Annotated in this window: 156 protein-coding genes, 1 tRNA gene and 3 pseudogenes (1 of these 160 running past the window's edge); 75 read left to right on the forward strand and 85 right to left on the reverse strand. The window is 71.0% G+C overall.

What is annotated here, in order from left to right; genetic code table 11:
• The 6 genes and pseudogenes from ACIRF9_RS03590 to ACIRF9_RS03615 form a co-directional block, all read left to right on the forward strand.
• On the forward strand, positions 1-859 hold the 3' portion of the coding sequence (locus ACIRF9_RS03590) for an amino acid adenylation domain-containing protein (RefSeq protein ID WP_403815618.1). It extends 3404 nt beyond the left edge of the window; the window shows 859 of its 4263 coding nt (coding positions 3405-4263); its start codon lies off the left edge, out of view; the stop codon is at positions 857-859.
• Between the two features lie 90 nt (positions 860-949).
• Complete coding sequence (locus ACIRF9_RS03595; protein ID WP_403815620.1) at positions 950-1993, forward strand: ABC transporter substrate-binding protein; 1044 nt, start codon at positions 950-952, stop codon at positions 1991-1993.
• A 56-nt stretch (positions 1994-2049) separates the two neighbouring features.
• Positions 2050-3024 (forward strand): FecCD family ABC transporter permease, encoded by a 975-nt coding sequence (locus ACIRF9_RS03600; protein WP_403816116.1) that lies wholly within the window; start codon positions 2050-2052, stop codon positions 3022-3024.
• A gap of 54 nt (positions 3025-3078) precedes the next feature.
• Positions 3079-3879 (forward strand): ABC transporter ATP-binding protein, encoded by an 801-nt coding sequence (locus tag ACIRF9_RS03605; protein ID WP_403815623.1) that lies wholly within the window; start codon positions 3079-3081, stop codon positions 3877-3879.
• Positions 3880-3955: 76 nt separating this feature from the next.
• Positions 3956-5143, forward strand: a complete 1188-nt coding sequence (locus ACIRF9_RS03610; protein ID WP_403815626.1) for a cytochrome P450 — start codon at positions 3956-3958, stop codon at positions 5141-5143.
• A gap of 196 nt (positions 5144-5339) precedes the next feature.
• Positions 5340-5630, forward strand: a pseudogene (locus tag ACIRF9_RS03615) (hypothetical protein); the annotation flags it as partial.
• A gap of 46 nt (positions 5631-5676) precedes the next feature.
• On the opposite strand, the gene ACIRF9_RS03620 reads toward ACIRF9_RS03615, so the two are convergent.
• A complete protein-coding gene (locus ACIRF9_RS03620) occupies positions 5677-6750 on the reverse strand; it encodes a substrate-binding domain-containing protein (RefSeq protein WP_403815629.1) in 1074 nt (357 codons plus the stop codon).
• Positions 6751-6834: 84 nt separating this feature from the next.
• On the opposite strand from ACIRF9_RS03620, the gene ACIRF9_RS03625 reads away from it, so the two are divergent.
• Positions 6835-8973: an alpha-galactosidase gene (locus tag ACIRF9_RS03625; protein ID WP_403815632.1), complete on the forward strand. Its 2139-nt coding sequence runs from the start codon at positions 6835-6837 to the stop codon at positions 8971-8973.
• 47 nt (positions 8974-9020) lie between these two features.
• Here the strand turns inward: ACIRF9_RS03625 and ACIRF9_RS03630 are convergent, their stop codons facing one another.
• Entirely contained in the window at positions 9021-9938 is a 918-nt protein-coding gene (locus ACIRF9_RS03630) for an alpha/beta fold hydrolase (RefSeq protein WP_403816119.1), read from the reverse strand.
• A 193-nt stretch (positions 9939-10131) separates the two neighbouring features.
• Here ACIRF9_RS03630 and ACIRF9_RS03635 point away from each other — a divergent pair, with 193 nt between their 5' ends.
• The 3 genes from ACIRF9_RS03635 (at position 10132) to ACIRF9_RS03645 (ending at position 14505) form a co-directional block, all read left to right on the forward strand.
• Positions 10132-10776 carry a TetR/AcrR family transcriptional regulator gene (locus tag ACIRF9_RS03635; protein WP_403815635.1) on the forward strand — a complete coding sequence of 215 codons (645 nt, stop codon included), beginning with the start codon at positions 10132-10134 and terminating at the stop codon, positions 10774-10776.
• Positions 10777-10924: 148 nt separating this feature from the next.
• Positions 10925-12076, forward strand: a complete 1152-nt coding sequence (locus ACIRF9_RS03640) for a glutathione-independent formaldehyde dehydrogenase (protein ID WP_403815638.1) — start codon at positions 10925-10927, stop codon at positions 12074-12076.
• Positions 12077-12201: 125 nt separating this feature from the next.
• A complete protein-coding gene (locus tag ACIRF9_RS03645; RefSeq protein WP_403815641.1) occupies positions 12202-14505 on the forward strand; it encodes an FdhF/YdeP family oxidoreductase in 2304 nt (767 codons plus the stop codon).
• Between the two features lie 20 nt (positions 14506-14525).
• Here the strand turns inward: ACIRF9_RS03645 and ACIRF9_RS03650 are convergent, their stop codons facing one another.
• The 6 genes from ACIRF9_RS03650 to ACIRF9_RS03675 form a co-directional block, all read right to left on the reverse strand.
• Entirely contained in the window at positions 14526-16133 is a 1608-nt protein-coding gene (locus ACIRF9_RS03650) for a SpoIIE family protein phosphatase (protein WP_403816122.1), read from the reverse strand.
• A gap of 214 nt (positions 16134-16347) precedes the next feature.
• Entirely contained in the window at positions 16348-16992 is a 645-nt protein-coding gene (locus ACIRF9_RS03655; protein ID WP_403816125.1) for a class I SAM-dependent DNA methyltransferase, read from the reverse strand.
• Positions 16993-17131: 139 nt separating this feature from the next.
• Positions 17132-18307, reverse strand: coding sequence for an FG-GAP repeat domain-containing protein (locus tag ACIRF9_RS03660; RefSeq protein WP_403815644.1), 1176 nt, complete (start codon positions 18305-18307; stop codon positions 17132-17134).
• 127 nt (positions 18308-18434) lie between these two features.
• Complete coding sequence (locus ACIRF9_RS03665; RefSeq protein ID WP_403815647.1) at positions 18435-20672, reverse strand: trypsin-like serine peptidase; 2238 nt, start codon at positions 20670-20672, stop codon at positions 18435-18437.
• A 1-nt stretch (position 20673) separates the two neighbouring features.
• Positions 20674-22527 carry a peroxidase family protein gene (locus ACIRF9_RS03670; protein ID WP_403815649.1) on the reverse strand — a complete coding sequence of 618 codons (1854 nt, stop codon included), beginning with the start codon at positions 22525-22527 and terminating at the stop codon, positions 20674-20676.
• A gap of 87 nt (positions 22528-22614) precedes the next feature.
• Positions 22615-23019, reverse strand: coding sequence for a hypothetical protein (locus ACIRF9_RS03675; RefSeq protein ID WP_403815652.1), 405 nt, complete (start codon positions 23017-23019; stop codon positions 22615-22617).
• A 279-nt stretch (positions 23020-23298) separates the two neighbouring features.
• Here ACIRF9_RS03675 and ACIRF9_RS03680 point away from each other — a divergent pair, with 279 nt between their 5' ends.
• Complete coding sequence (locus ACIRF9_RS03680) at positions 23299-23634, forward strand: hypothetical protein (protein ID WP_403815655.1); 336 nt, start codon at positions 23299-23301, stop codon at positions 23632-23634.
• Positions 23635-23700: 66 nt separating this feature from the next.
• Here the strand turns inward: ACIRF9_RS03680 and ACIRF9_RS03685 are convergent, their stop codons facing one another.
• Positions 23701-25605 carry a hypothetical protein gene (locus ACIRF9_RS03685; protein ID WP_403815658.1) on the reverse strand — a complete coding sequence of 635 codons (1905 nt, stop codon included), beginning with the start codon at positions 25603-25605 and terminating at the stop codon, positions 23701-23703.
• 96 nt (positions 25606-25701) lie between these two features.
• Positions 25702-26409, reverse strand: coding sequence for an SDR family NAD(P)-dependent oxidoreductase (locus ACIRF9_RS03690; RefSeq protein WP_403815661.1), 708 nt, complete (start codon positions 26407-26409; stop codon positions 25702-25704).
• Positions 26410-26510: 101 nt separating this feature from the next.
• On the opposite strand from ACIRF9_RS03690, the gene ACIRF9_RS03695 reads away from it, so the two are divergent.
• A complete protein-coding gene (locus tag ACIRF9_RS03695; RefSeq protein ID WP_403815664.1) occupies positions 26511-27359 on the forward strand; it encodes a helix-turn-helix transcriptional regulator in 849 nt (282 codons plus the stop codon).
• 5 nt (positions 27360-27364) lie between these two features.
• Here the strand turns inward: ACIRF9_RS03695 and ACIRF9_RS03700 are convergent, their stop codons facing one another.
• The 7 genes from ACIRF9_RS03700 to ACIRF9_RS03730 form a co-directional block, all read right to left on the reverse strand.
• Positions 27365-28753: a macro domain-containing protein gene (locus ACIRF9_RS03700; protein ID WP_403815667.1), complete on the reverse strand. Its 1389-nt coding sequence runs from the start codon at positions 28751-28753 to the stop codon at positions 27365-27367.
• A gap of 168 nt (positions 28754-28921) precedes the next feature.
• The gene (locus ACIRF9_RS03705; protein WP_403815670.1) at positions 28922-29680 is read right to left on the reverse strand and encodes a TIR domain-containing protein; all 759 of its coding nucleotides are present in this window, start codon (positions 29678-29680) and stop codon (positions 28922-28924) included.
• Between the two features lie 5 nt (positions 29681-29685).
• The gene (locus tag ACIRF9_RS03710) at positions 29686-31317 is read right to left on the reverse strand and encodes a hypothetical protein (protein WP_403815673.1); all 1632 of its coding nucleotides are present in this window, start codon (positions 31315-31317) and stop codon (positions 29686-29688) included.
• A 13-nt stretch (positions 31318-31330) separates the two neighbouring features.
• Complete coding sequence (locus ACIRF9_RS03715) at positions 31331-32044, reverse strand: hypothetical protein (RefSeq protein WP_403815675.1); 714 nt, start codon at positions 32042-32044, stop codon at positions 31331-31333.
• A 165-nt stretch (positions 32045-32209) separates the two neighbouring features.
• Positions 32210-33091: an LLM class flavin-dependent oxidoreductase gene (locus tag ACIRF9_RS03720; RefSeq protein ID WP_403815678.1), complete on the reverse strand. Its 882-nt coding sequence runs from the start codon at positions 33089-33091 to the stop codon at positions 32210-32212.
• A 135-nt stretch (positions 33092-33226) separates the two neighbouring features.
• Entirely contained in the window at positions 33227-34300 is a 1074-nt protein-coding gene (locus tag ACIRF9_RS03725; protein WP_403815681.1) for a glycoside hydrolase family 5 protein, read from the reverse strand.
• Positions 34301-34485: 185 nt separating this feature from the next.
• Positions 34486-35523 carry a rod shape-determining protein gene (locus ACIRF9_RS03730; protein WP_403815684.1) on the reverse strand — a complete coding sequence of 346 codons (1038 nt, stop codon included), beginning with the start codon at positions 35521-35523 and terminating at the stop codon, positions 34486-34488.
• Positions 35524-35785: 262 nt separating this feature from the next.
• Here ACIRF9_RS03730 and ACIRF9_RS03735 point away from each other — a divergent pair, with 262 nt between their 5' ends.
• On the forward strand, positions 35786-35923 hold the full coding sequence (locus tag ACIRF9_RS03735; RefSeq protein WP_403815687.1) for a hypothetical protein: 138 nt from the start codon (positions 35786-35788) through the stop codon (positions 35921-35923).
• Between the two features lie 7 nt (positions 35924-35930).
• Here ACIRF9_RS03735 and ACIRF9_RS03740 read toward each other — a convergent pair whose 3' ends face one another.
• Positions 35931-36521, reverse strand: a complete 591-nt coding sequence (locus tag ACIRF9_RS03740) for an HD family hydrolase (protein ID WP_403815690.1) — start codon at positions 36519-36521, stop codon at positions 35931-35933.
• Between the two features lie 13 nt (positions 36522-36534).
• Positions 36535-37128, reverse strand: coding sequence for a transcriptional regulator (locus ACIRF9_RS03745; protein WP_403815693.1), 594 nt, complete (start codon positions 37126-37128; stop codon positions 36535-36537).
• A gap of 180 nt (positions 37129-37308) precedes the next feature.
• On the opposite strand from ACIRF9_RS03745, the gene ACIRF9_RS03750 reads away from it, so the two are divergent.
• Positions 37309-37908: a GNAT family N-acetyltransferase gene (locus tag ACIRF9_RS03750; RefSeq protein WP_403815696.1), complete on the forward strand. Its 600-nt coding sequence runs from the start codon at positions 37309-37311 to the stop codon at positions 37906-37908.
• 120 nt (positions 37909-38028) lie between these two features.
• On the opposite strand, the gene ACIRF9_RS03755 is transcribed toward ACIRF9_RS03750, so the two are convergent.
• The 9 genes from ACIRF9_RS03755 to ACIRF9_RS03795 form a co-directional block, all read right to left on the reverse strand.
• On the reverse strand, positions 38029-38847 hold the full coding sequence (locus tag ACIRF9_RS03755) for a type II toxin-antitoxin system prevent-host-death family antitoxin (protein WP_403815698.1): 819 nt from the start codon (positions 38845-38847) through the stop codon (positions 38029-38031).
• 476 nt (positions 38848-39323) lie between these two features.
• Complete coding sequence (locus tag ACIRF9_RS03760) at positions 39324-41453, reverse strand: MMPL family transporter (RefSeq protein ID WP_403815701.1); 2130 nt, start codon at positions 41451-41453, stop codon at positions 39324-39326.
• 27 nt (positions 41454-41480) lie between these two features.
• A complete protein-coding gene (gene sigJ / locus ACIRF9_RS03765) occupies positions 41481-42401 on the reverse strand; it encodes an RNA polymerase sigma factor SigJ (protein WP_403815704.1) in 921 nt (306 codons plus the stop codon).
• A 118-nt stretch (positions 42402-42519) separates the two neighbouring features.
• Positions 42520-45792, reverse strand: a complete 3273-nt coding sequence (locus ACIRF9_RS03770; protein ID WP_403815707.1) for an SAV_2336 N-terminal domain-related protein — start codon at positions 45790-45792, stop codon at positions 42520-42522.
• Positions 45782-46807 carry an AAA family ATPase gene (locus ACIRF9_RS03775; protein WP_403815710.1) on the reverse strand — a complete coding sequence of 342 codons (1026 nt, stop codon included), beginning with the start codon at positions 46805-46807 and terminating at the stop codon, positions 45782-45784. The genes ACIRF9_RS03770 and ACIRF9_RS03775 overlap by 11 nt, the downstream gene beginning before the upstream one ends.
• A 173-nt stretch (positions 46808-46980) precedes the next feature.
• Positions 46981-48690 carry a trypsin-like peptidase domain-containing protein gene (locus ACIRF9_RS03780; RefSeq protein ID WP_403815713.1) on the reverse strand — a complete coding sequence of 570 codons (1710 nt, stop codon included), beginning with the start codon at positions 48688-48690 and terminating at the stop codon, positions 46981-46983.
• Positions 48687-49037, reverse strand: coding sequence for a CU044_2847 family protein (locus tag ACIRF9_RS03785; RefSeq protein WP_403815716.1), 351 nt, complete (start codon positions 49035-49037; stop codon positions 48687-48689). Before ACIRF9_RS03785 ends, ACIRF9_RS03780 begins: the two co-directional genes overlap by 4 nt.
• Positions 49038-49149: 112 nt before the next feature.
• On the reverse strand, positions 49150-50493 hold the full coding sequence (locus tag ACIRF9_RS03790; protein ID WP_403815719.1) for a carboxyl transferase domain-containing protein: 1344 nt from the start codon (positions 50491-50493) through the stop codon (positions 49150-49152).
• Positions 50490-51932 (reverse strand): acyl-CoA synthetase, encoded by a 1443-nt coding sequence (locus tag ACIRF9_RS03795; RefSeq protein WP_403815722.1) that lies wholly within the window; start codon positions 51930-51932, stop codon positions 50490-50492. The genes ACIRF9_RS03790 and ACIRF9_RS03795 overlap by 4 nt, the downstream gene beginning before the upstream one ends.
• A gap of 172 nt (positions 51933-52104) precedes the next feature.
• Here ACIRF9_RS03795 and ACIRF9_RS03800 point away from each other — a divergent pair, with 172 nt between their 5' ends.
• A complete protein-coding gene (locus ACIRF9_RS03800) occupies positions 52105-53160 on the forward strand; it encodes a RimK family alpha-L-glutamate ligase (RefSeq protein WP_403815724.1) in 1056 nt (351 codons plus the stop codon).
• Here ACIRF9_RS03800 and ACIRF9_RS03805 read toward each other — a convergent pair.
• On the reverse strand, positions 53123-53740 hold the full coding sequence (locus tag ACIRF9_RS03805) for a hypothetical protein (RefSeq protein ID WP_403815727.1): 618 nt from the start codon (positions 53738-53740) through the stop codon (positions 53123-53125). The two genes, ACIRF9_RS03800 and ACIRF9_RS03805, sit on opposite strands and share 38 nt — an antisense overlap.
• Positions 53741-53896: 156 nt before the next feature.
• Between ACIRF9_RS03805 and ACIRF9_RS03810 the strand changes: the two genes are divergently transcribed.
• Together ACIRF9_RS03810 and ACIRF9_RS03815 are read left to right on the forward strand one after the other, a co-directional pair.
• The gene (locus tag ACIRF9_RS03810) at positions 53897-54670 is read left to right on the forward strand and encodes an IclR family transcriptional regulator (RefSeq protein WP_403815730.1); all 774 of its coding nucleotides are present in this window, start codon (positions 53897-53899) and stop codon (positions 54668-54670) included.
• Positions 54667-55515 (forward strand): SMP-30/gluconolactonase/LRE family protein, encoded by an 849-nt coding sequence (locus ACIRF9_RS03815; protein ID WP_403815733.1) that lies wholly within the window; start codon positions 54667-54669, stop codon positions 55513-55515. Before ACIRF9_RS03810 ends, ACIRF9_RS03815 begins: the two co-directional genes overlap by 4 nt.
• Before the next feature lie 318 nt (positions 55516-55833).
• Here ACIRF9_RS03815 and ACIRF9_RS03820 read toward each other — a convergent pair whose 3' ends face one another.
• From ACIRF9_RS03820 to ACIRF9_RS03830, 3 genes are read right to left on the reverse strand one after another with little or no spacing between them, the layout of a single operon-like run.
• Positions 55834-57252 carry an NAD(P)/FAD-dependent oxidoreductase gene (locus tag ACIRF9_RS03820; RefSeq protein ID WP_403815736.1) on the reverse strand — a complete coding sequence of 473 codons (1419 nt, stop codon included), beginning with the start codon at positions 57250-57252 and terminating at the stop codon, positions 55834-55836.
• Positions 57249-58526: an MAB_1171c family putative transporter gene (locus tag ACIRF9_RS03825; RefSeq protein ID WP_403815739.1), complete on the reverse strand. Its 1278-nt coding sequence runs from the start codon at positions 58524-58526 to the stop codon at positions 57249-57251. The genes ACIRF9_RS03820 and ACIRF9_RS03825 overlap by 4 nt, the downstream gene beginning before the upstream one ends.
• Positions 58523-59137: a toxin-antitoxin system, toxin component family protein gene (locus tag ACIRF9_RS03830; protein ID WP_403815742.1), complete on the reverse strand. Its 615-nt coding sequence runs from the start codon at positions 59135-59137 to the stop codon at positions 58523-58525. The genes ACIRF9_RS03825 and ACIRF9_RS03830 overlap by 4 nt, the downstream gene beginning before the upstream one ends.
• 269 nt (positions 59138-59406) lie before the next feature.
• On the opposite strand from ACIRF9_RS03830, the gene ACIRF9_RS03835 reads away from it, so the two are divergent.
• The 7 genes from ACIRF9_RS03835 (at position 59407) to ACIRF9_RS03865 (ending at position 66617) form a co-directional block, all read left to right on the forward strand.
• On the forward strand, positions 59407-60765 hold the full coding sequence (locus ACIRF9_RS03835; RefSeq protein WP_403815745.1) for an extracellular solute-binding protein: 1359 nt from the start codon (positions 59407-59409) through the stop codon (positions 60763-60765).
• Positions 60762-61706, forward strand: coding sequence for a carbohydrate ABC transporter permease (locus tag ACIRF9_RS03840; protein ID WP_403815748.1), 945 nt, complete (start codon positions 60762-60764; stop codon positions 61704-61706). Before ACIRF9_RS03835 ends, ACIRF9_RS03840 begins: the two co-directional genes overlap by 4 nt.
• Entirely contained in the window at positions 61703-62554 is an 852-nt protein-coding gene (locus ACIRF9_RS03845; protein ID WP_403815751.1) for a carbohydrate ABC transporter permease, read from the forward strand. The genes ACIRF9_RS03840 and ACIRF9_RS03845 overlap by 4 nt, the downstream gene beginning before the upstream one ends.
• A gap of 10 nt (positions 62555-62564) precedes the next feature.
• Positions 62565-63530 carry an arabinan endo-1,5-alpha-L-arabinosidase gene (locus tag ACIRF9_RS03850; protein ID WP_403815754.1) on the forward strand — a complete coding sequence of 322 codons (966 nt, stop codon included), beginning with the start codon at positions 62565-62567 and terminating at the stop codon, positions 63528-63530.
• A gap of 65 nt (positions 63531-63595) precedes the next feature.
• Positions 63596-65107 (forward strand): alpha-N-arabinofuranosidase, encoded by a 1512-nt coding sequence (locus tag ACIRF9_RS03855; RefSeq protein ID WP_403815756.1) that lies wholly within the window; start codon positions 63596-63598, stop codon positions 65105-65107.
• A 34-nt stretch (positions 65108-65141) separates the two neighbouring features.
• Positions 65142-65600 carry an Rrf2 family transcriptional regulator gene (locus ACIRF9_RS03860; protein WP_358982699.1) on the forward strand — a complete coding sequence of 153 codons (459 nt, stop codon included), beginning with the start codon at positions 65142-65144 and terminating at the stop codon, positions 65598-65600.
• Between the two features lie 108 nt (positions 65601-65708).
• The gene (locus ACIRF9_RS03865; RefSeq protein ID WP_403815759.1) at positions 65709-66617 is read left to right on the forward strand and encodes a sulfite exporter TauE/SafE family protein; all 909 of its coding nucleotides are present in this window, start codon (positions 65709-65711) and stop codon (positions 66615-66617) included.
• 136 nt (positions 66618-66753) lie between these two features.
• Here ACIRF9_RS03865 and ACIRF9_RS03870 read toward each other — a convergent pair whose 3' ends face one another.
• Together ACIRF9_RS03870 and ACIRF9_RS03875 are read right to left on the reverse strand one after the other, a co-directional pair.
• On the reverse strand, positions 66754-67605 hold the full coding sequence (locus ACIRF9_RS03870; protein ID WP_403815762.1) for an intradiol ring-cleavage dioxygenase: 852 nt from the start codon (positions 67603-67605) through the stop codon (positions 66754-66756).
• Positions 67606-67716: 111 nt separating this feature from the next.
• Positions 67717-68394, reverse strand: a complete 678-nt coding sequence (locus tag ACIRF9_RS03875) for a macro domain-containing protein (RefSeq protein WP_403815765.1) — start codon at positions 68392-68394, stop codon at positions 67717-67719.
• Between the two features lie 116 nt (positions 68395-68510).
• Between ACIRF9_RS03875 and ACIRF9_RS03880 the strand changes: the two genes are divergently transcribed.
• Together ACIRF9_RS03880 and ACIRF9_RS03885 are read left to right on the forward strand one after the other, a co-directional pair.
• The gene (locus ACIRF9_RS03880; RefSeq protein WP_403815768.1) at positions 68511-70130 is read left to right on the forward strand and encodes an ADP-ribosyltransferase domain-containing protein; all 1620 of its coding nucleotides are present in this window, start codon (positions 68511-68513) and stop codon (positions 70128-70130) included.
• Between the two features lie 158 nt (positions 70131-70288).
• The gene (locus ACIRF9_RS03885) at positions 70289-70945 is read left to right on the forward strand and encodes a DUF4360 domain-containing protein (RefSeq protein WP_403815771.1); all 657 of its coding nucleotides are present in this window, start codon (positions 70289-70291) and stop codon (positions 70943-70945) included.
• 45 nt (positions 70946-70990) lie between these two features.
• On the opposite strand, the gene ACIRF9_RS03890 is transcribed toward ACIRF9_RS03885, so the two are convergent.
• A complete protein-coding gene (locus ACIRF9_RS03890) occupies positions 70991-71548 on the reverse strand; it encodes a TetR/AcrR family transcriptional regulator (protein ID WP_403815774.1) in 558 nt (185 codons plus the stop codon).
• An 83-nt stretch (positions 71549-71631) separates the two neighbouring features.
• Here ACIRF9_RS03890 and ACIRF9_RS03895 point away from each other — a divergent pair, with 83 nt between their 5' ends.
• Positions 71632-72756, forward strand: a complete 1125-nt coding sequence (locus tag ACIRF9_RS03895) for an FAD-dependent monooxygenase (protein ID WP_403815777.1) — start codon at positions 71632-71634, stop codon at positions 72754-72756.
• A 25-nt stretch (positions 72757-72781) separates the two neighbouring features.
• Here ACIRF9_RS03895 and ACIRF9_RS03900 read toward each other — a convergent pair whose 3' ends face one another.
• The 3 genes from ACIRF9_RS03900 to ACIRF9_RS03910 all read right to left on the reverse strand — a co-directional run bounded on the left by ACIRF9_RS03900 (position 72782) and on the right by ACIRF9_RS03910 (position 75723).
• Complete coding sequence (locus ACIRF9_RS03900) at positions 72782-73549, reverse strand: intradiol ring-cleavage dioxygenase (RefSeq protein WP_403815780.1); 768 nt, start codon at positions 73547-73549, stop codon at positions 72782-72784.
• A gap of 364 nt (positions 73550-73913) precedes the next feature.
• The gene (locus ACIRF9_RS03905; protein WP_403815783.1) at positions 73914-74576 is read right to left on the reverse strand and encodes a response regulator; all 663 of its coding nucleotides are present in this window, start codon (positions 74574-74576) and stop codon (positions 73914-73916) included.
• On the reverse strand, positions 74551-75723 hold the full coding sequence (locus tag ACIRF9_RS03910) for a sensor histidine kinase (protein WP_403815786.1): 1173 nt from the start codon (positions 75721-75723) through the stop codon (positions 74551-74553). The genes ACIRF9_RS03905 and ACIRF9_RS03910 overlap by 26 nt, the downstream gene beginning before the upstream one ends.
• A 175-nt stretch (positions 75724-75898) precedes the next feature.
• Between ACIRF9_RS03910 and ACIRF9_RS03915 the strand changes: the two genes are divergently transcribed.
• Positions 75899-78160, forward strand: coding sequence for an MMPL family transporter (locus ACIRF9_RS03915; RefSeq protein WP_403815789.1), 2262 nt, complete (start codon positions 75899-75901; stop codon positions 78158-78160).
• 104 nt (positions 78161-78264) lie between these two features.
• Here ACIRF9_RS03915 and ACIRF9_RS03920 read toward each other — a convergent pair.
• From ACIRF9_RS03920 to ACIRF9_RS03965, 10 genes and pseudogenes are all read right to left on the reverse strand, one after another.
• Positions 78265-78870 (reverse strand): annotated as a pseudogene (locus ACIRF9_RS03920) (transposase); the annotation flags it as partial.
• A gap of 170 nt (positions 78871-79040) precedes the next feature.
• The gene (locus ACIRF9_RS03925) at positions 79041-80672 is read right to left on the reverse strand and encodes a pyridoxal phosphate-dependent aminotransferase (RefSeq protein ID WP_403815792.1); all 1632 of its coding nucleotides are present in this window, start codon (positions 80670-80672) and stop codon (positions 79041-79043) included.
• 188 nt (positions 80673-80860) lie between these two features.
• Entirely contained in the window at positions 80861-81913 is a 1053-nt protein-coding gene (locus ACIRF9_RS03930) for an aldose epimerase family protein (RefSeq protein ID WP_403815795.1), read from the reverse strand.
• 56 nt (positions 81914-81969) lie between these two features.
• Entirely contained in the window at positions 81970-83214 is a 1245-nt protein-coding gene (mmsB, locus tag ACIRF9_RS03935) for a multiple monosaccharide ABC transporter permease (RefSeq protein WP_403815798.1), read from the reverse strand.
• Positions 83211-84761 carry a multiple monosaccharide ABC transporter ATP-binding protein gene (gene mmsA / locus ACIRF9_RS03940; RefSeq protein WP_403815801.1) on the reverse strand — a complete coding sequence of 517 codons (1551 nt, stop codon included), beginning with the start codon at positions 84759-84761 and terminating at the stop codon, positions 83211-83213. The genes mmsB and mmsA overlap by 4 nt, the downstream gene beginning before the upstream one ends.
• A 32-nt stretch (positions 84762-84793) precedes the next feature.
• On the reverse strand, positions 84794-85906 hold the full coding sequence (gene chvE / locus ACIRF9_RS03945; RefSeq protein ID WP_403815803.1) for a multiple monosaccharide ABC transporter substrate-binding protein: 1113 nt from the start codon (positions 85904-85906) through the stop codon (positions 84794-84796).
• A 137-nt stretch (positions 85907-86043) separates the two neighbouring features.
• Positions 86044-87015: a hypothetical protein gene (locus tag ACIRF9_RS03950; protein WP_403815807.1), complete on the reverse strand. Its 972-nt coding sequence runs from the start codon at positions 87013-87015 to the stop codon at positions 86044-86046.
• A gap of 126 nt (positions 87016-87141) precedes the next feature.
• Positions 87142-88146: a zinc-binding dehydrogenase gene (locus tag ACIRF9_RS03955; protein WP_403815810.1), complete on the reverse strand. Its 1005-nt coding sequence runs from the start codon at positions 88144-88146 to the stop codon at positions 87142-87144.
• Entirely contained in the window at positions 88143-89300 is a 1158-nt protein-coding gene (locus ACIRF9_RS03960; protein WP_403815813.1) for a mandelate racemase/muconate lactonizing enzyme family protein, read from the reverse strand. The genes ACIRF9_RS03955 and ACIRF9_RS03960 overlap by 4 nt, the downstream gene beginning before the upstream one ends.
• A gap of 334 nt (positions 89301-89634) precedes the next feature.
• Positions 89635-89823 carry a hypothetical protein gene (locus ACIRF9_RS03965; RefSeq protein ID WP_403815816.1) on the reverse strand — a complete coding sequence of 63 codons (189 nt, stop codon included), beginning with the start codon at positions 89821-89823 and terminating at the stop codon, positions 89635-89637.
• Positions 89824-89904: 81 nt separating this feature from the next.
• On the opposite strand from ACIRF9_RS03965, the gene ACIRF9_RS03970 reads away from it, so the two are divergent.
• The 6 genes from ACIRF9_RS03970 to yjfF all read left to right on the forward strand — a co-directional run bounded on the left by ACIRF9_RS03970 (position 89905) and on the right by yjfF (position 96871).
• Entirely contained in the window at positions 89905-90414 is a 510-nt protein-coding gene (locus ACIRF9_RS03970) for a hypothetical protein (protein WP_403815819.1), read from the forward strand.
• Positions 90415-90784: 370 nt separating this feature from the next.
• A complete protein-coding gene (locus tag ACIRF9_RS03975; RefSeq protein ID WP_403815821.1) occupies positions 90785-91831 on the forward strand; it encodes a LacI family DNA-binding transcriptional regulator in 1047 nt (348 codons plus the stop codon).
• Positions 91832-91964: 133 nt separating this feature from the next.
• On the forward strand, positions 91965-92969 hold the full coding sequence (locus ACIRF9_RS03980) for an ABC transporter substrate-binding protein (protein ID WP_403815825.1): 1005 nt from the start codon (positions 91965-91967) through the stop codon (positions 92967-92969).
• 241 nt (positions 92970-93210) lie between these two features.
• Positions 93211-94743 carry a sugar ABC transporter ATP-binding protein gene (locus ACIRF9_RS03985; protein ID WP_403815828.1) on the forward strand — a complete coding sequence of 511 codons (1533 nt, stop codon included), beginning with the start codon at positions 93211-93213 and terminating at the stop codon, positions 94741-94743.
• Positions 94740-95846: an ABC transporter permease gene (locus ACIRF9_RS03990; RefSeq protein WP_403815831.1), complete on the forward strand. Its 1107-nt coding sequence runs from the start codon at positions 94740-94742 to the stop codon at positions 95844-95846. Before ACIRF9_RS03985 ends, ACIRF9_RS03990 begins: the two co-directional genes overlap by 4 nt.
• Positions 95846-96871 carry a galactofuranose ABC transporter, permease protein YjfF gene (gene yjfF, locus ACIRF9_RS03995; protein WP_403815834.1) on the forward strand — a complete coding sequence of 342 codons (1026 nt, stop codon included), beginning with the start codon at positions 95846-95848 and terminating at the stop codon, positions 96869-96871. Before ACIRF9_RS03990 ends, yjfF begins: the two co-directional genes overlap by 1 nt.
• A gap of 282 nt (positions 96872-97153) precedes the next feature.
• Here the strand turns inward: yjfF and ACIRF9_RS04000 are convergent, their stop codons facing one another.
• Entirely contained in the window at positions 97154-98281 is a 1128-nt protein-coding gene (locus ACIRF9_RS04000; protein ID WP_403815837.1) for an RNA-guided endonuclease InsQ/TnpB family protein, read from the reverse strand.
• A gap of 55 nt (positions 98282-98336) precedes the next feature.
• Here ACIRF9_RS04000 and tnpA point away from each other — a divergent pair, with 55 nt between their 5' ends.
• On the forward strand, positions 98337-98765 hold the full coding sequence (tnpA, locus tag ACIRF9_RS04005; RefSeq protein WP_403815840.1) for an IS200/IS605 family transposase: 429 nt from the start codon (positions 98337-98339) through the stop codon (positions 98763-98765).
• Positions 98766-98994: 229 nt separating this feature from the next.
• Entirely contained in the window at positions 98995-99198 is a 204-nt protein-coding gene (locus tag ACIRF9_RS04010) for a hypothetical protein (protein WP_403815843.1), read from the forward strand.
• Positions 99199-99249: 51 nt separating this feature from the next.
• Here ACIRF9_RS04010 and ACIRF9_RS04015 read toward each other — a convergent pair whose 3' ends face one another.
• On the reverse strand, positions 99250-100128 hold the full coding sequence (locus tag ACIRF9_RS04015) for a prohibitin family protein (protein WP_403815846.1): 879 nt from the start codon (positions 100126-100128) through the stop codon (positions 99250-99252).
• 113 nt (positions 100129-100241) lie between these two features.
• Complete coding sequence (locus ACIRF9_RS04020) at positions 100242-100694, reverse strand: MarR family winged helix-turn-helix transcriptional regulator (RefSeq protein ID WP_403815849.1); 453 nt, start codon at positions 100692-100694, stop codon at positions 100242-100244.
• A 93-nt stretch (positions 100695-100787) separates the two neighbouring features.
• Between ACIRF9_RS04020 and ACIRF9_RS04025 the strand changes: the two genes are divergently transcribed.
• On the forward strand, positions 100788-101807 hold the full coding sequence (locus ACIRF9_RS04025) for an NADP-dependent oxidoreductase (protein ID WP_403815852.1): 1020 nt from the start codon (positions 100788-100790) through the stop codon (positions 101805-101807).
• A 107-nt stretch (positions 101808-101914) separates the two neighbouring features.
• Here the strand turns inward: ACIRF9_RS04025 and ACIRF9_RS04030 are convergent, their stop codons facing one another.
• On the reverse strand, positions 101915-103078 hold the full coding sequence (locus ACIRF9_RS04030) for a serine hydrolase domain-containing protein (RefSeq protein WP_403815855.1): 1164 nt from the start codon (positions 103076-103078) through the stop codon (positions 101915-101917).
• A gap of 193 nt (positions 103079-103271) precedes the next feature.
• Here ACIRF9_RS04030 and ACIRF9_RS04035 point away from each other — a divergent pair, with 193 nt between their 5' ends.
• The 4 genes from ACIRF9_RS04035 to ACIRF9_RS04050 are packed head-to-tail and all read left to right on the forward strand — an operon-like array spanning position 103272 to position 106680.
• On the forward strand, positions 103272-104063 hold the full coding sequence (locus tag ACIRF9_RS04035) for a hypothetical protein (RefSeq protein WP_403815858.1): 792 nt from the start codon (positions 103272-103274) through the stop codon (positions 104061-104063).
• A 48-nt stretch (positions 104064-104111) separates the two neighbouring features.
• Positions 104112-104900 (forward strand): EI24 domain-containing protein, encoded by a 789-nt coding sequence (locus tag ACIRF9_RS04040; RefSeq protein ID WP_403815861.1) that lies wholly within the window; start codon positions 104112-104114, stop codon positions 104898-104900.
• Entirely contained in the window at positions 104897-105511 is a 615-nt protein-coding gene (locus tag ACIRF9_RS04045) for a LysE family translocator (RefSeq protein ID WP_403815864.1), read from the forward strand. Before ACIRF9_RS04040 ends, ACIRF9_RS04045 begins: the two co-directional genes overlap by 4 nt.
• Before the next feature lie 5 nt (positions 105512-105516).
• Complete coding sequence (locus ACIRF9_RS04050) at positions 105517-106680, forward strand: winged helix DNA-binding domain-containing protein (RefSeq protein ID WP_403815866.1); 1164 nt, start codon at positions 105517-105519, stop codon at positions 106678-106680.
• Here the strand turns inward: ACIRF9_RS04050 and ACIRF9_RS04055 are convergent.
• The gene (locus ACIRF9_RS04055) at positions 106654-107910 is read right to left on the reverse strand and encodes a pyroglutamyl peptidase (protein ID WP_403815869.1); all 1257 of its coding nucleotides are present in this window, start codon (positions 107908-107910) and stop codon (positions 106654-106656) included. The two genes, ACIRF9_RS04050 and ACIRF9_RS04055, sit on opposite strands and share 27 nt — an antisense overlap.
• Positions 107911-107999: 89 nt before the next feature.
• Positions 108000-108581 (reverse strand): TetR/AcrR family transcriptional regulator, encoded by a 582-nt coding sequence (locus ACIRF9_RS04060; RefSeq protein WP_403815871.1) that lies wholly within the window; start codon positions 108579-108581, stop codon positions 108000-108002.
• 104 nt (positions 108582-108685) lie between these two features.
• Here ACIRF9_RS04060 and ACIRF9_RS04065 point away from each other — a divergent pair, with 104 nt between their 5' ends.
• Entirely contained in the window at positions 108686-111100 is a 2415-nt protein-coding gene (locus ACIRF9_RS04065) for a beta-glucosidase (RefSeq protein WP_403815874.1), read from the forward strand.
• Positions 111101-111167: 67 nt separating this feature from the next.
• Here the strand turns inward: ACIRF9_RS04065 and ACIRF9_RS04070 are convergent, their stop codons facing one another.
• Positions 111168-112145 carry an aldose epimerase family protein gene (locus ACIRF9_RS04070; protein ID WP_403815877.1) on the reverse strand — a complete coding sequence of 326 codons (978 nt, stop codon included), beginning with the start codon at positions 112143-112145 and terminating at the stop codon, positions 111168-111170.
• Positions 112146-112160: 15 nt separating this feature from the next.
• Positions 112161-113048: an SGNH/GDSL hydrolase family protein gene (locus tag ACIRF9_RS04075; protein ID WP_403815879.1), complete on the reverse strand. Its 888-nt coding sequence runs from the start codon at positions 113046-113048 to the stop codon at positions 112161-112163.
• A 293-nt stretch (positions 113049-113341) separates the two neighbouring features.
• Between ACIRF9_RS04075 and ACIRF9_RS04080 the strand changes: the two genes are divergently transcribed.
• Positions 113342-113836 carry a DUF3145 domain-containing protein gene (locus ACIRF9_RS04080; RefSeq protein ID WP_403815881.1) on the forward strand — a complete coding sequence of 165 codons (495 nt, stop codon included), beginning with the start codon at positions 113342-113344 and terminating at the stop codon, positions 113834-113836.
• 118 nt (positions 113837-113954) lie between these two features.
• Here ACIRF9_RS04080 and ACIRF9_RS04085 read toward each other — a convergent pair whose 3' ends face one another.
• From ACIRF9_RS04085 to ACIRF9_RS04105, 5 genes are all read right to left on the reverse strand, one after another.
• Positions 113955-115235 carry a beta-ketoacyl-[acyl-carrier-protein] synthase family protein gene (locus ACIRF9_RS04085; RefSeq protein WP_403815883.1) on the reverse strand — a complete coding sequence of 427 codons (1281 nt, stop codon included), beginning with the start codon at positions 115233-115235 and terminating at the stop codon, positions 113955-113957.
• A gap of 79 nt (positions 115236-115314) precedes the next feature.
• Complete coding sequence (locus ACIRF9_RS04090) at positions 115315-115563, reverse strand: acyl carrier protein (RefSeq protein ID WP_403815885.1); 249 nt, start codon at positions 115561-115563, stop codon at positions 115315-115317.
• An 81-nt stretch (positions 115564-115644) separates the two neighbouring features.
• On the reverse strand, positions 115645-116646 hold the full coding sequence (locus tag ACIRF9_RS04095; RefSeq protein ID WP_403815888.1) for a ketoacyl-ACP synthase III: 1002 nt from the start codon (positions 116644-116646) through the stop codon (positions 115645-115647).
• A gap of 9 nt (positions 116647-116655) precedes the next feature.
• On the reverse strand, positions 116656-117573 hold the full coding sequence (locus ACIRF9_RS04100; RefSeq protein WP_403815891.1) for an ACP S-malonyltransferase: 918 nt from the start codon (positions 117571-117573) through the stop codon (positions 116656-116658).
• Between the two features lie 89 nt (positions 117574-117662).
• The gene (locus ACIRF9_RS04105; RefSeq protein WP_403815894.1) at positions 117663-118868 is read right to left on the reverse strand and encodes a PucR family transcriptional regulator; all 1206 of its coding nucleotides are present in this window, start codon (positions 118866-118868) and stop codon (positions 117663-117665) included.
• A gap of 225 nt (positions 118869-119093) precedes the next feature.
• Here ACIRF9_RS04105 and ACIRF9_RS04110 point away from each other — a divergent pair, with 225 nt between their 5' ends.
• Positions 119094-119750, forward strand: a complete 657-nt coding sequence (locus ACIRF9_RS04110) for a pirin family protein (protein WP_403816128.1) — start codon at positions 119094-119096, stop codon at positions 119748-119750.
• 16 nt (positions 119751-119766) lie between these two features.
• Here the strand turns inward: ACIRF9_RS04110 and ACIRF9_RS04115 are convergent, their stop codons facing one another.
• Both ACIRF9_RS04115 and ACIRF9_RS04120 read right to left on the reverse strand, forming a co-directional pair.
• Positions 119767-120585: a serine hydrolase domain-containing protein gene (locus ACIRF9_RS04115; RefSeq protein ID WP_403815896.1), complete on the reverse strand. Its 819-nt coding sequence runs from the start codon at positions 120583-120585 to the stop codon at positions 119767-119769.
• A gap of 19 nt (positions 120586-120604) precedes the next feature.
• A complete protein-coding gene (locus ACIRF9_RS04120) occupies positions 120605-121075 on the reverse strand; it encodes a GNAT family N-acetyltransferase (RefSeq protein ID WP_403815899.1) in 471 nt (156 codons plus the stop codon).
• A gap of 96 nt (positions 121076-121171) precedes the next feature.
• On the opposite strand from ACIRF9_RS04120, the gene ACIRF9_RS04125 reads away from it, so the two are divergent.
• A complete protein-coding gene (locus ACIRF9_RS04125; RefSeq protein WP_403815902.1) occupies positions 121172-121678 on the forward strand; it encodes a MerR family transcriptional regulator in 507 nt (168 codons plus the stop codon).
• Positions 121678-122694: an aldo/keto reductase gene (locus ACIRF9_RS04130; protein WP_403815905.1), complete on the forward strand. Its 1017-nt coding sequence runs from the start codon at positions 121678-121680 to the stop codon at positions 122692-122694. The genes ACIRF9_RS04125 and ACIRF9_RS04130 overlap by 1 nt, the downstream gene beginning before the upstream one ends.
• Here the strand turns inward: ACIRF9_RS04130 and ACIRF9_RS04135 are convergent, their stop codons facing one another.
• The 3 genes from ACIRF9_RS04135 to ACIRF9_RS04145 form a co-directional block, all read right to left on the reverse strand.
• Positions 122695-123558: a DUF4429 domain-containing protein gene (locus ACIRF9_RS04135; RefSeq protein WP_403816131.1), complete on the reverse strand. Its 864-nt coding sequence runs from the start codon at positions 123556-123558 to the stop codon at positions 122695-122697. It lies immediately after the preceding gene.
• 57 nt (positions 123559-123615) lie between these two features.
• Positions 123616-124833 (reverse strand): alpha/beta hydrolase, encoded by a 1218-nt coding sequence (locus ACIRF9_RS04140; RefSeq protein ID WP_403815908.1) that lies wholly within the window; start codon positions 124831-124833, stop codon positions 123616-123618.
• 109 nt (positions 124834-124942) lie between these two features.
• A complete protein-coding gene (locus tag ACIRF9_RS04145) occupies positions 124943-125569 on the reverse strand; it encodes a TetR family transcriptional regulator (RefSeq protein ID WP_403815910.1) in 627 nt (208 codons plus the stop codon).
• 66 nt (positions 125570-125635) lie between these two features.
• Between ACIRF9_RS04145 and ACIRF9_RS04150 the strand changes: the two genes are divergently transcribed.
• Together ACIRF9_RS04150 and ACIRF9_RS04155 are read left to right on the forward strand one after the other, a co-directional pair.
• A complete protein-coding gene (locus ACIRF9_RS04150) occupies positions 125636-127252 on the forward strand; it encodes an MFS transporter (RefSeq protein ID WP_403815913.1) in 1617 nt (538 codons plus the stop codon).
• Positions 127253-127528: 276 nt separating this feature from the next.
• Positions 127529-127834, forward strand: a complete 306-nt coding sequence (locus ACIRF9_RS04155) for a small hydrophobic protein (protein ID WP_403815916.1) — start codon at positions 127529-127531, stop codon at positions 127832-127834.
• Here the strand turns inward: ACIRF9_RS04155 and ACIRF9_RS04160 are convergent.
• Both ACIRF9_RS04160 and aceE read right to left on the reverse strand, forming a co-directional pair.
• Positions 127788-128576, reverse strand: a complete 789-nt coding sequence (locus ACIRF9_RS04160; protein WP_403815919.1) for a potassium channel family protein — start codon at positions 128574-128576, stop codon at positions 127788-127790. The two genes, ACIRF9_RS04155 and ACIRF9_RS04160, sit on opposite strands and share 47 nt — an antisense overlap.
• Positions 128577-128646: 70 nt before the next feature.
• The gene (aceE, locus tag ACIRF9_RS04165) at positions 128647-131394 is read right to left on the reverse strand and encodes a pyruvate dehydrogenase (acetyl-transferring), homodimeric type (RefSeq protein WP_403815921.1); all 2748 of its coding nucleotides are present in this window, start codon (positions 131392-131394) and stop codon (positions 128647-128649) included.
• Between the two features lie 342 nt (positions 131395-131736).
• Between aceE and ACIRF9_RS04170 the strand changes: the two genes are divergently transcribed.
• The 6 genes from ACIRF9_RS04170 (at position 131737) to ACIRF9_RS04195 (ending at position 136308) form a co-directional block, all read left to right on the forward strand.
• A complete protein-coding gene (locus tag ACIRF9_RS04170; protein WP_403815923.1) occupies positions 131737-132174 on the forward strand; it encodes a DUF3052 domain-containing protein in 438 nt (145 codons plus the stop codon).
• Positions 132175-132284: 110 nt separating this feature from the next.
• Entirely contained in the window at positions 132285-132743 is a 459-nt protein-coding gene (locus tag ACIRF9_RS04175) for a peroxiredoxin (protein WP_359287187.1), read from the forward strand.
• Positions 132744-132891: 148 nt separating this feature from the next.
• On the forward strand, positions 132892-133467 hold the full coding sequence (locus ACIRF9_RS04180; protein WP_403815927.1) for a TerD family protein: 576 nt from the start codon (positions 132892-132894) through the stop codon (positions 133465-133467).
• A gap of 119 nt (positions 133468-133586) precedes the next feature.
• Complete coding sequence (locus ACIRF9_RS04185) at positions 133587-134162, forward strand: TerD family protein (protein ID WP_403815930.1); 576 nt, start codon at positions 133587-133589, stop codon at positions 134160-134162.
• Between the two features lie 126 nt (positions 134163-134288).
• The gene (locus tag ACIRF9_RS04190) at positions 134289-135437 is read left to right on the forward strand and encodes a DUF475 domain-containing protein (RefSeq protein ID WP_403815933.1); all 1149 of its coding nucleotides are present in this window, start codon (positions 134289-134291) and stop codon (positions 135435-135437) included.
• A gap of 133 nt (positions 135438-135570) precedes the next feature.
• Positions 135571-136308 (forward strand): Tellurium resistance, encoded by a 738-nt coding sequence (locus ACIRF9_RS04195; RefSeq protein WP_403815935.1) that lies wholly within the window; start codon positions 135571-135573, stop codon positions 136306-136308.
• 27 nt (positions 136309-136335) lie between these two features.
• Here the strand turns inward: ACIRF9_RS04195 and ACIRF9_RS04200 are convergent, their stop codons facing one another.
• The gene (locus ACIRF9_RS04200) at positions 136336-137088 is read right to left on the reverse strand and encodes a TerD family protein (protein WP_403815938.1); all 753 of its coding nucleotides are present in this window, start codon (positions 137086-137088) and stop codon (positions 136336-136338) included.
• Between the two features lie 186 nt (positions 137089-137274).
• On the opposite strand from ACIRF9_RS04200, the gene ACIRF9_RS04205 reads away from it, so the two are divergent.
• Genes ACIRF9_RS04205 through ACIRF9_RS04215 form a run of 3 tightly spaced genes read left to right on the forward strand, consistent with a single transcriptional unit; the run spans position 137275 to position 141784 of the window.
• Positions 137275-138441 carry an HpcH/HpaI aldolase/citrate lyase family protein gene (locus ACIRF9_RS04205; protein ID WP_403815941.1) on the forward strand — a complete coding sequence of 389 codons (1167 nt, stop codon included), beginning with the start codon at positions 137275-137277 and terminating at the stop codon, positions 138439-138441.
• Between the two features lie 23 nt (positions 138442-138464).
• On the forward strand, positions 138465-140972 hold the full coding sequence (locus ACIRF9_RS04210; protein WP_403815944.1) for a phosphoribosyltransferase: 2508 nt from the start codon (positions 138465-138467) through the stop codon (positions 140970-140972).
• Positions 140972-141784 carry an HAD family hydrolase gene (locus tag ACIRF9_RS04215; protein WP_403815947.1) on the forward strand — a complete coding sequence of 271 codons (813 nt, stop codon included), beginning with the start codon at positions 140972-140974 and terminating at the stop codon, positions 141782-141784. The genes ACIRF9_RS04210 and ACIRF9_RS04215 overlap by 1 nt, the downstream gene beginning before the upstream one ends.
• Before the next feature lie 62 nt (positions 141785-141846).
• On the opposite strand, the gene ACIRF9_RS04220 is transcribed toward ACIRF9_RS04215, so the two are convergent.
• Positions 141847-142065 (reverse strand): zinc ribbon domain-containing protein, encoded by a 219-nt coding sequence (locus ACIRF9_RS04220; RefSeq protein ID WP_403815949.1) that lies wholly within the window; start codon positions 142063-142065, stop codon positions 141847-141849.
• Between the two features lie 288 nt (positions 142066-142353).
• On the opposite strand from ACIRF9_RS04220, the gene ACIRF9_RS04225 reads away from it, so the two are divergent.
• The 3 genes from ACIRF9_RS04225 (at position 142354) to ACIRF9_RS04235 (ending at position 147170) form a co-directional block, all read left to right on the forward strand.
• Positions 142354-144555 (forward strand): transglycosylase domain-containing protein, encoded by a 2202-nt coding sequence (locus ACIRF9_RS04225; RefSeq protein WP_403816134.1) that lies wholly within the window; start codon positions 142354-142356, stop codon positions 144553-144555.
• 47 nt (positions 144556-144602) lie between these two features.
• Entirely contained in the window at positions 144603-145877 is a 1275-nt protein-coding gene (locus ACIRF9_RS04230; RefSeq protein ID WP_403815952.1) for a hypothetical protein, read from the forward strand.
• A gap of 138 nt (positions 145878-146015) precedes the next feature.
• Positions 146016-147170, forward strand: coding sequence for an amidase domain-containing protein (locus tag ACIRF9_RS04235; protein WP_403815955.1), 1155 nt, complete (start codon positions 146016-146018; stop codon positions 147168-147170).
• Here the strand turns inward: ACIRF9_RS04235 and ACIRF9_RS04240 are convergent.
• Positions 147158-147721, reverse strand: a complete 564-nt coding sequence (locus tag ACIRF9_RS04240) for a DUF4383 domain-containing protein (RefSeq protein ID WP_403815958.1) — start codon at positions 147719-147721, stop codon at positions 147158-147160. The genes ACIRF9_RS04235 and ACIRF9_RS04240 overlap by 13 nt on opposite strands.
• Before the next feature lie 83 nt (positions 147722-147804).
• A complete protein-coding gene (locus ACIRF9_RS04245; protein ID WP_403815959.1) occupies positions 147805-149190 on the reverse strand; it encodes a hypothetical protein in 1386 nt (461 codons plus the stop codon).
• 185 nt (positions 149191-149375) lie between these two features.
• Between ACIRF9_RS04245 and ACIRF9_RS04250 the strand changes: the two genes are divergently transcribed.
• The 3 genes from ACIRF9_RS04250 (at position 149376) to ACIRF9_RS04260 (ending at position 150630) form a co-directional block, all read left to right on the forward strand.
• A tRNA-Val gene (locus ACIRF9_RS04250) sits at positions 149376-149450 on the forward strand.
• A 68-nt stretch (positions 149451-149518) separates the two neighbouring features.
• Positions 149519-149899 carry a DUF6153 family protein gene (locus tag ACIRF9_RS04255; RefSeq protein WP_403815962.1) on the forward strand — a complete coding sequence of 127 codons (381 nt, stop codon included), beginning with the start codon at positions 149519-149521 and terminating at the stop codon, positions 149897-149899.
• A gap of 89 nt (positions 149900-149988) precedes the next feature.
• Complete coding sequence (locus ACIRF9_RS04260) at positions 149989-150630, forward strand: DUF305 domain-containing protein (RefSeq protein ID WP_403815965.1); 642 nt, start codon at positions 149989-149991, stop codon at positions 150628-150630.
• 183 nt (positions 150631-150813) lie between these two features.
• Here ACIRF9_RS04260 and ACIRF9_RS04265 read toward each other — a convergent pair whose 3' ends face one another.
• The 3 genes from ACIRF9_RS04265 to ACIRF9_RS04275 all read right to left on the reverse strand — a co-directional run bounded on the left by ACIRF9_RS04265 (position 150814) and on the right by ACIRF9_RS04275 (position 152488).
• Positions 150814-151158 carry a hypothetical protein gene (locus ACIRF9_RS04265; protein WP_403815967.1) on the reverse strand — a complete coding sequence of 115 codons (345 nt, stop codon included), beginning with the start codon at positions 151156-151158 and terminating at the stop codon, positions 150814-150816.
• An 80-nt stretch (positions 151159-151238) separates the two neighbouring features.
• Positions 151239-152057 (reverse strand): serine hydrolase domain-containing protein, encoded by an 819-nt coding sequence (locus ACIRF9_RS04270; RefSeq protein WP_403816136.1) that lies wholly within the window; start codon positions 152055-152057, stop codon positions 151239-151241.
• A gap of 38 nt (positions 152058-152095) precedes the next feature.
• Entirely contained in the window at positions 152096-152488 is a 393-nt protein-coding gene (locus tag ACIRF9_RS04275; RefSeq protein WP_403815970.1) for a thiol-disulfide oxidoreductase DCC family protein, read from the reverse strand.
• A gap of 91 nt (positions 152489-152579) precedes the next feature.
• Here ACIRF9_RS04275 and ACIRF9_RS04280 point away from each other — a divergent pair, with 91 nt between their 5' ends.
• Together ACIRF9_RS04280 and ACIRF9_RS04285 are read left to right on the forward strand one after the other, a co-directional pair.
• The gene (locus ACIRF9_RS04280) at positions 152580-153107 is read left to right on the forward strand and encodes a GNAT family N-acetyltransferase (RefSeq protein WP_403815973.1); all 528 of its coding nucleotides are present in this window, start codon (positions 152580-152582) and stop codon (positions 153105-153107) included.
• Positions 153108-153123: 16 nt separating this feature from the next.
• The gene (locus tag ACIRF9_RS04285) at positions 153124-153348 is read left to right on the forward strand and encodes a DUF2277 domain-containing protein (protein WP_403815976.1); all 225 of its coding nucleotides are present in this window, start codon (positions 153124-153126) and stop codon (positions 153346-153348) included.
• 59 nt (positions 153349-153407) lie between these two features.
• On the opposite strand, the gene ACIRF9_RS04290 is transcribed toward ACIRF9_RS04285, so the two are convergent.
• From ACIRF9_RS04290 to ACIRF9_RS04310, 5 genes are all read right to left on the reverse strand, one after another.
• Positions 153408-154019, reverse strand: a complete 612-nt coding sequence (locus ACIRF9_RS04290) for a DedA family protein (protein WP_403815978.1) — start codon at positions 154017-154019, stop codon at positions 153408-153410.
• Between the two features lie 159 nt (positions 154020-154178).
• Positions 154179-154634: a DoxX family protein gene (locus ACIRF9_RS04295; RefSeq protein ID WP_403815981.1), complete on the reverse strand. Its 456-nt coding sequence runs from the start codon at positions 154632-154634 to the stop codon at positions 154179-154181.
• Between the two features lie 108 nt (positions 154635-154742).
• A complete protein-coding gene (locus ACIRF9_RS04300) occupies positions 154743-156653 on the reverse strand; it encodes an FAD/NAD(P)-binding protein (protein WP_403815983.1) in 1911 nt (636 codons plus the stop codon).
• 175 nt (positions 156654-156828) lie between these two features.
• Positions 156829-158460, reverse strand: coding sequence for an alkaline phosphatase D family protein (locus ACIRF9_RS04305; protein WP_403815986.1), 1632 nt, complete (start codon positions 158458-158460; stop codon positions 156829-156831).
• 99 nt (positions 158461-158559) lie between these two features.
• Complete coding sequence (locus tag ACIRF9_RS04310; RefSeq protein ID WP_403815989.1) at positions 158560-159204, reverse strand: HNH endonuclease family protein; 645 nt, start codon at positions 159202-159204, stop codon at positions 158560-158562.
• Between the two features lie 387 nt (positions 159205-159591).
• Here ACIRF9_RS04310 and ACIRF9_RS04315 point away from each other — a divergent pair, with 387 nt between their 5' ends.
• On the forward strand, positions 159592-160173 hold the full coding sequence (locus ACIRF9_RS04315; protein ID WP_403815992.1) for a TMEM165/GDT1 family protein: 582 nt from the start codon (positions 159592-159594) through the stop codon (positions 160171-160173).
• 152 nt (positions 160174-160325) lie between these two features.
• A complete protein-coding gene (locus ACIRF9_RS04320) occupies positions 160326-160979 on the forward strand; it encodes an HAD family hydrolase (protein WP_403815995.1) in 654 nt (217 codons plus the stop codon).
• 88 nt (positions 160980-161067) lie between these two features.
• Here ACIRF9_RS04320 and ACIRF9_RS04325 read toward each other — a convergent pair whose 3' ends face one another.
• On the reverse strand, positions 161068-162114 hold the full coding sequence (locus ACIRF9_RS04325; protein WP_403815998.1) for a peptidoglycan-binding protein: 1047 nt from the start codon (positions 162112-162114) through the stop codon (positions 161068-161070).
• Between the two features lie 263 nt (positions 162115-162377).
• Here ACIRF9_RS04325 and ACIRF9_RS04330 point away from each other — a divergent pair, with 263 nt between their 5' ends.
• Positions 162378-164429, forward strand: a complete 2052-nt coding sequence (locus tag ACIRF9_RS04330) for a DHA2 family efflux MFS transporter permease subunit (RefSeq protein WP_403816001.1) — start codon at positions 162378-162380, stop codon at positions 164427-164429.
• Here ACIRF9_RS04330 and ACIRF9_RS04335 read toward each other — a convergent pair.
• Positions 164410-164901, reverse strand: a complete 492-nt coding sequence (locus ACIRF9_RS04335; protein ID WP_403816004.1) for a GNAT family N-acetyltransferase — start codon at positions 164899-164901, stop codon at positions 164410-164412. The genes ACIRF9_RS04330 and ACIRF9_RS04335 overlap by 20 nt on opposite strands.
• Positions 164902-165025: 124 nt before the next feature.
• Between ACIRF9_RS04335 and ACIRF9_RS04340 the strand changes: the two are divergent.
• Together ACIRF9_RS04340 and ACIRF9_RS04345 are read left to right on the forward strand one after the other, a co-directional pair.
• A pseudogene (locus ACIRF9_RS04340) lies at positions 165026-165529 on the forward strand (hypothetical protein); the annotation flags it as partial.
• Positions 165530-166057: 528 nt separating this feature from the next.
• Positions 166058-166501 (forward strand): hypothetical protein, encoded by a 444-nt coding sequence (locus ACIRF9_RS04345; protein ID WP_403816007.1) that lies wholly within the window; start codon positions 166058-166060, stop codon positions 166499-166501.
• On the opposite strand, the gene ACIRF9_RS04350 is transcribed toward ACIRF9_RS04345, so the two are convergent.
• Positions 166490-166948, reverse strand: a complete 459-nt coding sequence (locus tag ACIRF9_RS04350) for a DUF1992 domain-containing protein (RefSeq protein ID WP_403816009.1) — start codon at positions 166946-166948, stop codon at positions 166490-166492. The two genes, ACIRF9_RS04345 and ACIRF9_RS04350, sit on opposite strands and share 12 nt — an antisense overlap.
• A gap of 125 nt (positions 166949-167073) precedes the next feature.
• Between ACIRF9_RS04350 and ACIRF9_RS04355 the strand changes: the two genes are divergently transcribed.
• The gene (locus ACIRF9_RS04355; protein WP_403816011.1) at positions 167074-167466 is read left to right on the forward strand and encodes a hypothetical protein; all 393 of its coding nucleotides are present in this window, start codon (positions 167074-167076) and stop codon (positions 167464-167466) included.
• Between the two features lie 42 nt (positions 167467-167508).
• Here the strand turns inward: ACIRF9_RS04355 and ACIRF9_RS04360 are convergent, their stop codons facing one another.
• Together ACIRF9_RS04360 and ACIRF9_RS04365 are read right to left on the reverse strand one after the other, a co-directional pair.
• Entirely contained in the window at positions 167509-168180 is a 672-nt protein-coding gene (locus ACIRF9_RS04360; RefSeq protein WP_403816014.1) for an O-methyltransferase, read from the reverse strand.
• Positions 168181-168298: 118 nt separating this feature from the next.
• Positions 168299-170155, reverse strand: a complete 1857-nt coding sequence (locus tag ACIRF9_RS04365) for a DUF2330 domain-containing protein (protein ID WP_403816017.1) — start codon at positions 170153-170155, stop codon at positions 168299-168301.
• Between the two features lie 399 nt (positions 170156-170554).
• On the opposite strand from ACIRF9_RS04365, the gene ACIRF9_RS04370 reads away from it, so the two are divergent.
• The 4 genes from ACIRF9_RS04370 (at position 170555) to ACIRF9_RS04385 (ending at position 180816) form a co-directional block, all read left to right on the forward strand.
• Entirely contained in the window at positions 170555-172606 is a 2052-nt protein-coding gene (locus tag ACIRF9_RS04370) for a bifunctional glycosyltransferase 87/phosphatase PAP2 family protein (RefSeq protein ID WP_403816020.1), read from the forward strand.
• 265 nt (positions 172607-172871) lie between these two features.
• The gene (locus ACIRF9_RS04375; RefSeq protein ID WP_403816023.1) at positions 172872-173024 is read left to right on the forward strand and encodes a hypothetical protein; all 153 of its coding nucleotides are present in this window, start codon (positions 172872-172874) and stop codon (positions 173022-173024) included.
• Positions 173025-173704: 680 nt separating this feature from the next.
• Complete coding sequence (locus ACIRF9_RS04380; RefSeq protein ID WP_403816026.1) at positions 173705-180361, forward strand: RHS repeat-associated core domain-containing protein; 6657 nt, start codon at positions 173705-173707, stop codon at positions 180359-180361.
• Positions 180361-180816 (forward strand): hypothetical protein, encoded by a 456-nt coding sequence (locus ACIRF9_RS04385; RefSeq protein WP_390821330.1) that lies wholly within the window; start codon positions 180361-180363, stop codon positions 180814-180816. The genes ACIRF9_RS04380 and ACIRF9_RS04385 overlap by 1 nt, the downstream gene beginning before the upstream one ends.
• Positions 180817-180971 lie beyond the last annotated feature (155 nt).

Consider the following 180971-nt stretch of genomic DNA (forward strand, 5'->3'; position numbering starts at 1 on the left):
CGAACTGGCCGACACCTGCGGAGCGATCTTCCACAACGCGGCGACCGTCAGCATCATGCGCGACTACGCCACCCTCCGCGCCGCCAACACCGAATCCACGAGGGAGCTGCTGCGCCTGGCGGCCCCGCGCTCGGTTCCCCTGCACTTCGTGTCGACCCTCTCCGTCGCCCCGCCGCTCGCCCTCGCCACCGAGGTACCCGAGGCGTTCCTCCCGGCCCACCCCGGACTGCGCTACGGCTACCAGCAGTCGAAGTGGGCGGCCGAGCGCCTCCTGGAACAGGCCGCCGAGCGGGGGCAGCCGGTCACCGTGCACCGCCTCGGCCGCGTCGTCGGCCCGGCCTCCACCGGCTACGTCAACGAACGGGACTTCCTGTGGAGCGTCCTGCGCGCGGGGATACCCGCCGGCTCGGTCCCCGACCTGTTCGAGGAGGAGACCTGGACCCCCGTCGACCACGTCGCCCAAGCCCTCGTCCACCTCTGTCTCGGCCGACCGGACGCCCTCGTCTTCCACCACGCCTCCACGCCACCGGTGCGGCTGAGCGATCTCTACGACTGGCTGGAGGAGTACGGCTACCCGCTGCGGCGCCTCCCGCTGGACCGGTGGCGTGCCGAGGTACCGCGTTCCTCCGGTGTCGCGGCGACCACGCTGGCCTTCTTCGACTCCTGGGGCACGGAGGGCGACCTACGGCTGGGACACGTCCGCGCCGACAACGTCGTGACCGGTCTGCGCGGCAGCGGCATCACGTGTCCGCCCGCCGACCGGGACCTCGTCTTCCGCTACCTCGACCACTGCGTCACCGCGGGCGTGCTGCCCGCCCCGGCCGGTCGAACGAGTCATCTGCCAAGCCCCGCAAAGTAGTTGGGAATCTCCGGGAACTCACGGGCTCGGCTCCCCGACTACTGGAACAGAGCCCGTCGCCTCACGACCGCCCCGCCGCAAGGAGCACGCATGTCGAAGAAACGGCCCGTCGCCATCGCCCTGGCCGGCGCCCTGTGTCTGGTCACGACGGCCTGCGCCGACTCCTCGACCGACCAGGACGCGGGGAGCGGCGGCGACGCCTCCGCGGCCGCCGCGCGGTCCGGCTACCCGGTGACCCTGGAGAACTGCGGGGTCTCCGAGAAGATCACCGAGGAGCCCGGACGCGTCGTCGTGATGAACGGCGCGTCCGTCGCCGAGGTCTCCACCCTCCTCGCCCTGGGCGTCCAGGACAAGATCGTGGCGAACCAGCAGAGCTACGGCATGTCGGAGGTCTCCGGACGGGCCGCCGCCATCAAGGCCCTGCCCACCGGTGACGTGAAACTCAACGACGCCTACGACATCCCCCGCGAGGCGATGATCGGGCTGCGCCCGGACCTGGTGCTGTCGACGACGTCGTACGGCTTCGACGAGAAGAACGGCTTCGCCACCCGTGAGCAGCTGAAGCAGGTCGGCGCGCACACCTATGTGTCCCCGCAGGGCTGCGACCAGGACACCAGCAAGATGACCATCGCCGACAGCTACACGCTGCTGCGCGACATGGGCAAGATCTTCAACAAGGGCGACGAGGCCGAGAAGCTGATCGCCGCGTCGCGGAAGAGCATCGCCGAGGTGTCCGCCAAGGTGAAGGGCGAGAAGCGGCCCGAGGTCATGGTGCTGTTCTCCAACATGGCGATGGGCGGCAACGACTTCAGCTCGGTCGTCGCCAAGGGCATCTACAACGACATCCTCGCCAAGGCCGGCGGCAGCAACGCCTTCGAGAACGCCGCGAAGACGTCGTTCGCCGACCTGAGCAAGGAGAAGGTGGCCGCCACCGACGTCGACGCCCTCGTCGTCATCGGCTACAACGACCCGAACCCGGCGGCCTACGCCGAGCAACTGCTGAAGGAGTTCCCCCAGTGGCCCGCGGCGAAGAACGACACGTACGTGGCGCTGTCGGACTCGATGTACCTCGGCCCGAGCAACGACCTGGCGGTCGAGAAGATCGCGAAGATGCTGCACCCCGACAAGTTCTGAGCCGGCTGCGCCTCCCGCTCTCCGTCGCCGCCCTGACCGTCGTGCTCGTCGCGGTCATGGTGGTCGCGGTGAGCATCGGCGCGGTGAACGTCCCGGTCGGTGACGTGTGGGGGATCCTGCTGCATCACGTCACCGGGCAGGGCGCCACCGCGGACCCGGCCCTGGACCAGATCGTGTGGACCTTCCGGGCCCCTCGCGTCGCCCTGGCCGCCCTGGTCGGGGCGGGCCTGGCGGTGGTCGGGGCGGTGTTGCAGACCCTGGTCTCCAATCCGCTGGCCGACCCGATCGTCCTGGGCTTCTCCTACGGCGCCTCGCTCGGCGCGGTCCTGGTCATCACGCTCGGCGGGGTGGCGCTCGGCGGGCTGGGCGGACTCGGGGTGTCGGGCGCGGCCTTCGTCGGCGCCCTGGCGGCCGGGGCACTGGTCTTCGCCCTGGGGCAGAGAGGGGGCCGGCTGGCCCCGACCCGGCTGGTCCTCGCCGGGGTGGCGGTCGGCTACGTCCTGCTGTCCCTGACCAGTTTCGTCCAGCTGCTGGCGACGCCCACCGAGCTGCGCACGGTCATGTTCTGGATGCTCGGGAGCGTCGCGGGCGCCCAGTGGAGCCAGCTGCCGACGGTCGCGGTGGTGGTCCTGACGAGCACGGTCCTGCTGACGCTCTTCGGCCGGCGGCTCAACGCCCTGCTGGCCGGCGACGAGTCCGCCACCGCGCTCGGGGTGGACGTCAACCGGCTGCGCGCGATCCTGCTGGTCGTCAGCGCACTCCTCACCGGCACCCTCATCGCCGTCGCGGGCGGCGTGGGCTTCGTCGGCCTGATGATCCCCCACCTGGTCCGCCTGACCATCGGCGCCGACCACCGGCGCCTGCTGCCCCTGACCGCTCTCCTGGGCGCCGTCTACCTGGTCCTGGTGGACCTGCTCTCCCGCACCCTCACCCGCCCCAACGAACTCCCGCTGGGCATCCTCACCGCCCTGCTCGGCGCCCCCTTCTTCCTGTGGCTGCTGCGCCGCAACAAGAGCCTGGACACCGCGTGACGCCACGACTGGGGCCGGACACCATATGAAGCCACGACGAGGGCCGGACACCGTATGAAACTGACCGTGGACCAGCTCCACATCACCCTGGACCGCAAACCGATCCTCCGCGAGGTGACCCTCGAGGCGGCGGCGGGCGACATCGTCGGTCTCGTCGGCCCCAACGGCAGCGGCAAGTCCACCCTGCTGCGCACGGTCTACCGCTCGCTGCGCCCCGCCGGGGGAGTGGTCCGGGTGGGCGGCGACGACGTGTGGGAGCTGTCCGCGCGCACCGCCGCCCGGCGCACGGCGGCCGTCCTCCAGGACGCCGGCACCACGACCGGCCTGACGGTGACCGAGATCGTCGCCCTGGGCCGTACGCCGCACCACGGCCTGATGGGACGGGACGGCACCGAGGACCGGGAGGCCGTCGCGGAGGCGGTCGCCCGCTGCGGGGTGGGACCCTTCGCGGACCGCGACTACGTCACCCTCTCCGGCGGCGAACGCCAGCGCGTCCTCCTGGCCCGCGCCCTCGCCCAGCGCCCGCACCTCCTGGTCCTCGACGAACTCACCAACCATCTCGACATCCGCGCCCGCTTCGAACTCCTGGACCTGATCCGCGGCACCGGGATCACCACCCTGGCCGTCCTGCACGACCTCGACCTGGCCGCCCGCCTCTGTGACCGGCTCGTGGTGCTGCACGAGGGGGCGGTGGTCGCGGCGGGCCCCGTCCTGGAGGTCCTCACCCCGCGAATCCTCCAGGAGGTCTTCGGCGTACGCGGCACCACGGAACGGCACTCCGACGGTGTCGTCCGCATCACCTACGCCGCCCGGCCCCTCGCGTACGACAGGGAACCCGAGCCCGCCGAACGGTGACGTGCTCACCGTGGCACCGGGTTTGCGGTGATCTCCGCAGAGCAGTCTCAGGGGGATACAGCTCAAGGAGGAACCCGTGTCCGCCGTGCCCACGACCGATATTGACATGTTCGCGACCTCGGACCAGCGCACTCGCTACGAGCAGTACCGACATCTACGAGAGCTGGGCGGCGTCGTCCGGCTGCACGAACCGGACGTGTACGCCGTCACGCGCTACGACGAGGTGAAGGCCGCGCTGGCCGATCACGGCACCTTCATCTCCGGCGAGGGCGTGGGATTCAATCCCGACGTCAACCAGATCATGCGGGGTGTCACCCTCGTCAGCGACGCACCGGAGCACGACGTGCTGCGCTCCGTCGTCGGGGCCGGACTGCGGCCCGGCCCCGTGCGCGGCCGCCGTGAGGAGATCGTCCAGAAGGCGCGGGACCTCGTCGCCGAAGTCGTCGCCCGGGGCGAGATCGACGGCGTCACCGAGCTGGCCCAGGTGATGCCGATGTCGGTCATCCCCGACCTGCTCGGACTGCCCGAGCGGGGCCGTGAGCACCTCTACGCGTGGGGCCAGGTGGGCAACGACCTGCTGGGCCCGGTCACGGAACGCACCCCGCACAACATGGAGATGACACAGCGTCTGTTCGCGTTCGCCCACGAACTCGCCGCGAACAGGGAACTCGCGCCCGGAAGCCCCGGAGCCGCCATGCTCGACGCGGCCGATCAGGGTGTCATCCCGCAGGAGAAATGCCCGCTCCTGCTCGTCGACTTCATCGGCCCGTCGCTGGAGACCACGGCCGCGGCGATCGGCCATCTGCTCGTCGCCTTCGCCGAGCGCCCGGACCAATGGGCCGCGCTGCGCGCCGAGCCCGGGCTCGTGGCCTCGACGATCAACGAACTCCTCAGATTCGAGACCCCCGTACGGGGCCTCACCCGTATCGCGGCACGCGACACCGAGCTCGGAGGCGTAACGATTCCGCAGGGCGCCCGGGTGTGGGCCCTCTTCGCCTCCGCGAACCGTGACGAGCGGAAGTGGGAGCGCGCGGACGAGTTCGACTTCCGCCGCAATCCGCTGGACCACCTCGGGTTCGGATACGGCGTGCACAACTGCGTCGGCCAGGGCGTCGCCCGCCTCGAGCTGCACGCCCTGATCCACGAGCTGCTCGAGTCCGTCGAGCGCTTCGAGTTCACCGGCGATCCGGTGATCGCGGAGAACACGATCCTGAACACGTACGCCGAGGTCCCCGTCCGGCTCGTGGCGAGGAAGACGGCCTGACACGGCATCGAGGCGGAGCCGGACGGCCGTGCGGCCCGGCTCCGCCGCCCCGCCGGGGCGGGCCCGGCCCAGGGGGCGGGGGAGCCGAGAACACCGGGTCGGAAGCCGGGGCAACCAGGACCGCCCCTGGCGGGTCCAGGCAGCGTGACACCTCATCAGGCCTCGCCGTGAGGAGACGGCGAGTCCGACGATCCCGTCGCCCGAGCCGGTGAAGAAGGGCCGCACCATCACGGTCACCGGCAGGCTGACCCGCGCCGACTGGGAGAGCAACACCTACACCGGCTACCGGGGCCGGCCGGTCCAGCTGCAGTTCCGCAAGAAGGGCGGCAGCACCTGCACCACCCTCAAGACCCTCACCAGCGGCAGCAGCGGCACCCTGAAGACCACCACCAAGGCCAGGACCGACGGCTACTTCCGGTTCCGCTTCCTCGGCACCGCCACCACCGGTCCGTACACGACGGCGGGCGACTTCGTCGACGTCGGGTGACGGCCTGGATCCCGCCGGGGGCGCGGCTGGCGGGGCGCCGCCGGTTTCACACGGCCGCGGCCCCCGAGCTTTCCCGGACCACCAGGTCGGTGCCGGCGAAGGTGGGCGCCGGCGGCCGGTGGTCGTTCTCCAACTGGCCGCGCAGGAGCTCGAAGGCGTCGCGGCCCAGTCCCTGGAAATCCATGCGGACGGTCGTCAGGGACGGGGTGAGGAAGCCCGAGTGCGGGGCGTCGTCGAAGCCGATGACGCTGACGTCTCCCGGCACCGACCGCCCGGCGTGGTGCAGGGCGCGCAGCACGCCCAGCGCCAGGTCGTCGTTGCCGCACAGGATCGCCGTGACGCCAGGGTCGTCGGCGAGCCCGCGTCCCTCGTCGTAGCCGACCTGCGCGTCCCAGCCCTTGCCGCCGTGGGGTGCGGGCGGGGTGATGCCGGCCGCTTCCAGGGCGCCGCGCCAGCCCTGGGCGCGCGGGCCCTCCGAGCGCCGGGTGCCCACGGACGTCGGGATCGCGACGTAGTGGACGGTCCGGTGTCCGAGCTCCAGCAGGTACGCGGTGGCGGCCCGGGCCGCCTCGCGGTCGTCGGCCCATACGGCCGGACGGGGCGGCGTCGTGCCCTGCGGCGGCGCTTCGACGACCGCGGCGCACGGCACGTCGGCCGGGACGCGGCTCAGTGCCGTGGCGCCGAGCTGGTCGAAGCCGATGACCATCAGTCCGCCACCGTCGGCCGCGGCGGAGGAGATCGTGCGGTCCAGGTCGTCCTCGGGCGTCAGCACCTTCACACCCAGCGAGTAGCCCGCGGCGCGGGCCGCTTCCTCCAGGCCCTGGAGCGTGGCCGCGTAGCCGTAGAGGGTGGTGTTCGACGTCAGGACGGTGACCGACCGGGTCACGCCGCTGGCCAGGGCGAACGCGGTGGGGTTGCGCCGGAATCCCAGCGCCTGGATGGCCTCCTCGACCCGCCGGCGCGTCTCCTCACGGACGCTCGGATGGCCGTTGATGACCCTCGAGACGGTCTGGTACGAGACGCCCGCGGCCCGGGCGACGTCCCGGATGCTGGCCGCCTTCCGCGGTTCCGACCCGGGACCGGAGCGGTCGCCGGGGCTTGTGTGACCGGTCACATCCATGGAAGGATTCTGAGCGGTCAAACATAGCCCGTCAAGTGACGGAAGCCGGCGGGGGAGACCGCACCCGGGAGAAGGGAACCCGCGTTGGCCACTGCTGTCGAAGCAGCCGAGAGGTCCCTTCTCTGGTCCCACGACATCCTCGGCCTGCACGCCGTCGTGGATTCCACCGGGTCGGTCAGGCTGGGGGCGCCGGGTCAGGACTGGGACTCCCTGCTCCCGATGGTCGAGGTCACCGCCACCGGCCACGGTCGCACCTGGTCGGGGGAACGTTTCATCGACAGCGCGATCGGCGGCCGCCTGGCCTACCGCGGCCACGAGACCGTCGTGGACGAGGGCTGGGAGCGCGCCACGATCCGGCTGACGGACCCCGTGACCGGCCTCGCCGCCGACATCACCCTGTGGACCTGCCCGGGCGCGGGCTTCCTCCGCTCGCGGGTACGCCTGGTCAACGAGGGGAACGCCCCGCTGCGGCTGGAGAGCGTGTCGACCCTGACCCTCGGCGGCATCGTGGACGCCCGGGGCGCTCTCGACGGTCTGACCCTCCACTGGGCGGACAACGACTGGCTCGCCGAGTGCCGTTGGCGGCAGGCCGCGTTCCGGGACCACGTCGTCCCCCTGAACCGCTCCGCCCACGGCCACGAAGGGCGCGGCTGCTTCGAGCGGTACTCGCAGGGCAGCTGGTCCACGGGACGGCACCTGCCGATCGCCGGGCTCACGGACGAGGCGGGCCGCGCCTGGCTCTGGCAGATCGAGTCCAGCGCGGGCTGGCGCCACGAGACCGGCGAACGGGAGGGTGCCGCCTACGTCGCCCTGTTCGGACCCGACGACGCGCATCACCAGTGGTGCCAGGTCCTGGCGCCCGGCGAGGAGTTCACCACCGTCCCGGCCGTCCTCGCCGGAGCCCGGGCCGGCGGACTGGACGCCGTGTTCGGTGAACTCACCGCCTACCGCCGCCGGATCCGCCGCGCCCACCCGGACCACACAGCGCTCCCGGTGATCTACAACGACTACATGAACACCCTGATGGGAGACCCCACCACCGACAAGCTCCTGCCGCTCGTCGCGGCGGCGGCGTCCGCCGGGGCCGAGGTGTTCGTCATCGACGCCGGCTGGTACGACGACGACGCCCAGGGCTGGTGGGACGCCGTCGGCGCCTGGGAGGCCTCCGGCAGCCGCTTCCCGGGCGGCATCCAGCAGGTCCTGGACGCCATCAGGGAGCACGGGATGACCCCCGGGCTCTGGCTGGAGCCCGAAGTGGTCGGCGTACGCAGCCCGTTGGCCCGCACCCTGCCGCCCGAGGCGTTCTTCCGCCGGGGCGGAGTACGCGTCACCGAGCACGGCCGCCACCACCTGGACCTGCGCCACCCCGCCGCCCGGGCCCACCTCGACCGGGTCGTCGACCGGCTCGTGGGCGACTGGGGCGTGGGCTATCTGAAGCTCGACTACAACATCAACATCGGCCCCGGGACCGAGGACGGCACCGAGAGCGCGGGCGCCGGCCTGCTCGGACACCACCGCGCGCACCTCGACTGGCTCGGCTCCCTCCTCGACCGGCACCCCGGCCTCGTCCTGGAGAACTGCGCCTCGGGCGGACTGCGCATGGACTACGCGCAACTCGCCGTCACCCAGCTGCAGTCCACCAGCGACCAGCAGGACCCCTTGCGTTGTCCGCCCATCGCCGCGGCGGCCGCCACCGCGGTGACCCCCGAGCAGGCCGCCGTGTGGGCCTACCCCCAGCCGCACTTCGGCCTCGACGAGATCGCCTTCACCCTCACCGGCGCGCTGCCGGGCCGTATCCATCTGTCCGGGTTCCTCGACCGCATGAGTCCGGAGCAGTTCGCGCTCGTCCGCTCGGGCATCTCCGTCTACAAGGCCGTCCGCTCGGAGATCCCCGGGAGCCTGCCCTTCTGGCCGCTCGGACTTCCCTCGTGGGACGACACCTGGATCGCCTCCGGCCTGCGCGGCGATGCCGCCACCTGGCTCGCCCTGTGGCGACGGGAGCCGGCCGCCGGTGACGGAGCGGACGACGAGACCCGCACCGTCACGCTCTCCCACCTGCGCGGCGCCCGGGTGCGCCCCACGGTCCTCTATCCCACCACCTCCGACGCCACCGCGACCTGGGACGCCACCGAGGCACGCCTCACCGTCTCCCTGCCCCGCCCCGGCACCGCCGTACTCCTCCGCCTCGCCGTGGAGCCGCCGGGACAGGGCCGCGAGGTGTGACGCGGCAGGCCTGACTTGGTGGCGTCAGGTGTACGGGCTCGGTGGGGTCACGCCTCGCCGGTGTCGCCGACCGCGGCCGGATCCGGGGAGTCGGCGTCCCGCATGAAGGCCAGCATCCGGGCGTTGAGCAGTTCGGGGTGGTCGATCGCGGGGCCGTGGCCGGTGTCGGAGATGATCTCGGCGCGGGCGCCGGGGACCAGGCGCGGTACGCGCTCCCGTTGCCACTCGGGGTGCAGGATCAGGCTGCGCCTGCCGATGACGAGGTAGAGCGGGGTGCGGATGGTGCGCAGCTCGTCCTCGGTCAGCGGCAGCGGCGAGGGGCGGCGCATCCGGTAGGCACGGGCGCGTGCCCGGACGAACGCGCGCAGCTCGGGGACGACCAGAACCGGCTGCTCCAGCCAGGCGGCGAGCCGCGGGCGCAGCGGCTTCGGGGCGAAGGTCGCGAAGAGACTGATGAAGATCCAGGTGAAGAAGCGCAGGCCGATCTTCTCCAGACCGCCGGGGTCGAGCAGGGTGACCGACGCGAGCCGCCCGGGCCGCAGGTGCGCCTGGTTGAGCGCCAGCCAGCCGCCGTAGGAGGAGCCGACCAGGTGGACCCGGTCGAGGCCGAGCGCGTCGAGCGTCTCGTCGATCCACCGGGCCGCGCGCTCCGGCTGCCACAGCTGCTCCCGCTGGACGCTGCGACCGGGGTCGCCGGGGGTGTCGAGCGCGTACACCGGGCGCTGCGCGCTGAGCCCGCGGGTGTTGGGGTACCACTGGGCGGAGCAGCCTCCGGAGCCGTGGAGCAGGACGATCGGCGTACGGGTCTCGTCGGCGGGGTCCTCGGGGCCGTACCGGTACACGTGCGTGGTGCCGAAGCTCGTCTCGACGTCGGTCTCGGAGCGGGCGGGCGCGCCCATCGCGTAGAGGACGTCGCAGGTGGCGAAGTACCGGTCGCGCAGGGTGTCGTTCACGAAATGGCCCATGTCGCGCCGCGGGCGGTCGCCGGTCGTGTGCTGGGGCGTGTGAGCCGTGTTCTCGGGCACGGAGGCACCTCCGGGAGATCCGTTCTCGTGTCTTCGTGATACGACCGTACCATCATGTTGATACGGCGGTATCATGAAAAAGGGCCGGGCCGCCGGCCGGCGAACCCACCACGGACGGGCGGAGACACGACCCATGCCAAAGCGTGTGGACCACGACGAACGGCGTGCCCAGATCGCCGAGGCGCTCATCCGGGTCGCCGGACGGCGCGGACTGCACGCCGTCGGCATGCGCGACGTGGCCGCCGAGGCCGCGGTGTCACTCCGGCTCGTCCAGTACTACTTCCAGACCAAGGAAAAGCTGCTCTTCCACGGCCTCCAGCACCTGACCGACCGCTTCACGGAACGCGTGGCCGCCCGCCTCCGCGCGACCGGTCCCGACCCGGGTCCGCGCGCGGCCGTCGAGGCGCTGCTCCTGGCCTCCCTCCCGACCGACGAGGAGAGCCGCACCTTCCACCTCCTCTACACGTCGTACGCGATGCTGTCCGTCACCGACGAGGCACTCGCCGCCCAGCCCTTCGTCGACAGCCCCGACGCCGCCGAGAACGCCCTGAGCGACCTGCTCCGGCAGGCCCAGGAGGCCGGTCTGGCCGACCGCGACGCCGACGCGCGCACGGAGGCGATCGGCCTCCTCGCCATGACGGCGACCCTGGGGACGAGCATCCTGGTGGGACAGCGGGGGCCCGACGAGGCCGTCACGGTCCTGCGCTACCACCTGGACCGGATCTTCACGCCCGACGGAAGTTGCAGCGCGCCCCGTACGGGCGTTCCCTGGAAGTAATCGGAAGTCTCCAACGATGAAAGCCAGAGCGCCTGGGGCTACGCAACGGACCGAGGGGCTCCGTCTCGGTGTGTGTTCTCCTGGCAAGGGCCTCCTGGGCAGGGCGGTCCGCCGTCGTCACCCGGCGTTCGACGCGGAGGTGATCCAGGTGAAAGCCGTTGTCTACGAGAAGCCCTTCAGTGTCGCCGTCAGGGACGTCGACGATCCGCAGATCCAGCACCCGAACGACGTGCTGGTACGCGTGACCTCGACCGCCATCTGCGGATCCGACCTGCACATGTACGAAGGCCGCACGGCGGCCGAGTCCGGCATCGTCTTCGGACACGAGAACATGGGCATCGTCGAGGAGACCGGCGCGGGTGTGACCTCCCTGTCCAAGGGTGACCGCGTCGTCATGCCGTTCAACGTCGCCTGCGGATTCTGCAAGAACTGCCTCGCCGGGAAGACCGGCTTCTGTCTCACGGTCAATCCGGGCTTCGCCGGCGGAGCCTACGGCTATGTGGCCATGGGACCGTACAAGGGCGGCCAGGCGGAGATGCTGCGGGTGCCCTTCGCCGATTTCAACTGCCTGAAGCTGCCGCCGGGCGAGGAGTTCGAGACCGACTTCGTGCTGCTCGCCGACATCTTCCCGACCGGCTACCACGGGTGCGAACTCGCCCAGGTGTCCCCGGGCGAGAGCGTCGCCGTCTTCGGTGCCGGACCGGTCGGGCTGATGGCCGCGTACTCCGCGATGCTGCGCGGAGCGTCGAAGGTGTTCTCCGTCGACCGGGTGCCGGAGAGGCTCGCCAAGGCCGAGGAGATCGGAGTCGTTCCGATCGACTTCACCAAGGGCGACCCGGCCGCGCAGATCAAGGAACAGACCGGCGGCGAGGGAACCGACAAGGGCGTCGACGCCGTGGGTTATCAGGCCCAGGCGCACGACGCGAGCCACGAGGAACCCGCCGTGGTCCTCAACACGCTCGTCGAGACGGTACGGCCGACAGGCCTGCTCGGCGTACCCGGCCTGTACGTACCGGCCGACCCGGGCGGACCCGACGAGAACGCCAAGCACGGCCAGCTGCTGGTCTCCATCGGACGGATGTTCGAGAAGGGTCAGCGGATGGGCACCGGTCAGTGCAACGTCAAGCAGTACAACCGCCAGCTGCGCGATCTGATCATCGCGCGGCGCGCCAAGCCCAGCTTCGTGGTCTCCCACGAACTGCCGCTGGAGGAGGCGCCGCGCGCGTACGAGAAGTTCGACCAGCGGATCGAGGGTTACACCAAGGTCGTACTGCACCCCGCTCACGCCCTCGCGGCGTAGGGAACGGACGTCAGGAACGGAACAGGACACCGCACGGTCCACGCAGGAACGGCGGGCCGGCTGCCGGAGCCACGCCCGGCAGCCGGCCCGCCCGTGAGCCGGCGGAGAAGGCGAAGAAGGCGGTCATGGCAGCCGAGCAGCCCGCCGACCCGACGGCGTCGGGTCCCAGGAAGTCCAGTGCCGGTGTGCACGGCATCACCGAGTCCGCGCGGTACTCCCTGGCCGAAATGGGGCCGAAGCGCAGTCTGCGGACACTGCTGAAGGTGAACCAGGCCGACGGTTTCGACTGTCCGAGCTGCGCCTGGGGCGAGCCCGATCCCGAGCACCGCAAGACCGCGGAGTTCTGCGAGAACGGCGTGAAGGCGGTCGCCTGGGAGGCCACCCGCAAACGCGTCGACACGGCGTTCTTCGCCGAGCACTCCCTCGCCGACCTGCGGGAACGGGACGGTCACTGGCTGGAGTCGCAGGGCCGGCTGGTCCGGCCGATGCATCTCGCCCCCGGCGCGACCCACTACACGCCGATCTCGTGGGACGACGCGTTCGCGCTCATCGCCGAGCGCCTGCGCGGCCTCGCCGATCCGGACCGCGCCGTCTTCTACACCAGCGGCCGGACCAGCAACGAGGCCGCCTTCCTCTACCAGTTGCTGGCGCGCAGACTCGGCACGAACAACCTCCCGGACTGCTCGAACATGTGCCACGAGTCCAGCGGCGCGGCCCTGACCGAGGCCCTCGGCGTCGGCAAGGGCCTCATCTCGTACGCCGACATCACCGACCACGCGGACCTGGTCCTCGTGGTGGGCCAGAACCCCGGCACCTCCCACCCCCGGATGCTCACCGCACTCGAACAGGCCAAGCGGCGCGGCGCCCGTGTCATCGCCGCCAACCCGCTCCCCGAGGCCGGCTTCGGCCGCTTCCGCAACCCGCAGACCGCGCGCGGCCTGGCCGGGCCGGGCACCAAGCTCGCCGACCGCCGCCTCCCGGTGCGCGTGGGCGGCGATCTGGCCCTGTTCGCGGCCCTCAACCGGGCCCTGATCGACCGGGAGGACGCCCGGCCGGGCTCCGCCCTCGACCACGACTTCATCGACCGCCACTGCGAGGGCTTCGAGGAGGCGGCGGCGGCCTGGCGCGCCCTGGACCGGTCCCGGCTCGCGACGATGGCCGGTGTGTCCCGCCGCGCCATCGAGGACTGCGTGGCCGACGTGCTGGCCGCGGACAGCGTCGTCGTCTGCTGGGCGATGGGGCTCACCCAGCACCGCAACGCGGTCGCCACCATCCGCGAGATCGTCAACTTCCTGCTGCTGCGCGGCAACATCGGACGCCCCGGCGCGGGACCCGCGCCCATCCGCGGGCACAGCAACGTCCAGGGCGACCGCACCATGGGCATCTGGGAGAAGATGCCGGACACGTTCCTGGACGCGCTGCGCGACGAGTTCGGGTTCGAGCCGCCCCGCGCCCACGGCCTCGACACCGTCGACTCCATCAGGGCCATGCGCGACGGCGAGGTCGACGTGTTCATCGGCCTCGGCGGCAACTTCGCCGCGGCCACGCCCGACACGGAGGTCACCGAGGCCGCACTGGCCAACTGCGCCCTCACCGTCCACATCGCGACCAAACCGAACCGGTCCCATCTGTGCCACGGCACCGAGGCGCTGCTCCTGCCCTGCCTCGGCCGCACCGAGCGCGACCGGCAGGCCTCCGGCGACCAGTTCGTCACGGTCGAGGACACGATGGCCATGGTCCACGCGTCCCGCGGCCGGCTCCTGCCCGGATCACCGCACCTGCGCAGCGAGGTCGCGATCGTCGCCGGCCTCGGACAGGCCCTCTTCGGCGACGACCTCGGCTGGCGCGCCATGCGCGACGACTACGCCGTGATCCGCCGCCACATCGAGCACGTCGTCCCCGGATTCCACGCCTTCGAACAGCGCGTCCGCCGGCCCGGCGGCTTCATGCTGCCCCGCGCCCCGCGCGACTCCCGCACCTTCCCCACGCCCACCGGCAAGGCCCGCTTCACCGTCAACCCGCCGACCGCGCCCGAAGTCCCGCCCGGACACCTGCTGTTGACGACGGTGCGCTCGCACGACCAGTTCAACACCACCGTCTACGGGTTCGACGACCGCTACCGCGGTATCAAGGGCGGACGGCGGGTCGTCTTCCTCAACCGCGACGACCTGCGCGACCTCCACCTCCACGACGGCGACCTGGTCGACCTGGTCAGCGTCAACCCCGACGGCGAACGCCGCGCCCCCGCCTTCCGCGTCGTCCCCTACCCGACCCCACGCGGCTGCGCCGCCGCCTACTACCCGGAGGCGAACGTCCTGGTCGCCCTCGACTCCACGGCCGAGATCAGCAACACCCCGGCCACCAAGTCCATCGTGATCCGCGTCGAGCCGTCCCGTACCAGCGCCGAACAGCGCACGGACATCTCCTGACCCGGGCGGCGCCGGAGGCCTCAGCCGGGGTCCTCGGCGCCGGGCAGCGGCTGCTCGAACCAGACCACCTTGCCCGTGCTCACCCTCGTCGCCCCCCAGCGCCGGGCCAGCTGGTCGACCAGGAACAGTCCCCGGCCGCCCTCGTCGCTCAGCCGGGCGTGCCGCATCCTCGGCACCACCGGCGAGTCGTCGCCCACCTCGCAGCGGAGCACGTCCGTGCGCAGCAGTCGCAGGGTGATCGGCCGGGAGGCGAAGCGCACGGCGTTCGCCACCACCTCGCTGACCAGGAGCTCGGTGGACTCCACGAGGGAGTCGAGGTCCCAGAGGCGCAGTGTTCTGCGGGTCAGCCGGCGGGCCTGTCCCGCGGTCCGCGGATGAGGAGCCAGGTACCAGTAGGCGACGGTCTCCGGCAGGATGCCCTCGAAGCGGGCGGCGAGCAGCGCGATGTCGTCGTCCCGCTCTCCCTCACCCAGGACGCCGAGCGCGTCGTCGCACAGCTCTTCCAGCGGCGGGGGCGGGGACCCCGGGGCGGCGGCCGTGTGCAGCCGGGTCCGGAGCCGCTCCACGCCGGTCAGGACGTCCGAGTCGCGGGACTCCACCAGACCGTCGGTGTACAGCAGAAGCGTCGCTCCGGCCGGGGCGTGCAGCTCGGTGGACTCGAAACCGCCGCCGCCGACGCCGATGGGCGCGCCGGGCGGGACCCGCAGGACCTCGCCGGTGCCGTCGGGGTGCAGGAGCACCGGCGGGGGATGGCCGGCGTTGGACAGCAGCAGCCGGTGCAGTACGGGGTCGTACATCGCGTAGAGGCAGGTCGCCGTGTGCTCGCTGCCCAGGCGCTCCGCCTGCTCGTCGAGGTGGTGCAGGACCTCGTCCGGGGGGAGGTCGAGGCCGGCCAGGGTCTGCACGATGGTGCGCAGCTGGCCCATGATCGCGGCGGAGGTCATGGAGTGGCCCATGACGTCGCCGATGACCAGGGCGACGCGGTTGCCGGGCAGCGGGATCGCGTCGTACCAGTCGCCGCCGACCTGCGCGGTCCGCGAGGACGGCAGATAGCGGCTGGCCAGCCGGATGCCCGGCGGCTCGGGCAGCGAGGGCGGGAGCATGGTGCGTTGCAGGGCGTCGGCGAAGGACGCCTCGCGGGCGTACAGCACCGCCTTGTCGATGCCGAGCGCGGTGTGCGTGGCGAGCTGGGAGGCGACGAGCAGGTCGTCGCCGGTGAAGGCCGGCCGGCCCGGGCGGCGGACGAGGACGACGCTGCCCATCACGTGGCTGCGGCCGTGCAGCGGCGCGATGATCAGCCGTCGCCCCGGCGGCACCGCCCGGCGGGCGCTCGCCGTCCCCAGCAGCTCGGCCACCGCGGCGGCGGTCCCCGGGCTGTTCCCGAACACCGGCCGCCCGTCCCGCATCAGCCCGGCGAGCGGACCGCCGGGGGAGGGACGTACGACCTCGGCCGGCCGGCCGACGTCGGTGGCCGCCGCGTCCCTGGCCGCGTGCAGGCGCAGGACGTCGGGGGCGGTGGTGCGTTCGTCGCCGACCGGCAGCGGGGCGTACAGGTGGACGAACGCCGTGTCGGCGAACGCCGGGACGGCCGCGCGGCACAGTTCGTGGAGCGTCTCGTCGAGGTCCATGCCGCCGGCGATCTGCCGGGTCGCCGCGTCGAGGTAGCGGAGCCTGCCGGTCTGCCGGGCGGCGGGGTTCGGGCGCGCCCGCGTGTGCGCCGTCGCCCCGGCGCGCTCGCCGGACAGCGGTGACGTGCCTTCTTCGGCTCCGAGGTGCTTCGTCACGCGGGTCCTTCCGGCCGTGCGGGCCCGCCCGCGCCGGGGCGGGGCCGATCGGCAGTCGTCAGGGGTGCCGTCTGCAGCGCAGGAAGATCTGCACCTCGGGCTGGACGTCCGCGGTCGCCGGAGCGTACGTGTACGAGGACTCCTCGACGATCTCGAAGCCCGCCGCCTCCACGACCTCGCGCAGTTCGTCCCGCAGATAGCCGGAGACGCGGATGGTGCTGCCGATGAAGGGGATCGTGAAGTCGTCCACGTCGGCCTCCACCATCGACAGGACGAACAGCCCGCCCGGTACCAGCAGGTGGTGGACGGTGCGCAGAGCGAGGGGGATCTCGGCGCGCGGCAGCATGAGCAGGGAGAAGAAGGCCGCGACCGCGCCGAAGCGGCCGAGGTCCCAGGGGCCTCCCGGCCGCAGGTCCGCGATGTCGGCCTGGTGGAACACCCCGGCGGGTACGTGCGCGCGGGCCAGCGCGACCATCCCCGCCGACAGGTCGATCCCGACGACCTCGAGGCCCGCCTCCGCCAGCCGGCGCGCGGTCGGGAGCCCGGTGCCGCAGCCCAGGTCCAGTACCCGGGCCCCGGCGGGCAGGGCCACGACGAGCCACTCGGCGGACGCGACCTGCCCTTCCTTGTGCGGGAAGGCCTCGTCGTAGCGGTCGCCTATGGTGTCGAAGGCCTCGGCCTGGCCTGCGCGGTCGAGCGGCATGCTCCCGTAGCCGAGCCCGTCGGCTGGGCTGTTCACGAGGGTTCTCCTTTGATGTCTTATAGGTAATTTTTTCACAGTTCTACGGCACCTCCACCGGCGGGCCGCCGCCCGGTGGAGGTGCCGGGGAGCCGGGGAGTCCTCAGCCGCAGGAGCCGGTGAAGACGTCCACCTCGTCGCTGCTGCTGCTCGCGACCACGAGGTCCTGGGTGCCGTCGGACGTCAGATCGGCGGCCGCCGCCTCGTAGGCGCCGTCGGCCGTCAGCTCGGTCAGTTCGGTCAGTGCGCCCCCCGAGGTGCCCTGGAAGACGGTGACGGAGTTCCCCTTGAGCGAGGAGACGAGTACGTCCGTCACGTCGTCGCCGTCCACGTCGGCGGCGTTCACGGCGACCGGCAGGGCGGACGTGGTGTACGCGACGGAGTCGTCGAACGTGCCGTCCCCGTTGCCGGTGAGGATCTCCAGGGTGTTGGAGCCGTTGCTGACGGTGGCCAGGTCGGTCTCCCCGTCGCCGTCGAAGTCGCCCTGGGCGATGGAGTACAGCCGGGCGACACTGGCGTACTCCGTGACGTCCCCGAAGGTCCCGTCGCCGTTGCCGAGGGCCACGCTGACGCCGCCCGCGGTGGCGACACTGGCGGTGGCGATGTCCAGGTCTCCGTCGCCGTCGAAGTCGGTGAGGACCAGCCCGTGCGGCCTGGTCACGGTCACCGCCTCGACGTCGGCCGTGAAGGATCCGGTGCCGTCGCCGAACAGGAGGCTGACGCCGCCGCCGCTCTCCTCGGCGACCGCCAGATCCAGGTTGCCGTCGCCGTCGAGGTCGCCGGGTACGAGGGAGCGGGCGCCCGCGCCGACGGTGTACTGGGTGGAGGTGTCGAAGGCGCCCGAGCCGCTGCCGAGCAGGACGCTGACGGTGCCGCCGTCGAAGTCCGCGGTGGCGATGTCCGGGGTGCCGTCGGCGTCGAAGTCGGCGATGACGGACTGGTACGGCTTGTCGCCCACCGCGTACTCGGTGGCGGGGTCGAAGGTGCCGTCGCCGTTGCCCAGCAGCACGGACAGCGTGTCGGCGTCGTTGTCGGCCGCGGCGACGTCCGCGTTGCCGTCGCCGTCGAGGTCGCCGGTCACCACGTGCCGGGGGTTGTCGCCGACGACGGCGGAGGCCTTCGACTGGGTGAAGACGATCCCGGACGAGCAGTCGGTGGCCTGCGTCGCCACTGTTCCGGTCGCCGACGCCATGGCCGCGAGGCTCGCGCCGAGGGCTAAGGCGCCGGCCGTGCCGAGGGCCAGGACGCGACGGCTCCTGCGCTTCTTGTGGGTGCTCATGACGGGAGGGGTGTCCTTGTCGTGGAGGAGGATCGGGAGATTGTCATGGGCACGGGAACGTAGGGTGCGCGGCTGTGATTCACGTGTAACGGGACCGTGGTTTCGTATAGCGCCCGGACTCGGCCCCTCAGCGGCTCAGGCGGCTGCCGATCGACCGGGCGACCTCTTCGTGGGCGAGGTACTCGACGATGCTGTGCGCCCGGTCGTGGGCGTTGATGACGGCGAGGTCGGACAGCCCGTCCGCCCAGTCGTCGCCCAGCGGGCATCCGATGGCCACCGCGTCGGTCGGGCACCAGGCGTTGAGCCAGTCCGCCACGATGTCCGGGCGCTTCGGCCCGCCGGCGAGCAGCCTGCTGTACACGCTGTCCAGGCCGAGCGGACTGCCCGCGGTCGTCAGATGGACCACGTCCACTCCGGGGGAGAGCCGCGTCATGAGATCCAGGCCGACGACCGTGCCGAGGCTGTGACTGACGAGCACCACTTCTCCCGAGTCCGGCATGGTGTCGAGGACGGAGCCCAGGACCTCGTCCCGGATGTGCCGGTCGTCGAGGTACGCGGCCACGTCACGGAAGACCAGGGCGATGGCCCAGGAGTCGAGCGCGCTTCTGGCGGCGAGCCAGCTCAGCCGCTTCTGCAGGGCACCGACCATGTCGTCCAGGCCGAACCGTTCGGTGGCGGGCCGGTTCTCGTGCGGCATGTTCCACTTCTCGGCCGCCTCCCCGAGGGTCTCCTCGTACACCGCACGGGCCGTGGGGGCGGTGGGTGCCACCACCTCCGCCGCGCTCGCGGTCGGCGCCTCCACGATGTGGGGGACGGCCTCGTGCGCGGTCAGCGCCCGCACCAGTCTGTCGCCGTAGTACGGGAACCAGACGTCGGCCGGGTCGACCGGCGGAAGCCCCGCGCGGACGAGCCCCTGGTTGAGCCCGGCCGCCCACTCGCGCCGGAGCCTCTCGGGATCCTTGCCCTCCTGGGCGCGGCCGTGGAGGAAGACGAGATGCCGTCCGCCACCGAACGCACCGTCCCGGGCCCGCAGCCCCACCCGCCCGGTCACCCTCTCGACGGCGGGGCGCACCACCCCGGCGGCGGGAGTCGCGACGGGGCCTGCGGCCGGGGAGGCTGTGGCGGGGCCCCCGACGGGAGCCGCGGCCGGGGTCGCAGCTGCGGGGCCTGCGGCGGGAGCTGCGGCCGGGCCTGCGGCCGCGACGGGGCCTGCTGCCGGGGTGGCAGCCGGGACGGGGCCTGCTGCCGGGGTGGCAGCCGGGACGGGGCCCGCGACAGGGGCTGCGGCGGGGGCAGCAGCCGCGAGGGGACCCGCGGCGGCCTCCGCGAGGGGCAGGCCCGCCTCCGGGCCCATCCCGGCCAGCAGCGTCCGCTGCCGGGGGGTGAAGGACAGGCCGGCGAGGTGCCCGAGGACGGAACTGATGCGTACGCCCTCGTTGGCCACCCAGTCGATGGCGTCGTCGCCGTCACCGGCCTGCCAGACCTGTCCGTCGGCGCGCAGGACGCGGCCCTGGCCGTCGGTCCTGGGGACGCCGCTGTGGTGGAGGGCCACGACCTCCCACTGGTCGTTGAAGACGGGAGAGCCCGAGTTGCCGGGCTCGGTGTCCGTCCGGTACTGGAGGAAGTCGTCGAGCCGCACCTGGAGCATGTTGTCGCGTACGGCGATCTCCTTCAGCCGGCCCATCGGGTGCCCCACGACGTTGACCGGCTCGCCGATCACCACCTTGCCCGTCCGGCGGCTGAGCCGGTTCCAGCCGAAGGTCTCTCCCGGCGGCCGCCCGTCGGGGCCGGGCGCGACCTGGACCAGGGCGAAGTCGAGGCGCTGGTCCGCCACGAACAGCCCGTCGGGGTCGAGTTCCAGCCGGGTCGGCGGCTGGGGCGTGTGGTCGACGGTGAGCTGCGCGTCGAACTCCACGAAGCACTGCCGGGCGGCATCCGCGTCGGGCAGCACGTGATGGTTGGTCATCAGCAGGCTCGGCGCCACCAGGAAGCCCGTGCCGGTCGGCAGCTCACGGCCGTTCTCCCGCACCGAGATCCGGGCGACGGTGCGTGCCGCCCGGGCGCCGCGCGGCAGGAAACTCCACGCCTGCAGCTCCTTGGACACTCCGAGGATGCGTTCGTACGCCGCGGTCGCGGCCAGCGGTTCCGAGCGGACGGCCTCCACCACGAGGGCGGTGGGTACGGCGTGCCGGTCGAGCAGCCGGGCCGCGCGGGCCGCGAGTGCCTCCTCCGAGTCCGGGAAGGTGACCCCGGCGCTCTGCCGCCGCTCGACCTCCCGGCGCTCGGCGCCGGTCTCCTCGTACCGCGCGGCGGCCGCCGAGACCTGGTGCTCCCGTTCCGTACGGAGCCTGTCCGTCGCCGCCATGTCAGGTCACCGTCCTTCCGGCGGTGTGCCACGGCACGAAGGCGTTCGTCAGGCCCGCCACGGCCGCGCGCAGCTCCGGGTGGTGCCGCAGCAGCACCGTGATCATGCTGTTGTCGTCGATCCAGGCCATCCCGGCCCTGGAGTACACCTCGGGGGTGTAGCACTCGGTGAAGAAGCGGTCGCTGTTCAGTCGGCGGGAGGCCATCAGGACGAAGATGCGGAACGCGGTGTCGCTGAAGGCGAATCCGGTCGGCAGCTTCTCGGCGTACAGGCCGACCATGAGGTCGACCTTCTCGATGTCGCCGTCGTAGAGCCGCTCGATCTGCTCCGCCCACGCCCGGTTCCCCGTCAGCTCCAGGAAGTCCGCCGCGGGCCTCAGCCGCAGCAGCCGCCGGAACTCGTTGTAGCGGGGGACGCCCAGTTCCCGCGAGCGCAGGATGTCGGTGGCGGCGAGGTCCTGCAGATGCCCGTCGGGACGCTCGAACTCCTGGAGGAAGCGGGGGAAGTTGTGCAGGGTGACCAGGCCCGGGTGGAGCGTGCCGAAGCTGTAGAGGAGGTCCGGCATCTCGGTGGTCTCCAGGAACTTGAGCGCGCCCGGCCCGGAGATGTCACGGAGGGTGCAGTGGCGCAGGGTCGCGTCGTCGGCCGCGGAGCGCAGATGCCAGTCGTCGCGGACGAGCGGATGCATGCGGTAGACGGCCACGAACTCCTCGGTGAGGGAGTACGGGACGCCGTAGTGGTCCGTCTCCCCGCCCGGGATGCCGCTGACGACCTCGCTGTCGCTGATCCGTCCGAAGAGACGGTGGGCGCGTTCGCCCGCGAGGCCCCACCAGTTGGCGCGCAGTGCCGTGACGGTGGTGGGATGGCTGATCACGGCCGGGGTCCACTCCACGGTGTGGATCTTGGCGAGGAGCGCGGCGTTGACCAGTCGGGCGCGCTGGAACAGCTCCTCGTCACCCCAGGACGGGTACGCGACGTGCAGGTGGTCGCAGATCGCGTTGTGCTCCCGGGTGAACAGGTCGTGCATCATGGCGAGCCCCAGCCAGAAGCCGGGGACCCGCGAGGGGTCGCGGGAGGGGTCCGAGGGGATCGGGGACTGCTCGTCGTCCCACAGGTGCAGCCTGCCGAACTCGCCGGTGCGCATCTGGCGCTGTTCGGTCTCGTTCGTCCCGTAGATCTGCGACGCGTCCCACCAGTGGGAGGACACGTTGACGCGGGTGTCGGGCGTACCGGCGGGAGCCTGTGGATCACGTGTCGGATCGTCCGGCGTCCGCATGATCCGCATGGGGTGTTCCGGCCACGGGTCGTCGTGCACGAGGGGTACTTCCCAGGGCCGTTCCGTGGGGCTGGTGCCATGGCTGAACCAGTCGCGGACCATGAACTGGAGCCAGGCGGCGACCAGTGAGTTGACCGAGGTGGCCGGCACCAGCCCGTCGCGGGTGAGCAGGGCGCGGCTGACCTCGCGCGGGTTCGGCGTGGACAGGACGTCCGCGGGTGTGGCCGGCGCGATCGCCTCCAGCGGGATGTTCCGGCCGAAGCGGGTGCCCGCCATGCCCATCCGGGGCTCGTCGAGGTCGTTGTGGCTGCCGTCGGCCGTCCGGTTGACCTTGTGCGTTTCGCTGGGCGATGCGGGATCGGGCAGACCGACCGAGGGCACCCGGCCGGTGTCGTGGAGGTTCTCCTGGCGGAGCCTGACCCGCAGTCCGAGGAGTGTCAGCAGGCCGGGTACGACGGGCAGTCTGTCCCAGCCGACGCGTCGGTCGGCCCACTCGGCGCCGGCGGTGACGATCCGCCAGGGCAGTGACCTCCGGTATCCGGCCGTCGTACGCGGTGCACCTCGTCGTTGCTTGCTCATCGTGGTACTCCTTGCGCGGCGAGGACCAAGCCGCTCGCCTTCTCGCTGATCATGCGGACGGGGGCGGTTCGGCCCCGGCACGCGCCGTCACGGCCGCTTCCCCTTCCCCGAGTTGACGAGCGAGGCGACGGCCAAGGCCGTGTTGGCGGCCGAGATGAGCGTGGTGAGCGTCGCGGTACGCGGCGGAAGCCGGCCGCTCAGGCCCAGCGTGGCCGCCGTCGCGGTGTCGCTGCCGTGGATCAGGACGCCGTCGCGCAGGTCTTCCCGCAGCCGTTCGCCGCGGTCGGTCAGCAGATCGAGTCCGAGCAGGATCGTCCGGATCCCGAAGAGCCGGAAGGCGTACACGGCTGCCGGGCTGGGCGGGTCACGGTCGGGATCGAGGCGGCTGATGAGCAGGTCGGGCGCGAGCAGCCCGGCGGCCCCGTTGAAGATCCGGACGCCGGCGAGGGCGTAGACCGGGAGGGTGCCGGCGGCGGCTTTGTGGATGGCCATCGTGACTGACTCCGTCCCTGATGGTGGAACTGAACGCCCGGCCGGCCCGCGAGACCCAACTGCCCCTATGGCAGCAATTCTTCAAGGTTCCCCGGGCCCGGCAACTCGATCACCGGGCGCGTCGGCCGGACGCGGCGGGGCGAGGCACCGCAACGGTTGAATCGTGTAATTCAGCGTGCGGGCCGCCCAGTTGCGACGCTCCCGCGACGGGCAGACGCTGGAGGTGTCCGCTCACACGCAGGCCGGCTCGATCGCATCCACGGGCAGGAGGCCTCCGGCATGTCGATCATGTTGGACCCCACCACACTGGACGGGTCCGTGCGGCCCGCGAAGAGGAACGATCTCAAGGAGCCGACGCGGCAGGCCGAGCAGGGCGCAGCCGTGGAAGCCGCGCCCCCGGAGCCGGAGGCCCAGGACCTGGACCGGCTCAGGGCCCGCGTGGCGCGGCTGGAGGCGCGGAACGCGTTCGAGGAGGCGGCCGCGGAGACGACGGTCGGCGGGCGCTACCGCAGCGCGGGAGCCGGGACCCAGCTCGAACTGCGCGTCGACGTCGACGGCCCGCGGCCCCTGATGCGGATCAGCGGGGACTTCTTCGAAGAGACCACGCGCCCGTAGGACCCGCCACCGCGCACACCGTCCCGGCGCACACCGACCCCGCTCACACCGACCCCGCTCACACCGTCACGGCACGCTCAGCGTGATCGCCCCCGTGTAGGTCCGCCCCGGTGCGAGCACGGTCGGTGTCCCGTCCACCATCATCGTCACCGGGCCCCCGTCCGGGGCGGTCACCGCGCTGTCCGCGTCGAGGGTGAGGGAGCTGAGACACGACGTGCCGGTCACCGTCCAGGCCGAACCGCCGGCCAGGGTGACCAGGACACCGTTGTTGACGACCGGCTGGGCGGTGTTGGTGACATGGCCCAGCTCGGTGTACTCGGCGGATCCGATGGAGTCGACAGCGTGCCGGGAGACGGAGGCAGACAGGACGCCCTCGATCGTCGAGCGGTCGAAGGCCAGCGCCAGGTTCTGCCCGCTGCGGCGCGCGTTGAAGAAGTCGCCCCGCAGGGAGACGTCGGTGAAGGAGGCCGTCGTGTCCGCGTCGTGGACCTGGGTGACGTCGAAGGCGTCGTCGCGGACGGGGGCGTCGGTGGGTTCGGTGTACACGCCGTTGATGGAGCCGGGGTTGTCGGTCTCCATCAGCTGGAGGAGCACGCCGTTGCCCGCGGTGATCCGGGCGCCCTCGGAGCCGTCGACCGTGACGGTGGCCCGGACCGCCTTGACGAGGAAGACCGTGTGGCGGGTGGTGAGCACCGTGGAGCCGGTGATGTGCAGGGTTCCGGCCCCGTGCCACATCACGCCGAAGCCCCGGGAGTCGATCCGGGAGCCGCGTGCCGGGAGCGCGGCCAGTTCGGCGTCCGACAGACCGAGACCCAGCTCCGCGTCGAGGGCGGCGACCGCCTCCGCGGTGCTGTCGCCGTAGGACACGGTGCCGTTGGAGGCGCCGATGATCGTCGCGTACGTACCCGCGTCGATCTCGCAGCCCAGGAGGCGCTCGACGACATTGCCGTCGGCGAAGGTGCCGTACCCCTCGGCGCCGAGGTTGGCGATGCGGCAGTTGACGGCGGTGGCGTACGAGTTGGAGGTCGAGTCGACGGAGAAGGCGCCCCAGGTCTCGGACTCGACGGTCGAGGAGAGGTAGGTCGCCCTGGTGTTCGTGCCGAGGAGGTTGGTGCTCCGGACGTTGCCGGAGATGCCCAGCCGCCACGGCACGACCAGCATGTTCGCGCCGCCCGCGGGGACGTAGTCGGCGGGCAGGACGCCGTTCAGACAGCGGATGCTCGAGTTCTTCACCACCAGCGTGCTGCCGTCCTCGGCGACGATGCCGCTGCGGACCACGCCGGTGTTCGCGATGGTCACCCCGTCCACGACCAGGGTGGTGCCCGCGCCCGTCGCGACCACGGCGGCGCCGTCCCCGACGAAGTCGCAGCGGCCGTTGCCGGTGAAGGCGATCTCCGACCGCCGCAGGGTGTAGGTGCCGCCGTCCGCCACGTACACCCCGTCGAAGGCCTCCCCGGTCGACACGATGCCGACCCCGGACGCACCGGAGTCCGTCACCTCGCCCCCGGTCACCGCGGACAGCGCGGATCTGGCGGTCACCACCCCGTCGGCGCCGGCGTACAGCGCCTGCCGGAGCGCGAAGGTGACGTTCGCGAAGGTCGCGGTGTTCTGCTCGGCCACGGTGAGCACGATGTCGCCCGCGTACGAGCCGGGCGCGATCGTGGTGGCCGTCGCCAGCGTCGCCGTGAGCACCGAGCCGGTCTCCACGCCGTCGACGGTCATCGTCAGGCTGTACCCGTCCGGCACGGCGAGCGCGCCGCCCTCGGCGATCGAGAGCGCGGTGAGACGGGTCGTGGCCGTCAGCAGATACGTCTCACCCGCCCCCACCGACAGGGTGCCGGCCTGCTCCGCGGCCTGGGCGGGCGCCGGCACGGCGGGCAGGACGAGGGCGGCCGCGCCGACGGTGAGGAGGGCCCTGACGCGGGCCCTCATGGGTATTCCGGAGTTGTCGGTTCCTTCGATGGGTTTCATGCGACAAGTCTTTAGTGTCGACACTAAAAGCCAGTCAAGGGACTGTTCCTTGATTCATAGCCTCAACTGTCGACACTGGAGCTCGTCGGGGTCCCGTCACCAGGGCAGCGCCCCCTCCGCGTCGAAGTAGCCGCCCGTCGGCCCGTCCGGCCCCACCTGCGCCATCCGGACGACGATCTCCGCGCCCTGCTCCACGGTCTGGATGCCGGTGTTGCCGTTCAGGTCGGTCTTGGTGAAGCCGGGCTCCACCGCGTTGATCCGCATGCCCGGGAAGGCCTTCGCGTACTGCACGGTGATCATGTTGAGCGCGGTCTTCGAGGCCGGGTAGGCCAGGCCCGGGTAGGCGCGCGTCGGCGTGCCCGGCTCGGAGACCTTCGTCAGGGAGGCCAGACCGCTGCTCACGTTGACGATCACCGGGGCCGGCGAGCGCCGCAGCAGCGGCAGGAACGCGTGCGTGACACGGACCGCGCCGAAGACGTTCGTCTCGAACACCTCGCGTACGTCGTCCGCGGTCACCTCCGCCGCGCCGGGCACGGTGTTGCCGGGTCCGCGGGACTCGACGCCCGCGTTGTTGATCAGGACGTCCAGGCCGCCGCCGGCCTCGATGGCCTTGGCCGCGGCCTCGACGGACGCGTCGTCGGTGACGTCGAGCGGAACGGCCCGCGCGCCCAGCCGTTCGGCGGCCCGGCGGCCCCGCTCGGCGTCGCGGGAGCCGAGGTGGACGGTGTGGCCGGCGGCGATGAGCCGACGTGCGGTCTCGAAGCCGATGCCCTTGTTCGCGCCGGTGATGAGTGTCGTGGTCATGGCTCCAGACTGCGTCGCAGGGACGGAGGCAGACAGGTCCCTCGTCTTCCTGGGACCGCCGGTACCAGGTAGTTCCCGGCCGGGCGGTGCACAGTGGTGGCATGACGGGTACGGAGTTCGGCCGCACGGTACGGCGCTGGCGGGACCGGGTCTCCCCGGACGCGGCGGGACTGCCCTCGGGCGGCCACCGGCGCGCCCCCGGGCTGCGGCGCGAGGAGCTGGCGATGCTCGCGGGGATCTCCGTCGACTATGTGACCCGGCTGGAACAGGGCCGGGCGGCGAATCCGTCGGAGCAGGTCGTCGAGGCCCTCGGGCGGGCGCTGCGGCTGTCGGCGGCCGAGCGCGCGCACCTGTTCCACGCCGCCGGGCTGGTGCCGCCCGGGCGGGGCACGGTGCCCGCGTACATCGCGCCGAGCGTGCACCGCATGCTGGACCGGCTGACCGGCACGCCCGTCGCGGTCTCCGACGCGTCATGGACGCTGCTGCTGGCCAACCCCCTGCACACGGCGCTGATGGGCGAGCGACACGGACCGGAGCGCAACGGAGCGTGGCGGATCTTCCTCGGCGGGGACGGCCGCGTCCGCCACACCGAGCAGTCCCGGCGGGCGATGGAGGCCGCGGTCGTCGGCGATCTGCGCGCGGCCGCGGGCAAGTACCCGGCGGACCGGCGGCTGCGGGAGCTGATCGCCGAACTGCGCGCGGGCAGCGAGCGGTTCGCCGGACTCTGGGACTCCGGGGCGGTGGGCCACCACGAGGCGTCCCGGAAGACCATCGACCACCCCCAGGTCGGCACCGTGACCCTCGACTGCGACGTGCTCAGCGTCGCGGGCAGCGATCTGCGCATCATGATCTACACGGCGGAGCCCGGCAGCCGCGACGCCGAACGCCTCGAACTCCTCGCGGTCCTGGGCCTGCAGACCCTCGGCCCCCGGTCTTCGTCGGGCGAGTGACCAGGTCAGTTCATCCGCGTCGACGGGGGCGTCAGCCGCTCGTCCACGGTCCGCAGGTACGCCTCGACCGCCGGCAGGTCGGTCCGCTCCAGGTCGTCGGCGCGCAGGACGACACGCAACTCGGGGGAGACCGCGGGGTCGGCGCGCAGGCTCTCGGTGAACGTCTCGACGATCAGCAACAGCAGCTGGGTGCGGTCGAGTTCCACGATCCGCGCCAGCCCCGCGCCGATCAGCGGGACCGCCACCGGTCTGAACAGACCGTGCCGGGCGACCGACGGCCACAGGCGCTCCAGGGCGAGACGCAGGTCGGCCGGTGCGGAGCGGGCGCGCAGATCGTTGCCGAGACGGGAGTAGGCGAGGGCGAAGACCCGCCGTGTGCCGACCGGGACCGCCACCGTCGTACCGATCGGATAGCGGGTGCGGCGGCCGCGCCGCTTCGCCCGCAGGCTCTCCGTGGCGAGCGGGGTGAACTCCTTCAGACCGCGGCGCAGTCCGTCGTCCAGCAGTCGGTGCCGGCCCTCGAAGAGACGGTCGACCAACTGGCCCTGCACGCTCTCGCGGCTGATCACCACGTCCTGGTCGGTGGAGGTGTCGAAGGTGTCGGAGAACCCGACGACGATATTGGCGTCCTCCTGGTCGAACAGGTCGCCGCGGACCACGACGACGTCCACCCGCAGCCCGCGCAGGGTGTGGCGCAGCAGTTCGTCGCCGTGCCGCTCCCGCAGCCGGGCGTTCAGCCGGGCGAGCGTGGCGGCGGCCTCGGGATCGTCCGGGCGCTCCCGGGCCGTCCGCTCCGCCACCGGCAGGGCGAGGTCGTAGCGGCCCAACGCGGTGTGACCGGCGACGAGTTCACGCAGGGCGGTCTCACGCAGGCGGGTCAGCCGGCGCACCGGGGCGGCGGCGAACTCCTCGTCGTACACCTCGGCCAGCGGCAGGCCGCGCCACAGGCGCAGGGCGTCCTCCAGCAGCCGTACCGCCGAGGCCGGCGCCGCACGCAGCGCCCCGCCCACCAGATGGGTGAACTCGGCGCTGTCCAACTCCTCGCGGTCCAGCACCAGTTGGTAGGTGCTCTGCACCCCGCGCGCGGTCGGCAGCAGGGCCGTCCGCACGATCCGGACGCCGAGTCCGGGCCCGGCGAGGTCGAAGGCGCGCCGCAGCTCCAGGATCCGCTTCTGCACCTCGTTGCGGCCGCGCAGGTCCTGGCGCGGCAGCGCGGCGGTCTGCTGCCACACGTCCCGGTACAGCCGCCGCGCCGGGACGGCCTCGCCCTCGGCGGCGACCAGACGGACCAGCAGGCGCGCGGTCAGCGGGGTGAGACGGGCCGGGGTGCCGTTCACGTCGAGCCGCACCGGGCCCAGGACGTTCACGCGTACGCGCGGTGTGCGGGTGTCCACGCGCCTCGCCCCCTCCGCCGCGTGACCGCCCGTCAGCAGTGCTGCCGGAAGTGCCGTCAGCGTACCCGGGACGCCCTGGAGGGAACCATGCGTTCGACCGGAGCCCGCCCGCCCGGCCCGGTCGAGCGGTACGGGCCCCCTCCCCCGGGCGGGGGCCCGTACCGCGGTTCATCGGGGCCCGGGGTCCGGCCGTCCCGTGCGCCCGTACGCCGTCAGATGGCGGTACGGCCAGGTCTGGCGCCAGTCGGAGCCCGTGTCGTCCACCTTGCAGCCCGCCAGCTTCAGCCGCTGCACGATCTTGCTCAGGGCGGTCTCGGAGCCGTCGAAGCGGATGACGTTCATGCCCGCGATGTCGGAGACCGGGCGCAGCGCACCGACCTCCACCATCAGCGTCCGCTCCGGGTAGGCCATCAGCACCATGCCCAGTTCGATCAGTACGTTCGGCCGGGGCTGCCCGGTCGGCTCCGTCTCGTACGGCGGCTCGTTCGCCCCCCGCAGATCCGGGTGCAGCTGGACGACGTCGTCCGGGGTGAGCAGCACCAGGGCCGCCTGGGCCTGCGCGGGGGCCGCCGCGACGACCTCGCCGAGGAAGGGCGCCGTTTTGCCGGTGGCCCTGACCAGGTCCTCCCACTCCAGCGGACGCAGATCGAGCAGCCGCAGCAGGTCGAACATCTTCACCCGCACCTCCTCGTCCCGCCCGTGCACGACGAACACGTTGCGGCTGCGGTCCGGGGAGGGCCCGTCCTGGGCGGGGTGGCCGTCCCCGGCCGGAGCCGGGACGCCGGTGGAGAAGTGCTGTGTGCCCGAGTTGCTGTTGTCCTGGTCGCCGGACCCGAAGTTGCTGTGGCTGCCGAAGGTGTTGCCGCCGCCGAAGGTGTTGCGGGTACGGGAACCACCCGCGTCCGGCGCCCCTGAGGTGCCGTTCATCGATGTCATACCCCCTGACCGCCGGTCGGCCGCGGGGAGGACCGCGGTGTCTGCCGGGCGGGCCGCGACGCCCGCTGGGAGAAGCGCTGCGTCCCGGAGTTGCGGTTGTCCTGCTTTCCCGGGCCGAAATTGCTGTGGCTGCCGAAGGTGTTCCCGCGCCCGAAGTCCTGGTTGAGGATGTTCGTCTGGCGGGCCTCGTGCTCGGTCAGGTCCACGTTGTGCTCGTGCAGGTAGTCGAGGATGACGTGCAGCAGCTTGCGCTCCACGATCTGTGTGTACTTGATCGTGTCCGTCTCCTGGAAGAAGTGGTGGAACTCGTCGCTGGTGGCCAGCTCCCGGATGCTGGTGAGCGCCCCGCGGTCCAGCACGCCGTCGGCGTAGCGGCCGAGCCGGAACTCACTGGAGTCGCCCCCGCGCAGCACCCAGACCAGGGTCTGCTTCCAGTGCCGCGGCGACAGTTTCGACGACTGGATGAGGAGCTGGTCGACGACCGGCCTCAGCACGGCCGCGGGCGCGCCGCGCAGGGTGTCCCACGCGACCCGGAGCAGCAGCGGGGCGTCCAGGGTGGCGGGCAGCCGGTCCACCAGGTGGAAACCGGCCCGGATCGGCGCGAGCACGTACGAGTAGAACTCGGTGTGGAGCGTGTTCCCCTTGAGGTCGAAACCCACGAACGCCGTGGTGACCAGCTCCTGGTTCCACGAGCCGACCCGCACACAGAGGTAGGTGCGCGCCGAGTCGTAGACCTCGTCCCAGTGGTTGTCGTTCCCGGCGGGGTTCCCCTCCCGCCGGCCGGGGCGGGTCGTGACGGCCGTGGTGAACGTGGAGCGCTCGACGGCGAGACCGTCGATCCGCTCCGACTGCCGGACCTCGTCGCGCAGTTCGGCGGCCAGACGGGCGGTGACATGGGCGGTGATCTCCTCGACGGTGAAGGGGACGACCTCCTTCCGCCCGGTCCCCCGGACAGCCCTCCCGGGCTCCTTCGCCGTGCCGGCGGGCGGCGGCTGCCGCTGCTCGAACACGCTCAGCGGCGCGCCGGTCAGCAGCTCGGCGGTCGACCAGCGCCGCACCGGCACCCCCGCGCCGACGAACGGTTTGTACCCGCCGTAGTGGATCAGAGTGCCGTCCGAGGCCTGCTCACGGTCGATCTTGGCCACCAGCTCGGGCGTCAGCAGAGGATGCCGGGGGTACGCGCCGGTGAACCCGCCCGTGCCGCCCGTGCCGAGGGGCTCCTCGGTGCCGCGGCGCAGCCGGTTCACCAGGGTCTGGAGGGTGACGACCCGCCGCAGATACGCGGTGACCCACAGCAGCCACAGCAGCGTCAGAAGGCCTGCCGCCCAGTACAGCACGCCGACGCTCATCAGGAGGATCGTCAAGGCGGCGCCCGCGCCGAGCACGGCCAGCCGGGCGCGGCGCAGCCGGCGCGCCGCCAGCGCGTGCGCGAGCACCGGAACCGCGTCGTAGCCGTAGGACGGCGCGACCACCCGGAACCGGTGGGTCAGCAACTCCCGGATGACGGTGGCCCGGTACACCGGGTCGAGGTACGTGCCCGCGCACAGCAGCCGGGTCGCGTCGCTCGTCGCGCCGCCGGCCGTACGGCCCGCCGCCGGGCCGGACGTGGAAAGCGTGTCGGTCGCCATGGTCTCGCCCCTCTCAGTCGGTCGCTCTGATCCGGGCGTCGACGATGACCCCGGACACCACGGTGTAGACACCGGTGTACGACTGCCGCGTGCCGTCGCTGAGCAGCGCCTCGAGATCCACCGACACGATGTCGCCCTGGACGGAGTTGACGGTGATCTCGTCCCGCACGGTGTCCCCGAAGCCCGCGACGAAAGCCTCGTAGTCGTCCTCGAGGTTCTTGCCGCCGAGCTCCCAGGCCAGCGCGAAGTCACGCCCGTTGATGGCCGAGTAGTAGCTCACGACGATGTCGCCGGGATCGGACGGCATGTCACCGCCGGTGGGGCTGTCGCTGTCGGACGGACCGACGCTGCCGGACGATTCCGAAGGAACGCCGCTGTCGGAAGGATCGCCGCTTACGGAGGGATCGCCGCCGTCGTCGTGATCGCCGATCTCGGAAGGACCGTCACCGACGGTCGGCGGAAGCGGCGCGGAGGAGACGAAGCCGTACGTGCTCTCGGCGGCCCTGGCTCCCGTGCTCCCGGAGGCCAGCACGGGCAGAAGTGCGATCAGCATGATCACCAGGGCGGGCAGGAGCGGGATGCCGGCGATGAGCAGCGCGTACGTCCGCTCCTGCCCGGGGGCGGGTAACAGGCTCGGCGCCTCGTAGGTCCCGCCGGGCCGGGTGTCCGGCGGGTGCGCAGGCGCCCCGGATCTCGACGGGTCGACGGGGTGGTTCGCATGAGTCATGGGGCCCTCGCAATTCCCGGCAGACCGCCGGATCCTCGCCGTGCTCACCGGAACGACCAGAGTCACACGACCAGCTGCCCCGCTTCCATGGCCAGGCCTCACACCTGCCGAACCGCTTCCGATCCGCTTCCGAGGCCGTGGGCGGGCGACAGCGCGGCGGTGGTCTCAGCCGCGTCGGCCCAGCGCCCGCAGTACCGCCTCCAACTGCCGCAGCGGCTCCTCGCCCACGAAGCGCAGGACGACCGTGCCGGCGCCGGCCGCCGCGAGTTCGCCGACGTTCCCGGCGGCCTCCTCGGGGCTGCCGGAGACGGTGAACACCTCCTCCTGCGGGCGGCCGAGCCAGGCGCCGTGGCCCTCGGTGTGCGGGTGGAGGGTGCGGGACACCTCGGCGGGGTCGTCGCCGACGCAGGCGAAGGAGAAGACGGTCAGGGTGTGCTCGGGCCCGGCGCCGCCCTTGGTGGTCAGCGCGCGGATGTTCTCCAGGTCGTCCGGCCCGTGGCCCTCGGCGATCAGCGTGCCGTCGGCGACCCGGCCGGACAGCTCGAGGGAGCGGGGCCGTACGACCCCCGCGACGACGGGCGGGACGTCGGCCGGCGGATGCACCAACCGCACCCCGTCCAGCCGTACTTCGCGCCCGTCCAGCTCCACCCGCTCCCCGAGCAGCAGCGCGCGCACCGAGGTGATCGTCTCCTCCAGCAGGGACAGCGGGGAGCGCGGCGCGACACCCACCTGTGCCATCCACTCCGGCACACCGTGCCCGATCCCGGCGACCAGCCGCCCCGGGAACACCCGTGCCAGCGTGGCGATCTCCATCGCCAGCAGCGCCGGGCTGCGCAGCGGGGCGGGGGCGATGCCGATGCCGACCCGAAGCCGTTCCGTCGCCCCGAGCGCCACGGCCGCCGCCGACACCCCGCCGTTCCACCCGAGATCCTCGACCACCCACAGGTCGTCCGCCCCGAGCCCCTCGGCCTGCCGCGCGAACCCGGGCAGCCCTTCCGGAGCCCAGTCGCGGTCGTACATCACACCGATCCGTACGTCGTTCGTCATGTGCCGGAACCTATGCGGCGGACGACGGAAGGATCAACGACGTATTCACGCCGGGGATTTCGGCTCCGCGGTCCCGCCGGGCGCGCGGGTGCGGGCCCGCCGACCGTCGGGTCGGCGGGCCCTGTCCGGGACGTCTCAGTCCTTGACCGGCTTGCCACGGCCCCAGCCCCAGGCGAGACGGTCCGCGCCCGACTGGTTGGTGGTCTCCAGCCATGGACGGTCGACCGGGCCGACGAGCTTCTGCAGGGAGTACGTGTCGTCGGTGCGCAGCCCCGGCCAGTACACCGAGCCCATCTTCAGCTCGCGGAAGGTGTCGGTGACGGCCTGGATGAAGTTGACGTAGTTGTCGTCCGGGGTCTTCACGTTGTAGTTCAGCCCGGTCGTCATCGGCGCGCCGAACTCGTCCGCCACCGTCCGGTTGGCGCAGTCGCCGATGCGCACCTTCAGGTCGGCCACCCACTCGTCGTAGGTGGCGTACGACTTCCAGAAGCCGTAGTGGTGCAGGGAGAGGTAGGTGCCCTTCAGGCGCGGGTCGGCGCAGACGGAGGTGACGTGGTCGTTGTAGCCGGCGCCGCTGACGAAGACCCGGTTGCGGGGGACGGCAGGGTAGGTGTTCAGCCACTTCGCGGCGATGTCGGCCCACTCGGTGTCCGTGTAGCCGTGCGGCTCGTTCATCGGCTCGAAGTAGACGCGCTTGTCGTTCTTGTACGCCTTGACGACGGTGTTCCACATCGGCCAGTACGTGGCCTCGTCGTCGATGTAGCCGTCCTTGCGGTCGCCCGTGCCCTCCCAGTAGGACACGATCACCTTGAAGCCCTGGTCGGACGCCGCGTCGATGACTCCGCGGTACGACTTCCAGTACGCCCCGTCGACCGTGTACGGGTTGATCGGCAGCCGGACCGTGTTGGCGCCGAGGTTCGCGCGGAACGCCGCGATGACGCGGCTCGCCTTCGCGTACGTCTGCCGGTACGTGTCGGACGTCGACAGGCCGGACAGCTGGAGGTAGTCGTCGGCGAAGTTGTCGCGCGGGTCCGCCCAGTTCACGCCCCTGAACTGGGTCGTGTCGGTGGCCGGGGCGGCGGAGGCCGAGGCGGGGGCGGCGGCGAGGGTGCTGCCCACGACCGCCGCGGCGGCGACCGCGACGAGGGCGGCACGCGGGCGGGGGGACCGGGAGGCGGGGGAGGAGGCTCTGGTGGGGGTCTGGCGCATCGACTTGCCCTTTCGAGGACGACGATGTTTGCGTAAACATCGAGCCCGTCCAGTGGCTGATGTTTACGCAAACATGGCGGCGCCGGAATCGTGGCACCCTGCCAGGTGATCGTCAAGGTTTCGCGCGCGTAACGTTTGCGAGGGGAGTGACGCACGAGGCCGGAGAGACGCCTCCCGGCGCCGGTTCAGGTGGCCAGCGGGTTCAGGGTCAGCGGCGCGATCCTGCCCTCCAGCATGGCGCCCAGACCCTGCGCGGCGCAGATGTCGGGCCGCTCGGCGATGTGCACCGGCATGCCGGTGTACTGGCGCAGCATGTGGTCGAAGCCCGGCAGCAGGGCGGAGCCGCCGACCATCATGATCCCGCGGTCGGCGAGGTCGGCGACCAGGTCCGGCGGGCATTCGCGCAGCACCCGGCCGATGCCGTCCAGCACGGCCGTCAGCGGGGTCTCGATCGCGTCCCGTACGGCGGCGGTGTCGACCTGCACGGAACGGGCGAGGCCGGTGGCGACGTCCCGCCCGTGGATCTCCGTGCGCGCCGGGCCGTGCGGGGTGAGGCCGTTGCCGGAGAGGGCGAGCTGCAGCGGTCGTACGGACTGGCTCGGCAGCATCAACTCGTGTTCGTGGCGCAGGTGTTGCACGATCGCGTGGTCCACGGCCTCGCCGCCGACCGGGATCCGCTCGGCGGTCACGATGGAGCCGAGGGAGAGCACCGCGACCTGGGTGGCGGCCGCCCCGCACACCATGACCATGGTGGCTTCCGGCTGCTCGACGGGCAGCCCGCAGCCGACCGCGGCCGCGATGAGGGTGTCGACGAGCTCCACGCGGCGCGAGCCCAGGCCGACCAGCGTCTCGACCGTGGCGCGCCGGGCGAGCGGGTCGGCGTCGTGCGGGGTGCAGGCGGCGGCCCGCAGGAACGGCTTGCGGCGCAACTGCCGGCGGATCTTGTCGCCCAGCAGGTGCCGCAGCATCCGCTGGGCCATCTCGATGTCGACGACCGTGCCGCCGGAGACCGGCCGCATCACCCGGATGTAGTGGGGGGTACGGCCCGTCATCCGCTCGGCGAACTCGCCGACCGCGATCAGCGCGCCGGTGCGGGTGTTCACGGCTGCGACGGACGGCTGGTCCACGACGAGCCCGGCCCCCCTCACATACACCCGGGTCCGCGCCGCACCGAGATCGACGGCGAAGTGGCAGCGGCGCAACTGCTCCAGACTGGCGGTCATGGCGGGTCCTCCCGAGAGCGCAGACCGTGGGGCCGCCGAGCCGGCGGCCCTCTCGTACGGGTGGGCCGCCGGACGGTCGGCCTCCTTCGCATCCTGGGGGGCGGAGAGAGGGGGCGCCTGTTCAAGGGGGCCGGCTGGGGTACGCCCGAACGGGACAAGGTCACCGAATGGAACGCCGAGCGCCGTGAGAGAGGAAGACTTCGGCCGTCAGATCGCTGCGTCGATCACGCTCTGGCGGCCCTGGCGATGGCTGAGGAGTGGATTGAGCGAAATACAGAGAAGCCAGCAGTCCACCCACACATACGGCTCCGGCGGGTGCCCGCCGCGCCAGTGGTGCATGGCCCCCGCGCCGGCCCGCTACGGCAAGGGGCTGCGCTACGTCAGCACTAGGCAGCTCTAGCCGACCGTCAGCGCCGCGTCTCGCCGAGGGCGGCACGCAGCCAGTCAAGCGAGCCGGTCTCCAGCACGGCGTCCGCGAGGGCCTGGCCGCTCTTGGTGGTGATCCGGCTACGGCTGTTGTCGATCCACCGCTGTGCGTCGGCGTAGCCCTGGGCGCGGTACTCGATGCCCTGGATCATGCACTCGAACTTGTCCGCGTCCCGGGCGCAGACAGCCTCCGGGGACTCCTTCGCCTCGTACTCGCCGACCACGGCGCGGATGGCGTCGGCCAGGCCCTCGGGCATGCCGGCGACCTGGTCGGCGGTGATCGCGCGCGGGTCCGGCTCGCCCTGGGTGTACTTCTTGCCCAGGTGGTTCACGTCGCCGGTGCGGGTCTCCTGGGAGTCGTGCCATACGGCGAGGAGTGCGGCACGGGCCGGGTCGGCACCTTCCATCTGAGCGATGATCGAGGCGATCAGGGAGGTTCGCCAGGAGTGATCCGCTACGGACTCCGGGTCCTTGACGCCGGCCATCCACCACCCGGACCGCTTGGTGTTCTTGAGCGTCCCCGCCTCGAACAGGAAGCGCGCTACCGCAGTCAGCTCCTGGTCCTCGGACACCGTCGGGCTCCTCTCACGCCTCGGCGAGGCGGATCGCATACAGGATGCTCTCCAACTCCCGCCGCGCACGCGACGAGAGTCCTCCGCCATCCAACATGATCGGGAGCCTCTCGCGTAGGGCCCGGGCTGCCTCGCCCGAGCTGAGCAGGTTGGGCCGGATCTGGAGCAGTGCCCACACGCTGTGGATGTTCAGGTCCACATAGCCGTGCTCGGGCGCGATGCCGTCCACCAGGTGGGTGAGGAGCTTGTCCCCGTGCCAGGGGCCCAGCGAGCCGTCGGCAATAAAGTCGTCGGACAGCTGCGGGAGGGGCGCCTCGCCCACCCAGTACGCCCAGTAAGCGAGGTTCGCGGCCTCGCCGGCGTCGTCCTGGAGCGCGGTGCCGATGAAGAAGTCCATGCGGTCCCGGTCGCCGTGCCGGGCGGCCACTGCGGCCACCGAACGGTTGTTGAGCCAGGCGGTCAGCCAGTCGTCAGGGCGCTCCGTGCGCTGCTGGTGGGCAAGCCAGTCCCCGGTGTCCGCCGCCCGGTCGTAGCCGGACAGGTAGAGCGCTTGGCGGCGAAGCAGGAACTGTTCGGGCCCGCGCGCCTGCTCGGCTGTGGTACGCATGCGAGCGAAGAAGGTCTGCAACTCCGGCGCGGTCAGCTGCGGCCCGGACGGGGCCGGCCCTCGGCGTGAGCGGGGCGGCCTGGGCAGCTCACGCACAGGGCGCGGAGCCACCTGGTCGAGTGGCCAGACCAGGACTTCCGCGAGTTCGCGCTGCATGACCCCGGGACGGTCAAGGTCCACGTGTACGGATCGGCGCCCGACAACCTGTCCGTCGGCGCCGACCTCGCCGGCAAGCTCGCCGCCGTTCATGGCGCCGCCAAGGCCCGGGTGGTCTGGTTCCACGGCCCCGACCAGCCCGAGGCACACGCCCATGGCGCGACCCGTGTCCAGCTCAAGGAGTTCAACGACGGGCCCGGGCAGGCCCCGGACGCGCGGGTGCTGGACTACAAGCAGCTCCGCGAGCCCGAGCGGTTCGCCGTCTTCGCCGAGCTGATGGCAGCAGACGGCTTCGCCTTCCTCTACGAGCGGATGCGGGCCGGGACGGTCGGCCCGGTCCTCACCGTTCTCCACGAGGGCCGCGTGGCCGGCGCCATCGGCCCCATGGAGATGATGAACGATCCCCGCGGGCGGGCGCGGCTACTGCCCCAGTACTTGGGCGTCCTGCCGGAATACCGCGGCCTCGGTTACGGGCGGGCCCTGTGGCGCGCCGCGATGCGTTGGGGCCACCTGCACGGCGCGGCGTACCAGCTCCTCCAGACCGAGGTGGGTGGCGCGTCCGACCGCCTGTGTTTGGCCGAGGGGCTGACGTCGCTCGGGTTCGTCAACCAGAGGGCTGCCTGACGACCGTTGCTCTCTGCGCTGCCCTGGTCGGCCGTTCCGGCGGGGCGGCAGCAACAGCGCCGCCACCGTGTCGCGTGGGCCGTTGCCGAGAGCGGGCCTACGACCTAATTGGTCGAAGGGTCAGTCATCACGCTCCTTCGCTTCAATCTCCTCAACGAGGCTTTCCGGCTCGTACATCGCTTCCAGGACCCAGAAGAGCCCTTCTGTGGGAGCTGCATCGTCCGTGCTCTCATCGTCCGCGCTCCCGTCGATCAAGAATCTCACGAAATCGGCAGCCTCATAGGTTGCGGAAACCCATGCCACGAGTTCCCGCTCGGTGACCGGTTGTGAGAGTTTGTTTCTCCACTCGACTGGATTTGCTCCGATCTGTGCGGCCCAGAGAGCGCCTGCGACGATGGCGATCGCCGACTCGTCGAAGGCTGATTTGTCGAAGCCTGTGATCTCGTCTCCGGCTTCATCCGCCATGAGCGCCGCCCCGACCGCCTGATCGAGAACCTTGTGCATCAGCATGTCGGCGACCGACATGGATAACCCGGACTCGCTCTCCTCGTTCTCGTCCTCATGCAGTGAAACCCTGCCGTAGGGGTATTTCATGCGGATCACCGTGAACAATGCCCTCAGCAGGGTGGCGAGTCCTCCGGTGATCTTCCTCGTGTCCATCGCCTGGACCGATCGATACTCCGGTAGTAGACCGGACCCGCCCGGCAACAACCCTTCGATGATCCTGGTGGCCGTGGCAATGTCACCGGGAACCTCGAGTGGATTCTTCGCCCCGAGCGCCAGTCGGTCGGCGTCCTGTGCGCTGACGATGGATGCCACGTGATGGCCGTGCTTTGTCAGACGCACGGGTTTGCCGTCCTGTTCCACTCCGGCCACCAGCGTGGTCAGTAACCTCCGCGCTTCGCGAATTCCAAGCTCTTGCTCTGAATCCTCGCTCATACAGCTCTGTTGTCCTTGACGTCAAGGGGGCCCTGTCCGTGCTCGTGTACACACAGCTGTTTGCCCGTCATGAACCCGTTGAGCCACTCTGCAGAGGGCGAGCGGAGACGGTATTTCCGAGTGTGCATCTCCTCGCTCCCGGTTCGGTGTTGATCTAGTGTGAGAGAGGTTCGGATGCGTTGGCTCACGCGGACTCGACTGCTGCGTAGCGGACGGAATGGTCGCAGGATAGCTGGGGTCGGGGTAGCAGTGCTAGCGGCTGCTCAAGGGGTCCTTTTCTGGACCTCCCCTCCACTGGGCGGCGCAGTTGCGGCATCAGCAGCCCTGTATTTCGCTCTGTTGGGTGCCATGGAGAGGGAACACAGGGCACCTCCAGTGCCAACAGAGGATAATGAGAGGGGAGATGGAGGAGATTCCCGTCTCGGCTGACTCGTCGTCATCCCGATGGCATCGGCTCAAGCGCGGGCGGAAGTCGGTCACCTGGCTCTGAGGGTGGATTCGAGATCGTGTCTGTCCGCCGGCGGCTGAAGGGTGGTGGGCCGCCGGAACAGCGCGCCGGGCCACCACATCCAGCGCCCCACGTCCAGGGTCAGCGCGGTGACCAGGACCGAGCGGACGATCAGGGTGTCCAGGAGTACGCCGAAGGCCACCGCGAAGCCGAGTTCGGCCGCGAACACCAGGGGCAGGGAGGCCATCGCCGCGAAGGTGCCGGCCAGCACCAGGCCGGCCGAGGTGATCACACCTCCGGTGGCGGACAGGCCGGTCAGCGCGCCGCGCCGGGTGCCGTGCAGCAGGGTCTCCTCGCGGACCCGGGTGACCAGGAAGATGTTGTAGTCGATGCCCAGGGCGACCAGGAACACGAACGTCAGGAGCGGGAAGGAGGCCTCCGCACCGGCGAAGTGGAACACATGGTCGAACACCAGACCGCTCACACCGAGGGCCGCGCCGAACGACAGCACCACCGTCGCCATGAGCAGCAGCGGGGCGACGACCGCCCGCAGCAGCAGCACGAGGACGAGGAACACCACGACCAGCACGATGGGGATGATCACCCGGGAGTCGCGGGCGGCCGCTTCCCGGGTGTCGAGAAGGATCGCCGTGCTGCCCCCGACCTGGGCGTGCGCGCCCTCGATCCGGTGGACCGCGGCCCTGGCCCGCTCGACGGTGCGCATCGCCTCCGTGCCGCTGGGATCGTCGTCGAGCTCCCCGAGCACCATGGCCTCACCGTCCTTGACCACCGGCGCCGAGACGTCGGTCACGCCCGGGACGCCGGACAGCGCGGTCCGCACCCGCTCCGCCGAGCCGGCCCGGGCCAGGACGTACACGGGGTCGCCCGACCCGGCCGGGAAGTGCCGGGAGCGGATCTCCTCGCCGACGACCGTCTGCGGCCTGCCGGTGAACTGGTCCTTGGCGGCGAGCCCGTCGGCCCTCAGCCCGAGCGTGCCGAGCGCCATGGCACCGAGGACGAGCGCGGTGCCGGCCCACACCAGCCGCGGCCGGCCGGCGACGGCGGTCCCGACCCGGTTCCACAGGCCCTCCTCGGCCGCCCCGGTCGCCCCGGCCGACCCGTACGACGGCCGCACCGGCCAGAAGATCCAGCGGCCGCAGACGACCAGCAGCGCCGGCATCAGGGTGACCATGGCGAGCAGCCCGACGAGGACACCGACGGCACAGGCCGGACCGAGCCCCTGGGTGGAGTTGAGGTCGGCCAGCATCAGCAGCGTCAGGCCGGCCGCGACGGTCATGGCACTCGCGACGATCGCCGGGCCGGAGCGGTGCAGGGCCTGAGCCATCGCCGCGTGCCGGTCCTCGTGCCGCCGCAGCTCCTCCCGGTACCGCGAGGTGAGCAGGAGCGCGTAGTCGGTGGCGGCGCCGAACACCAGCACGGTCAGGATGAAGCCGGTCTGCTTGTTGACGGTGAGTCCGGCGTGCCTCGCCAGCAGGTAGATCACCGCTTCGGACGTGACCAGGGCGCCGCCCGCGGTCAGCAGCGGCAGCAGGGGCAGCACCGGGCTGCGATAGGTGAGCAGCAGGATCAGGACCACCACCGACGCGGTGATCGTCGTCAGGGCGCCCCCTCCGCCGAAGGCCTTGATGGAGTCGGAGGCGTGCCCGGCCGGTCCGGTGACATGGAACCCGAGACCGTCCGTCTTCGCCCCGTTCTTCTCGCCGACCTCGGTGAGGGCGTCGACGACCTTGCCGATCCCCTCCCAGCCCGTCCGGTCCTTGCGGATCTGGACCACGGTCTGGACGGCCTCGCCGTCCTCGGACGTCACCGGGCCCTGGGGCTGCCCCACGACGCCCTCGACGCCCAGGAAGGCCTCGGCGTCGGCGCGGGCCTCGGCCAGGTCGGCGGAGGTGATGCCGCCGGGCCGGTCGTGGATCACGATCGCGGGCAGGGTGTCGGCGGGCTGGAACCGTTCGGCCCGCTCGACGACCCTGGTCGACTCCGCGTCGCCGGGCAGCCAGGCCGCGTTGTCGTTCTCCTCGACGTCGCCGAGCCGGCCGGCCAGCATCAGGGCCGGCACCAGCAGGACCGCCCAGAGGGCGACGACGACCCATTTCGCCACTCTGCCGCTGGGCAGTGACGCCAGTGTGCGCACCATGAGGACTCCTCGCTGTCCAGGGGACGGTCAGGCGACGTGGGAGAGCTTGTCGGGGTTGGCGACGGCGTAGATCCCGCACACCTGGTCGCCGTCCGGGGTGAGGTCGAGGACGAGGACCGCGTACGGCGTGTCGCCGACCAGCAGCAGGGCCGACGGGGCGCCGTTGACCGTGCGGTAGGCGATGTCGAGGCCCTTGCCCGAGTGGGGGGCGACGGCGGCGAGCAGCCGGGCGACCTTCTCCCGGCCGTACAGGGGCCGCACGCCCCCCGCTCCCTTGCCGCCGCCGTCACCCCACAGGGCCACGTCGGGCGCCAGGAGCTGCAGCAGGGCGTCCAGGTCACCGCCGAGCGCGGCGGCCAGGAACCGTTCGGTCACCTGCCGGCGGACCCGCGGATCGGGCTCGTAGCGGGGCCGCCGGGCATGGACGTGCTCGCGGGCCCGATGGGCGAGCTGACGGATCGCCGACGGACTGCGGCCGAGGATCTCCGCGATCTCGGTGTGGGCGTACCCGAACACCTCGTGCAGCACGAACACCCCGCGTTCCAGCGGAGTGAGGGTCTCCAGGACCACCAGCAGCGCCATCGACACCGACTCCGCGCGCACCGCCGCGTCGGCGGCGTCGACGGGCGCGGGCTCGTCGGCGAGGGGGCCGACGAGCGGCTCCGGCAGCCAGGGCCCGACGTAGGTCTCCCGGCGGCGGCTCACGGCGGCCTGGTGGGCGAGGGCCCCGTTCACCGCGATCCGCACCAGATAGGCGCGCGGGTTGTCGATCCGCTCCGCGCCCCGCGCCCGACGCCGGGCCGCCCACGACAACCAGGTCTCCTGCAGCACGTCCTCGGTGTCGGAGACGCTGCCCAGCAGGTTGTAGACGATCGAGAACAACAGCTCACGGTGGTCGCCGAACACCTGTGTCGCGGTGTGCGCCACCGGATGCGGAGCGTGGGACATCGAAGGGCCTCCCGTCGCGGATGCATTCCGAGCTGAGAGGGACCCGGGGACCCGGAGTGTGACATCCACCCCCTGGAAAGTGACCCACGTCTCATCGGCGGCCCGCCGTGCCGAGGCGCTACAGCGAGCGGGCCGCCTCCAGTACGGCGGTCAGCGAGGCCACCGTGACCTCGCAGCCCGCCTCGCGCAGACGCTGCTCCACCGTGGGATTGCGGGCGAGGCCGATGAAACGCAGGCCCACCTGCTGGGCGGCGGTCAGCTCGGCGACCGTGGAGCCGATCAGGACACCCGTGCCGGCGGGGGCGCCCTGCGGGCGCAGGGCGCGCAGCAGACAGTCGGGATGCGGCATCAGCCGGCCCAGGTCGTCGGCACGGCCGTGCACACCCGCGAGCAGCGGGAGCCGATGGGACTCCAGATGCCGGTGGACGGCCCGCTCGCAGACGTCCGTGGCGACTCCCACCCGACGGCCCGCGGCGTGCAGGGCACGGACGAGGGCGACCGAGTGGTGGGTCGTCGGCGCGTCCGGTACGGCCCCCAGCTCCACCTCGTCCAGACGTTCCCGCAGGAGCGGCCCGATCCGGTCGCGCGCGAAGGCCCGCAGCACGTCCAGCGGATGCACGAACAGCTCCCGCACCGCGCCCGCGTCCCCCGGCGGACGGCCGGCCAGCGCGTCCTCGGGGTCACGGTGCTCGGCGACCACGGCGAGCAGCTCCAGGGCGGCCGCACGCGCGCTCGTCGCCGTGAACAGCCGGGTCAGCGGGCCGTCGAAGCCGAACAGCACGGTCTCGGCGTCCCCGAGCAGCTCCGACAGCGGCCGGCCGGACGGTCCCGGCCGGCGTACCTCGGGCGGTGGGGCGTAGTCCGGCGCGAGGGCGGCCGTGCAGGTCACCGCGAGACCGGGCACCGGCCACCTGCCGAGCTGGCTGTTGACGGCCCGTTGGGCGCCCGCGGGCCTGCGGACGGAGTGATGCCGGGTGATCACGGCCGCCGCCTCCCGGAAGTGGTCCGCCAGCCGCTCGCCGACCCGCTCGACCTCCGCCCGCGCGAACGCGACGGGATCCACGACCTGCCAGGACAGCTCGACGGCGGCGGTGAAGTCGCCCTTGCCGGAACTGGGCAGGGACGCCTGGAGGCCGGACCGCTGCGGGGTGAGGTCGACCTCGTAGTACGTCACGGGGCGGGGCGGGGCGCCGCCGTACGGGTCGGCCGGGTTGAGGAGCGTGAGCGGGCCCTCGGGACGGGTGTGCACCACGGCGGTGCGGCCGGGGGCGGGGATGCCGAGCCGGGCCAGGTCGGGGGTGACGAGGGGACCCTTCACCAGGTCCCGCCGCTCGGGCCCGGGGTGGTACCAGGCGGAGGGCGCGTTCCCGTCCCCGTACAGCGGATGGAAGCGGTGCGGGCCGACGGCGGCGGAACTCGCGATGAAGCTGTCGTACAGGGCCGGGGAGACGACGATCAGCATGCGGGCGTCGCTGCTCATCGTCTGCCGGGCGGGAATCCCGAACGCCACGAGCAGCCGCGGCGGTTCGGCGAGCGTGGCCCAGTGGCCCGGCAGCCAGCGCAGGGCCGCCACCAGGACGGGCAGCAGGTCGACGGCGTCGGGGACACGGACAACGTAGCCGTTCGGGCGGACGTCGACCTCGTACTGCTGGGGGGTGAGGGCGCCCCGGGAGAGGACCTGGTGGACCGCGTACTCGAGGGTGATACGGCTTTCGGGGTGGGTGGAGAGGTCGGTGTCGGTCTGGAGGACGAGCGTGGGAGTCGTGTTCCGCCCGCCGATCACCTCCCGTGCGTCACCCCCGCCGAGCCGCCGTACCGTCTCCTCGTCCACCGTGGCGAACAGCGGTCCCGCGCCGTCGCTCTCGCCGCCGCCCGCCTCCGCGCGGAACTCGCCCGCCGTCAGCCCCGCCCGTGCGCCGATCAACCCGCCGATCCGCTCCAGGAGTTCACGGGTGCGGCCGCGGGCCGAACGGGGCAGGGTGCGCAGGAGCAGGTTGCGTACGCCTGGGCGGAAGTCGTAGGAGCCGGGTGGGCCGGGGACGGCGGTGAGCATGCCGCTGAGGATGACCTCGGCGAGGTGCTGCGGGCGGGGATCGTGGTCCACTGCGCGCTGGACCAGGCGCATCACGGGCACCGACGGCACGGCCAGCGCCAGATGCCCGGCCAGCCGGAAGGCCTCCGGGGACGCGGTGGCGCGGAAGCGCAGCACGAGGTCCTGGGCGGGGAGGGCGGCGGGGGAGGGGGCCGGTGCGGTGGGGAGCGGTGCCGGTGGCAGCCAGGCCGCCGCGCCCGGGGTGTGGGCACCGCCCGGGGACGCCACCAGCGCCGCCCAGTGGGCGAGCCACGGCGCGCCGGGTTCGAGGACCGGCAGGGGCAGGGCCGAGCCGGGCGGGGGCGCGGCCTCGGGGTCGTGGGGGATGAAGGCGAGCGCGGTGAGCGGGGCCGCCGCGGCCGGCGCGGCCAGGACGCCGGGCTCGGCCGGCAGCGCCGTCGTCGGCCACAGGTGCTCCGGCAGCGGCTGTACGACGGCCAGCGGCATCCGCGCCGCCCAGTGCCGCAGGGTGCGGTACCAGCGCTCGCCCGCCGGGCCGGGGCGCCACTGCGGCCCCATGCAGTCGCTGACGACGAGCGTGACGGTACGGCCGTCGCCCGGGTCGGGGACGTGCCGGGCACCGCCGTCGGGGCCGGCCGGGTGCAGGGTGACCGTGCGAAAGACGCCCGACTGGGCCAGCACGGTGTGCAGTTCACGGACGAGGGGACGCCAGACCGGCATCGTCGGGCCCGTGTCGTGGACCAGGTTCAGGCGCAGCCAGCGGTCGCGGGCGGGACGCAGGACGGGCAGCCAGACGTCCGGGTGCGCGCCGAGCCGGGCGATGCGGTCGGCCGTCGCACGCTCGTCGAGAAGCCGGGCGCGGGCCGCCGGCACCGTGCGCTTCAGCGGGCGCAGGGCACGCTGGAGGGCGAGGGGGTGGGGGAGCATCGGGGGCGCGGGGGCGAGGAGCGGGGTGCGCGTGGCTCCGCCGGTCGGGCCGGTGGGGCCGGTCGGGTCGGTGGGGCCGGTCGGGTCGGTCGGGTCGGTTTCTGTCGGCGTCGGCACCGGCGCGGGCGGTGGAGAGGGGGTGGGGAGGTGGAGCGGGACGCGGTCGGTGGGGGTGGGCGGGGTTGCCGGGGGCTCGTGCTCCGCCGGGGGCGCGACCGGGGCGGGGGGCGCCGGCACGGCCGGGTCCCCGGTGGCTTTCGCGCTCTCCTTCCCGTCCCCCAGCCTCTGCGCCAGCCACAGCAGTTCCGCCAGTTCGCGCGCCGTCGGCGGGGTGTTCGCCGCGGCTGTCAGCAGCGCGGTCAGCCGATCGAGGGCCGCCGTGTCGCCGCCCGGTGTCTCCTCAGAAGCCATCGCCGTCCGCCGTGGCGCTCAGGTACGGCATCAACTGCTCCGCCAGCGCGTCGCGGGAGTCGGCGTCAAGGCCCGCGACTCCGGTGAGGTAGAGGGCGTTCAGCAGCTGGTCGGTGGCGAGTTCGCCGTCGGCCGCGCGGGTCAGGAAGCGGTTGATGAGGTGTTCCGCCTCGCCGGGCGGGGTGTCCAGATGGGCGCGGACGATCTCGGTGAGCTGCTCGCGGCCGGGGCGGCGCAGCTTCAGACGGACGCAGCGGCGCAGGAAGGCGGGCGGGAACTCGCGCTCGCCGTTGCTGGTCAGCACGACGAACGGGAAGGCGCGGCAGCGGACCCGGCCCCGGGTGACGGTGACCGGGGTGTCGGTGCCGTCGGCGAGGACCTCGGCGGTGGCGTCCGCGGCGGAGTGGCGGGCGGCGCGCATCAGTTCGGGGATCTCGTACTGGCCCTCCTCCAGGACGTTCAGCAGGTCGTTGGGCAGGTCGAGGTCGCTCTTGTCGATCTCGTCGACCAGGAGGGCGCGGGGACGGCCGTAGGGGAGCAGGGCGGTGCCGAGGGGGCCGAGGCGCAGGTGGTCCTCGACGTCGCCGCCCGGCACGCCCTGCGGTGCCCGTGCCGCCTGCCGGGCCGCGTACAGCCGGGACAGCGGGTCGTACTGGTAGAGCCCGTCGGCGAGGGTGGAGCGGCTGGTGATGTTCCAGCGCAGCACCGGGCCCAGGCCCAGTTCGCGGGCGACCGCGTAGGCGAGGGAGGACTTGCCGGTGCCGGGCGGGCCGGTGACCAGCAGCGGGCGGCGCAGCACGAGGGCCGCGTTGACGAGCTGGACGCTCTCCGGGGTGGCGACGTACGTACGGGCGCGGTGGACGCGGTCGGGGGAGACGGCGGCCTCGTCGTCGGCGTCGTGCGGCGCGGGCAGCACGGGTTCGCCGTCGAATGCCCGCCAGGGCGGCGGCGCGGGCAGCCGGTCGATGCCGTCGTGCGGCTCGCTGTTCCCGGTGTAGACGGTCCAGTGGGGCATGGTTCTCCGAACTCGGCGTGACTCGGCGTACGTCGGTGTGGGGCGGTGTAGGTCGGCGTGGGCGGGCGTGGGTCGGTGTGGGCGGTGTACGTCGGCGTAGGCGGGGCGTGCGGCGGGGTAAAACGGCGTGGGGGGCGTAACTCGGCGTGGGGCGTAAGTCGGTGTGGGGCGGCTCAGGCGACAGGGGAGTGGGCGTGGGCGGGGGTGCCGCCGTGCGGGTCGGTGAAGACGCGGGGGTCGTCCCACAGCAGCTGGATGTCCCGGGCCCAGTGCCCGTCCTCCGCGTCGGCCTCCTCGCGGAGCGCCAGGACCTGCCGGGGGAGTTCGGCGGGCGGCACGCCGGACACACAGGCGTCGAGCTCGTCCAGGAACGTCTTGCCGGCGCAGCCGTCCCCGCCCGCGCAGGCCTCCTCGGGGCCGGTCGCGCAGCCGCCGCGCGACCAGATGACCACGGGGGCGGGCGCGGTGAGCGAGGTGTCGAAGTGCGGGCGGGTGCGCGGCGCCGCCGGGGCGGTGGCGAAGCCGGCGAGACAGGCGTCGGGCCTGCGCAGCCGCATGCGCAGCCGCGCGGGTTCCTCGGGACTCCCGCACTCCACGCGGTGCACCCGCGCCCCCGGCAGGGTGTCGAGCCGCTTCCAGGCGCGGGTCAGCTGATGCCGCGCGCCGGCTCTCAGCCGTGCCTGGTCGGTGACGACGAGCGGGTACACCGACCCGAGCGGGGTGTCGTCGTCGGGGGCGCTCGCCCAGCGGTCCACCGGCAGGTCGATCCAGTCCCGGGGCAGCGCGAACGCGATCAACTCGTCGCAGCCGGGCGTCAGATAGCGGAACGCGGCCTCGATCCGGTCCTGCACATAGGCGCGCACCCGGGCCTGCGGGACGGTGTCGGAGCCGACCGGATGCCTACGGCCCCCGCTGTACGCGGACACCTCGACGAGGACCTGCCCGTCGCCGGCGCCGCTGTGCTGGAGGTCGACGAGGATCGGCGACCACTCGGGGGCGTCGGACGCCTCCACGGACGCCTGGAACAGGGCTTCGAGCCGGTCCGCGAACCGGGCCACGGTCGCCGCCGCGTCCGCCCCGTCGATCTCGCACAGCACGAACAGCGCCGCCGACCACAGCGACTCGAAGCCCTCCTCGGGCGGGAGCGGGTCCAGCGGTCCGGCCGCGGCCGTGTAGAGCCGTACGGGATCGCAGTCCAGGCCCGCGCGCACGGCCCGCTCGACGAGGGCGCGCAGCCGGGCGCGGTCGGCACTGCGGTGGTCGGAGGTGGGCACCAGGCCCTCCAGGTCCGGCCAGTAGCGGGCCATGACCTCGGTGGGCATCATCCGCCCGTTGTGCACCCCCTGCGCGCCCGCGGCCGCGGTGACCATGCCGACGACCTCGCCGGTGTCCGCGAGGGTGACCGCGGCGCCGCTGAAGCCCGGCGCGAGCGGCTGGCCGCCCGGCTGCCAGGCCTCCAGCTGGATCCACTCGCGGTTGAGCAACTGGGTGGCGGTGATGCGGTACTCGGCGAGCGTGCCCTCGTCGAAGCCGACCGGGAAGCCGTACACGACGAGCTTGCGGGGCCGGTCGGCGCGTTGCCCGTGCGCCGCGTCGACGGGGGCGAGCGCGGCCGGCGCGATCGGGACGTCGTACGCCAGTTCCAGTACGGCGAGGTCGCCGAGGTCGGTCGGGCCGCCGCCCCAGCCGCCGTCGGCGATCACCCGGGCCGGTACGGCGGGGGAGCCGGGCCGCTCGGTGAACGTCACCGTCAGCGCGTCCGCCGCACCGCCCTGCCGCACCACATGGGCGCAGGTCAGCACCTTGCGCGGGGTGATGAGGAAGCCGGCCCCGGCGACCTGGCCGGCGCTCTCGATCCGGGCGTGCCACTCGGCGCTGTTCATGAGGCGGCGGTGGGCTCCGGGCCCTGGGCGGGGGAGGGGGACCACGACAGCTTCACCACCAGGTGGCCCTCCGCGGTGCCCTTGGCGATGATGGCGCCCGTCTCCGCGGAGAGCTTCACGCCGAACTCGATCTCCACCCCGTCCGGCCGTAACGTGCCGTCCCGGAACACCCGCAGCGCCGACTCGGCCGCCGCGCGGACCCCTTCGAGGGCGCCCTCGAAGGTACGGGCCGCCTGGACCGTGCCGTCCCCGCGGGCCACCAGCCGCGACCCGGGCCGCCCTTCGGCGGCCGCCTCGACGGAGACCACGGCCCCGTCGTCGGTCCTGAACTCCACCAGTCCGTCCACGCGCCCCCGTGGCCCCTTCCCTCGGACCCGGATCCGGTTCCGGGCCGTGCGGCTCTGTGCGTCCCCATTGTTACGGACGGTACTCGGGATTGTCCTGTTCCTCCCGCCGTTTTCACGGCGTCCGCCGATCGTCTGTCCGGATCACCCCCAGTTCGGCCAAGTCCTGTGGTCGGATGCGGAGTTGGTCGGCCGTCGCCGCCACCTCCCGCGGCGGGCGTTTGAGGATCGCGGCGGCCGCCTCGGGGGCGATGACCGAGAAGTAGCTGTCCGGTGCGGCCCAGGTGCGGCCGGGCGCGGCCAGGGCGAGCGCCCCGCCGGAGCCGCCCTCGCCGATCACCAGCGTGGTGATCGGCGTCCGGGCGGTGGCGACCGCGCCGAACAGCTCCGCGATCGCGGCGCCCGCGCCCTGCCGTTCGGCTTCGGCGTCGTTGGCCGCGCCCGGGGTGTCCACCAGGGTGAGCACCGGGATGCCGAGCCGGTCCGCGAGCCGGATCAGCCGGGTGGCCGTGCGGTTCCCGGCGGGCCGGGTGGCGGCCCCGGTCTGCGCGGCGTACGCGACCGTACGGCCCTGACGGTCCCCGAAGCCGCACAGCATCCCGTCGGGATCGGTGCCGCCGCAGCGGTCGCCGGAGATCGCGAGGCGGTGGGTGAAGTAGGCGTCCAAGTAGCGTGCGGCGCGGGGCCTTCGGGGCGAGCGGGCGCGTCGTACGGCGTCCCACCCGGAGGCCGGGAGGTCCGTCGCGCCGAGCGGCTCCGGCACCGGGGCGGGCTCCGCCGAGGTCCCGGTCAGCAGGCGCAGCCACCGCCCCAGCGTCTCCCGCAGCTCCTCGGGCCGTACGACGGCGTCCGCGGCCCCCGCCGCGACCTGCGCCTCGGCCGTGTACGCGGCCGGATCGGCGTCCGCCGGCCGCACCCGTGACCCGGCGAACCCCACCTGCGCGCCGGGCAGCGCGAGGACGACGTCGGCGCCGGCGCCGAGCGTGGCCCATCCTCCGCCGGTCGTCGGATCCCGCGCCACCGCGAGCTGCGGCAGCCCGGCCTGCCTGGTCAGCGCCGACTGCCGTGCGACCCGCTGGAGTTGGGTGAGGGCGAGCATGCCCTCCTGCATCCGGCTGCCGCCCGTGGCGACCAACGGGACGACCGGCAGCCGGTGTTCACGGGCGTGAGTGTACGCCGCCGCCAGCCGGTCGCCGGTGCGCTCGCCGAGTGAGCCGCCGAGGAACCCGAACTCGAAGGCGATCAGCACCGCTTGCGTGCCCTCGACGCTCGCGGTGCCGCAGACGACGGACTCCGTCTCGCCGGTGCGTTCGGCGGCGCGGGCGCGGGAGAGGTCGTAGCCGGGCCAGGCGAGCGGACCGTCGGGAGTGAAGTCCCTTGCCGGGTGGGGGAGTTCGATGAAGGAGGCGGGGTCGGCGACGAGGGCGACGACCTCCCGTGCGCTCGCGCGTCCCGTCATGACGACAGGGCCCGCTTCATGATCTTCCCCATGTCGTTGCGGGGCAGCGCGTCGAGGTACCGCACCACGCGGGGCCGCTTGTGGGGCGCGAGCCGGCGGGCGACATGGTCGGCCAGCTCACCGCTCCCGGGCGGGGACTGCGGATCCACCGGGACGACCCAGGCGACGATCCGCTCACCGAGGTCCGCGTCCGGCTCCCCGGTGACGGCGGCCTCGCGCACCCCCGGATGCTCCAGCAGCGCGTTCTCGATCTCCCCGGCGCCGATCTTGTACCCGCCGCTCTTGATGAGGTCGGTGGCCTTGCGCCCGACGATCCGTACATACCCGTCCGGATCGAGCACGGCCACGTCACCCGTCCGGAACCAGCCGTCGGCGGTGAACGCGCCGGCGGTCGCGTCGGGCCGGTTGAGGTACTCGGTGAACAGGTTGGGCCCCCGCACCTGGATCTCCCCGACGGTCTCCCCGTCGTACGCCGTGACGACCGCCCCGTCCTCCTCCACGAGCCGCAGCTCCACACCCGGCAGCGGCACCCCGACGGTCCCGGCCCGCGCCTCCCCGTCGGCCCGCACGGAGGTGTTCATCAGCGTCTCCGTCATGCCGTACCGCTCGATCACCCGCCGTCCGGTGGCCGCCGCGATCCGCTCGTGGTCGTGCACGGGCAGCGCGGCCGAACCCGACACCAGCAGCCGCGCCCCCGAGAGCGCCTTGACCAGCTCGGGATCGCCGGGAAGCGCCTCGGCGACGCGGTGGTACATCGTCGGCACCCCGAACAGCATGCTCGCGCCGCCGTTCAGCTCCCGGGCGACGCCCTCCGTGCTGAACCGTCCGAGGTGCCGTACGGATCCACCGCGCCGCAGCGGCCCGAGCACGCCCAGCACGAGCCCGTGCACATGGAACAGGGGCAGCCCGTGCACCAGCACGTCCTCGCCGGTCCACTGCCAGGCGTCGGCGAGGGCGTCCAGGGTGGCGGCGACGGCGCGCCGCGGGATCACCGCGCCCTTGGGCGGGCCGGTGGTGCCGGAGGTGTAGACGACGAGGGCGGGGTCCTCGTCGGCCACGGGCTCCGGGGACGGGGCCCCGGTGCCGTGCGCGTCGACGTCGACACGCTCCAACCCGTCGAGGGCGGGGGGAAGTTCGTCGCCCGGAGCGGCGAGGACGATCCCGGGGGCGCTGTCCCGGAGGATGTGCCCGAGCTCCTTCTCCCCCGACTTCGGGTTGAGCGGCACGGCGGCGGCCCCGGCGAGCAGCACCCCCACCACCGCCACGGCGGTCTCCAGGGCCGGCGTGGCCCACACGGCCACCCTCCCCGCCCCCCGCACCCGCTCCCCGACGGCCCCGGCCGCCGCCGCGAGCTCCGCGTAGCTCAGGGCCCGCTCACCGAACCGCAGCGCCACCCGCTCGGAGGGATCGTCCGTGAGGGCCGGGAAGAGAGAGGACACGCGGACGCTCCTTGGGCTGGTGGCCGTGCCGCCGATGGCTACCGGCGGCCGTGCCACCGATCCTGCCCCGGGGCGGGCCGCCTCGACCATGTGAGGAAGGTCAAGCGGCCCGTGCCGGTTGCTAGCCTTCCGGAGATCGAACATCGGACATGCGTACGAAGATGGAGTCGCCGTGCCCCGCATCGCCCTCGTCACCTGTCGGCCCGGACCCGAGGTCGCCGTCGACCGCGACCTGCCCGGGCTGGTGGAGGCGCTGCGGGACGCGGGGGCGGACGCGGAGGCCGTCGTCTGGGACGATCCGGACGTCGACTGGGCGGACCACGACCTCGCCGTGATCCGCTCCACCTGGGACTACAGCTGGCGCGCGGCCGAGTTCACGGCCTGGGCGCAGAAGACCGGCGCGGTCACCCGGCTGGCCAACCCGGCCGAGGTCATCCGCTGGAACAGCGACAAGCGCTACCTCGGGGAACTCGCGGCCGCCGGAGTGCCGACCGTCCCCACGCGCTACCTCGCGCCCGGCGATCCGGCCGATCTGCCCGACGGCCACGAGTACGTCGTGAAGCCGACCTCCGGCGCGGGCGCCCGCTTCGCCGCCCGCTACACGCCCGACGAGCGCGACATCGCCGTACGGCAGCTCGCGCGGATGCACGCGGAGGGCTTCACCGCGATGGTGCAGCCCTACGTGCGGGGCATCGACGTGAGCGGCGAGCGGGCGCTGCAGTTCTTCGACGGCCGTCTGCTGCACGCCAGCCGCAAGGGTGCCGTCCTCGCGCCCGGCACGCCGTACGACGAGCGCAAGGTGGCCCACCCGGGCCTGGAGCCCTGGCAGCCGACGGACGCCGAAATCGCCGTGGCCGAACAGGCCCTGGCGGCCGTGCCGAGGGCCCTCCTGATGGATCTCCGTGGGAGAAGGAGCGGCGTTCGGTGCGTGCGATCGGCGTGCAATGTGGAGGGTCATGTGGCGGAGCCACCTGGCCCTCCACACCGTGCGGCGAGCGTGCGTGCCGGGCGTCGCGACGCCGCGGAGATCCATCAGGAGGGCCCTAAGGCTCCCGAGCTGCTCTACGCGCGCGTGGACCTCGTGGACGGCGACGACGGGCGGCCGCGGGTGATGGAACTGGAGCTGGTCGAACCGAACCTGTTCCTGTCCCTGCACACCGGGTCGGTGGCGGGGGTCGTGGCGGGGATCCTCAGAAGTGCCCGGGCAGCAGACCGTTCCCGTCCCTGACCACTGTCCGCTGCAGCAGCCCCCAGGTGAACTCGGCGATCACCTCCCGGGGCACCCCCAGGGCGTCCGGCGCCGTGAACGCCAGCGCCCAGCGGGTCGGGGCCGTGCCCTCCAGGGGGCGGGCCGGGGCGAAGGCGCGGGCGACCTCGTCGACCGTGCTGGACCAGGCGGTGAGATCGTCCAGGGTCCGCAGATCGGGGGCCGGCCTTCCCGGCGCGCGGACCAGCCACTCGTTCCAGACGCCGCCGCCCGGCGCGAGCAGCACCTCGAAGCGGAGTTCGGGCCAGACGGGGATCGGCCAGAGCCAGGCCTCGCAGTCCAGGTCACCGACGCGGCGGGCGGTTCTGGACTCGGGTTCACCGAGGACCGAGCGATAGCGGGAGAGGGCGCCCCGCGCGTGCGGGGAGTGGACCATGGCCTGCCAGCGTTTGTTGGCCTCCCGCATCTGCGCGAGGGACACACCCAGGGCGTGGCGGGTGTCCTCCACCAGATCCGGGTTGTGGTCGGCCATACGGCGCAGCAGCACGAGTTGGAAGTCGGAGACCGTGAAGGTGCCGGCAAGGCGTTTCGGGGTCGGCATGCCCCCATCCTGGCCCACCGCGCCCCGCGCGGCGTACGGTCCTGCGTTTCAGGACCATTGCCCGTGGGGGCGGCTTGTGCGAGCCTGTGTTCGTCATGCCGATCGCCTGTTGAAATTTCGAACGCAGGCCAGGGACGAACAGGGAGGGGGCCGGTCGTGGGACGCCTCGTACCAGCCGTGACCCGAGCTCTCGACATTCTCGAGCTCTTCCTCGACGGGGACGGGACGTTCTCCGCACCCGACATCGTGCGCAAGCTCCAGCTGCCGCGCACCACCGTGCACGAGCTGGTCACGACGCTCGCCGCGCGCTCCTACATCGTCCCCGTACCCGGACAGCCCGGACGCTACCGCCTGGGTGTCCGTCCGTACCAGCTCGGCAGCCGCTACGCCGAGCAGCTCGACCTCGCCGCCGAGGGTCAGCAGGTCGCCCGCACCGTCGCCGAGACGTGTGACGAGACGGTCCACGTGGCGATCCTCGAGGGCACGGACGTCATCTACATCGCCAAGGTCGACTCCACCCACGCGGTGCGCATGGTCTCGGCCGCCGGCCGGCGCCTCCCCGCCCACTGCACCTCCGTCGGCAAGATGCTGCTGGCCTCCCTCCCGGAGCCGGAGCTCACCGCCCGCATCCCCGACGACGCCGACCTCGTCCGGATGACCCCGAACAGCATCACCGAGCCCGCCGCCCTGCGCGAGGCGCTCGCGGAGATCCGGGAGCGGGGCATCGCCGTCGAGAGCCGGGAGTCCAACCCGGACGTCAGCTGCGTGGCCGCCCCCGTCCGCGACCGCACCGGCCAGGTCGTCGCCGCGCTCTCCATCTCCGTCCCCATGATCCGCTGGAGCGACGAGCGCCGCGCCGAACTGGAGCAGCTCGCCGCGAAGGGCGCCGCCGAACTGTCGGAACTCCTGGGCTACCGGAGCGTGGCATGAGCACCTCCTACGACGTGGCGGTACGGGCCGAGGCGACCCTCGGCGAGGGCCCCACCTGGGACGCGGCTACCGGCCGCCTCCTGTGGATCGACATCCTGGGCGCCCGTCTGCACACCTACGACCCCGCGACCGGCCGCCGCACGGTCCGGGTCACCGACCAGCACGTGGGCGCGGCCAAGCCCCGCGCCGGGGGCGGCCTGGTCCTCAACCTCCGGGACGGCGTGGGCCTCGTGGACGCCGACGGTTCGTTCCGCTGGCTCCACCACGAGCCCGTCCCCGGCCGCCGCGCCAACGACGCCGCCGTCGCCCCCGACGGCTCCCTCTGGGCCGGCACCATGCGCTACGACGAGGCCGCCGGCGGCGGCACGCTCTCCCGCTTCGGCGGGGACGGCTCGGTCGAAGCGGTCCTGGACGACGTGACCGTCAGCAACGGCATCGGCTGGAGCCCGGACGGCACGCTGATGTACTACATCGACACTCCGACCGGCCGTATCGACGTCTTCGACCACGTGGACGGCCGGGTGTCCGGCCGCCGTCCCTTCGTCGAGATCGAGGACGGGGCCGGTTTCCCCGACGGCCTCACCGTCGACGCGGAGGGCGGTGTGTGGGTGGCGCTGTGGGACGGGGCCGCGGTACGCCGTTACACCCACACGGGTGAACTCGATCGCGTCCTCACCCTGCCCACCCCCCGGGTGACGGCCTGCGCCTTCGGCGGCCCCGACCTGACGGACCTCTACATCACCACAGCGAGGGTCGGCCTGACGGCCCCTCACCCACTGGCGGGCTCACTCCTGGTGATACCGGGCGCGGGAAAGGGCCTCGCACAACCGGCCTTCAAGGGCTGAGCCGGTCGCCCGGCCGCGGGCTGTGCTTCGGGTGCGGGCCGCCGTGGGCCGGTCGCGCAGTTCCCCGCGCCCCTTGAGGGGTTGCAGTCACGTCGGCTGTTCGCGTGCGCAGCTGCGGGCAGTTGTTCGGCCGCGGGCCGCCGTGGGCTGGTCGCGCAGTTCCCCGCGCCCCTTGGGGGTTGCAGTCACGTCGGCTGTGCGGGTCATGCCGCCTCAGCTGCGGGCAGTCGTGCCGCTGGGGCGGCACGGGTGGGCGCAGCGGCACCCGCAAGCGCGGGCGAGCGAAACCCACCCCCGCCCAGCCCCAGGGGACCCCGGCTACCGCAGCCCCGCCCGCTTGAGTTCGTCTCCGGTCAGCGGCGGGCCGGTCAGCGGGGGCTTGAGGGGGCCGACGAGGGCCGCGAGCAGGACGCCCGGCGTCACCAGGGCCTCAGGACCCCGCTCCAGAGAGGTCACGTCCGTCACCCGGCGGGCGATCCGGCCATTGCCCGTGGCGGTGTGCAGCAGGCGTCCGACGTACCCGGCCAGCAGGCGTTCCCGAAGAGTGGGACCGTTCTCGGTGGCCCCCGGATAGAACACGTCCATGCCGATGGCCAGGTCCCACGCGGCAGCGGCCGGCCGCGCGACAGCCTTCTGGACACGCCGGGACAGCCCCGGCGAGCCCAGTCCATGACGCCGTGTCACGTCCCGCAGCGCCAGCGCTCCCTGCGCGGCGGCCGACATGCCGTGCCCGTAGATCGGGTTGAGGGCGCACAGCGCGTCACCGAGGACGGCGAAGTTCTCCGGCCAGGCGGGCATCCGCTCGTAGAACAGACGCCGGTTGGCGGTCGTCCGCGTGAACGCCACCTCGCTCAGCGGCTCGGCCCGCTCGACGAGGTCGGCGATGACCGGATGCCGCAGCTCCTCGCGGGCGTAGCGGGCGAAGTCGCCCGGGTCGGCGGTCGGTTCGCCCCCACGGGACCCGAACAGTGTGACGAGCCACTGCCCGTCCTCGATGGGCAGCAGCACTCCACCCCGGCCCGGCTCCCCGGTCCTCGGGTCGGGTTGGACATTGACGACCGGGAAGGCGTGGCGTGCGGCCTCCGGCGCCCGGAAGAGCCGGCTGGCGTACGCCACCCCGGAGTCGACCTCCCGCCGCTCCGGTTCGGGCAGTCCGAGACCGGTCAGCCACCGCGCGGCCCGCGACCCACGCCCGGTGGCGTCGACGACCATGTCGGCCGACAGGACCTCCTCGCCGCCCTCACCACCCTCGCCGCCCACCCCCCGGATCCGTACGCCGGTCACCGCCGCGCCCGAGCCGGTCAGGCCCACCACCTCGGTCCGCTCCCGCACCTCGATCCGCTCGTCCGCGAGCACGGCCGCCCGTACCGTCGCGTCCAGCAGGTCGCGGCTGGCGAGCAGCATGTGGTGCGACTCGGCCCACCGCCGGTACCAGCCGTACGGCGACAGCGCGACCATGTCCGTCGTGACCGGCAGCCGGCGCACCCCGGCCGCGCGCAGCCGTTCGTCGATGTCCGGCACCAGCTCGGTCAGGGCTCGTGCGCCACCGGACCAGAGCTGGTGCGCGTGCCGGGCCTGTGGCAGACCCCTGCGCGGTGTCGGGCCGGCCGGCAGGGTGTCGCGCTCGACGAGGGTCACCCGGCCGGTGACGTCCGCCAGGGCGCGGGCGGCGAGCAGGCCGGCGAGGGAGCCACCGAGGACGACGGCGGTGGCGGTGCGGTCAGTCGTGGAACTCATGGACGTGGAACGCTGCTCTCTGCTGCGGGAGCCCGTTCGCCGGGCTCTCGTGCGGCGGCCGCGCGGGTGCGGACCGCCACCAGGTCGTCGGGGGTGCGAAGGGCCCGGGAGACGGCCCCGATCTCCCGGAGCAGGTCCGTGGTGTCGGGGTGGCCGGTGCTCTCGGCGTCGGGTGTTCGGATCTTGCGGGCGACCGCGTCCTGGATGCCCACGGCGGCGGCCAGCGCCCGCGCCCGCTCCACCGGGAAGCCCAGGTCGAGCGCGGCGGCGTACGCCCGCCGTACCTGCTCCTCGTCGATGTGCCGGGCGAGCCCGAGGAGCACGTCCCTGATGAACGTCTCCCGGCGGATCAGCCGCAGCTCGGGGGTGGCGCGCAGCGCCAGCGGGACACCGGAGCCGTGGACGGACCGCATCAGCGTGTACAGGGGCCGCAGTTCGCGGCGGGCCGTACGCACCCGCCAGCGGTCGTGCAGGTACTGGCCGGCGTGCGGGAGGATGAAGCCCGCCGCGACGAGGATGGCGGACAGACAGGCGACGGGCGGTGCCACGCCGGTGCTCATCCAGTCCAGGTCGTGACCGGTCCAACGGGCGATGACGGCGGTGAGTTTGAACGCGTCGAAGAGCAGGTTCAGGCCGTAGCCGATGCCCAGGCACACCAGACCCGAGCGCAGCCAGGCGTCGAGGCCGTCGGTGCGCACCCAGTTCCAGATCAGCCGTGAGGTGATGAGGACGGCCACGCAGTGGGCGAGGAGGTAGAGCAGGATCTCCTCGCGCATGAAGGGCGTCGTGGCGTAGTAGGTGTCGAGGTCCCGCAGCCGCTCCACGGGCGCGTCCGCGAGGAAGAACAGGACCCACAGCGCGACGATCACACCGCTGTAGGTGCAGATCACCCAGCGCATGGCGCGGCGGGTCGCGGGGGAGCGCCCGGACAGGCCGTTGCGCCAGGCGATGATCAGCAGCAGGCAGGAGCCGGCGAAGGCGGTGAGGAGCGAGTAGCACCAGGGCGCCGAGATGTTCGGCACGCCCGTGACCCGGTTGGTCCAGGCGATCGTCGACGGCGCCACGAACACGAAGACCGCGCAGGCGAGCAGCAGCAGCCCGCCCACCGCGCGCAGCAGGGGGTCCCGCCACAGCCGGATGATGGTCGGGAGCTTGATGGCCAGGGCGGCGCACAGGACGGCGGTCGGGATCCAGAAGGAGATGTAGAGCCGGCCGACCAGTCCGGCGGAGCCGGAGGCCAGGAGTTCCCCGGGGGCGGCGAGAAGGTGCGTCATCGGGCCGTGCCCCCGCGCCCGCGATAGCCCAGCGTCCGCTGCACCGGTGACGCCTCCCCGTCGGCCCCGGCCGCGCTCTCGGAGAGATAGCGCCTGAAGCGGGCCGCGAGCCGGTGGCCGAAGTCGTCGGCGTCGGCCTCGTCGGCCTCCCGGGAGCCGTTGCGGGCGGCGACGGTCAGGGCGAGGGACTCCCAGCCGCGCGGTCCGGCGAGGACGCCCGCCGCCTCGGTGCCGACGCCGTGGTGGTGGTGCCGGTGCCCGGCGTGCAGATGCCACAGCTCATGGCCCAGGATGACCAGTTGCTGCACGGCCTCGGCCCGCTCCTCCACGATGACCAGGTCGAAGTCGCGGAACTCCACCCACAGTCCGGTCACCCCGATCTCGTCGGGGAACCGCTCGAACCGCAGCTCGACGGGACGTCCGCCGCGCCGCGCGGCCATCTCCTCGCACAGCGCGCGGGACACCTCCCGCACCCCGGCCGGCCGTCGGGGCCGGGCCCGCAGCGCGGCGGCGAGCTCGCCGGCCAGCCCGCGCATGGCCGGGCCGGTCCTCGGGCGCCGCAGCGCGGAGGCGATCCGGGCCGCCGTCCCGCGCGCGCCCGCGATGTCCATCAGGTCCCGTCCCCCTTCTCACCGCCGTACGGCGCCGGTCCGCCGCCTCTCGGCAGCGGTTCGAGCCTACGCGGCTGGTTGTGTCCGCGTCACGAAAAGAACCGACCGAGCTCAGGGCGGAGGGTGATAGAAAGCGCTATCAGAAGTCCTGTCGAAACCATTGACGCGCAAGCGCATCGATTTTACGGTCCCGTTCGAAGTTACGGGCAAGATTCGAAATGTCGAACGACGACGCTATCGACACGACGACGGGACGACAGGGGCAAGGTATGGGACAACCTGGCCTGGATCGCAGGCAACTTCTCGCCGCCGCGGGCGGCCTGACCGTCGCGGGCAGCTTCGGCTTCGCCACCCTCGGCACCGGCGCCGACGCGCTGGCCGCGGGCAGCCGCACCCGCGTCCGCTACTGGAACCTCTTCCAGGGCGGCGACGGCGCCAACCAGGTCGCCATGGTGGACGCCTTCCGCAAGAAGAACACGGACATCGCGGTCAAGGACGCCACCCTCACCTGGGGCGGCCCCTACTACACCAAGCTCGCCATGGCCGCGGCCGGAAACCGCGCCCCCGAACTCGCCGTCATGCACCAGGGCCGCATCCCCGGTTTCGCCCCCGGCCGCCTCCTGGACCCCTGGGACATCGACCTCCTCGCCCAGCACGGCGTCCGGGAGGCCGACTTCAACCCGGTCCTGTGGCAACGCGGCATCGTGGACGGCAAGTTGTACGCCCTGCCGCTCGACATCCACGTCCAGCTCAGCTTCTACCGCAAGGACGTCTGCCGGAAGGCGGGCCTCCTGGACGCCGACGGCCGCCTCCCCGCCGCGACCTCGCCGGACGAGTGGTTCGCCGTACTCAAGGCGGCCAGGGCGCAGCTCAAGAAGGGACAGCAGACCCTCGGCCTGCACGCCAACGACCAGAACTTCTGCTGGTGGTTCTTCGTCGCCTTCTACCAGCAGCTCGGCGGCACCTACTTCAGCGACGACCACACCGACGTCACCTTCGACACCGACAAGGCCACCGAGGTCCTGGAGTTCTTCCGCAAGCACGTCACCGACGGCTATGTCACGGTCGGCGAGGCCGACGCCGAGGCCTTCCTCGCCGGTTCGCCCTTCACCTGGGAGGGCAACTGGTCGGTGCCGTACTTCAACTCCCAGAAGGTCGAGTACGGCGCCCAGCCGCTGCCCCCCGTCTTCGGGAAGCCGGCCACCCACGCCGAGTCGCACTCCTTCATCCTGCCCCACCAGGCGAACCGCGGCGGCGCCGCGAACGAGGGCGCCTACCGGCTCGCCGCCTACATGGTCACCCACGCCACCACCTGGGCCAACGGCGGCCACGTCCCCGCCTACCTGCCCACCTTCGAGGACCCCGCCTATCTGAAGCTGGCCCCCCAGAACGAGTACGCGCGCCCCGCGATGGACCACCCCGCCACCGAACCCCACATCTGGTTCGCGGGCTCCACCGGCATCCTCGCCCAGCGCGTCGGCCCGATCGTCGCCTCCTCCAACCTCGGCTCCGCCGACCCGGCCGCAGCGGCCCGCCGGATGAAGTCCGCCCTCGAACAACTCCTGGCGGCGAAGAACCCGATGGACGGCCGGACGGCCGCCGAGGAACTGAAGGGGGCCACCGCATGAGCACCCTCGCCCAGGCGGGCACCGCCCTCCCGGCCCGCAGCTCAGCCGTCTCGGACTCCGCCCGCGCCCGCTGGGGCCGGCGCTTCCAGCACGGCGGCTGGTTCGTCGCCCCCTTCTTCGTCCTCTACGGCCTGTTCGTCCTCGTACCGGTCGTCCGGGGCCTCTACCTCAGCTTCACCGACGCCAACATCTCCGGCGACGACTCCGGCTTCGTCGGCCTCGACAACTACCGCGAGGCCCTCCGCGACGACCTCGTGTGGGACTCCCTGGGGCACAGCGTCCAGTTCACCCTCTACGTCGTCCCGCTGATCGTCGTCGTGGCCCTGCTGATGGCCCTGATCGCCCACCACACCGTCCACTTCAAGTGGCTGTGGCGGCTCTGCTTCTTCGCGCCGTTCCTGCTCCCCTCGGCCGTGATCGGCAACCTGTGGTGGTGGCTGTTCCAGCCCACCAACGGCATGGTCAACCACGTCCTGGGCTGGGACACCCCCTGGCTCACCCAGAAGTCCACGGCGATGCTCGCGGTCGTGATCGCGACCCTGTGGTGGACGGTCGGCTTCTCCTTCCTCCTCTATCTGGCGGCCCTGCAGAACATCCCCCGACACCTCTACGAGGCGGCCGAGTTGGACGGAGCGAACGCCTGGCAGCGGCTGCTGCACATCACCGTCCCGAACCTGCGCAACATCACGGGCCTGGTCTTCGCCCTGCAGATCCTGGCGTCCCTCCAGGTCTTCGACCAGGCCGTGGTGATGTACCAGTTCGGCCCCGGCCCTGAGGAATCGACCCGCACCTTCGTGCAGTACACCCTCGAAGAGGGCTTCACCAGCTACCGCGTGGGCTACGCCTCTGCGATCTCCTTCATCCTGTTCCTCATCATCGCGGCCGTCGCCCTGGGCCGGATGTGGCTGCTGCGCAACCGCGAGGAGGCCGCGACCCGATGACAACTCCCGTCCTGCGCAAGCCCCGCAGCACCTGGACCCCCGGCCAGATCGCCCTCACCCTCGTCGCGGCGGCCCTGTCCCTCATCTGGCTCGCCCCCCTGGTCTGGGCCCTGTCCACCTCCCTCAAGACCCCCGCCGAATCGGTCGCCTCCCCGCACTGGATCCCCGACGACCTCACCCTGGAGTCCTGGAAGGCGGTCCTGGAGGCCGGCAACATCCCCAATTGGTTCGTGAACTCGGTCGTGGTGTCCGTCTGCGTCACGTTCCTGGTCCTGCTGGTGTCCTCGCTCGCCGGATACGGCTTCGCCCGCACCGAGTTCCGGGGCAGGTCGGCGCTGATGGCACTGACCATGGCGGGCCTGATGTTCTCCCCGGCGATCCTCGGCGTCCCGCTCTTCACCACCGTCCAGTCGCTGGGCATGGTCGACACCTACTGGGGCATGATCCTGCCGCAGTGCGCCCCGGCGGCGATGGTCTACATCCTCTACACGTTCTTCCAGTCGCTCCCGAGGGAGCTGGAGGAGGCGGCCTTCATCGACGGCGCGGGCCGCTGGCGGATCTTCTTCACGATCGTGCTCCCGCTGTCGAAACCGTCCCTGTCCGCCGTCGGCATCTTCACGTTCATCGCCTCCTGGAACAACTTCCTGTGGCCGTACATGGTGACCAACAACCCCGACCTGATGACCATGCCGAATGGCATCGCCACCGTGCAGAACGCCTTCGGCATCGTCTGGCCCCAGCTCATGGCGGGCGGCCTGATCGCCGGCCTGCCGCTCATCGTCGTGTTCGTCTTCTTCCAGAGCCAGATCGTGCGGGGCGTGGCCCACACCGGTCTGGCCGGCCAGTAGAGGAGATCCCGTGCACCTCAGACTCGCGAGCTTCCTCACCGCGGCGGCGGTGGCCCTCCTGCCGAGCACCGCGCAGGCGGACGTGACATATCCGGACCCCCAGCCGATCACAGGCCAGCAGATCATCCACGACCCCACCGTCATCCACCTCAACTCCGGCGGATACGTGGCGTACTCGACGGGCGGCGTCATCGGCGCCCGCACCTCGAAGGACCGCGTCCAGTGGGACGACGCGGGCAACGCCTTCGCGACGCCCCCGAGCTGGTGGTACGAGTACAACGACACCGGCGACCCGTGGGCCCCCGACATCTCCTACCGGGCCGGCCGCTACTGGCTCTACTACGCGGTCTCCTCCTGGGGCACGAACCACTCCGCGATCGGCGTGGCCACCTCCCCGACCGGCCTCCCCGGCACCTGGACCGACCACGGCAAGGTCTTCACCTCCGAACGCACCGACTCCTGGAACGCGATCGACCCGGCGCTCATCCGCGCCGACGGCCGCCTCTGGATGAGCTTCGGCTCGTACTGGACGGGCATCCGCATGGTCGAACTGGACCCGGTGACGGGCAAGGCCGTCCAGGGCGCCACGGTCCACCACCTGGCGACCCGCCCGGACGCCCCGTACGCGGTGGAGGGCCCCTACATCGTCCGCCACGGCCGCTACTACTACCTGTTCGCCTCGTACGACCAGTGCTGCGCGGGCGTGAACTCCACCTACAAGATCAGGGTGGGCAGAGCGACGTCGGTGACCGGCCCGTACGTGGACAGCACGGGCACGTCTTTGCTGGACGGAGGCGGCGACCTGCTGTTGGCGGGACACGGCCGCTATGTGGGCACGGGCGGAGAGTCGGTCTTCAAGGACAGAGGCAGAGACGTCCTGGCGTACCACTACTACGACGCAGAGGACGGCGGCACGCCGAAGCTGGGGCTGAACACCCTGAACTGGACAAAGAACGGTTGGCCAGTAGTGCGTTAGGGGCGCGGGGAACTGCGCGACCAGCCACATATCACCTGCAGACAAAACTGAACCGAAAGGCCAAAATGAGCACCGCCCGCTTCACCCTCGACCCCGCCTTCACCATCGGCGAAGTCAACCCCCGCCTCTTCGGCTCCTTCGTCGAACACCTCGGCCGCTGCGTCTACACCGGCATCTTCGAACCGGACCACCCCACCGCGGACGCCGAAGGCCTCCGCCAGGACGTCCTGGACCTGGTCCGCGAACTCGGCGTCACCGCCATCCGCTACCCCGGCGGCAACTTCGTCTCCGGCTACAAGTGGGAGGACTCGGTCGGCCCGAAGGAGGACCGCCCCCGCCGTCTCGACCTCGCCTGGCGCTCGACGGAGACGAACCGCTTCGGCCTCTCCGAGTACATCGACTTCCTCCGCAAGGTGGGCCCACAGTCGGAGCCGATGATGGCGGTGAACCTCGGCACCCGCGGTGTCGCCGAGGCCCTGGAACTCCAGGAGTACGCCAACCACCCCTCCGGCACCGCCCTGTCCGACCTCCGTGCCGCGCACGGCGACAAGGACCCCTTCGGCATCCGGCTGTGGTGCCTGGGCAACGAGATGGACGGCCCCTGGCAGACCGGCCACAAGACGGCGGAGGAGTACGGCCGTCTCGCCGCCGAGACGGCCAGGGCGATGCGCCAGATGGACCCGGAGGTGGAGCTCGTCGTCTGCGGCTCCTCCAGCCAGTCCATGCCCACGTTCGCCGAGTGGGAGGCGACGGTCCTCGCCGAGACGTACGACCTCGTCGACCACATCTCCCTGCACGCCTACTACCAGCCCGAGGACGGTGACGTCGACTCGTTCCTGGCCTCCGCCGTCGACATGGAGTCCTTCATCGAGAACGTGGTCGCCACCGCCGACCACGTGGGCGCGAAGCTCAAGTCCAAGAAGAAGATCAACCTCTCCTTCGACGAGTGGAACGTCTGGTACATCTCGAAGTGGCACGAGATCGAGAACTCCGGCGAGCGGGACTGGGCGGAGGCCCCCCGCCTCCTGGAGGACAACTACAGCGTCCTGGACGCCGTCGTCTTCGGCTCCCTCCTCATCGCCCTGCTGCGGCACGCGGACCGCGTCACGGTCGCCTGTCTCGCCCAGCTCGTCAACGTCATCGCCCCGATCATGACCGAGCCCGGCGGCCCGGCCTGGCGGCAGACGACGTTCTTCCCCTTCGCCCAGGCCGCCCGCCACGGCCGGGGCCAGGTGCTCGACGTACGGGTGGACTCACCGACGTACGACACGAAGAAGTACGGCGAGACCGACCTGCTGCACGCGACGGCGGTCCGGGCCGAGGACGGCACGGTCACCGTCTTCGCCGTCAACCGCAGCCGCACCGAGGCCCTGCCTCTCGACGTCGCCCTGAACGGTCTCGACCTCACCTCGGTCGTCGAGCACACCGTGCTGGCCGACGCCGACCCGGACGCCCGCAACACCCTCGCCGAACCCGAGCGGGTCCTCCCGCACCCGGCCGAGCGCACGGCGCTGGCGGACGGCACGCTCACCGCCGTACTCGAACCGCTGTCCTGGAACGTGATCCGGCTGGCCTGAGCCCGTGGGACGCGCGGCGCGTCACAATGTCCGCATGAGGATCTCGGCACGGGCGGACTACGCGGTACGGGCGGTACTGGAGCTCGCCGTACGGCAGGGCGGTGACCCGGTGAAGGCGGAGACGGTGGCCGCCGCGCAGGACATTCCGCACAAGTTTCTGGAAGGGATCCTCGGCGACCTCCGCCGGGCCGGTGTGGTCGACAGCCGGCGCGGCGGAGGGGGCGGCTACCGTCTGGCCCGCGATCCCGCGTCGATCACCGTCGCGGACGTGATCAGGGCGGTGGACGGCCCGATCGTCTCCGTCCGGGGCGAACGCCCCACCGGTCTCTCCTACACGGGCTCCGCCCAGCCCCTGCTCCCGCTGTGGATCGCGCTGCGGGCGAACGTGCGCCGGATCCTGGAGGGGGTCACGGTCGCCGACATCGCGGCGGACGCGCTGCCGGAGCCGGTGAAGGAACTGGCGGCGGAGCCGGCGGCTTGGGAGAACCCGTAAGTCTCACAGGTTTCACATCCTGCTCTCAGCTCGGGCGCCTACCCTCGCTTCCCGTTCAACCCCACCTAACCGGTGGGGAAAGCAGGGAACAGGGAAACGGTATCCAGGATGCGTACGCTCGTACTGCTCGCCCTCGCGGGCCTCGGCGCCCAGCTCGTGGACGGCAGTCTCGGCATGGCCTACGGGGTGACCTCGACCACGCTGCTGCTGGCCATGGGCACCAACCCGGCCGCCGCCTCGGCCACGGTCCACCTCGCCGAGATCGGGACGACGCTGATGTCGGGCGCCTCGCACTGGCGCTTCGGGAACGTCGACTGGAAGGTCGTCGCACGGATCGGCGTGCCGGGAGCCGTGGGCTCCTTCCTGGGCGCGACGGTCCTGTCGCGGCTGTCGACGGAGGTGGCGGAGCCGGCGATGTCCCTGATCCTGCTGGGGCTGGGCCTGTACGTGATGTCCCGGTTCACCTTCCGGGGCCTGCCGAAGGACCGTCTGGGGCAGCCGTTGCGCCGCCGGTTCCTGACCCCGCTGGGCCTGGTGGCCGGTTTCCTGGACGCGACCGGCGGTGGCGGCTGGGGTCCGGTCGGCACACCGGCGCTGCTGGCGAGCGGCCGGATGGAGCCCCGCAAGGTGATCGGCTCGGTGGACACGAGCGAGTTCCTGGTGGCGCTGGCGGCCAGTCTCGGCTTTCTGTTCTCGCTGGGCTCGCAGGGCCTGAAGTGGCCCTGGGTGCTGGCCTTCCTGCTGGGCGGCATGGTCGCGGCGCCCCTCGCCGCCTGGCTGGTCCGCCTCCTCCCGCCGCGCGTCCTCGGCTCGGCGGTCGGCGGCGTCATCGTCGTCACCAACATCCGCACGCTGCTGAGGAGCGACTGGGTGGCCGCGCCGGACTCGGTGAGCACCCTCGTCTACGTCGTCCTGTACGCGGCGTGGGCCGCGGCCGTCGCCCACTCGGTCCGCGCGCACCGCAGGGAGCGGGCGGCCGAGGCGCCCGTCGCGGAACGCGAGCCGGCGGCGGCCTGAGGAAGGACCGCCGCCGGGCTTGTTCGATGCTCGCTCGACCAGGGCAGCTTCGTCGAGCGGGCCGCCGTTCCGCCGCGGCCCTGACCAGTGCGTGGCTGGGGGCCGCGGCGGGGGTGGGTGGGCACCGCCCTGGGGGTCAGGCGGAGTTGACGCCCACGGTGAGGGTCGCCTTGTAGCCGTCGGAGACGCTGGAGCCGAGGGCGGTCAGGGTCAGCAGGCCCGAGGAGGCGCCGCCGTCGTCGTAGATGCTGTCGTCGGCGAGAGCGGTCTCCTTGGTGGTGTTGGCGGAGTACGGCGAGGTCGCCTGGATCTCCTCGTTGATGTCCGGGTCGAAGAACAGCTGGCCCGTGTGGATGACGTCGCCGCCGGTGTACGAGTCGTCCGTGAGGGTCACTTCCGTGTGCACCCGCATATGGACGTGGACCGCGCGGGAGACGTAGTGGCCGGGCCAGATCGAGGTGATGCTGCACTGGCCGTTCTCGTCGGTCATCTGACCGCCGCGCAGGAAGGTGCCGTTGTCCTCCTCCTGGTGGCCGTTGCCGCCGACGAAGCCGGAGTACTCACCGAGGGCGTCGCAGTGCCAGATCTCCACGAGCGCGTCGGCGAGCGGCGCGCAGTCGTTGGCCTGGTCGACGACGGTGAAGGTGTACTGGACCTCGAAGCCCTCCTTGTCCTCCCGGATGTCCTCGCGGACGAGGGCGCCCTCCAGGGAGTACGGACCCTCCGTGACCTCGGCGTTCAGGGTGCAGACGCCGGAGGCGGCGGAGGCGGAGGTCGAGGCCTTCGCCTCGGCCGCCGAAGCGGAGGACTCACTGCTGCTGGTGTCGGCCGAGGCGATGCCGGCGATCGCCAGTCCGCCGGCCGCGGCGACCGCGCTGCCGCCGATCAGAACGCGGCGGCGCTTCATGCTTTTGTCGAGCCGATGCCTCCCGGGCTGCTGGTTGTCGGTGTTGTCGAGGATCTCGTCGTGCTCGTTGTTTCCCGTCATGCGGAAGAAATTAGGAGCGCACCTGAGGAAATCCTTAATGTGCGGCTGTGAAGGACCTGGGGATGCAACGGTCAACGCCCCTTGATTCCCGGCGAGTTGGGGCAAGTCCAGTCAGCGGCGGGCGGTCGCGCGGCGGGGCGGGGTGATGCGCACCCGTTCCTCGGCGGGTGCCTTCTCGATGTCGTCGAGCTGCGCGACGATCGTGTTGCGCAGGTCGTCGTAGTCGTCGAAGCAGTGGTCGTTGAACAGCGTGTGGCCCGTCCACATCAAGTTGGCGCACACCCGGGCCGGCACCCGACCGGTCTGCGCGCCCATGCCGACCAGCGCCACCGACCCGATGCTGCCGGGCGCCGCGTTGTTCTGCCGGTGGATCGCCTGGAACGCGGCGGCGCACGCCAGGGCCACGTTCAGGGTCTCGCTCACGTTCTGCGAGGACTGCTCCATCGTCGGCGTCGAGATCAGGAACTTCGGGTTGGTCGCCCCGGACGGAACGCACACCGCGCTGCCCACCGGCAGCCGTCCGCCGAACTCGTCGCGGATCGCCCGCTGTACGCGCAGCTGTATCCCCGCGCCGAGGTGCCGCTTGATGACGGCGTCGACCCCGCCGTTCATCAGGCCCCGCGCGTTGGTCGGGCTGACCCAGGCGTCGACCGTCGTGTCGAGGATCGAGCCCTTGCGGATCGTGATCCCGGGTGTGTCGGCGAACGCCGCCCGCCAGGCCTCGACCACCTTGGCGTTGACGTCCGTCAGGACCACCTCGAGCGGCGGCTGCACACGGTTCACGGTCATCTTCCACACTCCCGTCGGGACCCGGTCTTTCCAGTGATCACGACGCTACAAGCCACCACTGACAACGCCCCTCGGACGAACCGGCGTTGTCGTACCCCGCTGCTAGCGTCCCCGCCATGATCGACGCCAACGCCTCCGCGCAGCCCGACCCGAACGACCCGCTGGCCCTCGCCGAACTGTTCAAGGGCGGCGGTGAACCGTGGCTTCCGCTGCTCAAGCCCGTCATCGAGGCGCAGCCGGGCGCCGCCTCGTTCATCGGCCCGGGCCGCGGCTCCGACGTGGTCCCCGTCCGCGAACTGACCTTCCAGGCGCTCAAGCCGAACCCGCCGCACAAGTGGAAGGTCGTCGTCTTCGGGCAGAACCCGTACCCGCGCCCGGAGAGCGCCACGGGCATCGCCATGTTCGACAACACCTTCCACGACTGGAAGGACAGCCAGTTCGGCAGGGTCGTCAGCATCCGCTGCATCATCAAGGCGGCGGCGATGTGGAAGTACGGCATCCCCAAGAAGACGCCGATAGCCGACATCCGCGCGCTGCTGAAGAAGCAGGAGACCGTCCCGCCGCCGGAGTGGTTCCAGGCGATGCTCACCCAGGGCGTGCTCCTGCTGAACGCGGCCCTCACCGCGAGCAGCGACGGGCCGCGCGGGGCCGATCCGCACACCGCGTTCTGGCGTCCGGCCGTGGAGCGGATCGTCGAGGAGATCCTCAAGGCCAAGCAGAACGCCGAGGACGAGGAGGACCGCGGGGTCGTCTTCGCGTGGTGGGGAGCGCATGCCCGCAGCCTGAAGTCGGTCGTCCAGCGGCTCCAGAAGAAGTACCCGGACGTCGAGGTCCGGCACATCGACCACTGCAACCCCGCCGCGCAGGGCGACATCTTCTGCGACGGCGACCACTTCTCGATGGTCAACGACGCCCTCGCGTCGGTGGGCGCGGAACCGGTGGACTGGCTGCCGAGCAGCGGCTGGGACCAGCAGGCGGCGGAGGCCGGCGGGGCCGACGGCGGTGTCGCCGAACGCATGGGCGCGTTCATCACGTCCACCATGGAACTGCACCAGCTGTATCTGGAGCGGCTCTCCAGCGTCAAGGACGAGGGTCTCGTCCTCCCCGAGATCACGGGCGTGTTCGACACTCCGCTCCTGGACTTCCGGGACGCCGTCGGTCCCGTCGCCGAGCTGCTGTCCGGACTCGACCGGCATGTCCAGCGGTCGCACGAGTTCGGCAAGCGGCTCGTGGACCAGAAGGCGGGGAGCCTGTCCGCCGACGCGGTCGCCGCGCTCTACCTCTACACCTGTGAGTCGGCGTTCTACCGGGAGATCAACGCCGTTCTGCGCCACCCCGACCGGTCGAGACTGGTCCCGTACCTGCCGTATCTGCGGCTGCTGTTCTCGGCGGTGTCGGGACTGCCCGTCCGTACCGAGCCGCTGTGGCGCGGCGTGCCGCTGGACCTGCGGGCGCAGTACCCGCTCGGCCGGACCGTGACCTGGTGGGGCGTGTCGTCCTGCACCTCCGAACTCGGCGTGGCCCGCGCCTTCCTGGGTGGCCGCGGCAAGCGGACCCTCTTCGAGGTGCGGCCCGCGCGGGCCGTCGGTATCCGCCAGTTCTCCGCGTTCACGGGCGAGGAGGAGTTCATCCTGCTGCCGGGCACCCAGTTGAAGGTGACCGAGGTGAGGACCGAACGCGGTGGCCTGTGCACCGTACGGCTGACCGAGTCCGAGGAACAGCCCCTGGTCTCCTGAACGGGTGGGTCTCCTGAACGGGTGTGTGAACGGGCCGGGGTGAATGGCCGGAGTTCGCCCTGGCCGCTTCCCGGGGGTCTCCTTACGATTCCATCGCCGCGGCTCTTCACAGAAACCTCACAGGTTCTCCATGCTTCAACGAAGAGGAGAGACCCCCCATGGCAAGTGGACTGCTCCTGGGCGGCGCTGTCGCCGCCCTCGTCACCGCGGCGGTACCCGCGCACAGCCCGTCCTCGTCGCCGGTGTTCGTCGACCCGCCCCCGGACAAGATCGTCATCGATGTCGCCACGGTCAACGGCTCCGGCTGTCGCCCGGGATCGGCGGCCGTCGCGGTCTCCGAGGACAACACCGCCTTCACGGTGACCTACAGCGAGTACCTCGCGCAGGTGGGCGGCAACTCGGACCCGACCGCCTTCCGCAAGAACTGCCAGCTCAGCCTGGTCGTCCATGTCCCGTCCGGCTTCACCTACGCCATCGCCCAGGCGGACTACCGGGGCTTCGCCTCGCTCCAGTCCGGGGCGAGCGCCGTGCAGCGCGCCTCGTACTACTTCCAGGGCTCGTCGCAGACGGTGTTCAAGAACCACACGTTCAACGGCGCCCTGAACGACAACTGGCAGGCGACCGACACCACCGACTGGGCCAACCTGGTCTACGCGCCCTGCGGAGTCCAGCGCAACTTCAACATCAACACCGAGCTGCGCGTCAACGCGGGCACCTCCTCGCCGTCCAGGGTCAGCTTCATGACGATGGACTCGACCGACGGCGACATCAACACCGTGTACCACATGGCGTGGAAGGAGTGCCCCGGTAAGTGACCGAGGGGCCGCCCGTCGCCTGAGGGCGGCGGGCGGCCCGCCGGTTCAGCGCAGAGCCGACACCACCAGACCCCTGATCTCCTCCGCCGACACCGTTCCGCCGTTGACCAGGTGGTCGAAGACCAGGCCGTCCACACAGGTGAGCAGGGTGACCGTGCGGTCCGCGGCAGCCCGGACGCCGTGCCCGGAGAGGAACTCCGTCACCGCCCGCCGGGCCGCGTTGTCGCGCGGGACGAGGATCTCCCGCAGCTCCGGGTGGTGCACGCTCTCGATCGCGCACGCGTACCGGGCGAGGGAGCGGCGCCGGCCCTCCCCGGTGAGCCGGAGCGCGCAGAAGCCCACCAGGCCGCTCACGAGGTCCTCCGCGTCACGCGGCACCGGGGTCGCCTCCCCGATCCTTCGCAGCTCCGCCTGGTCCAGCTCGACCAGCCGGCGGACCAGGGCGGTCAGCAGGGCCCGGCGGGTGCGGAAGTACGCCGAGGTCGTACCGGACGGCAGCCCCGCGGCGCCGTCCACCGCACGGTGGGTCAGCCCCCGTATCCCGGCGTCGGCCAGCACGGAGATCGCCGCGTCGGCGAGAACGGTACGTCGGTCGGAGGCCACCCCCCATTTCTACACCTGTAGAGGGCGGGTGACGGCCAGGAGTACGCTCCCTCTACATCTGTAGAAGAGCGGGGAGTGTGCGCATGGGCCAGGGCACCGCTGTGGTCGTCGGCGGAGGCATAGGCGGGCTGGCCGCCGCGATCGGGCTGCGCCGGATCGGCTGGGACGTGACGGTCCTGGAGCGCGCTCCCGCCTTCGAGGACGTGGGTGCGGGCATCTCCATGCATGCCAACGGCGTACGGGCGTTGGAGGCGCTCGGTGTGGGAGAGGCCGTACGGGCCGTCGTACGACCCCTGTACACCGGCGGCACCCGCAGCCCCGGCGGCCGGCTGCTGGCCCGTATGGACGGCGCCGCTCTGGAACGCCGGCTCGGTACGCCCGTCGTCGGCGTCCTCCGCGCCGACCTGCACCGCGTCCTGCGCGAGGCGCTGCCCGACGGGTGTGTGAAGAACGGCGAGGAGGTGACCGACCTGAATGACGTCGGCGGCGCCGATCTCGTCGTCGCCGCCGACGGGGTCAACAGCCGGCTGCGCGCCCAGCTGTTCCCCCGTCACCCCGGTGCCGTCTACAGCGGTACGACGGTCCTGCGGGCCATCACCGAGCGCCCGCCCCTCGACCCGCCCGCCGATCTGGAGCTGACCTGGGGACCGGGCGCCGAGTTCGGGCACCTCGTCTTCGTCGACGGGCGGGTCGAGTGGCACGCGGTGCTCGACGTCCCGCCCGGCGTGCGCCACCCCGACCCGCTCGCCGAGATGCGCCGGCGCTTCGGCGGCTGGCACGACCCCATCCCCGCCCTGCTGGACGCGACCCGCCCCGAGGACGTCCTCCACCACGACATCCATGAACTGGTCACCCCGCTGCCCGCGTTCACCGTCGGCCGGGTCGCCCTGCTCGGCGACGCCGCCCACGCCATGACCCCGAACCTCGGTCAGGGGGCCAGTCAGGCGCTGGAGGACGCGGTGGTCCTGGCGGCCCGCCTGGCCTGTGAGCCCTCGGTCGACTCGGCCCTGCGGCGCTACGACCGCGAACGGCGCCGCCGCACCGGGTCCGTCGCCCGCGCCGCCCGCCAGGCCGGCCGGATGGGGCACGGTCTGACCCACCCCCTCGCCGTCGCCCTGCGCGACACGGCCCTGCGCCTGGCGCCGTCCGGGGTCACCCTCCGCGCAGCCCTCCGACACGCGGACTGGGCGCCACCGCGGTTGCGATGACGCCCAGCCGGATGACAGGGAACGCTCAGCTGTCGACACCCAGGGTCAGCGTGCCCGAGTACCCGGAGGAGGTGGAGCTCCCCAGGGCGGTCAGGGTCAGCAGACCGGAGGCGGCGCCTCCGTCGTCGTAGATGGAGTCCTGGGCGAGGGTGGTGCGGGTGACCGTGTTGGTCGAGTACGGGGAGACCTTCGCGACGGCGGTCGTGATGGTCTCGTTGAAGAAGAGCTGACCGGTGTGGAGCTCCTGGCCGCCGGAGAAGTGCCCGTCGGAGGAGACCGTGACGCCGGTGGCGACCTTGACGTGGATGTGGATGCAGCGGCCGCGGTACCAGCCGGGGTAGATCGTGGTGATCGAGGCGAGCCCGCTGGAATTGGTGAGCACACCGCCGCGCAGGAAGGTGCCGTCGTCCGGCTCGCTGTGGCCGTTGTTGCCGACGTAACCGGAGTACTCGCCGAGGGCGTCGGCGTGCCAGATCTCCACCAGGGCGTTGCTGAGAGGGGCGCAGCTGCTGGCGTCGACCACGGTCAGGGCCAGCTTCAGCGGGATGCCGGCCTTGCCCTCGGTGACGTCGGAACGGACGTACTGTCCGTCGAGGTAGTAGGGGCCTTCGGTCATCTCCTTCGTGAGGATGCAGACGGCCGCGGCGGCGACGGGAGCGGTGTCGGCCGTCGTGGCGGTGGGGGCTTCGGTCGACGCGGCGGCGCCCACGGCGAGGGTGGCGGCGGTTGCGCCCGTCGCCACCAGCACCGTACGGCGTCCGATGGGGCTGCGAGTTTCCGAGGTGTCTGTCATGAGCACGGCACCGTAAGGACGGTTTCTGTCGGGAGGCTGTCAGACCGGTAAAGTGAACATCCGTCAAGTTACTTGCAAGGCAAAGTGTCGACAGTCGTGTGGGTGATGCACGGTTTTCGAAGAGTTTCGAGTGGGCGCGTGGAGCGTTGACGCGCAAAGGGTTCGATTTTACGGTCCGCCCGCATGAGCCCCACCTCACGCAGAACAGCACTGCTCGCCGTCCCCGCCGCGATCCTGCTGGCCCTGCCCCCCACCACGGCGCCGTACATCGTCAAAGGTGGGCCGTGCCACCGGCGTCACCGGCCGCACGGGCTGGCCGATGGCGTACTAGGTGTATTGACCCGCAGGGTTGTTCGCACCCGGCTCAGGTTCCGGGGAGGATACGGCGCGTTTCGTAGGCCCACATCGCGATCTCGACCCGGTTGCGGGCGCCGAGTTTGGCCATCAGGCTGGCCAGATGCGTCTTCACCGTGCTGAGGCTGATGTGCAGTGCATCGGCGATCTCGGTGTTGGTCAGCCCGCGAGCGACGGCGAGGAGCACCTGCTCCTCGCGGGCGGTGACGGGGGAGACCGGCTGGGCCGCGGGCCGGCCGGCGGGCAGGTCCGCGAATGCCTGGAGCAGACGGACGGTGACGCTGGGCGCAATGAGCGCCTCACCGTCGGACGCCGACCGTACGGCCTGGGCCAGAAGGTCCGGTCCCGTGTCCTTGAGGAGGAATCCGCGGGCGCCGGCACGCAGCGCGCCGTAGACGTACTCGTCGAGGTCGAACGTGGTGATGACGACCACGACCAGCGGGTCGACGACGCCCGGGCCGGCGACCAGCCGGGTGGCCTCGAGCCCATCGATCACGGGCATGCGGATATCGAACAGGCAGACGTCGGGGCGCAGTTCGCGGGCCAGACGTACCGCTTCCTGTCCGTCGGCGGCCTCACCGACCACCTCGATGCCGGGCTGGGCGTTCAGCATGATCCGCAACCCGGTGCGGATGATCGTCTGGTCGTCAGCGACGAGGACGCGAATGGACACCGCTCTCGCTCCTCGCTCTCGGCAGTTCGGCTTCGACATGCCAGCCCCGGTCGGTACCCGGGCCGGCTCGTAGTGTGCCGCCGAGCAGGGTCGCGCGCTCGCGCAGTCCGGTAAGTCCGTATCCGTCGCGACCCCGGCCGGTGCGCCGACCGTTGTCGCGCACGCTCACCCGTACCGTGTGCCGTTCCGCGGCGACCCGAACGACGAGCTCGGTCGCGTCGACCGCATGGCGCAGCGCGTTGGTCACCGACTCCTGCACGATCCGGTAGACGGCCGCGTCCACGGCCGGGGGCAGCGCGTCCAGTTCGCCGTCGAGCCCCAGGTCGACCTTGAGGCGACCACCCGGGGTGCGCACCAGGCGCTCCAGATCCGCGACTCCGGCAGGGGGCGCCAGCTCGGCGCCGACCCCGCGGTCGCGCAGTGCGGCGACCATGGCGCGCATTTCCTCCAGCGTGCGTGCCCCTTCCTCCTCGACCCCCTCCAGCGCCTCGACGGCGGCGGACGGGTCGGCGCCCGCGAGCACCCCGCCCGCCTGGGCGATGATCACCATGGCCGACACGTGGTGGGCCACCGTGTCGTGCAGTTCCCGGGCGAGCTGCTCGCGCTCGCGGGACCGCACTTGCTCCAACTGCCGCTCGCGAGCGGTCACCCAGAACCGCACGGCAGCCCCGAACACGCCGGGCAGCAGCAGGAAGACGAAGCCCACGACGTTCTCGACGACCGGCGTCTCGTCCGTGACGGAACACAGCGCGCCGGCCGCGAGAATCATCGCGCCGCCCAGCACGATCTCGCGTCCTGATCCCCACCGGGGCAGCGCGTACACCAGCACGAGCACGACCGCGCCGGTGTACAGGCCGACGGGCTCGCGCGGTGCGGCGACGAGCGAGGCCACCTGAAGCAGGATCACCGAGCCGAACGCCAGCGTCACCATCGCCAGCGGGCGGGTCCGGCGCCACAGGGGCAGCAGGCACAGCCATACGGCGAACACCACCGCCACCGGCCGCCACACGACGCTCTCGCGCAGGGTGGCCTCCAGCAGCACACCGGCAAGGCTCACGGCGAGCAGCGCCCAGTCCCGCCGCACCCGGGCGGGCGCGTCGGGCGGCCGGGGTTCGGTCCACAGGGTTCGCAGGTCTTCTCGCAGCACGGTTCTCAGCGTAGGGACCGCGGCGTGCCGCGCATCGGCCGAAAGGACGGTTCGTCACTCCGCCCAGGGGCCGACGGATCCGCGGCCCGCGGGCCGATGCCGCGGAGCGCCGTGGCGACGAGCCTCGGCATCGGCGGCCGTACAAGGACGGCCAACGAGGTGGTTGGAGGACCCGATGCTCTCGAAAGCCCTGTTGCGCCTGGGCGCAAGCGCCGCCCGCCATCCCTGGCGGGTGATCGCGGCATGGCTGATCGCCGCCACGCTCGCCGTCCTCGCCGCCGTCGCCTTCGGCGGGCGGACCGCGGACTCGATGACCGCTCCGGGACTGGACTCCCGACGGGCCGCGGAACTGATCGAGCGGGCAGGCACCGGCCAGGAGGGGATGACCGCCCAAGTGGTCGTCACCCCCCTCGACGACGGTGCGACGTTCTTCGACGACGACGGCGCGCGCACCGCTCTCACGCGGCTGCGGGCCGAGGTGAAGCGGCTGCCGCACGTGCTCGGCACGAGCGACCCGGCGGGGGCGCTCGACGCGGGCGGGGACACCGCCGTGCGCGGCGGCCTCGTTTCGGCCGACGGGCGGATCGCGGTCGTCCGGGTGCAGTACCCCGACCAGAGCCGGCTGTCGGCCGAAGACCTCGACGCCCTCGTCGATCTCGGCGACCGGCTGCGCGCCGAGCTGCCCCTGCGCATCGAGATGGGCGGGAACCTCTTCTACGTCTTCTCCGACCCCGACGGCGGCGCGAGCGAGCTGATCGGCCTCCTCGCCGCGGCCGCGATCCTGTTCCTGGCGTTCGGTTCGCTCGTCGCCGCCGCGCTGCCGATCGGCATGGCGGTCTTCGGGCTGACCGTCGGGGTCGCCACGATGACGGTACTGGCGGGGGTGACAGAGGTCCCCACCTTCGCACCGGTCCTGGGCAGCATGGTCGGGCTCGGAGTGGGCATCGACTACGCGCTGTTCGTGCTCGCCAGGCACCGGGAGTACCTCGCGTGCGGGCTCGATCCGCAGGCGGCGGCCGGACGAGCGGTGGCAACGGCGGGACGGCCGGTGGTCTTCGCCGGCGGCACCGTCGTCGTGTCGATCCTCGGCCTGGCGGTCGCGAACGTGCCGTTCATGACGGTGGGCGGGGTTGCCGTCTCGATCGTCGTCCTGACGATGGTGCTCGCGTCGGTGACGCTGCTGCCGGCCTTCCTCGGCGCGGCGGGCCCGCGGCTGGGCCGGGCCGGCCGGATCGGCCGGGCACTTCGGGCCGGGCGGTCGGGCCGCATCGGCCGACGGCGGGACACTGCGGCTGGCGCCGTCCCCGCCGCCGGGTGGCGGCGCTGGCTCGGGCACGTCAGCCGGCACCCGGTGCCGTACGCGGTCGGCGCCGCGGCGCTGCTGCTGACCGCGACGCTGCCCGTGCTCGGCCTGCGCGTCGGCCTGCCCGACGACGGCTCACTGCCGCAAAGCCGTACCGAGCGCCGTGCCTACGACCTCGTCGCCGAGGGATTCGGCCCGGGCACCAACGGTCCCCTCGTCATCGCCGCGGACCCCGCCGGTGATCCGGGAGTGGTGGACCGTCTCGTCGCGGGGGTCGCGGCGGATCCGGGGATCGCGTCCGTCGCGCCGGCGCGCATCGACCGGGCCACCGGCGTCGCGACCCTCGTGGTGTTCCCGACCACCAGCCCTCAGGACGAGGCCACGGCCGACACCCTCGCCCGGCTGCGCGCCGAGGTGCTGCCCGCGGCGATCGGACAAGGCCCGGCCAGGGCGCACGTCGGCGGGGCCGCCGCGAGCCTGTCCGACGTGGGCCGACGCACCAGCCAACGCCTGCCGGTGTTCGTCGCCGCCGTGCTGGCGCTCTCGTTCCTGCTGCTGATGCTGGTCTTCCGCTCGATACTCGTACCGCTCAAGGCGGTACTGCTGAATCTGCTGAGCATCGGCGCGGCCTACGGCATCATGGTGGCGGTCTTCCAGTGGGGCTGGGGAGGCGCACTCATCGGGCTGGAGGCGACGGTTCCGATCGTGTCGTTCATCCCGATGTTCCTCTTCGCCATCCTGTTCGGCCTGTCGATGGACTACGAGGTGTTCCTCCTCTCCCGCGTACGCGAGGAGTACCTGCGCACCGGCGACAACGGCAGGGCGATCGTTGAGGGCGTCTCGCGCACCGCCCGGATCATCACCTCGGCCGCCCTCATCATGGTGGCGGTCTTCCTGTCCTTCGCCGTCGCCGAGGACCCCTCCACCAAAATGTTCGGGCTCGGCCTGGCCACCGCGATCTTCATCGACGCCACGGTCGTACGCATGGTGCTGGTACCGGCGACCATGACACTCCTCGGCCGGACCAACTGGTGGCTGCCGAAGTGGCTGGACCAGATGCTTCCCCGCGGCCCGGTCGGCACCGACGCGGAATCCACTGGTGAGGCCCCGCGTCCACGGCTGGTTGACCGTTGACTCAACTCCTGCCCGCCCTTGGCGTCCGGCACCTCAGCGCGTCACCCAGGGGCATATCGAGTCGTGATCACCGGGTGGTCCTGGTGAGGTCCTTGATCCAGATCATCCTTGTAGAGATCGGCGTCGTGACTGACGGGTCGGCCACCTCTGGAGCCCTTCTTCTTCCGGTTGGCGGCCTGGTCCTTCTTCCCCGGGATGACCGCCTTGATACGGCGTTTGCGCAGGTGGGCGCGGTTTCCGCGGGACGCGTACGCCTTGTCCCCGGTGACCGCGTCCGGGCCGGATGCGGGGTCGGCCGACCGGCCCGCGTACCCGTACCTTCTTCAGGACGGGGATGAGCTGCGGGCTGTCCGCTGCCTGGCCTGTGGTCAGGATGAACGCCAGCGGGCGGCACTTGCGGTCGGCGGCGAGGTGGACCTTGCTGGTCTGCCCGCCTCTGGAACGTCCGAGGAGGGCGGCCTTCAGCCGGAGTTTCCGCCGACGCCGGATGCGTCGTCGTTCTTCCAGAGCGGGATCACTTTCGGTCTCTTGCCCGTTGCACAGGCGCCGAACTCCGTCGGCATCTCCCGCCACTGCCCGCCCGTCTTGAACCGCCAGATCACGCCCTCGAACTGCTGCCGCAGTCGCTCGGGGTACGGTCCGTACTCGCCGATCGGCAGGTACGGCTCGATGAACTCCCAATCCGCATCGGTCAGTTGCACTCGCGTCACGTAAGACCGTCTATCGGACCGGACCGTGCCACGAAGGCACATCCCGCAATGATCACGACTCGATACGCGCCCTAGAACCGGACGCGCATGCATTTTCCCAGGGGCGCGGGGAACTGCGCGACCAGCCACGACGAACCCGCACCCGGCCACGCACCAGCACCCCCACGGCGCTACCCGACCTGCCCCATCCCCGCCGCATTCGGCCACGACTGGGCGGGCTGAGCATTCGGCCACCCGGTAGCCGCCGCGGGCGCAAGCCCGTTGGTCCCCCGCACCTGAGCGGCGGTGAGCCCACCCCGAGCCGGAACCCCGGGCGGGGTCTGCGCGGCGGGAGCCATCGGCGCCTGCACGGCCGGAGCCATCATCGCCGCAGCCGCCGGCATGGCCGGGGCCGGGATCGGCGCCGGGGCCGGAGCGGCCGCGGGCACAGGCTGGGGGAAGACCTGTGCGGCGGCCGGCAACGGCATCCCGGCGCCGTTGGACGGGGCGGCCTGCGCCATGGCGGGCGCCTGCATCGGCATGCCGGTGGCGGCCGGGGCCGCGACCAGCCCCGGCATGCCGACGGCCTGAGCGGCAAGGTTCTGCATGCCGGCCCCGTTGGTGGCTTCGACCAGCAGCCGGTCCACGGCCGCCGTACCCGAGCTGTAGCTGGTCCCGGTGCCCAGCTCGGGCACGGCGGCTCCCCTCCTGGTCCCGTAGAGCACCTGTTCCAGGCCGGACACCAGGCGACGCACGTCCACCTGGGGGCGCACCACGAGCCGCAGGAAGCGGCTGGAGGAGCCGATCTTGTTACCGCACTCGCGGACCAGAATGCGGTGCTCGGTGAGCAGCCTGTCCCGGACCACGGTGCCCTCGGCGCCGACGGGAAGGCGCACGAAGAGGAAGTTCCCCTGGGACGGGTAGACGGTCAGGCCGGGCAGCGCGGAGAGCTGGCTGGCCATGTCCAGACGGTCCCGGCGCACCTGCAGCAGGCTCTGCATGTACTCGGGGCCGTGCTCCTTGAGCATGAACACCACGTACTCGGCGAAGGCGTTGAGGTTCCACTTCGGCAGCATCGAGCGGACCTTGCCGGCCAGGGAGGGGTTGGCGACCATGTAGCCGAAGCGGATGCCGTGCAGACCGAAGTTCTTGCCGAGGCTGCGCAGCACGATGACGTTCGGCCGGATCATCGCCTCCTGGACGACGCTGGGCTCCTGCTCCGCGTCGGCGAACTCCAGGAACGACTCGTCGATGACGATCAGGTCCAGGTCGGCCATCGCGTCCATGAACTGCACCAGCGCGTGCTTGTGCAGGAAGCCGCCGTCGGGGTTGTTCGGGTTGCAGATGACGGCGACCCGCGTGCCCCGGGTGCGGATGAACTCGGCGTACTGCGCGAGGTCCAGGGCGAAGCCGCTGGACTCCTGGAGCGGGAACATGTCGACCCGCTTGCCGGTCTCCATCGGCTGGTCGGTCCAGCGGCCGAAGGTGGGGACGGGGATGGCGAGGGACTCACGGACCAGCAGGTGGTCGATCCAGGTGATCAGCTCGGTGGAGCCGTTGCCCATGGCGACGGCGCTCGGCGGCAGCTGGAGCAGGTTGCACAGCTCGGCCGTGATCGTGTCGGCGCTGCTCGGGTAGTACGTGACGATGTCCCGCAGCCGCGCCGACATCGTGTCCATCATGGCCGGGGTGGGGAAGTACGGGTTGCACGGGATACAGAAGTCGACCGGGCCGGTGCCGTCCCCGCCCTCGCGTGTCAGCGCCGCCATCGACGGGCTGTGGGCCGCCGTACTGCGGAACAACGAGGTGACGTTGTCGGCCATGGAACCTCCGTATCGGGCGGGTCCGGTGGGGACGTCCGGGCCCGTCGTCTGGGTGGCCCGCGCGGGGGAGCACGGGCCGCTCTTACATACGCAGGTGTGAGTGACACCGTTCAACGGGTGTGAAAAAAATGTGAGTTAGGGAACCGGCGGGCGGGGTTTGCCGTCCGGGGGCCCGGCCCGGCGCAGGGCTACGCGCCGAAGCAGTGGACCGTCGTCGACCGGTACGTCTGTCCCGCTCGCAGCACGGTCGACGGGAACGACGGCTGGTTCGGCGAGTCCGGGAAGTGCTGCGTCTCCAGACAGAGGCCGTCGCCCTGCCGGTAGGCCCGGCCGCCGGTGCCGACGAGGGTGCCGTCGAGGAAGTTGCCGGAGTAGAACTGCAGACCCGGCTCGGTGGTGGAGATCCCGAGGGTCCGGCCGGAGGACGGGTCGCGCAGGGTCGCCACCCGGACCGGCTCCGCGGTCACGCCCTTGTCGAGGACCCAGTTGTGGTCGAAGCCCTTGGCGTACAGCAGCTGCGGGTCGGCGCCCCTGATGTCCCGGCCGATCTCCTTGGGCTCACGGAAGTCGAAGGGAGTGCCCTCGACGTCGGCGAGCTCACCCGTGGGGATCAGACCCGCGTCGACCGGGGTGCAGCGGGCGGCGGCGATGGACAGCTCGTGGTCGTGGACCGAGCCGCTGCCCTCGCCGGCGAGGTTCCAGTAGACATGGCTGGTGAGGTTGACGACCGTCGTCCGGTCGGTGGTGGCCTCGTAGTCGATCCGCCAGTCGCCGTCCCGGGTGAGGGTGTACGTCACCTTCACGCTGAGCGTGCCCGGGTACCCCATCTCCCCGTCGGCACTGGTGAGGTACAGGTGCAGACCGACGTCCGGGCCGGTCTCGAACGGTTCGACGTCCCACACCCGCCGGTCGAAGCCCCGGGCGCCGCCGTGCAGGCTGTTCGCGCCGTCGTTGACGTCGATGTGGCAGACCGTGCCGTCGAGGGGGAACCGGCCCTCGGCGACGCGGTTGCCGTAGCGGCCGATCAGCGCCCCGAAGTAGGCAGACCCGGCGACGTAGTCCTCGAGGGTGCCGAAGCCCAGGGAGACGTTCTCGTACCGGCCGTGCCGGTCGGGGATCTCCAGCGACTGGACGATGGCGCCGTAGGACAGGACCCGCAGGCGGGTGCCGCCGTTCTCCAGGGACCAGCTGTGGACCTCCGTGCCGTCGGTGAGCTTGCCGAAGAGCTCTTTCACCGGCATTCCGCCTCCCTGTCAAAAAAGAAGGGCCCCGCCTTCCGGCGGGGCCCCGGTCCGGTCTACGAACCGGACTTGCGCTTGTTCCAGACGTCGAAGCCGACCGCGGCCAGCAGGGCCAGGCCCTTGATGACCTGCTGCCAGTCGGTGCCGACGCTCAGGAGGTTCATGCCGTTGTTGAGCACACCGAGGACGAGACCACCGATGATCGCGCCGAGGACGGTACCGACACCGCCGCTCATGGACGCGCCACCGATGAACGCCGAGGCGATCGCCTCGAGCTCGTAGTTCAGACCCGCCTTCGGCGAGGCCGCGTTCAGCCGGGCGGCGATCGCGAGACCCGCCAGCGCCGCCAGCGCGCCCATGTTCAGGAAGACCAGGAAGGTGACCTTCTTGTCCTTGACGCCGGACAGCTTGGCCGCCGGCAGGTTGCCGCCGATCGCGTAGATGTGCCGGCCGAAGACGGCGTTGCGCATGACGTAGCCGTAGCCGACCACCAGCGCGCCCAGGATCAGCAGGATGATCGGCGCGCCCTTGTAGCTGGCCAGCATCAGCGTGACCACCAGGACCGCGGCGACCAGCGACACCAGCTTGAGCAGGAAGATGTTGCGCGGCGCCACGTCCAGCGAGAACTCCTGCTGACGCTTGCGGTCGCGGATCTCCTGGAGGACCACGAAGGCGATCAGGGCGAAGCCCAGCAGCAGCGTGATGTTGTGGTAGTTCGTGCTCGGGCCGACCTCCGGCAGGAAGCCGTTGCCCATCTTCTGCAGACCGTCCGGGAACGGGCCGAGGGTCTGGCCCTCCAGCAGGATCTCCGTCACACCGCGGAAGATCAGCATGCCGGCCAGGGTGACGATGAAGGAAGGTATGCCGAGATAGGCGATCAGGAAGCCCTGAGCGGCTCCCGCGATGGCGCCCACGATCAGGCACAGCACCACCGCGACCGGCCAGGGAACGCTGTTTTCCACGGTCAGTACGGCCGCGAAGGCACCCACGAACGCCGTCAGCGAACCGACCGACAGGTCGATGTGACCCGCGATGATCACCAGCATCATGCCGATCGCGAGGATCAGGACATAGCTGTTCTGCAGGACCAGGTTGGAGACGTTGCGCGGCAGCAGCAGCTGGCCGTCGGTCCACACCGCGAAGAGCGCGACGATCAGGCCGAGGGCGAGCAGCATGCCGTACTGGCGCATGTTGCGCCGCAGACCGTCGACCACCAGCTGCAGCAGACCCTCGCCGCCCGCGCCCCCGTCCTTGCCCGGCGGCGCCGCGGCCGGGATCTTGTCGGTCACATCGGTGCTCATCGCGTTACCTCTTTGTCCTTCGTCATCTGACGCATCAGCACTTCCTGCGTGGCCTCGGCCCGCGGGACCTCGCCCGTGAGCCGCCCGGCGGCCATGGTGTAGATGCGGTCGCACATGCCGAGCAGTTCGGGCAGCTCGGAGGAGATGAAGACGACCGCCTTGCCCTGGGCGGCCAGCTGGTCGATGACCGTGTAGATCTCGTACTTGGCACCGACGTCGATGCCGCGCGTGGGCTCGTCCAGGATCAGCACGTCCGGACCCGCGAAGATCCACTTGCTGAGGACGACCTTCTGCTGGTTGCCGCCGGACAGCTTGCCCACCGGCTCGAAGACGGTCGGCGCCTTGATGTTCATCGACTTGCGGTAGCCCTCGGCGACCTGCCGCTCCTCGTGCTCGTCGACGATCCCGCGCTTCGCGACCTTCTTCAGGGCGGTCAGCGAGATGTTGCGGTTGATGGTGTCGATGAGGTTGAGGCCGTAGTGCTTGCGGTCCTCGGTGACGTACGCGATGCCGTGCTTGACCGCCTCGGCGACGGACTTCGTACGGATCTCCTTGCCGTCCTTGAGGACCGTGCCGCCGGCGTGCCGGCCGTACGTGCGCCCGAAGACGCTCATCGCGAGCTCGGTGCGGCCGGCGCCCATCAGGCCCGCGATGCCGACGATCTCCCCGCGCCTGACGTGGATCGACACGTCGTCGACCACCTTGCGCTGCTGGTCGATCGGGTGGTGCACGGTCCAGTTGCGGATCTCCAGCGCGGGAGCCGCCCCCTCCTCGGCCTCGTGCGGCGTGCGCTCGGGGAAGCGGTTCTCGAGGTCGCGGCCGACCATGCCGCTGATGATCCGGTCCTCGGTCGTCTCCGGCGCCTTCACGTCGAGCGTCTCGATGGTCTGCCCGTCCCGCAGGATCGTCACCGAGTCGGCGACCTTGCGGATCTCGTTCAGCTTGTGGGAGATGATGATCGAGGTGATGCCCTGCTTCTTCAACTCCAGGATCAGGTCCAGGAGTTTCTCGCTGTCCTCGTCGTTGAGCGCCGCGGTCGGCTCGTCGAGGATGAGCAGCTTCACCTTCTTCGAGAGCGCCTTGGCGATCTCCACGAGCTGCTGCTTGCCCACGCCGATGTCGGCGACGCGGGTCTCGGGGTGATCGCTCAGACCGACCCGGCGCAGCAGCTCGGTGGCGTGCCGCAGGGTTTCGTTCCAGTTGATGAACCCGCCCTTGGCGTGCTCGTTGCCGAGGAAGATGTTCTCCGCGAGGGAGAGGTAGGGCGACAGCGCCAGTTCCTGGTGGATGATGACGATGCCGTGGTGCTCGCTCGCCCGGATGTCCTTGAAGTGGCAGACCTCTCCCTCGAAGAGGATCTCGCCCTCGTAGGTTCCGTGCGGGTGGACGCCGGAGAGCACCTTCATGAGGGTGGACTTTCCGGCGCCGTTCTCACCGCAGATGGCGTGGACCTCGCCCTGCTGGACGGTCAGGGTGACGTCCGACAGCGCCTTGACGCCGGGAAAGGTCTTGACGATCGAGCGCATTTCCAGGACGGGTCCCGCCATGGTCGTGCCTTCCAATCCTTAAGGTTCGACGCTTACTTGAGCTGGTCCGCCGTGTAGTAGCCGCCGGAGACCAGGACCTGCTCGTAGTTGGTCTTGTCGACGCTCACCGGCTCCAGCAGGTAGGCGGGGATGACCTTCGAGCCGTTGTCGTAGGTCTTCGTGTCGTTGGTCTCCGGCTTCTTGCCGTTGAGGACCGCGTCCACCATGTTCGAGGCGACCTTGGCCAGCTCGCGGGTGTCCTTGTAGACGGTCTGCGTCTGCTCGCCGGCGATGATCGACTTCACCGAGGCCAGCTCGGCGTCCTGGCCGGTGACCACGGGCAGCGGCTTGCTCTTGGAGCCGTAGTCGTCCGACTTCAGCGCCGAGATGATGCCGATGGAGATGCCGTCGTACGGCGAGAGGACCGCGTCGACCTTCTTGCTCGTGTAGGACTTGGTGAGGATGTCGTCCATGCGCCGCTGGGCGGTGGCGCCGTCCCAGCGCAGGGTGGTGACCTGGGTGAGCGCGGTGTCACCGGACTGGACGACGAGCTTCTTCTTGTCGATGTACGGCTGGAGCACGCTCATCGCGCCGTTGAAGAAGTACTTGGTGTTGTTGTCGTCGTTGGAACCGGCGAACAGCTCGATGTTGAAGGGGCCCTTGCCGCTCGCCAGGCCCAGCTTCTCGACGATGTAGTTGGCCTGGAGCTCGCCGACCTTGGTGTTGTCGAAGGAGGCGTAGTAGTCGACGTTCGGCGTGCCGAGGATCAGACGGTCGTAGGCGATGACCGGGATGTCCGCGTCCTTGGCCTGCTGGAGCACGTTGTTCAGGGACTTGTTGTCGATGGCGGCGACGATCAGCGCCTTCACGCCCTGCGTGATCAGGTTCTCGATCTGCGAGACCTGCTGGTCGGGGTCGTCCTCGCCGAAGACCAGCTTGGTCTTGTAGCCCTTGGACTCCAGGTTCTTGACGACGTTGTTGCCGTCGGCGATCCAGCGCTCGGAGGACTTGGTCGGCATCGCGATGCCGATCGTCCCGCCCTTGGCGCTGCCCTTCTCCTCCTTGCTGCCGCCCGAGCTGTCCTGACCGCAGGCGGTCAGGGTCAGGGCGAGGGAGGCGGCTCCGGCTATGGCGGCGAAGGCGGCTCTACGAGTACGCATGATCATCATCCTTGATGTGGTGTGCCGGCTCGGTCTCGTGATGCTGGACGCCCCCGGCCGAGGTGAACCGGGGAGGACCGAGAAGGAGGTGTGTGGGATTCTGCGCGCCTGTGTCGGCTTGTGTGAAGGGGGTTTCCGGAACGTTATGCAGGGATGTCGAACCTGTTCAGTTCACCCGGCAGACGCGATCCGAGAGGAGCCATGTCACCGTCGGCGCCATGGCGTGCGAGCAGATCGAGAGCGAGCCGGCCGCGCCGGACCCGCTCCCGTGCCGTGGACAGGGTCAGGTCCCTCATGTGGTGCCCGTAGGGGTAGATGCCGGGAGCCTTGGACAGACCGAACTTCAGGTAGAGCGGTGCGCCGCGCCGGATCAGCTCGGCGACCTCGTACATCCGGATGTAGCCGCCGAGGTCGTCGGGAGCCTCGATGTACATGTCCATGGGGGCGCCGGAAACCCGGCGGATCTCGGTGAGGTGATCCAGCGTCAGGTCGCTGGGCACATTGAGCGAGTCGGCGCCGAGCCGCTCGTAGACGGCGTACGAGGCCGGGTTGACGGGGCCGATGAGCGCCGACACCTTCAGTGTCGTGTCGGCTGGCAGGATGCCCGCCGCGCGCGCCCGGTGCAGCGTCCACAGCACGCCCTCGTCGGCGACCAGCAGGCACTTGACGCCCAGTTCGGTCGCGCGGACGGCGTCCTCGACACAGCCGGCCACGGCGTCGTGGCCGCGGGCGCGCAGGCCGCCGCCGCGTGAGTCGGTACGGGTCGAGCCACCGATGTCCCAGGTGCCGCGCGGACCGGTGAACAGGCAGAGCTCGATGTCGCGTTCGCCCGTCGCCTCGACCATCTCGGTGATCTCGGCGTCCGACAGCATCCACACGCCGCTGCCCTGGCTGATGCGGTGGATCGGCACGTCGAGCCGCGAGGCCTCCTTCAGGATGACGGCCAGCGCTTCGGGACCCTCGCACGAAGGGACCTCGGTGCGCCAGCGGCCGCCTCCCGGGAAGGTGTGCGGCGAGGCGTCGGCGGGGTCGAGGGCGGGCGCGCCCAGGCCGAGCTCGGCGAGCGCACGCTCACCGGGTCGGCGGGCTGCCGTGGCGGAAGCGTCGGTGGTCACATGCTGTCCTTTGTGTTCGAGATTTCGGTCAAGGTTCGCGGCTCAAGTCGTGCGGGGCTGGGTGTACGCCGGTACGGGGGTGGTCAGGTCATCCCCGTACCGGCGTACGACTGGGAGGCCTGGGGCCTATGGCCGGAGCAGTACCTTGCCCACCTTCGGATCGCCGGACCCGACCAGCTCGATGGCCGCGGAGAACTCGGCCAGCGGCAGCTCGTGCGTGACCAGCGGCAGCGGATCCAGCAGGCCGGCGCCGAACACGCGCACGGTGTGCGACCAGGCGTCCGGGGGTGCCCCGAAAACGGTGTGCACTTCCAGCTGCCGTACGACCAGATCCGTCGGGTCGAGCCCGTCGGCACCCGGTGCCGGGATGCCCGTGAGGACCAGCCGGCCGCCCCGCCTCAGCAGGGAGGCGGCGGTGCGGGCCGCGGACGCGGACCCGGCGGTCTCGATCACCACGTCGAAGTCGTCGGGGAGCGGCTCGTCCTTGGTACGGAAGTCGGTGGCCCCGAACTGCCGGGACAACGTTTCCCGGTCGTTGCGCGTGCCGACGACCAGCAGCTCGGCCGGCGAGCCCGCCTTCAGGAACTGGACGGCGAACATGCCCAGCGTCCCCGTGCCGACGACGGCCACCTTCTCGCCCGGCAGGGCGTGCGCCTTGATGGCGGCCGCCGCGATGCACGCGGCGGGCTCCAGCAGGGCGGCGGCCGTGAGGTCGGCGTCCTCGGGCAGCACGTGCAGCAGCCGGGCCGGAAGGGTGAGGGTGGCGGCCATCGCACCCGGCTGGGTGAAACCGGTCTCCTCGTACCCGTCCGTGCACAGCGTGGTCTCGCCCGCGTGGCAGCGGTCGCACACCTGGCAGTTCCGAAAGCCCTCACCCACGACCTTGCGGCCGACGAGGGAGGCGGGGACACCGGCGCCCACGGCCTGGACCGTCCCCGACCACTCGTGGCCGGGGGTGAGCGGGTAGCGGACGTACCCCTCGGGCCGGTTGCCCTGGTACACCTCGCGGTCGCTGCCGCAGATGCCGACGGCGTGGACGCGGACCAGCGCCTCGCCGGGGCCGGGCTCGCGGGGCGAGTGCTCGACGAGCCGGTGCTCGCCGGGCGCCTCGACGACTACGGCGGTGCTCACTGGGTGCCCTTCGGCTTGCGCTGCTCCCAGCCCTCGGCCCACAGGTCGAAGCGGGCCTGCTGCTGCGGGAACTCGGCGGCCGCGTCGACGTCCAGCTCGACCCCGAGGCCGGGCTTGTCCGTGAGGTGGAAGTACCCGTCGATCACCTCGGGCGCCCCCTTGACCACCTTCTTGATCTCCGCGTCGGCGAAGTCGTTGAAGTGCTCGAGGATCTTGAAGTTGGGGGAGGTGAAGCCGACCTGGAGGGAGGCGGCGGTGAGGACGGGACCGCCCACGTTGTGCGGGGCGACGAGCATGTAGTGCGTCTCGGCGGTCGCGGCCAGCTTCCGGGTCTCCCAGATGCCGCCGATGTGGCCGACGTCCGGCTGGATGATGTCGACGGCCTGGCTCTCGAAGAGCTCGCGGAACTCGATGCGGTCGTGGATGCGCTCACCGGTGGCGACCGGGATGTCGACCTTGGCGGCGACCTTCTCCAGGGCCTTCAGGTTCTCCGGCGGGCAGGGCTCCTCCAGCCAGGCCGGCTTGAAGGGCGCCAGCTCCTTGGCGAGGCGTACGGCGGTCGCGGGGGAGAAGCGGCCGTGCATCTCCAGCATCAGCTCGGCGTCCGGCCCGATGGCGTCGCGCACGGCCTCGATGAGGGAGACGGCGTAGAGCGACTGCTCGTGGTCGAGCTCGAAGTGCCCGGTGCCGAAGGGGTCGATCTTCAGGGCCTTGTACCCGCGCTCCACGACGCCCTGGGCGGCCTTGTGGTAGGCCTCCGGGGTCCGCTCGGTGGTGTACCAGCCGTTGGCGTACGCCTTGACCTTGTCGGTGACCTTGCCGCCGAGCAGCTGCCAGACGGGCACCCCGAGGGCCTTGCCCTTGATGTCCCAGCAGGCCATCTCGACGACGGCGATGCCGGACATCACGATCTCGCCGGCCCGGCCGTAGTCGCCGTACTTCATGCGGCGCGTCAGGTCCTCGACAGCGAACGGGTCGGAGCCGAGAATGTGATTCTGCTCGGCCTCTCTCAGGTAGCCGATCAGCGCGTCGGTGTGGCCCAGCATGCGGGTCTCGCCGACACCCGTGATGCCCTCGTCGGTGTGCACGAGGACGTAGGTCAGGTTGCGCCACGGCGTCCCGACCACGTGCGTGCTGATTCCGGTGATGCGCACGGAAGTTACCCTTCGGCTGTTCGAGATTTCGTCACATGTTCGAAATGCTGGGCAGACAGTAAGTACCGCGTGAGCGGAGTGTCAATGGGTCGAACGACCAACCGTTTCGACAGTTTCGACGCCCTTTCGGGAAGCCGGTGCGTAGCGGTGTGTGGCAGGTCACTCAAGCTGCCGCGCCGGTATGGCCTGTTTCCCACACAACTTTCACAGCCGAGCCTAGGAACGTGACCGCCCGGGAATCTAGTCTTCCCGCGTCATGGACTACTGCCTCCCGTGCCGAAGGCACCTCAACGGCGCCCTCGCCTGCCCGGGGTGCGGCGCACCTGCCGAACCGCTACGCGCGTATCCGCAGGGCGCGCACGGGCAGGAGTCGTACGGCGACTCCGCCGCTCCCGGCGATCATCATGATGATCGCGAAGGCCACGACGATCGTGGCGCGTACGACGCCCATGACGAGCGCGGCGCGTACGACGGCCATGACGAGCGCGGCGCGTACGACGGCCACGACGGCTACGGCGATCACGAGGGCGAGGGTGTCGAGCCGCAGGGCCGCGCCGCGCGCCGCCGCGAGCAGGGCCGGGCCGGCCGACGGGGCTCCTCGGCCGTGGACGGCGCGGCGGACGCCAGCCGTCGCGACCGCAAGGCCGCGGTCCACCGCCGGCGCCGCAAGCGCACGATCCTTGTCACCGCCGGCTTCGTGCTGGCGGCGGCCGGCCTGAGCCTGGCCGAACTCGGCGTGGACGCACCGGGGTTCTCCTCCTCCCCGAACCCGGCGGCGGCCGGGGGCGAGTCGTCCGAGGTCGACGACTCGACGGCGGAGCCGAGCGCGTCCGCGCAGCCGCTGGACGACAGGGCGGAGGCCCCCGAGGGCACGTCCTCGGCCTCCCCGAAGACCTCCGCCTCTCCGTCGGCGTCGGAGTCCACGGACGACGAGGACGACGCCACCCAAACCCCGGACAGGGAAGCCCAGTCGGCCACCGTCCCCGGCTCCTCCGGCTCGACGGCCCCCGCCGACTCGGGTTCGACCCCGACCGCCGACCCGACGACGGCCGACCCGTCCCCGGAGCCGTCGCCGTCGGAGACGTGCACGCGCTTCCTGTGGTGGTGCTCGTAACGCTGCCCGGATGGTGCTCGTAACCCTGCTCCGATGGCGCGAACTCCCCTGGCAGGAGCCGCAGTTGTGCACTCTGCCAGGGGTGTGTTCCTCAAGTCCCACCGCCGGTCGCGTTATTCAACCGTGACGCCCTTCCGCTGCAGCCCTCTTGACCGCCAGGAATTGTTAGCGCTCACAATGACCTCCGCATTCACCAGTCAGCGTCCAACGCCAGCGTGGGAGGTATGAGCGTCGTGCCCGTAGTGCCCCAACTCGCTTTTCCTGCCGGTGCCGTTGGGCTTCACGGGATCCCGGCGTGAAGCCGGCCGGGCGGGAGCGTCCGCCCGTATCACAGGCCTTATCGGCAGACGAGCGCCAAGGAGGTGCGGCCGTGACACACACGCAGCTTCGGCCGCCCACCATGGCCGACGTGGCACGCATGGCCGGCGTGTCCCACCAGACCGTGTCCCGTGTGCTGGGGGAACACCCCAATGTGCGGGAGACGACACGGGCCAGGGTGCTGCGCGCGATCGAGGAGATGGGTTACCGCCGCAACTCCTCCGCACGGGCCCTGGCGACCCGGCGTACCCGGACGCTGGGAGTGGTCGCCTCGGACACCACCCTCTACGGACCGGCCAGTACGCTCTTCGCGCTCGAGGAGGCGGCGCGTGCCGAGGGCTATCTCGTCTCCACGGTCAGTCTGCGCAAGCTGACCATGGAGACGCTGTCCGAGGCCCTGGACCACCTCAGCGAGGGCGGGGTGGAAGGAGTGGTGGCCATCGCTCCGCAGCGGTCGGCGGTGGACGCCCTCGCCGAACTCCGCTATCAGTTCCCGGTGGTGGTCGTGGGCAGCGGGCCGGGCGTGGCCATCCCCGGTGTCAGCGTGGACCAGCACCTGGGGGCGCGGCTGGCCACCGGCCATCTGCTGGCCGCCGGCCACCGCACGGTCTGGCACCTCGCCGGGCCCGAGGACTGGCAGGAGGCCGCGGACCGGGCCGCCGGCTGGCGGGCGACCCTCGAGGCGGCGGGTGTCGAGCCACCCATGCTGCTGCGCGGGGACTGGAGTCCGCTGTCGGGCTACCGGGCGGGCCAGGAACTGGCCGGCTGGGTGGGCCGGGGGCTGACCGCGGTCTTCGTCGCCAACGACCAGATGGCGCTGGGTGTGTTGCGGGCCCTGCGCGAGGCAGGCGTCCGGACCCCCCAGGACGTCGCGGTGGTCGGCTTCGACGACATCCCGGAGTCGGAGTTCTTCGCTCCGCCGCTCACCACCGTCCGCCAGGACTTCTCGACGGTGGGCAAGCGAGGCATCGCCCTGCTCCTGGAACTGATCGAGGGCCGGCCGGCCGCCTCCCCGTCCCGGATCGCGATCGAGCCCCAACTCGTCGTCCGTGCCAGCACGTTCCCGTACACCGCCCAACCCGAGGGCGTACCCCTCTGACAGACCGATCGGCCGCCCGAGCCCCGCAGTGTGGCCGACATTTCGAACGATGATCGACAGGCTGGACGTTTCGCGCCCGGCCACTCGAGTACCAGCGGTCCATCCCCGGGCCGGCTCTTCAAAGGAGAAGAACATGCTCAGCAGAAGGAACTTCCTCACCGCGGCGGTCGGCGTGGCGGCGGCGGGCGGCCTGGCGGCCTGCGCCAAGAAGGACGACAGCTCCTCCAGCTCGTCCGGGGGCGACAGCAAGACGATCACCCTGGGCTTCTCCCAGGTCGGCGCGGAGAGCGGCTGGCGCAGCGCCAACACCACCTCGGTGAAGGACGCGGCCAAGGAGGCCGGCTACACCCTCAAGTTCTCCGACGCCCAGCAGAAGCAGGAGAACCAGATCTCCGCGATCCGCAGCTACATCGCGCAGAAGGTCGACGTCATCGCCTTCTCGCCGGTCGTCGTCACCGGCTGGGACGCCGTGCTCAAGGAGGCCAAGGCCGCGAAGATCCCGGTGGTCCTCACCGACCGCTCGGTCGAGACCTCCGACGAGTCCCTCTACGTCACCCTGGTCGGCTCCGACTTCACCGACGAGGGCCGCCGCGCCGCCAAGATCCTCGAGAAGGTCATCGCGACGGCCGGCCTCAAGGGCGACGTGAAGATCGCCCAGCTGGAGGGCACCACCGGCGCCGCCCCCGCCATCGAGCGCGCCAAGGGCTTCAAGGAGGTCATGGACGCCGACCACGCCGACGACTGGAAGATCGTCGTCAGCCAGACCGGTGACTTCACCCGGGCCGGCGGCAAGCAGGTCATGGCGGCCTTCCTGCAGTCCAACCCGGACGTCAACGTCCTCTTCGCGCACAACGACGACATGGCCATCGGTGCCATCCAGTCCATCGAGGCGGCCGGCAAGAAGCCCGGCAAGGACATCCTGATCGTCTCGATCGACGGCGTGAAGGACGGCTTCGTGGCCATGTCCGAGGGCAAGATCAACGCCATCGTCGAGTGCAACCCCCTCCTCGGCCCCCAGCTGATGGACGTCGTCAAGAAGGTGCACGACGGCGAGACCGTCGAGCGCTGGATCAAGACCAAGGAGGGCGACTTCCTCCAGGACCAGGCCAAGGCCGCGCTCCCGAGCCGCCAGTACTGACCGACCGCACCCACCGGCAGGGCCTCCGGCCGACCGGAATGTCGGTCGGCCGGGCCCTGTGGGCCTGCAGTGGCTCGATATCTCTCTCACAAGGAGCACTGCCGTGACTCCGCCCCCGAAGGGGCTTCCAGCCCGAAAGCTGCGGTCCAGCCCGAACCGGCCCCTTGCAGGGCGTAATCACGCTAACACGCAATGAATTCCCCCGCCGGGCGAAGCCGGTGGGTCCCTCACTAGGAGAGGTATGACAGAGCCGCAGCCCGTCCTGGAAATGGCGGGCATAGTCAAAGAGTTCCCGGGGGTACGGGCTCTGTCGGACGTCGACTTCCGGCTCTTCCCCGGCGAGATCCACGCCCTGATGGGCGAGAACGGCGCGGGCAAGTCCACCCTCATCAAGGTGCTGACGGGGGTCTACTCCCTGGACGGCGGCACGATCACGCTGGACGGAAAGTCCGTGCGGTTCGCCAGTCCGCTCCAGGCCCAGCAGGCCGGCATCAGCACGGTCTACCAGGAGGTCAACCTCTGCCCGAACCTGTCGGTGGCGGAGAACATCTTCATCGGCCGCGAACCGACCCGGTTCGGCCGCATCCAGTGGAAGCGGCTGCGCCAGGAGGCGGCGGAGCTCGTGGACCGGCTCGGCCTCGACATCGACGTGACCGCCCCGCTGTCCTCGTACCCGCTGGCCGTGCAGCAACTGGTCGCGATCGTACGGTCGTTGGGCACCAGCGACGGCGAGGGAGCCGGCACCAAGGTGCTGATCCTCGACGAGCCGACCTCCAGCCTCGACCGTGACGAGGTCCTCCAACTGTTCGCCCTGATGCGGCGGTTGAAGGACGAGGGCGTGGCGATCCTCTTCGTCTCGCACTTCCTCGACCAGATCTACGAGGTCTGCGACCGGATGACCGTCCTGCGCAACGGCACCCTCGTGGGCGAGCACCTGGTGCGCGACCTCGACCAGGTCGGCCTCGTCCAGCTCATGCTCGGCAAGGCCATGGGCCAGCTCGAGGAACTCCACGAGCACCAGCTGCACTCCGACGCGGGCGAGACCCTGCTGAAGGCCGACGGACTGGGCCGGACCGGCGGCGTCGCCCCCTTCGACCTGGAGATCGACAAGGGCGAGGTGATCGGGCTCGCCGGGCTGCTCGGCTCGGGCCGCACCGAACTCGCCCGGCTGCTCTTCGGCGCCGACCAGCCCGACAGCGGCACGGTGACCGTCGACGGCAAGCGGGTCTCGCTGAGCGCCCCGAACGACGCGATCCGCGCCGGGGTCGCCTTCTGCTCCGAGAACCGCAAGACCGAGGGGCTGGTGCCCGACCTGACGGTGCGGGAGAACATCATCCTGGCCCTGCAGGCCGCCCGCGGCTGGACCCGGCCCGTCCCGGCCGCCCAGCGCGACGAACTGGTCGCCAAGTACATCAAGGCCCTCGACATCCGCCCCGCCAACCCCGAGGCACGGGTCGGCCAGCTCAGCGGCGGCAACCAGCAGAAGGTGCTGCTGGCCCGCTGGCTGATCACCCAGCCCAAGCTGCTGATCCTCGACGAGCCCACCCGCGGCATCGACATCGGCGCCAAGGCGGAGATCCAGAAACTCGTCGTCTCGCTCTCCGAGGACGGCATGTCCGTGCTGTACATCGCCGCGGAGCTGGAGGAGGTACTCCGGCTCAGCCACACCATCGGAGTGCTGCGCGACCGCCGGCTGGTGGCGCGGATCACCAACGGGCCCGAGATCACCACCAGCAAGATCCTCGAGACCATCGCGAGCGGAGAACACCAGTGACCACCACCTCCCGCTGGCGAGCACTGACGCACCACCAGCTCTTCTGGCCGGTCGCGGTCCTGATCCTCCTGCTGCTCGTCAACGTCCCGTTCACCCCCGACTTCTTCTCGATCAAGATGACGGACGGCCACCTCTACGGCAGCCTCGTCTCGATCGTGCTGTTCGGATCGCCCCTCATCCTGGTCGCGGTCGGCATGACCCTGGTCATCGCCACCGGCGGCATCGATCTCTCCGTCGGCGCCGTGGTCGCCATCACCGGCGCGCTGACCTGCTCCTACATCAGCGACCAGGCCGACCAGGACGCCCTGTCCGGGGTGCTGCTCGCGATGGGCCTCGGTCTGCTGGCCGCGGTCGTGTGCGGTCTGTGGAACGGCTTCCTGGTCGCCCGGATGGGCATCCAGCCGATCATCGCCACGCTGATCATCATGGTCGCCGGACGCGGGGTCGCCCAGTTCATCACCGACGGCCAGATCATCACCATCAACAGCGAGCCGTACAAGCTGATCGGCGGCGGCTACTGGCTGACGCTGCCCTTCTCCATCTTCGTCGTCGCCGTGGTCGTGGCCGTCACCGTGGCGCTGACCCGCCGCACCGCGCTCGGCCTGCTCGTGGAGTCGGTCGGCGGCAACGCCGAGGCCAGCCGGCTGGTCGGCATCAGGTCCGCCCGCATCAAGATCATGGTGTACGTGTTCTGCGCCGTGTGCGCCGGCATCGCGGGCCTGATGATCAGCTCCAACACCTCCGCCGCCGACGGCAACAACGCCGGCCTGTGGATCGAGCTCGACGCGATCCTCGCCGTGGTGATCGGCGGCACCTCGCTCCTGGGCGGCCGGTTCTCCATCGGCGGCACGGTGGTCGGCGCCCTCGTCATCCAGACCCTGACCACCACGATCTACACCATCGGCGTCCCCACCCAGACCAACCTGGTCTTCAAGGCCGCCGTCGTCATCGTCGTCTGTCTGCTGCAGTCCCCGAAGTTCCGCACCAAGGTCTTCGGCGCGAAGTTCGGTGCGAGGTTCGGTGCCAAGGGAAGCGCCCGGCCGGCCGCCGCCCCGGCGGACACCACCACGCCCGCCGACGCTCCCAAGATGGAGGTGTCGTGATGACCACGACCACCCAGAGCCCCCAGGCCGCCCCGGACAGCCGTACGCCGTCCAGGGCCACGCGGCTGCTCGCCGACCGGCGCCTGCCCGTCGCGGCGACGGCCCTGCTGTTCCTCGTGATGTACGGCGTGGGCCTGAGCCGCTACCAGTACTACGGGTTCGCCGAACCGCAGGTCTTCCTGAACCTGTTCATCGACAACGGCTATCTGCTGGTCGCCGCCGTCGGTGTCACCTTCGTCATCCTGTCCGGCGGCATCGACCTGTCCGTCGGCTCGGTGATCGGCTTCACGACGATGTTCACGGCCTGGCTGGTGGAGCGCCAGGGACTGCCGATCGTGGTCGTGATCCCCATGGCGCTGGCGGTGGGCGCCTTCGGCGGTTTCCTGATGGGCTATGTGATCCACAACTTCGAGATCCAGCCCTTCATCGTGACCCTCGCCGGCCTCTTCCTCTTCCGTGGTCTGTGCCTGGTCATCAGCAAGGAGTCGATCTCCATCAGCGACTCCTCGGTGAGCAGCATGGCCCAGGCGCAGGTGTCGCTGGGGATGGGATTCCTGTCGATCGGCGCGATCGTCTCGCTGGTCGTCCTGGCCGTGGCGTTCTACGTCCTGCACTACACCCGCTTCGGGCGCCGGGTGTACGCCATCGGCGGCAACGAGCAGTCCGCCATGCTCATGGGTCTCCCGCAGGGCGGCACGAAGATCGCCGTGTACACCGTGAGCGGGTTCTGCTCGGCGCTGGCGGGTCTCCTGTTCACCCTCTACATCCAGTCGGGCGACCCGCTGCACGCGACCGGTATGGAACTCGACGCGATCGCCGCGGCCGTCATCGGCGGCACGCTGCTCACGGGTGGCTCCGGCTATGTGCTGGGAACCCTGTTCGGCGTGCTGGTGCTGGGCCTGATCAAGAGCATCATCCAGTTCGAGGGCACGCTCAGCTCCTGGTGGACGAAGATCGCCACCGGTGTGCTGCTGTGCGTGTTCATCCTGGTCCAGCGGTTCATGACGACCCGCAAGAAGGCCTGAGCGCACCTGAGCAGGCCTGAGCAGGCCTGAGCTGAAAAGGCCCTCCCCGCCGGGGAGGGCCTTTTCAGCTGTCGTAAGGCCAGCGGTACCCCAGCTCCTCGGCCCGTCGGCGGCTGCCGCCTGACACCCGGGCGTATGGAAGGGTGTGACCATGCCGGGGCGGCGGCTCGTTCGGGGACTCGCTCATCAGCCGCAGGGCGTGGTCGTACAGGCCGCTCACCGAGCGGTGGGGTTCTCGATTCCTTGACTTCCTCCGCCCCGTGAACGGGGCGGAATCCCTTCTCAGGCCGCGTGCGGCTGAGTGGGTGGTTGACGCTTCTCAGCCTGCCCATCGGCTACGGCTCCACGCCCTGACACCGCCAGTCCGGCGGCGTGATCGATGTTCCTTGATGCGTTGGTGTCCGCGTTGCACTCGAAACCGCAGTCGGGGTTCTTGCACACGAAGCGTGCTTGGGTCTCCCGGCTGCCGAGGGTGATGAAGCCGCAGGCCGAGCAGCGGCGCGAGGTGTTCGGTGCGGGCACGTTCACCACGATTCCGCCTCGGTCGGCCATCTTGTATTCGAGGAGGGTGACCGTGCGGCCCCATGCTTCCTGGGCGATGGAGCGGTTGAGTCCTGCCTTCTGGCGGACGCGGGTACCGGGGGCTTCCACAGTGCCCTTGGCGGACTTGACCATGTTGGTGATGGCCAGGTCTTCCACTGCGGCCCGGGAGAACGTCTCGGCGATATTGGTGGTGGTCTTGTGCTGCCAGTCGACGGCCCGGCGCTTGGCTTTTGCGCGGAGCCGGGCGATCTGGTCATAGATGCGGGCGAGACGCCTGGAAGTCTTCTCGCCCTTATTGCGGGCATGGCGTTTGCGGGCGGACTCCTTCTCCAGGCGGCGCAGACGTTCACTCTCGCCAGGCGTCAGCCAGTCCCCGTGTCCGCGGAACGTGCCGTCGGAGAGGGCGAGGGGCTTGGTGATGCCCCGGTCGATGCCGACCGTGGGGCCGGTGTGCGGCTCGGGGTCGGGTACCTCGGTCTGGACGCGGAAGACGACGTGCCAGCCGTCGGCCTCCTTCACCAGCCGGGCGCCGGTGACCTTGTTCGACTTGTTGGCGCGCTTGCCGACGGGGAGGCCTTTGGTCCAGCGGAACAGCACGTGCCCGATCTTTGGTGCCCACATGCGGCCCCACCGGCGGCTCAGGCGCACGATCTGCAGGTCGCGTCCCTGGGGGATGTCGATGGCCATGCGGGAGCGGAACCGGGCCTTGAAGTTCGGTTCGCCGGCCCGGCCTTCCCAGCAGTTCACCCAGGCGCGGAAGTACGTCTTGAGGCACATGGTGCGGGCCGCGTGCCCCTGCTCGTCGGCCGCTGTGAGTTGGGAGGGGGTCAGGTGCAGGCGCGCCTTGTGGCCACGCTGACGCTTCAACTTCCCCTCCTTTGCCACGCGTTGGCCCAGACAATCAGCAGCATCGCATTGGCGCATGTCACCACGCTGGGAAGAATCCCCCGATATTCGCAGGTCAGCTCACGTCGTCTATAACCTTCATGTGCACTTGGTGTTTGTCACGAAGTACCGGCGCGGCGTGTTCACGCCTGAGATGCTGGAACGCTGCGAAGAGATCATGCGGGCCGTGTGCGCCGACTTCGAGGCGGAGCTGAAGGAGTTCAACGGCGAGCGTGACCATGTCCACCTGCTGGTGCACTACCCGCCGAAGGTCCAGCTCTCCAAGCTGGTCAACTCCCTCAAGGGCGTCTCCTCCCGCCGTCTGCGGTTCGAGTACACCGACCAGGTCAACCGCGCCATCATGCACGGGCACTTCTGGTCTCGCTCATACTTCGCCGGGAGCTGCGGCGGGGCACCGCTGACCGTCGTACGCCAGTACATCGAGAACCAACAGCGCCCCACCTGACCGGCTGAGGCCAACAGCGCAGATCCGTGCCTCAAGCCGAGGTCAGAGTAATTCTGAGATGGCCTACACCGTCCCGCGTGACGCGGGGGCACTGACCAAGGTCACCGGTAGGTCATGCCCGGAGCCTGACAGTCCGTTCGGCGCTCTGTCGACGGATTAACGGGAACCGGGCCTGGCCTGCGAACGTGTACGACGGCGCAGGGGCTGCGGAGACAAGAAAGAGGAAAACGTGGAGATAGTCGTCCTGATCGGTCTGCTGGTGTTCGTGATAGGCGGATGCGTCTGCGTCGTGTGGGCATCGCGCGGCGGCCCCCGCTGGGTCCGCGCCGTGGCCGCGGTGGTGCTGGTGCTGGGCGAGGTGGTCCGCGCGATGTCCAGAAGCAGCCGGAGATCGAACTCGAACTCGGGCAACCAGTCGAGCTCGGACGACTGAGGGAAGGCTCCGGCGAAAGCCGGGGCCGACCCTCGCGGCACACTGGCCGGGCTAGTCCTTGCCGTTGTCCACGATCACCGGCGTGCCGTTCGAGTCCGTGCCGCAGGGCACCGCGTAGACCGGGTTGGCCTTGGCGGCCTCCTTGTAGGCCTCCAGGCACTGGTTGTACAGCACCTTGTCGCTGAGCGACTTCTCGATGATCTTGTTGGCGCGGGCGATGCCCTCCGCCTCGATGCGCTTGCGCTCGGCCTCCGCCTTGGCCGTGCGGGCGGCCTCCAGGGAACGCTCGGTGGCCTGCTCCTGCTGGATCTTCTTGTCGATCTGGTCCTGCAGCTTGTCCGACGGCCTCACATTGCGCAGGTTGACGGCGGTGACGTCGATGCCGCGCGGTGCCAGGCGCTGCCTGACGGAGTCGGCGATCTCCGCGCCGATCTGCTCGCGGGCGGAGGCGTAGCCCTCCTCGCTGGTGTGCTTCGCGAAGACGTTGCGGATGATCTCGCGGCTGTCCGGCAGCACCAGCCGCGCCTGGACGCCCTCCGCGTTGCCCGCCAGCCGGTACAGGTCGATCGCCTTCGCCGGCACCACGGCCCACTTGATGGTGACGTCCGCGTACAGCACCCCGCCCTGCGAGGAGCGGACCTCGACCACGTCCTTGTCGTAGAGGTTGAGGTCGACCGGACGGGTCGAGAAGGACGTGACGTCGGTGAACGGCGACTTGAACTGGATACCGGAGGTCAGCGGCTCGCCGACCTTGCCGAAGGTCACCGGCACGCCGACCTCGTAGGCGCTGACGACGTGCACGCACGAGAAGATGCCGAACAGCACGCCTCCCACGGCGCTGAGCGCCGCCCCGATCTTCCAGCCGGCGGTGCGGCCGCGGCCGACGAAGAACAGCACGACCGCCGCTATGAGCAGCAGAATGGACAGCACGAACACAGGAATCCCCCTCCGGACGCGAACGCGCGGCGCAGCGCATCGTATTGGGCACGATCCCCGGGCCGTAATGGGTCGGGACCCTTGGACATCAGCGATTCACGGCGATGTCAGGCGCCGTTCGCCTCCGCCGCCAGCATCCGCTGCAGCAACCCCCGCAACACCACCCGCTCCTGCTCCTCGAGCCCCGCCAGCGGCTCGCGGGCGAAGCGCAGCGATTCGCGCAGGCCCTTGGCGACCCTGCGCCCCTCCTCCGTCGCCGCGGCGAGCTTCACGCGGCGGTCGGCCGGGTCCGGGCGGCGCTCGACCAGGCCCCGGGACTCCAGGCGGTCGACGATGCCGGTGACGTTGGACGGCTCGCACTTCAGCTTCTGGGCGAGCTTGCGCATGGGGAGCGGTTCGAGGGAGAGCAGGCTGAGCAGCCGGGCCTGGGCGCCGGTGAGGGTGTGGTCCGCGGCCGCCTCCTCGTAGTCCTCGTAGAAGCGGGCCACGACCTCGCCGATCAGCTCGACGACCTCCAGGGTCAGGGCGTCGGGCAGGGGGGTCCGTTGTGAGGTGGCCATGGGTCCGAGGATACCTCTTTACTTGACAACCTGAAATATTCAGGCGCATGGTTGTTTCAGGTAGTGAAGCTTTTGATGTGAAAGGCGCCCCCCATGACTGACTCCGCCCTCCCCGCCACCAGCCGCGAATGGCGTCTGCTCAGCCGCCCCGTCGGCTGGCCGAAGCCCGAGGACTTCGAGCTGGCCGAGGCGGAGATCCGGCAGCCCGGCCCCGGTGAGGTGCTCGTGCGCAACGCGTACGTCTCCGTCGACCCGTACATGCGCGGCCGCATGAGCGCCGCGAAGTCGTACGTCGCCCCCTTCGAGCTGGGCAAGGCCATGCAGGGCGGGGCGGTCGGCGAGGTCGTCGCCTCCGGTGCCGAGGGGATCGCCGTCGGTGACCACGTCCTGCACTTCGGCGGCTGGCGCGAGTACGCCACCTTCGACGCCAAGCAGGCCGTCAAGGTCGACCCCGAGGCCGCGCCCCTGTCCACCTACCTCGGCGTCCTCGGCATGACCGGCCTCACCGCCTACGCCGGCCTCCTGCGCACCGCCGCCTTCAAGGAGGGCGACTCCGTCTTCGTCTCCGGCGCCGCCGGTGCCGTCGGCAGCCAGGTCGGGCAGATCGCCAAGCTGAAGGGCGCCTCCCGGGTCATCGGCTCCGCCGGGTCCGACGACAAGGTCAAGCTCCTCGTCGAGGAGTACGGCTTCGACGCCGCGTTCAACTACAAGAACGGCCCGGTGAGCGAGCAGCTGCGCGAGGCCGCGCCGGACGGGATCGACGTCTACTTCGACAACGTCGGCGGCGACCACCTGGAGGCCGCCATCGGCTCCCTCAACCAGGGCGGCCGGATCGCGATCTGCGGCATGATCTCCGTCTACAACAACACCGAGCCCGCCCCCGGCCCGAAGAACCTCGCCCGTCTCATCCAGACCCGCGGCCGCATCGAGGGCCTCCTGGTCGGCGACCACTACGACCTGCAGCCGCAGTTCGTCCAGGAGGTCGGCGCCTGGATCCGCTCGGGCGAGCTCAAGTACCGCGAGACGGTCGTCGAGGGCATCGAGAACAACCTGGAGGCGTTCCTCGGCGTCCTGCGCGGCGACAACACCGGAAAGATGATCGTCAAGATCTGACCCGGCCGCCCCTCCGCGAAACTCCCGCGTGACGCCCGCCCGGTGGCGGTCGTTGCGTACGACGAGGGCCGCACCCCTGGACGTGGGGTGCGGCCCTCGCCTTCACGTCACCCGGTGACGAGCGCCGCGCGGTGCACCGCCGCCGCCAGGCGGTTGTTCTCCGCCGCCGCCCCGCCCGGGAACGCGAACCGGCGCCGTGTGTACCCGTAGGCCAGCCCGCTGCGCGGATCCGCGAAGGCCTGGCAGCCGCCCGCCCCGCTGTGCCCGAACGCCCCGGCACCGAGGAACGGGTGCCAGGTGTCCGCCGTCGCCTGGAAGCCCAGCCCGTACGACTTGTGGGCGCGGGCCACCAGGTCGTAGCCCACCGAGTGGAACTGCCCGAACTCCGCCGCCGTGTCCTCCTTCAGCAGCGGCGCCTTCCCCTCCACCTCGCTGATCGCCGCCGCGTACAGCCCCGCCAGCCCGCGCGCCGAGGCGACCCCGCCCACCGAGGCCGGCCCCTTGGCCCGGATCAGCGGATCGTTCGGCAGGAGTTCCAGGTCGGTGGGCTCGGCGGCGTGCCGGTTGAAGGCGATCGCGGCCAGCGTGTGCGGCCCGTTCGGCAGGGAGTCCAGCAGCGCCCGCTGCTCGGCCGTCGGCGCCATCGGCAGGGCGGTGCGGAACCGCGGCTCGTGCGCGGCGGGCAGCCCCAGGAAGAAGTCCAGCCCGTACGGGGCGCGCACCCGCTCCTCGTACACCTCCTGGAGCGTACGGCCCGTGGCCCGCCGTACGACCTCGCCGGTGAGCGCGCCGATGACCAGCCCGTGGTAGCCGAAGGCGGTGCCCGGGCGCCAGAACGGCCGCTGGTCGGCGAGGCGTTCGGCGATCTGCCGGTCGTCGGCCAGCTCCTGCGGCGAGAAACCGGTGTCCGTGCCGACCACCCCGGCCCGGTGCGCGACCAGCTCGCGCAGCGTCAGCTGGCCCTTGCCCTCGGCCGCGAACTCCGGCCAGTAGTAGGTGACCTTGCGGTCCAGTTCGAGGGTGCCGTCCTGGACGAGCAGCGCGACCACCAGATGGGCCGCGCCCTTCGTCGACGAGTAGACGCCGTACAGGGAGTCGGCGCCCGCCTCCTGCCCGGCCCACAGGTCGACGACCCGCCGGCCGTGCACATGCGCGCACAACTGGCCCTCGTAGTCCGGCCGCTGCGCCGTCTCCTCCGCCACGAACGCGGCGAACTCCTCCCGCACGGCTTCGTAGCCGTCGGCGACGGTGCCATGGATCTGGTGCGTCATCGCTCTCCCCAACTTCAGCCGCTGTGTGACCGGGATCGTTGCTTCCGGAGATCGGTACGGCGAGGTGTACCCGTTCGACTCAACTGCACCAACCGAGGGTTGGTGTCACCGATACCCCGGATGGCCTACGAGGGGTGCCGGGAATGGGCATGCTGAGGGCATCGGGTGCGTGCGAGGCGGCCAGGAGGAGTTCATGGCGACGATCCCTTCCCTCCCCAGCAGGGACGACGTGCTGCGCATGGCCCGCAGCACGACCGACATCACCGGCCAACTCCTCGACACGGCGGGCAACCTCACCAGGATCGCGATCAACACCCTCGATCCCAGGGACGGTTCGGGCCTGGAGACGCTGCGCATGCTGCGACGGACGACCGCGCAGCTCGCGGAGGCGAGCGCCGCCTCCCCGGAGGCGCAGGAGGCCCTGTACCGGATCGTCGCGGCCCTCGGCGACCACCTGGTGCCGGTGCTGGACGCCGTGGAACCGGCGGTGCAGGAGTGCGCGGCGGCGCTGGGCGAGCTGATCGAGGCGAGCTCGCCGCTGGTCCCGGCGGGCGCCGGCCTGGCGGCGGGCGCGCTGCTCGCCTTCTCTCCGGTGCTCCGCGCGACGGCGGACGTCCTGCGCGACTCCTCCCCGGAACTGCGCCGCATCGCCGACGCCCTCACGGCGGCCGTGGCGCCCCTGATGCCCGTCCAGGTGGCCCTCGCGGAACGGGCGGCGACGGCCGGAGCGGACGTCGTACGCGCCACGCTGCCCGCCCTGGCCGACCTCACGGAGGCCGCGGCCGCCTCGGCGAAGGCGGTCCGGCCGGTGCTGGTCGCGGGGGAGGAGCTGGTGGTGACGGGCCTGGAGCAACTCCAGCCCGCGCTGCTGGCGGGAGCGGCCCGGGCCGGGCGGGCGGCACGCGCCACGGCCCTGCGCGTGTCGGCGGTGGTGTCGCCGACGGGGGCGGAGGGGGAGGTACTGGTGGCGGTCCCGACGGGGTGAGCGCTCCAGGACCGCGGATGGTATGCACACGACCGATAGAGTTCGGCCATGCGAGATCTCGGGGTGGGCTTCCAGTACCTGCTGAAGGGCCAGCGTTGGGTGGCCCGGAACGGAAAGCAGTACGGATTCGGGCTGCTGCCCGGTCTGATCACGCTCGTGCTCTACCTGGGAGCGCTCGTCGCGCTCGCCGTGTGGGGCGCGGACTTCGTCGGCTGGGCGACGCCCTTCGCCGACGACTGGTCGAGCCCCTGGCAGGGCCTCTTCCGCGGCTTCCTCACCCTCGTCCTCTTCGCCCTCGGCCTCCTCCTCGCCGTCCTCACCTTCACCGCCGTCACGCTGCTCATCGGCCAGCCGTTCTACGAGAGCCTCTCCGAGGCGGTCGACCGGGACGTGTCCCCCGACGGCACGGCACCCGAGTCCGGGCTGCCGCTCTGGCGCGAACTGTGGATCTCCGCCCGTGACAGCCTGCGCATCCTGGCCCGCGCCGCGCTCTGGGGCATCCTGCTCTTCGCCCTCGGGTTCGTGCCGCTCATCGGCCAGACCGTGATCCCCGTGATCGGCTTCTTCGTCACCGGCTTCTTCCTCACCGAGGAGCTCACCGCCGTGGCCCTCCAGCGCCGTGACGTCGACCTGCGGGCCCGCCTCGCCCTGCTCCGCTCCCGCAAGAGCCTCGTCTGGGGCTTCGGCACGCCCCTGGGCCTGGCCTTCCTGGTCCCCGTCGTCGCGGTGTTCCTGATGCCGGGCGCGGTCGCGGGCGCCACCCTCATGGCCCGTGACCTGCTGGGCGAGGAGATCCGGGACGGAGAGGACGCGGCCGAGGAGGAGCTCACCGCATGACCGAGACCCTCGCCGTCGCCGTCATCACCGTCCTGGCCGTCATCGCCCCCGGCGCCGACTTCGCGATGATCGTCCGCAACAGCTACCTCCACGGCCGCCGTACCGGACTCCTCGCGGCCACCGGAGTCGCCGCCGGCGTCCTCGTCCACGTCACGTACACGATGCTCGGCGTGGGTCTGCTGATCGCGTCCTCCACCTTCCTCTTTACCGTCATCAAGCTGATCGGCGCGGCCTACCTGGTCTACATCGGCGTCCGCACCTTCCGCACCCGCGGCGAGGTCGAGATCGACCTGACCGGCGGGACGGAGCTGACCCCGCTCGCCGCCCTGCGCACCGGCTTCCTCACCAACGTCCTCAACCCGAAGACGACCCTCTTCGTCGTCTCCACGTTCTCCCAGGTTGTCAGCCCCGGCACCCCGGTCGCCCAGCAGGTGGGCTACGGACTGTTCATGGCGCTGGCCCACCTGCTGTGGTTCGGTGTCGTGGCCGCCTTCTTCTCCCACGACCGGATGCGCACTTTGATGCTGCGCGGCCAGCGGGTCCTCAACAAGGTCATCGGCTCGGTGCTGGCGGGCCTGGGCGTCAGCCTGGCCCTGGCGCCCTCGCACTGACCGCCGTGCGGACCGTCAGCCCCGGCGAGCTCAACCGCGCCACCCTGGCCCGCCAACTCCTCCTCGCTCGCGAGCCGTTGGCGATCCCCGACGCGGTCCACCGGATCGTCGCCCTCCAGGCACAGCACCCCGCCTCCCCGTACCTCGCCCTCTGGAACCGCGTGGCCGGCTTCCGGCCGGCCGCCCTCGACGAGGCGTTCGCCGACCGTACGGTGGTGAAGGCGACCCTGATGCGGATCACGCTGCACGCCGTCCACGCCGACGACCACCGCGCCTTTCGCGGCGCGATGCAGCAGACGCTGTACGGCTCCCGCCTGGGCGCCCGGTTCGCCGAGGCCGGCCTCACCCCGGCCGACGCGCACGCCATCCTCCCGGACCTCCTGGAGTTCACCCGGGAGCAGCGCGCCGCCGCCGAGATCGAGGCCTGGCTGGAGGAACGCCTCGGCGCGGAGAAGAAGGCCGGTGCCTGGTGGGGGCTGCGGGCCTACGCCCCGCTCCTGCACGCCCCCACCGGCACCCCCTGGTCCTTCGGCACCCGCCCGTCCTTCGTCGCGGCCCCGCCCGGCCCCTCGCCGGCCGGCCGCGTCCCGGACCCGGAGGCCCTGCGCACCCTGATCCTGCGCTACCTCTCCGCCTTCGGCCCGGCGACGGTGGCGGACATCGCGCAGTTCGGCCTGATCCAGCGGGCACCCGTGCGCGAGGCCCTGCGTTCCCTCGACGACGGCCGGCTCGAACGCCTCGCCACCCCCGACGGCACCGCCCTCTACGACCTCCCGGACGCCCCCCGCCCCTCCGCCGACACCCCGGCCCCGCCCCGCCTCCTGCCGATGTGGGACAGCGTCCTGCTGGCGTACGCCGACCGCTCCCGGACGATCCCGCCGGAGTACCGCAAGCTGGTCACCCGTATCAACGGAGACGTCCTGCCGACCCTCCTCGTCGACGGCAGGGTGGCGGGGGTGTGGCGTCCGGCCGAGGGCGGAGTGGAGGCGAGTGCCTTCCATCCCCTCCCCCCGGACGTCTGGGAGGCCCTGGCGGCCGAGGCCCGTTCCCTGACCGCCCTCCTCACCGACCGCGGCGACCCGGGGGTCTACGCCCGCCACACCCACTGGTGGACCAAGCTCCCGCCCGCCGCCGAGGTGCGCCTACTGGGGAGCGACGGCCACGGCTAGGATCGCCCGCACCTGGGCGATGATGTCCAGCCGGTTGCGCACGAAGTCCGGGTCGGTCACCTCGGTGGTGTTGCCGGTGCCGAACTGCAGGACCGGGGTGTGCACATGCCCGCCCGGCAGGGTGTCGTGCAGCCCCAGCCGGTCCCGCAGCAGCGTGGCCCGGTAGGCGATCTCGTTGGACAGGTAGTTCCCGCCGCCCCCGGCCCGGGCGGTCGATCCCTCCGTGGGCCCGTCGGGCCGCACCACGGCCGCCGTCCCTCCCCCAGAGGGGGCACCCCCAGCGGGGATCTCGGTGACGGCGGTGTTGTCGTAGACCGGGAACCGCCCGGTGCCCGCGCCGACGATGGCGGCGTACGGCAGGGTCGTGGTCGTCCACTGCGGCTGCGAGGCCGGGTCGGTGACCGGGATCGTCTCGGTGCGGCCGATGTTGTCGTTGTCGGGGAAGCCGCCCCGCCAGGCACCGTTCGTACGCTCCACGTCGAAGCGCCCGATCCGCCCCTGGCTGACGGTCGTGAACAGGTCCACCTTCGGCAGATACGGCCGCAGCGTCCGCTCCACCGTCCCCTCCGCGAAGTCCTGCCAGCGCACCGGGAACACGGCCGTCTCCACCCGGGCCGGTCCATCGGCCGTCTCGATCACCGTGCCGTCCAGGGCGAGGGCGCTCGCGCCGGACGGGTTGGAGATCCGGATGTCCCGGTCCAGGGTGAACGGGTCGAAACCGGTGACCAGCACCCGCTTGACTCCCCCGACCTGCCGCTGCGGGTAGCGGATGTCGGTCTGCCCGCGTGAGGTGCGCTCCAACGCGCCCAGCAGCACGGTACGTTGCCGGTCGCTGAGCCCGAACCCGGGCTCCCAGGTGCGCACTTCGCGGGTCATGCCGAGCCGTGCCCAGTACAGCGGCCGGTCGTCGTCCCGGCTGAGGTCGCCGCCGGCCGGGCCCCGCCCCTGCGCCCGGTCCACGGCCCGCCGCCACAGCGCCGCGCCCTCGCGGACCACGATCCGGCGCGCCTGGGCGTAGGAGTGCGAGGCCGTCAGCAGTCGACTCAAGCGCGGGGTCACCCTGTCGAACCCGGAGCGGGCGAGGATCTCTTGCGGTACGGCCTGGTCCAGCCGCTGTTCCTCGACGGTGGGGGAGGGCGTCGCCTCGGAGGCGGTCGCGGTCGTGGGGACGGACAGGCCGGCCAGCAGGGCCAGACCGAGGACACCGGTACGAACACGTAAGGAAGTCACGGGAGTTGTATGCCCCACAGGCCCCGTGCCGCACCTCGCGCCCCTCAGAGCCTGTGTCATATCCCCGGCCGGGGATATGACACAGGCTCTCAGTCCACGGGCTCGCCCAGCAGGTGCAGGAAGTCACGGAACGCCCCCGGCATGTCCACCGACTCCGGGTCCAGCAGCCACTGGTACTGGAGTCCGTCCATCACCGCCACCAGCAGGGGGGCCGTGCGCTCCGGGGTGAGGCCGTTGGGGAGGCGGTCGCCGTACTCGGCGCGCAGGACCGCCGCCATGCTCGCGCGCACCCGGGTGTAGCGCTCGGTGAAGTACTCCCGCGCCGGATGCCCCTCCGTCACGCTCTCGCCGAGCAGCGCCGAGAAGGTCTGGATGATGCCGGGCCGCATCGCGTTGTACTCGACGAGCGAGGCGAGCAGGTCCACCCGCCACTGGCTGTCCGGTACGGCGTCCCACTGGTCGCGTTCCTTCAGGACGGCCACCAGCAGCGCCTCCTTGGTCGGGAAGTGGTGCAGCAGCCCCTGCTGGGTCAGCCCGACCCGCTCGGCCACGGCCGCCAGACTCGCCCCCCGGTAACCGCGTTCGGCGATCACCTCCAGGGCCGCCCGGACGATCTCGGCCCGCCGCTCCTCACTCCTGGTTCTGGCGCTCATGCCGTCACGGTACGGCATGCGGCGCAATGAATATAACGGCGGGATAACAAAACCTACCGTTCGACAGGTAACCGATGCACGATGGGAGGCGTTGCGCAGGCACTCAACGAGGAGGCACCGCCATGGCGGGAACGGAAGAGGCCGTCGAGGCGGCCCTCGGCAAGCTCGACCTGGACGCCAAGACCCGGCTCCTGGCCGGCCAGGACATGTGGTCGCTGCCCGAACTGCCGGAGATCGGACTGACGTCCCTCGTCATGTCCGACGGCCCGATCGGCGTCCGGGGCGTGCGCTGGACCGCCGACGACCCCTCCGTCGCCCTGCCCTCCCCGACCGCCCTCGCCGCCACCTGGGACCCGGAACTCGCCCGCCGCGCCGGCACCCTCCTCGCCCAGGAGGCCCGCCGCAAGGGCGTCCACGTCCTGCTCGCCCCCACCGTCAACCTCCACCGCTCCCCGCTCGGCGGCCGCCACTTCGAGGCCTACAGCGAGGACCCGTACCTGACGGGACGGATCGGCACCGGGTACGTGACCGGCGTCCAGGAGGGCGGAGTCGGCACCACCGTCAAGCACTTCGTCGCCAACGACGCCGAGACCGACCGCTTCACCGTGAACAACCTGGTCGGCGAGCGCGCCCTGCGCGAGCTGTACCTGGCGCCCTTCGAGGCCATCGTCGAGAACGCCCACCCCTGGGGCATCATGACCGCCTACAACACGGTCAACGGCACCACCATGACCGAGCACCACCACCTGGTGAACGAGGTCCTGCGCGCCGAATGGGGCTTCGACGGCTACAACGTCTCCGACTGGATGGCGGCCCGCGACACCGTCGGCGCGCTGCGCGGCGGCCTCGACGTCGCCATGCCCGGCCCGCAGACCGTCTACGGCGAGGCACTCGCCCGCGCGGTCCGCGACGGCCGGCTCGAGGAGTCCGAGGTCGACGAGGCCGTACGCCGCGTCCTGCGCCTGGCCGCCCGGGTGGGCGCCCTGGCCGACGCCGAACCCGCCGTCGGCGAACCGCCCGCGCCCGTCGACGGCGAGGCCCTGGCCCGCGAGATCGCCCGCCGCTCCTTCGTCCTGGTCCGCAACGAGCGCGCCGCCCTGCCCCTGAAGCCCGGCACCGTCGCCCTCATCGGCGCCGCCGCCCGCGACGCCCGCGTCCTCGGCGGCGGCTCCGCCACCGTCTTCCCGGCCCGGATCGTCTCCCCGCTCGACGGCCTCACCGCCGCCCTCCCCGAAGGCACCCTCACCTACGCCCTGGGCGCCGACCCCACCACCGAACTCGCCGTCGCCGACAAGGGCTTCACCCTGCGGGCCGTCTGCCGGGACGCCGACGGGAACGTCATCGGCACCGGCTCCGCGCCCAACGGGCAGATCCAGTGGATGGGCTCCGACCTCCCCGAGGGCGTCACCCACGACGCCCTCCACACCGTGGAGCTGACCGGCACCTTCACCCCGCGCGCGAGCGGCCCGCACTCCTTCGGCATCAAGGGCACCGGCGCCTTCACCCTCACCGTCGCCGGCACGACGTACTTCGACGGTGCCCAGTTGCCCGCCGACGACAGCGACCCCTTCGAGGCGTTCTTCGGCGCCCCGGTGCCCCACGCCCAGGTGGAACTGACCGCCGGCACCCCGGTGGAGGTCTCCCTCACCTACGTCTTCGCGCTCCCCGAGGACATCCCCTTCAAGGTCGTCGCCTTCGCCCTCGCCCACCAGGAGCCGCAGCGCGACGAGGACGAGCTGATCGCCGAGGCCGTCGAGGCCGCCCGCGCCGCCGACACGGCGGTGGTCGTCGTCGCCACCACGGACCGCGTCGAGTCCGAGGGCTTCGACCGGGGGGACCTCACCCTCCCCGGCCGCCAGGACGACCTCGTCCGCGCCGTCGCCGCCGCCAACCCGAACACCGTCGTGGTCGTCAACTCCGGCTCCCCGGTCGAGCTGCCCTGGCGCGAGGACGTCGCCGCGGTGCTGCTCACCTGGTTCCCCGGCCAGGAGGGCGGCGCGGCCCTCGCCGACGTCCTCACCGGCGCCCACGAGCCCGGCGGCCGCCTCCCCACCACCTGGGGCTCCCTCACCGACGCCCCGGTCACCCGGGTCGTCCCCGAGGACGGCGAACTCCCCTACACCGAGGGCCTCTACATCGGCTACCGCGCCTGGGAGAAGGAGGGCAGGACACCGTCGTACCCCTTCGGCCACGGCCTCGGCTACACCGAGTGGACGTACGAGTCGGTCGACATCACCGGCACCGGCGTCACGGTGCGCCTGCGCAACACCGGCGAGCGGGCCGGCCACGAGGTCGTGCAGGTGTACCTGGCGCCCACCGGGCCCGGCACCGACCGTCCCGCCCGCTGGCTGGCCGGATTCGCCGGCGTCGAGGCCGGCCCCGGCGAGAGTGCCGAGGTCACCGTCGAGCTCCCGCGGCGCGCCTTCGAGGTGTGGGACGAGGCCGCCCACCGCTGGGTCTTTGTGAAGGGTTCGTACGAAATCCAGGTCGGACGCTCGATCGCCGACCGAAGGATCACCGCGACGGTTAACGTCTGATACGGGAACTCCTCAACCCCATGAACAGCCCCGGCCCGGGACCTGACCCCCGGGCCGGGGCTATTTCTCATCGGGTTCCGAAGGCGTACACCGTCTCCGACCGGTACACCCCGCCCGGCCGCAGCTCCGTGCTCGGGAACTCCGGGCGGTTCGGGGAGTCCGGGAAGTGCTGGGTCTCCAGCGCGACGCCCTGGCACGGCACGAACGGCTCGCCCAGGTGGTCCGCGGTGTACACCTGGATGCCCGGCTCGGTCGTCGACACCGTCAGCACCCGCCCGCTCGCCGGATCGTGCAGCTCGGCCACCTCCTGAGGGGTGGCGGTGACGCCCTTGTCGAGCACGAAGTTGTGGTCGTAGCCGGAGCCGGTCTTGCGGGACGTACGGAAGTCGAAGCGGGTCCCCTCGACCTCGGCCAGCTCCCCGGTCGGGATGAGATCGGAGTCGACCGGGGTGTAGCGGGAGGCGGCCAGGCGCAGTTCGTGGCCCCCGGCGTCCCCGGTGTCCGGGCCGCCCAGGTTGAAGTAGCTGTGGTTGGTCAGGTTCACCACCGTCGGCGCGTCCGTGACCGCCTCGTACACGAACCGCAGCGCCCCCGACGCGTCCAGCGTGTACGTCGCCGAGACCTCCAGCCGGCCCGGGAAGCCCTCCTCGCCGTGCCGGCTGACCCGGCTCAGCCGGAGCCCGTGCTCGACCGGCTCCACCTCCCACACGCGCTTGTCGAAACCGCGCGGACCGCCGTGCAGGGAGTTGGGCGCGTTGTTGGGCTCCAGCGCGTACGTCACCCCGTCCAGCGGGAAGCGGGCGTGCGCGATCCGGTTCGCGTACCGGCCGATCAGGGCGCCGAGAAACGGCTCCGGGTGGGTGAGATAGCCGTCCAGGTCCGCGAACCCCAGCACCACGTCCGCCGTCCGCCCGTCCCGGTCCGGGACCTCCACGGACTGCACGATTCCGCCGTACGACAGCACCCGCACCCGGATGCCCGCCCGCTCCAGGGTCCAGCGGTGCACCGGAGTGCCGTCGGAAAGTGTTCCGAAGTGTTCGCTCATGGTCAAAACACTAAGTCACGAGGCCTGCTCAGTGACTTTTCGGTACGCGATCTCCGCGAGCCGCGCCTGTCCGTCCTTGCTCGGATGGAACCAGTCCCAGTGACTCAACTGATCCGTGCCGAACCGGAAGTCGTACACCGCGCCCCCGTCGAACCGGCACCGCCGGTCCTTCGCGCAGACCTCCTTCAGCACCTTGTTGTAGTCCTCCACCCGCTGCTGCACGGTGTCGCGCCGCGCGGTCGCCGCCGCGTCCAGCGCGTCCGCGTCCCCCAGCATCGACGGGCAGATGCCGAGCTTCCAGATCTGCTTGCCCAGCGCGTTGCTCCGCCCCTGCGACCACAGCCGCTTCAGGTTCGGCACGCTCGCCACGTACACCTGCGCCTTCGGCAGCGTCCGGCGCAGCGTGCTCATCGCGTCCTCGAACCCGCTGCGGAAGTCGGCCACCGACGTCATCGCCGCCGTCGACTCCCGGCACGCGTCGTTCGCCCCCGCCATCACCGTCACCAGCTGCGGCTTCTCCGCCGCGGCCTGTGTCATCTGCCCCGCCAGATCCGCCATCCGGGCCCCGGTCACGGCGTAGTTCCAGCTGTGCGTGGCCGCCTTCGACGCGCCCAGCAGCCGTACGGCCAGGCTGTTCACCTCGGCGCTGGCGCCCGTCGCCCACGACACCTCGGGGCAGTCCTGCAGGACCGTACAGGCGTCGAAGCCGCGCGTGATGGAGTCGCCCACCGCCGCCATCGAGGCCGGGCTGGTGTCCCACAGCGGCGCCTGCGGGGCCTTCGCCTTCCGCGCCCCCGCGCCCGAGTCGTCGCCCCCGCCCAGCGCGTCGCACCCGGCCAGGCCCAGGACGGCCGCGCTCGTGACGGCGAGCACCGCCCGCACCCGACGGTTTCGCTTCCGCATCCCCTGGTGATCCCCTCGCTCCTCGGACAAACGGCCCCACCCATGACAACGCACAGGAGTTCCCGCCCGCCCCGGTCACTCCCCGGGACAGGAATCAGACAGGACCCACAAGATGGAACGCTTCACACCCGTACAGGCGTCCTGCCGAGTGAAAGGCGGACGTTCACGGCACCGGGACCGACGGTACGTCACACTCCTTGCGCCGCCGCACGGTAGCCTCGCCATCAACGCGGCTGCCCCGACACCGCCGCCCTGCCCGCCTGCAAGATGTCCCGCTCTGCCCGGAGGTCCCGGTGACGACACGTGGAGTTCTGTACGTGCACTCCGCGCCGCGCGCGCTGTGCCCGCACGTCGAGTGGGCGATCGCCGGGGTGCTCGGCACGCGCGTCAACCTCGACTGGATCCGGCAGCCCGCCGCGCCCGGCACCTGGCGCTCGGAGTTCTCCTGGAAGGGCCAGGTGGGCACCGCCTCCAAGCTGGCCTCGGCGCTGCGCGGCTGGCAGATGCTCCGCTTCGAGGTGACCGCCGAACACTGCGCCACCGCCGAGGGCGAGCGCTACAGCTGCACCCCCGACCTCGGCATCTTCCACGCCGTCACCGGCATCCACGGCGACATCCTCATCCCCGAGGACCGCCTCCGCGCGGCCCTGCTCCGCAGCCGACGCGGTGAGACCGACCTCGAGGCCGAACTCTCCAAGCTCCTGGGCAAGCCCTGGGACGACGAACTGGAACCGTTCCGCTACGCGGGCGAGGGCGCCCCGGTGCGCTGGTTGCACCAGGTCGTGTGAGCCAACCCAGGGGCGCGGGGAACTGCGCGAAGGGCCCCCACCGGCCCGCAGACGACGAACGGCGTGTGGCCCCGAACTCCGACAGGGAGTCCGGGCCACACGCCGTTCACGGCGGAAATCAGACGGTTCGGAACGCCAGGACCACGTTGTGCCCACCGAACCCGAAAGAGTCGTTCAGAGCAGCGATCCGGCCCTCGACAGGAAGCTTGCGGGCCTCGCCGCGGACGATGTCCGCGTTGGCCTCGGCCTCGGGGTCGAGGTTCTCGACGTTGATGGTCGGCGGAGCCACCCGGTGGTACAGGGCGAGGACCGTCGCGACGGTCTCGACACCGCCCGCGCCGCCCAGCAGGTGACCGGTCATCGACTTGGTCGCCGAGACGGCCATGTGGTCGGCGTCGTCGCCGAAGACCTTGCGCAGCGCCTTCAGTTCGGCGATGTCGCCGGCCGGCGTCGAGGTGGCGTGCGCGTTGACGTGCACGATCTCCGCCGGGTCCAGGTCGGTGCGGTCCAGCAGGTTCTGCAGCGCGTGCGAGATGCCGCGGCCCTCGGGCTCCGGCTGCACGATGTCGTGGCTGTCGGCGGAGATGCCCTGCCCGACGGCCTCGGCGTAGACGCGGGCCCCGCGCTTCGCCGCGTGCTCCGCGGACTCCAGGACGATCACACCGGCGCCCTCGCCCATCACGAAGCCGTCGCGGGCCACGTCGTAGGGACGCGAGGCACCCTGCGGGTTCTCGTTGTTCTTGGACATCGCCATCATGTTGCCGAACGCGGCGATGGGCAGCGGGTGGATCGCCGCCTCCGTACCACCGGCGACGACGATGTCGGCGCGGCCCGTACGGATCATCTCGATGGCGTAGCCGATGGCCTCGGCGCCCGACGCGCAGGCGGAGACCGGGGTGTGCACGCCCGCGCGGGCGCCCACGAGCAGACCCACGTTGGCGGACGGGCTGTTCGGCATCAGCATGGGCACGGTGTGCGGGGAGACCCGGCGGACGCCCTTCTCCTTCAGCACGTCGTACTGGTCGAGGAGGGTGGTGACACCGCCGATGCCGGAGGCGATGACCGCGCCCAGACGGTCCGGGTCGACGTCACCCTCGCTGCCGTCCTCGCCGGCCTTGCCGGCGAAACCGGCGTCCTTCCACGCCTCCTGAGCCGCGATCAGCGCGAACTGCGCCGAGCGGTCCAGCTTGCGGGCCTGCGGCCGCGGGATGACCTCGAGAGGCTCCACGGCGACCGGGGCCGCGATACGGACGGCCTGGTCGGCCGCCCACTCCTGCTCCAGGACCTTGACACCGGACTTGCCGGCGACCAGGCCCTCCCAGGTAGAGGCTGCGTCGCCACCCAGCGGTGTGGTTGCGCCGATACCGGTGACGACCACGGTGCGATTGGTCGGGCTCACGGATTCTTTCTCCAACGTTACGAGGATCAGCGGCGCCACCGCCGGGTGGCGGGGCAGTTCAGCTCAGGGGATCGGTGGATCAGCCCTGGTGCTTGAGGATGTACTCGGTCGCGTCGCCGACCGTCTTGAGGTTCTTGACGTCCTCGTCCGGGATCTTGACGTCGAAGCGCTCTTCGGCGGCGACGACGACCTCGACCATGGACAGCGAGTCGACGTCCAGGTCGTCGGTGAAGGACTTGTCCAGCTGGACGTCCTCAACCGGGATGCCGGCGATCTCGTTCACGATGTCGGCGAGACCTTCGACGATCTCTTCCTGAGTGGCGGCCATCTTGGCGCTCCTTCTTTGTGTTCCAGAGGGTGTGGCGGTGGTGCGTTCCCGTACCGGACCGCATGATCCGGCACGGAGTGCCTAGGGGAGGGTAACGACAGTCGCGGCGTAGACGAGACCCGCCCCGAATCCGATGACGAGCGCGGTGTCGCCGCTCTTCGCCTCGCCGGTCGCCAGGAGCCGCTCCATCGCGAGCGGGATCGACGCGGCCGAGGTGTTGCCGGTGGTGCGCACGTCACGGGCGACGGTGACGGACTCCGGCAGTTTGAGGGTCTTGACCATCGAGTCGATGATCCGCTCGTTGGCCTGGTGCGGGATGAAGACGTCCAGCTCGTCGGCGGTGATCCCGGCGACGTCCAGCGCCTCCTTGGCGACCTTCGCCATCTCGAACACGGCCCAGCGGAAGACCGCCTGGCCCTCCTGGGTGATCGCCGGGAAGCGCTCGACGCTGCCGTCGCGGTAGTCCGTCCACGGCACGGTCTGCTTGATGGTCTCCGACTTGTCGCCCTCGGAGCCCCACACCGTCGGACCGATCGCCGGCTCGGCGGAGGGGCCGACGACGACCGCGCCGGCGCCGTCGCCGAACAGGAAGGCCGTGGCCCGGTCCTCCAGGTCGGTCAGGTCACTCAGCCGCTCCACGCCGATGACGAGCACGTACTCGGCGCTGCCCTCGACGACCATGCCCTTGGCGAGCGTGAGGCCGTAGCCGAAGCCCGCGCAGCCCGCCGAGATGTCGAAGGCGGCCGCCTTGGCGGTGCCGAGCTTGTCGGCGATCTCGGTGGCCACGGCCGGCGTCTGCTTGAAGTGCGAGACGGTCGAGACGACCACGGCGCCGATCTGCTCGGCGGTGATCCCGGCGTCGGCGATCGCCTTGCCGGACGCCTCGACCGACATGGCGGCGACGGTCTCCTCGCCGTTCGCCCAGTGCCGGGTCTCGATGCCGGAGCGGGAGCGGATCCACTCGTCGGAGGAGTCGATCGTCTCCAGGATGACCTCGTTGGGCACCACCCGGGTGGGACGGTAGCCGCCGACGCCCAGGATGCGGGCGTACGGGTGGCCCTTGCTGGGCTTGATCTTCGCCATCAGGGCTCCTTAGGCGACACCGTGCTCGGCGATGAGCTCGCGAGCGGCGTCGAGGTCGTCGGGGGTCTTCAGGGCCAGCGTCTTCACACCGGGCAGGGCACGCTTGGCGAGGCCGACCAGCGTGCCGCCGGGGGAGACCTCGATGATCGCGGTCGCGCCGAGTTCCTTGAAGGTCTCCATGCACAGGTCCCAGCGGACCGGGTTGGCGACCTGGCCGACCAGTCGCTCCAGCACCTCGGCGCCGGTGGCGACGGCCCGGCCGTCCTTGTTGGAGACGTAGGTGACCTTCGGGTCGGCCGGGGTGAGGTCCGCTGCGGCCTTGGCGAGGGTTTCCACGGCCGGCGCCATGTGGTGGGTGTGGAAGGCGCCGGCGACCTTCAGCGGGACGACCTTGCGGACGCCCTCGGGCTTGTCGTCGTTCAGCGCGGCGAGCTGCTCCAGCGTGCCCGCGGCGACGATCTGGCCCGCGCCGTTGATGTTCGCCGGCGTCAGGCCCAGCTTCGCCAGGTGCGCGACGGACACGTCGGGGTCGCCGCCGAGCAGCGCCGACATGCCGGTCTCGGTGATCGCGGCGGCGTCGGCCATGGCGAGGCCGCGCTTGCGGACGAGGGTCAGGGCAGCGGTGTCGTCGAGGACGCCCGCGAAGGCAGCGGCGGTGATCTCACCGACGCTGTGGCCGGCGACGGCGGCCGGTGACACGTCACCGAGTGCCGTGGCCGAGACGATCCCCGCCGCCACCAGCAGCGGCTGGGCGATCGAGGTGTCACGGATCTCGTCCGCGTCGGCGTTCGTGCCGTAGTGCACCAGGTCGAGGTCGATGGCCGCCGACAGCGCACGCAGGCGGTCCTCGACACCGGGGAGGTCGAGCCAGGGGGTCAGGAAGCCGGGCGTCTGGGCGCCCTGGCCGGGAGCGACGAGTACGAGCACTCTCACACTCTCTCTTGTGGACGGCCGGAGCCGCCCGTGGGGACAGGGACGAAGAACGGCAGGGGGTTTTGTGGGCCCCCGACAAAAGACTAGGGCTGGAGATCTCCATCGACGAGGCGCCCCAGGATGAGCGCGATTCGCAGGGTGAATGCGGAGCGTACATCCGATGGCGACCAACCGGTGACGTCAGTCACACGTCGAAGCCGGTAGCGCACGGTGTTGGGGTGAACGAACAGCATCCGGGCCGCGCCCTCCAGACTGCTCGCCTGTTCGAGATAGACGGAGAGCGTCTCCAGAAGCGCGGAGCCGGCCTCCTCGAGCGGTCTGTAGATCTCCTCCACCAACTGCTCGCGCGCGCTGGGATCCCCGGCGATCGCGCGTTCCGGAAGCAGGTCGTCCGCCAGTACCGGGCGCGGTGCGTCCTGCCAGGCGGAACACGCCTTGAGCCCGGCCGCGGCGGCCTGCGCGGACCGGGTCGCGGCCAGCAGGTCGGGCACGACGGGCCCGGCGACGACCGGACCCGCGGCGAAAGGCCCGATCAGCGACTTGGCGACGGCCATCGGATTGTCGCTCCCGCCGGCGATGACCACGAGCCGCGACCCGAGCACACCGGTCAGCACCTGGAGCTTGGCGTGCCGGGAGGCCCGCCGGATGGCCTCCACCGTCAGCTCGGAGTCCCCGTCCGGAGCGGTCCCGAGGACGACACACACGTGTTCGGGCGCGTTCCAGCCGAGCGCGGCGGCCCGGCTGACGGCCCCCTCGTCGGCCTCCCCGCTCAGCACCGCGTTGACGACGAGCGACTCCAGCCGCGCGTCCCAGGCACCGCGTGCCTCGGCGGCCTGCGCGTACACCTGGGCGGTGGCGAAGGCGATCTCCCGGGCGTACACGAGCAGCGCCTCGCGCAGCACGCCCTCGTCGCCGGGGGCCGCGACCTCGTCGATCGCGGACTCCATGACCTCGATGGTGGTCCGCACCATCTCGACGGTCTGCCGCAGGGTGATCGCCCGCGTCAGCTCACGCGGCGCGGTCCCGAAGACGTCGGTGGAGATCGCCTGCGGGGCGTCCGGATGCCGGAACCACTCCGTGAAGGCGGCGATACCCGCCTGGGCGACCAGCCCGATCCAGGAACGGTTCTCCGGGGGCATCGCCCGGTACCACGGCAGCGTCTCGTCCATCCGCGCGATCGCCTGGGCGGCGAGACTTCCGGAGGACTTCACCAGCCGCTTCAGGGTCGCGGGGTGCGGGTGGGCGGCCTGCGCTGCGAGGTCGGGGTGGGTGGATTCGGGTTCGGGCACGTGGACAAGACTGCCTTATCGCTGCGCTTGCTCGCGCCGGTGGGGGTGTGGCTCTCCGGTGCCGTCGTCCGGGGGCTGCCGCCCCCGGGCCCCCGCTTCGGCCTGAACGGCCTCGTCCTCAAACTCCCCCACTCTCGGCTGCGCTCGAGCGGGGGGACCCCCAGACGGGCTGAGTGGTGCCGGCCGGGGCCGAAAAGTTCCGCCAGGGCTACCTTGGATCCCGTGATGGACGTACAGCGCGCCGACACGCGCTACCCCGGTGGCGACCCCGCAGCCGGCATCGAGACCCGGCACGCCTTCTCCTTCGGGCCCCACTACGACCCGGACAACCTCCGCTTCGGCGCGCTGATCGCCTGCAACGAGGAGCGCCTCGCCCCCGGCGCCGGCTTCGACGAGCACCCCCACAGCCACACGGAGATCGTGACGTGGGTCGTCGAGGGCGAGCTGACCCACCGCGACTCCACCGGTCACGAGACGCGGCTCCGCCCCGGCGACGTCCAGCGCCTCAGCTCGGCGGGCGGGGTGCGGCACACCGAGCGCAACGACGGCCCGAGCCCCCTGACCTTCGTCCAGATGTGGCTGGCCCCCCTGGACCCCGGCGGCGACCCGGCGTACGAGATCGTCCACGGCATCGCGGACTCGACCCCGTACGCCGTCCCGGAGGCGGCCGCACTGCTGCACGTCCGGCGTCTGGTGCCGGGGGAGCGGACGGCGGTGCCGGACGCGGCGCATGTGTACGTGCACGTCGTACGCGGCGAAGTCCGGCTGGACGGCGTCGCGTTGGGCCCGGGCGACGCGGCGCGCATCGCCGACGCCAAGGATCTCGAGGCGGTCGGGCTGACGACGGCGGAGCTGCTGCTGTGGGAGATGAACGGCCACTAGCCAGGCCGTGTCCGCCCTAGGGGAGTTCGGCCAGCACCGCGTCCGTGAAGGGGGGCCACGCCTCGATCGCCCAGGGCCCGAAGGCGCGGTCCGTGAGGGCCACGCAGGCCGCTCCCGCGGCCGGGTCGATCCACAGGAACGTACCGGACTGGCCGAAGTGGCCGAAGGTGCGCGGCGAGGACGAACTGCCGGTCCAGTGGGGGGACTTGGAGTCGCGGATCTCGAAGCCGAGGCCCCAGTCGTTGGGGTTCTGGTGGCCGTAGCCCGGCAGGACGCCCTTGGTGCCCGGGTACTGGACCGTCATCGCCTCCGCCACCGTGCGCGGGTCGAGCAGCCTGGGCGCCTGCACCTCCGCCGCGAACCGCAGCAGGTCCTCGACCGTCGACACGCCGTCCTTCGCCGGGGAGCCCTCCAGCGAGGTGCGGGTCATGCCCAGCGGCTCCAGCACCGCCTGCCGCAGATACTCCGCGAACGGGATGTCCGTCGCCTTCGCGATGTGGTCCCCGAGCTGCTCGAACCCGGCGTTGGAGTACAGCCGCCGCTCACCGGGAGGAGCGGTGACCCTGTGCTCGTCGAAGGCGAGCCCCGAGGTGTGCGCGAGGAGGTGGCGGACGGTCGCCCCGGCCGGCCCGGCGGGCTCGTCCAGCTCCACCGCCCCCTCCTCGTACGCGACGAGCACGGCGTACGCGGCGAGCGGCTTGGTGACCGAGGCCAGCGGGAAGCGCCGGCCGACAGGCCCGTGGGTCCCCAGGACCGTACCGTCGGCCCGTACGACCCCCGCCGCGGCGGAGGGAACCGGCCAGTTCTCGATCAGCGCGAGGCTCTTCAACGACATGTCGACGAGCCTATGTCCCTCACAGGAGCAGCTCCAGCAAGGGGTCGGGCTTCGGCTTGAAGCCCAGGGAGACGTACAGCGGCTCGGCCTCGGGGGACGCGGTCAGCTGGACCTGCCGGACGCCCCGTTCCCGGAACCAGTCCAGCAGCGCCTCCATGCACACGCGCGCGTACCCCCGGCGGCGCGCGCCCGGGTCCGTGGCCACGCTGAAGACGAAGCCGACGGCGCCGAGCGGATTGCCGGCCCGTCCGATCCGGTACTCGACCGTCCCCACCACCAGCGCGGCCAGCGACCCCGGCCGCTCCGGGTGGTCCACGACGAACGCGCCGAAGTCCCCGTCCGGCTCGGCCAGCCGCGCCCGCAGGGCCGGCCGTGACGCGTCGTGCCAGTCGGTGGAGCCGTCGGCCGGGGCCAGGGAGTCGAGCATCACTTGGCGCAGCCGCAGTACCTCGGCGGCGTCCTCGGGCAGAGCACGGCGTACGACACTCATGCCCGCACGCTAACCAGTGGGATCAAGCCGTGTCCCGTGCTTTTCTTACCGATTCCGCTTGCTTGGAGTGCGCTCCAAGGTCATAGCGTGGGACCCATGACGGTGTTGCAGACCACGCCCGTGACCACCGAGCAAGCCCCGAGCCCCGCAGACGTCTGCTCCGCGCCACCACCGCGGCATCCCCGCCCCGACGGGCAGGACAGCTACACGATCAGCGAGGTCGTCGCGTTCACCGGCCTGACGGCCCACACCCTGCGCTGGTACGAGCGGATCGGGCTGATGTCCCACATCGACCGCTCGCACACCGGTCAGCGCCGCTACAGCAACCGCGACCTGGACTGGCTCGACCTCGTCGGCAAGCTGCGGCTGACCGGCATGCCGGTCGCCGACATGGTGCGGTACGCCGAGCTGGTGCGCGAGGGCGACAGCACGTACGGCGAGCGCTACGAACTGCTGGAGGCGACCCGCCGGGACGTCCGGGCCCGGATCGCCGAACTCCAGGACACGCTCGCGGTGCTCGACCGCAAGATCATGTTCTATTCGGACGCCCGCCGCGTCCAGGCCTACGAGAAGCCCTTCGAAGCGGAGAGGACCACCGCCTGATGACCAGCCCCACCCTCCCGACCGCCCGGCTCGGAGCCCACGGCCCGGAGGTCGGCGTCCAGGGCCTCGGCTGCATGGGCATGAGCTTCGCGTACGGCCCCTCGGACGAGAAGGAGTCCCGGGCCGCCCTGGAGCGCGCCCTGGAACTCGGCGTCACCCTCTACGACACGGCGGACGCGTACGGCGACGGAGAGAACGAACGCTTCCTCTCGCCGTTCTTCAAGGCGCACCGCGACGAGGTCGTCATCGCCACCAAGTTCGCCCTGTCGATCCCGCCGGACGACCCGACCCGGCGGATCATCCGCAACGACGCGCCGTACATCCGCCAGGCCGTCGAGGCGAGCCTGAAGCGCCTGGACGTCGATGTGATCGACCTCTACTACATGCACCGGCGCGACCCCGACGTGCCGATCGAGGAGACCGTCGGCGTGATGGCCGAACTGGTGCGCGAGGGCAAGGTCAAGTACCTGGGCCTGAGCGAGGTGACGGCGTCCGAGCTGCGCGCGGCGCACGCGGTGCACCCGATCGCCGCCGTGCAGTCGGAATGGTCCCTCTTCAGCCGCGACATCGAGGCCCAGGTGGTCCCGGCGGTCCGCGAACTGGGCGTCACGCTCGTCCCGTACTCCCCCCTCGGCCGAGGCTTCCTCACCGGCTCCTTCACCGACGCCGCCCAGGACCTCACCGCCGACGACTACCGCCGCACCCAGCCCCGTTTCACCGGCGAGAACGCGGCGGCGAACACGGCCCTCCTGGAGCCGATCCGCACGGTGGCGGCGGCCCACGGCGCCTCTGCCGGCCAGATCGCCCTGGCGTGGGTCCACCAGCAGACCGAGGTCCACGGCCTCCCCCTGATCCCGATCCCGGGCACCCGCAAGCCGGGCCGGGTGGAGGAGAACACGGCGGCGGCACGGATCGAACTGACGGAGGAGGAACTGGTCCTCCTCGAGCCGATCGCGTCCAAGGTGGCGGGAGACAGGTACGCGGACATGACGTTCACCTCTGCCGGACGCGAGTAGTCACAGCTCCGACAGCAGCTCCGCCTTCTTCACGGAGAACTCCTCGTCGGTGACCAGACCGGCCCGGTGCAGTTCCCCGAGGTGCCGGATCCGTTCGGCGATGTCGGCGGGGTCGCGGCGTTGTACTGACGCGGGGACGGCCGCCGCCGGTCCCCGCGTCCGCACCGAGGCGAGGACGGCCGCCGCGAACGGCAGCGACTCGTGCACGGGGCCGTACCCGAGCCCGAAGACGACGGTCGCGGGGTCCTGGTCGGCCTGGGCCGGCGTGTCCTCCCCGCGCAACAACCGGAGGTGCCCTTCGAACACCTCCGGCGACCGCCACTCCACCCCGTTCAGCTCGGACACGGGAAAACTCTGGTCGCCGGCTTTCCACTTCGCCGACGACGCCCCCGTCCAGAACCACCTGAAGCGCACGGTCCGCCCGTCGAAGGACGCCTTCCCGTCGTACGCCTTGAAGGACAGCGGTGCCTCGGGAGCCGGGACGAGGAACCGTTCCGCCGGACCGGACCCGCCCCCGGACTCGGCCAGCCGGGACCGCAGCTCGTCGGCGTAGTACTCGGCGAGCACCTCCTGCTCGGCCGACAGCACCAGCCGGTAGGGGTCGGACCCGTCCTTCAGCTGTCCGGCCGCCGCCTCCATGAGCGGATCGGCCCCCGGCCGCGGCTCGGCGCGCAGCACGACGGTCCCGCGCTTGCCGGGCGTGAGCGTCACCCCGGACAGCGCGGTGAGCGGAATTCTTCGTTCACCCAGCGCCGACAGCAGCTTGGGTGTGCGCATCCCCCGTTCGTAACGGATGAGGACGGAGTCGGACTCGAACTCCCAGGCGGCATGAAATCCGGCCAGTACGTCACCCATGCGGCTCATCGTATGCGGGACACGCATCTTCGTCCCCTCCTCACGCGCGCCGCAATTCCTGCGTCTCTACGCGCGTCCGGCCGTGGTCGTGTCGGACAAACCCTCCCGGCAGGCACCGGCATCGTCGGCGCACTCCACCGAACGGTACGCGCCAGTGCCGATGTCGGCGAGGTTGCGCAGGCTGTCGGTGCCCGGCACGAAGTAGCCGCCGTGGCCCTCCGCCTCCCGGGAGGACAGCACCCGCGCGCCGAAGCCGCGGGCCATCGGGTCCTCGCCGTGCCCGAGTCCGCCGACCTCCAGGTGCGGCACGTCCTGCACCCAGTCGTCGGCGTCGCGCATCGCCCACACCCGGGCGTCGGTGCCCAGCTCGGCGGCCTTCTCCACCCGCATGCCGGGGCTGCCGGCCACCGCTATGTCGGTCACCCGCTCCGGCATCGCGTGCGCGGCGACACCGCACAGCACGGAGCCGTAGCTGTGGCAGAACATCGAGACCGGTGAGGTGCCGGGGAGGGCGCGCAGCAGGGCGTTGAGGCGTACGGCGCCGTTCTCGGCGCGCATCGCGGTCGCCGAGTCGATGCCGAGGCCGTCGGGGGAGGTGTAGTCGGCCCAGGCGATCACGGCCGTCCGGGTCGAGGGGCTCACCTCGCGTTCGGCCGTGTACAGCGCCTCGGCCATGCCGACGGGGGCCGAGTACTTGCGGTTGGTGCGCTGGAAGGTGAGCAGGTCGGTGTCGACACCGGGGACGACGACGGAGATCCGCTCGGCCTCGTCCAGGTCGCCGAAGACCTCGGCGGCCCGGCCCGAGCCCTCCGGGTCGAAGGCGAGGATCTGCCGTCCGGCGCCGCTCAACGCCTCGTAGCGGTGCATGCGCCGCCCGGCCTCCTGCTGACCGGCGGGCGAGAGCCGGTTGTCACGCATGCGTCTGCGCTCGACCCGCGCCTGCTGGAGCAGCGCGATCCGGTTGGCGCGGTAGCGCAGCTCGGCCGGGGCACCGTTCATGTTGCCGACCGCGAGCGCGTAGTCGTGCACGAGCTCGGTGCGCTGGCCGGCGGTCAGCGAGGTGAAGAAGCGGGCGATGCGGCCGGGCGCGGCGTCGGGCTCCGGCAGTTTCCGGCCGTCGACCATGCCGTGCTCCCAGGCCGTGCGCGAGGCCTTCAGAGCGGTGGTCCCCTGGTGGTGGCGCACGGCGGTCCAGCCGGTGGTCGCCAGCATCACGAACACCACGGCGAGGGCGAGCAGGGTGCGCCAGACGCTCAGTTGCGGGGAGGTGTCGAAGGAAGTCACTGGGAGGACACACTAGGAGAACGGGAGGGTCTCAGGTTAATTAAGTGACTGGGATCACGTTTCGACCGGCGTGTCGATGGTCATAATGCGCTTCACGCCCATAACTCCTTCACGCCTCGCGCCAGCTCCCCAGCAGCGCGGGCCCCACCTGATCCAGGTACTGGGACGTCAGCGCGTGGATGGCCGCCAGGCTGAACTCCTCCCGCGCCACCCACTGCCGTTCGGTCACCCGCATCACCCCGCTGAACACCGCCACCGCGAGCCGGGGCCGCGGATCGGCGTCGACGTCCAGGCCCTCCCGTTCCGCGATCACCCGCGCCAGGGTCTCCTCGATCTCCGCGGACCGCCGCAGATACGCGGCGAGCAGCACCGGCGTCGACTCGATCACCCGGTACATCCGCAGATACAGCTCCACGGGTACGACGCTCTCGACGACCTCGTTGATCGAGTACCAGCCGTCCAGCACGGCCTGCCGCAGTGCCTCCATCGGGGGTTCGTGGGGCGGGCGCTCCCGTACGGCCCGCACGAACCGGTCCACCGTCAGCTCCACCAGGCCCAGCGCGGCCTCGTCCTTGCCCGCGAAGTAGCGGAAGAAGGTGCGCTGGGAGACCTCGACGGCCTCGGCGATCGCGTCGACGGTGGTGTGCTCGTAGCCCTGCGAGGTGAACAGCTCCACGGCGGCCCGCAGCAGCGCGTCCCGGGTGCGCTGCTTCTTGCGTTCGCGCAGTGTTTCCATGAGTGTCAGTTACTGACTTGTGAACTCGTTTGTCAATTGTCAGTGGCTGTCCTTAGCCTCGAACGCATGACTAGTCAGACCATCGACACGACGGGGTCGGGGGACAAGGCGTCAGCAGCCCCGTCGGACCAGCCGCCGGCCCAGGGGCTGCGCGGCCACCCGTGGTTCACCCTCATCACCGTCGCCGTCGGGGTCATGATGGTGGCCCTCGACGGCACCATCGTGGCCATCGCCAACCCGGCCATCCAGAAGGACCTGGGCGCCACCTTCGCCCAGGTGCAGTGGATCACCAACGGCTACTTCCTCGCCCTCGCGGTCTCCCTGATCACCGCGGGCAAGCTCGGTGACCGCTTCGGTCACCGCCAGACCTTCCTGATAGGTGTCGTCGGCTTCGCCGCCGCCTCCGGCGCGATCGGCCTGTCCCACAGCATCGGGCTGGTCGTCACCTTCCGCGTCTTCCAGGGCCTGTTCGGCGCGCTGCTGATGCCGGCCGCGCTCGGCCTGCTGCGGGCGACCTTCCCGGCCGAGAAGCTCAACATGGCCATCGGCATCTGGGGCATGGTCATCGGCGCCTCCACCGCGGGCGGCCCGATCCTCGGCGGTGTGCTCGTCGAGCACGTCAACTGGCAGTCGGTGTTCTTCATCAACGTGCCGGTCGGTGTCGTCGCCCTCGCCCTGGGCGTCATGATCCTGCTCGACCACCGCGCAGAGAACGCCCCCCGGTCCTTCGACCTGCTCGGCATCGCCCTGCTCTCGGCCGCGATGTTCTGCCTGGTCTGGGCCCTGATCAAGGCCCCGACCTGGGGCTGGGGCGACGGCAAGACCTGGGCGTTCGTCATCGGATCCGTCGTCCTCTTCGCGGCCTTCGCGCTCTGGGAGACGAAGGTCAAGGAGCCGCTGATCCCGCTGGCGCTGTTCCGCTCGGTCCCGCTGTCGGCGGGCGTGGTCCTGATGGTCCTGATGGCCATCGCCTTCATGGGCGGCCTGTTCTTCGTGACGTTCTATCTGCAGAACGTGCACGGCATGAGCCCGATCGACGCCGGTCTGCACCTCCTCCCGCTCACCGGCATGATGATCGTCGGCTCCCCGCTGGCCGGCGCGCTGATCACCAAGCTGGGCCCGCGGGTCCCGCTGGCCGGCGGCATGGCGGCCACCGCGATCGCCATGTACGGCATGTCCACGCTGGACACGGACACCGGCAGCGCCGCCATGTCCCTCTGGTTCGCCCTGCTGGGCCTGGGCCTCGCCCCGGTCATGGTCGGCGCGACCGAGGTCATCGTCGGCAACGCGCCCATGGAGCTGTCGGGTGTGGCGGGCGGTCTCCAGCAGGCGGCCATGCAGATCGGCGGCAGCCTCGGCACGGCCGTGCTGGGTGCCGTGATGGCCTCCAAGGTCGACAGCGACCTGCCGTCCAACTGGACCGCCGCGGGCCTGCCCGAGCTCACCCCCGCCCAGTTGGACCAGGCCTCCGAGGCGGTCCAGGTCGGCGTGGCCCCGGTCGCGCCCGGGACGCCGGCCGAGGTCGCCGCGAAGATCGCGGACGTCGCCCACGACACCTTCATCTCCGGCATGAGCCTGGCGTCCCTGGTGGCGGCGGGAGTGGCGGTCGTCGCGGTGTTCGTCGCGCTGCTCACCAAGCGGGGCGAGAACGCGGAGGCGGGCGCGGGGGTCGGTCACATCTGAGGATCCCGGAGGGGCTGCCGAGCCCCTCCGGCACGGGTCGTTCCTGACGGGATTTCAAGGGAATTCCCCTATCAGGGTGACAACGCTAAAGGTCCCTCGCCTCCGGCACGCGCCGCAGGTCACAGTTAGTCAAGCCCTCCGGATGGGAGGGCGGCCAGGGCCGCGACGCGCTGCCGGAGGGGGACAGCGCGCCGCGGCCTTCGGCTTGGGCGGGCATGAACCGCGCGCGGTGGGTACCCGGCCATCGAAACATCCCAGGAGACCAGGGAGTTGACGATGGCCGGCTTCGGACACGGCACGCGCAGGTACCCCCGCTCACGTGGCCGCATGGGGTCACGGACCGGGCCGGACAGCGCGACCCTCGGCATCGTCGGCCTGGTCTGCGCGGTCGCCGGGTTCTTCACCCTCGGGATCGTCCTGGGTCCCGCGGCGATCGTCTGCGGCTGGCTGGCCATGGGCCGCACCTGGTCGGGCCCCCGCCCGGTACCGGCCCTGGTCGCCGTCGCCCTGGGCGCGATCGACCTCCTCCTGGCGATCATCTGGCTGGCGGGGGCGGCGACACCGGGGAACGGGTTGCTTTGAGGGGCTCCGCCCCCTGCGACCGGTACTTCAGCGCCGCCACCTCCGCCCGCAGCGCCCGTACCTCCTCCGTCAGCGCGAGGATCGCCTCCGTCTGCGCCCGCTCCTCCACGTCGTCCTTCTCGAAGCGCTCGATGAACCAGGCGGCGATGTTGGCGGTCACGACGCCCAGCAGCGCGATGCCGGACAGCATCAGCCCGACCGCGATGATCCGGCCCATCCCGGTGGTGGGCGCGTGGTCGCCGTAACCCACCGTGGTCATCGTGGTGAACGACCACCACAGGGCGTCACCCAGTGTGCGGATGTTCCCGTCCGGTGACTCCCGCTCCACCGACAGCACGGCGAGCGACCCGAACATCAGCAGCCCGACGACCACCCCCGCGACATACGTCGTCACCTGGATCTGGGTGGCCATCCGCGCCCGCCGCCCCAGCAGCAGGAGCGTGGAGACGAGCCGCAGCAGCCGGAGCTCCGCGACGAGCGGGAGCACCACCGCGCACAGGTCCAGCCAGTGGGTACGGACGAACTTCCGCCGGTCCGGCGTCAGCACCAGCCGCACCAGGTAGTCGGTGGCGAACGCCCCCCACACCACCCACTCGACGACGGTGCACGCGGCCGTCACCGTGTGCCCGGCCGATGTGTCCACGATCGGTACGGCGTAGGCGACCGCGAACACCAGGGCGAGGGCCAGCAACGGCCGTTGGCTCAGCTCTTCCCAACGCTCCTGCGCCGTTCGTTCGTGCATGGAGGCATCGTAAAGAACGCGTAAGGGGTGGCGGAGCCATCGGCTCCACCACCCCTTCGTGTGCTGGGCGCTACGCGTCTCCTCCGGCAGCCCCCGGGTCCGCCGCCGACACGTCCAGCAGCTGGTACCGGTCGATCGCCTGCTTCAGCACCGACCGGTCGACCTTGCCCTCCCTCGCGAGCTCGGTCAGCACCCCCACGACCACCGACTGCGCGTCGATGTGGAAGAAGCGCCGGGCCGCCCCACGGGTGTCGGCGAAGCCGAAGCCGTCAGCGCCCAGCGACTGGTACGTCCCCGGCACCCACCGGGCGATCTGGTCCGGCACCGACCGCATCCAGTCCGAGACGGCCACGAACGGCCCCTCGGCCCCGGACAGCTTGCGCGTCACGTACGGCACCCGCTGCTCCTCCTCCGGGTGCAGCAGGTTGTGCCGCTCGGCCTCCACGGCCTCGCGCCGCAGCTCGTTCCAGGAGGTCGCCGACCAGACGTCGGCCTTGACGTTCCACTCCTCGGCGAGGATCTTCTGCGCCTCGACCGCCCACGGGACCGCCACCCCGGACGCGATGATCTGCGCCGGGATCTGGCCCGCGGTGCCCTCGCTGAAGCGGTGGATGCCCTTGAGGATGCCCTCGACGTCCACGTTCTCGGGCTCGGCCGGGTGCCGGATCGGCTCGTTGTAGACGGTGAGGTAGTAGAAGACGTCCTCGCCGTGCGGATGCTCGGGCGAACTGCCGTACATCCTCCTGAGCCCGTCCTGCACGATGTGCGCGATCTCGAACGCGTACGCCGGGTCGTACGCCACACAGCCCGGGTTCGTCGACGCCAGCAGCTGCGAGTGGCCGTCCGCGTGCTGCAGACCCTCGCCCGTCAGCGTGGTGCGGCCGGCGGTCGCGCCCAGCACGAAACCGCGCGCCAGCTGGTCCGACATCTGCCAGAACTGGTCGCCGGTGCGCTGGAAACCGAACATCGAGTAGAAGACGTAGACCGGGATCAGCGGCTCGCCGTGCGTGGCGTACGCCGAACCCGCCGCGATCAGCGACGCCGTACAGCCCGCCTCCGAGATGCCGTCGTGCAGCATCTGGCCGGTCGGCGACTCCTTGTAGGCCAGGAGCAGATCCCGGTCCACCGCCTCGTACTGCTGACCCAGCGGGTTGTAGATCTTCGCGCTCGGGAAGAACGAGTCCATGCCGAACGTGCGGTACTCGTCCGGCGCGATCAGCACGAAGCGCTTGCCGAGCTCCTTGTCCCGCATGAGGTCCTTGAGCAGCCGTACGAACGCCATGGTCGTGGCGATCGACTGCTGGCCGGTGCCCTTCTTCACGGTCGCGTACGTCTTGTCGTCCGGCAGCGCGAGCGGCTTGGAGCGCACGACACGCGTCGGGACGTACCCGCCGAGGCCCTTGCGCCGGTCGTGCATGTACTGGAGCTCCTCCGAGTCCCGCCCGGGGTGGTAGTACGGCGGCACGCCGGACTCCAGCTCCTTGTCGGAGATCGGCAGGTGCAGCCGGTCGCGGAAGCCCTTGAGGTCGGCGACCGTCAGCTTCTTCATCTGGTGCGTGGCGTTGCGGCCCTCGAAGTTCGGGCCCAGCGTCCAGCCCTTGATCGTCTTGGCGAGGATCACCGTCGGCTGGCCGGTGTGCTCCACGGCCGCCTTGAACGCCGCGTAGATCTTCTTGTGGTCGTGGCCGCCGCGCCCCAGGTGCAGGATCTGGTCGTCGGTCATGCCCTGGACCATCGCGCGCAGCCGCTGGTCGTCGCCGAAGAAGTGCTCGCGGATGTACGAGCCGGGCTCGGTGGCGTACGTCTGGAACTGCCCGTCCGGGGTCGTGTTCATCTTGTTGACCAGGATGCCGTCCCGGTCCTGTGCGAGCAGCGGGTCCCAGGTGCGGTCCCAGATCAGCTTGATCACGTTCCAGCCGGCGCCGCGGAAGACCGACTCCAGCTCCTGGATGACCTTGCCGTTGCCGCGCACCGGCCCGTCGAGGCGCTGCAGGTTGCAGTTGACGACGAAGGTCAGGTTGTCCAGGCCCTCACGGGCGGCGATGGTCAGCTGCCCGAGCGACTCGGGCTCGTCCATCTCACCGTCGCCGAGGAAGGCCCACACGCGGGACTTGCTCGTGTCGGCGATCCCGCGCGCGTGCATGTAGCGGTTCATCCGCGCCTGGTAGATCGCGCCGATCGGGCCGAGGCCCATCGACACGGTCGGGAACTCCCAGAAGTCCGGCATCAGCCGCGGGTGCGGGTACGAGGACAGCCCGTACGGCGCCTTCGACTTCTCCTGGCGGAACGCGTCCAGGTTCTGCTCGCTGAGCCGGTCGAGCAGGAACGCGCGCGCGTAGATGCCGGGGGAGGCGTGTCCCTGGAAGAAGACCTGGTCGCCGCCGTCGCCCTCGTCCTTGCCGCGGAAGAAGTGGTTGAAGCCCACGTCGTAGAGGGACGCGGAGGACGCGAAGGTGGCGATGTGGCCGCCGACGCCGATGCCGGGCCGCTGGGCCCTGGACACCATCACGGCGGCGTTCCAGCGGGTCGCGTTGAGGATCCGGCGCTCGATCTCCTCGTTGCCCGGGAAGAACGGCTCGGCCCTGGTGGGGATGGTGTTGACGTAGTCCGTGCTGCGCATCTCGGGCACGGCCACGCGCTTCTCGCGGGCCCGCTCGATCAGGCGCAGCATGAGGTAACGGGCCCGCTCCCGGCCGCGTTCGTCGATCGCGGCGTCGAGGGAGTCGAGCCACTCCTGGGTTTCCTCGGGATCGAAGTCAGGAACCTGACTCGGAAGGCCGCCAATGATGATCGGGTTGCGATCGGATCCGGAAGCCACGCTGTTCCTTACTCTCGCTGTTCTCCAGTATCTGCACCGCCCCCCATCGTGTACCTCGGAAGCCCAAACGTCATCTCTACCCCGAGGTAACCGGTGTCCATTCGAGTCTCGTACCCTTGGATGGTTCTCAAATACGCAAACAGGGCAGATAGGTGTGGTGTACGTCACCATCCGTCCGGATGGCGTGCCTGGAGTTGCGTCGACACGGCCAGGATCGTCACCGTTTCGGCGGTCCGAACCGCCGGGTACTTGCGCGATCCGCCCCGCCCGTGTGGACTACGGCCAATGCTTCGCGCACGCGCGTGGCTGAGTTATTCCCAAGACATGATCAGGAGGCAACCCGTGAGCGCGACCGCGGACCACGCGGAGGAGCGGACGAGCCCTGCCGTCAGGCTGGGTTTCCAGCCCGAGCAGGTGGTCCAGGAGATCGGCTACGACGACGACGTCGACCAGGAACTCCGCGAGTCCATCGAGGAAACCATCGGCGCCGAGCTGATGGATGAGGACTACGACGACGTGGCCGACGCCGTGGTGCTGTGGTTCCGCGACGAGGACGGCGACCTGACCGATGCGCTGGTGGACGCCACCACGTACATCGAAGAAGGCGGCTCGATCCTCCTCCTCACGCCGAAGACCGGACGTGACGGCTACGTGGAGCCGAGCGACATCTCGGAAGCCGCGACGACGGCGGGCCTGTCCGCCTCCAAGAGCGTCAGCGTGGGCAAGGACTGGAGCGGCAGCCGGCTGGTGACGCCCAAGGCCGCCAAGTCCAAGAAGTGATGTGAGGCCGGACGGGCCGAGCCCTGCGCTCGGCCCGTCCGTCGGCTTTCGGTGACGGCTGCGTAGGGTGTTCTCACCCAGACAGCCCCACCCGAAGGGACATCTCCGCGATGGCGATCCAGGTCGGCGACAAGGCCCCCGACTTCGAGCTCAAGGACAACCACGGTGCCACCGTGAAGCTCTCCGACTTCCGTGGTGAGAAGAACGTCGTCCTGCTCTTCTACCCCTTCGCCTTCACCGGCGTGTGCACCGGCGAGCTGTGCGAGGTGCGTGACAACCTGCCGAAGTTCGCCGACCGCGACACCCAGGTGCTCGCCGTCTCCAACGACTCCATCCACACCCTGCGCGTCTTCGCCGAGCAGGAGGGCCTGGAGTACCCGCTGCTCAGCGACTTCTGGCCGCACGGCGAGGTCTCCCGCGCCTACGGCGTCTTCGCCGAGGACAAGGGCTGCGCGGTGCGCGGCACCTTCGTCATCGACAAGGAGGGCGTGGTCCGCTGGACCGTCGTCAACGCGCTGCCGGACGCCCGCGACCTGGGCGAGTACGTCAAGGCACTCGACACCCTCTGAGCCCCCGCGGCCCCCGCTGTCACCGACACCTGTGATTCATCGGCTCCAGGGCCTGCGTGGGTCGGGAACCCGTTACTAGGATCGACTCGTTGATCCGATATCCAACGCACGACGGGGCTTCCCGCCCCGGGACACCAATGGAGGAGTCGTGGGAGTCAGCCTCAGCAAGGGCGGCAACGTATCGCTGAGCAAGGAGGCCCCGGGCCTCACCGCGGTCATCGTCGGTCTGGGGTGGGACATCCGCACCACGACCGGCACCGACTTCGACCTGGACGCGAGCGCGCTGCTGCTGAACAACTCCGGCAAGGTCGGCAGCGACGCGAACTTCGTGTTCTTCAACAACCTCAAGAGCCCGGACGGCTCCGTGGAGCACACCGGTGACAACCTCACCGGTGAGGGCGAGGGCGACGACGAGCAGATCAAGGTCAACCTGGCCGGCGTCCCGGCCGACATCGAGAAGATCGTCTTCCCGGTGTCGATCTACGACGCCGAGAACCGCCAGCAGTCCTTCGGCCAGGTCCGCAACGCGTTCATCCGCGTGGTGAACCAGGCCGGCGGCACCGAGATCGCCCGCTACGACCTGAGCGAGGACGCCTCGACCGAGACCGCGATGGTCTTCGGCGAGCTCTACCGCCACGGCACGGAGTGGAAGTTCCGCGCCATCGGCCAGGGGTACGCCTCCGGCCTGCGCGGTATCGCCCAGGACTTCGGCGTCAACGTCTGAGTTCGGGGGCGCCCGAAGGTTTCACTATGTCCGGCGCCGCACCGTTTAGGGGCGGCGCCGGACGCGCAAGGACAACCGAAGAAGCAGCACCGAGCACCACCCAGGGGAGGACCAGGAACATGGGCGTCACGCTCGCCAAGGGAGGCAATGTCTCCCTGTCCAAGGCCGCGCCGAACCTCACACAGGTGATGGTCGGGCTCGGCTGGGACGCGCGCTCCACCACCGGAGCCCCCTTCGACCTCGACGCCAGCGCGCTGCTGTGCAACAGCGGGCGGGTGATGGGGGACGAGTGGTTCGTCTTCTACAACCAGCTCAAGAGCCCGGACGGCTCCGTGGAGCACACCGGTGACAACCTCACCGGTGAGGGCGAGGGCGACGACGAGTCCCTCCTGGTGGACCTCTCCAAGGTGCCCGCCCAGTGCGACAAGATCGTCTTCCCGGTCTCCATCCACATGGCCGACGAGCGCGGGCAGACCTTCGGACAGGTCTCCAATGCCTTCATCCGCGTCGTCAACCAGGCCGACGGCCAGGAACTCGCCCGCTACGACCTGAGCGAGGACGCGTCCACGGAGACGGCGATGATCTTCGGCGAGCTCTACCGGTACCAGGGCGAGTGGAAGTTCAGGGCGGTCGGCCAGGGGTACGCGTCCGGCCTCAGGGGCATCGCGCTGGACTTCGGAGTGAACGTCTCCTAGCGCTTTATGAGCAAAAGCCGGTCCCCCGTGGGCTGCGAAGAGTGCGGGACTAGACTTCAGCTTCAAAGTTTCGTAAAGCCGAGTACGGCGCGGGGGAGACCCGTACACACAGGGATTGGGTAGCCAGTGCTTCTGAAAACCTTCGGCTGGTCGTTCGCGGTGACCGCGCTCGGCCTGGTCGCTGCGGTCTTCTACGGGGGGTGGGAGGCCTTCGGCATCGTGGCGATCCTCTCCATCCTCGAGATCTCGCTGTCGTTCGACAACGCGGTGGTCAACGCCGGAATCCTGAAGAAGATGAATGCCTTCTGGCAGAAGATCTTCCTCACCGTCGGTGTCCTCATCGCGGTCTTCGGCATGCGGCTGATCTTCCCCGTCGTGATCGTCGCGGTCAGCGCCAAGATGGGCCCCATCGAGGCCGTCGACCTCGCGCTGAACAACAAGGACCGCTACCAGGAACTCGTCACCGACGCCCACCCGTCGATCGCCGCCTTCGGCGGCATGTTCCTGCTGATGATCTTCCTCGACTTCATCTTCGAGGACCGGGACATCCAGTGGCTGCGCTGGATCGAGCGCCCGCTGGCCAAGCTCGGCAAGGTCGACATGCTGTCGGTCTGCATCGCGCTCATCGTCCTGCTGATCACCTCGATGACCTTCGCCACCCACGCCCACCAGCACGGCGGTGGTCACGTCGACAAGGCGCAGACCGTGCTGATCTCCGGTATCGCCGGTCTGATCACTTACATGATCGTCGGCGGTCTCTCCGGCTACTTCGAGGACAAACTCGAGGAAGAGGAGGAGCGCGAGCACGAGGCGGAGGAGGAGGCCGCGCGGACGGGCAAGCCGAAGTCCGCGGTGCTGCTGGCCGGCCAGGCCGCCTTCTTCATGTTCCTCTACCTCGAGGTCCTCGACGCGTCCTTCTCCTTCGACGGGGTGATCGGCGCCTTCGCCATCACCAACGACATCGTCCTGATGGCGCTGGGCCTCGGCATCGGCGCGATGTACGTCCGGTCGCTGACCGTCTACCTGGTCCGCCAGGGCACCCTGGACGACTACGTCTACCTGGAGCACGGCGCCCACTACGCGATCGGCGCCCTCGCCGTGCTGCTGCTCGTCACCATCCAGTACGAGATCAACGAGGTCATCACCGGCCTCGTCGGCGTCATCCTGATCGCCTGGTCCTTCTGGTCCTCCGTGCGCCGCAACAAGGCGCTGGCGGCGGCCGAGGGAAAAGCGGAGGGCTCGGACGAGAAGACTGAGGTCTCGTCCGGGGTATGAGACGTCTTGGCGAGACCCCGCCCGTGTGAACGGGGTTTCGCCGAGGAACGCTCTTTGCGGGGCGGTCGGTGAGGAAGCTGTCCTCCACGGCCGCCCCGCCGGTTTGTCATGTGAGAGAGACGTGGGGGCGGGAATGGGCTTCTTCGACGGGCTTCTGGGCAGTCGAACGGCTGACTTCGACTCGGGCAGCGCGGCGACCAACGCGATCGAACTGACCAAACGGCATCACCAGGTCTCCCTCACCAAACAGGGCGCGGCCACCGGGAACCTGCGGGTCAACCTGACCTGGCGGATGCGGACCTCCGACATCGGCGGGCCGCAGCGGGAGAGTCTGCTGCGGCACCCCTTCAAGGCGCTGCGGCCCCCCGAGGTCATAGGGCACAGCCAGAGCATGGTCAACGTCGACCTCGACCTGGGCTGCCTGTACGAGCTGTCCGACGGCACCAAAGGGGTCGTACAGCCGCTCGGCGGGCTGCTGGGGGACGTGAACGCGGCGCCCTACGTGAAGCTCAGCGGGGACGACCGGTTCGGGTCGGCGTCCGGGGAGACGATGTACGTCAACCTCGACCACCGGGACGACATCAAGCGGCTGCTGGTGTTCGTGTACATCTACGACCAGACGCCGGCGTTCGACCGGACGCACGCGATGGTGACGCTGTATCCCAGCAACGGGCCGCGGATCGAGATAGGTCTCGACGAGCGGCATCCCCAGGCTCGGTCCTGCGCGGTGGTGATGATCGAGAACGTGAAGGGGGAGCTGGTGGTGCGGCGGGAGGTGCGGTTCGTGTACGGCTTCCAGGCCGAGTTGGACCGGTTGTACGGGTGGGGGTTGCAGTGGGGGCGGGGTTACAAGACGAAGGTGGAGAAGTAGCGCCCGGTCATGTGCCGGGCGCTGCCCCTAGCGCCCGATGAATTGCGGGCCCTGCGGCGGTAGCTGGAAGGCACCCTCCGGGTAGGCGTTTCCATGCGTCGGGAGGTTGTTCGGGTAGCCGTAGGCCGGCTGGGGCTGCTGTGGGGGGACCGCCGCCGTGGGCTGCTCCGGGGGGAGGGGCTGGGAGAGGCTCGGGGAGGGCGGGAGCGGGGCCGGGTCCGCGGTGTCGGCCGCCTCCCCCGACTCGTCCACCGAGATGCCGAAGTCGGTCGCCAGGCCCTTGAGGCCGTTGGAGTAGCCCTCGCCCAGGGCGCGGAACTTCCAGCCCTCGCCGCGGCGGTACAGCTCCCCGCAGATCAGGGCGGTCTCCTCGCCCGTCTCGGGACGAATGTCGAACGTGGCGATGGCCTCGCCCTCGGTCGTCGCGTCGTACAGCAGGATGCTGAGGGAACGTACGCGGTCGAAGGTGACGCCGTCCGCCGAAGCGACCAGGAGAATCTGGCTGACGCCGGGCTCGACACCGGCCAGATCTGTCTGGATGGTGTCGGTGAGGCCCTCGGCGACCCGTTTCTTGCCGAGCCGCCAGACCTTCCCGGCAGGGTGCCGGGGCTGGTTGTAGAAGACGAAGTCCTCGTCGGAGCGCACGCGGCCGTCGGGGCCGAGGAGCAGCGCGGAGGCGTCGACGTCCGGAACTCCCTGCCCGGGCGTCCAGCGCAGCACAGCGCGTACCGTTGTTGTCTTGAGCGGGACGTTGGACCCCTTCAGCATCGCGTGCGTCATGCGGTCATCCTGCCCTCTCGGTCCTGATCACGACAACGTGGGGTACACGGACACACAGGCGAACCCACACGGGCGAGTTACCTGAAATTCATGCCCGGAGGGAACCCCTGACATGGACTTCTACGTACTATTACCGGCCACCTCTTGTGGAATCCACAGCCTGACCTTGCAGCACGGGGGAGATCTATGCGTCATTTCGGGCACCTCGCCCCTGAGGTGCGTCAGCGCCTCTTCCACCGGGAGCCGTGCGTCTTCGACACGGCCGCCCCGGCCAGGCTGCTCTCCGCGGCCCTGGGCGCCACGCTCTACAGCCCGGCCACGCGGCCGCGGCTGGCCGACGACATCGTCAAGCAGACCGGGCGCGGCGTGGTCTCGATGGTGCTGTGCCTGGAGGACTCCATCGGCGACGAGGACGTCCTGGCGGGCGAGGAGAACCTCGTCCGGCAGTTCGCCGACCTCGCGGGGCGTACGGACGTAGAGGTGCCGCTGCTCTTCATCCGGGTGCGCACGCCCGAGCAGATCCCCGACCTGGTGCGGCGGCTCGGAGCCACCGCGCACCTGCTGAGCGGATTCGTGTTCCCGAAGTTCACCGAGGAGCGCGGCATCCCCTTCCTGGAGGCCCTCGCCTCCGCCGAGCACGCGAGCGGGCACCGCCTGTTCGGCATGCCCGTCCTGGAGACGCCCGAGCTGATGTACCGGGAGTCCCGGGTGGACGCCCTGGAGGGCATCGCCCGCGCCGTCGACAAGTACCGGGGCCGCGTGCTGGCGCTGCGGCTCGGCGTGACCGACTTCTGTTCCTCGTACGGCCTGCGCCGCGCCCCCGACATGACCGCCTACGACGTCCAGATCGTCGCCTCCGTGATCGCCGACGTGGTGAACATGCTGGGCCGCGCCGACGGCACCGGGTTCACCGTGACCGGGCCGGTGTGGGAGTACTTCCGGGTCCCGGAGCGCATGTTCAAGCCGATGCTGCGGCACAGCCCCTTCCTGGAGGGGCAGGCCGTGGAGTTGCGCGAGAAGCTTATTGAGCACGCCATGGACGGGCTGCTGCGCGAGATCTCCCTCGACCAGGCCAACGGCCTGCTCGGCAAGACCTGCATCCACCCCTCCCATGTGCCGGCCGTGCACGCGCTGTCCGTCGTCAGTCACGAGGAGTACAGCGACGCGGCGGACATCCTGCGGCCGGAACGCGGCGGTGGGGGTGTCCTCAGGTCCCAGTACACGAACAAGATGAACGAGGTGAAGCCGCACCGCGCCTGGGCCGAGCGGACCATGCTGCGCGCCGAGGTCTTCGGTGTGGCCAACGAGGACGTCAGCTTCGTCGACCTGCTCGCCGCCGGCATACCCGGCTAACTCGCCTCACTACCTAGGGACGCATGAACAACGCAGTGAACAACGGGGTCTGGTCAGGGAGCTGGGTTGCCGAGCGGCTCGGCGTCGAGCTCGTGGGGGACGACACGCTGAAGGACCTGCTGGGGCTGGCACTGCGCCGCAACCCCAAGCGGGCGCATCTGCTGGTCTCCAACGTGCTGGGCAAGCACGTCCCGCAGTCGCCGTCCGTCGTCTACGGCCAGGGTTTCGCCCTCGGCCGCCGGGTGCGCGAACTGCTCGGCGCCGAGGCGGCGCGGGCGGTCGTCCTCGGCTACGCGGAGACCGCCACCGGCCTCGGCCACTCCGTCGCCGACGGCCTCGGCACCGCGCCCTACCTGCACTCCACCCGCCGCCCGGTCTCGGGCGTCGCGGCGGCGGGCGGCTTCGAGGAGTCCCACTCCCACGCCACCTCCCACCTCCTCCTCCCGGAGGACCCGGCCCTGCTGGTCGGAGACGGCCCCCTGGTCCTGGTCGACGACGAGTTCTCCACCGGCAACACGGTCCTGAACACGATCAGGGATCTTCACGAGCGTTATCCGCGCGGACGGTACGTGGTCGTCGCCCTGGTCGACATGCGCTCACCGACGGACGCGGGCCGCCTGGGGGCATTCGCCCGCGAGATCGGCGCGAGGGTGGACCTGGTGGCAGCGGCATCGGGCACCGTGCGACTCCCGGAGGGCGTCCTGGAAAAGGGCCAGGACTTGGTAGCAAGGCACGAGTCCACCCACCTAGGGGCGCGGGGCCGTGCTGAATCTGCGGCTACCGCCGCGTGGGCGCGACCAGCCCCCACCGGCGGACAGCCGACACACCACCGAGTCGACCTGCACTGGCCCCCCGGCCTCCCCGACGGCGGTCGCCACGGCTTCACCCCCGAGCACCGAATACAGCTGAACGCCGCCCTCCCCGCGATGGCCGCCCGCCTGGCAGAGGCACTCCCCAAGGACGCGCACCGCGTGCACATCCTCGGCTTCGAAGAGCTCATGTACGCCCCCCTGCGCCTCGCTCAAGAGCTGGAGCACATGGTGGACGCGGAAGTCCGCTACTCCACCACCACCCGCTCACCGGTCCTCGCCGTCGACGACCCCGGATACGCGATCCGCAGCCGAATCGTTTTCCCCGCGCACGACGAGCCCGCCGACGGCCCCGGCGAGCGTTATGCCTATAACGTCGCCGGTGGCGGCTTCGACGCCGTGATCGCGGTCGTCGACTCGGTCGCCGACACCGCCGACCTGCACGCCCCCGACGGCCTCCTGGCCCAGCTCGCCGCGCACACCCCGCACGTGGTCCTCGCGGTCGTACCGTCGTACGTCCCCGAGCCGCTGTACGCAGCCGCACTGCCCGAAAAGAGAGACGCCATGCTGCCCGAGCCCCTCCGCGGCCCCGCCTTCTCCTCGTACCCGCCCGAGGAGGTCGGCTGGCTGCTCCAGGACCTCTCGGACGTGACGCTGGAGGCGCCGACCGAGGAGCGGGAGGAGGCCATCCAGAGCGGCGGAGCGCACTACGCGGAGTCGCTGCCCGTCGAGTACCAGCCGAGCGAGCAGTACCAGGAGCTGTTCCACGCGGCCCTGGAGACCTCGGCGGCGCGTATCGCGCAGGCGGTGGGCGTGGTGACGGAGACGGTGATCGCCGAGCGGTCGCCGCGGCCGGTGCTGGTCTCGCTCGCCCGTGCCGGCACCCCCGTCGGGGTGCTGATGCGCCGCTGGGCGCAGCACCGGTACGGTCTCGACCTGCCGCACTACGCGGTGTCGATCGTGCGCGGCCGGGGCATCGACGCCAACGCGCTGCGCTGGCTGGCCGCCCACCACGACCCGCGGGACGTGGTGTTCGTGGACGGCTGGACCGGCAAGGGTGCCATCACCCGGGAACTGGCGGCGGCGATCGAGGAGTTCGAGGCGGCGGGCGGCGCGGCCGGCTTCGACCCGGAGATCGCGGTGCTGGCCGACCCGGGCTCGTGCGTACGGACGTACGGCACCCGGGACGACTTCCTGATCCCGTCGGCGTGTCTCAACTCGACCGTGTCGGGGCTGATCTCACGGACCGTGCTGCGGGCCGACCTGGTCGGGCCGGACGACTTCCACGGAGCGAAGTTCTATCGGGAGCTCGCCGGCGCCGATGTGTCCGTGGCCTTCCTGGACGCCGTCGCCGCCCGCTTCCCGGAGGTCGCGGAGGCGGTGGCCGGCGCGGTGAAGGAGCTGCTCGCCAGTGACCGCACGCCGACCTGGGAGGGCTGGGCGGCCGTCGAGCGGATCAGCGAGGAGTACGGCATCCACGACGTGAACCTGGTCAAGCCGGGCGTCGGCGAGACCACCCGGGTGCTGCTGCGCCGGGTGCCGTGGAAGATCCTGGCGCGGGCCGGGGCGGGCGCCGACCTGGACCACGTACGACTGCTCGCGGAACAGAGAGGGGTGCCCGTGGAGGAGGTCGGCGATCTGCCGTACACCTGTGTGGGGCTGATCCACCCGAAGTACACGCGCGGGGCGACCGGCGCCGACGGCAAGGCGGTGGCGGTCTGATGCCGGTGCTGGTGGCGAGCGACCTCGACCGTACGCTCATCTACTCCTCGGCCGCGCTGGCGCTGACGATGCCGGACGCGCGGGCGCCGCGGCTGCTGTGCGTGGAGGTACACGAAAGCAAACCGCTGTCCTTCATGACGGAGACGGCGGCCGGGCTGCTCGCCGACCTCGGGGACACGGCGGTGTTCGTGCCGACGACCACCCGGACGCGCAAGCAATACCTGCGGATCAATCTCCCCGGCCCGGCCCCCAAGTACGCGATCACCGCCAACGGCGGCCATCTCCTCGTCGACGGAGTCTCCGACCCGGACTGGCACGCGGGGGTGACCGCGCTGCTGGCGGAGCAGTGCGCGCCGCTGGAGGAGGTCCGGGAGTACCTGGAGGCCACCGCCGACCCGCTCTGGGTGCGCAAGCACCGGATCGCCGAAGACCTGTTCGCCTACCTCGTCGTGGAGCGTGAGCTGCTGCCCGAGGAGTGGGTGAAGGAGCTGGGGGCCTGGGCGGAGAACCGGGGCTGGACGGTGTCGCTGCAGGGCCGCAAGATCTACGCCGTGCCGAAGCCGCTGACCAAGAGCGCGGCCGTGCGCGAGGTGGCCCGCCGCACCGGCGCCGAGCTGACGCTGGCCGCCGGTGACTCCCTGCTCGACGCCGACCTGCTGCTGGCCGGCGACCGCGGCTGGCGGCCCGGGCACGGCGAGCTCGCGGACACCGAGTGGACGGCTCCGGGGATCACCGCCCTGCCCGAGCGGGGTGTGCTGGCCGGTGAGCGGATCCTGCGGGAGTTCCTGAAGACGTCCAGAGGCCCCGTGTAGCCCTCAACGACTTCCAGGGGTCCCGGTAGCCGTTCAACGACTTCCGGAGGCCCCGGTAGCTGTCAGGAGCAGCAGCCTCCGCCGCAGCAACCGCCTCCGCCCCCGCCCCCCGACCTGGGCGCGGGGGCGTTCGCCGTGCCGCCGACGGACACCGTGGACAGAAGCTTCACGGAGTTCTCATGTCCGGCCGGACAGGCCGCCGGTGCGGAGGACTCGGCCATGGGACGGCTCAGTTCGAACGTGTTGCCGCAGGTCCGGCAGCGGTACTCGTAGCGAGGCATGCCGACAGGCTAATCCCCATATGCCCGGAAGCGCGGCCCAGAGTTTTGGCTGTGTTCGCTTCTGTCGTTTTCTTATGTGGAGACTTTGCGAAGAGCGCTGGTAATTTAAGGTGCCGCGACGACCCGCGAGGTCGGGGGGATTCAGGGTTTGCAGCCGCGTCCACGGCAACCATGTCAAACCCTCGTACGTCTGTACGTCTACCTGTGCGAGCAACACGAAAGTGCGGAGGGAGACGCGTAGTGACCCAGGTGGGGCAGGGGGAGGAGCCCCAAGAGCCGGACGCCACCATGCAGTTGAAGGTCCCCGCCTCTTTCCGGGCGGACGAGACCATGCAGCTGCGAATGTCGGACATACCTAATGTGCCCGACACGTCCGTAAGTCCCGAGAAAGCGCGTTCTTCGAAAAATCGACGCAAAGCCCCCCGGCCCCCCCTCTTTGCCCGAATATCCGCGGCTCTGGGTTCGCGTCTGGCGCCCCTCGTGGCCGTCCTGGGTCCGTATGTGGCTCGTGTCACTCCCTACGCCCGCAAGCTGCGCCCGCAGTACCCGCGCCCGGGCCGTACCGACTGGCGGCGCTGGATACCCTCCTGGCGGCAGTGCCTGGGCGGCTTCCTCGCCTCCCTGGGCCTCAGCAGCCTCTTCCTCGTCGTCGCCTACGCGGCCACCGACATCCCGGAGAACCTCAACTCGTACGCCACCCAGCAGGACAACGTGTACTTCTGGGCCGACGGCACGCCCATGGCCCGCACCGGCTGGGTGCAGCGGCAGGCGATGCCGCTGAAGGACATCCCGGAGGACGTCCGCTGGGCGGTCCTCGCGGCCGAGAACGCGAGCTTCTACAGCGACCCCGGCATCTCCTTCAAGGGCATCTCCCGCGCCCTGTTCCGCACGATCGGCCAGGGCGACACCCAGGGCGGCTCCACGATCACCCAGCAGTACGTCAAGAACGTCTACCTCAATCAGGAACAGACGGTCAGCCGCAAGTTCACCGAGGCGATGATCTCGCTCAAGCTGGACAACCAGATGAGCAAGGACGACATCCTCGAGGGCTACCTCAACACCAGCTGGTTCGGCCGTGGCGCCTACAGCATCCAGCGCGCGGCCCAGGCCTACTACGGCAAGGACGTCGGCGAACTCAACGCCAGCGAGGCCGCGTTCCTCGCCTCCCTCCTCAAGGGCGCGGGCCTGTACGACCCGACCATCAGCAACGCCAACCGTGCCCGGGCCGTGGAGCGCTGGGAGTGGACCCTGGACCGGATGGTCGAGATCGGCAAGCTGACGAAGGCCGAGCGCGCCAAGTACACCAAGTTCCCCGAGCCGTTGAAGAGCAACCCGCTGTACGACACCGGTGAGCAGAGCGACTACCTGGTGGAACTCGCCTCCCAGTACGCCAAGAAGACCGCGGGCATCTCCGACAAGGACTTCGACCTGGGCGGCTACCAGATCTACACGACCTTCGACAAGAAGCGTGAGGGCCAGCTCACCGAGGCCGTGACCAAGGCCCGCAAGCAGGCCCTCAAGGACGAGCCGAAGAAGGCGAAGAGCGCGCACTACGGCGCCGCGTCGGTGGCCTCCGACGGACGGATCCTCGCCGTCTACGGCGGCCCCGACCACCGTACGCAGGGCTACAACGAGTCCAACGCCACCACCGTCCAGGCCGGCACCGCCTTCCTGCCGTTCGTGTACGCCGCCGGGCTGGAGAACGGCATCCACAAGACCCGTGACGGGGACACCACCCAGGTCACCGGGGAGTCCCTCTACAACGGCGACAACAAGGTGCTGCTGACCACCCCCGAGGGCTACTACTGGGACCGCAACGGCAAGCGGGTCGCCGCCGAGAACGACGGGGAGAGGTCCTACGGGCAGATCTCCCTGCACCGGGCGCTGGAGCTGTCGGTGAACACGCCGTTCATGCAGCTCGGCATGGACACCGGCCTGGACAAGGTGCGCGCGACCGCGGAGGACTCGGGCTTCCTGTCGTCCAGCATCGGCGCCCAGGTGCCCGCCCTGTCCCTGGGCAGCTCCACGCCCAGTGCGATCCGGATGGCGAGCGGCTACTCCACCTTCGCCGCCGACGGCAGGCACACCGAGCCGTACTCGGTGCGGAAGATCACCAGGAACGGCTCCAAGGTCGCCATGGACACCCCCGCCGCGCGCCGGGCGGTGCGCGCCGAGGTGGCCCAGGAGGTCACCAGCGCGCTCCAGGACTCCTTCCGCGCCGCGCACCCGTCCGACGTGCCCGCGGGGCAGCAGGCGGCCACCGCGTCCGGGGCCGACTCGTCCACGCCGGCCGGCAAGGCCGGGACCACCGACAAGGACACCGCCGCCTGGTACGTCGGCACCGCCGAGAAGGTGTCCACGGCGGTCGTCGTCTACCGCATCGACCTCACCAAGAGCCTGGAACCACTGCCACTGGAGGGCATCGCCGGCACCACCGACGACAGCGTCCCGTACGGCATCTGGTCAGGTGCCATGAGCCCGCTCGGCTGACCACCGAACGGGCCCCGTGTCCCCAACCTCCGGAGAATGAGCCGCACATGAAGTCACCGTCGGGCCGCCGCCGCAAGGCCGCGGCACCGCGCCGCACCACCGCCGCGCACCCTGGGTTCCTCACCCTCGCGGCGCTGCTCGTAGTCGCCTCCCTGGTGGGCGGCTACCTGGTGCTCAACCGCACGGCCAACACGGAGCCGACCGCTTCCTCGGGGGAGAAGAAGACGTCGGTGAAGGCCAGCAAGGAGCCGGAGTGGGACGGCAAGACCCACGTCCTGGGGGACGGCTCCACCTCGTACACCGGTCCGCAGACGGGGCAGTTGAAGGCGGAACCGCTCAAGCCGGGTGAGAAGCCGCCGCAGTTCGTGGTCCTCTCCTGGGACGGCGCGCTGGCGGGCGACGACGGGCTCTTCGAGCACTACCGGGAGATGGCCAAGAAGTACAACGCCCACATGACCTTCTTCCTCACCGGCATCTATCTGCTGCCCAAGAGCAAGAAGGACCTGTACTCCCCGCCGATGCACCCTCAGGGCTCGGCGGCGATCAGCTTCCCCACCGACGAGCACATCCGCACCACGCTGGAGGAGCTTGGCGAGGCGTGGGAGGAGGGCAACGAGATAGGCACCCACTTCAACGGGCACTTCTGCGGCGCCAAGGGCGGGAAGGACTGGAGCGTCGCCCAGTGGAAGAGCGAGATCGACCAGTTCTACGAGTTCGTCGAGAACTGGAAGACCAACACGGGCTACAAGGACATGGACCCGCTGCCCTTCGACTTCAAGAAGGAGGTCACCGGTGGCCGGGCACCCTGCCTGGAGGGGCAGACGAACCTGATCAAGGCCGCCAAGAGCTACGGCTGGCGCTACGACGCGTCCAACCCGGGCGGCTTCCAGGTCTGGCCGTCGAAGAAGGACGGCCTCTGGGACTTCCCGCTGCAGGGGCTCCCGTACGGCGACATCCAGGCCCTGTCCATGGACTTCAACTTCCTCTACAACCAGACCGGCGGCGAGACCGAGGGCGACCCGGCCAAGCAGCCCGAGTGGCAGCAGCAGACCATCGACGCCTACATGGCGGGCTTCAACCGGGTGTACTACGGCAGCCGGGCCCCGATGTTCATCGGCAACCACTTCGAGAACTGGAACGGCGGCATCTACATGAAGGCCGTCGACCACGTCATCGAGAACGTGTGCACCAAGAAGGACGTCAAGTGCGTGTCCTTCAAGGAGTTGGCCGACTGGATGGACGTGCAGTCCCCCGCGACGCTGGAGCGGCTGCGCAGCCTCGACCCGGCGCAGGATCCGGACTGGTCGACCGTCGTCAAGTGACCTGGCTGGGCGCGGCGGTGAAGTAACCAAACCTCAACCGCAACCCCCTTCACAAGAGCCACACACGCCGTGCAAAGATGCCCTCCCCGGCATCCCTCCGCCGGGGCAAGAGGGGAAACATCAGTGAAGTCAAGGAAATTGAGCCGTACGCGGCGTCGTGCCGCCATATTCGGGGCGGCCGCCGCCTCGGTCGTCGCGGGAGCGGCGCTGCTGCCCAACTGGTCCGCCGGTGCCGCGGTCGTCGACGACCCGACGGTGGACGCGCAGACCAAGGCCACCTTCCAGCGGCTGGCGGACGCGGTCTTCACCGATCGCACCGACGCCCTGGTCACCGGCAAGCAGGGCGACCGTGAGAAGCCGCTGACCAACGGCTTCTCCGGCGACGTCAAGCTGTCCTCGGGCACCGCCCGCACCGAGGACGCCACCCTGTCCTCCCTGGGACAGCGCAAGGACAAGCTGGCGAAGGCCGGCGAGCAGTACAGCAAGGCCTCCACCGTCGTCACCCTGAACGCCACGCGCGTGACGGGCCGTACGGCCAAGGCCGCGGTCACCGAGACCACGACCCTGACCTACGCGAAGGCCACGGCCGGCCAGCCGAAGACCACGGGGTTCCAGGCTCAGCACGAGCTGACCTTCAAGGCCGACCGGCGCGGCAACTGGCAGCTCACCGACGTCGAGGACACCGACCAGGGTGGCCTCGCGGTGAACACGCTCTCCAAGCCGACGTCCGTCAAGGCCACCACGGCGGACGACACCATGCCGAACGCCGCGCGCGCGGCGACCACGCGCAACCCGGTCGCGGTCCCCAAGACCGGCACCACGTACGACTACAAGGCCATGGCGGCCTACGCCGAGAAGTACGTGTACACCTACAACAAGGACTACCCGGACTTCAACGGCCACGGCGCCGGCGGCGACTGCACCAACTTCGTCAGCCAGTCCCTGAAGGCGGGCGGCTGGAAGCACGTCCCCGGCTACGTGTACGACTACACCAAGTGGTTCGGCAACGCCGACATCCAGTCGGACTCGTTCATCGGCGTCAACGAGTGGTCGTGGTTCGCCCAGAACTCCAAGCGGACCACCGCGCTGGCGAACGTCTACCAGCTCGAGGTCGGTGACGTCCTCCAGATGGACTTCGACCGTGACGGGTCCAAGGACCACACGATGATCGTCACGTACAAGAGCGGCGGCGTCCCGTACGTCACCTACCACTCCAACAACACGCTCCGCAGGTCGGTGGCGAGCCTCGTCGCGTCGTACCCGAACGCGTACTACTACGCCTACCGCACCTGATCCGACGGCGGGGGCCAGTTCTCCCGCAGCTCACGCTGACGGTCCCGCTCCTCCGCCAGGTCGGGGTGGCGGGCCCGCCAGTACGGGTTGTCGTGCGGCAGGGCGGAACCGACCCTGCCGTACATCCCGAAGACCATCAGCAGGATCCCGATCACGAAGCTGAGCATGCAGTTCTGGATCTTGAAGGCCAGGAAGTTGTAGTCCGTCTCCAGCAGGGCCATGTTCAGGAAGCCGCTGAGGATGAACAGGATGCCGAAGGTCATGTTCAGCGTGGACGCGAAGTTCCCGCCGATCACCATGCCCACGAACAGCAGCAGCCCGACACCGATCGAGAGCCAGCTGAGCGCGCCGTTGGTGTTCAGGCTCCAGACCTCGTCCCCGCCGGTGTCGAAGAAGCCGATCTCGTCGATGACGCCGAAGATCCCGAAGACGACGAGGCCCAGGCCCATCAGCCCGGCCCCGATCCGGTAGACCAGGTTCAGCCTGTGGTCGACGGGCAGGTGGTCGTCGATCCTGATCCGTCGCCGGGTGTGCAGTGCGTGTGCGGCCATCTCCGCCTCCTTGTGCGTGGACGTGCCGACGGAGGCCTGTACGTACCCCCCAATATCCGCCCGCCCGGCTCCGGCGGCAAACGTCAGTGGCCCGCCCCGCGCTCCTCACGGATCCGCGCGACCACACCGGCCACCGTCTCCCGGATCCCCTCGGTCTCGGTGAGGAAGTGCCAGTAGTCGGGGTGGCGGCCCTCCAGGGTGCCGATCGCCCGCTCCAGCCGGGCCACCGACTCGTCCAGCGGACGCGCGTGCCGGGGGTCCGGTGTGTTGCGCCCGGCCATGGCCAGCCGCTGCGCGTCCCGGATCGCGAACCGGGTCCGGTCTATCTCCTGCCGCGGATCCTTCTGCACGGCGTTGAGCCGGGTCAGCCGGTCACCGGCGGCGGAGACCGCCTCGTCGGTGGTGTTCAGCAGCGCCCGCGCCGTGGACAGCAGCGAGGTGGCGTCCGGCCAGCGCTGGGTGTCCCGCGCGGTCTGCGCCTCCCGCAGCTTCGCCTCCGCCTGCCGTACGTTCTCCACGGCCTGCTCGGGCACCCGCTGGAGGTCCTGCCAGCAGGCCGCCGTGAACCGGCGCCGCAGCTCGCTCAGGATCGGATCCACCTGCCCGGAGCGGGTCGTCAGCGCCTGGGCGCGGGTGCGCAGCGACACCAGCCGGTGGTCGATCTCCGCGGCCCTCTCCGGCAGCCGCTCGGCCTCCGCGCGGACCGCCTCCGCCTCCCGGGAGACCCGCTCGGCCCGCTCCAGCGTCTGCGGCACCCCGTGCTGCCCCGCACCCTGGTTCAGCCTGGTCAGTTCGGGCCCGAGGGCGGCCAGCCGGGCGGCCAGGTCGTCCGCCTTCAGCCCGGTCCGCCGTACGGCGTCCAGCGCGTTCGACGCGGCCAGCAGCGCCTGCCGGGCCCGCTCCACGGCGGGCGCCAGCCGGGCCAGCTGCGTCTCGGCCTTCCCGAGCAGCGGGCCGAGCCCCTCGGTGAAACGATCCAGCTCCTTCTTGACGTTGCCCAGTTCGTCCTTGGCCCGGGTCAGCTCGGTACGCGCCCGGGCGGCCGCGGAGGCCTCCAGGTCGTCCCGGTCGAGGTCATGGGCGTCGACCGCGTCGATGTACCGGCTGCTGGCCTCGTCGATGCGCCGGCCGATCGCCTCGAAGTCGGAGACCGCGCGCCGGGCCGCCGGGCTGTCGTCGACCGCCGTGATCGTCTCGATGGAGATCCGCAGATCCCGCTGGGCGGTGTCCAGCTCGTAGAACGCGGCCGCCGCCGCGTCCTTCGCGGCCTGCGCCTCGGCCCGCTGGCCCTCCGCCCGGCCGCCGAACCAGCGCCGGGTGCCACCGCCCGCGAACGCGGCGGGCAGCGCGAGCGCGACGACGAGCGGCAGCGCGAGCAGGGCGAGGGTGTCCTTGACGGTGCCCTTCACAGCGTGACGGCGTGCGCGCGGCACCAACGGCGAGTACGGCTGCGGTGGTGTCGCCGTCACATCCCTCTCCCGTGCTGTGATTCGCCTGACCGGTGTTCATTCTCCCACCGGTTAGTGACGAACACACGGGCCGGTCAGTTCGCCGTCCGGACGGTGACTTTCCCGTCGTACGGTCCGTGCGGGCCATGGCGGTCTCCGGGTTTGCGGGGCACCCTCCCGGGCAAGGTAGGCTGTCGACTCGTTCTGGGTGCGTAGCTCAGGGGTAGAGCGCCTGCCTTACAAGCAGGATGTCGGCGGTTCGAAACCGTCCGCGCCCACCAGGAACACGCAAGGGCCTCCGGAGGGATCCGGGGGCCTTTCGCATGTGCGGATCTTGGGTGCCTCTAGGATGTCCGCTGTGAACGGACTGTGGCGGCGGGCGGTGTGCGTGCTCGGGCTCCTCGTGGGCCTGCTCGGCATGCACGGCCTGGCGCCCGGGGGAGTGGCCTCCGCCCACGCGGAGACCCGGCCCATGGTGGCCGTCGCGTCCGCCGAGGCCCACGACGGCTGCTCCGGCGGCGAGGGCCACTGCGGCGGCGGACACGTCCGGCACGCCGACGCGACCTGTGCCTCGGCCGCGGTGAGCGGCGGACCGGTGCTGCCCGCGCTGGTGGCCGACCCCGCGCCCGTGCCCGTACCGGACGACACCGTGTGTCCGTACGCGGGTGCGGCCCCCGACGGCGCTCGCGCGCCACCCTCCCTGGCGGAACTCCAACTCCTGCGGATCTAGACACCGCTTCGCGCACCGCGCGCCCGCACGACGGGCCGGCGTGGTGCGCCGACGTGTCCGATCACCCTTTTCTCCACAGGAGTTCCCGCATGACCAGCACCCCCCGCAGCCCGTTCCGCCGTGCCGCCCTGGCGGCGGCGGTGGCGACCGCAGCGCTCGTCCTCTCCGCGTGCGGAGGTGACGCCGAGTCGGCTTCCTCCGGGTCGGCCTCCTCGGGTTCGTCCTCCTCGGACGACCGGCACAACGCCCAGGACGTCACCTTCGCGCAGGGCATGATCCCGCACCACCGGCAGGCCCTGGAGATGGCGGAACTCGCCGCCGACCGCGCCTCCTCCGCCGAGGTCAAGGACCTCGCCGCCCGCATCGAGAAGGCCCAGGACCCGGAGATCGAGAAGATGACCGGCTGGCTGAAGGCCTGGGGCGAGGACGTGCCCGAGGAGGGCGAGTCGATGGGCGAGTCGATGCCGGGCATGGACCACTCCGGCGGTTCCGGCATGGCCGGGATGATGGGCGACGCCGAGATGCAGCAGCTGGAGAAGGCCTCCGGCGCGGCCTTCGACACCGCGTTCCTGACCATGATGGTCGAGCACCACGAGGGCGCCGTCGAGATGGCGAGGACGGAGCAGTCCAAGGGCGGTTACCAGCCCGCCAAGAAGACGGCCGGTGACATCGTCACCGGCCAGACCGCCGAGATCACGGAGATGAACGAGCTCCTCGGCAAGAGCAGCTAGGGCCTGTCCGGCGGATCAAGTCGCAGGAAAGCGACGGCGCCTGGTGGGCGCCGGTGAGCGGGGCGTGGTGCGTCCAACTGCAAGGCGGAGGAGGGAGTCGACGCGGAGCGTCGGGGACCGACGACAACGCGGCAGGTGGGCGTGCCACGCCCCGCGTCTGCGGCATGATCCGCCGGGCAGGCTCTAGCGCTCCTCGCCGGGTGGGGGCTCGTGCGCGTGCTTCAGGCGTGTGCGGGCCTCCACCCGGTCCTCGCTCGCGACCTCCGTCCAGAAGCGGTGGCAGCTCACGAACACGGCGAGCTCGTGCTCGCGCCGCCGGAGCTTCTCCACCTCGGCCTGCTCGTCGGCCGTCCAGCCCGGGGACGCGGGGCGCTCGATCTTGCGCCAGCCCCCGGCGTCGCTGAATCCGTCCAGGGGCTCCACCGACCAGGGGAGCCGCTTCAGCAGGGCCGACAGCTCGGCCCGGACCTGATGCAGCTCCTCCTGACCGGCGCGCAGGTCGCTGGGAAAGTCATAGGTCTTAGCCACACGACAATGCTACGCCTGTTCGATTTTGGGAGGCGAGCTCCTATGGGGTGTTCGTGTGAACATACGTTCGATGGGAGTGTTCAGGAGTCCGCCGCGCGACTGCGCTCCAGGATCGTGACGCCCATCCGGTCCGTGCTCTCCACGTCCGCGTTGAGACGGTGGACCACCACCCAGCTGCCGTCCGGCATCGCCCCGGCGAACAGGGAGACATGGCGCGTCCCACCGTTGTGCCAGCGCAGGGGCCCGGCCGTCTGCCAGCTCGGCGCGGGCTCCCCCAGCCGGCGCTCCACCAGCAGCCGCACCACCAGGTCCGCCACCGCACGGGGAGTGGCCCACAGGCCGCCCGCCGGCAGGATCGCGCCGTCCATCGTCCACGGTCTGCGCGACCCGCCGAAGCGCCCGGGAGCCCGCAGCCGCCGGTCCGGATCCGGGTGCGCGGTCACCTCCGTGAGGTCCAGCGGGCGCAGCACGTGCTCGGCCACCAGCTCCTCGTACGGCATCCCGGACGCGGCGGCGGTCAGGGCCGCGCCGAGGACGGCGTAGCCGAAGTTGGAGTACTCCTCCTCCCGGCCCGGGGGGCGGGTGGCGAGCGTGTCGAGCCGGGGGAGCAGGGCGCGCAGCGCGGCGCGGTCGAACGCGGCGTACGGGTCCCGGGGCGGGAGGCGGCCCGGTGGCAGCCGGGGGAGGCCCGAGGTGTGGCGGGCCAGGTGGAGGAGGGTGATCCCGGTCGCGGGGGCCTCGGGCAGCCACCGTTCGACGGGGTCGTCCAGGGAGAGCGTCCCGGCCGCTGCCATCCGGGTCAGCACCGTGCCGGTGACGGCCTTGGTCAGCGAGGCGATCTGGACGTAACGGTCGAGGGCGTGCCCGTCGGCGAGCGCCGGCGGGGTCGCGTGGGTCAGGACACAGGTCGGGACGCGTCAGCGCACGGGCGGCCGCCTCACTTGCCGGCGGCGGACGGCACCGCGCACGCGGGCGTGCCGCCGGGCAGCCGGTGACGGTTGCGGGACACCCACCGGTAGACCACCCGGGCGCAGTCGCGCACGCCGGGGAGCCGGACGACGGCCGCGAGCAGGCGGTACGCCGTCGAGGGCGAGGTCGCCAGGTAGCGGGCCAGCGCGTCCGCCCCGCCCGCCAGGACCGTGTCGCCGCGCAGCAGCAGGACCTCCCGGTCGAGGCGTTCGAGGTGCGGTGCGGTCGCCCCGGCGGGCAGGAACTGCCAGGGCACCGCTTCCCACGTCGGCGCCGCGAGCGCCCGGACACGGTCGACGGAGGTCTGGCAGAAGCCGCAGTCACCGTCGTAGGCGAGGACGGGGGGTGCGGAGCCACGCATGGGGGGTCCCTTCGGGCCGGGCCGGCAGTTCCTCGGGTCAACCATTCCAGCTCGCGGACCCGCTGTCAGACCCTCGCTCTACGGTGGGGGCATGGATGCCATCGGTGTGGAGCAGGTGCGGCTGGTGCCCTGGGCGGAGGGCGACTTCTGGCTGCTGCGGCGGAACAACAGTCCCGAGATGACCGAGCACCTCGGCGGGCCGGAGACCGAGGAGAAGCTCGCCGACCGCCACCGACGGTATGTCGAGCTGTCCTCCGGCCGCATGTACCGGGTCGTCCTCGCGGACGGCGGGGAGACCGTCGGGTCGATCGGCTACTGGGAGTGCGAGTGGCGGGGCGGCAAGGTGTGGGAGACGGGCTGGGGGACCCTGCCCGAGTTCCAGGGGAGAGGCCTTGCCGCCCAGGCCGCGCGGGCGGTCGTGGCCGTCGTACGGCAGGAGGCCGGCCACGGCGGTCACCCGGCGCTGCACGCCTTCCCCAAGGCGGACAACGCCGCCTCCAACGGGGTGTGCCGCAAAGCCGGCTTCACCCTGCTCGGAGAGGTCGACCTCGAGTACCCGAAGGGGAACCCGATCATATCCAACGACTGGTACGTCGACCTGCGCACAGCGAAGGCGTGAGAGGGAGACTGGACCCATGTGCCGGAGTATCAAGACGCTGCGTCCGCCCGCGTTGCCCGAACAGGCGACGGAGGAGGACATCCACGCCGCCGCCCTGCAGTTCGTACGGAAGGTGTCCGGGTTCCGGGCACCGGCCGCGCACAACAGGGAGGTGTTCGACCGGGCCGTCGACGCGATCGCCGAGGCCACGGCGGAGCTGCTGGCCGGGCTCGAGGTACGCGGGGCGCGTCAGGCGTCGTAGCCCCCCGGCGGCAGCAGCAGCGGGGGCGCGGCAGGCTCGTGGCGCTGCCCTGCGCGGTCCTAGGCCGCGGGCCGGCGCATCAGGTACGCCGCGCCCGCGCCCGCGCCGAACAGGGCCAGCACCGAGACGCCCGTCGCCAGCCAGGTCGTGCCCAGCCAGTGGGCGCCGAAGTAGCCGAGGGCCACGCTGTAGCCGGCCCAGGACAGGCCGGCCAGGGCGGACCAGGGGAGGAAGTCCCGCGCGCGGCGGTGGTCCGCACCGGCGATGAGGGAGACGACCGAGCGGCCGGCGGGGGCGAAGCGGGCCAGGACGACCAGCGCGCCGCCGCCCCGGGCCAGGGCCTCGCCGAGACGTTCCTGCGCGTTGGTGAGGCGCCGGGAGCGGGAGATCGCGCGGTCCAGGCGCTCACCGCCGCGCCAGGCCAGCCGGTAGGCCACCAGGTCGCCCAGCACGGACGCGGTCGTCGCGGAGAGGATCAGGACCATGATGTCCGGCACCTCGTGCGGGACCTCTCCGGTCGCCGCGCCCGATCCGGCGGCGGCCGCGGTGGCCGCCGTGATGACCAGCACCCCGCTCGGCAGTACCGGCAGGAACACGTCGAGGAGGACCGACAGGCCCACCAAGGCATAGATCCAAGGGCTGCCCAGCAAGGCCCCCACACTCTCGAACACCGTTCGCTCCCCCGTGCCAATGACAGCCATACAGCGTACGCGTGAGATGTGACAGAAGGGTCACGAGGGGTGTTTGGGTTCGACATGTCCCGTTCACTCCCGGCTGTGAACGCGGGTGCCCTCCCCGCCGCCGCGGAGAGGGCACCCGGTGTACCTGTCTCAGGCCGTGACCGTGGCCTGCTGCGCGGCCGGCTCCGGTCGCGCGGCCGTGCGCCTGGTGAGCAGCCGGTCCAGGCCCAGGGCGCCGGAGCCGGTGAAGACCAGCAGCAGGAAGGCCCAGCAGAACATCGCCGAGGCCTCACCGCCGTTCTCCAGCGGCCACAGGGCGCCCGGCTGGTGCACCTTGAAGTAGGCGTACGCCATGGAGCCCGAGGCCAGGAACGCGGCGGCCCGGGTGCCGAGGCCCAGCAGCACCAGGACGCCGCAGACCAGCTGGATCACGGCCGCGTACCAGCCCGGCCAGGTGCCGGCGTCGACGGTGCCGCCGTCGGTGCCGACGGCCCCGCCCAGGACGCCGAAGAGGGAGGCGGCGCCGTGGCAGGCGAACAGCAGGCCCACGACGATGCGGAACAGCCCTAACGCGTAGGGCTGCGCGGTGTTGAGGCGAGCGGACATGGTGGGGGGTGCTCCTTCGGTGTCGGTCGGGCCGGTCCTGGATGGGGACTGGACCGAACCCGTCGGTGGGGGCGGCGGTACCGAATGAGCGGTCAACGCTAGGCGGACCTAATCAATGCTTGCAAGTTCAACATTTGGCCACGGCCTGGATTCCGTTTGCGGTTCCGTTTCGGCTGTCGCCGCACGTAGGACGGCTCTGGCCACCGCGTCCGCGTCCGAAAGCGTGACCGAATCCACGCCTGGGCGGGCGCCCGCCGCGGTCACCCAGTGCACGCCCTCCGTGGGCACCCCGAAGGCGAACCGCCTTGCGTGTGACCTGCCTTGACGGTCTATCAGGTGATAGGGGCGTTGTGTCACGTCAAGCCCTCCGGTGACGTAACCGTCGACCGTGTGGGGGCGGCACCGGCCGGTCTTCAGCAGCCGGGCGAGGAGGCCGTCGGCGCTGCGGCGCAGATCCGGTTCCGGCAGCCGGGCCTCGACGAGGGTGGTCACCCGGACCGCCGAGCCCGGCACCTCCGGGGAGTACGCCCGCCAGGCCCCGTCCTCCTCCCGCACCTCCAGGCGCGGGCCGAGCACCTCCACCACCCCCGCCTCGACCAGAGCGGTCAGCTCCTCGATGCGCCGCCGGGGCGGGCCGATGGACAGGAACGCGTTGAGCGGGGTGTACCAGCGGTCCAGATGGTCCCGGCGGGAGGCGCCGGTCAGCCCGCCGTGGTCGACGACCAGCCGCAGTTCGTTGCGCAGGTCGCGCAGCACGTCCAGGGCCGCCTTCAGCGGGCCGGCCACGTTCCCCCGCGCCGCCTCCTCGGCATCCCGCCGCAGATACCCCAGCAGCCACTCCCGCCACTGCCCCGGATGCGCGAACCGCCGTCCCGCGTACGGCCGGGAGATCCGGTCCCAGCTCCAGCGGTCCTCCGCAGCCACCCCGAACTCGTCGAGCACACGGACCTCTTCGGGATCCCGGTGCGGCATGGAGAGGAAACGGTCCGCGAACTCCGTACGCCCCAGAAGGGCCGCGTAGTACACCGTCTCCACCTCCTTCGCCACCAACGGCCATATTTCCGCGAGGAAGTCGGGCGCCTCACCGGAGTCCGCGCGTTTGCGCAGCCCCGCGATCACCTCCGGCGTCAGGACGAGCGGCGTGTGACGCCCGTAGGGGCCCTTGGCGTTGTCCCCGCGCGCCTGATACGGAACACCGCGCCGCGACCCGGCGTACAGCCGGGGCTCGCGACCGGAGGGTAGGTATCGCAGACCGCCGGGGGCGGAGGCGGCGCAGGTGAAGCGGCCGCCGCGGCCCGTGGTCAGGAGGGCCATGTGGTCGAAGAAGTTCAGGCCCAGGCCGCGCAGGAGCACCGGTTCGCCGGGAGCGAGGGCGGCCAGGTCGACGTCGGCCGGATTGGCGGGCGGGACATGGCGCAGGCCGTGGCGCTCGGCGTAGGCGGTGTGGCGCTGCTGGGCACTGTCGGCGACCGCGGGCAGATGGCCCTGGGCCAGGACCACCGCGGACAGACCGAGCAGCACCCGGCCGTCGTCCAGGGTGAGCACCTGGCGGCCGTCGGCGGCGTCGTCGAGGCGGACCGCCCGGGCCGCGTGGGTCTCGACGCAAACAGAGGGCGGCGCCTGGCGCACGGTCCGCGCGAACACCCACTCCAGGTAACGCCCGTAGTGGGCGCGGGTCGGGTACTCGTCCGGGCCCAGGGTGCCGCCCGCCCACTCGTACAGGCTGGGACCGGGCCGGATCGGGCCGGCGCAGTCCACGCTGTCGTCGGTGAACAGGGTCACCTGCGAGGCCACCGTGTTCATCAGCAGCTCCCGCGACTGCGCGGTGCGCCACACCCGGCCCGGGCCCGGCGGATCCGGGTCGACGACATGGACGGTCAGCCGCACCCCCGGCGGGAGGAGGTCGGGGGCGGACGCGCAGAGGCGTTCCAGGACGCTGGTCCCGCGCGGCCCGGCGCCGACCAGGGCCACGGCGACGGACACCGTTTGCGCGTTCACTTCCGCGTTGACTGACAGCAAGGGGATGACTCCCGGGCGTGTGGGGCGCGATGGAGTGGACCGTCCACGACGGTGCGCTGGAAGCGGACGGTCCGCCTCATCATGCCTCTCCCGAACTCTTCGAGCACGGGGGACCCCCAGCGCCGCAGAAGCCAACGCGGGCCCCACAGACCCCAGTTGTCCCGCCTGACCTTCATCAGCGGGTCAAGTCGGACTCCTCCACCGTCGTCAACACGCCCTTCCCGCGCGCCTGCTCCAGCCGCAGCCGGGCCGAACGCCCGTGCAGGGTCAGGGACATGAGCTGGTTGCCGAACCAAGGTCCGCCGGTTCTGCGCCAGTCGACGGGCGGCCGCGGACAGCCGCCGTGCCCGGCGAAACGGCGCCCGAGGGCACGGGCCGCCGCGCTCCAGCCGAACCGGAAGCCCACCCGGATCGACAGCGGGATCGAGTTGTGCACGGGCGAGCAGGTGAGCTGCAGCACCCGCGCGTCCGGCCCGCCGGTGCCGCCCGGCCACCGCGGCTCGGCGACGTACGCGTGGTGCACATCACCGGACAGCACGAGCACCGTCGCCGGCGCGTCCGCCCCCGAACCCGCCTCGGCGATCAGTTCCGTCAGCGCGGCGAAGGAGTCGGGAAAGGCCGCCCAGTGCTCCAGATCCGCCGCCCGCCGCAGCCGCTCCCCGAACCGAGCCCAGCGCGCACCCCGCTCCCCCCGGCACAGGGCCGCGTTCCACCGCTCGGCGTCGTGCACCAGATGCGGCAGCAGCCAGGGCAGGGAGGTGCCGATCAGGAGATGGTCGTAGGAGCCGGGGTCCTCGAGCGCCTGTGCGCGCAGCCACTCGGCCTCGCCCGGGTCGAGCATCGCGCGCCCGCCCTCGTCGAGGACCCGCGCGGCCCGGGTGTCCACCATCAGCAGCCGCACCCGCCCGAAGTCCCGCCGGTAGCTCCAGCGCACGGACGCGGGCTCGCCGTCGGCGCGGCAGGCGAAGGCGCGCAGGACGTCGGTGCCGTCGGGGGTCGCGCGTACGGCGGCGTAGAGCGGGTCGGCGGTGAGTTCGGCGGGGGAGAGGTTCCCCAGGTGCTGGTGGACCCAGTACGACATCAGACCGCTCAGGATCCGCTCGCGCCACCAGGGCGTGGCCCGCATGTCGGTGAGCCAGGCGGCGGAGGTGTTCCAGTCGTCGATGACGTCGTGATCGTCGAAGATCATGCAGCTGGGCACGGTGGACAGCAGCCACCGCACCTCCGGGTCGAGCCAGGACTCGTAGTAGAGCCAGGTGTACTCCTCGAAGTCGGCGACCTCGGCGCCGGGTGCGTCCGCGAGGCCCCGGCGGACCCGTATGCGCTCCTTCACGGCGTCGGAGACCTCGTCGGCGTACACCTGGTCGCCCAGCAGGAGGAGCACGTCCGGGCGTTCGGCACCGGGGTCGGCGGCGAGGCGGGCGGCCAGGCTGTCCAGGGCGTCGGGGCCGACGGGGTCGTCCGTGTCGGCGGGGGGCGCCGCCCAGCGGCAGGAGCCGAAGGTGACGCGGACGGCGTCGCCGCCGCCCGGGGTCCGGATGACGGAGGGCGGGAAGCGGGAGTCGGGCAGCGGCCACACGCGGGTGCCGTCGAGGAACACCTCGTACGCCGTGTCCGTCCCCGGCGTCAGGCCGGTCACCGGGATCAGGGCGTAGTGATGGCCCGCCACCTGGAAGGTGCGGGCCGTGCCGCCGGCGCCGTCCGGGCAGCGCACCTCGGCGGCGCACGGACGGCTCGCCTCGACCCAGACGGTCGCGGACGAGGCGTCGGCGTATCTCAGCAGGGGGCCCAGGCGTAGTCCGGCCACGCGATCACTCTCCTCCGTCGCCCCGTACGGTACGGAACGACGGAGGAGTGTGGGGAGTGCCTGGCGGCCACCGGTCGATCAGCGGCCGGGGCCGGTCGGTCAGCAGCTCGCGAGGTAGCTGGTGAGCGCGGACTTCTCGGCCGAGTCGACGGAGAGGTCGTAGTAGTACTTCACCTGCACCCAGGCGCGGACGTAGGTGCAGCGGTAGGAGGTGACCGACGGCATCCACTCGGCCGGGTCCTGGTCGCTCTTCGCCTGGTTCACGTTGTCCGTGACGGCGATGAGCTGCGGGCGGGTCAGGTCGTTGGCGAAGGCCTGGCGCTGGGCGGTGGTCCAGCTGTCGGCACCGGAGTCCCAGGCCTCGGCGAGCGGGACCAGGTGGTCGATGTCCAGGTCGGAGGCGGCGGTCCAGGTCGCGCCGTCGTACGGGGAGTACCAGGTGCCGCTGGTGGCGGCGCAGGCGGAGCTGGTGACGACGTTCGTACCGTCGCGCTTGAGCACCGTCTCACGGGTGTTGCAGGTGCCGGAGATGGTGATCCAGTGGGGGAAGAGGTCGCGGTCGTAGCCGGTGCGGTCCTCGGTGGCCACGGTGAGCGAGGCGAGGTAGGTGCGGGCGGTGGCCGCGCTGACCGGGGTGGGGAGGGCGGCGGAGGCGGTGGGGGAGTTGAAAAGCGCGACGGAGGCTATGAGACCGGTGAGTGCCGCGAGTATGCTCAGTCGTCGACGCGCGTAGAACTTGGGCATGCGAACTCCTTGGTGGGGCGGGGGTGTTGGAGCGCGAGCGTTGGAATGCTCGCCGTGCCGCGTTGCGGGGAGGTGTGCGTCCGGTAAGAAGTTAGTGACGCGTACATGACACGACAAGGTTTACAGCGAAACGATCTCGAACGGTTTCTCGTACACTGGGAGGCGCAGAAGGGGAGTAGCTCTTCGCCGGACCGTCGACATACTGCTCAGCTCGTCTGAGCCGGCGCCCGGAGGCGAGCCCGTTCCCATGGGCCGCCAGCGAGACCTTCGGCAAGCAGTCGCACATCCGTGCCGTACGGCACGGATGACCTGTGTGCTGCCGTGCCGAGGTGTTTCGCGTCCTGTGAAAAGGCTCTCGGCTCGGTGGCCCCGACCGATTGAGAAACCTTGATCAGCATCACTGTCACGGCGCTCGTCTTCGGCGTCGTCTTCCTGGCCGAGCTGCCCGACAAGACCGCGCTCGCCGGCCTCGTCCTCGGCACCCGCTACCGCGCCTCCTACGTCTTCGCCGGCGTCGCCGCCGCCTTCGCGCTGCATGTCACGCTCGCCGTCGCGGCGGGGAGCGTGCTGACGCTGCTGCCGCAGCAGATCGTGCACGCGCTCACGGGCGTGCTGTTCCTCGGGGGCGCGGCGGTGCTCCTGCTGAAGAAGGACGAGGAAGAGGAGGAGGTCCGACGGCCGGAGAACCAGTCCTTCTGGAAGGTGGCCGGGGCCGGCTTCATGCTGATCCTGGTCGCCGAGTTCGGCGACCTGACCCAGATCATGACCGCGAACCTGGCCGCCCGCTACGACGACCCGCTCTCCGTCGGGCTCGGCGCGGTGCTGGCGCTGTGGGCGGTGGCCGGACTGGGCATCGTCGGCGGAAAGGCGCTGATGAAGCGCGTGCCGCTGAAGCTGATCACACAGATCGCCGCGCTGCTGATGACGGGACTGGGCGTGTGGAGCCTGTGGGAGGCGATCGCGGGCTGAGCTGAACGCTCGGTGAACGCTTTCCGGTGTGGGTGGCGGAGGGCCCGCTTCATTTTGTACCGTGGGGGAACAAAGTGGCTCCCGCCCGTTTTCCCTGACCGGCGGGCGGGGCCGCCTTGTCTCTTGCGTACGCCTTGTGTGGGGAGCTGCTCATGCCGGTCCTGTCCGCCCGTGCCCTTCTGCTCGACATGGACGGCACCCTCGTGAACTCCGACGCCGTCGTCGAGCGGATCTGGCGGCGCTGGGCCGAACGGCACGGGCTGAGCGGCGACGAGGTGATGCAGGTCGTGCACGGGCGGCAGGGGCACGCCTCGATGGCCGTGCTGCTGCCCGACCGGCCGATGGAGCGGAACCTCGCGGACAACGCGCGGATGCTGGCCGAGGAGACCGCCGATCTGGACGGTGTGGTGCCGGTGCCCGGGGCGCCGGAGTTCGTCGCCTCGCTCGTCGCGCAGGGCGTTCCGCACGCGCTGGTCACCTCGGCGGACGTCCCGCTGTCCACGGCGCGGATGGCCGCGGCGGGGCTTCCGCTCCCGCAGGTGCGGATCACCGCGGAGTCGGTGGGGGCGAGCAAGCCGGACCCCGAGGGCTTCCTGAAGGGCGCGGCGGAGTTGGGGGTCGCGCCGCAGGAGTGCCTGGTGTTCGAGGACTCGGGGGCCGGGATCGAGGCGGGGCGCTCCGCTGGGATGCGGGTGGTGGGGGTGGGGGCTCGGGCTGGGGTGCATGGGCCGGATGTGGTGGTGCGGGATCTGAGGCAGGTAAGGGTGGAGGTTGTGAGGGACGGGGTGCGGATTCACGTGGGGTGAGGTTTCTCAGCCCGTCCGGCGTTCGAGGACGAGGCTCGTTCAGGGCCGAAGCGGGGGTCTGGGGGCGGCAGCCCCCAGCACCACCGGCCTACGGCTCCTTGGTCTCCGCCTCCAGGCGCGCCCTCGTCGCCGCCCCGTACACCCCCAGTTCGTCGTCCTGGATGCCGCGGGACCACTGGTAGTTGCGCAGGGCGCTTTCGACGTCGGTGGTGAAGGTGCCGTCGGCGTCGCCGTTGTAGAGGTACAGCTGGCGCAGGCGGAGCTGGAGCTCGGTCACTTCCGTGCCCTTGTCGCCGAGGCGGAGGACGGGGGTGGCGATGGTCTCCTGGCCGTTGTCGGCCTGGTTGTCGGGGGCGAGGGTGCCGGTGGCGCGGGCCGTGGGGGCCGTGGCGTCGGCCGAGGCGGAGGCGGAGGCCGACGGTGAGGCGCTCGACTCGGAAGCCGTCGGCGACGGGCTCTCGCTCTCGCCGGCGGACGGCGAGGCGCTGGAGGCCGAGGGTGACGCCGACCGGCTCGCGGCGGACGCGGAGGGCGCGCTGGTCGAGGTGTCGGGGACCGCGGCCCGTACGTCCTTGGGGGCGGCGCCGTCCCGCGTCGGCTTCTCGTAGGTGAACAGTCCGCTCGCGAACCCGGCCGCGGCCACCACGGCCACGGCGGCACCGGTGGCCGCGATCAGCAGGGTGCGCCGGCGCCGGCCGCGCGGCGGGTCCTCGTCGTCGGCGTGAGGCCCGTCCGCCCCTTCCGGTTCCTGGAACAGGCTCAGGTCGGTGGTGGCGGGCTCACCGGCGGGCCGGACCGGCGGCAGGGTCATGGTCGCGTCGGCCGACCGGATCGGCGGCAGCGCCATGGTCTCGTCCGCCGGCCCGACCGGCGGCAGCGCAGTGGTCCCGTCTCCCGGCCGGATCCGCTGCAGGGGCATGGTCGCGTCGGCGGCCGGTACGGCCCTCAGCGGCATGGTCGCGTCGGCCGGAACGCCGCCCGCCTCGCCGGGCGCGCCCCCCAGTTCGACGTACGGCCGGATCCGCAGCGGGTCGAAGTCCTCCGCCGCTGCCGCCTCCGCCGTACGTGTCTCGCGCAGGGCCTCGGAGGCGCGCTCCGCGCAGGCGCAGGACGGGGTGTTGTCGGGTGCGCGCAACGCCCCGCACTCCGGGCACGGGTGCCCCTGCGGCGGCCCCGGTCGCCCCTGCCACCCCGTCCGTTCGCTCACCTGTTCGTCCCTCCCCATGAGAACTCCAGAGTTTATGCAGATCCTCCACACAGCTGACTCCCCGAGCCCCGGGATGTCGTCTTCCGTCGGGTTTTCCCTCGGTGCTCGCGAGGGCTCGGAAGGACTCGGGAGGCCATAACGGGTCACACCGATCACGATGGACAGTGGCACCGGAGCCTCAGGAGGTATCCATGGCGTTGGACGCGCACAGCAGGACCGTGGATCCACATCAGGAACACGTGTCCGGAAACGTCCTCGTCTCCATCGGCGCCCTGCTGCTCGGCATGCTCCTCGCCGCCCTGGACCAGACGATCGTGTCGACCGCCCTGCCCACGATCGTCAGCGAGCTGGGCGGCCTGGAGCATCTGAGCTGGGTCGTCACCGCCTACCTGCTCGCGTCGACCGCCGCGACCCCGCTGTGGGGCAAACTGGGCGATCAGTACGGGCGCAAGAGGCTCTTCCAGATCGCGATCGTGCTCTTCCTGATCGGTTCGGCGCTCTGCGGAATGGCGCAAAACATGCCGCAGTTGATCGCCTTCCGCGCGCTCCAGGGGCTGGGCGGCGGCGGCCTGCTGGTGCTGTCGATGGCGATCGTCGGCGACCTCGTCCCGCCCCGGGAACGCGGCCGCTACCAGGGCCTGTTCGGCGCGGTGTTCGGCGCCACCAGCGTCCTCGGACCGCTCCTCGGCGGCCTGTTCACCGAACATCTCAGCTGGCGCTGGGTGTTCTACGTCAACCTGCCCGTCGGTGTCGTCGCCCTCGCCGTGATCGCGACCGTCCTGCGCATCCCGCGCAAGGAGACCCGGCACGTCATCGACTACCTCGGCACCCTCCTCATCGCCTCCGTCGCCACCTGCCTGGTACTGGTGGCGTCCCTGGGCGGCACGACCTGGGACTGGGGCTCCCCGCAGATCGTCGGACTCGCGGTCCTGGGCGTCGTACTCGCCGCGGTGTTCGTCGCCGTCGAACGGAAGGCCGCCGAACCGGTCCTCCCGCTCAAGCTGTTCCGGATCCGCACCTTCACGCTCTCCGCCGTCATCAGCTTCATCGTCGGCTTCGCGATGTTCGGCGCGATGACCTACCTGCCGACCTTCCTCCAGGTCGTGCAGGGCGTCTCACCGACCGCGTCCGGCGTGCACATGCTGCCGATGGTGGCGGGCATGCTGCTGTCGTCCACGGCCTCCGGACAGATCGTCAGCCGCACCGGCCGCTGGAAGGTGTTCCCGCTGACCGGCACCGCCGTCACCACCCTCGGCCTGCTCCTCCTCCACCAGCTCGACGAGAACAGCTCCACGGCCGAGATGAGCGCCTACTTCTTCGTCTTCGGCCTGGGCCTCGGCCTGGTCATGCAGGTCCTCGTCCTCATCGTGCAGAACGCCGTCGCCTACGAGGACCTCGGCGTCGCCACCTCCGGCGCCACCTTCTTCCGCTCCATCGGCGCCTCCTTCGGCGTCGCCATCTTCGGCACGGTCTTCGCGGGCCGCCTCGGCGACAAGCTCACCGACGCCTTCCGGGGCGTACAGCTGCCCTCCGGCCTCTCGGTGGACTCCCTGGAGGCCGATCCGCGCGACATCGCCCTGCTGCCCTCCGCCCTGCGACCGCAGGCCATGCACGCGTACGCGTCCGCCATCACCGACGTCTTCCTGTACGCCGCCCCCGTCGCCCTCCTCGGCTTCGTCCTGGCCTGGTTCCTCCGGGAGGACCCGCTGCGCGGCTCGGTCACCGCGCCCGACGTGACGGAGACCCTCGCCAGCAACCCCGTCGAGCGGTCCTCGTACGACGAGGTGTGCCGGGCGCTGTCCGTCCTCGGCACCCGGGAGGGCCGCCGCGAGATCTACCGCAGGATCACCGCCCGCGCGGGCTACGACCTCCTGCCGGCGGCGAGCTGGCTCCTGCTGCGGATGAAGCGGTACGGCAGCGTCGAGCCGGGCGTGCTCGCCGAGCGCAGTACGGTCCCGCTGCCGGTGATCCTCGAGGCCTCCCGCCAGGTCGAGGAGCGCCGGCTCGCCGTACGCGAGGGCCTCGACCTGCTCCTCACCCCGCAGGGCCGCGAGGTCGCCGCGGACCTCGCGCGGGTGCGGGAGGAGTCGCTGGCGGAACTGCTCGGCGACTGGTGGGGCCCCGACCGGCCCACCGACCTGGTCCAACTGGTCAAGGAGCTGAACGACGAACTGTGCGGCTCCGACCGCGAACAGCCGCACGACGAACGGCCGGTGCCGCGGATCAGCCGAGAGCCTTCGTGAACCAGTGCTCGGCGTAGACGTCGTCGTTGTGCGGCTCGGTCTCCCGGTAGCCGAGCCGGGCGTACAGGGCGCGCGCCTCGACCAGGTCGCTGCGGGTGTCCAGGATCATCCGCGTGGCACCGAGCGCCCGGGCGGCGTCCTCCGCGGCCCCGACGAGGAGCGGCGCGCCGCCCTTGCCGCGCAGCCCCTCCCGTACGAACACCCGGGTGAGCTCGGCCGTCGCCGCGTCCAGCAGCCGTACGCCCGCACAGCCGCCCGGCTCACCGTCGTACCGCCCCACCAGCAACCGGCCCCCGGGCGGGGTGAGTTCGTCCCCCGGCCGGGCGGCGATCTCCCGCTCCAGCTCGTCCGGGTCGGTCCGGCGCCTCTCGTGCAGCAGGTACCAGCGGTCGCTGACCTCCGTGTAGTACTCCCGCCAGAGCGCGGTGGCGGCGGGGGAGTCGAAGGGCTCGGGGGCGATGGTCCAGGTCATCCGCCCATTCTGCGGAGACGGTACGGGGGCCGCGCAAACGGATATGGGGATTCGTTTGGGAGGTGCCCTCCGGGCAACCCGGGACGGGAACCGGCCCGTGGGGCCGACACACCGAGAGGCAACCATGTCCACAGGCGTGATCATCGCTCTGATCGTGGCTGCGGCGGCCGTCGTCGCCGTGGCGGCGATCCTGGCCGTGCGGGCTCGGGGCTCGCACGGCGGACGCGGCCTGAAGCAGCGCTTCGGGCCCGAGTACGACCGGGCCGTGGCCCGGCACGACGGGGACGTCGAGGCGGCCGAGCGGGAACTCGGCGCGCTCGTGGAGCGGCACGGCGGTCTGCGCGAGCGGCCGCTGGAGCCCGCGGAGCGCGAGCGGTTCGAGGCCCGCTGGACGGCCGCGCAGGAGCATTTCGTCGACTCCCCGAGCGAAGCGGTCGTCGAGGCCGACCATCTCCTCGCCGAGGTGGCCGGCGCCCGCGGCTTCCCGGACGGCGCCCAGTACGACGAACAGCTCGCCGCGCTCTCCGTCCACCACGCCGACCATGTGCACGGCTACCGGCGCGTGCACCGGGTGGCCCGGGTTCGGTCCGGAGACGGCGACCTCTTCCGCAAGGCGGGCGCATCCGGCGGCGAGGCGGGTCTGCGCGACGGCGGTGAGGCCGGTGCCTACGGCGGCGGTGGGCCCGGTGCCTTCGGCGGCGGTGAGGCCGGTGCCTACGGCGGCGGTGAGGCCGGTGCCTTCGGCGGCGGTGGGCCCGGTGCCTTCGGCGGCGGTGAGGCCGGTGCCTTCGGCGGCGGTGAGGCCGGTGCCTTCGGCGGCGGTGAGGCCGGTGCCTTCGGCGGCGGTGGGCCCGGTGCCTTCGGCGGCGGTGGGCCCGGTGCCTTCGGCGGCGGTGCGTCCCGCTCGTACGGTGGTGGCGAGGCGGGGATGCGGGACGGTGGTGAGACCGGTACGCGGGACGCGCGTGCGCCCGGCACCGAGGACATGCGGGCCGCCATGGTCGAGGCCCGCGCCCTCTTCGACGACCTGCTGGGCCCGCCCCACCGTGACACCGGCCGCCACCGCGCCCAGCACCGCCGGACGCCCCAGGCCGACCGCTCCCACCATCTGCCGTGGGGCTTCCACCGGCACCAGACGAAGGAAGGGTGACGTGCGATGCCCGACATGACCCAGGACACCCCAGAGATCCAGGACTCCCAGGGCTCCCAGGACTCGGAGAACCGTCGGCCCCTCACACCGATGGAGAAGGCCCAGGTGGCGGCACGGTCCCGCGTCGCCACGGGCACGGTCGCCGACGGCGGCGGGCACGGCTCGCCGCTGCTGCCGCGCGACGAGTGCGACGACCTCGCCTCACGGATGCAGCACGCCGTCGGCGGGTTCGTGGACGGTCCCCGGGACGCCGTCACGGAGGCCGACCATGTGCTGGAGGAACTCGCCGAGCGCTTCACCGACGCCGTGAACCAGCGGCGCCGCACCCTGCGCGGCTCCTGGCAGGCCACCGAGAGCGGAAAGCCCGGGAGCGCCACCGCCGACACCGAGCAACTCCGGCTGGCGCTGCGGGACTACCGCGAACTGACGGAGCGGCTGCTACACGTGTGACCCGTCGTCCGAGGGCCCGTCCGAGGTCCCGTCCGCACTTCCGTCCGCCGCCCGGCGCTCCCGCCACTGCCGTACGACCGCTTCGACGTCGTACGGCTTCATACCCAGCGGGGGGCCGGGCGGCGGCTTGAACATCATGTCGCGGAGCTTGACGTTGACGTCCGTGATGATCCTCCGGACGATGCGCTCCGAGGGCGCCGCGTACGCCGCCGCGAGGGCGTCCTCCGCCTCCTTGCGCAGGGCGAGGGCCGGAGGCAGGACCGAGAGCCCCTCGCGGGCCAGCTTGGCCCTGATCCACCACAGTTCGTCGTACGAGGAGTCGGTGCCCGGCGGCAACGGCTTGCCCGCACCCGGCAGTCGGTCGAACTCGCCGCGCCGCTCGGCATCGCGGATCTGCTTGTCGACCCAGGAGTCGAACGGCACACCCGGTGGCTTTCGCTCGGTCATGCGTCCATTGTGCCGGACGTGACCGGCCCGGGCGATTTATCATGCGGCCGCTGTGCAAACACTGTTCAGCTTGCTGTTCCAGCCGCCATCCAGCCGTCGAACCACGGCTTCACGAAGGAGCGCACGTGCTCGAACTCACCATGGCCTCCGTCTCCGGGACGGAAGAGGGCGCCACGGCCGGCATGCTCATGGCCGACGCGCCCAGTGACCCGGGCGCCGTGCTGCGGGTGGGCCGGGACAAGTCCGTGTGCCGTCTCGCGACGCCCGAGGACTGGCTGTTCGTCTCTCGTGTGCACCTGGAGTTCCTGTGCGGCCCCGAGGGCACCTGGCAGGTCTCCTGGCTGCGCGGCTCGCAGGACGAGCCGTCCTCCGAAGTGCGGCTGGTCGTCGGGGAGTACGCGCAGCAGATCGCCTACGGCGGCACGGTACCGCTGCCGCGCGGCGGCTCCGGCGAGATCATCGTCCTCGACCGCACCGGGCCGCGCAGCGTCAACGTGGGCTTCTTCCACGAGATGTAGTCCTGCCGAGACGCAGGCCCGCCCCGGCGGGCCGATCCGGGGCTACGCCAGGACGCGCGCCAGCGCGAAACCGTCGTAGCCCTTGGTGCCCACCGTCTGGATGGCCGTCCCGCTGAGCCGGGGGTGTGAGCCCATCAGCTCGAGCGCGGCCCGGGTGCCCCGCACGTCCCCGTCCTCGCTGCCCGCGTCGACGATCCGGCCGCTCCGTACGACGTTGTCGATGACGATCAGGCTGCCCGTGCTGGTGAGCCTCAGCGCCCACTCCAGGTAGTGGAGGTTGTTGGCCTTGTCGGCGTCGATGAAGACCAGGTCGAACGGGGGCGGGTTCTCGTCGGCCAGCCGGGGCAGCGACTCCAGGGCCGCGCCGACCCGCACCTCCACCACCTTGTCCAGGCCCGCGCGGGCGATGTTGCGGACGGCGACCTCGGCGTGGTGGGGGTCGTACTCCAGCGAGATGAGCCGGCCGTCGGCGGGGAGTGCGCGGGCCAGCCAGATCGTGCTGTAGCCGGCGAGCGTGCCGATCTCCAGGATCGCCCGCGCCCCCTGGATCTCGGCCAGCAGCCGGAGCAGCTTGCCCTGGTTCGGCGTGACGTTGATCGCGGGGAGCCCGGCGGCCTCGCTGTCGCGCAACGCGGCCGCGGTCACCTCGTCGTCCGGGGCGAGGTGGGCCGTGAAGTAGGCGTCGACGGCGTCCCAGACCTGCGACTCGCTCATGCGCTCTGCCTCTCGTGTGCCTTCATCTAGTTAGAACCGCTAACTAGTCATGTCAACGCGCCCCATCGTGCGCGGGTTCCCCGCCGAGGGGGCCTCCCCGGTTCCCCGCCCCGTGAATTCACCCGTTCGGCCGAGGCGTCACGGGCAGCGTGAAGGGCTTCGGGGGCGCGGGGGACCGGGGAGCCGTGAACGGCGGTCGGGCCGGGCGGGGAGGGGTGAGGGGCGGTGTGGAGCGGGGGGTGGAGGGGGGTGGGGGTGTGGTGGGGGGACGGGCGGGGGGTGGGGGTGTGGACGGGCGCGGGGGTGCGGGGGGATCGGCGGGATGGGAGGCGGTCTCGGTGGGGCGTGCGGCGGTCTCGGCGGGGCGTGCGGTCGGCTTCGGGGGGACGGTTCCACCGGCTCCACCCGCTCCACCGGCTCCACCCGCTCCACCGGCTCCATCGGCTCCACCGGCGGAGCGCGAGGTGTGCCGTGGTGGTACGGGGGGCGCGGTGGGGCGTGCACTCGGCCTTGGGGGTAACGCTGCCCCGGCGGGGTCCGAGGTGGGCCTCGGGGGAACGGCTGCCCCGGCGGGGTGCGGGGTGGGCCTCGGGGGCGCGGCCGACCCCGGGGCGTGGGAGGTCGGCCTCGGCGGTGCGGTCGGCGCGGTGGGGCGTGTGGTCGGCATCGGAGGTGTCATCGGGGGTGTCCCCGGGGCCCGGTCGGCCGGTGGGGACGGCGGGGTGGGCTGGTGGCCCGAGGCGTGGCGGGGGCCCGGCTGGGTCGCTCGGCGTGCCTGGCGGCCGCGCAACGCGAGGGTGACCCATGCCGTGGTGACCGCCGCGAGGCCGCCGACCACCGTCACCAGCCACGCCGGGACGCCGAGCACCCTGAGCAGCCGGTCCTCGTAGATCACCTGCTGGAACGCGGTGTCGGCGGCGGCCCGGCGCAGCTCGTGGTCGCCCGAGATCGCCGAGGGGCGCGGGAACTCCTGGGCGACGGCCGTCAGGTACGGCGTGCCCGCCGCCAGCTCACCCAGCGGGCCGCCCGCCGACGTACCGATCCGTCCGGCGAAGGTGACCCGGGGCCGCTCGCCGCCGATCCGGGACGCCGGTTCCATGCGGTGGGCGGCGAGGACGTACAGGCCCAGCGACTGCGGGGTGGTCGCCAGCCGGGACAGCCGCATCGGGTAGACGGGCGCGTCGGCCGCGAAGGTGAGGCGGAGGGGGTCGAGCTCGCCGTTCAGGGCGGCGCCGGTGGTTTCGGGGGCCAGTTTGACCGCGACGTACTCCCACCGCCGGTCGACGTACGGGCGGAGGGCGATTTCGAGGCGGGGCGGGAAGGCGAAGTCGTTCGAGCTCAGCCAGTCGTCCAAGGCTGCCGGATCGGTGGCGGTCAGCCGCGCCACGTCGAACGGCCCGAGCCGCTCGCGCCCGACCACACCCACCTCGGCCGCGCCCCTCGGCGGGGGCGGCGGACCGCCCTCGCCGTCGCCGGCGGTCAGCGGCCAGTCGCCGTCCTGCGGCCAGAAGTGGGTGCGGGAGCGCTGCACGGGAGCGGTGGCGGCGGCCAGCTGGTCGAAGAGCTTCGCGTCGCCGAGCTCCACCGTCGCCCGGCGTGGCACCGGCATGATCCAGGCGGCGCGTTCGGCGTCCCCGGCGACCCGCAGACTCATCACGATCTGCTCCTGCCGGCCGTCCCAGCGCACCACGGACACCTCCCGGCCGACCGTGAGCTGCCGCTCGTCACCGGGGATCAGCGCACCACAGGCGCAGGCGTACGCCGGCGCGACGAGCGAACCGAGCTGAACCGCCAGCAGCGCCAGGAGCACGGCCGCGACCCGCGCGCGCACCCGCGCCCCGGTCGCGCGGGCCGCCCTGACCGCCCGGGCCGCCCGGGTCACCCGGGTCACCCAGGTCGCCGGGGCGCCCCGCCGCTCAGCGCGCCGTCTCGCGCGCCCCCTCGGTGAACCGATCGTGCCGACCAAGCCGACCATGTGCCGCAGCCCCTTCGTCGTCCGCCGTCGCCCGCCGTGATGCGTGACCGCCTGATCCGTCATCCGTAACTGCCCGCCGCGGTACGGCCGTCCACCGTTCACGACGCGCAGCCGTCCCGCTGCCCTCCGTACCGCACGGGCGTACGACGGTACGGCTGAAGCGCCGGTTCCGTTCGTGTGAAGTGCCAGTTCCGGCCGTGCTGTGACCCACATCGCGCCCTGCGGAGGCAACCTCACCCCGGCGCACTATCGTCTTCCGGACAAAAGGAGGGCCGACGTCAGGTGAAGCGGGGATGGCCTGCGTCTCTCTCCGGGGGCGGTGCGAGCCACATAGGGTTCGTCCAGGAAACACCCACGCAGCGGACGCGTGGCACGAACGGGGCGGGAGGCCGACGAGGCGTGGCGAATGCGGAGCACAGCGGGCGACCGGCGGAGGCCTTCGGGTCGACCGCGGTCGGCACGGCGAGGGCGGCCCGTCTGCGCGCGGCCCGCCTCGGCCTCTGGCTGCTCGCGGCGGTCCTCGCCGTACGCCAGGTGGCCGTGGTCCTCGGCACCCCGCGCGGGGAACGGCTGACGGACCTGGAGACCTGGGTCGGCCCGGACGGCGTGCTGCACGTCAACGGTTCGCTCTACGACTCCACGCGCTTCACCGGCACCCCGTTCGGCGGACTCGTCCTCAAGCCCCTCACCCGGGCGGCGGAACAGGCCCTCGGCTGGGGCTGGACCTTCGGCACGCTGCTGTTGGTCGTCGCCCTGGGTTTGGTGGTCGCGCGCGCCCTGCCCCAGCCGGTGAGCAGACGGACGTCTCTCCTCGCCGCCCCGGTCGCGATCAGCCTCCTCATGCTGTCGCTGCCGGTGCGCAACACCCTCTGGCTCGGCCAGACCAGCATCATCCCGGTCCTCCTCGTCCTCCTCGGCTGCTTCGTCGTACGGGGCCAGAAGACCGGCGGCGCGCTGATCGGACTTGCTGCCGCCCTCCAGCCGACGGTCCTGCTGTTCGCCGCGCTCCTGTGGTTCACCGGCCGCCGCCGCGCGGCAGCGGCCACGGGCGCGACCTTCGCCGCGGTCACCGCGCTCGCCTGGGCGGCGATGCCGCACGACTCGTACACCTACTGGGTGCACCACATGGCGGGCGTCGGCCTCGGCGGCAAGGCGGACGCCCTCGCCAACCAGTCCCTGCACGGAGCCCTGCTGCGCCTCGGCCTCTCCGGCCCGCTGGAGATCGGCTTGTTCCTGGTGCTGGGCGCGGGCGTCGCGGTCCTCGGCGTGCGCCGGGCGGTCCGTTACGCCCATGACGGCCAGCTCCTGCTGGCGGTGGCCCTCACGGGCTGCGCGGCGATCGCGGTCTCCCCGACGACCTGGCAGCACCAGCTGCTGTGGGTCCTGCTCGCGGTCGTCGGCCGGGTCGGCACACGCGCCTCGGACCGCTATGTCTGGCCGGTGGCGGTGATCCTCGTGATGACCCTCCCGGCCCGGATGATGCTGCCGAACATGGCGGCGCTCTACTGGCTCCGCGACAACGCGGTCCTGCTGGCGGCCATCGCCGCGGCGACGGTGATCCCCTTCCTCCCGCGCACGTCCCCGTACTACCGCACACCGATCCCCACGGAGTACGCGCAACCGGTCCCGGCCCGCTGGAAGCACGTACCGCTGCTGCCGTTCCTCAAGCGCGTCCTGACCCGCCCCAACCTGCTCCTCGAGCTTCTGCTGATCCGGGTCACCTACGCGGCCTACCAGCAGGTCCGGCTGGCGGCGACCGGTGGCTCCAACTCCGCGGGCCGGGCGCGGGCGGAGGCCCACGGCCAGGAGATCCTCGACCTCGAACGCCTCCTGCACATCGACATCGAGCACGCGGTCAACCACTGGGTGGTCGGCGTCGACTGGCTCCGGAACTTCTTCGACTTCTACTACGAGTCCTTCCACTTCGTGGTCCCGCTGACGGTCCTGGCGGTCCTGTACTGGCGCCGCCCGGTGGACTACCGCTGGGCCCGCTCGGCCCTCGGCTTCGCGACCCTCCTGGCCCTGGTCGGCTTCTGGCTCTACCCGCTGGCGCCCCCGCGTCTGATGCCGGCGCTCGGCGTCATCGACACGGTCCACGGCGTCCAGGACTTCTCCAAGCCCGACTACGGCACCCTCACCGCCCTGACCAACCAGTACGCCGCGATGCCCTCCCTCCACTTCGGCTGGTCCCTGTGGTGCGGACTCGTCATCGCGATCGTCGCCCCGAGGTGGTGGATGAAGGCCCTAGGCCTCCTCCACCCCTTCTTCACCGTCTCGGCCATCGTCGCGACCGGCAACCACTGGGTCCTGGACGCGGCGGGCGGCGCGGCGGTCGTGGCGGCGGGCTTCGGACTGTCGTACGCCCTGATGGGGCCGCGGGCAGGGTCGGCGACGGCGCCGGAGCGCTCGGAGCCGCTCCAGGTAACGAAGGAACCGACACCGAGCGGCTGACGGTGCCCCCGCGGCCGACCCCTCCTGCATCCTTCCGCCACCGGGGTCGGCAGGCGCCCCCGGGACGGGGTGGGGGATCCATGTCAGCGGTACGCGTTCGTCCTGATCATCCTGATCGTCGGCGAGGAGGCAGGTCGACCCTCCTCGCCGCGACGACCGCCCTGGCTCTGTCGGGCACCTCCGGGTGCCTCCTGGGTCCGTCCGACCCCGTCCCCCGTACTTCGGAGCCCGCCCGACCGCCGCCTCCATCCCACCCCACATACGCGTGGCCTACGAGGACCCGACCGGCGACGGCCGCGACGACGTCTTCACCGTCCGCACGATCGAGAAGGTGAAGCTGAAGGCGGGGGAGTACTGGACGAGGGACGGGGAGCGGACGGCGGCGCAGATCGACGGCCAGCTGAAGTGCGGCCAGTGACGCACGATCCGGACCGGCGGCGAAGGCCGTGAACATCGGGAAGCGCAACTGGCCTACAGGACCGGACGGTTGGCGTCGGCAGGCACGACACAGCACCGATAGGCATTGTCTGGCCTGTGACCAACGCCATACCGAAATGATGGAACCGTTTTACATTCCCCCTGTTCACAGGTTCTTCACGCGCATTACCTTCTCGCTTCACTGATCAACTTCTGGAGTGAGACCCATGCCGAACAGGGCGTGGGGCGCATGGGTGGGGGCACTCAATGGCAACTCGGCGTGCGCGTTTGCTGTCCGTGACGGTGGCAGGCGCGGTGCTGACGGGCCTGCTGTCAACCGTGTCGGTCATGACGCCGCAACAGGCCGTCGCTGCTGCGGGAGATACGACACCGTTGGTGCCGTCGCAGTCGGTGGGCACCGTGCCGTCGCAGCAGGCGGAGGAGCCGGGAGAGGCGCTGCCGGCACCCGAGTGGCCCGACGCCGCCGAGGCGACGGTGGACCTCTCGCAGGCAGCCCCCGGAGATCCGGGCACGGTGACACCCACCGCGACGTCCGCCGCAGATGCCGCTGACACCCAGGTCGCCGAAGTCGTTGAAGTCGCACCGGCTGCCGACGCTTCCGATACCGCTCCCCAGCTTTCCCGGTCACCGCTCACGGGCTCCGAAACACCTTCCCCGGCCGTGAGTTCGACCGACGCGTCCAAGGCGCCCGACGCTGAATCCGCCTCTGCCGAACCTGAGCCGGACCCCAGCGCTTCGCCGGAACCGTCGGAGTCGACCGCAGACGGCTCCGGGGACGAGTCGGAGACCATCTCGCCGGACCAGGTCGATGTACGGGTACTCGACAGGCAGGAAGTGGCCCCGGCGGGGGGTATCGGCCTCGGTGTCCAGGTCATCCGTACGGACGGCGTCGCAGCGGTCGGCCAGGTCCAGATCAGCATCGACTACTCGGGCTTCCAGTACGCCTACGGCGGCGACTTCGCTTCCCGGCTCCGGTTGGTGAAGCTGCCCGCATGCGCCTTGCAGACACCAGAGGCCGAGGAGTGCTCGGACCGCGAGTTCGTGCCCGCCGAGAACGACACGGCTGAGGGCACGCTGACGGCGACGGTCGTGGCGGAACCCGACGCCGATGGTCTGTCCACGCAGTTGGACAGCACCTCCAGCTCTGTCTACGCACTCACCAGCGGCTCCTCCTCCGAGAGCGGCGACTACCGAGCTTCCACGCTCTCTCCGACCGGGTCATGGGATGTGGCGACCGGCTCCGGTGCGTTCACCTACAGCTATCCGTTCAGCCTGCCCACGCCGGCGATGGGAAGGGCGCCGTCCCTAGCGCTCTCCTACAACTCGCAGTCAGTCGACGGGCGCACCTCAGCCTCCAACAACCAGGCGTCCTGGGTGGGAATGGGCTGGGACCTGAACGTCGGCTACATCGAGCGGCGCTACCGCAACTGCTCCGAGGACGGACTGAAGTCGATCGGCGACATGTGCTGGGCGTCGCCCAACAGATCCGTGGAACCGGACGGAGCCATCTACGTCATCAACCTCAACGGGGTGACCTCCACCCTCGTCCAGGACGACAACGGCACCGGCTCCTACCACGTACAGAACGACCCGGGCTGGAGAGTGCAGCACCTGAGCGGAGGGTACGGCGCGGACGACGAGTACTGGGTGATCTCCACCCAGGACGGCCAGCGTTACTACTTCGGTTGGGGCCGCTCCGAACGCTCTGGCGGGGCGACCTCCTCCGTCTTCACCATCCCTGTCGTCGGCAACAACACGGGCGAGCCCTGCTACTCCCAGTTCCCCGAGCCGTGCACGCAGGCGTGGCGGTGGAGCCTGGACCGGACCGTGGACGCGAACGAGGTCGAATCGGTCTACTTCTATGACCGGGAGACCAACTACTACCGATCGGTCGCCAACACCGACAAGGCCCGCTCCTACACGGCGAGCGGCTACCTGGCCAAGATCGAATACGGATGGCCCACCCAGATCGCGAGCTCCAAGCCGACCGGCAAGGTCGAATTCACGCACACCGGTCGGTGCGTCGAGCGTATGGCGGACGCGGATCCGCTGCGCAGTGAGCCGGACGCCTGCCCCTCGATCGCCTCAAGCCCGTCGTCGTATCCGGACGTGCCCGTCGACCTGCTGTGCAACGGCACTTCCACGGACTACTACTGCGCGGGCAAGACGTACTACCCGACCTTCTTCAGCAAGGACATGCTCTGGGACGTCAAGACCTTCGCGCTGAACACCGGCGCCAATGGCTGGGACCTCGTGCAGCAGTACCAGACCAAGCATGGCCTGCCCAACCCGGACGGAGCGGTCGGTAACACTCTCTGGCTGGACTACCTTCAGCGGGAAACGTATGGCACGGGCAACGACGTCATCTTCCCGGTCGTCAACTTCAATGGCACCGACCTGGACAACCAGGTCGGCACCGGCGAACTCAACTTCCGTCGGATCAGCACCATCCACGGAGATCTGGGCGCCACCACGAGCGTCACGTACGACTCGCCGAACCCGTGCAGCGCGGACGCCCTGCCCAGCCAGGCCTCCAATACGAAGGACTGCTACTGGCAGAAGTGGACTCCCGAGGGCGCCACCACGGCACAGACCGGCTGGTTCAAGAAGTTCCTGGTCAGCAAGGTGACCGTCGACCCGACCGTCACCAGCGACCAGGACGGTGCGCCGGTGATGACCACCACCTACGACTACCAGGGCGGCGCCGGTTGGCGCTTCACCGACGACCCCTTGGTTCCGGACAGTGACGAAACCTGGTCGGACTGGCGGGGCTACCAGCGTGTAGAGGTCACGAACGGCACCGGCACCGTCAAGCACTCCCTATTCCACTGGCTCTTCCGGGGACTGGACGGCGACCGCACATCCAAGACGGACACGTCAGCCACGCGTTCGGTGTCGGTCACCGACGGCGAGGGTACGTCCTACACCGACTCGCCCTGGTTGCAGAGCCGCACGATCGAGAGCTCCACTCGCGACGACGCCGGCAGCTCGCAGCAGCGAGTTTTCCACCACTACTGGACCCACAACACCTCTCAGTACGACGGCTTGCCCGACGCACGATTCGTCCGGGAGGACCGCATCACCACCGAGACGAAGATCTCCACCGGCTGGCGCACTCACGTCGTCGAGGACGTGTACGACGACGCCTCTTCCACCTCGACCACCTACGGATTGCCGGTGCGCACCGATGACCAGGGTGAACAGGGCGTCTCCGACAACCGCTGCACCACCTACGGCCGCGCATACAACACCGATCTCTACGACGGCAGCAGCATCCAGCGGTGGATGATTCTGGTCGACGAGACGCGCCACTACGCGGAGCGCTGCGACAACCGGGCCGCTGCCAACCAGGACGGTTACACGGCCACCCTGTTCGACGGAGCCTCCTCCGTGGACACCAACAAGCCAGTCGACGGCAACGCCACAGAAGTCCGGACGTACACCAAGTCGAGTGCCTACCAGCCCGTCAAATCCGGTTACGACGACGCGGGCCGGGTCATCTGGACCGAGGACGCGAACAGTAACCGGACCACCACGACCTACAGCCCGGCCAACGTCTGGCCGCTGAACGGCATCACGACGACCACGCCCGACCCGGATGGGCTCGTCACTTCGCGTGGTCCACTCACGACCACGGCGTGGACATCCCGTTACTGGGGGATGGTGACGCAGACCAAGGACGCTAACGGCAACATCACCAAGGTCGTCCTGGACGGCGCGGGCCGGCCCATCGAGGTGTGGAAGCCGACCGAAACCGGCACCTCTCCGTCACTCAAGTTCGACTACAGCATTCCCACCGCCACCAGCAGTGGCATTCCCGACTCGGTGACCGGCTTCCCACGCGTGGGCACTCACATTCTGCAGGCGGGCACTACCTACCTGACTTCCTACGCGTACTCCGACGGCCTCGGAAGAGCCCGCGAAACCCACACGCCCATCCCGGACGGGACGGATCCGTCCACCGGGGAGGAGGTGCCCAACCGACAGGTCGCCGTGGTCCGCTACGACTCGGCCGGCAACGTCACCGGTACCTCGGCGGTCTTCCGCAACCAGGGCACCGCAGGCTCCGGCGGACCGGTCAACCCTGCGATCGAGGACCTGCCGTCCTACACGGAACTGACCCTGGACTGGGCGGGCCGCACGACGGAGTCCCAGATCCTCGTCGGCGACGGCGACAGAGCCCGGGGTGTTCAGGAGGGCCGGAAGCTGACGGCCTACCACGGTGACTACGTCACGGTCACACCGGCCGCCGCCGATCCCACGGACACGTACACCGACGTCTACGGCCAGACGTCGAAGGTGGTCGAGCACAACGGAAGCTCGGCCTTCACCACGCAGTACGACTACACCGCCACGGGCTTGCTGAAGCAGATCACCGACGCGCGCGACAACACCACGGCCTACACCTACGACTGGGCCGGTCAGCGCACTCGGGTGGACGACCCGGACGCCGGGATCTCCACCACGACCTACGACGCCAACGGCCGGGTCAGCACGGCGTCCGGCAACATCGATCCCGACACCGGCACTGCCAAGACGGTCCTGAGCTACCAGTACGACACCCTGGGTCGCCGCATCTCCGTCAACAGCGGTACCACGGAGCTCGCGGCCTGGACCTGGGACGGACTGGGTGTGGCAGGCGGCAAGGGCCAGATCACCGCGACGACGAGTCACGACGCCGACGGCAACACCTACACCGTCAAGTCGAACGGATTCGACGGCCGGGGCAGGTCCTTGAGCACTACGGTCACGATTCCGGCACCCGTCACCGGCTTGGCCGGCGACTACACGACGGCGTACACCTATGACGCCGCGGACCACATCGCCACCGTCACCTACCCCCAGGCCGGCGGCCTTGCCGCAGAGACCGTCACCGCCGGCTACACCGCCTACGGGCAGCCCCGCAGCCTCACCTCGGACACCCAGACCTATGTCAGGACGACGGTCTATGACGCCTATGGGCTGCTGACCGACCGTTACTACGGCGCCGCCACAACCGGGCTGACCGGTGTCAGCGCTCAGCGCAGCTACAACTACGTCCTCGCCAAGGGGACCCGCTGGCTGCGAGGCATTACCACGACCACCTCCGTCGGCCAGTTCACCAGTGAGAAGCAGCAAGACCTCTACGACTACGACTACGACGGCAAGATCACCGGGATCCAGGAGCTGGCCGCCGGTCAGACCGAGCAGACGCAGTGCTTCCACTACGACGGTCAGGCCCGGCTGACCAACGCCTCCACCCGCGCGGTGGCGGCCTCCTGCTCACTGAACACCACCTCCGACTTCACCGGCGAGGACCCGTACCAGACGGCCTACACGTACGACCGCCTCGGCAACCTCCAGCTCGTCACCGACACGAACGCCACGGGCGAGGTCACCACCCGCGACTACCTCTACCCGGGCTACGACGACGCCGACAACTGGACCACCGCGAACGCGGACCAGCCGCACGGCGTCCGCAAGGTCACTACACAATCCGCCGGCACCACCACGGCCGAGGACCTCACCTACGACGACGCGGGCCAGATGCTCACCCGTGTCGAGACCGCCGGGAGCACCAAGGCCACCGACTACACCTGGAGCCGGCTCGGCCAACTGGCCAGCGTGAAGACCACCACGTCCGGTGGCAGCGAACTGACCCGTTACGCCTACGACGCCGACGGCAACCTCCTGGTCCGCACCACTCCTCAGGAAACGGTCGCCTACCTCGGCGGTATGGAACTGCGCACCAGCGACGGCACGGCAGCCACCGCCACCCGGTACTACAGCAGCGGTACGTCCACCGTGGCCATGCGCACCACCACGGGCAACAGCGTCACGGGCGGCAAGCTCTTCTACCTGATGGCCGACCCGCAGGCCTCCACGCAGCTCGTGGTCGACGCCGACACGGGCAAGTCGACTCGCCGCCGCTACACCCCGTTCGGCGACGAGCGTGACGGGAGCCTGCCTACGGGGACGGACAGCGGTTTCCTGGGCAAGACGGAAGACACCAGTACGGGCCTGTCCCTCCTCGGAGCCCGCGCCTACGATCCCCGGCTCGCCCGGTTCCTCAGCCCGGACCCGCTCAGCAGCCCGTACACCCCGCAGAACCTTTCCGCGTACAGCTACAGCGAAAACGATCCGGTCAACCGAATGGACCCGACGGGGCTGGAGAGCTGCTACCCGCTCGACTGCTCAGGGGAGGAAGGGGATTACCCGACCTACACGGATGACCCGATTCCGTCGGACCCCGTGGTCACCGATCTGGGAGACGGAGCCGCGCCCCCGCCCAATTCGGACCTGGGCAAGGACTACCTCGGCGGCGACGGCCTTCCGAGCGTCGGCCAGATGAAGACCCTCGGCACCTACATGCCGAACGTCAGCGACGAGCTGAACTACGAGCTGTACTTCCGTGAGCGCTGCACGTTCAGCCAGGGCGTCGACATGTCGTGCAAGAACCTCATGGACTACTACGGGGGATGGGCCCACGTAAAAAGCATCGACACGGTCAACACCTGCCCGATATGCGGCAACGTCGGTTTCGACATCATCCTGCAGTACGCCCTCGGGCGCGGCGGAAAGGTGTGCTTCAAGAACAGCTTCACGCTGGAGACCGAAGTCCTGATGGCGGACGGCACGAGCAAGCCGATCAAGGACGTCGCGGTCGGCGAAAAGATAATCGCCACGGATCCGGAGTCCGGAGCGACCGAAGAGCGTACAGTCCTCGCCACCATCGTCACCGATGAGGACAAGGACTTCACAGAAGTCGGAGTGGAGACGGAGGACGGCCCCGCCGAGGTTGTCGCGACCGACCACCATCCATTCTGGTCGCCCTCCGAGCACGCATGGCTCGATGCGGGTGATCTGCGGTCTGGTATGACCCTGCGCACGGACAGGGGAGACGTAGTCACCGTCGAAACGGTCTCGTCGTTCCATGGGCAACAGGAAACCCGCAACCTCACCGTCGACGGTCTTCACACGTACTATGTGCTTGCCGGGAAGAGTCCGGTACTCGTACATAATGCCGGGGGATCGAAGGATCCCCTGAGCTTCGGCGATGGGTATACGGGACGCCTTGACCGAATCAATATCGGTGGCACGGTCGACTTCGAGATCCATGTTTACCGTCGAGGTACGGAAGTCGGGATCTTCGGTAGTAATGGATGGTTCCCGAAACACGGGAAGAGTGCTGATGTCACCGTCCCGCAAGATGTCTACAATAATCTGAAGGGGTTGGCTGTGGGGGAAATGCGAGCGGCCGGACGGCTTGGGGGTAAGGGTACTGAAAACATCAAGGGCGATAACTGGAAGCGTCCGCGTATTACAGGTGGTTGCTAGTGAAGTACGTAATAGTGGAACCGCTGTCAGATCAATACGGGTACTTTCTGGATCCGCAAGGGTATCTGGAAATTATTCCTCGGATCGTGAGCAGTCTTCCTGTTGGTGCGGCTGAGTTCGTGACGGACTCTGACCACTATGATTTTCGAAGCGTTCGCTGTGTCAAAGATCTGACGCTAAGCAAGATGGTCCTCACGGATGTGGAAGGTCTTGTCGGTCTTGAGATGTTCCTGGCGCCAAATGATTGGAAGCATGAGAGTGGTCTGCGTATCGTGTATTCAGGTGTTCAGTCTTTGAATTTGTCCACCAAGGAAGCGGACGGCATGCTGCCCCGTTTGGGCGATCTGCAATTGGATGAGGCTCTGCCGCACCCGGCTGGTTTCAGTCATGAAATCGCCTTCACCCGTGGCTCGGTCGTTGTCGTAGCTGCGGATCTGAAGGCAGTATGGGATTGAATACGCGTTTCATGTAACGGTGAACAGGAGCCCCGGCGACGGGTTGTCGCGGGGGCTCTAATAGCGGCTAACACAATGAGGTGGCTCGGTCCTGGTGGCCGTGTCCAGGACGGTAGTTGAGCGTTCGGTTCGGTGTGGGGACGTTGCCGTGGGTC

This window comes from Streptomyces sp. NPDC096132, assembly GCF_044763345.1.
GTDB lineage: Bacteria > Actinomycetota > Actinomycetes > Streptomycetales > Streptomycetaceae > Streptomyces.

Coding starts and splice junctions, on each gene's coding strand:
- ACIRF9_RS03595 (WP_403815620.1), top strand. CDS start 950: ATGTCGAAGAAACGGCCCGTCGCCATCGCCCTGGCCGGCGCCCTGTGT.
- ACIRF9_RS03600 (WP_403816116.1), top strand. CDS start 2,050: ATGGTGGTCGCGGTGAGCATCGGCGCGGTGAACGTCCCGGTCGGTGAC.
- ACIRF9_RS03605 (WP_403815623.1), top strand. CDS start 3,079: ATGAAACTGACCGTGGACCAGCTCCACATCACCCTGGACCGCAAACCG.
- ACIRF9_RS03620 (WP_403815629.1), bottom strand. CDS start 6,750: ATGGATGTGACCGGTCACACAAGCCCCGGCGACCGCTCCGGTCCCGGG.
- ACIRF9_RS03630 (WP_403816119.1), bottom strand. CDS start 9,938: ATGGGCCATTTCGTGAACGACACCCTGCGCGACCGGTACTTCGCCACC.
- ACIRF9_RS03635 (WP_403815635.1), top strand. CDS start 10,132: ATGCCAAAGCGTGTGGACCACGACGAACGGCGTGCCCAGATCGCCGAG.
- ACIRF9_RS03645 (WP_403815641.1), top strand. CDS start 12,202: ATGGCAGCCGAGCAGCCCGCCGACCCGACGGCGTCGGGTCCCAGGAAG.
- ACIRF9_RS03650 (WP_403816122.1), bottom strand. CDS start 16,133: ATGGACCTCGACGAGACGCTCCACGAACTGTGCCGCGCGGCCGTCCCG.
- ACIRF9_RS03655 (WP_403816125.1), bottom strand. CDS start 16,992: ATGCCGCTCGACCGCGCAGGCCAGGCCGAGGCCTTCGACACCATAGGC.
- ACIRF9_RS03660 (WP_403815644.1), bottom strand. CDS start 18,307: ATGAGCACCCACAAGAAGCGCAGGAGCCGTCGCGTCCTGGCCCTCGGC.
- ACIRF9_RS03665 (WP_403815647.1), bottom strand. CDS start 20,672: ATGGCGGCGACGGACAGGCTCCGTACGGAACGGGAGCACCAGGTCTCG.
- ACIRF9_RS03670 (WP_403815649.1), bottom strand. CDS start 22,527: ATGAGCAAGCAACGACGAGGTGCACCGCGTACGACGGCCGGATACCGG.
- ACIRF9_RS03675 (WP_403815652.1), bottom strand. CDS start 23,019: ATGGCCATCCACAAAGCCGCCGCCGGCACCCTCCCGGTCTACGCCCTC.
- ACIRF9_RS03680 (WP_403815655.1), top strand. CDS start 23,299: ATGTCGATCATGTTGGACCCCACCACACTGGACGGGTCCGTGCGGCCC.
- ACIRF9_RS03685 (WP_403815658.1), bottom strand. CDS start 25,605: ATGAAACCCATCGAAGGAACCGACAACTCCGGAATACCCATGAGGGCC.
- ACIRF9_RS03690 (WP_403815661.1), bottom strand. CDS start 26,409: ATGACCACGACACTCATCACCGGCGCGAACAAGGGCATCGGCTTCGAG.
- ACIRF9_RS03695 (WP_403815664.1), top strand. CDS start 26,511: ATGACGGGTACGGAGTTCGGCCGCACGGTACGGCGCTGGCGGGACCGG.
- ACIRF9_RS03705 (WP_403815670.1), bottom strand. CDS start 29,680: ATGAACGGCACCTCAGGGGCGCCGGACGCGGGTGGTTCCCGTACCCGC.
- ACIRF9_RS03710 (WP_403815673.1), bottom strand. CDS start 31,317: ATGGCGACCGACACGCTTTCCACGTCCGGCCCGGCGGCGGGCCGTACG.
- ACIRF9_RS03715 (WP_403815675.1), bottom strand. CDS start 32,044: ATGACTCATGCGAACCACCCCGTCGACCCGTCGAGATCCGGGGCGCCT.
- ACIRF9_RS03720 (WP_403815678.1), bottom strand. CDS start 33,091: ATGACGAACGACGTACGGATCGGTGTGATGTACGACCGCGACTGGGCT.
- ACIRF9_RS03725 (WP_403815681.1), bottom strand. CDS start 34,300: ATGCGCCAGACCCCCACCAGAGCCTCCTCCCCCGCCTCCCGGTCCCCC.
- ACIRF9_RS03730 (WP_403815684.1), bottom strand. CDS start 35,523: ATGACCGCCAGTCTGGAGCAGTTGCGCCGCTGCCACTTCGCCGTCGAT.
- ACIRF9_RS03745 (WP_403815693.1), bottom strand. CDS start 37,128: ATGCGTACCACAGCCGAGCAGGCGCGCGGGCCCGAACAGTTCCTGCTT.
- ACIRF9_RS03755 (WP_403815698.1), bottom strand. CDS start 38,847: ATGAGCGAGGATTCAGAGCAAGAGCTTGGAATTCGCGAAGCGCGGAGG.
- ACIRF9_RS03760 (WP_403815701.1), bottom strand. CDS start 41,453: ATGGTGCGCACACTGGCGTCACTGCCCAGCGGCAGAGTGGCGAAATGG.
- sigJ (WP_403815704.1), bottom strand. CDS start 42,401: ATGTCCCACGCTCCGCATCCGGTGGCGCACACCGCGACACAGGTGTTC.
- ACIRF9_RS03770 (WP_403815707.1), bottom strand. CDS start 45,792: ATGGCTTCTGAGGAGACACCGGGCGGCGACACGGCGGCCCTCGATCGG.
- ACIRF9_RS03775 (WP_403815710.1), bottom strand. CDS start 46,807: ATGCCCCACTGGACCGTCTACACCGGGAACAGCGAGCCGCACGACGGC.
- ACIRF9_RS03780 (WP_403815713.1), bottom strand. CDS start 48,690: ATGAACAGCGCCGAGTGGCACGCCCGGATCGAGAGCGCCGGCCAGGTC.
- ACIRF9_RS03790 (WP_403815719.1), bottom strand. CDS start 50,493: ATGACGGGACGCGCGAGCGCACGGGAGGTCGTCGCCCTCGTCGCCGAC.
- ACIRF9_RS03805 (WP_403815727.1), bottom strand. CDS start 53,740: ATGCCGACCCCGAAACGCCTTGCCGGCACCTTCACGGTCTCCGACTTC.
- ACIRF9_RS03815 (WP_403815733.1), top strand. CDS start 54,667: ATGAGCACCTCCTACGACGTGGCGGTACGGGCCGAGGCGACCCTCGGC.
- ACIRF9_RS03820 (WP_403815736.1), bottom strand. CDS start 57,252: ATGAGTTCCACGACTGACCGCACCGCCACCGCCGTCGTCCTCGGTGGC.
- ACIRF9_RS03825 (WP_403815739.1), bottom strand. CDS start 58,526: ATGACGCACCTTCTCGCCGCCCCCGGGGAACTCCTGGCCTCCGGCTCC.
- ACIRF9_RS03830 (WP_403815742.1), bottom strand. CDS start 59,137: ATGGACATCGCGGGCGCGCGCGGGACGGCGGCCCGGATCGCCTCCGCG.
- ACIRF9_RS03835 (WP_403815745.1), top strand. CDS start 59,407: ATGGGACAACCTGGCCTGGATCGCAGGCAACTTCTCGCCGCCGCGGGC.
- ACIRF9_RS03840 (WP_403815748.1), top strand. CDS start 60,762: ATGAGCACCCTCGCCCAGGCGGGCACCGCCCTCCCGGCCCGCAGCTCA.
- ACIRF9_RS03845 (WP_403815751.1), top strand. CDS start 61,703: ATGACAACTCCCGTCCTGCGCAAGCCCCGCAGCACCTGGACCCCCGGC.
- ACIRF9_RS03855 (WP_403815756.1), top strand. CDS start 63,596: ATGAGCACCGCCCGCTTCACCCTCGACCCCGCCTTCACCATCGGCGAA.
- ACIRF9_RS03860 (WP_358982699.1), top strand. CDS start 65,142: ATGAGGATCTCGGCACGGGCGGACTACGCGGTACGGGCGGTACTGGAG.
- ACIRF9_RS03865 (WP_403815759.1), top strand. CDS start 65,709: ATGCGTACGCTCGTACTGCTCGCCCTCGCGGGCCTCGGCGCCCAGCTC.
- ACIRF9_RS03870 (WP_403815762.1), bottom strand. CDS start 67,605: ATGACGGGAAACAACGAGCACGACGAGATCCTCGACAACACCGACAAC.
- ACIRF9_RS03875 (WP_403815765.1), bottom strand. CDS start 68,394: ATGACCGTGAACCGTGTGCAGCCGCCGCTCGAGGTGGTCCTGACGGAC.
- ACIRF9_RS03880 (WP_403815768.1), top strand. CDS start 68,511: ATGATCGACGCCAACGCCTCCGCGCAGCCCGACCCGAACGACCCGCTG.
- ACIRF9_RS03885 (WP_403815771.1), top strand. CDS start 70,289: ATGGCAAGTGGACTGCTCCTGGGCGGCGCTGTCGCCGCCCTCGTCACC.
- ACIRF9_RS03895 (WP_403815777.1), top strand. CDS start 71,632: ATGGGCCAGGGCACCGCTGTGGTCGTCGGCGGAGGCATAGGCGGGCTG.
- ACIRF9_RS03900 (WP_403815780.1), bottom strand. CDS start 73,549: ATGACAGACACCTCGGAAACTCGCAGCCCCATCGGACGCCGTACGGTG.
- ACIRF9_RS03915 (WP_403815789.1), top strand. CDS start 75,899: ATGCTCTCGAAAGCCCTGTTGCGCCTGGGCGCAAGCGCCGCCCGCCAT.
- ACIRF9_RS03925 (WP_403815792.1), bottom strand. CDS start 80,672: ATGGCCGACAACGTCACCTCGTTGTTCCGCAGTACGGCGGCCCACAGC.
- ACIRF9_RS03930 (WP_403815795.1), bottom strand. CDS start 81,913: ATGCCGGTGAAAGAGCTCTTCGGCAAGCTCACCGACGGCACGGAGGTC.
- mmsB (WP_403815798.1), bottom strand. CDS start 83,214: ATGAGCACCGATGTGACCGACAAGATCCCGGCCGCGGCGCCGCCGGGC.
- mmsA (WP_403815801.1), bottom strand. CDS start 84,761: ATGGCGGGACCCGTCCTGGAAATGCGCTCGATCGTCAAGACCTTTCCC.
- chvE (WP_403815803.1), bottom strand. CDS start 85,906: ATGATCATGCGTACTCGTAGAGCCGCCTTCGCCGCCATAGCCGGAGCC.
- ACIRF9_RS03980 (WP_403815825.1), top strand. CDS start 91,965: ATGCTCAGCAGAAGGAACTTCCTCACCGCGGCGGTCGGCGTGGCGGCG.
- ACIRF9_RS03985 (WP_403815828.1), top strand. CDS start 93,211: ATGACAGAGCCGCAGCCCGTCCTGGAAATGGCGGGCATAGTCAAAGAG.
- yjfF (WP_403815834.1), top strand. CDS start 95,846: ATGACCACGACCACCCAGAGCCCCCAGGCCGCCCCGGACAGCCGTACG.
- tnpA (WP_403815840.1), top strand. CDS start 98,337: ATGTCACCACGCTGGGAAGAATCCCCCGATATTCGCAGGTCAGCTCAC.
- ACIRF9_RS04020 (WP_403815849.1), bottom strand. CDS start 100,694: ATGGCCACCTCACAACGGACCCCCCTGCCCGACGCCCTGACCCTGGAG.
- ACIRF9_RS04025 (WP_403815852.1), top strand. CDS start 100,788: ATGACTGACTCCGCCCTCCCCGCCACCAGCCGCGAATGGCGTCTGCTC.
- ACIRF9_RS04030 (WP_403815855.1), bottom strand. CDS start 103,078: ATGACGCACCAGATCCATGGCACCGTCGCCGACGGCTACGAAGCCGTG.
- ACIRF9_RS04035 (WP_403815858.1), top strand. CDS start 103,272: ATGGCGACGATCCCTTCCCTCCCCAGCAGGGACGACGTGCTGCGCATG.
- ACIRF9_RS04040 (WP_403815861.1), top strand. CDS start 104,112: ATGCGAGATCTCGGGGTGGGCTTCCAGTACCTGCTGAAGGGCCAGCGT.
- ACIRF9_RS04045 (WP_403815864.1), top strand. CDS start 104,897: ATGACCGAGACCCTCGCCGTCGCCGTCATCACCGTCCTGGCCGTCATC.
- ACIRF9_RS04060 (WP_403815871.1), bottom strand. CDS start 108,581: ATGCCGTACCGTGACGGCATGAGCGCCAGAACCAGGAGTGAGGAGCGG.
- ACIRF9_RS04065 (WP_403815874.1), top strand. CDS start 108,686: ATGGCGGGAACGGAAGAGGCCGTCGAGGCGGCCCTCGGCAAGCTCGAC.
- ACIRF9_RS04070 (WP_403815877.1), bottom strand. CDS start 112,145: ATGAGCGAACACTTCGGAACACTTTCCGACGGCACTCCGGTGCACCGC.
- ACIRF9_RS04075 (WP_403815879.1), bottom strand. CDS start 113,048: ATGCGGAAGCGAAACCGTCGGGTGCGGGCGGTGCTCGCCGTCACGAGC.
- ACIRF9_RS04090 (WP_403815885.1), bottom strand. CDS start 115,563: ATGGCCGCCACTCAGGAAGAGATCGTCGAAGGTCTCGCCGACATCGTG.
- ACIRF9_RS04095 (WP_403815888.1), bottom strand. CDS start 116,646: ATGGCGAAGATCAAGCCCAGCAAGGGCCACCCGTACGCCCGCATCCTG.
- ACIRF9_RS04110 (WP_403816128.1), top strand. CDS start 119,094: ATGGACGTACAGCGCGCCGACACGCGCTACCCCGGTGGCGACCCCGCA.
- ACIRF9_RS04115 (WP_403815896.1), bottom strand. CDS start 120,585: ATGTCGTTGAAGAGCCTCGCGCTGATCGAGAACTGGCCGGTTCCCTCC.
- ACIRF9_RS04120 (WP_403815899.1), bottom strand. CDS start 121,075: ATGAGTGTCGTACGCCGTGCTCTGCCCGAGGACGCCGCCGAGGTACTG.
- ACIRF9_RS04125 (WP_403815902.1), top strand. CDS start 121,172: ATGACGGTGTTGCAGACCACGCCCGTGACCACCGAGCAAGCCCCGAGC.
- ACIRF9_RS04130 (WP_403815905.1), top strand. CDS start 121,678: ATGACCAGCCCCACCCTCCCGACCGCCCGGCTCGGAGCCCACGGCCCG.
- ACIRF9_RS04135 (WP_403816131.1), bottom strand. CDS start 123,558: ATGAGCCGCATGGGTGACGTACTGGCCGGATTTCATGCCGCCTGGGAG.
- ACIRF9_RS04145 (WP_403815910.1), bottom strand. CDS start 125,569: ATGGAAACACTGCGCGAACGCAAGAAGCAGCGCACCCGGGACGCGCTG.
- ACIRF9_RS04150 (WP_403815913.1), top strand. CDS start 125,636: ATGACTAGTCAGACCATCGACACGACGGGGTCGGGGGACAAGGCGTCA.
- ACIRF9_RS04155 (WP_403815916.1), top strand. CDS start 127,529: ATGGCCGGCTTCGGACACGGCACGCGCAGGTACCCCCGCTCACGTGGC.
- ACIRF9_RS04160 (WP_403815919.1), bottom strand. CDS start 128,576: ATGCACGAACGAACGGCGCAGGAGCGTTGGGAAGAGCTGAGCCAACGG.
- ACIRF9_RS04175 (WP_359287187.1), top strand. CDS start 132,285: ATGGCGATCCAGGTCGGCGACAAGGCCCCCGACTTCGAGCTCAAGGAC.
- ACIRF9_RS04185 (WP_403815930.1), top strand. CDS start 133,587: ATGGGCGTCACGCTCGCCAAGGGAGGCAATGTCTCCCTGTCCAAGGCC.
- ACIRF9_RS04195 (WP_403815935.1), top strand. CDS start 135,571: ATGGGCTTCTTCGACGGGCTTCTGGGCAGTCGAACGGCTGACTTCGAC.
- ACIRF9_RS04200 (WP_403815938.1), bottom strand. CDS start 137,088: ATGACGCACGCGATGCTGAAGGGGTCCAACGTCCCGCTCAAGACAACA.
- ACIRF9_RS04205 (WP_403815941.1), top strand. CDS start 137,275: ATGCGTCATTTCGGGCACCTCGCCCCTGAGGTGCGTCAGCGCCTCTTC.
- ACIRF9_RS04210 (WP_403815944.1), top strand. CDS start 138,465: ATGAACAACGCAGTGAACAACGGGGTCTGGTCAGGGAGCTGGGTTGCC.
- ACIRF9_RS04215 (WP_403815947.1), top strand. CDS start 140,972: ATGCCGGTGCTGGTGGCGAGCGACCTCGACCGTACGCTCATCTACTCC.
- ACIRF9_RS04220 (WP_403815949.1), bottom strand. CDS start 142,065: ATGCCTCGCTACGAGTACCGCTGCCGGACCTGCGGCAACACGTTCGAA.
- ACIRF9_RS04225 (WP_403816134.1), top strand. CDS start 142,354: ATGCAGTTGAAGGTCCCCGCCTCTTTCCGGGCGGACGAGACCATGCAG.
- ACIRF9_RS04230 (WP_403815952.1), top strand. CDS start 144,603: ATGAAGTCACCGTCGGGCCGCCGCCGCAAGGCCGCGGCACCGCGCCGC.
- ACIRF9_RS04240 (WP_403815958.1), bottom strand. CDS start 147,721: ATGGCCGCACACGCACTGCACACCCGGCGACGGATCAGGATCGACGAC.
- ACIRF9_RS04255 (WP_403815962.1), top strand. CDS start 149,519: ATGTCCGCTGTGAACGGACTGTGGCGGCGGGCGGTGTGCGTGCTCGGG.
- ACIRF9_RS04260 (WP_403815965.1), top strand. CDS start 149,989: ATGACCAGCACCCCCCGCAGCCCGTTCCGCCGTGCCGCCCTGGCGGCG.
- ACIRF9_RS04275 (WP_403815970.1), bottom strand. CDS start 152,488: ATGCGTGGCTCCGCACCCCCCGTCCTCGCCTACGACGGTGACTGCGGC.
- ACIRF9_RS04280 (WP_403815973.1), top strand. CDS start 152,580: ATGGATGCCATCGGTGTGGAGCAGGTGCGGCTGGTGCCCTGGGCGGAG.
- ACIRF9_RS04285 (WP_403815976.1), top strand. CDS start 153,124: ATGTGCCGGAGTATCAAGACGCTGCGTCCGCCCGCGTTGCCCGAACAG.
- ACIRF9_RS04295 (WP_403815981.1), bottom strand. CDS start 154,634: ATGTCCGCTCGCCTCAACACCGCGCAGCCCTACGCGTTAGGGCTGTTC.
- ACIRF9_RS04310 (WP_403815989.1), bottom strand. CDS start 159,204: ATGCCCAAGTTCTACGCGCGTCGACGACTGAGCATACTCGCGGCACTC.
- ACIRF9_RS04320 (WP_403815995.1), top strand. CDS start 160,326: ATGCCGGTCCTGTCCGCCCGTGCCCTTCTGCTCGACATGGACGGCACC.
- ACIRF9_RS04330 (WP_403816001.1), top strand. CDS start 162,378: ATGGCGTTGGACGCGCACAGCAGGACCGTGGATCCACATCAGGAACAC.
- ACIRF9_RS04335 (WP_403816004.1), bottom strand. CDS start 164,901: ATGACCTGGACCATCGCCCCCGAGCCCTTCGACTCCCCCGCCGCCACC.
- ACIRF9_RS04345 (WP_403816007.1), top strand. CDS start 166,058: ATGCCCGACATGACCCAGGACACCCCAGAGATCCAGGACTCCCAGGGC.
- ACIRF9_RS04350 (WP_403816009.1), bottom strand. CDS start 166,948: ATGACCGAGCGAAAGCCACCGGGTGTGCCGTTCGACTCCTGGGTCGAC.
- ACIRF9_RS04360 (WP_403816014.1), bottom strand. CDS start 168,180: ATGAGCGAGTCGCAGGTCTGGGACGCCGTCGACGCCTACTTCACGGCC.
- ACIRF9_RS04365 (WP_403816017.1), bottom strand. CDS start 170,155: ATGGTCGGCTTGGTCGGCACGATCGGTTCACCGAGGGGGCGCGCGAGA.